Raw genomic sequence first — 230,686 nt, 5'->3', positions numbered from 1 at the left:
GAACTCTCTTATTCCTTAACAGAAGCAAAAGGTCTGGTGGATGATCTACAAAATAGAGGACAAAAATTGTATGCGATCACGGGCTCCATTCACTTCCATTCACCAACAACAGAAAAATTAGCTGAAGTCCACGATGAAATAAATTCTGTTTGTCGACGCTTTGGTTTCAAACTGATTGAACTAGAGTTTATGCAAGAAAATGGCTTGAATGCGACATTGCCGTTAGGAATCAATGCGATTCCATTAGATCGAACACTTTCAACCGCGAGTACCGCCATTTTTATTCCATTCACGATTTCAGATTTGATTCAAGAAAACGGAAAATACTATGGTGTCAATGCGATTTCAAAAAATATTCTTTCGCTTGACAGAAAATTATTAAAAGCACCTAATGGCTTCGTTCTAGGAACGCCGGGGTCTGGTAAGAGTTTCTCGGTAAAGCGTGAAATCGTAAACGTACTTTTACGAGATGCAGAAGATGAAGTGATCATCATTGATCCCGAGCGAGAGTACTCCGTCATCGGTCAAAATTTCAATGGCGAGATCATAAAAATTTCCAGTGATTCACCGACAACGATCAATCCAATGGATATCAACGAGAACTATGGCGATGACACCGATCCCGTTGTACTAAAATCTGAATTTTTGATTTCATTATTCGACTTGATCATCGGTGGCGCATTAGGACTCAGTTCCACACAAAAAACACTGATTGACCGAGTTTGTCGTCGTACTTATGAAGTGTTGGGCGATCGTACACCAACATTCATTGATTTCTATAATATTTTAAAAGAACAAGAAGAAGATGAAGCGAAACAATTAGTGATGGATCTGGAGATCTACATTGAAGGAAGTTTGTCAGTCTTTTCAGCTGAAACGAATGTTGATATCACCAAACGTTTAGTGATCTATGACATCAAGGATTTAGGGAAACAGTTGAAAACGATGGGCATGCTGATCGTGTTGGACCAAGTATGGAATCGAATCACGACTAACCGTGAACGAGGCGTTCGTACGTGGCTATACATTGATGAGATGCAGCTTTTATTTACAAATGAATATTCTGAGAATTACTTCTTTGAACTGTGGAGTCGTGCGCGGAAATGGGGAGCGATCCCGACAGGAATTACTCAGAACGTCGAAACATTGTTATTGTCCGATCTAGCTCGCCGGATGTTGTCGAATAGTGATTTCATCATGATGCTGAATCAAGCAAAATCAGACCGTACACAATTAGTTAGACTTTTCGATATTTCAGAAGAACAAGAAAAATACGTAGTGAACTCTCCAGAAGGATATGGTCTGATGGTATTTGGGGATACCACATTACCGTTTTATGATCATTTTCCAAAAGATACCCAGCTCTATAAGATGATGTCAACGAAACCTGGAGAAACTTAATAGGAACGCGGGAAAGGAAACAGGACAGTGGCTGATCCAAAAATTTTAGGCAAAAACAGGGCAGGTCAGAACGCGACGACTAGTAGTAGTAAAAACAGAAAAATGGTCGTACATGGTAGTAAAATAAGTTCTAAAAGATATAAGTCGATAAGTAGCGCTCGAAAACGAAAATTCATGAAGTTGATGAAGGGGAACAATCTCCGGATCAAAAAAAAATCACAGCAAGCAAGTTTTCAGAGCAAACAGCGTAAAAAAGACAAAAACGATAAAAATGATTTAGAGCAAGAATTTTCTAATAACATTGACGAGAACACACCTGTCAATAGTCAGAGCGCCAATCGTCGAAAAAGAGTACAAGAGAGTCGAAGAGATCAATTAAAGCAGCAACAACACGAGTCAATGTTACCCCCTGCTAAAGTCAATACAACAAGCGTTCCTGCTCCTGTGACGAACAACAACGAAGAACAAAATAAAGAAAAAAAGAACACACAAGTACGTTTCAATAAAAAAAAGCGTCATGAGAAAATTCGTAAGAAACAAAAGAAAGATAGTGAATACAAAGGATACGACAGTAAAGTAAATCTAGAAAAAAAACAAAGTCAACAAGAGAAAGTCAACTCTACCACATCAAAGATTCGTCATAAAAATGACAAAAAAGCATTACATCTTTCTAAAAATGAGCAGTTGGAAAAAAAGAAGAGAAATACTAAGCGAAAAGAAGGAAAAAAGAAGGTTGCTGGTAAGAGGAATATGCGGGCGAAATTAGACAACATGTTAAAAAATCAAATTTCGCCTAAAAATCCTTTTAAAAATAAAATCAAAGACTTGATCATTGATAAGATCGGTCGAGATGAGGAAGGGAACTTAAACTTAGTCGGAATTATCATCACCATGCTGATTATTCTACAATTGCCCATCCTATTGAAATTGATCGTTGTTATCCTGATCGTGGCAGTCATCATCTCGATCATCGCAATCTTCCTTTCTTTTTGGACGACGATTTTAAGTTTATTTGTCGTAAAAACAGAGTCGATGATGATCACTGAAGCGTATCATTACGTGACATGGTTGGATACTTATAAGAATCGAGAGGTTTATCAAACCTACAACCGGCTAGTTGATAACCCCGAGCATGATGAAGTCTATTTTGAAGTGAACGGGATACAGTCTGATCCAGAGCAGTTTATGTATGTATCTAATGGGGATAACTACATCTATTATCTGAATGCAAAATTTGAAGATTATGATATCGATAATATCGCTATTGCTACATATCGCAGAAGGGTCGCAGAAAAAACTGGAGTTTGGATTCCATGGTCTTTTCGCTATCGGACATATGCCGTCTTTCAAGATGCGCCTCATCCAATCACACCAGAGCCAATCAAAGTCTATAGAGTAAGAGATGAAATCCATGCGTTACATGATATGGTCTACAACTATACGACGGTCATTGAAAAAGATAAAGAAGTTGAAACTGTTGTGGTTACAGTAGATAAAGAAACAGGAGAAGAACATACCGAAGTACGACGTGAGAGAAAAGATGTTGCTACTGTTAAAATCAATGTGCAAACAATTGGTGAGATGTTTGATTCAAATCCTGAAGTCGAGGTCTTTTCACATGGAATTATTTCGAGCAACACTGAAAGTTATGGGCGAGTCATTGCTTTTGATGAAGATGAGATCGACAAATATTACCCTATTATGGAGAAAGACCGCTTTGAAGATAAAATCTTTATGGCCAATCCATTTGGCAAGATGAACTATGCCACGGTTGTGGATAATTTTGGCTATCGCAGACGAAATCCGGATTCTGGCCACTTTGAAATTGCTCTAGATGCAGAGCCTGGAACGCCCGTTTATGCGACGACCTTTGAGACTGTGCAAAGTATTGATTATACTTATCAAGCTGGACATACAGATGGCTCTGCAGCGGTAACCACAGCATTAGAAACATATACAGGTCTATATTATGCCTACTATGTCAATATTGATCCGGTGGTAAGACGAGGGAGAAGATTAGAAGCGGGGGATTTAATTGGTTACACAAGAAATCAATTTGATGGCAATTTATTGGTTGCAATGAAAGAATATCGCTTCTGGCATCGAGATCCTGATATTTATCCAGCAATTTATATTGATAAGCTAGTTTTTGGTAATGACACCAATCTAGCGTATATGCGCAATGGCGGTGGTCTGCGGGGCAACTTGATCAATCCTCCCGCCTCAGTGACCAAGTGGCAAAACAGAGTGGAGGAACAGACGCGTAAGCATCGTATTGAAGTCTATACTAATGCGATTTTATCGATGATTTGGGTAGAATCTGGTGGGAATGAAACGATTCAACCAGATATCATGAATGCGCAACTGGCATTAGGGTCTCCCGATAGGATCACTACGCCAGAGGAATCGATTGAAAAAGGGGTCGAATATTTTGCTCACCTCATCAAAAAGGCACAGACTAATAATCTTAATGGGCTGGCAGCTGTCCAAGCATATAACTTTGGTGAAGAATATCTAGATGATTTGATTCGAAGGAATGCCCCTTATTCCTTTGAGGATGCCCGACTGTATGCACAAATGAAAAGTAACAACCAAACGATACCTTTTAATCATATCGTCGCACAGGGATTAGGCTATAACTGGCGCTATGTATTTGGTAACATGTTTTACACCGCTATGGTGACAAGAAATATTATGGCAGATACCGGTCGATTAGCCGAACTTGCCAGAAGAGAGCTTGGCAATCCAAATGGTGAGAAGTATTGGAGTTGGGCAGGCTTCACCCATCGAGTCGAATGGTCTTCAGTATTCGTTTCCTGGGTAGCGAATGAAGCTGGTTATTTAGAACAAGGACGAGTCCCAAATACATCGAGTGTTTTAGATATGAAAGAATGGTTTGAAGAAAATGACAAATTCAAAGCGCATGATGAAGGCTATGTTCCGCAATCTGGCGATCTTGTATTTTTTGATTGGGCTGGTGGCAGAACAGGAAAAGATCATGTAGGAATCGTTGAATATTCTGGCGGGAACATTATTCAAGTGATTGAGGGTAATTCTGACAACTTAGTGCGAAGAAGAACTTATGCCATTGGCAGTAACGTTATTTCGGGGTATGGTCTTCCTTAAAGGGGAGGTAGAACCGAAAGTAGTTAACGAATGGTTTAAAGGATATCTAGAAAGGAGGAACTATGCTAAAGAATTTTTTAGAAACGGAATCAGGTAAAAAAATCATTATTGGTCTTGGCTTGCTTGTTGTTGTGATCGCTGGTCTAGTGGGGTATTCATTGATCAATACCCAATCAAGTACCAAAGAAGCTACAGACACGTCAGCAGCAGTACAAGAAACGAGAGACTCAAGAGATCGTTTTAATGCCACTATCTACAGTGGGACATGGTATACTAATTTGCCAGATGACACAGAAATCGAGTTGGCTACTGATGGAACCTATAAAGTTTCAAGTGATTGGTTTGAATCGGGTATTTACTATTTAAATACACGTGGTGAGGTTGTTTTGGAAAGTGATAACAACCGAACGAAAGAATTCGCCTTGCAGACTAGGATGGGGAATACGATCTTGCATCGAAAAGAAGATGGAGAAGATCTTTATCTTTATCCAACGGAAGAAGTGAAAGCACAGTTGGAGGCAGAAATGTCTGAGCAGATCGAAGCAGCGCAACGAGCTGTTTCCCAAATGTGGCTAGATATTTTGATGCAAGGGACTTGGGAAAATACTAACAATAGTCGTTCTTTCACGTTAGAGTTTACAGAAGATACGTTTACTCAGAAAAAAGTGGAAGAAGGCAGAGCGGATGAAGAAGCGACGTTTAAGTATCGCATTATGTCATTTGACACTGATCATGAAGGTGCTAATTTTGTTGTTATGCGGACAGATAGTAGGGATACCCAAAAAACGATCACCTTTAGAATCACAGAAGAAGCAAATCAATATAGGTTAATGGGTAATGAAGGAAGCTTCCAATGGATCGCTCATTTTGAAAAACCGTATGAAACTGTGCAAATGACACAAGATGGAACTAGTCGTTCAGATACATCAAGGACACAGGAAACTACTGATGAAGATGGAAATACCGTCATCATAACAGAAAGAGATGTGAACTAAGATGCATAATAATTCGGATAAAGATGTAGAAATAGATAAGCTCGAGAATGTCTTTAAAAGGTTGTTTCAAAAAGGACCAGTCTGGCTTTACAAATTCGCAAAAAAAGCCATTCAAGTAGTGTTTAAAGTGTACCGAAAAGTCCAAGCCTATCGGAAACATCGAAAAGAAGCAAAAGAAAATCCGGAAAAGAAAAATTCCAAAGAAAAAGATTTAAAAGAAAAAGGGATTTTAGCTAGAGTTCGGAATTTCTTTAAGCAGAAATTCAGATCATTTCAGCGAAACCGTGCCCATAGACGAGAAAGACTGCTGAATAAAGATTCACGATCAAAAGGGATCTTAGCTAGAGCCTTGAATTTTTTAAGACAAAAATTCAGAGGGTTACAACGAAGTCGTGCAGAAGACAGAGAACGACTAATCGAGAAAGATCCAAAAGCAAAAGGTACTTTATCCAAAGCTTGGAACTTTGTAAAGCGAAAACTTGTGATTAGTAGAGATCATCTGACAAGAGAGCAAGGAGTTGCCTCAACCTCTCATGGTCGAAATTCTGGTGAGAAGTCCTTGCTGAATAGAAGTAATTCAGCTGAAAGAGGCGGAACTCCAGATGGCAAGCCAAGGCTATCAGCAGTGACGAATAGAGCGAGTACGCTAGCAAGAGAACGCAATGAATTAATAAGAGGTCAAGGCCTTGCAAGGAATTCATTAACAAAAGGTTCGCCAACGATAGCACGTACGTAGATCCATATATACAAAAAAACAGGTGGAGATTTCCCACCTGTTTTTTTTGTGTGTCTACAATTGATTGATAAGAATCGTCGCAAGTAAACCAAGGGCATAGCTACTGTTGAACAAAATCATATTTTTGATCGAATAGCTAAAACTGATTGGCTGCGGTAAGCTATCTTTAAACTGTTGGAGATTAAGATAGATTTTTGGTAACGACAAGAAAGCCAGAAGGATCGGCCATTGAAAAATGCCGCTGATCAGTCCTACAAGAAGGATCAGGTAACACGCATACATCAAAAGTTGGAAAAGCATGATCCCAATTGGACGGCCGATATAGAAGACCAACGTATAGCGATGATTTTCTATATCTCGTTCTAAGTCACGTAGATTATTCGCTAACATGATATTTGCGATGGTAAAAACAAGCGGTAATGCTGCTAAGATGATCGCAGATACAGCCCAGATATTGCCTGACAGGTTGAAGGTGCCGGTTGTTAAAGAGATAGTCAAATCGAATAAATCGCTGCGATGGGTATTGATATAGATGACCATCGCAAAGATTCCTAGACCCATGGTAAAACCGCTGAAAATCTCTCCTAGCGGCATGCGAGATAAAGGGATTGGTCCAAAAGTATAGAAAATACCGATGAAGCAACATACGACGCCCATCAGTAACAGTAACCAGCCAGTTCTCAACGTCAGTAACACGCCGATGATCAAAACAAATGCGATCATCCCAAGAATCATGTTTCGTATGAGTTTTGGTGAGATACCTGTCCGTCCAATAACATTTTCCTCGTATTTATAAATTTCCGAATGTGCTTTTTCATAATCCATATAATTGTTGATGGCGGTGGTTGCTAAGTCAAAGACAAGCATACCAATAAAAAACAGCAAGGTGTTCAACCACTGTATTTCGTGAAAAAAAGCGATAGAGAATAAAACCCCTATCGCAAAAGGAAATACACTAGCGACTTTTGTTCGTAGCTCAACTACTTCTAAAAAGATTTTTAGTGTCATATCAGTTACTCCTTAGTTTAATTCAGAACGATCGCCCATTGTATATTTTGAATCTTCAGCGAGTTTAAAGGTGTCCTTGATTGGATCAGTCACGTAAACTTTATCGTCTTTTGTGACAAAAATCGCCTCAGTTCCGTCATTCAGCTTATCTTCAATGTAAGCTAAGCCATCTTTCACGCCCATCGCAAAGACCGCGGTAGATAAGCCATCACCATCGATCGATTGATCTGTGATGATCGTGACGCCAGCGATATCATTGTCAAAAGGATAACCGGTTTTTGGATCGAACAAGTGATGATACTTCACGCCATCAACTTCCAAATAGCGCTCATAGATGCCGGATGTGACTAATGTTTTATTTCGTTCTTTGATTGATCCAAGGATCGATCCACGGGCAAGATTTGGATCTTGGATACCGACTGTCCAATCTTGATCTTCACCTCTAGGGCTATGACCAAGAACATAAACATTCCCACCTAGATCGACGATTGCCGTCGTTACATCATTTTCTTTCAAGACTTTGACGACTTCATCAGTGATGAACCCTTTCGCAATGGCGCCTAGATCAAGGATCATCCCTTTTTCTTGCAAGTAAACGGTCTTTTCTTCATCATTGAATTGGACTTTATGATAATCTACCAGTTTCAATGCTTCATCGATTTCTGCTTGTGATGGTTTCCGTGCATCATCAAAGCCGATACGCCATAACTGTGTGATTGGACCGATTGCCATATCAAAACCGCCATGAGAGTCTTCGCTATACTCATATGCACGTTTCAATAAGCGATAGACATCATCAGATACTTTGACAGGTTTGATCCCTGCTTGTTGATTGATCTCATCGACTTCAGAGCCTTCTTGGTTGATCGTGATCTTATCGCCTAACTCTTTGACACGGTCAAAAGCAGGCTTCAATACGTCCTCTTTCCCTTCATCATAGATACGGATACGTACATAAGTGCCAAGTAAAAATTGTTCATCAGTGTAAGGGTCAGAAAGCAGTGAAGTATTGTTTTCTTGTTTACTTTCGGTCGTTGAGTCTGTGCTGCAACCAGCGACGGTCAGTAGGCACAAAAGCAAGACGAAAGGAAGTAATCGTTTCTTCAACATCTATTCCTCATTTCATTTTATCTATTTCGTGTTCCGCATATAGAAATTCTTTAAGCGAAATCAAAAGTAAGCTCATGCTTTGTATTCTAATATAATCTGGCGAGAATGAACATCTTTTTTTCGGGCGGGGGTTGGTACAAACAGAATGGAAAAAGAGATGTGACAGTTGCCACATCTCCAAAATTGTTTTTCTTAAAGTCAGATTAACCCTTTACTGGACAATGTTTATTTTGTCACAATGTTATCGACTTCGATTGTTTGTGTATTGCCTTTTTCAGCGGCATTCACTAATTGTTGTGCATACATGATGAATGAATGGGCACTGTGTGTTGCACCAGTGATTACTTCAACATCTGCTGGAGAACCATCTTCTTCACCCATTGCTGAAACAAGTTCATCATTTAGTTCTGGGATGTAAGTTTGAGGGTCAGTACCAGATTTTGCTTTCATGTTTTCGTTGTATTCAGTGTCATCTTGTTTTGATTTGCCATCTGCATCGATGTAATCAAAGTTTGATTCAGTGACTTTACCATCTGCAACAGTTAATTCAAATTGTACACGGTAGCCGTTAGAATAGTTTTTCTCTTCTAATTTGTATGTGCCGTCTTGTAATTCAGCGCCATTGTCGATTTCGATTGTTTCTGTGTTGCCTGCTTGCGCTGCTTGGATCAATTGTTGTGCATAGTTTTGGAAGCTTTCTGATGAGTGTGTCGCACCAGTGACAACTTCAACATCGCTTGCGCTTTGTGCGCTGACTAATTGATCGTTCAATTCAGGAATGAATGTTTCTGGTTTTGTACCAGATTTTGCTTCCATGTTTTCGTTGTATTCAGTGTCATCTTGTTTTGATTTGCCATCTGCATCGATGTAATCAAAATTTGATTCCGTGATCTTGCCGTCTTTTACAACGATTTCAAAAACTGAGCGGTAACCATTAGAATAGTTTTTCTCTTCTAATTTATATGTACCGTCTTGTAATTCTCCACCAGCAACGATTTCTTTAGATGTTTCTGTTGTACTAGTTTCTGTTGTAGAAGATTGTGCAGTAGAAGTTTCAGACGTACTACTTGAACTATCATTGTTATCTGATCCACAAGCTCCTAGCATCAATGTTGAGAATGCTAATACCGCAAACCCCGTAACAAACCGATTTTTCTTCATTTTATAACCCCGCCATTTCATTTTTTGTCCACAAAATCTTTGTGATTCATTATACATTCTAATAGATATCATCAATAAGTCAACCGTTTTACAAAAATAACCACAGTAATTTAATACAGCGTTTTCTTTCTGGAAATTTCGTGAAAAACAGGCGTTTTTTTTGTAATAAAAAAAACATAAAAAGGTGTTAGACAAATATACAAAACATCTATATAATATATAAAGATTGTGTAATCATTATCAAATTGAAAAAACGATCAACTATGAATAATTTTATATAGAAGAAAATAAGGAGCGGATATTCAATGACAAAGCAAAATATTGTCGTTGTGGGTGCTGGTTATGCGGGTGTTTCAGCTACAAAACACTTGGCAAAGAAACTGAAAAAAGAAGACGTAACAATCACATTGATTGACCGTCATTCGTACCACACGATGATGACAGAACTTCACGAAGTGGCAGGCGGACGTGTTGAACCAGAGGCGATCCAGTACGATTTACAACGATTATTTGCAAGACAGAAAAACGTGGATTTAGTCACTGACACAGTTATCGGGATCGATAAAGAGAAAAAAATCGTCAAGACAAAATTAGGCGCTTATCCATTCGATCAATTGATTTTAGGGATGGGTGGCGAACCAAATGACTTCGGTACACCAGGCGTAAAAGAAAATGGCTTCACTCTTTGGTCATTTGAAGATTCTGTCAAGATCCGTAAACACATTGAGAAAACAGTGGAAAAAGCTGCACTAGAACCAGATGAAAAATTGCGTAAGGCAATGTTGACATTTGTGGTTTGTGGTTCTGGCTTTACTGGGATCGAAATGATCGGTGAGTTGATTGATTGGAAAGATCGTTTAGCAAAAGACTACAAACTAGATCCAAATGAGATTACACTAATGGTCGTTGAAGCAATGCCAACGATTTTGAATATGTTGGATCGTAATGATGCAGCGAAAGCAGAACGTTATTTAAATAAAAAGAATGTTGAACTATTGTTGAATGCGCCAATCGTTGAAGTCGCTCCTGACCATATCAAATTAAAAGATGGTCGTGAAGTACCAACACATACATTGATTTGGACAGCAGGTGTCAAAGGAACAACAGATGCTGCTGACTTCGGATTGGAAACTGCACGCGGTCAACGTTTAGTAGCGAACGAGTACATGCAGGCAAAAGGATATGAAGAACAAAATATCTATATCATTGGGGACTTAGTCTACTACGAAGAATTCCCGAATACACCAACACCACAAATCGTTCAAGCGGCAGAGCAAACAGGGCATACGGCTGCAGCGAACATCGTTGCTTCGATCAAGGGTGGCGAGAAACATAAATTTAAAGGGAATTACCAAGGATTTATGGTTTCTGTTGGCGCAAAATGGGGCGTAGCGAACTTATTTAACAAGATCCATTTAAGTGGCTTTCTAGCAATTATCATGAAACACATCGTCAACTTGAAATATTTCTTTGATATCCGTTCAGGTTATTATATGTTCCAATATATGATGCACGAATTCTTCCATATCAAAGATGATCGTAATGTGACTCGTGGACACTCTTCACGCTATGGCAATGTTTTGTGGAGTGTACCATTACGAATCTTCTACGGTCTCGTTTGGTTAGTCGAAGCTTCGAAGAAAATGATCGGTAACGGTGAAGTACTAAAACCAAGCACTTGGTTTGGCGAAGGTTCATGGTTTACTGGCAACAGCGTATTCCCTTGGACATGGGAATACAATGTGGCAGACGTAGCAAGTGGTGCCTCAGCAGCAGGTGATGCAACGACAGCTGCGAGTGGCGCAGGTGCGACAACTGGTGAAGCAGCAGCACAAGCGGCGCATTTTGGTTTGAGTTATGCGTATGGTGAAGAACCAATGGCAGTGATCGACAAATCACCAGACTGGTTCAACAGTATCATGCAAGTCATCATGCCAAACAACGACGTAGCGATGTTCTTCCAAAAATTCATGGTCTTCTTTGAAATCGCGTTAGCGTTGGCATTGATTGCCGGTTTATTCACTTGGTTATGTAGTGCGACAACGATTGTTTTAGTCATCACTTTCTGTATCTCTGGCATGTTCTACTGGGTAAACATCTGGTTCATCTTTGTGGCGTTCGCATTGATGAATGGCTCAGGCCGTGCGATTGGTTTGGATCGTTGGGTGATTCCTTGGTTACAAAAAACAGTCGGTAATTGGTGGTACGGAAAACCGAAAGCTCGTTACGGCGAATAAATAAAGTTAAATTCAAAAAATCGAAATGATTTTGCATATAAAATCATGACATGAGATGAAATATGGGGGAGCTTGGGGTGTGCAAACATTCCAAGCTCGTCTTTTTCTTACAAAGACTCTTGAAAAAGGGATGAGCCAATCAAATCCTAAGGAGACAGGTTGTTCCTTTCATTCACAACCTTGGCGATTCATGGTAAAATTGGAGCAATCAAATGAGGGAGAAAGGGGTGTGAGTAGTTGAAAGAATTTATTCAAAAAAGTTTATTGAAGCCTTGGGATATTGCCATTATTCTTTTGCTAATCCTACTCTCATTCTTGCCAGTGGTGCTTTTTAGTTATCAACAAGTAGATGCAGCGCCCAATAAAGAAGCGGTGTTGCGAGTAGATGGAACAGAAATCAAATCCTTTCCTTTAGTAGATGGAACTAAAGCCTACACCTATTTATATGAAGACGATCATGGGGATAAGAACCTGATTGAAATCGATGGAGAACGAATTCGGATCAAAGAAGCAGACTGCGATGATCAGATTTGCGTTCGTCGTGGCTGGGCAACGAATAATGGGGAAACAATCGTTTGTTTGCCTCATAAATTAGTGATCGAAGTACGATCAACAGACGGGAGTGGGGAAGACAGTCTGATTTATTAGACGGTTCACGCCATGAGTAAATTACAAAAAATGATCTATATATCTTTACTAGTTGCCCAAGGTGTGATCATCGGCTTATTGGAAAATATGATTCCATATCCTTTTGGCTTTGCGCCAGGTGCGAAACTTGGCTTGGCAAATTTGATTACGATTGTGGCAATTTTTACAATGAAAAAACGAGATAGCTTCTTATTACTTTGGTTGCGTTTGTTTTTGACCACGTTATTAGGCGGAACCATATCGACGTTTCTCTATAGTATGAGTGGCGCATTACTAAGTTATGTTGGTATGCTTTTAGTCAAACAATTAGGACCTAAAAGAGTTAGTATCATTGGAATCAGTGCGACTGGTGGATTTATGCATAATGTCGGTCAGCTATTGACTGCTTCATTTATTGCTCAATCTTGGACAGTCATGCTCTATTTACCGATTCTGTCGTTTCTAGGGATACTTTCCGGACTTGCGATAGGCATCTCTGCAAACTATCTATTGAAACATGTAAGAACATTACAGCGATTCCAAGCAGATTATGATCGGCAGACCAACAGTCAATGGCAATCGGTATTTCTGAAAAAATAAGCGTTATACAAGGAGTTTTTTTATGAAGTTACATCAAATGTGGAGGGACTATCCAACGATCCAGATGGAATTGAACCAGACACTAAAGAAAATGGAAAGTGTTGTTCGGCTGAAAAACAAACCAGTAGAAGAAGCAATCAAAGAAACGATCCATGCGGGTGGAAAGCTCTTGCGTCCGGCTTATCAATTGTTGTTCGCTCAATTTGGACCGGAGCAAGATCGTGAAAAAGCCATTTCGTTGGCCGCATCCATTGAGATGTTGCACATTGCCACGTTGATCCATGACGATATCGTTGATGAGGCTGACGTACGAAGAGGACAGCCGAACTTACGCAGCCGTTTTGGCAATAGTGTCGCTGTGTATGCAGGAGATTATTTATTTGTTTGTTGTTTCAAACTCCTATCAGAATACGCCTCTTCCTTAAAAAGCATGCAGCTGAATGCACGAAGTATGGAAAAGGTATTGAATGGTGAACTAGGTCAAATGGATGATCGCTATAACGCACAATTATCTGTTGAAGAATACTTACAGAACATTTCTGGCAAAACCGCTGAGTTATTTCAATTGAGTTGTTTCGTCGGTGCGTATGAAAGTGGGACAAGCGAGCGTTTTGCGAAAAAAGCAGGAGATATCGGTTTGGCGATCGGCATGGCGTTTCAAATCATGGATGACATTTTAGACTACACGAAACAAAGTGAAGATATCGGTAAACCTGTATTGGAAGATATTCGTCAAGGGGTGTACTCATTGCCTTTGATCTATGCGTTACAAACAGAGAAAAAAGCTGAACTGCTTGAATGTTTGTCAAAAGAAAAACAAATGACACAAGCAGAAGCTGAAAAGGTACAACAGCTGGTCGTTGAGGCGAAGGGTGTAGAGAACGCACAGAAATTAGCGGAGTCTTATACTAAAAAAGCATTAAAAGAAATCAAAAAATTGCCAGACACTTCCTTGCAAACAAAAGAGACATTAGAGAAGTTGACCGCTCAGATTTTAAATCGTGTAGATTAGTGGTTAGATAAAATGAGTATTACTTTTTAGGTAATGCTCATTTTTTCTTTGCCTAGAAAAAGAGGTTTTGCACCCTCTAAAAGAAAGAGGTATGCTAAATAGTAGGTATCGTGTGGTTGCTGATTTTAGAATTGGGCATACTGCACGTATCAGTAGTTTGTTGCTCTTAAACCATGAGCCAGCAATAGTATGGACATGGACCGTTCATCGAACAAGAGGGCTTACATCGTTTTATTTATGGACGTAAGTACATAAAATGACGGAGGAAAAATAAAGGAGGGAAATCAACGCACATAAGAAATAATACATAATATAGAGTGAACCATGGACAAAACAAGTAGTTAAAACATTCATTTTTGTTTATTCTGATAGTCAGCTTATTTAGCATTTTGGGGGAAATGTCGCTGAACGACAAGAATAGATGAGTCAATAAAAAACCAGTGAAAGCCTTAAAGTACTAACTGAAAAGGAAATCACTGGTTTTTTATTTTTTTGTTTTATCTCCCAAAACTTGGACTATGCTGCGGTCGATTGCTCCGTAATTGGTTGCCTTGTTTTAGACTGTTGCTTTCTTTTTGTTGCTGCGCGCTATTGATCTTATCTCGCAGTGTAGCTTTCCGAGACTCAGGAAAAATCCCTTTTTGTGATGCAGTAGTGTGTAATTTATGCTGCCCTTTTTGATCCTCTCTCTTTGTGCGCTCGCTTTTTTGAGTAGACTCGAAAGCTTTCTCGGTTTTCTTAGTATCTCCAGGAATCGTTTCGTAGATGTGTTCAGAAAAGTCAGCTTTGTGCGGTGTTTCCTGGATATTGCCTTCTCTATGTTTTCCTTCTGCCAGTGCTACCGCATCAAATCTTAGTTTCGTCTTTCGATTCGCAGGGGGAAGTTCTTTATAGTGCTCATTGAACGCACGATTAGCCTTTACCACAGCAGACACCACTTCTTTTTCTGTTCGGATACGTATGTCGGGAAGAGGTTCATCTTTCTCATTGCTTTTCTTATTTTCAGGAATCGTTTCATAAGTATGCTCAGTTAGATTTGTGTATTTTTTTAGTAGTTTATCCACCAGCTGTGGATCTAGCGTTTGAATTTTTTCAAGTATATCCAGCGCTCTATTTTTATTATTGTTGATGCCAACGGTTAATTCCTTATATTTTTTTGAAGACCCAGAACGGTCGTTCAGCTTCTCTCTTTTTTCGGTTAAAGTATGCATCATAGTAATCGCATTCCCAAATTTTTTTTCCAGACTCTTGATTTCTGAAGCATGACTTTTTGATAGATGTTTACTTAGTTCCCTTGATCGCTTTCTCATTTCTTCTACTGATAGATTATTTTCTCTAGAATTAGCCATGATTCTCTCCTCATCTCTTGTTTTATCTCTATAAACAAACATAGCATTTTAACCATCTTGTGTTACGCCGACAATTTCTAAGTAAGGGAAATTAGTGGTATAGGCTGTGTACTTGAAACATGAGTGGTTCATCGATGAGGAGACTATTTTTAAGGAATAGAAAAAAGAACATTGACCATTATTATTGATCAATGTCCTGAGTGGTTTGTAGCCGTTTGTTTTATTTTAAATCGTCTGTCTCGTTTTCTCTTGTTTGTTGAATGCTGGATTTGGTCTTTCTTGGTTGTTCATTCTGACTTTGTTTTGTGCGTTAGTTAACTTCTCATTTAATAGCGGTTTAAGATCAGATTTAAGAGTAGATTTAAGTGTAGATTTCGAAATTGATTTTCCAGTTTTTCCTTTTAAAGTGTTAATATGAGTAACCAATAATTTTTTTTTGTTGAGCAACTTTTTCTTATTTTTCCCACTAAGAAAATTAATGATTCTGCCGGTGACTGTCTTTTGCCTTCTTTTGAATTTAGCTAGTTTTCTTTCTATTCGCTTTAACTTTTTCTTGGCTTTACGTAGCGTTAATGGTTTTAGCTTTTTTTTATTCTCCTCATGGATAATCGATTTCTCTTGAGTCTCTGTTCCTTCTCTTTTTTCTCCAATGGAAACAGCAACTTCTTTAACTTTCTCTTTTCCGTCGCCAACGCTAGCTTTTTCATTGCCAATGTGTCCTTTTTTGTCGCCAGGGATTTCTGCATAGATTGGTTCCTGTTTTGCTTCGTAAGCCATTTCGTAGGTACGTTCAGTCAGAGGCTCCCTTTTCGCTAGGGCGAAATGATTATTTATAGCTGTTTCCAATCGATTCGCATGTCCAGGTGAAATATTTTCTAGTCTTTCATATAAAACGATAATTCTCTGCCGATGTTTTTTCATGAGAGCTGTTAATTCCTTATATTCTTCTGAAGACTTAGAAGTGTCACCGAGTCTCTCTCGCTGTTCTAATAACTGCTCGATTCTATTTTCAGAGTGGATGATTTGATTCGACAGTTTAAGGATTGAAGCCTTTTGATCTGGTGTGAACTGTTGTTCTTGTGTTCCTGGTGTTTTCTCTTGTTTTTTAGATTCAGCCATACATATCTCCTTCTCCTATTGTTTATATAAACAAAAATAACATCTTTTTTTCATGAATCGTGCCGATAATTTCTAATTATGGAAAATTAGTGAAATAGGCTTTGAAGAAAAAGAGATATTGTATGGTTCCCCTGATAAATTGAGAGGGTTGGTACTAGTTTATCAATGGCACGTGTATATGAAGTAAAGAGCAAAAAAACTGTAAAATCATGAAAAATATTCATGATTTTACAAAACTAGGTGATGGTGCACGATCTTCACGTGGTTTTTGGTCCTTCATTTTCTGTTCTTGCTTATCATGTGCAGCGGTTACTTTTTCTTTCAGTGTTGGTTTTAAAATACTCTTTTGAGGAGGATTTTTAAGGGGCTCAAGCTTAGCAACCAATTCTTTTTTTTGATTTTTTAATGCTTGGATTTCTTTTCGATGAAAGAAATTTGAAACTTTGCCAACGATATTCCATTTGCTTGTTTTGTACACATTTAATTTTTCCTGTGTAGCACCTAACTCTTTTTTTATCGCGTTTCTCACCATTTTTTTCTCATTTAATCTGACTGTTTCAGGGGAAAGCATATCCGTATTTATTTTTAGTTTTGTGTCCGTTTTTTCTACAGAAGGTACGTCATGATAAGCTTTATCGAATTTTGCATTGGCTTTATTCACCTTGATTTCGCTAGGCGTTAACGGACAAGGTACTTTACCATAGGGGGAATCAGCAAATGTTGCTTTTACTTTTTCAGCCATTTTTGGATCGAGGGTGTCAAGCTTCTTGTAAAGGCTATTCGCCCGAGAACGTTGGTCTTTGATACTATCAGTATACAAGCCAAATTCTTCTTTTACTAAATCATGACTAACAAGTTTATCTCTTTTTTCTGCGAGTGTTTGTATGATATTCTCCAAATTGGTGATTTTACTGACTAATGATTTTACTTCTTTCGTAGGGCCTTTTGGTTGCTGTGATACTGACTTCCGAAACACGGCAGATAATCGTCGGCGAGCTGATTTCTGATCGGTCATTGAACGTCTGGGTGTAGAGTTTTGTTGCTCGGATGACCGTCGACGGTTCGAGTTCTGTTGGGAAACGGATTCCCGACGAGGGGCGCTCTGTGGCGGCATGGAATGACGTCTGGTCGACTGGTCAACTGACTCTCGTTGAATACTACTTGTTTTTTCAAGTGATTGTTCTTTCATCACTTGTTTAAGTGCTTGCTGTGTGTGGATATTAAATAGGGTGCTTCTTAGCTCACTTTTTGAGACACTAAGCATATCAGTTGCCTTATTATACGCATCTGGCTCTCCACGAGGACCAGAATGTTTCGTGACTTCAACCTGGATGTCTTTGATTTGTTCAATTAGCCCATTTCTTTCTGTGTTTAGTCGAGCAATATCCTCGTTGATTTGCGTGACAGACAATTTGAGTCTCTCTGGTTGGATCGTTGCGGTTTGTTGTGAAAATTTTTTCACGATCGCTAATTGATCCTGTGCGTGAACACGGGTGCTTTCAGAAAGGTTAGGGTCTTTTGATCGTAAGTTCAATGTGCGGTCTTTGATGATGATATTTGCCTTCAAACGAGCTAGATTTTCTGGTCCAATTGCTTTTTGATCCAAAAATCCATTTTTAATTGCTGCGTTTAAAAATTTTATGACTTCTTTATTTGTTAGTTGTGCCATAGGTTTCTCCTTATGTATCTTTCTAGCTACATAACAAAAATAACATTTTTATGTGTTTTTCTTTTATTGATAATTTCTCTGGCATAACAATTATTGCTATAGACAATCTAATGCAAAAATGTTATTTCGGGTGAGCCAACACGCGTATGGGGGCGTGTCTTGTGTTATGTACGCTTTCGTTGCCAAAAAACCAGAGAAAGAGTTCTTTACAGATTCGAACAAACTTTTTTTGTTTTTGGAAAAAAATTGTCCCGACAAATAAAAATTCCATGCTATATTCTGGATTAAAGAATGCTATGAATAAAGGAGAGTCCTTGTGAGAAAACAATATACATCAGAATTGACGAAGTTAACGGTGATTGAAATCGTAACAAAATTAAGTGAAGAGAAAAAGAATTTCTCGTTTCGCGATATTGAAGAAGAATATCAACAGCCTTTGACTGCTGCGGATAAATTTTTGATTCGCTGTTTGATTGTCAAAAAATTCAATTTGAAAATCGAATATTTTTCCTCTTCGAAAGCCAACCAATTACAATTTTGTAAAATCTGAGGTAGTCGTGCGTAGTACGTCCAATGAGCATTGCTCAAGTTTAGTATAAAAATAAAAAATGTTGTAATTCTATACAAAAGAATTTATTTGGTTTCCTATCGGTTATGATACAAACAGAACGACAGCAAAAGAGGAGGCGTTAAATGGAATAAGATTCTGTATAGGGAGAAGATGAGGAAGCTAGCGTTGAACTTCAGGAGATACGTTTGGCAATAAATAAGAAGTAATAAATAGGCATAACTAAACATAATAAACACACATAGAACATCACTTGATTATCATCAACTATTTCGGGGAAAAATAGTTGAACGGTCTCACTTGCTTGACGACGTGCATCACTAATTGCGCTACCGCATTTAGAAAGCGTAAGCAAATGTTATCAGGTGACGAATATTGAGGGACGGTAGTTTGAGTAGGCTACTGTGACTCACAATAGCACATAGTTCCACCATAGATGAATGTTGAATTCGAACATAGAACAAACACATAAAGCAATAACTAGTGAAGCACATATTCGAACATAGAGATAAGCACATAGAACCAATAGATAAAACGAACACATTGTACATCGAAGCTTTCATGTTTTCTCGCGACATCAAGCTTACAACAATCTAAAGCGAGCATAACAAACCCACCATTGATAAAAAAGAGGCTAGTTTCCTAGCCTCTTCAGATTGTAGACAAACCTTATGTAAAAATGAGGTTTGTCTTTTTTATATGTACGATTTTAAGAATAAAAGAGAAATTTCTTTGTTTTTCTAAAGAAAAACACACCTTTCCTGCTCGCCCTTTTTTGATTTTTATTAGTTTTTTCATATTTAGACAGGCAAAAGTAAGCCCAATTTTCATGTGCATTTTTTCTATTCCTATTTGATTCGTATAACGTAATCCATGAAATTCCTTTGCTGTACCAAAAATTCGTTCAATTGTTTCTTTTCTTTTTCTATATAGGTCTTTAAAACTTCTTTGATGACGTATTTCCTCACATCGTTCGATTGCTTTCGCCCAAATATGTCTGGTGATGACTTTTGTATGATTTTTTGAATTTGTACAAGTAGATAGAACAGGACAATTTTTACATTCTTCTGGATTACTTTTGTATTCTAAATATCCTTTTCGATTGGTTGTCGAATAAGAGAGGATCTTATCATTAGGACAGATATAACAATCATAGTATTCATCGTAGGCATAGTCGTTCTTCTTGAAATAGCCCGCTTTCGTCATTGGTCGCTTATAAGGGAAAACAGGGGTCAGATTTTCTTCGAGAAGTAATTGTGCGATTGCTGGCGTTTTATACCCAGCATCCATAATCAATTTATCTAAAGTAAAAGCTCCTTTGAGCTTTTTAAATAAAGAAATAAACGTACGACTATCATGTAAGTTTCCTGGGTGGGTCGTATAACCTAGTATCCAGCCGTTTTTATCACATGCCACTTGTGCGCTATATGCAAAAACTTCTTTATGCTCACCTTTATGAAACCAACCACTTTCGGGATCAGTAGTACTTGTTTTTTTCATGGCCATTTTAGTTCCTGCGTTTGTTTCTTTTAAGGGCTTTTTTAGGCGTTTTTCTCGATCTTTTTCAATTTCTTTTGTCAATTTTTCCGTATAAAAGAAGGCTTGATCCATCACTTCGACGGATTCTTTCTTGTTTCGATTCGCATGTGCTTTAATATGCGTCCCATCAATAAAAATTTCAGAGGTATCAACGATTCCTTCCGTCATACATTGTGCTAAAATCTCATAAAAGATTTGTTCAAACGTAGTGGTTCCTTTGAACCGTCTCGTATAGTTTTTACCAAATGTAGAAAAATGAGGAACTGCATCTTCTAACCCTAACCCCAAAAACCATCGATACGCGTTGTTCACTTCAATTTCTTTGATGGTTTGTCTCATGCTTTTAATACCAAAAAAGTATTGAATCATCGGTAACTTAATCAGAAGAACGGGATCTAAGCTTGGCCGTCCTTGGGTTTCATCATATTTATCTTTTACCAAATCGTAAATAAAAGAAAAATCAATAAACTGATCCATTTGTCGTAATAAATGGTCTTGGGGAACTAAGTCCTCAAGAGCAAAAAAGCCCATCTGTGCACGCTTACTCATATCTTGTTTTGAGAGCATCGGGTTACACCTCCAATTCATAGTTTTATTTTAACGTATAAAAAAAGACAAAGCACTATAAATAAGTACTTTGTCTACAATCTGAAGAGGCTAGTTTCCTAGCCTCTTTTTGCTGATGGTAAGCCATCGATTTCTGTTAAACTGACCTCGCCAGATAGGAGCTGGAAACGTTGCTCGGGTGTGTCCACGATCAATTCTCCTTTAGGGCCGATCGATTGAGCGATGCCCTGATAGGTCGTCCCTCTTTGGCTAAAGCTGACAGACTTTCCTAAGACGAAGGATCGTTCTTTGTAAAGGTCAAAATATGCCTGCGTGGGGTCTGCTAAATACGAAAAGAAATGTTTCCAAATCGAACAAATCAATTGGTTTCTAGTAATCATTGCTTCACCGTCTGGAAATAAGGAAGTCGCTTTTTGCTGGATGTCATCAGGAAATTGGATTTGGGGAATCGAAAAGTTCAATCCCACACCAATGATCACTGAACGAATTTCGCCAGTTTCCATATCGCTTACTGCTTCCGATAAAATACCGCAAACTTTTCTTCCGTCAAGATAGATATCGTTGACCCATTTGATCATTGCGTGCTTTCCTGTCATTTCTTCGATTGCTCTGACACAAGCACTGGCAGCGATCAACGTATATTGTGGCAACTCTTCAAAATGCTTTTGTGGATGCAACAAAAGGCTCATGTAGATTCCTTGCCCGGGTTGTGCAAAAAATGAACGCCCAAAACGACCATGCGCTTGCTCTTGTGTATCAGCGATAAATAAGCTAGGTTTCATCGTATCAATAGTAGAAGCTAACTTCGCATCTTTCATCGTTGATTCAGATTGCGCTAAAACAGTCACTTGCGTATCAAAAGGGGATAGTTCATGTGAAATCTCTACAGAATCTAATACATCGGATGGAAGATAACGGTATCCTTTTGCTTGATGCTCAAACCGAAAGCCTTCTTTTTCTAATTCTTTGATGGCCTTCCAAATGCTTGTCCGGGAAACATTCAGCTGTTGCGCAATCTTTTCACCAGACAGAAATGTCGAGTTGTTTTTTAAAAGGTGTAACACCTTGGCTTTTGTCGTCATTGAACAAACTCCTTTCTATGTATCATACTATCAGATTTGAGGAGATGCCAGAAGCGTTTATTTGGTAGAGAGCCAAAAATTTTCCGACTCGTAAAAACGAAAGAGAAAAGGTACCTTTATAGAATGATTTGGGAGTTAGGAGTAAATGAAATGGAACAAAAAAGAAAGATTAAGAAACAATTACGAAAATTTACAGGAAACGCCAGGAAGTGTTGACTTTTACGTTAAAACAGTGTATTATATGAAGTTGCAAAAACTATCTGATGAAGTGAAGGCAGAAACGAAATATTGTCCGTTTCGGCTTTAATATAAGGAAACAAAAGTAGAAGCTCAGGAAGGTATGTATTCAAGAGAACGTTCTATTTTTGGTTTTTTTTTTGCCTAAAAGCCGCAAAAAATGTCTGTTGTTACCTAAATATAATATTTTTAATATTATTGTAACAATTGATCGGGTAGTCTTTTTGAATGACATTTTAGAGGGGTGAAGAGCTTGGCTGGACACGTAGTAAAATACGGAAAACATCGCGAACGTAGAAGTTTCGCACGAATCAGTGAAGTGTTGGAATTACCAAATTTGATCGAAATTCAAACAGACTCGTACCAATGGTTCTTGGATGAAGGACTAAGAGAAATGTTTGAAGATATTTTGCCAATCGATGACTTCAATGGCAATCTTTCTTTGGAATTTGTAGATTATGAATTGAAAGAACCAAAGTACACAGTAGCAGAAGCACGCGCACATGACGCAAACTATTCTGCACCATTACATGTGACTTTACGTTTAACAAACCGTGAGACAGGTGAAATCAAAGCGCAAGAAGTATTCTTCGGTGATTTCCCATTGATGACAGAGCAAGGGACATTCATCATCAACGGTGCTGAACGTGTTATTGTATCCCAATTAGTCCGTTCACCAGGTGTTTATTTCCATGGGAAAGTAGACAAAAATGGTAAAGAAGGATTCGGTTCAACAGTGATCCCTAACCGTGGCGCATGGTTAGAAATGGAAACTGATGCAAAAGACATCTCTTATGTACGTATCGACCGCACACGTAAGATTCCATTGACTGTGTTAGTCCGTGCATTAGGTTTTGGTTCAGATGACACGATTTTTGAAATCTTTGGCGATAGTGAAACATTGCGTAACACGATCGAAAAAGATCTACACAAAAATGCAAGTGACTCTAGAACAGAAGAAGGATTAAAAGATATCTACGAGCGTCTTCGCCCAGGCGAACCAAAAACAGCTGATAGTTCACGTAACTTGCTGAATGCCCGCTTCTTTGATCCAAAACGTTACGACTTAGCAAATGTGGGTCGTTACAAAGTAAACAAAAAACTAGACTTGAAAACACGTCTATTGAACTTAACCTTAGCAGAAACATTGGTTGATCCTGAAACAGGCGAGATCATTGTTGAAAAAGGAACAGCTTTGACCCATCAAGTGATGGAAACATTGGCACCGTTCATCGACAATGGCTTGAACTCAGTGACTTACTACCCAACTGAAGATGGCGTAGTGACTGACCCAATGACTGTCCAAGTGATCAAAGTCTTTTCACCAAAAGATCCAGAACGTGAAGTGAACGTGATCGGTAACGGCTACCCAGATACAACAGTGAAAACTGTTCGTCCAGCGGATATCGTTGCTTCAATGAGCTATTTCTTAAACTTGATGGAAGGTATCGGCAACGTGGATGATATCGACCACTTAGGAAATCGTCGTATCCGTTCTGTCGGAGAACTTTTACAAAACCAATTCCGTATTGGTTTAGCACGTATGGAACGTGTCGTACGTGAAAGAATGTCGATCCAAGATACAGAAACATTGACACCACAACAATTGATCAACATCCGTCCAGTTGTTGCAAGTATCAAAGAATTCTTTGGTTCTTCTCAATTGTCTCAGTTCATGGACCAAACAAATCCATTAGGCGAATTGACACACAAACGTCGTCTTTCAGCCTTAGGACCTGGTGGTTTGACTCGTGACCGTGCCGGCTATGAAGTACGTGACGTTCACTACTCTCACTATGGCCGTATGTGTCCGATCGAAACGCCTGAGGGACCAAACATCGGATTGATCAATAGTTTGTCAAGTTATGCGAAAGTAAATAAATTTGGTTTTATCGAAACACCTTACCGTCGTGTCGATCGTGAAACAGGACGTGTAACAGAACAAATCGATTATTTGACCGCAGACATCGAGGACCATTATATCGTTGCCCAAGCAAATAGTAAGTTGAATGATGACGGAACATTTGCTGAAGACATCGTTATGGCTCGTGCCCAAAGTGAAAACTTAGAAGTATCGATCGATAAAGTCGATTACATGGACGTTTCACCGAAGCAAGTAGTTGCGGTAGCGACAGCATGTATTCCTTTCTTGGAAAACGATGACTCCAACCGTGCCTTGATGGGTGCCAACATGCAGCGTCAAGCCGTGCCATTGATCAACCCTCAAGCACCTTGGGTCGGTACTGGTATGGAATACAAATCAGCTCATGACTCAGGAGCTGCGTTACTATGTAAACATGACGGTGTGGTTGAATTTGTAGATGCATCTGAGATTCGCGTACGCCGTGACAATGGCGCATTAGACAAATATTCAGTCACAAAATTCCGCCGTTCAAACTCTGGAACAAGTTACAACCAACGCCCAATCGTTCATTTAGGTGAAAAAGTCGAAAAAGGGGATACCTTGGCAGACGGACCATCAATGGAACAAGGTGAAATGGCGCTAGGACAAAACGTCTTAGTTGGTTTCATGACTTGGGAAGGTTACAACTATGAAGATGCGATCATCATGAGCCGTCGTCTAGTAAAAGATGATGTGTATACATCGATCCATATTGAAGAATATGAATCAGAAGCTCGTGATACAAAATTAGGACCTGAAGAAATCACTCGCGAAATCCCGAACGTCGGTGAAGACGCATTGAAAGACTTAGACGAAATGGGAATCATCCGTATTGGGGCAGAAGTCCAAGACGGTGACTTATTAGTCGGTAAAGTAACACCAAAAGGGGTAACTGAGCTTTCAGCAGAAGAACGCTTATTACATGCGATCTTCGGTGAAAAAGCACGTGAAGTACGTGATACTTCTCTACGTGTACCACACGGTGGTGGCGGGATCGTTCACGATGTGAAGATCTTTACTCGTGAAGCTGGCGATGAATTATCACCAGGTGTCAACATGTTAGTTCGTGTGTATATCGTTCAAAAACGTAAAATCCATGAAGGGGATAAAATGGCCGGTCGTCACGGTAATAAAGGGGTTGTTTCCCGTATTATGCCGGAAGAAGATATGCCATTCTTACCTGATGGAACACCAATCGACATCATGTTGAACCCATTAGGGGTACCATCACGGATGAACATCGGACAAGTATTGGAATTACACTTAGGGATGGCTGCGCGTCAATTAGGCATCCACGTAGCAACACCAGTATTTGATGGTGCAAGTGATGAAGACGTATGGGAAACTGTTCGTGAAGCTGGCATGGCTAGCGATGCGAAAACTGTTCTTTATGACGGACGTACAGGTGAACCATTTGACGGACGTGTGTCTGTCGGAGTGATGTACATGATCAAACTTGCTCACATGGTTGATGACAAGTTACATGCACGTTCAATTGGACCTTACTCACTAGTTACGCAACAACCATTAGGTGGTAAAGCACAATTTGGTGGACAACGTTTTGGGGAAATGGAAGTTTGGGCACTGGAAGCTTACGGTGCGGCGTATACCTTACAAGAAATCTTGACATACAAATCAGATGACGTAGTCGGACGTGTGAAAACATACGAAGCGATCGTCAAGGGTGAGCCAATTCCAAAACCAGGTGTACCTGAATCCTTCCGCGTATTAGTCAAAGAGTTACAATCACTAGGATTAGACATGCGTGTCCTAGACATCCAAGACAGCGAGATCGAACTTCGCGACATGGATGACGAAGACGATGACTTGATCACAGTCGATGCTTTGACAAAATTCGCTGAACAACAAACAGCAAAAGAACTAGAAAAACAAGCTGCTGAACAAGTCGAAGATGAAAGACAAGACATCATCCAAAACTTTGAAACCGCAGAAGATAATTTAGACTGATCCGGTCTGAGATACTGTAAGGCGGTCGATGATCAGCCGCCTTGCGGTTTTGCCATTAAATGAAATGGAGGGAACCCCTTTTGATCGATGTAAATAAATTCGAAAGTATGCAAATAGGTTTGGCTTCTCCCGAAAAAATCAGAAGCTGGTCTTACGGTGAAGTAAAAAAACCTGAGACGATTAACTATCGTACCTTAAAACCTGAGCGCGAAGGATTGTTCTGTGAGCGGATTTTTGGTCCTACAAAAGACTGGGAATGTGCCTGCGGAAAATACAAACGTATCCGTTACAAAGGAATCGTTTGTGATCGCTGTGGTGTGGAAGTGACTCGTTCAAAAGTTCGTCGTGAACGTATGGGTCATATCGAATTAGCAGCACCTGTTTCACATATCTGGTACTTCAAAGGTATTCCTTCACGTATGGGTCTTGTATTAGACATGAGCCCACGCGCACTAGAAGAAATCATTTACTTTGCCTCATATGTTGTTATTGAACCAGGAAACACAAGCTTAGAGAAAAAACAATTGTTGACTGAACGCGAATACCGCGAAAAACGTGAACAATATGGCCAAGAATTCCAAGCAGCAATGGGAGCAGAAGCAATCAAACAACTACTTGATAACGTTGATTTGGATGCTGAAGCGGCTGAATTGAAAGAAGAATTGAAATCTGCACAAGGACAAAAACGTACACGTGCGATCCGTCGTTTGGACATTTTAGAAGCATTCCGTGCTTCTGGCAATGAACCAAGCTGGATGGTCATGGATGTTATCCCTGTCATCCCACCAGATTTACGCCCAATGGTCCAATTAGAAGGTGGACGTTTTGCAACAAGTGATTTGAATGATCTATACCGTCGTGTGATCAACCGTAACAACCGTTTGAAACGTTTGTTAGACTTGAATGCACCAGGAATCATCGTTCAAAACGAAAAACGTATGTTGCAAGAAGCTGTAGATGCGTTGATCGATAACGGTCGTCGTGGCCGTCCTGTCACAGGACCAGGTAACCGCCCGTTGAAATCTCTTTCTCATATGTTGAAAGGGAAACAAGGTCGTTTCCGTCAAAACTTACTTGGTAAACGTGTCGACTACTCTGGTCGTTCAGTTATCGTCGTAGGTCCTTTCTTAAAAATGTACCAATGTGGACTACCAAAAGAAATGGCGATCGAATTGTTCAAACCATTCGTGATGCGTGAATTAGTTCAACGTGAACTTGCTTCAAACATCAAAAATGCAAAACGCAAGATCGAACGTCAAGAAGATGAAGTTTGGGATGTCTTAGAAGACGTCATCAAAGAACATCCAGTTCTATTGAACCGGGCACCTACGCTTCACAGATTAGGTATCCAAGCATTTGAACCCGTTCTTGTCCAAGGTCGTGCGATCCGTTTGCATCCATTGGTATGTGAAGCCTACAATGCCGATTTCGATGGAGACCAAATGGCCGTTCACGTACCGTTGAACGAAGAAGCACAAGCAGAAGCACGTATGCTGATGCTAGCTGCTCAAAACATCTTGAATCCAAAAGATGGTAAACCAGTCGTTACACCTTCTCAGGATATGGTATTAGGAAACTACTACCTAACAATGGAAGAAGAAGGTCGTGAAGGCGAAGGAATGGTCTTTAGAGACCAAAACGAAGCAGTCATCGCATGGCGTAATGGCTACGTTCATTTACATTCACGTATCGGTGTGAACCCAATGTCATTAGGGGACAAACCATTTACTGATTGGCAAAAAGAACGTACGATGATCACAACTGTTGGTAAAATCATCTTCAATGAGATCATGCCACCAGAATTCCCTTACTTGAATGAACCAACTGACTTCAACTTGACTGTCCAAACACCAGACAAATACTTTGTTGAAGCTGGAACAGATATTCCTGCTCACATCAAAGAACAAGAGTTAGTTTTACCATTCAAGAAGAAAAACTTAGGAAACATCATCGCCGAAGTCTTCAAACGTTTCAAAGTCACTGAAACTTCTAAGATGCTTGACCGTATGAAAGACTTAGGTTACAAACATTCGACACATGCAGGTATCACTGTAGGGATCGCCGACATCAGTGTCTTGAATGAAAAACAAGTAATCATTGACGAAGCGCATAAACAAGTAGAGTCAATTACAAAACAATTCCGTCGTGGTTTGATCACTGACGACGAGCGTTATGAACGAGTAATTGCTGTCTGGAACTCTGCGAAAGACCGCATCCAACAAAAACTGATGGAAGGTTTGGAAGCGAAAAACCCAATCTTCATGATGTCAGATTCTGGTGCCCGTGGTAACATCTCCAACTTTACTCAGCTTGCTGGTATGCGTGGATTGATGGCCGCACCGAACGGACGTATCATGGAATTGCCGATCATTTCGAACTTCCGTGAAGGACTTTCTGTCTTGGAAATGTTTATCTCAACTCACGGGGCTCGTAAAGGAATGACCGATACAGCCTTGAAGACAGCCGATTCCGGTTACTTGACACGTCGTTTAGTTGACGTTGCCCAAGATGTCATCATCCGTGAAGAAGATTGTGGCACTGACCGTGGTCTTGAGATCCAAGCAATCCGTGAAGGAAATGAAATCATCGAATCTCTTGAAGATCGTTTGATTGGACGTTACACTCGTAAAGAAGTTCGTCATCCTGAAACTAACGAAATGATCATCGCCGGAAATGAATTGATTTCTGAAGATGTTGCAAAACAAATCGTTGATGCAGGTGTTGAAACAGTAACGATCCGTTCTGTCTTCACATGTAACACAAAACATGGTGTCTGCAAACATTGTTACGGACGTAACTTGGCAACTGGCTCTGACGTTGAAGTTGGGGAAGCAGTTGGTACGATCGCTGCTCAATCAATCGGTGAACCAGGTACTCAGTTAACAATGCGTACGTTCCATACGGGTGGGGTTGCCGGAGATGATATCACTCAAGGTCTTCCTCGTGTCCAAGAAATCTTTGAAGCACGTAATCCGAAAGGGCAAGCAGTGATCACTGAAGTAACAGGGGATGTCATCGATATCTCTGAAGATCCTGCGACACGTACAAAAGAAGTAACGATCAAAGGGAAAACAGATACACGTACGTATACAGTTCCTTACACTGCACGTATGAAAGTCGCTGAAGGCGATATGATCCATCGTGGTGCACCATTGACTGAAGGTTCAATCGATCCGAAACAATTGTTGCAAGTACGTGACGTTCTATCTGTTGAAAACTATCTATTACGCGAAGTACAACGCGTTTACCGTATGCAAGGGGTAGAGATCGGCGACAAACATATCGAAGTAATGGTTCGCCAAATGCTTCGTAAAGTTCGCGTCATGGACCCAGGCGATACAGATATCTTACCAGGTACGCTGTTAGATATCGCAGATTTCAAAGACCAAAACTACAATACGTTAGTTGCTGGTGGCGTTCCTGCGACATCTCGTCCAGTCTTGCTAGGTATCACAAAAGCATCATTAGAAACAAACAGCTTCTTATCAGCTGCATCCTTCCAAGAAACAACTCGTGTCTTGACTGATGCTGCGATCCGAGGCAAAAAAGATCCACTTCTTGGTTTGAAAGAAAATGTTATCATCGGTAAGATCATCCCAGCTGGTACTGGTATGCCACGTTACCGTAACATGGAACCAAAAGAAGTTGGCGTTGCAAGTGAAAACGTGTATAGCATTTCTGACATCGAAGCACAAATGGCTGCAGAAGATGCAATGAATGAACAAACACGATAATTTGTGATTTCATATAAAGAAGGTCAAGTTCCTGTTTTAGGAGCTTGACCTTTTTTTTGTGGATTTTTTTCTATTCTTTTTATTTAGGTAGCAATAATTTATATCGTTAATTTGTAACCGATACCAATAATCGTAGTGACAAAAGAGTAGTCTAATTTTTTTCTGATATTTTTTATATGTGGATCTAATCGCCTATAGTCATCTCTATATTCATTTCCCCAAATAGTTTCAAGTAAATGTTCTTTTGAAACAGTAGTACCCTTTCGGTCATATAATATTTTAATTATTTGTATTTCTGTGGCTGTTAAGGGGATAGGTATATTTTTTTCACATTTAAGGGAATAATTATCTAAATCAAATATGTAACCATTTATCTTTACAGGTTGTTGGAGTGGATAGAATCGATTGGCAAGTGCGTTGATATAGTAGCTGATTACGGAAGGAGAAAAAGATTTGCTGATGTAAGCATCTGCTTTGAAACTGAAAAAGCTAATTTGAGTAAATTCATCTACACAAGTAGATAATACAATAAAAGGGACAGTACTATATTTTCTAATACTTCTTAAAAAATTAAGGCTGTCTCCATCAGGTAATTTAGCCTCAGTGATGATTAATTGAATTTCTGTAGAAAATAATTCATGAGCTTCTGATAAGCATCGACATACAGTTAGCAAATGTCCATCTTTTTCAAATAATTTTTTTAGAATGTCAACATATATTTCATCATTATCAATTACCAAAATTTGCACCATAAATTACTCCTCTCTAAGTTACTAATCTGTTCGTTCTTTTACTAAATAGAATAGCATTATTTTGTTTGCAGATAAAGCTGTATCATTATTATCTTTAAAAATTCAGGTAGTGTTCAGATTGATTCACTAAAAGAATAGTATAAATATAAATCATCTTCATATGCGAATGCTACAATAAATAGAAGCACAAGAGAATCTATTGATAGAAAGTATATAAAAAACTCATGATCCAGTGTTGAACAAGGTAGAGGGAGGATAAATAATGGACAAAAAAATCATGAATGTAAAAATTGAGTCAGAACATGGTATGTCCGCAGGAAAAAGTGAAATAATTTTAGAGCAGTTAAAAAAATATATCGGTACTGAATACAATGGCGATCGAATAAAAAATGAAATGCAGATTTTTGGTGAACAAAAAGATATTTTAGGTGTAGGATGGGGCTATCTTTACACTGTGTTGCCTACCAAAAATAATGTTGGAAGTTTTAGAATCTATTCAGCATATGCAAATGTGACTTAGGTCATAGAGTTAGAATAAGATAGAGATATTTTAGCTGATTCTTACTGGGCCTGTTACATAATGTTTCTATCTGTTTAAATTATTTGCTATCTCGTAGTCTATTTGTTTTCTTTAACTATCCACAACTCTTCTTTGAGTGATTTTCTCATAGCACAAAATGGGTGCTGGTATGTGCATAACTTTTACTTCAATATTGATCAGGATCCCTTTCGATTTATAGGTGTGGATAAGATGTTATAAAAATAAAAGATATCCACAAAAAGAAAAGCGAATGGATAAATATGGAAAGGAAAACTCAAAATTAACGCTAAAATACCGGTAGGGGGTACAATGAGCATATTTATGTTTATTTAAAAGAAAACGAGTATGATAAAACCAAAGGAGCTGATAAGAGATGGCAGTGAAAAAAGCTGTATTTGCAGGTGGTTGCTTTTGGTGTATGGTCAAACCGTTTGAAACGCAGCCGGGTATCCTTTCTGTTACTTCGGGTTATACAGGTGGACATGTACCAAATCCAACCTACGAACAAGTGACGACTGGAACAACAGGACATACGGAAGCAGTAGAGATCGAATACGACCCTGAAATCATCACTTATGCGCAATTAGTCGAAATCTATTGGCAACAAACCGATCCGACAGATGCTTTAGGTCAGTTTGCTGATCGTGGCGACTCGTATCGTCCGGTCATTTACTATAGTGATGAAGCAGAGCGTGAAGCTGCGGAAAAATCAAAACAACAACTACAAGAAAGTGGCCGTTTTGATAAACCGATCGTCACGAAGATCGAACCTCGTACGACCTTTTATCCCGCAGAAGAGTATCACCAAGATTACTACAAGAAAAATAAGATCCATTACCAGTTGTATCGTGAAGGCTCTGGCCGGGCAGGTTTCCTTAGAAAAAACTGGAAAGATTAGCCTTTTAAGCATAAGTAGTCACGTATGATAGACGTAAGAAAAGAGGAAGGACGGATATTTTTTTCCGGGTACTTCTTCTTTTTTGTGCTATCGGAAATGAAGAATCAGCCATAACGCAATACTCAGAAAAGGAATGAAGGGTAGCTGTTTTCTTTTCTTGTGAAGTAAAGCAGTAAGACCAAAATAGCTGATACCAAGGCAACTGGCGATAAATAAAAGCATAATGAGTTGTGAAGAAGTGAGTCCGCCACTCCAACTAAGTAAGAGTAACGTGTCGCCTGCCCCTAAATAGGCTTGACCATAACGCAGTAAACCGAAAGTGATCAAGCTGAACACGAAACTCGTACCGACTTGAAACTGAGCGGTCAACAACCAGTAGACCCATAAGAACGTCCAGGAGAAGTAGAAAATGCGAGTGTCGATCGCAAGATGAAAAATATCCATCAGGGAAAATAAAAAAGCAATGGCTAGCCAAATCAAATGAACTGTCTCTGTCGAATAAGTACCTGCATACATAAATAGCGCACCGCTGGTCAACTCAGCTAAGGGATAAATGGGCGAAAGTCGTGCCTGACAAGAGTGACAGCGGAACCGTTGAATGACAATCGATAGTAAGGGAATCAACTCATACCATCGTAATGTTTGCTGACAGTTGACACAATGAGAACGAGGGGAAATAATAGAAAGGTCTTGAGGAACACGTTGTGCGACTAGGCACAAAAAAGAACCAAAACAACAACCAATGATAAAATAAAGAAACATCAGACCACCTCCTTTTGATTAAGATACGCAAAAAGGAGAAGAGAGGATGAAAAACAATGATTGCAATCGGTGTTGACATCGGTACTACGCAAACGAAAGCAGTTGCATTCAATGAACAAGCAGAAGAAGTAGCTACAGCCTACTTTCATTATCCGTTGATCCAAGAAATCCAAGGAATGGCTGAACAAGATCAGGAATTGATCGTCCAAGCAGTGTATGCTGTTATCAATGAGGTGATCCAACAATTACCCGCACAGCCCATCGAATTTATCTCGTTTTCAACAGCTATGCACAGCTTGATTTTACTAGATAAAAACAAAAAGCCTTTGACGCGTATGTTCACTTGGGCAGACACCCGTGCGGTCAATGAAGCAGAAAAACTAAAAGTGACTGAAAAAGGGCGATCAATCTATGAACTGACTGGTACACCGATCCATCCAATGACGCCGTTGATCAAACTCAAATGGTTGAAAAACAACTTTCCTGATTTATTTGATCAAGCGGTTTATTTTGTAGGAATCAAAGATTATCTTTTTTATGAACTATTCGCTGAGTTAGTCAGTGATTACAGCACTGCTTCTGGTACAGGTTACTTCGATATCCGCAGATTCCAATGGTCAGAACCTATTCTTGAAGAGTTAGGAATACAAGAAGCGCAGCTGCCAAGAGTGGCACCTGCGACTGCCCAATTCACGCAACTAACAGAAGAGGCCCGTACTAAGTTTCATTTTGATCAAGAAATCCCATTTATTTTAGGAGGAGCGGATGGACCATTATCCAACTTAGGCTTAGGAGCATTCGGTGAAACGACGGCGGCACTGACTGTGGGTACAAGCGGAGCATTACGCTTTATTTCAAATCGTCCGCAACTCCATCCACAAATGGAAACTTTCTGTTATGTTTTGGATCAAACACACTGGGTTATTGGAGGCGCGACGAGTAATGGTGCAGGAATCTTTGATTGGGCAGTCCATACATTGATGCAAGATGTCGTTCAAAGAGCCAAGGAACAAGGAGAAGATCCTTATCAAGCCGTTCTTTCTGAAATCAGTTTTGTCCCACCTGGTGCCAATGGGCTGATTTTTCAACCGTATTTGCTTGGTGAACGAGCACCTTTATGGGATGCAGAAGCATTTGGCAGTTTTATTGGTCTGCAACGATGGCATACGGAAAAAGACATGATGCGTGCGGTCCTTGAAGGGGTTTGTTTCAATCTCAAGCGAATTTTACTAGGGATTTGCCCACCTGAGCAAGTCATTGAATTACGAGCAACAGGCGGCTTTGCTCAATCGGTTTTATTTCGACAAATCATGGCGGACGTTTTGGGACAACCTATCCTTTTTCCAAAAGTCAAAGAAGCTTCGGCTTTAGGTGCAGTCATTTTAGGGTGGCAGAGCCAAGGAAGAATCAATTCGTTAGCCGAAGCTTCCACATATATTGAGCTAACGCAACAAATAGCCGTTCAGAAAAAAGCCAATCGTATGTATAACAAAATATATCCTTTGTTTGTCTCCACACAGCAAGAATTAAGCCGCTATTCGCAATTATTTGCCGAACTACGAGAGGATCTATCCATGGAGATGAGCAATGAAGAAGGCGAATTTTAAATAATTACATTCGTTATATTTTTTGTTTATCTGATGGATTTTTCGCCATAAAAAAAAAGCGTCGTACTGGGGATGAAAATCGTTCTCATCTAAAGGATTTTAGTGTACTTTTCCTTCAAAGTTTACTATGATTTTAGTATAGGTAAATGCGAGGAGGCAGAATTACATGAAATTTCAACAAACAAAAGAAGTATTGAATCAATTAGTAGCAGATTTAAGCCAAATGTCGGTGATCGTTCACCAAACGCATTGGTATATGAGAGGTCCTGGATTTCTGACATTGCATCCAATGATGGACAAATTCATGGACGACTTGAACGAACAATTAGATGAGATCTCAGAACGTTTGATTACATTAGATGGTTCACCTTATTCAACATTACGTGAATTTGCAGACAACACAAAAATCCCTGATGAAGTTGGCCGTTGGGATCGTACGATGGAAGAACGTCTAGAAACATTAGTAGCTGGTTACCGCTACTTAGCAGATCTTTTCCAAAAAGGAATTGACGCTGCTGGTGAAGAAGGCGACGATCCAACACAAGATATCTTTATTGATTTTAAAGCAGCAACAGAAAAACGCATCTGGATGTTACAAGCACATCTAGGCAAAGCTCCAGGAATCGACGCATAAATTGAATTGATAGCCCCCTCACTTAAACATAAGGATAGATGAGGGGGCTTGTTTTATTTCTCTTTTTGTAATTGTTGGCGTGCTTGATCGATCTGCTGTTGGACTTGATCAAATCCGGTACCGCCTAATGAATTCCGACGTTTTACTGCTGTTTCTGGGCGTAAAGCATCATAGATATCCATTTCGATCAGTGGACTGATTTGTTGATATTCTGCAAAAGATACATCTTGGAGATAACAACCCTGTTGTGTACATTGTAAGACGAGTTTGCCAACGATCTCATGTGCTTGACGGAAAGGTAAACCCTTCGCAGCCAAGTAATCGGCTAACTCAGTCGCATTGGAGAAATCTTTTTGCGTGGCGGCATACATTCGAGCTTTATTTACTGCCATGGTTTTTACCATGCCTTCCATGATCGAGAGGCTGGCTAAAATCGTTTCACTCGTGTCGAACATTCCTTCTTTATCCTCTTGGAAATCTTTGTTATAAGCTAAAGGCAAACCCTTCATCAACGTGAGTAAACCAAATAAATTACCATATACCCGACCAGTTTTTCCCCGAATCAATTCCGCCATGTCAGGATTTTTCTTTTGAGGCATGATCGAACTGCCTGTCGAAAAAGTATCCGAAAGTTCAATGTATTGGCATTCGTAACTACACCAAAAAATGATTTCTTCGCAAAAACGTGACAAGTGCATCATCAATAAAGAAGCGTTACTTAAAAATTCAAGAATAAAATCACGGTCACTGACAGCATCAAGACTGTTTGCATAAACAGCAGAAAAGCCCAATTCATTTGCAGCGAAGGAACGATCAATCGGAAACGTCGTACCTGCCAATGCGGCACTGCCTAAAGGGGAAATATCGATTCGTTTCAAACTTTCTGTGAAGCGTTCATAATCACGTGTAAACATCTGATAGTATGCTAAGAGATGATGGCCAAAGGAAATCGGTTGGGCATGTTGCAGATGGGTGTATCCCGGCATGATCGTAGCGATATGCTCCGCTGCTTTTTCCACGAACGTTTGACGTAGCGAATGAAGCTTTTCGATCAGTTCAAGGACCGTTTCTTTCAGATACAAGTGCATGTCTGTTGCGACTTGGTCATTGCGACTACGAGCCGTATGTAGTTTCCCAGCAACAGATCCGATTTCCTCATGTAGGCATTTTTCGATATTCAAGTGGATGTCTTCGTTTTCCACCGAAAAATGCAAGGTACCATTCGTTAAACGTGTTTGCAGTTTTTCCAAACCAGTGATGATCTGTTGTGCTTCTTCCTCGGACAAAATCCCAGTATGTGCCAACATTTTCACATGCGCGAGACTCCCTAAAATATCTTGTTCAGCCAACTTTTGATCAAAGGAGATCGAAGCACCGAATGCGTCGATCCACTGTTCACTTTTCCCTTGAAACCGTCCACCCCAAAGTTTATCCATGTGATTCCTCCTATGTTTTGAATGAAGAAAAGCAGGCAAAAGTTCCTGTTTGAGCTCGCACTCAGCTTTTACCTCGCTTTTATTTTGATTGATACGCTCACTACTCTGATCCTACGGCTGTTTGTTGTTGCGTTTGAACTTCCGCATAGACTTTCGATGGAAGCCCCCAAAGCTTGATAAATCCGACAGCCGCTTGTTGATCGAAGGTATCCGCTGAAGTATACGTTGCTAATTCTTCGTTATATAGACTATTGGCTGATTTACGCCCTTCAACGATGACATTCCCTTTGAATAGTTTGACACGGACAGTTCCATTGACAGCTGTTTGAGTTGCTTTCAAGAAAGAAATCAACGCCTCAGTCAATGGATTGAACCAGAGACCATCATAGATCATTTGACTCAACTGTTGCTCGATCATCGGTTTGAAATGTGCTAATTCACGAACAAAAGTCAAATCTTCTAATTCTTTATGTGCCTGCATCAAAGTGATTGCTCCAGGACATTCATAAACTTCCCGAGACTTGATTCCCACTAGACGATTCTCCACATGATCGATCCGACCGATCCCATGCTTACCGGCTAATTGATTCAAGGACAAAATCAATTCGGATAAAGGTAAACTTTCTTGATTCAAAGCCACTGGCACGCCTTGTTCAAAAGTGAGTTCAATGATATCCGACTGATCCGGTGTGTACTCTAAGGCTGTCGTGATGTCGTAAGCACCCGCCGGCGGAGTCGCCCAAGGGTCTTCCAACACACCACACTCACAAGCACGTCCCCACAAGTTTTGGTCGATGGAGTAGGGATTCTCCAAATCTGCTGGAATCGGTACATCATTTTCTTTCGCATAGGCGATTTCCTCTTCACGGGACCATTGCCACTGACGAACCGGGGCAATGATTTTCATTTCAGGCGCCAAGGCATTGATAGCCACTTCAAAACGAACTTGGTCGTTGCCCTTTCCCGTACAGCCGTGAGCAATCGTCGTTGCGCCAGTTTTTCGGGCTAATTCCACTAATTTTTTTGCGATTAAGGGGCGAGAAAGCGCAGAAACCAGTGGATAAGACTGCTCGTAAAATGTATGACCTTGTAGCGCAATCAAGGCAAACTCTTGAGCAAATTCTTCTTTTGCATCAATGGCGTAAGACGCAATCGCGCCGACTTGAAGTGCTTTTTCTTTAATAAAAGCTGTATCTTTGCCTTCACCAATATCTAGGCAACAAGCAATCACCTCATAATCTTTTGCCAACCATTTGATTGCGACAGAGGTATCTAAGCCACCTGAGTAAGCCAATATAATTTTTTCTTTCATAAAATCGCCCCTTTATTTTTAGTGTTTTCAAAATAGTTGTTTCAAATGATAACACCATAAAAATGAAAAAGCAATCAATAAATTAAATAAATATACATAAAATCAAATAAAAAGAAAATAATATTCATAAATAAAGAATTTAAACATATTTTTATACAATTAAGCTTTTCTTTCTAAATGAAACCAAAACATTGAAAAGGAGAAAATGAAAGGAAAATTAAATTTTTCAGAAGTATAGAAAAACGTTGACATTATCAGCATTTGAAGGTAATATGTTAAATGGTATTGTTTGCCCCACAAAGAGCCCCGGAAACTCGAAGTGTATGTCAAACATCAGAACTTAAATTGGAGGAAAATAACGTGCGTACAACATATATGGCCAAACCAGGCGAAGTAGAACGTAAATGGTATGTAGTAGACGCAACTGATGTTCCATTGGGACGTCTTTCAACAGTTGTTGCATCTGTACTACGTGGAAAAAATAAACCAACTTTCACCCCTCATTTGGACACTGGCGATTTCGTCATTGTTATCAATGCAGATAAAGTGAAATTAACAGGTAAAAAAGCGACTGATAAAATTTATTACCGTCACAGCAACTACCCAGGAGGATTGAAATCAATCTCAGCTGGTGAATTGCGTGCTAAAAATTCTCGTCGTTTGATCGAAACTTCTGTAAAAGGCATGCTACCTAAAAATACTTTAGGCCGCAAACAATTTACAAAATTGAATGTATACGGTGGAGCAGAACATCCACATGCAGCACAACAACCAGAAGTTTTAGACATCACAAACTTAATCTAATAGGAGGGAATTTCATTGGCACAAGTTCAATATATCGGCACAGGCCGTCGTAAAAATGCAGTTGCCCGCGTACGTTTAGTACCAGGAACTGGTAAAATTACTATCAACAAAAAAGATGTTGAAGAATATATTCCACATGCTGACTTGCGTGAAGTTATCAATCAACCTTTCGGCGTTACTGAAACAAAAGGCGCATATGACGTATTTGTTAACGTAAACGGTGGAGGCTACGCTGGACAATCAGGAGCTATCCGTCACGGAATCGCTCGTGCATTGCTAGAAGTTGATCCTGACTTCCGTTTAGCGCTTAAACGTGCTGGGTTACTTACACGTGACGCACGTATGGTTGAACGTAAAAAACCAGGTCTTAAAAAAGCCCGCAAAGCTTCACAATTCTCGAAACGTTAATCATTGTTATATCAAGCTTTACGAGGTGTTTCTCAATTCGAGAGACGCCTCTTTTTTTGTTTTGACCATACTTTTGACCATACTTTTAAAAATTCATATACGCGGCATATTTTTCAGCGGTTTGTTCCTTGGCTTTTTCGGTTACGTGAGTATAGATATCCATCGTGGTTTTTATATCGGTGTGCCCCATTCGCTCTTGTACTTCTTTAATGCTGACGCCTGCTTCAAATAATAAGCTGCAGTGTGTATGCCTAAAACCATGAATAGTAATCTTCTCTAAATTGTGTTCCTTTAAAAAAGCTTTCATAAAATTATTCAGATAATCGAGGTAAAGATGTTTATTGTCAATGTCAGTAAACAAAAGCTGTTCAGGTTTGAGAGTATTAATACCTAGCTTTAGATATCTTCTACGTTGCTCTTTTTTCCAAGATACAAGGTACTTAAGAGTTTCATCATCAATTGAAATAGTACGACGGCTATGCTTTGTTTTGGGAGTCTGGAATATTTCTTTACCGTATTCACTTTTTGCCAATGTCTGATTGACTGATATAGTGCCTTTTGATAAATCGCAATCTTTCCAACGCAGGGCCTGTAGCTCTCCTTTTCGTAGTCCTGTGAATGACATCACTCTGAACATAGTAAACAGTTGTATGTCTTCGTGACGGTTTAAGATCTCTAAAAAATTCTTTAATTGCTCTTTAGAATAAAAAGGGGAGACATATTTTTCTTGATCAATTCGTTCGGATTTTCGTGGTCTTATCACATGATTCATTGGATTAGTTGAGAGAAGACCGATTTTAAGCCCATAATCAATTATTCTAGTCGTTAAGCCAATAAGATTAGGATACTTTTTATAGTAAGTGAACCAATTATTCACTTGTTCTTGACAATAAACAACGGTTATTTTGTCTAACGAGAGCGATCCAAACTTTGGCAGAATATGTTTTTCAATCGCATTTTTTTGGACAAATAGCGTGCTTTCTTTGACCGTGTTTTTATATTGTTCGTACCAAAGATTATAGACTTCTCTGAAAGTTGGAATTTCAATTTTTTTAGTTGGAAGTCCGTTTTTCTCAATTTCTAATTCTAGTCTTGATAAGGCTATTTTAGCCTCCTTTTGTGTTTTAAATCCTCTTTTGGTAGTATATTTTTTCTTCTTTGTCATCGGATCAATCCCTAAATATGTTTTAAAATACCAAGCTTTCTCCCCGTTTTTCTTTTTATATTGTTTAATCATAGCCATAATAAAACCCCTCTCAAGAGTGTACGTTTGATTGTATATCAAAAAGAAAAGCCCGTAGGCTAATCTCTGATTTCATTTGGACAATAATTCCGCCTTTTTTAAATCAAATTCTTCTTGAGTGATTATTCCATCATCTAGCAATGATTTAAATGCTCGTAGTTCATCCGTAACGCTAGTTTGGTTTGACGGCACAATATTTTCAATTGATGGTGCTTCGTCAAGATTATTTTTTTCTACAATGGGTTGTAACTTTTCTGCGATTTGAATTAGATGATCAAGACCATTTCGAAATTTTTTGCTGTCTTTCCTGACTTTCTTTGAAATTATTTCAATTTTTATTGGCGGTTCATCTTTTATTGATACTTCGAGATAAAGATTATCTACCAACTCTTTTTCTTTACCTTTGCCAATAATTGCTCCAGTTATCATTCCGGCGGGGCCGAATAATACAGTTCCTACAGCAGCCGCTTTTGCTCCGCTGGCAATTTTTGATTGACCATTTTCAACAATCTCAAAATCTAATATATTATCGAATGGTATATTTCTTTTAGCCCATAAAAAACTGATAAATTCTTTGTCATAGTCAAGTAGTATGGTTAGCCCCACTATCGCTGTATTATCACTGTATTCTGTTTCTTGAATACTTTCGATAGCAATACCTTGATCTATTACTTCAAGTGGTAATAGGCTGAGAAGCTCCATAGCTTTCTCTGTTTGTTTGTCTGTAAAGGTGAAAACATTTTGTAAAAAAATATTTTCACCATCAAAAGGTTCTCCATCTAAACTTAGATAAACATAATTCCAAACACTTCCTTGAGTAGACGGGGTCTTATAGTATACACATTTAATATCAGAAAGTTTGAATTCATTCTTTTTTATCATTACTTTAGATCCATCGAATGAAACTTTCCGTTTTGCTAAAGTTCCGAATTTCCCTTCAAATATATTCATTTTATTCCCTCTTTCTGCTAAAATATAGTTGTAATCGTATAACAGTGCCCCAATCAAAGCCGTAAACTTTGAAGGGGTGTTTTTTTGTCAAAATGCAGTTTGCATTGTTCCATAGTATTCGTTTTGTTATACTAGAAAAGGCAACTTGCCCCGAAAGCGGGGTGAATGTCTTGTTTTATCAAATAGTTTCGTTAGTTGTCGCACCACTCTTTGTGGCTTTAGTCAATACGCTAGTTTCTCATTGGTTAGATGAGAAAGACGACAACTGAAAGCAAGTTGCTTTCTAACCCACACGCTTATCACTCCACAATAAGTGCAAAGAAAAGCCCAACCTATGCGACTAGGTTGGGCTTTTGTGATGTCTTGCGACAAATAGTTTCGTTTCCACAACCAAAGTATAGCACGATCTTATTTTCGTGTCAAAAATTTGTCAAATCAAGATACAACTTTACCGAGAACTTTAAAATGCTCTGGGTCAGTCACCACAATATCAGCATACTCCTTATTTAGTGAAACAAGCGTTATACATTCATCTTTTAAGTATACTTTTTTGAAGTACACTTCACTCTCATATAAGACGATTGCCAGCATACCACTCCGAACATGCCCACCGTTTGAAAAAGACTTGACGAAAATATACTCCCCATCCTTATAAGTAGGTAACATAGAATCGCCATTAATTTTCAATACATAATCAAACGGTTCGTCTGGAAAGTCTGATTCAGGTAGATATACTGTTTCGGCTCTTTCTACCCCAAAAAGAAATTCACCTGTTCCCGCAGATACAGCACCGTAACCTTCAGCAGCACGTTTTTTTTCATCCTTATAGGATTGTATATCAGTGATTTTTGGGGACTGTTGGGCAGGTTTAGTTTGTTCTGCTAATTGTTTTTCTGCACATTTGTAGACTAATTTTTGTCGTTCGTCATCGAGCTTTCTCATAATTGAAGTTGTTTTGTCTATGACGGTCTCTAAGGGCGGGACTAGTTTTATTTCGGGGAAGAACTTGTTAATAGAGATATTAAATAGATCAGCCAGTTCGAAAAGTACGTCTTGATTCGCTTTTCTGTCTCCGTTCTCATACCTACTAATAGATTGCCTTGTAGTATTAAGCTCTTCTGCTAAATCATCTTGAGTTAAATTATTTAGTTCTCTATAAAATTTAATCTTTCCGCCGATGTATTTTGATAAATCCATCTTCGCACCTCCTTGATAACAGAATAGCACGAAAAGCACCGAAATGGAACTATTTTTATTTTTTTAGAGATTTTAGCTTGCACAAGCACCAAAATGGTGCTATAGTGATCTTGTAACCGAAATGGTGCTCGAGAGGAGGTGTTTATATTGCAAAAGGAATTGTATGACTTAAGAAAAAACTATAAGAAAATGACGCAACAAGAATTAGCGGATTATTTAGGGATTTCGGTTCAAGCGTATCGAGAGAAAGAAAAAGGAAAAAATGCATTCAATCAGGACGAGATGTTTGCAATCGCAACCTTATTTCAAAAACGATTAGATGAAATTTTTTTACCACGCAAGCACCGAAATGGTGACAAAAGTAAGCAACCAGCATAGGAGAAACTATGACCGATGTAACCAAAAAGCCACCTGCGGAAACAGATGGCAGACTAATCATTTTCATTACCAGCTAGAGCAGCAGCTGAGGCCGAAGCGTTCTTGTTAAGTGACTGTGCAACAGAAATAACTTTATTCATGTTATGGGCCGATGGCAACACATCCCCTGACATAAGTTTTGCAGCTTGAGCAGCTGCACCAAGAGTTTTGACTTGTGACATTTCAGTAGCTACTTTACTCACATTGTTATCCTAGTAGTTTTTTATCAACTAGTTCTTATGGTTTCCCACAAGGTCAGCATATCTCATCAACCTTCTGGCAAAGGTCGTTGGGCGCTCGTGGATAGGTTATTGTTCCTTTTACTCACTATCTATGCGTTGCACCTTCTACAAGCGGAAACCAAAGGACTTGTAGCTTGGCTCATGGTTGCCTTATCAGAATGACTTAGGGTTCCCTTGAATTCACCCAATGCTAAGATTCCAATTACTTGGAAACAGGGCAGTGAAAATGATTAGTTACCTTATTGTATCAAAATAAACAATAAATTTTAAGAAAAACAAAAACAACCAGCATAGGAGGCAATGAAATGTCAAACTTACAAAAATTTACCAATGAGTTATTTCTACTAGAAGTAAAGTCAGAAAATGGCGAATCATTATTTGATGTAGAAAGTGTAGCAAGAAGTTTAGGATTAACCCAAATGAAAAATGGAAAAGAGTATATCCGCTGGGAAACGGTCAATAAATATTTGAAGAAATATCTTTCCCAAGAAGTTGGGAAAAATGATTATATAAGCGAACCAATGGTTTATAAACTAGCGTTCAGAGCAAATAACTCGTTAGCTGATAAATTCCAAGATTGGCTAGCGGTTGAAGTATTGCCTACCATTAGAAAAAACGGAATGTACGCTACAGACGAGCTACTAAACAACCCAGACTTGTTAATTGAAGTAGCGAATAAATTAAAAGAAGAACGCACCTTGCGACTTGTAGCGGAACAGAGAGTAAACGAATTACAGCCCAAGGCTGATTACTACGACAACATTCTAAACAATCCAGGATTAACTACTGTAACAGCTATTGCTAAGAATTACGGAATGGGCGCACCAACGTTTAATAAATTGCTTCATGATTTAGGCGTTCAGTACAACCAGAGCGGAGTGTGGTTCTTATATAGCAAGCACCAAGACAAAGGGTACACGCACACAGAGCCATTTGATTATGTAGATAGCAACGGTCGCTCGCAAGTTAAGGTTCGCACGAAATGGACGACTAAGGGGCATATCTTCCTGTATCAGTTATTGAAGAGAAATGACGTGTTGCCGATGATTGAGCAAGAACAACTAGCGTAGGGAGGTTTAGGTATGCAGTTAACAATACCGGATGAAGTTATTGAAAAACAAATTATACCTCAATTTGTTCAGATAGCAGTACTGGAATTTGAAAAGAGAATGAAGCTTCTAACAAAAACAACGGAATTACCACCTTATCCCAATAAGAGTGAAGTGAAAAATATTTTAGGGATGGGTGACGACATGCTAAAAGAGTGGATTGCGGATGGATTACCGGTCATACCTTGGAGTAAGAAGGAAGATCGGTTTGATCGAGATGATATTAGATCGCATATAAACAAAATGAAAATTTAGAAGGAGGCTACAGCATGAATCAAATGCAAATTATTGAATTTTACAATCAACGATTATTAACTACGGAACAACTAGCGGAATTCTATGAAGCGACACCGAAAATATCGGTATCGTCGGAAGTCGGGTAAATCAACTTATTCTCTACACAAAACAAGGAGCTAGTCGTCATTCGAAAATGTTAGGCACGGATCGAGCGTGGGATATGTTCGATGAATTGGAAGAAAACTATTTCAATCCAAAGCAACAAATCAAAATCCCAACATCTAATCGGGAATTAATACTACTAGCTTTAGAAGGGAACGAAGAAACAAATCAACGCATCGATAAAATTGACGAACGTTTAGTAGATATCGAAGAAAACAAACTGATCACTTCGGAAGATAAAGGAACAATCGATCGAGCCGTTCGAAAGAAGGTTTATCAAATCTGCAAGGAACAACATCTAGGACAAAACGCTAAAGGTATGTTGTATCAAGATTTAGGATCGAGCATCAAGCAACTTTTCAACGTTCCGAATCGTGGGCGAATTAAAGATAAGGATTTCCGAAAAGCATTGAACTTTATCAATAGCTGGGAACCGTCTTCGGTGACAAAAGAACGTATCAATCAGATTCAAACAGAATTGGAAATGTAGGAGGAAGTTAAATGAAAATCAATAAAAAGTTAGAGCAAAAATGGCAAGAGTGGGAAACAACGATGGAAGGCGCTGAGATGTTTTTAAATGCTGCAAGAGATTTGGGTTCAACTGTCATAACTGAGGATGCCACTGTTGTTTGCCTAACTAGTGAAAAAATCCAATTAACCATTGATCAGTTGAAAGAAGCCAAGAAATTAGTTGGAAAGCTAGAATTTGCAGAAGAATTACTGGAATAGGTAAATACTTTTGAAAGTAGGTTGAGGAGAGAAGTGACTATGCCTAGGAAAACATGTCAAAAGAAAATGATAGCGACTACCGGTCCCTACACGTTTAAGCAGGAAGAATTGATTGAGAAGTCAATCGCAAAATCTATTCAAGACTTGCAGTACCTTGTCCATGATAAAAAAAGCGTGTTAAGCGATCGGCAGCTTGAAGTTGCTAAAAGTGAGTTGAAACAATATCAAGAACTGCAGTATCAAAATAGGCTTAATCGCCTTATAAATATGAAATGGAGATAAGACTATGAAAAAGACAGACACACTTTTTATTGGAGCCATCTTAGGTTTACTCGTACTAGTAGCACACTACAGCGTAGTGGGAGGAAGTATTTTCGCAAGTTTAATGGTTTTGATTAACCTATTAGATTCGAAAGAAAGGAGAACATATGAATCGAAAAGAAGCTTTGAAGAAAGGAAAAATGATTGCTGATCGATGGTGGTATGACAATAAATCAACTATTTTAAGCAAACAGCTAATCAATAAACAAAAAGCATGGATACAAATAAAAAAGTGACTCCGCCGGCAAGCAATGAGTCACATACAAAACATATCTAAGGAGATTTTAGCATATGAATAATGAACTTTCCACTTTAGATGAATATTTAACTAATCCTGATTGGGGTAAACCGACTATTAATGAAGTGGAGGATGAAGTAGATGAAGACTAGTGAAGAAACAAATGAGATTTATAAAGGGCTATATCAATTGAAAGGTAAGCTACAACAACCTAAATTCGATGCCTCTGTAAATTATGGAACAAAAAACGGTGGGGAAATGAAATTTGAGTACGCAACACTTAAATCTATTGAATCAGCTATAAGAAATGCTGCTCAAGAGTCTGATAGTGGGATTGATTTTGGTCAAGATGTAGTTACAAGTGATAACCATGTTGCAGTAACAACGTGCGTTTATCATTCAAGCGGTCAATACATTCTATATGGTCCTTTAGGCTTTCCGTGTAATACAAAAAATCCACAATCTTTAGGTAGTGTAATTACTTATGCAAAAAGGTATTCGCTGGCTAGCTCATTTGGAGTTGTCGCAGATGGGGATGATGACGCCAAAATTGGTGCTGATGAGAATGAAAAGATTCAGAATGACAATGATTTAGATTCTGAGTTTAAACAGACATTTGATGATTATGTTCATCGAATCGCTCAGTTAACTAATCAAGAAAAAGAATTCATAATTGCTACAACGCTAGAAAGAAGCGGTTTTAGTAGCTTTAAACAAATCGACAGAAATTCCTATTCGAAAATCATTGGATTTCTTAAACGCTATGCATTGAAAGCAGAGCAGAAGAAAAAAGAATCGGAAAATCACAATAAACCATCTTGGGAGGATTTATAAATGAGCAATGAACTATCAACAGAAGTCATCTTTGATGTTAATTATCAACCAAGTGTAATTGAAATTATCAATGAAGATCAACTAGCGAATTTAATCAATGCAACTGTTAAGCGTTTTGAAAATTTGATTTTTAAAGAAGAGGATATTGCAGATGCTAAGAAAGCAAGAGCGGAACTAAATCGAATTTTTGATTTGATCGATTCTAAACGAATAGAAGTGAAGAAGGAGTTTAGTGAACCTCTTGCTGTATTTGAAAAACAAATTAAAGCCTACAGCGATGAGATCAAGCTAGCATCTGAAGGTATTGCTGACCAAATCAAAGAATTTGAAGCTAAAACAAAGGAAGAACGAAAAACAATTGTTTTGGCATTCATCAAAAAACAAGCAAGTAAGGCTGAGATTGAAGCTAATGAAATCAGCCTCCAAAGTAATTGGCTGAATGCTTCAAGTTTTACAGCCAAAAACAATTTAACGAAAAAAATTGAAGAAGAAATAATTGCTGAATGCACAGCAATAAAACAAGAAAAAGAAAACTACGAACAGCAAAAATCGTTGGTTGAAAGCTATGTAAAAGCTTATGGTCTTGAGTCAATGGCTTGGATCTCTTTAATTGATGAAGGACTAACTGCAGCACAGATTTTTCCAAAGATAGATCAAGCTGTCAAAGAATTAAGAGAAAAAGAAGAGAAAGAAATAGAAAAGACAGAAAAACAGATCAAACAAACAGCAACTCCAGAAAGAGCTGTGGTAACAACACAAGAAATAGACACCGATGAACCCAAGTATTCCTTTGCTCTAAATATTACAGGCACTGCTAAACAACTGTCAGTTATCAAACAAACGATTGAAAGCTTAGGTGTAGAGTACTCCGTTGAGATGAATTGATCAACGAATCAGAAGAAAAAGAAGTGATTTAATTGTTTAAACCGCTAATCGATTCATATTCTGCGATATTAAAGCATTTCAAAGGACAAGAAATTAGCGCAACAATCAACGAAGAAATAAACATCGAACGACTTAAAACGATGTACGAAGGTTATGAAGGCGATCGGATCATTGAAGTGCGTTTTATCGATCCACGTCGCTTCACAGCCCAGCAAAGAAACTTCATTTATGCGCTCATAGGGGATATATTCATCGATACAGGCACGCCAACAGATTTCTGGAAGGAATTCTTCTACTTTCGTTTTGAAGGTGTCACAGGGCGAAAAATAAGCCTCAAGGACGAATCGGATACAACTGTAAGTGACGTAAACATCCTAGCAAATATCATCTTAGATTTCATCTTTGAACATCATATTCCATTCAAAGAAGGGTATGAAATCTTACCAGCGAATCAAGAATACTACTTGTACAAATGTATTACGAAAAGAGTCTGTTGTATCTGTGGAAGAACAGGAGCTGACATTGATCATTTTGATAAAGCATTGGGTAGACGAAAACGTAAGAAAATTGATCATTCAGAATACACTTACGCAGGACTTTGTAGAATCCATCACACGGAAAAACACAAAATAGGTGTGACCAATTTCAAAAATAAGTATCAAATCAAAGGAATCAAGTTAAACCAGGAGACAATCAAAAAGTTAAATATCGGAGGGTAAAGTGAGAACAATTAATGATAATTTTAAAAAATTGAAAGAAGCCGAAGATAGACTAAATAAACTCAGAAAAGAGTTTGTAAAAAATGAAGAAGAACTCCTAAAAGAGATTAAATTGCAGAAGTCATATATTGAGCAATTTAATAGCCATGATGAGAATGTAGCTATCGGTATGCAACTAGTTGAAATAAGACGATATAAAGAATGGGAAAAAGAGCTGCGTTCACTTTTAAAATTCGCTATAAAAACTATTGAAGAAGGAAATCTACCTGTAATGCTCGAAGAAAAAGAGGTATTTGGTTATTGGTATAACGAGGGGTTTCGAAGCGGTCATTCGAGAACAATCCGTAGATGGTGTGGTCAAGATTATTCGCATGAACGTGCTCAAATCAGGTTTATTGATGAAATGTACGAATCTGAGTATCAACTTACTTCACAAGATACATTAGCAGTATTGGCACATTTATCGCATACATTATGTCAGCTAGAGGAGAAATAATGATGATTAGTTTAAAAACAGCAGCATTTGAACGAGCATGGCGCACTAAATATAAAAAAATGAGTCCGAGAGACAGATTGTTCTTAGAAATCATGACATTTGCTTTCATCGGTACACAAGCTGAACAAAGTGATATTAGTGTTGAAAAAATTAAGACCAATAGATTAGTTAATGGAATTACAGAGACTTGTTACCAGTACACGATTACTGTTGTGGATGAGGAGGAATAATTTTGGCAGAACATCGAAGTTATTACGCCATCATACCTGCAAATGTTAGATATGACGATTCATTGATACCTAGTGCAAAACTTCTTTATGGAGAAATCACAGCTTTGTGTAATGAAAAAGGTTATTGCTGGGCTAGTAATGAATACTTTGCCAATCAATACAAAGTAAGTAAGCCAACAATTCAGAATTGGCTAAAGTCACTTGAAGAAAAAGGCTATATATATCGAGAAGTTAAGTACAAAGAGGGTAGTAAAGAAATCGAGGCTAGGTATATAAGAATTCTTGGTGGGGGTCACCAAGAAAATTTGGTGGGGGGTCACCAAGAAATCTATCAAGATAATAATACATCTATTAATAATACATTTAATAATACAAAAGAATATATAAGAGAGTTACCGCCTTCGAAAAAATCGAAGGCTAAGCCCATCCGTCATAAATACGGAGAGTACAAAAATGTTCTCTTGTCAGATGACCAAATGGAGAAACTCAAAACAGAATTCCCTAATGATTATCAAGAACGGATTGAACGGTTATCCGAGTATTGTGAATCAGCTGGTAAAACTTATAAAAACTATTTGGCGACTATTCGAAGCTGGGCGAGAAAAGAAAAAAATGAATCTAAGAAGAACCAAAAGACATTCCCTAACTCCCGAGCGAAGCATCATGTCACTCGAAAAGAGCCAGAGCCAAAATGGTTAGCGGACTATAACGAACAAGAAAGGCTCAGAAAAGAAAGAGAAGCACATCAATATGACGATGTTCCTTTTTAAACGTGAGGTGATATTTTGAAAGAATATAACTATCTCAAGCTGTTAAATAAACTCGGCGAGTGTAAACAAGGCGATGAGCATAAATGTTTGCAGGCAGTTTATAGACAGCTAAAAGATTTGACCGAAGACCAAATAAAAAACGATCGTTCAAGTTGGAGTAAGTTGCGTGTTTACTATGCGCTATATGTAGACTCTACAAAACTAGAACATATTTTGGTAAAGGAAAAAAAGAAAAAAGAGGAGCTTTATGTACAAAAGATGAAATATTCTCTTTTGTCATTCGAAGAGTGTTACCGAGGTCTACAGAAATATTTGAGAGATCAGTCAAAAGGAGCGATTGTGTAGGTGGGACAGCCAAAAAGAACAGGTGGGACACCTAAGCAAAGGCCAAGATTTTCTCTTGACGATGAAACCTTGGCACAACTTGCTTGGTTGTATGCGCAAGATACCAAAAAGACAAGTCATCGAATCTATCCATCGGATACGTTGAAGAAAATCATTAATGAAGCGTACACCGTGCGCAGGGCATTTAGAAATTAGTAAATGGAGTTAATTTTATGAAACTAACAGAAGATTTTGTTCCTTTTGCAGAAATGAGGGAATCGGAATGAATGGTTTGAAAAGCTTACTAGATATCGCATCAGCTTTTCTAGGATGCGGACTTATTTTAGCAATGGCAATGCTTGTAGTAGCAGGAGTAGTCAAATTAGGCGTGCTACTTTGGCAAATGATTTTTTAGGAGAAAGAAAATGTTAGCAATGAAAATTGAAAACTATCGAATCACTGAAACGAGTGATTGTAAAAATATTGTTCTATCACGAGTCATTCTTGATGAAAAAGGGAATATCCAATATACCGAAAATGAGAAAGGTGAAAAAATAGAATCGACTTCCTTTATTGGGTACTATCAAACACTAACTATGTGTTTAAGAGCCATACAGCGTGACTACGTGCTGAGAGAAGGTCACGTGATAAAAAGTATTATCGAGTATAAAAAGGCGCTTGAGCGTATCACTAGATACTTTGAGAGTGAATGTGAGATTGAAGGTGTAAAAAATGAATAAGAAAACAAAAATCAAACGAATTGCTGCGCTGACGTGTTCGGAGAAGTGGCAAGAAAATGAGGAGACAGTCGCAGAAGTTCAGAGAATTGCTAAAACGATTTGGCCCAAGGAAAAGTCTGGACGAAAACGACCAGGTCGAAAAATAGCGATTTGGCATGGTGACAGAATTCTAGTTACAGGCACAGCTGAACAGTTAGCAGAAATTACTGGGCTGTCAAAAAATATCATATGGAGTAGAGCGAAGCATATGGATATTGAGTCTAAGGGTCGTCAATTTAAATACATGGAGGAAGAAAAATGAAATTAACATCAAATTTTAAATTAATCGAATTAGGTACCCAAGAAAGAGAACCTAGCGTGACTCTATCAAAGTATGGCTTGAATTTTAGCAAGTCTGCAGCAGCATGCTTAAAATATTCCGAATATGCGTTACTTTACTTGAATGATAAAGAACGAATCATTGCGCTTGTACCTGCCACTAAAGGAGAAAAAGGTGCTGTACGATTTTATCGACCTAATAACAAGACGACAAAGAATCCAACAATCAAGAGTGAACGTTTTATTGCAGTAATCGGCAAATTATGTAAATGGGATATTGAAAATAAATCATATTATTTAAAACCGCAATTTTTAGAAGGTGGAAAAGGGATCTATCTTGACTTGAATGACGCTGTGGAAAGAGAAAGACGCAGATTTGGGAGGTAGGAAAGAATGGTCGGATTAACAATATTTTGGTGTGTAATTGGTGGAATCCTATCATTGGTGGGTTTCTATTTTATCAATCATAAGAGTAAAAACCAAAGAGATTACACAGTACTAGGAATCGTTCTACTGGCTATTGGAATAATGGTGGCAGTTGGAGCACAATTAAACATTTATATAAATGGCACGCAAGAAGATTTGGTGCGGTTTCTGTTTTGGACGAGAGATTAGGAGGATAGCAAATGAGTGATTTAGCCGAATACTGGAGAGACGTAAAACCCTATCTTAAAGAACGTCGAAAACAGCATGTTAAAAGAATGGGGGATTCAGCTACAAAAAATATTAAAGCGCTGGGATTCGAGTTTACCCATTACCCAAGCAATCACCAATTTTCAATCCATACACATAAGGGGACCATTGACTACTGGGGAACAACAGGAACATGGATTGAACGTAAAACGAAAAAACGTGGCAAAGGGTTACGTAGTTTAAGAAAGTATCTTGATTTGGAGGACGGCAAATGAAACGAATATCAATTAGTAAAGCCATTCGTCGATTAAGAAGCTATCTATACGCATGCGCTACTGGAGAAGAGCGAAAAGGCATAGAAAAAGCTATTACTATTTTTGAGAGTATGGAGGAAAACGAATGAAATCAATTAACGAGATATCTAAACAACCACGATTAAATAATATTGTGATTGGCAAAGATGGTCTTTCGTTCGTGTGGAGTGATGGGAAATGGAATTACGCAGTAATAGCGAGCAACGGCATGGGTTGGGATCATGTTTCTGTATCATGTCACAACAAACGGATTACTCCTTCTTGGGACGTGATGTGTAGAATTAAAGATATTTGTTTTGAGCAAGATGAAGTTGTAGTGCAATTCCATCCTAAAAATAGCGAATATGTCAATATTAAAAACAATTGTCTGCATCTATGGAAACCGCAAAATGTTGAAATTCTAACACCACCGATAATTTTAGTTTAATGGAGGACAGCAAATGAACTATACACAACAAGAACTGGCTGATTTATGTCCGGAAGATGTGGCTGAATTCATCGATAATGAAGTCTTGCCTGAATATGCAGATGGCTTAAATACAGCAGAAAATGTTGCAGATTTTATGATTGATGAGGCTATTGACCGTTTGAGAATGTTAGAAATAGATTGCGCTGCTTATCATCGTTTACATGCAAAAGTTGCTTTGATTGATCCATATATAGCTTTAAGCCAAAATCGAAAAATACTCGTAGCTTTTATTCAGACTGTTTTTGACAATTGGTATGAGGAAAGAGAGGACAGCAAATGATACCGAAGTTTCGAGCATTAAATATAAAGACAGGATTTTGGTTTGATGAACAAGAATTAGTTTTTTGTGATGGTAAATGGTTCCAGGATTGGCGTAGTTTTGAAGACGACTTTCCGTTGGATATGCGAGATTGCGTTGTTATGCAATCCACAGGACTGAAAGATAAGAACCGTGTAGAGATTTTTGAGGGGGATATTGTGAAAACCCTCGGAGCTGATTTGGAAGAAACTTTATCAACAATAAAGTTTGCTGAGGGAGCATTTTGTGTTGATCACAAAAATCTTGGCACGGAATTTGAGTTTTTGTACTTTGTTGATTCACCTTTGGAAGTCGTCGGAAATATATACAAAAATCCTGACTTATTGGAGGTAGAGCGATGAAATATAGAAAGAAACCAGTAGTTGTTGAAGCAGTGCAATTCAACCCTAGTTATTCAAAAAATTGGAAAGAGTGTCATGATTTCATCGGTGGTTTTAGTGGCGAACGTAATTTTATTGATGAAACTTGGCGTGAAAAAAATAGAAGCGAAAGAATACCTTGTGTTTCCACAGACGATGGAATAAAACAACTTACTAATAAAGATTACATTGTAAAAGATGGATTTGGAAACTTCCATATATGTAAACCAGATGTATTTGAAAAAATGTATGAGGTGGTAGAAGGATGAGCAAGGCGTTGAAATGGCTAGAAGCAGATAGACTTGAAAAAGAGTGTGATAAAAATGTCGATCCGTATAAAACAGTAAATCATAGTTTTTTAGACGGATTCAATTACGCGTTAGCAAATATTCAGATGTCTGAAGAAATAGAACTCAACGACAATCAAAAAATCGTGTTGGAGTATTTGAAAGAAAAGTATCAAGAAACAGACAGCAAAGTATTTTTACCATTCTGGACATTAAAAAACAATTCTGTATTAAGTTGGCGAAGAGAGGAACAACTGTATGCAGTTTATATAAAAATGTCTGGTGAACAGCAATTTGAGATCTTGGCGGCATTCGCAGCATGGGGATTAGAACAGGAGGAAACGGAATGAAATATGTGTATATACCAGTGCTATTTACCGAAATAGCTAAGGGATTAGAAAACAAAGAGTTAAAAGCTAGTAACGTCTATTTTGAAACCGATAAATTCAACGGAGTTCGCTCTCTTTCAGATACAAAATTAGATTTAGAAGATTGTGCTAAAACAATCTTTTATCTGAAAAAAGAGTATAGCGCACCGACTGCAAGAACTGACTTAGCGCAAAAAAAACATAGAAGAACTTGATTTGGAGGAGGGATAATCATGATACACGAACTAAAAATACTACCAGAACACTTCGAAGCTGTCACAAGCGGACGCAAACAATTCGAGATTCGCAAGAATGATGGTGATTACAAGGTTGGTGATCGATTGTATTTAAGAGAATGGAACGGTGAGAATTTCACAGGTGACTCATATAAAGCAGAGGTAACTTATATTACTGATTATGCGCAGAAAGATGGATATGTTGTGATGGGGATTGAAGGACTGGAGGGAGCAAAATGAAAATCAATGAAGCTTTAGAGTTAATGCGATGGATGCGGAGGAGACGTAATGAAACTCAAAGACGAATTTTACACTGATACTTATGGAATTGGTGGCTTGATGATGGATCTACCAACTAAAAATCCTATAAAGCAAGTGGAATCAGAAATTAAAGTCGGCGATATGGTTCGTTGTACAGCAGAAGAGTTCATTTATCCAATCAGAGGGTATGTAGAACGTGTGTACAATCATTCAGCAGTTATTCGCATTGAGAATACGATGGATTGTGACAAAGAACTAGCAAAGAGCAAATCGAATGTTGCAGTGGCTCGATTAGTGGATATGGAAGTTCTATGATAAACACAATATATTGTATGCGAAAATACGTTCCTACAATATATCGTGGAAAAACCTGTGGATACTGTGGATAACAAAAACGACAGCCGACCACTGGCTGTCGTTGGAAGAATATTGAAATAATGAGCCATCTGTTTTCCGCCAGACGGCTCAACATAGATATAAGTAACGAGTGTAATCTCGCTACTTGAAAAGTTTAGCATAAGCATGGGTATAAAAAAAGCCGGATCGCTCCGACTGATGTAATAAACCCGACAAGTTTATTATATCACAAAAAGGAGCGGTTTGACTTAATGCAATTACTAAGAGATGTGGACTTTAGGCAGACAAGATGTAATGCGAGAGATGTGTTGAAAAACTTCCGACGGTTGGAGCGGATGGCAGGTCGTTCCTTGATAGACATTAAGTCACCGATTATAACTGACATGCCTAGGTCGCCAAAACACGGTAACAAAACAGAAGATGCGCTTATTCAAATGATGGATATAGAAGCAGAAAGGGATGCGATTTTAGTAGCTCTGATGAGTTTGAGCCTTATCAGTCGTCAAATACTCTATTATAGTTTTTGCGATGTTAATAAGCACTCTAATTATGAAATAGGACAACTAATTCAGGGGTATGGAGAGAAAAACGTAGAAAAGCTAAAATCCAATGCATTGATCGAATTTGCCGAAGCATATAAAAAAGGTTCATTGATTAAGTATCGGTGATTTTTTGTAGGGTTTTTGTAGGGATATTGTAGGGTTTTTGGACGAAAAAGCGTGTTAATATGATAGTGTCGAAAGATTAGGAAACAGGACATCGACAAAAACAATTTGAAGGGAGGAAATCTCCCTCATCGTTGTAATTAAGCTTCGATAGACAGCAGCAAATAAACTAAAGGATGTGGGGTTCAGCTCCTACAGTTAGTTCATATGTTGCTGTCTATTCTTATTATGTCGTTGTGGCGGAATGGGTAAACGCTATGGATGAGTCCTATTACTGCACTTTGGTGTGGTTGTGCAAGGTTCGATTCCTTGTCAGCGACTTTTGGGAGGACTTATTTAACACCGGCCAGTGTAATAAGTATCTGACCCATAATAATAGCAACTGAGGCTGTGGCAGGGAGGAGAAGCGGATGTCGGGCTTGTGTAGGTTGCTTGCTATAACTGCATCTCATTTCTGAGGTGTAGTTTTTACATATGAGATCACTCGTTGAGTGGTCTTTTTATTTTGAGGAGGAAAACATGGAAAAGCTTTGTGAGGCTGAAATAAGATGGATGATCAGAAAATATAAGATAAAGACGCGCAAGCAATACAAGCGGCAATTGTTTTTACAACGTTTGATCAAATCGTATTTTCCGTTTAGAACTATATATACTAGCCCTTCCCTTCGAATGTACGAAATAAACTTGGACGTTACAGAGTCTTTTTATCGGTCTATGCGTAAGGCATAAACCCACAAAACAAACACGATAAGCGAGGTGGTGAGATGAATTGATCGCATGGAATAAAATCAGACAGGAATACGAGAATGAAGATATAAGTTTGAAGGCGCTAGCTGAAAAATATGATCTTAGTCCTTCTACTGTCCGAAGCCGGAAGAATCGAGAAGATTGGCAACGCAACGAAACAGGAAATGTTGCAACGCATCGCAACGCAACGGACGCACCGGGAGGACAACGTAGCAATAAAAATGCGACAGGCAATAGCGGAGGGGCACCACCGAAAGGAAACAAAAATGCCTTCAAGCATGGCCTATTTGCCAAGATCATACCTAAGGAATCCTTAGAGATTGCACAGGAGCTTATAGACAGTGATCCGGCAGATATCCTTTGGAACAACATCATGATCCAATACGCTGCTATTATACGAGCGCAGGAGATCATGTTTGTGACAGATCGGGATGATCTTTCTAAGGAAGAATCAGGATGGACGTCTGGTGACGGTGGCAGCAGTTCTACGATGCAGGTCCAATATGCATGGGACAAACAAGCGAATTTCTTAAAGTCCCAATCAAGAGCAATGATGACCTTGTCGAACCTTATTAAGCAGTTTGTCTCATTAGCTGATGAACAAGACGAACGCCGCAGAAAACTGGATCTCATGGATGCGCAGATTGCTAAACTCAAAGCAACCACACCAGAAGCAGGTGATTCTGACGATGAACCAATTATCATCGTGGATTCTTGGGGTGATGATGAGTGAGTAAGATGTTTAAAAAGTTTAAACAAATCAATCGGCACTTTCAACCGGTTTGGGAGGCAGAAAAACCTTATAATATTTTGAAGGGTGGTCGTAACTCGTTTAAGTCTTCCGTGATCGCCTTGTTGTTAGTTTGGCTTTGGATTCCTTATCTTAATTCAGGGAAGAAAGCAAATATCGTTGTTATTCGTAAGGTAAGTAACACAATTCGCGATTCTGTATTCAATAAGATGCAGTGGGCGTTGAAGAAGTTTTTCATCTTTAAACGATTTGACACGACAGTCAGTCCGTTTAAGATCATCCATCGCAAGACTGGCAGCACGATTTATTTCTATGGTCAAGATGACTTCCAAAAGCTCAAATCAAATGACATTAACGATATCATTGCCGTATGGTACGAGGAAGCAGCAGAATTTAAGAGTGCGGAAGAGTTTGATCAGTCCAATACGACCTTTATGCGGCAAAAGCATGAAGATACGGATTTTGTTCGATTTTATTGGTCTTATAATCCACCACGCAATCCCTATGAGTGGATCAATGAGTGGGTAGAGGAAAAAGAGACTGATCCGGATTATTTAGTTCATCATTCTAGTTACTTAAATGACACCTTGGGCTTTGTTACTGATCAGATGCTCAAGATGATCAATCGCATCAAAGAAAATGACTACGATTATTATCGCTACCTTTACCTTGGTGAACCTGTGGGTCTTGGAGATAACGTGTATAATATCCATAATTTTAATCCATTGGAGGAAGTGCCGAGCGACGATTACATCGTGGCTCTTTTTTATGCCCTCGATGGTGGGCACATCAACTCTGCAACGACTTGTTTGTGTTTAGGATTGACCCAAAAAGGGAATGTTATTCTATTGGACACCTATTACTATTCACCTGCAGGAAAGGTCGATAAGTTAGCACCAACACAGCTTTCACGTATCTTGTACACGTTTATCGATCGTACGTCTAAGATGCCTGTATGCAACAATGCGCCGATTGTTAACCTAACGATCGATGGCGCTGAAGGCGCTTTGAGAAATCAGTACTACTATGACCATGAAATCAGGTGGAACCCAGTGGCTAAACTGAAAAAAGAATTGATGATCGATTATGCTACGAACCTGTTTTCTCAAGGGCGGTTCTTTTATATAAACAATGAGAACAACAAGATTTTTGTCGAAGAGCATAAGAAATACCGCTGGGATGCAAAGAAGGTTGCTAAAGGCATCCAAGAAGTTGTCAAAGAAGATGACCACACCTGCGATGCTTTCCAGTACTTCTGCATTGATAATGCGAAAGAATTAGAGTTGATGGTTTAGGAGGTGAGCATTTGAGGATCGTAGACAATATAAAAAAATGGCTAGGAAAGGGGGCGGCTCTTATCAATAAGCAAGAGTTTCAATCTGTATTTGATCATCCTAAGATCGATGCAGATCCAAAAGAGTTTGAGCGTATCGCTGAGAGTTTTCGCTACTATCGTGGCGAGTATGGCATCATCAATTACACTAACAGTCGTGGAAGGCAGAATAACCGCCGATTTTCTACGGTCAACATGGCCAAGAAGGTGGCTGCAGAATATGCAAAGGTTTTGTTCAACGAGCAGGCGGAGATCCTTGTCGGTGAAGTGAAGGACGAAAACGGCAAAGAAATTGCGAATCCTTTGAATGACTGGATTCAACATGTTCTTGAGCATAACGATTTCAAGAAGAACCTCAGCCGATACTTAGAGCCTGCAATGGCGTTAGGTGGATTAGCTGTTCGGCCATACTTCAATAAGGATTCACAAGAAATTGAGTTTTCTTGGGCACTTGCTGATGCATTCTATCCATTACGAAGCAATACGAACAAGATTAGTGAGTGCGCAATCCCATTCCGGACTACTGAAACAGTAGGAGATACGACTTACTACTACACCAAGCTAGAATTCCATGAGTGGAAGAACGGTAACTATGTTGTCAGTAACGAACTGTATGAGAGCGAGTCACCGGATATTCTAGGTAAGCAGATCAAACTAAGTAAGCTCTATCCTGAGATGGCCGAACGTGCTGTTTTTTACAACATGTCACGACCACAATTTGCCTATTTAAAACCTGCAGGATTTAACAACATCCATCCATATAGTCCATTAGGATTAGGGGTTTATGATAACTCGAAAAACACACTGGACCGCCTGAATTTAACATTTGACGAGTTCAACATGGAAATCAAGCGTGGTAGACGTCGAATTGCAGTCAGTGAGATGTTGATGAAAGGCAAGGTTGATCATCGGAAGAACGAAATCACTGAATTCTTCGATGACGATGAAGATGTCTTTGTGCCAGTGCCCGGTAGCAAGATGGACGACATGACCATCAAGGACCTGACTTCTGACATCCGTACAACTGAATACGTTGCAGCAATCAACCATCATTTGCGTACGTTGGAGATGGAGACTGGTCTTTCTACTGGCACGTTTACTTTTAACGGTGAAGGGATCCGTAGTACAAAAACAGCTACAGAGGTGGTCAGTGAGAACTCACAGACCTACCAATCACGCAACATGCATGAGAAGGAGCTGCGAAAGTTCATTCAAGAGCTGATTATCTCGATTTGTGAGCTGGGAACCAACGTTAAAAATGCTACTGGCCAAAAAGTCTATACCGGAGAAATACCTGCAGCTGAGATCATTGGCGTTGACTTAGATGACGGTGTTTTCCTGAATAAGGATGCCGAAGTAAATCAGTTCCTACGTTTGAGAAACGCTGGCATCATACCAGGGTGGTATGTATTGGCCAAAACCAAAGACATGCCAGAAGATGTGGCAAAACGTCTATATGCCGAAGCTTTGAAGGACGAATTCAATATGATGACTAGGAGTGATCTGCCAACAACAGGAATCGATGAATACGAGGAGTGATTGAATGACAATTACGCCAAAGCAATTAGAGATTGAAGCTTCTTACATTCAAGATGCTTATATGGCGATGGAAGACGAGATTATGAAGCTCCTTGTCCATCAGTTAAACAAGCCAACTAGAACGCCACTCACAGAAGATAACGCGTTCCGATGGAAGCTTGAAAAGATGCAGCAACTAAATTTGTTGAATCAGCAATCGCTACAGCAGCTAGTCAATGAAACAAGTCAGTATTCCTATGAACAGCTCCGTAAAATCATTGTGGATATGGGGTTTGAAGTCATTTCAGATCTTGACCAAAACTTGTCTAAGCAAACAGGAAAAGAACCGCCATCACGAACGGAGATCGACAACGTGATGGAGTCGTATTTTTATCAGCAATGGCGAGATCTCGACAACCATGTCAATCAGACGCTGATCGATACCAATTATCCTAATAATCCACTGGCCAAGATGTATCAGCAAGTCCTTAACGATACTGTGGCCAAAATCATTGGCGGCGCTAAAACGCCACAGCAAGCGCTCAGGGAATCGATCTATGCGATGGTGGAAAAAGGGGTGATGACGACTTTTGTCGATAAGGCAGGGCGTGAATGGAGCCTTGAGCGTTACGTCCGGATGGTTTTGAAAGCCACAACTCACAGAGTCTATCAGGATCTGCGACTTAAGCGAGGGCTCGAGCATGGCATTGTCACTGCCTTAATGAGTAGCCATATGGCTGCACGACCACACTGTGCGCATATCCAAGGTGGGTGGGTCTTGCTTGTCCGCACAGAGGATGCACCAGAAGAGTTGAGGCATATTTCGTCAATCTATGATCATGGCTATGGTGAGCCTGATGGAACCCAAGGAATTAATTGCCGGCATCGATTGTATATCCAAATCTATGATCCGAATCTTGACGTCCATATGAATCAATATGATCCAAAACAAGCGATTGACAATGCGGACCTAGTTGCCAAGCAACGCCGCATGGAAGTCGCTATTCGTCGTGCCAAACGGCAATTGGATGCTGCAACAACGATCGACAACAAAGAAGATATCCAACACTTCAAACAACTGATCAGACGGCGACAAGCATCGTTGAGATCATTTATCAATGAACATGATCAATTGTTGCGTCGAGATTATTCGAGAGAACAAGTTTATTCGTAATACCAGACCTGCACGGATGTCTCAAAAAGACGGACTCACAGTGGTAGTTGCCACTCAAAAAATTCTTAGGAGGAACCAGCAATGAAGAAAGAAGAACTGATCAATTTAGGTATTGATGAAGAAACCGCAAAAAGCGTAATGGCGCTGCACGGAAAGACTGTGACGCAACTGAATGCGCAAGTAGCTACCGCTGAAAGTGAGCGAGACAGTGCCAAACAGGAGTTGAAAGACAATCAATCAGAATTGGACACGTTGAAAGAGGCTGCAAAAGGCAACAAGGAACTGGAACAGCAATTTGCGGATTTACAAGCCAAATTTGACGAATCTAAAGCTAATTCTGAAAAGCAACTGGCTGATCAACAAAAAGATTTCGCGATCCAATTAGCCTTAAAAGAAGCAGGTGCCCAAGACGAATCGATTGTTCTCAGTCTTTTGGACCGTGACACGATTAAAGTCAATGACGGCAAACTACAAGGCTTTGAGGAGCAAGTCAAAACGCTAAAAGAACAAAAAGCGTTCTTGTTTCAAGACGATTCCGGAAACAACGATCCCGACTTTGTTTCATCGGGTAATCCGATGGGTGGGAAAGTTAAAACAGGTGCTGAACCGCCACAAGGTAAACTAAACGAATACCGAATCACAAAATAAAGGAGAATCCACATGAAGAAAAAATTATTGATTCCAATGAATCTGCAGTATTTTGGAACACCATCATTTGATCCAGACACTGTTACAATGCAGAGCGCACGTACAGGAGATATTCCTCGAAATATTTCTGATCAAATCTTGACAGAAGTCAAACAAGGCAGCTCAATCATGCGTCTAGCAAAAGAAGTTCGAATGACTAAGCCAATTGAAGAATTTACCTACATGACCGGAGTCGGCGCATACTGGGTAGCTGAGGCAGAGCGTATTCAAACCAGCAAACCACGTTTCGTGAAGGCAGAAATGCGCGCGTACAAATTAGGGGTTATTATCCCGACCACACAGGAAAACTTAGATTATTCTGTGACGAATTTCTTTGAATTAATGCGCCCGGAAGTCGCAGAAGCCTTCTCTAAGAAATTTGATCAGTCTACGTTCACCGGAGTTGAGTCACCATTCAAACAAAACATTTTGAAGGCCGCAAAAGATGCTGGAAATGTCGTTGTAGAATCAGCAAACAAATATGACGATATCAATGAAGCAATCGCGTTTATTGAAGAAGTGGACATGGAACCAAATGGAATTGCGACTTCTCGCTCTCAACGTGTGAAATATCGTTCGACCAAAGACAACAACGGCATGCCAATTTTCAACACTGCCAATTCTAATGGCGTAGATGATATTTTGGGCTTGCCATTGGCTTACACGCCGAAGAATACATTAGGACCGAATGTGGCTGAATTAGTCGCTGATTGGGACTACGCTTATTATGGTGTGTTGAAAGGCTTAGAGTATAAGATCCTTGATCAAGCGACCTTGACTACAGTTGAAGCATCTGATGGTGCAGCAATCAACTTAGCTGAACGTGACATGATTGCGTTGCGAGCAACAATGACTGTTGGGTTTATGGTAGTGAAAGATGAAGCCTTTTCTGTTGTTGAAAAAGCAGAAGATGATAAGTCTAAATCCAACGAAGAAAGCGGTACTCGATCGGGGACTGGCGAGATTCCACTAGAGCAATTGAAAAAAGAAGAATTGCAACAGTTGTTGCATGCCAGTGGAATCGAGTTCCCGAGCGATGCAAAAAAAGATGATCTGATCAACTTGTTAAAAGAGAGTGAATAACCACTCTCTTTTTTCATGGAGGTGAAACCATGGAACGAATAAGACGTAAGCCGTTGAACGAAATCTTTGACGATCAGGAAAGCATCGAGCCATGTGGCTATTTGTCTCTCAAAGAGTACAAACGCTTAGTAGACAAAGAAACGGAACTGACCGAAAAGGAGTTCAAGAAGCTTCTGAGAAAAGCCAGTGCATTGTTGGACATCCAAACGAGACGTTTCTATCAACACAATGATCTTGAATTAGATATTCCGATGCGCCGCAATGCCTTTAAGTTGGCTGTTGCTTACCAGATTGAGTACATGCATGAGGCTGAGGCCACTACCACGTTTGGAATGCAAGAGCCTGATAGTTGGTCCATTGGGCGGATGAGCGTTTCTAAAGGTAAAGGTGGTTCGTCATCGACAAACGAAGTATCTCTGCTCTCTGGGGACGCTATGCTGCAGTTATCGGGAACTGGATTACTGTACAGAGGAGTGAGTCGATGAGAATGCCGCCAAAACGATCTTTCCCTTATACAATGATCTATCGAAAGAAAATCGGCTTAACGCCAAGGAGCGAACCCATTCTTGAGGATGAGCTTGTGATTGAGTATGTTCGCTTTGATGACACAGTCAAGTTTGAGCCGAGGGATATTGATGGGAAAGTACAAACACCCAATGCATTGATTTCTATGGTGAAGAAATACACTGGACCATTACCAGAATTTTCAGTTGCAGATCAAATTGAGATTTTTGGCAAACAGTACACGATCGCAAAAGTTGTACCGCTGAATGCTGATTCGCCTGAGCCATTTGGTTATGAAATTGAGGTGGTCTGATGAGTGGAATCAAGATTGACATTGATCTAAGTGGTGTCCGATCAAAGCTTAGTGAAGATAACTTGGGACTAGGTCAGCTGAACATGGCCAACCGCATGCTGCAAACCATGAACGAAACCGTAGTACCTTGGGACACCATGCATTTGCGTGACACTGGCCATGTATCTGGTCGGGGAAGTCAGCTGATATTTGACGCACCATATGCCGGTCCTCAATATTATGGCGGTCGGAAACATCCAGTAACTGGTGTTTGGATCCCATTTGTGAATAAGCAGCCCGGCACTGGTCCATTTTGGGATGAAGCAACGAAACCGTTATTCATGAGTGATTGGTTGCAGGCATTTAAGATTGGAGCGAAACTATAATGGATTTTATTGATCGGCTGCAGGAAGTAGCTAGCAAAATCGATGTGCCAGTGATTATCCAAGCCATCGATCAAGAGGAGTCGATTCGGTTGGTTCCCTTACCGGGAGGGCGCACGGTCAAGTCGTACATGAATGGGGATAAGGTTAAGGAATTGCCTTTTGAATTTCGATTAAAGACAAAAGATTTTTCTGGCGATCGGATCATTTATCAATTGTCAGAGATCTTAGAAAATGTGAAGTCCGTCCCATCAGAAAATGATTCTTATCAATTTATGGCGTTGACGATTGCCAATGAACCCTTTTTAGTTAGCCAGGATAATCAAAAGTTCTTTTATTATCGCTTGGTCGTACAAGCAAAACTATATTTTAGAAATAAAACACAGGAGAGTGAAGAATAATGTTTAATGTGAATAGTAATCGTGGTCATTTTATTGCACCATTTACCACTACATCAGCAACACCATCAGAATCAGCTTGGCTAGAGTTAGGAGCTGGGATTGAAGATATTTCGGATTCTAGTGCAGACTCAACTTCCGAACGATTTTTCTACGATGGCGAGCATTCTAATGCCGTTAATCGAGTAACAGTTGCCTACGATATCTCAGGTGTTTATGCGTCAACGGATCCAGCACAGAAATTAATTGCAGATATGAAGCTGAAGACTGGTGTTGGGCGTAAGGTTTGGCATAGAATTGTTAGCTCTGATGGAACAAAGCAATGGGTCGGGCATGCCACTGTTACAGATATCGTTGCTGGATCAGGTGCTGCGGAAGTCGAAGAAGCATTTGGCTGTACGATTACCTTTAATATGACCCCAGTAGAAGGCACGCCTGGATCTGGTGGTAGTAATTCGGAGGCAGCGTTGAATTCTACGTCAGTTAGCAACAAAGCAAACAAGAAAGAAGAGACTAAGTAAGAGGAGCGATTATCGCTTCTCTTTTTTACATACCAACGAATGGAGGAAACAAACATGGTAAAAATCCAAGTGAAGAAAACACAACTACCAATTGAGATTGGTGAACACACATTTTATATTGATACATCCGAAAAAGGAGCAGAAGCCTTTTGGAAATTAGTTTCAAATTATGCGACAAAGTCGGCAAAGATCACTGAAAAACTGAAAAAAGAGATGATCAAACCGGAAACAGCTGACAGAAAGGCGCATGAAGAATTAGAAAAAGTGATGGATCAACTTTTAGGAAATGGTGCATTTAACAAGTTGTTTGAGCTTTCGCCTGACTACACATTGATCTCTGAGTACTACATGGAGATTTGTTCCGCAGTAGGAGAAGAGCTTGGTGGGCGAAAGAAACAACTCTTCGATAAAATGCAGCGTTACTTAGAAGGATAGAGCAATGAAACTACAGTATCGATTAGAAGACACAGTGGAAATCGAAGGCGTTAGTTATCCGATCGATCTTTCTTTCGATACGGTACTACGTCTTTTTGACCTGTTAAAAGATCCAGTTTTGACGGAATCCGAAAAAATTGTTTTAGGGCTGCGGCTTTTATTGGGCGTCTCTTTTTTATGTGACATTGAAACACAAAATGAGATCTTTTTGTCTGTCTTAGAAGCTTTTGGTATATGGGAACGCCCAAAACCACGCTATGACTGGAAAGGGAACCTCATGAAACCAAAGATGAAAGAAATTGCAGAAGAGGTTTTTTCTTTTGATCACGATGCTGAAAGTATCTTCGCTGCCTTTTATCAAACTTATCGGATTGATTTATTGGAACAGCAGGGAAAGATGCGATGGGAAAAGTTCATTGCATTATTCAATGGATTACCTAGTGATACGCATTTCAAACACATCGTTGATATCCGTCAACGAGATTTGCCTGAAGGTAAGGGGAAAGAAATTCGCAAAGCGAAAAAACAACTGATAGAAGCAAAACAAGCCTATGCACTACCGAAAGAAGGTGAAGAAGATGAGCAGAAGTGATGGTAAGGTAACGATTGACATAATCGTCAACGGCAAACAAGTCACGAAAGAAATTGATACGGTCGAACAAGGTTTTTCCCGACTAGGTAAAAATGCCGATGATGTCATGAAAAAAGTCGGCAATGATATGGGTGCGAATACCGAATCAGGTGCTAAGTCTGCCAATAAAGCGGTGGATTCGGTAGAAAAGACGGTCAATGATTTAGGAAAGACGACCGAATCTGCAACAGCTAAAGCCGGTAAGTCTATCGGTGATAACTTTGATGCAGGATCAAAGGAAGCTAATCAAGCGACTGATAGCGTGGCTAAAGGAGTGGCAGACCTAACCGCCACGACGAGCACTGAACTAGCTAAGTCAGGACGTATCATGGGTGAATCCTTTGATTCTGGCGCCAAAGATGCCAATCAGGCTAATGAAGGTGTCGTTAAATCAGTCACAAGCTTGGTTTCTTCTGTGGAATCTTCTGCACCTAAAATCGGCAAAGAGCTTGGTAGCTCCTTTCAATCTGGTGCCAAAGAGGCGACGAGCGCTTTAGATGGTATTGGGAAATCAAGCAGTAACATGTTAGCCAGTATTGAAGTGACGTCACCCAAGGCAGGTAGAAGCATCGGTGATTCGTTTGAAGCAGGTTCCAAGCAAGCAGCTAGCGCTCTTGGATCAATAGAAAAGTCCTCTGCGCAGATGGTTCCTCCTGTTGAATTATCAGCAACTAAGGCTGGAAAGAGCATTGCGACTAGTTTAGAAGCAGGTTCCAAAGACGGAGCGAAGACTGTCAGTGATGCGGTTGATGCGATGAAAAAGGATCTTATGTCATTAGGTGATGAAGCAGAAAAGTCTGGTGCTAAAATGAGTACCTCCTTTTCTCAACCAGAGCCAAAAGCCAATTTGTTAACAGGCTCTGTGGGCAAACTAAGTGCAGCAATGCTAATCACCAAAGGTGCCACAACTGCTTTGTCCATGGCCAAAGGATCATTGGACGGAGCATTCGGACGTATTGATACACTGAATAACTTTGAAAACACCATGACCCGGTTAACTGGCAGTTCAGAAGAAGCCGCTGCAGGGATGGAAGGCGTTCGAGATGTCGTTGTTGGTACAAACTACATGCTTGATAGTGCGGCTCAGACCGTGCAGCGCTTAGTGATGCAAAATGGTTCATTAGAACAATCGACGAAAAGTTATCAAATCTGGGGTGATGCAGTTGCCATGTATGGTGATGGCGCTGCAGAAACAATGGATAATGTGATGGATGCAATGATCCAGATGCGAGCAACAGGAACGGTTAACATGGCACAAATGGATCGTATGGTTCGCCGTGGAGTAGATCCTTGGAAAATCTATGAAGATGCGACTGGTATGAGTATGCAGAGTATTCGTGATGCGTTGCGTGATGGTGAAATTAGTGCCAATGAGTTTTTTGATACGGTTGAACAGGCGATGCGTGATGGTGGGAATGAATTCACATCGGTTTCTGGGATGGCTCAACAAGCTGGGGATACTTGGGCAGGGTCGTTTGCCAATATGGCTACTGCAACAAGCCGAGGAACGGCCAACATTATCGCATCTATGGACGAGGCATTCTCAGAAACACGTTTTGGCTCGATGAAAGAAAATATTCAAGGGTTTGGTAAAACTTTTGAAGGGGCGTTGAATAGTATCGCTGGTGTCATCCCTCCGGTTGTTTCGGCTATTGATATGATGGCTGGTGGGGTTATTGCTGTGAAAGACGCAGCTGTGACGGCAGCGCCTGTAATTATCGGATTAGGAACTGCATTTGGTGGACTACTGATTGTACAGAAAGCAGCAGTTGCTACAGCATCTTATGTTCAGATGTTGAAATACCTGACCGGTGCAACTTCTGGTGCGACGATGGCTAAAAAAGTTGATGCAGTTGCTACAAAACTGGGAATCAGTCTCAACTTACAGAACGCCACCACCACTAAAGCGGTTGTCGCAGCAAACATTTCCAATGCAGCTTCACTAAAAGGGGCAGCAGCTGCCCAAAAAACCTATGCGATTGCTGCTGGTGCTTCTGCAGTAGCGAAGAAAGCATTAGCGGCTGCTAGTATTCTGTTAAATCCTGTGGTCGCAGGCACTGCGGTTGCACTTGGTTTAGCTGGAGTTGCGGCCGCCAAAATGGGCATAGATTTCTTTGCAGCTCGTAAAAAAGCCAAAGAATTAGCTAGTGAATTAGATGGATTAAAAGGCGATCTTGATAGCGTAGAAAAGTCAACCCAGTCCAGTGCAAAAGAATTTGAATCACAAGCTAAAGTGATCGAGTCGAATACAGAAAGAAACAAGGATTTAGCAGCTGAATTACAAAGGCTTTCAGCAATTGAAGATAAATCGGCTGCGGATAAAAAATTGATGGCTGATACAGTTGATGAACTGAATAATTCAGTGACTGGTCTAAATCTCTCTTACGACGAAGAAACAGGCCTGCTTAATGCAACCACAGAAGAAATAAACAAACGGATTGAAGCTTCTAAAGGAATGGAAGAAGTCAATCGGCTAACCGAACGACAAAAGACGTTGAATCAAGAAGCTGCAGACATCGAATCCTCATTAACTGAAGTAGCCAAAGAACGTATGAGATTGGAGAAAGAAGCCTCAGAATCTGGCGTGGATGGAAAGAAAAAGGTCAAAGAATCGCTGGAAGGACTGTCCCAGAAGGAAGATGAACTTCAAAGTTTACTTGTTGAAAATCAATCTGAACGAAATCAATTGTACACGGAGGAGCAAGAGAAAAGACGAGCAGTCGCAGAGACAGTCTCAGAAGCTAATTCACAGATGATTACTTCATGGAATGTTCTATCTGATGCACAACAAGCTGCCTTGGAATCTATGAATAGCATGTACAAAAAGCTGGTAGAAGAATCAGGAAATGCTTTTAAGCAGATTGAACAACAAGAAGCGATAAGCTTGGATCAAATGAAGGAAAATCTACAAAAAAATGCTGAAGCTATGAGAACTTGGTCGACCAATGTTGCCATTTTGGCGAAGGCCGGTGTAGATGATGGCATTATTATGCAACTTGAAAAGCTAGGTCCGGCGGGTGCGCTTCAAACACAGCAAATGGTTGATGAGATGGGATTAAATCTTGGTTCATTAGCGGAGTTAGGTGGAGAACATACAAAAACCCTGCTGGAACAAATGGGTCTTCATATGGAGGACCTACCAAAAATGTCAGCTGAACAATCGGCGTGGTTTGTTGAAAATTTAGATCTTGAATTAGGTAAATTACCAGAAACAGCACAACAGCACATTAGTGATTTAAATGGGACTGCGGACGCAACGATGAAGCAAGCGATGGCGAGTATGGCAAATATCGTTGGTGAAGAAACGGAAACTGTTGCTGAAAAATTTGGATTAGTTCCAGAAAAAAGTGAGGCATCTTTACGCAGAGGAACAGAGGGTCGAGATTTTGCACAGTGGGGACGTCAACCTGTCGAAGAAATTGGGGATGGGATGGTAGAAGCAACCCCCAAAGTAGAGGAAGCAGCAAAGGAAGTTGCTCAAACGCCAGAGAGAGTTATGGGGTCTCAGCTAGAACAAACAGACTACGCCTCAATGGGTGCAGCACCACCAACAAAATTTGGGCAAGGAATTTTAGATAATATTACTTCAGTAGAAGAAGCTTCTAAAGAAGTAGCTAATGTTCCGGAACAAACGATTAGAGAAACCGTGGGGATCGATAAATATATTTCTCTGGGGCATCCTGTTGGTGAAGGCACAAGTCAAGGTGTACGTGAAGGAAAACCACAAGTAGAATCTGCAGCAAAAGAGATTGCGATGGTTCCAGAAAATATTTTAAACAACGAAATGACTGCTAGTAACTACAATAAAAATGGTCAAGATGTTGGTGCCGGATCTGCCAAAGGAATAACGGATAGTCAAGGAGCTGTCCAAAAAGCAGCAAAAGAAATTGCACTAGTACCAGGGAATGAAATTTCCACACATATGAATCAACAAGAATACCAAAAACATGGAGAAAAGGTAGGTAAAGGCACAAGCCAAGGTATAGCTGATGCCGCTCCTCAGGCAGTTTCTGAAATCAATAAAATGACGGAAGCGATGGTCAAAATATCCAATGAGGGATCTAAAAAAATGCAGGAAGTTTTTGAAAAACTGACTAAGGAAATAGATAAAACTTTACAAAGTCTTCCTAAGATTGCCACAGCAATCATGCGTGAATCAAATCAAGCCTACAGTGATGGGATGCGAGATGCGAACGACACAATCCGTAATGGTGCGCAGCGCATGCCGGATCAGATGAGTCATTTGCCTGATCAATTTTATCGCATCGGTCAAAACTCTATGATCGGTTTAAACAATGGATTAATTGCCGGGCAAGCTCACGTTCTTAGCACTGCAGCTTCCATCGCTAATCAAGTGGCACAAACGATGCAACGAGCTTTAGATATCAATTCACCATCCAAAGTGATGGAGATGGATGTGGGACGTTGGATTCCTGCTGGTATTGGCGAAGGGATTGAGCGATTCAAGCATTTAGCGTTAGATGCCATTGAGGATTTAGGTGCCCAGCTTGTCTTGCCGAATATTCAAGCTGAGTCGGTGGCGATTGCCGGTAATGCTGGGTTTGGATTGTCGTTACCAGCAGTTAAGAGCGAGACAAAAACCACCACCCAAACGATCCATAATACACCGCATATCGATATTCATTTTGATGAGATTACAATCAATGACAAATTAGATATTGCTGAATTGTCGGAATTACTCGCAGAACACACGGCAGATGAAATGAGGAGGAGATTAGAGTGAAAGCTGTACAACCCTATTTTGAATTTAATGGCCATAAGTCGATCGACAAGAATCTCTACCTCCTTAATGAGATGGAGTTGACGATTCCTGAATCAGATTTGCGATTTGATGAGGTGGATGGCAGGCAAGGGGCAATCATTTACGACAATGAACGAGAAAAAGATATCATCAAAACATTTCCGATGGAATTAAGGAAAGAAGCAGACAAGTCGCTTTTCCAGCAAGTCAGAGAAATTACGCACTGGCTGAAGGAACCAAAGCGATACAGTCGGCTTCTTTTTTCTGAGGATTCGGAATACTTCTACGAAGGCATCTTTCATTCGCAAGTTCGAATTCTCGATCGCTGGCGTGATCATTTTGACTTAGCGTTGCCTTTTCAGTGCAAGCCAGTAATGTATCGGTTGGATGGCCAAACAGCTGTTTCCGTTTTATCCGGACGTACACTAGACAATCCTGAATCGATTCCATCACTGCCGATAATCCAATTTCGATACAGTGGGACGGCAGATGCGTCCCTGACCATTAATGGTCGGCAGTTTCGAATTCTGAGAGCTGCCGGTGCTGGCATGATTACGATCGATAGTGAGTTAGGGACAGCGTATCGTGATGGCACAGTCAATATATCAAGTGCGATCCTAATGCAAAGCGATGGTTACCATGTGCCACAGTTGCGACCAGGGACAAATACAATTTCATTCACCACACAAATCACACAAGTAACAATTACACCAAGGTGGAGGTCGATAGCGATATGAGTGTGCCGATTCTTTATAATGAAACGAATAACGATTACAGCACGCTCGGTCTAGGGTTATTGAACGAAGCAAGCAGCGTGTTGGCTGTAAGGCATAGAAATCAATTTCCATATCTTACCTTCAACTATCCGATCAATGGACAGCTATTTTCTCAGTTGAAAGAAGGAAAGAAAGTAGTTGTTGATGTTGGCCCGGGTACTCGATCGAAGCGGCAGAGATTTGAAATCACTAAGATTACTAAACCTCAACACGGCATTATTTCTATTAAATGTGATCATATTTCACTTTTAACTGAAAAAACAGCGCTAAATAAAGGACAGAAGCACACCGCTATTTCAGCCCAAGAGGCATTGAATCAGTGGCGTGCTCTTTTAGTTCCTCAACGTGATTTCACCGTATTCACAGATCTGACGACTGTCACTGCAATGGACTTTTCCGAAGTTGGCCATTTCGAAAGTGCCGCCGAAGCTTTGGGCGGAAAGGAAGGCTCTATTCTTCAAAAGTATAACGGTGAGTATATTTTCGATAACAACGAAATCCGTTTGATGCGAGAAGGTGGTAAGGAGACTGGAGTGGTCATTGCTTATGGCAAGAATCTAGTGGATCTCGTACAAGAGAAAACGATCGAGAGCACCTATACATCGATTCGTCCTTATGCTCGAGCGAATGAAGAGGGGGCAAGTGAGTTAGTTCTTCCGGAAGTCATTCTGGATAGTTCCCATGTCGATAAGTTTCCGGAACGTCGGGTGCAGACTGTGGATCTAAGCAGTCGAAACCCTCAAACAGTCGCAGAACTTCGTCAGTTTGGTCAGTATTACATTTCAAGCAATCAGGTCGGGTTGCCTCGTGTGAATCTAAAAGTAAAGTTTGCGGATCTATACAGCGCAACTGGTGAAGAACAACATCGGCTGCTCGAGCAGTTAGAACTCTACGACACTGTCACCGTGGCTTTTAACAAGCTAGGTGTCAACGTCAATGCGAAGATCAATCAGACGGTTTGGAACGTGCTTCTAGATAAGTACGAATCCATTGAGATTGGCGATTCAAGAGCCACGCTAGGATCCAATCAAAAAGAACAGGATCGCGATCGTGAGGAACAGATCAATCGACCCCCCATTATTGGCCCTGGAAACATAGCCAACGTTAGACCTGGCACAATTACAAATCTTGTTGCTTATGGTGGATTTAGCCAAGTCCTTCTGCACTGGGATATGCAGGGACTGACCGTTCGAGAATATGAAATTTACGGCTCTCAAGAAAAAGGCTTTGTTCCGGGACCAAGTAACTTGCTAGGTACGACAAACGTCAATGCCTATACTCACGGTACAGAAACCAAATTGCAATGGTACTACCGTGTTCGGGCAGTCAATCACCACGGTGTCGCTGGCAACTTCAGCGAGGAAGTTTTTGGGCAGACTGCCAATACGAAGGAACTGGATGAACTAGAAGGAATCTTGGATGATCTGAATGATCGGATTCTTCCGGAATTAGATGAACGTCTGACAGAAAACGATCAGGCGCTTTATGATCTGAAGCAAAACATTTTGCCAGATCTTGAAGGACGGTTAAAAGAGCTTAAAGTTGAAATGGACATACTCACTACCGTTAAGTTGTCGGGACTTGAGCAGAAACTGATAGACAACGAGCTTGTGTTGAATGAATTGAACAATGTTTCATTACCTCTACTGGATGATCGCTTGAAGTCAGCCGAACAAAACTTTCTTGATGCACAAAAGCGAATCGATGGTGCGATGGCCGATCTTCGAGATGTTGAGGAGCTTCTTTCAGATTGGCAATGGGAGGATACAGTCGAGATTAATGGTGGCAAGATTCGAGCGAACACAATCCAAGCGTTGTCGATCGTTGCTGGAAGTATCACCACCACACAAATTAGAGCAGGCAGTATCATTGGGAATGATCTTGCTGTCAATACGATCACTGCCAGAGAAATCAATGCCCAAACGATAACAGCCAATGAGATTGCGACCAATGCGATTATCACAAGGCACATATCCACGAATGCGGTCACTGCGAATGAGATTGCCGCACGAACCATCACAGCTACGGAAATTGCGGCAGGAACGATCACAGGAACGCAGATTGCGGCAGATACCATTCGAGGGAGCCATATCTTTGCTGGAACAATTACAGCAACTGAAATTTCTTCCGGTGCTATCACTGCCATAAAAATCGCTTCAAATGCTGTGACAACAGTGAAGTTGGATGCTGAAGCTGTGACTGCAGCAAAAATTGCTGCTAACACAATCACAGCAGCGCAAATTGCAGCGAATACAATCACTGCAAATGAAATTCGGGCTCAGACGATAGTTGGAGACAGTATTGCCTCTAACGCCATTATTGCTCGTCATATCACTGCGAATTCAATTATTGCTGGGAAAATAGCGAGTGGGGCTGTTACGACAGCTAAACTCGCAGCAGGTGCAGTCACGGCTACTACGATTGCAGCACGTGCTGTTTCGGCGGATAAGTTAGCTACTAATGCGATTCAAGTTGGTTTTAATGCTATGGGCTCGACAATGAATCTGATTCCTACCGCTTTAACATTTAGAAATAATAATAATCGTTTTATGTCATTGACTGGAACTGCGCTACAATTTTTTAACGGTGCTGGAACAGCTGAAATTGGTGGTGTGGAGCGAACGATGATCGGTGCAACGCCTGCTACCTCATTCTATACAAGAAGTACAAGTCACTTGATTTTGGGTCGTATCACTGCAGGAGGAGCAAGAATAGCGCCTTTTCAGATGGAAGGTGGGAGCGGTCGAATTACCATTAGTGCAGCTTTTCGTATAAATAATAATGTTAGTATTGGCTTTTTTTCAGATCTTAATATGAACAACTTCCGTATCTTGAATAACTCTGACTTGAGGTTAAAAGAACGAATTCAGGATACACGAGTAAATGGTATTGAGGAGACAAAGCGTTTACGCATGGTTGACTACTACTATAAGCAGAATTACCGATCAAATGATGCAAATTTCCAACCACCAAAAGAGCAACAATTCGGTTTTATTGCGCAAGATAGTCCATTTTTAGCTAGTGTTACTGGTGAAGACCATTATTTAAAAGTAGATATGAACAAACAAGTCAATCTGAACACCAAAACGAATCAGGAATTAATTTCAATCGTTGAGAATCAGGAACAACGAATTCAAAAACTAGAAAAAGAAATGGAGAAAAAAGCATGAAGAAAGTCACGATCACATTAAAGAATTATGAATTAGGTACTGCGTTGGCATTTATTGCAAAAATGGACTTAAAGGCTGCAAGTGCTAGCCGACACCGATCAAAATTCAAAAAGGAACTATTAAAAGCAGTGGAGGGGCTGCAAGAGTCAGAAATGGAACTGTATGATCAGTATGGTGAAAAAGATGCAGATGGAAAGCTGGTAATCAACGAAGCACAAACAGGATATGAGGTGAAAGATTCCGAAAAGAATCAGTTTGCACAAGAACTACACGCCTTGTTAGATGAAGAGATCGTGATCGAAAGCGGCTTATATGTCAAGAATTTTTCTTTGTTTGGTAAGGTGCTAGCTGATTACAATGGTGTGATTTCAGGGAAAGAAGCAGACATTTACGATCGCTTGATGGACGAATTTGAAAAGGAGGAAAACCAAGATGTTAAAGACTAACAAAAGCACTAATGTAAATGGACAGGTCATGATTGACGAAACGATGGTTGTTTATCTATCGGCTTCGATCGATGAAGATAAAGGGGTGTCAACGTCACCAAGCATCAGTATCCAAGAGCCCGAATTATACCAAAAAAACAAGAAGACTTGCCGTGAAGGGATTCAAGAATTTTTGAAAGAACTGTGGGCGTTAGAAGACAAAGATTGAAGGAGGGCGGATGATGGAAAATCTCTACGTAACCAGTGAGATCACGTTAAATAAAACGGCCGAAAAACGTTCTTCTCCTATACCAACCAACACAGAGTTTTTCAGTTATGATCAACGCGTCGCAAAAAAGACGATCAACTTTCAGTTTAAGGGGGAGCCGTTGGATCTTTCGGAAGCCAATATCATTTTGGGCTTTGACTTCGTGAATGCAGGTCAGTCAGTCCTTTTTGAAAGTGCTGATGGCTCAATCAAAATTGAGGATCCCACAGCCGGAAAAGTAAATGTGATGTTGCCAAATGACATTTACGCGTACTCCGGATCAGTGAACATTTATGTTTTTGTGGAGTTTCCTAATGGCCAATCTTTAGACTATCCGGCATTTAGTACCGAATTCCAAGAATCTTGGCTTGATCAAGATCTTGGAGAAATGGCGCAATTTTATGTGAAGCGGTTCGAGGATCTACGAAACTTGGTTCTGGAACAAGCCTCAGGAATTGATCAGGATTTGACCGAATTTGAAAATCGAATTGGACAAATTGAATCGGACCTTGCGGCCTTTGACATCGATGCCCTAGCGAAGGAAATTGAAGAAGAGATTCGCGCAACGGTAGAAGGAAGGCTCAGTGACATCGAGCAACGACTTGATGATGCGGATTTTGTCACAGAAGAAAGTGTTGATCAAACACTAGAGAAATTTATGTTTGGTGCACCGCTAGTTCGAGAACCATTGCTTGATTTAACTGGGAAAATTCGAGGAAGCTTTGTCGAAAATGTTCATAGAGCAGGTGGCGTCCTCTCGACATCTTTGCCGAGCAATGCTACTGGAGGGACAGAGATCACTCAAGCGCAATACAACCGAATAGCCACGAATGACTTGACTGATACTAGTATTAATTCCACAGCTGCAAATGGTAGGATGCACATTGTATTTACATGGGATGTACTTGGCGATATGAAGCGAAGGTTTCCTGAATTATTCACATTTTTTTCTCCACAAACAGTGCAAGAGGAATTGGCTATAATTCAACCTTTTGTAAAGAATATTCAGTTTACTGCCTATGCGCATATCAATTCCACCACCTCATATCCGATCATTGGGTATCGGAGAATGCCTGAAAACACCGGCTTCAACTGGGAAGAAATGGCAAGCCACGAGAGCACTTTCAATGATAAACTCACTTTTCCACTTGAGTTGATAACCGGTACTACAGTACTGGGGCATGTTGGAAAAGCAGCCGCGGTCTTACGTGGTCCTGAACGACAAGCAACTAATCAAAATGCGATTCGGGTGGCATACGCAAAAGTAGAATATACAGTTGCGCTTAGTTTAACCAATTTATATATACCCAAAAGGATTGATCAGATAGCGAACCCAACCATTGACATGTTCAATCACTTAGCCCAGCGAATCAATGACTTAGAAAAGAGAGGATGACAAAAATGGAAGGACACAAAGCAATTTTTGACACAAGAGATTTACAAGATCTGAGGCCTCTATATACGCCGGAGGATCGCCCTGTATTCCATCCCTATACGGAAGTAGAGCCACCGACTGATCCACACGTGGTGGTTATAGGGTTTGATTTTAATCGCCAACGATGGAGTGTGGTGAGTGCTGCCACGCCAGAAGAAGTCGAAGAGCTACAAGAAACAGCAGACACACTAGGGAAGTCGGTTGTGCAATTGACGTTGCAAAATCTTCAACTAGCACAACAAGTAAGAGAATTGGCTCAAGGAGGGCAAGAAGATGCTTAATTTTGAGACGATCCAAGATTGGTACAATCGTGGCTGGATGACAGAAGATGACGTCGGTCAATTTCTGGCACTTGGTGCGATCACAGAGGAACAGGCAAAACTGATTTTAGAGAATGAGGGTTAGGTAGGTGACTTATGGAGGCATTAACCGTAGCTGAGTGGATCGCAATTGTTTCACTGGCATTTACATTGATTTTTGGTATTGCAAAATTTTATGCGATGTTCACGAAAATGGATCATACACTAAGTGAATTGAATGAGACCATAAAGGAACTAAAAAAAAATCAGACAGAATCTAGCAATCGGCTCTCAATTATCGAGGAACAAATAAGATCTATTTTTAAGCAAATTGGAAAGGGGAGAAAATAAAATGACAGAAATCTTAGCTGCTGCAAGTATTATTACGCCACTAGTCGTTGGTGTCACAGGATTAATCAAAACACAAATGAAGGAGTACAAACTCTTACCCGTGATCAATGTGATTGCGGGTATTTTGTTAGGCGTGCTATACGCAGTGACCCTAGCACCACAAGAGTTAGCAATCTACGCATGGGCTGGGGCTGTATCAGGGTTAGCCGCTGGCGGATTATTTGATTTAGGAAACAGCATAGTTAAACCAGATGTTGATCCACCGGATTATGGTGATGGTCAAGAAGGTACAGAAAACTTAATTTATAAAGAACAGGAGCAGTCGAAAGGCTGATCTTTTTCTATTAAATATTTAGGAGGTAAATCCGATGAGAAACAAAGAAAAATTTTTAGAAGACTACAACAAAGTAGTCAAACCAGAGTTTCAAAATGACGAGAACACGATCGAGGATGCCGCACACACTCTTAACAATATCGAAGGAACGACCGTGACCGTGGCAGCTGAATTTACAGAAACTGGCAAAATGGAAGCATTTGATTTTGAGCAGAAGCAACGACCCAAAACAGATGATCCGGATCAACAGATGCTGGACTGGTATTACGTAGGAAGAGGTGAAGTAAAATGACGATCAGATCAAACGGTGCTGGACACGGAGGAAGAAAAAATGGCTCAAACTGGATGGATCCAGGTGCAGTAGGAAACGGGAGACGTGAAGCAGATGTTGTACGAACAATCACCCAAAAGATGCAAGCAATTGCCAGTGTACGCGATTCTACAGATAACGTTGGCGCAACTGTTAACCAAAACTTGCAGAACCAAGTCACGGTTATGAATGCGGCGGGATCAGGCGTAGCAATCACGAGTCACTTGAATGCCTTTAATGGTCAGGCAACTGGTGTTGAGGTTTTTTATTGGGCTGGTAACGAACAGATGCGTATTTTAGCGGCAGCTGTATCAAAAGTGATTGCGGATACGTTGGGAATTCCGAATCGTGGAGCAAAGCCTACCACAACGTTCTTCGTACACCGTAACACTAATCCGGGCGTCAATGTATTATTGATCGAATGGTGTTTTATCGATAATGCAAATGACATGCGACGATTAGATCAGAACATGGATCAAGCAATCCGTGCGGTGATGAATGTGCTTGGCTACAATACTAGTGGTACAGCAAGTTCGAAGCCTAAAACCCATAACGATTATGTAACTGAAAGTCCAATACAACACGGTGGCGGACAACAGGCAAAACTTGAATTAATGAAAGAAGTTAAGAAAGGAATTTTGACCGCTAGAGGTTGGCAAGGACCGGGTAACCATCGATTTGCATATGTCTTCTTAATGGACCGAAACACAGGTAAAGAGCTTGCACGTGTATCTGTACCAGGAATTGTCCGGAATGACGTGAACAAGCACTTGGGAGTTCCTAACGGTTTACGGTATGGCATGCAAGGTGATTTTGACATGAGCAAATTTGTTGGGAAAAATGTTTATATCATGTTTAGACGTACGAATGATTCAGCAGGAAATACAACTGGTGGACATCAGGACTTCCATTTTAGAGACTTAGCTTTGACTATTCCAAAGCGATAAAAAATAGCCCCTCGTTGAGGGGCGAAATACATAAAGCACATGACTTGAACAATAAATAAAATCATAGTAATCTAAAGTTATCCTCAATACTAAGAAATTCGTTTTTTAATACCCGCCCACTCTCCGGAGTGGGTCTTTTTGTTTAGCTAGAAGTGATCAAATCTTAAGAATCCTCAAACTGAAGTTAAGCGTTCGCAATAATTTAAATTCAGGATTAAACTACCTGTAGGCGCCAATATTAAAGAGAGTATCGACAACTAAAAACTTCTGGGGGAAGTGTATAGCGTGGATATCGATACTCTCTTTAATAATTATATTATACGTATTTTACATAGCAAAACGATTATATCAGTTGAATAATAAATAAAAAGATAGTATTCTTATTGTATCACCCTAACAACATTGCTTTTTTTACATCCCGCTCATGGGAGCGGGGTACATAAACGAACATATTATTTGAACATAGCCTGAAATGGTAGTAAGCTTTACTTAGCCTCACTAATGAGGATTGTATCCTTTAGTGGCCCGCTCTTTTCGAGCGGGTATTTTTTTATTGTGTGCTAATAAACATAGCATTAAAAATGACCATACTTTGACCATACTTCGTCGGAAGAATCGGCTGAGACGAGAAAATATAAAATTATAAAAAACCTTTTATATCAGTATTTAGGGCTGGTTAGGATTAATCAGTAAATATCTGGATTAAAAACCAGGTCTTAAGAAAGCTCGTAAAGCTTCACAGTTCTCAAAACGTTAATATATCTTTATATCAACATTTCAAGACGTTTCGCAATTCATTTTGTGAAGCGTCTTTTTTTGATTTTTATATAAGTAAAATTGGTGAGTTCAAATTGAAAGAATTTCATCCAGAATCAATCGAAGAAAAAGAAGCGACTGCAAAAGAGAATTAGTCAAGTTAAAGAAAGTAAGTTATATTTAGCGGATTACTCCGCCATCATTTGTTTTTCACCGCCAAATGAGCTGAAATGGCGGTGAAAGAATTCTATTATCGTGAGTTGAAAAGACTTTATTTTAGTAATGATCTGCTGAATATCCTAACTGAGATTCTTGAATATAAAGGAAAGCAGGAAATTGTATACCACGACAACGAATAGACGCTTAAAGCAAATCATGTCAGAAAAAGTTAAGTCTCATGATCGGGATATTCTGAAACGGGTCTATGTCAGCTATGATTAAACTCGAGTAATATTTTAACGTTACAAATGAACCTTTATAATTACTCAGCTAAGAGTTACAAAGCATGAACTAACAGCCACCATAAACTAAAAATGAATTGGACGTAAAAAGCCACCTTGCTTCTTTCGTTATTAACCAGAGCATACTCACCTTACTAGCAATGCTCTGGATTTTTATTCTTTAAATCATTCAAAAAAAGATCGATTCTCAAAGTTTGAAACATAGTGTAAAAAATAAATATCTCTATCATCTAAATGTTCTTGTTCGATTCCTTGTCGTATTCTAAAGTCGATAGCTAATAAATCACAATTTGTTTCTATAATCCCAAGAGACTCTTCGAAGATAATGTAAATTGTCTCTTTCTTTAATCCAGGGAGTGTAATTGGATTTTTTGCATATGACTGATAATAGATCTTGCTTTTGGAATTGTCTTCTACATAAAATAGACGAAATTCTATCGCTTTTTCTTGTCGAGAATAGATTGAGTGTACGACATTGATTTTTAACATTTCAAGGTGTTCGTTATAAATAGTCGAAATAGGGGCTTCTTTTATATCTACTATTCCTTTGAGTGTAGCGAAAGGTTCGTTTCTCGTTTTCACACAATGTATTTTTTCTTTATATTTTTCAAAAAGAAAATCCTTATCTAACAATATTCTTTCCTCCCAATTGTTATAAATATTTTCACTTGATCGTTCGTTGGATAGCGGTTACATGTATAGATTACAGGCATCAAATTAGATACTAATGTGTGAATAATATTTTTATAGTTAATATAACGATTAGTATTTTTAATGAGTAAAACAATGGTATAGCTTACAATAAAAACAAAAACTGAGAACTCTCGAAATTGAAGATATTTCCTTCTTTAGAATATCACAACAAACAAATACCGTACCTATATTTTTATTTTTCAAGACGCATAAACAAAAACCACCCAATCACAAATCTCCACCAATCCCCACAAAAAACATCATTTAATGGAAGAATTAATTTCTATCACCAGTTATCTATCCTGTTGGTAAAAATTAATTTTCCCATTCTTTTTTTCATTATTTTCATTATTTTTTCTAATCGATACGTACGACTGTTTTTAATAATAATAAATTGGATAATACCAATTAAATTTAGTTTTTAAGTAGTTTAAAATTATTTAATTTATAAAAAAACTATAGTTATCCACTTGATTATACAACTAAAATGGTTATTTTATATTTTTTTTCAAAATTTATATAAGAGTGGATCGATAAAATGTTGTATATTTTTCCAAGGATTTTTACGCGTGCGTTTTGTTGTTTAATTTTTTTTCAGGAACTGAAATAAAAATAAGATGAAGTGAAAAATAGGGGAAGGTATGATAAACGCAGTTCTAAGAGGGAGGTAGGAAAAGCTGTTTATAGGGAGACGAAAAGGAATCGCTTCTTTGGTTTTGATTTTGCTGTTGCTGACTAGTAACGCAACGATTGGTAAGGCAGATACAGAAAACTATGGAAGTTATGGTGAGACGGGTTTTTATGGTAAATATGAAAAGACGATTTTTCCTGATTCGGACGATTTAACAGAAGATGAGAAACTTATTCTTTCCACTTCTCCAGATGAACAAATAAAAATACCGGCTGCCGGTGATGCTTCCAATGAGGGATTGTATCTTTTATCTTTGATCACAATAGTAGCAAGCATCATTTTGTACTGGAAACTGAGCTTAAATAAAACAATCGTTTAAGCGAAAAAGAAAGGAACATAGGTCTTAAAAATGAGAAATATAAAAAAATATTCTTTAGCAATTATTGCCGGCGTTGGGATAATTTCTACATACGGCACCACGTTTGTCAGTGCAGCTACAGCTGGACAGTATGATTCAAAATCTTCGGTTGAATTCAAACAAGGGACGACTGTTACACCGCCGGTTGATCCAGAAGATCCAGATACAAGTATTCCGGTAGTACCGATCGATCCGACTGACCCGACAAATCCTCCTGGACCTGGTACAGGTGGACCATTATCGATTGACTTTGCATCATCTTTGGCGTTTGGTAAACAGTCGATTTCGTCAAAAGAAGAAACTTATTATGCACATCCTCAAGCGTTTGCTAGTGGAAAAACTGCTGAGAACTATGTACAGGTAACTGATACTCGTGGGAACTTTGCAGGCTGGACGTTATCAGTTGCGACGGATTCACAGTTTCACTTAGACACGGTCGATCCATCAGTGACTGATGAAAGTAGTGCGGAAGTGGGTGATTACTTAACAGGGGCGCAATTAGCTTTTAGTGGTGGTCATGTGAATACAGAAAAAGGAACGGATCCATCGATTTATCCTGAAGAAGTAAAAACAGAGATGTATACGGTATCTCCTGCGGCAACAGTTATTGTCTCTGCGGATAAAAATCAAGGGATGGGTACGTGGATCTATGGTTTAGGTAAACCAACGGATTATGATTCGACGGCGACAACTGGAGATGCAGTTGCGACAAAATCACCGATTACATTATGTGTGCCGGGTGCAACGGTGAAAAAAGCGGGGATTTATACGACCAATCTAAATTGGACGCTATCCGACATTCCAGCAAACTAAATAAATTCAGATATTTTCCTAGGAAGGAGGATTAGATGAAGAAGTTTTTATTAGCAAGCGTGCTTTCGACATTGCTTGGTGCTCTAGCCAGTCAAATGGTTTTTGCAGCGCCTCATGATGATGTAGGAGGGTATGATGCGGTAAAATTCCGATCATCAAAAGAACCGACACTTCCTGTAGATCCTACCAATCCGGAGATTCCAGTTGATCCGATGAATCCTGATGGTTCGAGACCTGAGCCTGGTACAGGCGGCGCGTTATCGATTGATTTTGCTAGTAGTTTGGATTTTGGGATGAATAAGATTTCCAATAAAGATGAGTATTATGCTGCACAGGCGCAAAGATACTTCAATGATCCTCATTTGATCACTCCGAACTTTGTTCAAGTGACAGATAATCGTGGGACATTGGCTGGCTGGACATTAAAGGTGAAAGAAACCCACCAGTTTCGTGCTGAAGAGCCGACTCAATACGAAGAATTAACAGGGGCGACTTTGTTTTTCTTGAAACCAAAGATGGTAAGTAATAGCAACTCCCCGCAACCTACCACTTATGAAGTACTAGGAATGGTTCCGAATCAAGAGAGCATGATCACTAGTGCGGCGGTTGACCAGGGCGCTGGAACATGGATTACACGCTGGGGAGATATGTCAGATTTATTCGAAAAAAAGGAACTAATTGAAGGAGAAGAAGTAAACACAACTTTTACTTCTGCGATTCAATTGTTTGTTCCTGGATCAACACCTAAAGATCCAGTGAGCTATCAAACTAATTTGGTCTGGATTCTTTCAGATCTGCCAACAAACAAATAACAATGTCGTCATTGTAAAGGAGAAATTCACATGAAAAAAGTAACGTTATATACCACAGCTTTACTAGTATCAATGATCGCAGCAGGAGTAGCTACAACAGTATCAGCAGATGAAGTAGCGTCATATGGGGCATATGGTTCAATCAAATATATCCCATCTGCTAGTGTAACTGATCCGATCGATCCATTGAATCCAACACAGCCGATCGTTCCGGAAAACCCTGATCCAACGATCCCAGTTGTTCCTGGAACACCAGGTCCATTGTCGATTGACTTTGCTTCATCTTTTGATTTTGGTACACAAGAAATCACATCTGTAGATAAAGTTTACAATGCGGCAGCACAAAAATACAAAGATGCAGCTGGTAATGCTAAAACTGGTCCAAACTACGTTCAAGTAACAGATAACCGTGGTTCATTAGCTGGTTGGGGCTTAACAGTCAAAGTTAGTGATTTTGCTTCAACAGATGCTGATAATGCTGGTAAACCAGGTGAAAACTTAGATGGTGCAAAAGTTTATTTGACTAATGCAGCGATTGTTTCAGCATCTAAAACACCTGCGGATAAAGTAAAAGCAATTACAATGTTAGATCCAAATGTTCAATCAGACGTGGTCATGGGTGCAACTGATGGCAATGGTGCTGGAACAAGTTTAGTCGATTTTGGTTCAGATACAACAAAAGATTCATCTGTAAAACTAGAAGTTCCAGGTGCTTCAACAAAATTAGCAAGTGACTATAAAGCAACAATGACTTGGTCATTAAGTGATACACCAGCTAACTAAGAAATTTTAAAACATTTATCAAAACCAGAAATGTTCGAATTCAGAAAGTAAAAGAGGAACCCGAGAATCCCCCCACTTTTTTCGTTGACCTCCCTCACTTTTTGAACAAGGCATTGTTGGAAAAATTCAGCTTTAAAAAGAAGAGAATGTGTCAAAGGCTATCCGAAAGTTGGGAAAGCTTTTGACACAGCTTTTCTATTTATAGAAATTAAGGAGAGAGCAGCAATAGTGAAAAGGGCAAAATTTTATTTAATGATGTTCGTAATGGTCATGATGATGGTGGTGGGCGGTAATGTCGTCCAGGCAAATGAGTTTCAATTTTCAATGACACCAGTCTTACCGGAAAACCAAGCAGAAGAGGTCTCTTATTTTGATTTATTGATGACACCTGGGCAGAAACAGACGATCCACGTATTACTGGATAATTCAACCGATAAAGTTGTGACAGTTGAAGCAAATGTAGCAAGTGCAACGACGAATATCAATGGTGTGGTGGAATACAGTCCAAGTGAAAACAAACAAGATAAAACACTAAAGTTTGATCTAGCGAATTATGTGAAGATGCCGAATGAAGTAGCTTTGCAACCAAACTCTCAAACAGACGTAGCTATCGAGGTATCGATGCCATCTGAAAAATTTGATGGTGTAATTGCAGGTGGATTGACGTTCAAGCAAAAATCTTCTGAAACGGACACTTCTTCCAAAGAGGCGAAAGGTGTGTCTTTAAAGAACGAATTTAGTTATGTAGAAGCACTATTGCTGCAACAAACAAAAACAAAAGTTGCGCCCTCACTAACTTTGAATGATGTTGCTCCTTCTCAAGTCAATGCGCGTAATGTCATCAATGCGAATCTTCAAAATTCAGAAATGGGTTATTTGAATCAAATGAAAGTGGACGCAACAGTAACCAACATCGATGATCCAAGTATGACGTTCACTTCAGTCAGAGAAATGATGCAGATGGCACCAAATACGAATTTCGATTACCCGATCGCTATCAGTAATCAAGGGATGTTGGATAGTGGTAATCCATCCCAACCGATGAAAGCTGGAACGTATCATTTAGCCATGGATGTGTATGGTCAAAAAGATCCTAAGGGAGAATATATCCAAACAGAAAAAGATGCAGAGGGTAAAGATACGGATGTTCATTATGTGTACAAATGGCATTTTGAAAAAGATTTCACTATCTCTGCGGAAAAAGCAAAAGAACTAAATGCGAAAGATGTAACGATCGAAAAGAATAATACTTGGATCTACTTCTTGATTGGGGGCATCGTTTTAGCATTGCTTGCTTTCATCTTATTCTTTATTTTGTGGAAACGACGCAAAAAAAATGAAGAAGACGAAGAAGATAAAATCTCATTGCCGTAAAGCGATGCTGTCAATTAGAAAATGGTGATACAAAATGATGTTGGAATTCCTAGATAAAAAATCAATAGGCAGACTGAAATTACTCTTTTATTTAGATGCCAATGCTTCTGTTCCTCTGTTACAAGCGAGTGTGATGGAGGAGCTGAAGATGAATCGATACGAACTCGAGAGCTGTATAAAAGATGTCCAAGAGGATTTGAAGGAGTTTGATTTGACGGATCAGTTCGTCATAGAAACTGGGGTAAAACCGAAGACTGTGAAATATACGCGGAAAACATTTGCAAATATCTCTTGCTTGATCAGCTGTTATGCGAGTCAAAGTACTTTGACTCCCTTGATAAAGGCTGTGCTTATGGAACAAGTCGAAAATACCTTTGATTTAGAAGATGTATTATACGCTTCAAGAGCAACCGTTTATAAAATCATGTCAAAGGCAAATGAGCTGTTAAAACTTTTTGAAATCGAGATTTCTAGCGGTTGTCAGTTCATTGGAAAAGAAAGAGATATTCAATCGTTTTTGTATGGGTATTATTACACGCTGTACGGAGTAAATGCCTATCCTTTTACTGAAAGTATGAAAGAAGAATTAAGTGAAATCATCGATCAACTTCGCCGAATCACTCATTTCCTTGAACACGAGCTTTCAAATTCACAACAGGTAAAGCTGTTGTATCGCTTATTTGTTTTAAAGGTCCGTAACTACTTTGGGCATCAAGGCGAACCGATCATATCTACTGTGCAGGAGGAAGGGTTGGTACAAAAGATAATGGCGGTTTTAAGTCCATACTTTCAAAATTTGCAAGAAGCAGAGATTTACGAGCTTTTGTACTTCATCAGCAGCGAGAATTTATCGCCATATTGTCGACTGATCGAAACAGAAGTGATTACCTCTCTCAATGAAAAAGTGATCAGTAGCGTCGTTGCAGAATTTCACGATGTTGTTTCATGGGGTGAAACACGTGAGGTCATCGATGAGCTTTCACTGATCCATAACAAATTGGTGTTTCAGAAACGCACAAATTTCGAAAATTCAACGATCCAACAGTTTTCGTTTATTAAAGAAAATTACCAGTTGGCGGAAGCACTTGCTTATCGTATCGTGCAAGAATTATTGGATCTAGAATGGTGTACAGAAACAGTTCGGGCAAATTACCATGAGTTGGCAAAAGAATATATTTTTCTCTTTTTGGCAAGTTTACCGATTGAGCTTCTTTCACCAAAAGTAAGGATCGCCATTGATTTTTCTTTTGGCGAAAGTTACAGCCGCTACATTCAAGAACAGGTGGATGCTTTTGGTAAGTTGAATATTGAGTCTTTTGTAGGAGAATCAGGAGAAAACGCGGATATTTGTATTTCAGATATGTTGAAGTGGCAAAGTAAGCAACATCAAGTGATTTGGCTATCTCCTCCAACAGCATCCGATTGGGAAAAGTTAGGCGATCTGATCGTAAATGTAAAAATACAGAAGTGTGGGAAGAATCATGAGAAAAATCACGAAAATATCTCTTCCTAAATTTAGTAAAAGCTATCTTTATGCCAGTATATTTTTTGCCCTTATTGTTCAGGGAGACCATACGATTACTGCTGCAGATGAAGAAATTCTCAATCCGCTAAATCCTTCAGAATCTGTCGCGCCTAAAAACCCGGAACGCATGCCATTGCCAGCTGAAGAAACAACACCTTCTTCTAAAGAGGAGAAAGCAGAAAAGCAAGCACCACAAACGCAAGGGGAACCGCCAAAGAAACATGAGAGTAAGAAAAAAGTGGTGAAAAAAGAGGATTTCTTTCACCCTGGGGAGCATTTGGTGCTAAATAAAAGAAGTAAATCGAGCGCTGGAATGGGTGAAGATGCAAGAGTGGGAAAAACAGATACAGGGGTAATGCTAGCAGCATTGTCTGGAAAAATGCTCTTTGGTATGGGACGGTTAGACGGGGAAAGCTACGTCAGAAAAGAGCGAACAGACACTACTAGTCAGAATGAATCGATAAAAACAGGGATGATGTTTGATGAGACAAGTTTATTTTAAAACAAGTTGCGTTAAAGGAATGGCAGACTTATATTGGCTGACAAAAGATGCGTTACAAAGTAGGCAATTGACACAGGAAAATCTTGAATGGGTCAACGATTCGATTGATCAAGGTAACTACGATGGCTAACTGGAGGAAAAGGAGAGGCCGATCAAACAGTCAAAATAGATTGAAGCTATTGATCAGTGTCTTAGTATTACTTGCTGTGAGTCTAATGGCTGTGCCTTTTTCGAAGTATTTTCTGATAGCGACCCACTCGCAATTTGAGCGTACAACGATTCGAAATGAAGTGCCAGAAAATGTGCCACCATCTGAAGCTGTCAAAGTATTGAATGTTCAAGATGTCTTTGAGGCGGCGCGCCAAACCAGTGACGATGCGATTGGTCAGATCGTTATTCCTGACGTAGCGATTTCACAACCGATATTTCTTGGTTTGACAACAGAACATCTAATTGATGGAGTAGTTAGTTTGTTTCCTCAGCGTGAACCAGAGTTGGGATCAATGACGTTGATCGGTCATCACGCTGGAGCTTACGATCTGCTTTTTGCTCGAATCGAAGAACTGAAAAAAGGTGATTCGATTTATATTCACTATCTAAATGATTATTATCAATACAAAGTGGAAAAGTCCTCGCTGATCAGAGAAACAGAAGTCGATAAATTTGCTGATAGAGGCGCAGAGATTCTTTTTCTAGTTACATGTAGTCAAGAAGAGCAAACACCTTACCGCATACTCGTGGAAGCGAAAAAGGTGCATGGAGAAATAACACCTGCCGCAACATTTGAACAAGAGGCAGTCGTCGTCAAAAAAGCGAAGGATAAACAATATCTTGTCAAGTTTATCCTACCGCTTCTGATTATTACTATTGCTACTATTTTCTTCTTGATTTTCGTCTGGCGTACTTAACGGGGAACGCTCAAAAATATCAACGTTACTGCCCTTTCGTTTGATAGACGTTTGATTGACCGTCATTCTTGAAAATCAAGAGTTTAGATAGAGTAGGAGGTTGTGACAGAAGCGCACAGCTCCGGTAAATGAGCAGTAAAAACCGAAAAGAGCTTCTCGTATTTTTGTTTTTTTGCTGCTTATTCGCTCATTCTAAATGGCCAAATTGCTTTTTCGTACGGAAGGTATCAATGAAATTCACGATCTCGAGCCATTGTAACGGAGTTGGTTTGACACCGATAAAATAGATTTCTGCCTTTGGATTGATTTCCTGTCCTTCTTTTAATGGAAAGTCACAAAAGATGATCTCAGGCCATTTATCATATTCCACCACTTCGATGGGTCTGGGATTTAGTTTTTCTAAGTAGCGGACGAGCTCTGTTTTATGGAGTTTTCCATATTTAGTCAGTATGGCTACTTTCACTGAATCTAGCTGTTCTTCAAGGACCCATGACAATAGTTGGAACAACGAGAAACGAAAAGACTGACTATTGAAGATCCGTTGCCATTTTTCTTCTTTTAGTGGAATTTGAGAAATAATCTTGTCTACGATTTTAAAATAATGGTCCTTTGTTGGATCGCCATAATAGAAATGCTCTAAATCAGAGTAAGGCGGCACGTAGCTGTCACTTCCATAACTGAGAAAATAGGTTACTCGATAGATCATGTTGAGGGAGAGAAAACGTTCCTGTTGCAAGGTCAATCGTCGCTCCGTTTGTTGAAAAAGTTGTTCTAAAATCGATTGTTCAAGCTGTTTGTACTCCTCCGTATAAAAGTCACGACAAGGTGGTAATTCCTCCTTTTCATGATAAGTGTAAGTAGGCACGACAGTGAACACGTAGTAAAGATAATTGATTTCTGTTTCAGTTAATATTTTTTTGAAAAAGCGACTAGCGATTTCTTTTGATTGTATTTGTTGTTTGAAAACGTCATAAGTGATCAAAGGATTTCTAACTTCTGCGATCGTGGCAGGTAAGCTAGTGATCGGATGACCATGATTTATTCTGTGTTGTGTGATCTTCATAAATAAATAGAGCTTACGGATATCTTCACGAGAATGCATCGGCAAATATTCGTGGATCATTGCCGCGAGTGCTTGGAAACTCTCAGGATATTCAGGGATGATCGGTTCCCTCTCATCATGTAAATGCCAGAAAAGTTCAAAGAAAAAATGACGGATACGGTATTCTTCACCACTGATTTTTTTCTTGAATAACAAATACTCAAGGGAGTGTTCCCCAAGCAGCACTCGTACAGGTTTCAGCTTAGGTAACACACTTTGTTGGTGCATATGGACAGACTCAGAAAAAGAGGATAAGTTTTGAAATTCTTCTTTATAAATAGAAAGGACGAATTTAAATCCAACAGTTTCTTTAAATAGGAGAATGTAGACTTTAAGTAACAAAAATTCTTTTGAAAAACAGATAGATAAGCCATGCTTATCATAGCTGAAGTCAAAAGTTGGATACTGTTCTTTTATTTCTTCCACTCTGTTTCCGATTGCTTTATAACGATACTCTGAAATATTTAGTGCTTCTTGGATACTTTTCTTTGGATAATAATCTTTTTTATTTATATAACAGTATTGGAAGAACTGGATAATTTCATTTTCTTTATAATTAAAAAAATATTCTCTCATGACTTCACCTCCACTGTGCTTGGATCAAATTAAAATGGCACGTTTCTTATTCAATATTATATAGATATCTCATGAGAAAACCTACTAAATAAATGAAATGATTAAAAAAATGTAGACAGCTGTCATACGTTTTTATGATTTGCTTTAATCGATAAATAATACTCATTATGTATAGGCCGTGAAAAATAGAAGTGCTGTCTTCAGCAAGATACCGCATACTTTGTGTCTTATAAGTGCGCAACCATCTCAAAAGAAAGAAGAGAAAATGGATGAATAAAAAGAAAACAATCATATCAAAAATTACTATCGGGTTCAGTATCCTTGCTCTATCGCCCTTTTTGAGTCCCAATTTTGGAGATCAAGTTGAAGCGGCTACGGCTATTTCTGGTACATTAGAGCCTGGGAAAAATTCAGATACTGGCAACCATACTTTGGATAGCACCTTTCAACAAAATCCCAATAACTGGAGTATATTAACAGGGGATAGCAAGTGGTGGAAATGGGATCCTTCGGGAAATAATTATCTCTGGTTAGCCAATTCAGTTAAAAATTCATGGGTCTATCAATCTACCATCGCAACACTTGATTTTTCTAAACCACTAACGATCAAAACGCCCTATTGGTATGATAAAGCAGATGTTTGGAAAATGGGGGATGCTGCGGGATTCTTTTTAACTCCGGCAAATAACGAGACGATCAAACAAAATGCACCGAATGCAACGGGACAGAAGTTAGGGATCGCTGGCTTAAAAGACAGTTTCTTTGTAGGGCGTGACATTTGGTACAACAGTGCATTTGATGGCCCAACTGGCACCAATAAAGGTCAGGATAAAATCGAAATTCGAAAGACAGATTCAACTGGGGCTATCGAACAATCAAGTACCGCTACTGTTCCATGGGTAGAAGCGTCAGCGCCGTTGCAGTTTCAAGGGTCTGGAACAACTCGTTGGAGCTCTGAAACACAAACATTGGCTTGGTCGGATATTGTAGATAATAAAAATGGTACTTACACTGGCAAACTATCACTTACTTCTACGCCAGACACTGGCTATAACAATAATGGCGCATACGGTCCAAAAACAATTTCAAGAACGATCACCATTAGAAAAAATATTTCTTTTGGTAGCTTGGCAATTACAGGGAACAACACTGGCGTGATCGAAAGTGGTAATGCTTCTAAAAATGCTTCATTTATGGCGACTCGTGGTACGGTGACTTTCCCAGTGAACTTTATCGATGCGACGACGAATGAACCCATCAAAAAAGTAGAAGCAGCTACGATCACTGCGAATGTGGGTGACAAGATCGGTGTAACAGACGGTGCAGCGAATGCCTCAGACAATTTCACTTATCGTGCACCAGCGCTTACCGGATATACTTTTTTAAGTGGGGAATCAATCTCTGTGGCTAACTATGATGAATATGTCAAAGCAAATCCTAACGCGATCAATGTTTATTATACGCCTATTGACGAGAAAGTGGATTTCAGAACATATTACCTAAAAGATACGCCAGGAACTGGGGTCGTAACAGATCCAATCACAGGATTGATGGGTGGTCATCCAGCCTCGACCCTCTCGTTCACAGCAGGATCGGCGCCAGCATTACCATTGGCTAGTCCACCGTCGTTTACTGGTAAATATGGGGCAACCTTCCCAACAGTACCTAAATTAAGCGTACCAACAGGATATAAATTAGATCACGTTGTGGCTCCTGACGGTCAAGGTGGGAAAACATATCCGGATATTGCTTCAGCGGTTACTGCCAATTCAAAATTTGATGATTTAGCCAACAATCCTTGGGCGAATTATTTTACGATTTACTTAGCGACCGATGCAGCTTCGGCTAGTTTTTCCTATAAATATGTAGAGGGTACGAGACCCAATGTTCCTGATCTGCCTGTGATTCCGACTGAAACAGGTGTAACCGGTGGAGTCATCAAAGATCCGAGTGATCATTTACCTGAACTTCCCGCTGGTGCCACAATCAAAGATGTGACAGCGCCTGATGGCAATACGTATGGCAGTCTGAGCGAGGCTTTAGCCGTTGACGCAAATAAGTATTACCACGCAGGCACTGTGGCTTTTACTCTGAATGTCACAGCGCCACCGGCTTTGCCAACACTTGATGAAGTACCAACCGTGGAATTTGGGACACAGGCATTGAAATCAGGTACTCACGCATATGACAGTGAGGCGCAGACAGGATTAAAAGTCACCGATGAATCCTATACAAACAAAGGCTGGCATGTGACAGCATCAATGACGCAACAATTTACGAGTGATCCAACAGCTGATTTGGGTACAGCACCGTTTGGCACCTTCTTAAAAGGCGCAAGTATCAGTTTTCATGCAGGCAATCTAAGCACAGCGACAGGAAATACTGCAAAAGAACCTCAAGCGCTTGACTTTACCTTACAAGAAGACGGTGCGGCTGTATCTGTCATGGATGCCACTGCTGGTACGGGTCAAGGTGCCTGGGAGTTAAGTTATGAAAATGTCCAGTTAAATGTCGATGGCGATCAGGTTGCGGTAGGGAAGCCTTACCAAGCGACGATCAATTGGTCATTAAGTGATGTACCAGCTAATTGATGAGGAATATTGCTAATGGAAGCAAAGTCATTTGAACACTTATTTGATTGAAAAATTGAGGTAGGACGTGAGTTTTTAGCCTCAATAAACAAGGCGACATCCATGAAAATTCTTTGTATTTTTGTGGGTGTCGCCTTATTTATGCAGAAAATATCTCTCTATGATAGGCTGTGTATTCTATGTTAGAGATATTGTGTAATTTGTAGGTTCACTTGCTGTACTTATTTTAGGGCAAACAAAGTTATTTCAATTAATGCCGCAAGTTATTTTAAAGCTGTGAGGCTGTTCAAAGAATCCATGTTGGCATTACGAATCAATCAAGCTGGTTGAGAGAATAAAATCTTAAATTAAAAAATATTTCAAAAGGTTATTTATGATGTTCGCTTTAAAATTTATGACCAAAGTGTTATGTTTTCATATAGTTATCTTTAGTTTAAATAATGTAACTATATGGTTGTGAAGAAGCTGGGAATGAGGGGCAGATTCTTAGGTGTTTGGAGATGAACGCTTTTCTCACAACCTAATAAACGGTGTTCGAAAAGCTGACCTTCAACATTAAGCTGAAAAATCAAAAAATATGAAAAGCTATTTTCTGATTTTCCATCTTACTGCTCAGGTCAAAGCGCTTTTCTCACAACCTTGTGTAACCGAATACATTTTGTCCGCTGCAATGGACATTGTGTAGTGAAGCAGGATCAAAAAAATCGCTTATGATAAAGATACAGGGGGGATAGAGCTATGACTAGTCAAATGGATCGAGGGAATAAATTAACGCTTCTTTTATCAAAACAACGAGATTATGTTACGTCTGAAGTGTTGGCAGAGTTAATGAGTACCTCTACCAAGACCGTCTACCGCTTAGTTAAAAAAATCAATGATGAGTTTCCGAATGGCCCGCTGATTTTGTCTGAAAAGGGTCGAGGATACAAACTTGATTATGAGAAATATATTGCACAGACGAACCAAACGATTGTGTCTTCTGTGGAAGTCCTTCCGTCAGAACGACAAAATAATGTAATGGAAGAATTATTATTATCCTCTCCTAAAGCACTGAAAGTCATTGATTTGTATCAAACGTATTATGTCGGTGACTCAGCCATTGCAAATGATGAAAAAATCATTGCCGAACGGATCGCAACGTATGATCTACAGTTGATCCGCAAAAATCGGACATTAGCCATCGAAGGGAAAGAAGAGAATATCCGCCGAGCAATCACTGAATTGATTCAGCGATTGAATATTTTCGATATTGATGAAATCGCTTTATCTGATGAATTCGACTTCAATCGTTATGATGCGAATTTTGTCATCGAACAGATCAAGCTGATTGAAAAGAAATTGAATGGAACGATTCCTTATCCTTACAATATTAACATTTTCTCCCATCTATATATTGCTGTACGTCGAGCAAGGAAGACGAATTACCAAGCGGCTGGTGAAAAATTAACGATGGAACAATTGCAATTTTTAGATAAAGAATCTGTGATTCGTGATATTGCGATCGAAGTGATCCGCCAAGTAGAAGTGTACTTGAAAACTAAATTACCAGTCAGCGAAATCTATTATCTCTATCAATATCTACTTTCTTCTAGAACAGATAATAACCAATCGAAAACACAAACGTTCACGGAAGAAGTGATTGAGATTACCTCTTATTATTTGCATCAAGTCGGTGAAAAGCTAAATCTCAACGTGGCAAATGAGCTGATTTTTACAGATCTTGCCAATCATATCAAACCATTGATCAATCGCTTGCGTCATCAAATCAGGGTCAAAAATAGTTTGTTGGATCAAATCCAGTTAACGTATGAAACGATTTTCAATACTGTAGCGGAAGTATCAGAACAGGTGAGTCAAACCTTTCAATTACCAACGATCACTCCCGATGAGATCGGGTTCATTACATTGTATTTTGCCCGAATGATCGAGACGCACCAATTTCCAATTCAAACGCTGATCATGTGTACGACCGGTGTTGGGACTTCTGAACTATTGAAAGTGAAGTTAGCTAAAAAATTCCCTGAATTAGAGATCGTCGATGTGATCAGTACAAAAAATTACCAGTCGGTGTTAGAAAAGACACCAGGGATCGAATTGATTTTAACGACAGTTGGCTTGAAAGAAGCATTTCCTATCCAATCTTTGATCGTTAGTGCGATGTTGACTGCTGACGATCAGTCAAGAATCCAAAAGAAAATCGAGGACATTTATCATGACAGATAATTTTGTGGAAATATTCGATCAGATCGCACTTACTTCTAAAGTAGCGACGTATGAATGGATCAGTGAACAAGCTTTTCCTACGTCAAAGGAAGCGGCGCAAATGATTTACCAGGCATTACTTGAACGTGAAGCGGCAGGCGATATTCAAATTGAGGAAGGTGTGATTCTCCCTCATCTTGAACATTCAGCGTTAACTAAAACACAGATTTGGCTGATTCGTCCGGAAGAACCAATCACTGAATGGTCGGAACGAATCGCACAAGTAGAATTGATCATTGTTGTCTTACTAGCAGAAAATGAAACATTGGCAGTCAAACGACGACTTGCTGATTTTATGCGAAAACTTGCTGATCCGGATTATCTAGATGATTTGAAAGCAGGGAATTTCGCAAAACCATAAAAATACGACTAAAAATTGGAGGAACAAAAAATGAAAATCGTTGGAGTAGCAGCGTGTACCGTGGGTATTGCGCATACGTATATTGCACAAGAAAAATTAGAGAATGCCGCAAAAAAAGCGGGACATGAGATCCATGTAGAAACGCAAGGAACGATTGGAATCGAGAATGAATTGTCGCAAGAAGCGATCGACCAAGCGGATCTCGTGATTCTCGCAGTGGATGTCAAAATCAGTGGACGTGAACGTTTTGAAGGAAAGAAAATCATCCAAGTCCCAACTGAGATCGCGGTCAAATCACCAAATAAATTAATCGAAAAAGCAATGGAAGTTGTCAGTAACTAACGAGGAGTGAGGAAAATGGAGATCAAAGAAATCATTGATCCAACAATTATCAAAACGAACTTAGATGGAAAAACGAAAGATGCGGTCTTGTATGAATTAGCTAATCGCTTATATGAACAAGAATATATTACGGATGTCGAAGCATTTGTGAAAGACATTTACTTACGAGAAGCACAAGGTCAAACAGGTATCGGCAATTATATCGCTATCCCTCATGGAAAAAGCGCATATGTGAAAAAAGTCGGTGTGGCGATCGGAGTGACGGAAACCGAGATCCCTTGGGAAACATTAGACGGCAAAGGTGTTAAAGGAATCATCTTATTTGCAGTCGGAGATGATACGGAAGGTGCGCAAAAACACTTGAAACTGTTGTCCTTGTTTGCACGTAAGCTGGGAAATGATGAAGTCGTTGAACGATTGATTGCTGCAAAAGAAATCGATGAAGTTATCGCTGCGTTTGGATAAAGAGTAAGGAGGAAGAAAAAATGAAAATCGTTGGAGTAGCAGCATGTACGGTGGGAATCGCGCATACGTACATTGCGCAAGAAAAGTTGGAAAATGCCGCCAAAAAAGCAGGTCATGAGATCCATGTGGAAACACAAGGGACGATCGGGATCGAAAATGAATTGACGGCAGAACAAATCAGTCAAGCAGATGTTGTGATTTTAGCAGTAGATGTCAAAATCAGTGGGCGTGAACGTTTTGAAGGAAAACGTATCGTTCAAGTACCGACTGAAGTTGCTGTGAAATCACCGAGCAAACTGATTGAAAAAGTGGAAGAAGTAGTCGTGCAACAATAATTACCAGAATGGGGGAGACAAAAAATGGAGGCAATTAAAAGGTTAAATTTAAAAGGACATTTATTGACAGCGATTTCATATTTGATTCCAATCGTATGTGGTGCCGGATTCTTGATTGCGATCGGTATGGCCTTTGGTGGAACAAGCCAAGGAACGCTTGTACAAGGCGAGTTTTCGATTTGGGATGCACTAGCAACGATGGGTGGCGCAGGACTAGGTTTATTGCCAGTTGTGATCGCTACGGGGATTTCTTATTCTATTGCAGCTAAACCAGGGATCGCACCAGGTTTTATCATTGGTTTAACAGCGAATGCTATTGGCGCTGGATTTATTGGTGGGATTTTAGGTGGTTATTTAGCCGGTTATCTTGTTTTAGGTATTTTAAAACATGTCAAAGTTCCAAAATGGGCAAAAGGATTGATGCCGACATTGATTATTCCGTTTATCGCATCAATCGTTGGTGGCTTGATCATGGTGTATATCATTGGCGCACCAATTGCCGCATTAACGCTATTATTAACGAATTTCTTAGATGGATTAGGCAATTCTTCTTTATTGATCTTTGGTGGTGTGATCGGTTTGTTAAGTGGGATCGACTACGGTGGACCAATCAACAAAACTGTATTTGCTTTTGTGTTGACGATGCAAGCGGAAGGGTTGAACGGCCCAATCACCGCATTGCAATTAGTCAATACAGCAACACCGATCGGCTTTGGCTTAGCTTATTTTATCGCAAAAATGTTCCGCAAGAATATCTATACTAAAGTGGAAGTAGAAACATTGAAATCAGCAGTGCCAATGGGTGTCATCAATATCGTTGAAGGTGTCATTCCTTTAGTGATGAATGATATCGTACGTGGCGTAGTAGCAACAGCAATCGGAGGCTTTGCTGGTGGAGCGACAACGATGATCTTAGGTGCAGATGCAACAGTTCCTTTCGGTGGTGTCTTGATGATCCCAACGATGTCTCGACCATGGGCAGGTGTGATTGCGATCTTAGTCAACGTGCTAGTAACAGCAGTTGTTTTAGCTGTGATCAAAAAGAACGTGCCAGAAGAAGAGATGGACTTAGTAGTTGAAAAAGAGGAAGAAGATATCAGTTTAGAAGATATCCAAATTTTTTAAAATAAGTGAGTAAACAAGAGGGGCAAAATCGATGAAATTTTTTCTAGATACAGCAGATGTAACAGCAATCAAAAAAATCAATGCATTAGGCTTAGTCGATGGGGTGACAACGAATCCGACGATCATTGCAAAAGAAGGACGCGTATTTGAAGAAGTCATCAAAGAAATCTGTTCGATCGTTGATGGGCCTGTTTCAGCAGAAGTGACTAGCTTGGAAGCAGATGGGATGGTCGCTGAAGCGAAAGAGATCGTACAATGGGCGGAAAATATCGTGATCAAGATCCCGATGACAGAAGAAGGATTGAAAGCGACGAATGAGTTATCAAAATTGGGGATCAAAACCAATGTCACATTGATTTTCTCTGTGGCGCAAGGATTGCTAGCGGCAAAAGCAGGTGCGACGTTTATTTCACCATTTTTAGGTCGCTTAGACGATACAGGCACGAGCGGGATCGAACTTGTCGCAAAACTTCGGGAAGTACTTGATACTTACGGATTTTCTACAGAAATCATCGCAGCAAGTGTTCGCAATTCAGAACACGTGGAAAAAGCGAGTTTAGTCGGCGCACACATCGCCACTGTACCGCCGTCATTGTACCAAACATTGTGGAGTCATCCATTGACAGATAAAGGGATTGCTCAATTCATGGCAGACTGGGAAAGCTTTCAAGGAGGGAACAAATAATGGGAAAAGTTGAATTTTCACCTTCATTGATGACAATGGACTTGGATAAGTTCAAAGAACAAATCGAATTTTTAAATGAGCATGTCGATTCTTATCATATCGACATCATGGACGGTCATTACGTACCAAATATCACGTTATCTCCATGGTTCATTGACGAGGTACGTAAAATCAGTAACTTGCCGATGTCTGCTCACTTAATGGTCAAAGATCAAAGCTTTTGGGTGAATCAATTAATCGAACAAAAGTGTGAATGGATCTGTATGCACGCTGAATTATTAGACGGTCTAGCCTTTCGCTTGATCGATCAAATCCATGATGCAGGGTTAAAAGCAGGCGTCGTTTTGAATCCAGAAACACCGATCGAAGCCATCTTCCCATACATCGAATTGGTCGATAAAATCACGATCATGACGATCGATCCAGGCTTTGCTGGACAACGGTTTATTGAAAGCACACTTGATAAAATCGTTGCTTTACGCGAACTACGTGAAGAAAAAGACTATAACTATGTCATTGAAATGGACGGCTCTTCCAATCGCAAATCATTCAAACGAATTGATGCAGCAGGACCAGACATCTACATCGTCGGCCGCAGTGGCCTGTTCGGCTTAGACGAAAAAATCGAGAAATCATGGGAGATCATGAAAACCGATTATGAAGAAATGACTGGGAAAACGATCGGGTAAAATGAGGTTGTGAAAGGAGCGGTCAGCACTAAGGCATAAGACAGGAACATCGAAAATGGCTCTTTCATTTTTGATGTTTCTGGCTTATGACCGAAGTGTTGCTCCTTGAACACCGTTTATCTAGGTTGTGAGAAAGCCGGTCAGTTCCAAGTAATAAGACAGGAAAATCGAAAATGCTCGCTTCATTTTTGATTCTCTTGTCTTATTTTCAAATTGCGAAACAAACATTATTTTATATGAATGAACAAGGAGGAATTATTTTGTTTGATAAAGTAGATCAACTCGGCGTGAATACGATCCGTACATTGAGTATCGACGCAGTACAAAAAGCAAATTCAGGACATCCGGGGTTACCAATGGGTGCCGCGCCAATGGCTTATGCACTGTGGACGAAACATTTGAAAGTAAATCCTAAAACATCTAAAAATTGGGTCGATCGCGACCGCTTTGTCTTGTCTGCAGGACACGGTTCAGCGATGCTCTACAGCTTGTTACACTTAGCAGGGTACCAAGTGACGATCGATGACTTGAAACAATTCCGTCAATGGGAATCAAAAACACCAGGACACCCTGAAGTCAACCATACAGACGGTGTGGAAGCGACAACTGGCCCACTCGGTCAAGGAATCGCAATGGCAGTTGGTATGGCGATGGCAGAAGCACATTTGGCAGCGACGTACAATAAGGACAACTTTGATGTCGTGGATCATTACACGTATGCGTTATGTGGCGATGGCGACTTGATGGAAGGCGTTTCTCAAGAAGCAAGTTCAATGGCTGGCCATATGAAACTTGGCAAATTGATCGTGTTATACGATTCAAATGATATTTCTTTAGACGGACCAACCTCAAAAGCCTTCACGGAAAATGTTGGCGCACGTTATGAAGCTTATGGCTGGCAACATCTTTTAGTCAAAGACGGTACAGATTTAGAAGCAATCTCAAAAGCGATCGAAGAAGCGAAAGCAGAAACAGACAAACCGACATTGATCGAAGTGAAAACAGTGATCGGCTTTGGCGCACCTAACCAAGGAACTTCTGCGGTCCACGGCGCGCCGATCGGTATAGAAGGGATTCAAAAAGCCAAAGAAATCTACGGCTGGGAATATCCAGACTTTGCCGTACCAGAAGAAGTAGCGGAACGTTTCCATCAAACAATGGTCGAAGAAGGCGAAAAAGCTGAAAATGCTTGGCATGAAATGTTCGCTGCGTACAAAGAAGCTTATCCAGAATTAGCACAACAATTTGAAGATGCGTTTGCAGGCAAATTACCTGAAAATTGGGATGCAGAACTGCCAACATACGAAGAAGGCGAAAGCCAAGCAAGTCGTGTGTCTAGTAAAGAAGTCATCCAAGAATTATCAAAAGCGATCCCAAGTTTCTGGGGTGGTTCAGCTGATTTATCCGGCTCAAACAATACCATGGTGACAGCGGATAAAGACTTCACTCCTGAACATTATGAAGGCCGCAACATTTGGTTTGGTGTTCGTGAGTTCGCAATGGCATCTGCGATGAATGGGATTCAATTACATGGCGGTACACGCATCTATGGCGGGACATTCTTTGTCTTTGTCGATTACTTGCGACCAGCTGTCCGTTTAGCAGCGATCCAAAATACACCAGTCATCTATGTGTTGACCCATGACTCGGTAGCGGTCGGTGAAGACGGCCCAACGCATGAGCCAGTAGAACAATTGGCTTCTGTTCGAAGTATGCCAGGGGTTCATGTCCTACGTCCAGCAGACGGCAACGAAACACGTGCCGCATGGAAAGTAGCTATGGAATCAACAGATACACCGACGATCTTAGTACTAAGTCGTCAAAACTTGCCTGTTTTGCCATCAACAAAAGAAGTGGCAGATGACATGGTCAAAAAAGGCGCTTACGTCTTATCACCAGCAAAAGGAGAGCAACCAGAAGGCATCTTGATCGCCACTGGTTCAGAAGTAGCTTTAGCTGTCGATGCACAAAAAGTATTGGCAGAACAAGGCAAAGACGTTTCTGTCGTTTCAATGCCAAGTTTTGATTTGTTTGAAAAACAATCAGCTGAATACAAAGAAAGTGTCTTGCCAAAAACAGTCACAAAACGTGTTTCTATCGAAATGGCTGCTTCTTTTGGTTGGGAACGTTATACAGGGACACAAGGGGCAATCATTGCGATCGATCGTTTCGGCGCGAGCGCACCTGGCGAGACGATCATCAAAAACTATCAGTTTACAGTAGAGCATGTGGTTGAAGTCTTTGAACAATTGTAGGATGTATTCTTGTTCATTACTAAGACAAAATCTACGTAAATGATGAGAAATGTACGTTGTTTAGTTAAAATCTGCCGAACAGGAATCAAATGATTTCCGGTTCGGCAGATTTTTTATTGTTATTTTAGTTTTAAGTGTTTGATTCCTAAAAAATGTTGAAGGTTTAAGACTACGCCTCCAAGCAGTGTCGCTTTTTCGTTCAATGAGCTGTTGCGGACAACTAATTGATTTGAAAAATGATTTCGTAGATTCCCTCTTAGTTGTTCGATCATATCAGGTATTTCACGATAGAGTGAGCTATTCAAAACGATGATCGACGGATCATAGTGGGCAATCAGATTGTTGATGCCTATCGTCAAGTAGTTGATATTTTCTTCAACGACTTCCCGTGCATCATGATCTTGGTTTTGGTAATATTCCCGAAGAATGATGGCATTGACATAATCCAGTTTTTTCCTTTGAGCAAATTGCTCGTAGCAAACTTTATTTGCGGCATACATTTCCAAACAGCCACGATTACCACAGCGACATGCCTTCCCATCCATGACGATGATTTGATGACCGATTTCCCCAGCAAAGCCATGTGCACCAACTTCTAAATTCCCATTTTTGACGATACCAGCACCAATCCCACTGTGCATATTGATGCTTACAAGATTTTTGGAATCGGAGGTAAAAGTATACTCACCTAAAGCTGCAAGATTTGCTTCATTTTCTAAATAAACAGGATAGTTTCTAAGTTTTTCTGCGATTTTGCGAAAAGGTATATGATCAAAGTTATAGTGAGGACCAAAAATGGGTTCGCCATGATAGACGGGGCCATGAACGGCAATTGCCACGCCAATGATCCCATACTCGGTCGTAGGCATCTGTTGTTCAAATAGAGTAAAGATTTCTGAAAGATAACGATCAATGGCTTCTTCATCTAGTGTGATTGGTTTTTTCTTGATATGTTGGACTTCCTCGCCATCTAAATAAGTCAATAGACCATTGATGTAGTTATAGCCGATATCGATGGCAATCGAAAGACCCGCTTTTCCGTTATATTGAAGAATGATTGGTTTCCGTCCGCCGACATTGCTTGATTCGCCAATACCGGTTTCGATCACGAGATGATCATCGATCAATTTTTTGACAATGGCAGAGACGGTTGCTTTTGTTAGCCCGGTCTTGGCTGAAAGCTCAGCACGAGAAAGTGCAGGATGATTCATAATGAGTTCTAGACATAAAGATTCATTCGGGCTACGTCGGGTATAAATTGGATTTTTCAAAGTAAATCACTTCCTGTTCATTATGTAATGAGGATACGTCCTAAAGTATACTGGTAATCTCATTATTTTTCTAGTTATTTATCTGCAGCTAATTCGTTTTGTAAAGCCAGTGAATTAACTGGATTAGAATAATAATCCTTTGATAATAATAAAAAAATAGCTTGACTATAAAAATGAAAGCGTATACTATATACTCGTTAAGTTAGTTTGTTCGATGAACTAACTAATAGAGAAAGACAAATTAGGAGGAATTTATAATGAGCTATTTTCCACAAGTAGAAAAAATCCAGTACGAAGGAACAACGACAACCAATCCCTTTGCTTTTCGTCATTTCAATCCGGAAGAAGTCGTTGCTGGCAAAACGATGAAGGAGCATTTACGCTTTGCGGTCGCTTATTGGCATACTATGACACAAGATGGCAGTGATCCATTTGGCTCACCAGTCAATCAAAGAACATGGATGGGCGCGACTGAAATGGAAACAGCCAAAAATCGAGTAGCTGCCTTCTTTGAGATTTTAGAAAAACTAGGCGTTGACTATTTTTGCTTCCATGATGTCGATATCGCACCTGAAGGAAACAGTTTAGAAGAATTCTATGCCAATTTAGATGAAATCACAGACTTGATCAAGGAACACATGGAGCGTACAGGAATCAAACTGCTTTGGAACACAGCGAATATGTTCAGCCATCCACGGTATGTGAACGGTGCCGCTTCAACAAACCATGCAGATGTCTTTGCTTATGCCGCAGCACAAGTCAAAAAAGGCTTAGATATCTCCAAAAAACTCAACGGCCAAAATTATGTATTCTGGGGCGGTCGTGAAGGATATGAAACGTTATTGAATACGGATATGGCGTTTGAGCAAGATAATATTGCGCGTTTGTTCAAAATGGCGATCGCCTACAGTGAAAAAATTGGGCATACGCCACAGTTCTTGATTGAACCAAAACCAATGGAACCAAGTAAACATCAATATGATTTTGATGCAGCGACTGCGTTACAATTCATTCAAAAATACGGTATACAAGAGAAATTCAAACTTAACTTGGAAGCCAATCATGCCACTTTAGCTGGGCATACGTTTGAACATGAAATCGAAGTGGCACGAATCAACAATGCGTTAGGTTCACTTGATGCGAATCAAGGGGATGTGTTACTTGGTTGGGATACCGATGAGTTTCCAACGAACGTCTATGATGTCACTTTGGCTATGTATGGTGTCTTAGAAAATGGCGGGATCGCACCTGGTGGAATCAATTTTGATTCAAAAGTCCGTCGTTCAAGTTTCGCGATGGAAGATCTGTTCTTAGCACATATCGCTGGAATGGATACATTTGCGAGAGGGTTGAAAGCAGCCGCGAAATTAAAAGAAGATCGTTTCTTCGATACCTTAAAAGAAAAACGTTATGCGACTTTCCAAGAAGGCATTGGGGAATCCATCGTCAATGACAAAGAAGATCTGGAAAGTTTGACGGACTATGCGTTGAACTTGAAAGACATCGAGTTGGAATCCAGTCATATTGAATATGTCAAATCTTGTTTGAATGATTATTTGGTTTAATCCATCTGATGGAGAATCTCTTTCGGTTAGCTAAAGATAGCTGTCATTGCCCCCTTTTTGATCGTTGAGAGAGATTCTCCTAAAAAAATAAAATGAGGTGCACGATGAAAATTAAAAATCCAGTATTAACAGGTTTTCATGCTGATCCATCGATCATACGAGTAGATGATACTTATTACATTGCTAACTCAACGTTTGAATGGTTTCCAGGTGTTCAGATCTATGAATCAAAAGACTTGATGAACTGGCGCTTAGTGGCCCGCCCATTAGCGACTGTTGAGCTGTTGGATATGAAAGGGAATGAAGATTCAGGAGGGATCTGGGCACCAGATTTATCTTATGCGGATGGAAAATTTTGGTTAGTTTACACCGATGTCAAAGTGGTCAATGGGGCGTTCAAAGATTGTACAAATTATTTGACGACCGCAGAAGAAATCACTGGTCCATGGAGCAAACCCATTCGACTGAACGGTGTCGGCTTCGATGCTTCACTTTTCCATGATGACAATGGCCGAAAATACTTGGTTCAAATGGAATGGGATCACCGCGAATACCATCATCCGTTCAATGGGATCAAATGTACCGAATATTCAGTGGAACAACAACGCTTGCTTCCTGAAACAGGCAAGATCATTTGGAAAGGAACCGACGTCAAATTAGTGGAAGGACCACATCTGTATAAGTTATTTGGTTATTATTATTTGTTTTGTGCAGAAGGTGGCACTGTCTATACGCACCAAGAAGTGGTCGCACGTGCAAAAACGTTAGAAGGACCGTTTGAGAGTCAAGCAGAGACCTTTTTAACTGCCTATGATTCTCCAGAAAATCCCCTGCAAAAATGTGGTCATGGTGCGTTAGTCGATACACCAGAAGGCGAATGGTATTTTGCCCATTTGACCGGCAGACCTTGGCATCATAAAAATGAATCGATCCACGACCCTCGTGGCTGGTGTACATTAGGCAGAGAAACAGCGATCCAAAAAGTAACATGGTCGGAAGACTTATGGCCAGAAATCGTGGGCGGAAAGCAAGGGAGCTTAGAAGTAGACGCACCAAAAGGAGTGACCCCTCATCCTTATGAAAAAGTGGTACAAAGAACCGACTTCGAACAAAGTGAGCTGCCATCACAATTCCAAACAGTACGTGTTCCTTTTACGAAGGAGATCGGAATTTTGAAAGATGGCAAGTTGACATTACGAGGTGCTGGAAGTTTAGCCAATACACATAGGCATTCACTTGTTGCAAGGCGTTGGCAAGCTTTTGAGTTTGAAGCAGAAACTGCCTTGAGTTATTCACCGACGACGTTCCAACAAATGGCAGGGTTGACGAATTATTATAATTCGCAGCATTGGTCGATGATCCAAGTGACTTGGCAGGAAGAAAAAGGTCGGGTCATTGAAATCACTGAGAATAATCAAGGTGTATTCAAAAGTTATTTACAAGAACAGGCGATTCCGGTTCCAGAAGATGTGACGATGGTTTATTTCAAGACAATTGTCAGAAAAGAGACATACACCTATGCTTATTCATTTGACGGAAAAGCATGGACAGAATTAGCGATCCAGTTAGATGCAAAAGTATTATCTGATGAGTATGTCAACCAGACGCATGGCGGTTTCTTTACGGGCGCATTTGTCGGCATGGTCAATGTCGATTACTCAGGGTATGATTTGCCGGCTGTGTTTGATTATTTTGATTATCGGGAAAAACAAAGTGAGTAAAACAGCGTTGTCGTTTCAGGAGTAAGAGGAGGGTTCCATGGAAAAAGAACGGTTATTTTCAATGTCTGATATTGAAAAAAGTTTTGGTCCTGTACATGTCTTGAAAAAAGCACAGCTTGAGATAAATAAAGGTGAGATCCATGCTTTCATGGGGGAGAACGGAGCAGGTAAATCGACGTTGATGAATATTCTTGCCGGCTTGATCGATAAGGACGAAGGGAAAATCATATTTGAAGGAAAAGAGATCTCTAAGATGACACCTGATCTTGCACAAGAATTAGGGATTGCGTTCGTTCATCAAGAATTGAATCTAGCAGAAGATTTGTCTGTTGCGGAAAATATCTTTATTGGACGTTTGCCTTATAAAAACAAGACATTAGGAATTGTTGACTTTAAAAAATTATATGAAGACACGCAGCAATGGCTGAATCTAGTAGGATCTACGATTCTGCCTACGACATTGGTTGCTTCGCTTTCTACTGCCAATAAGCAATTGATTGAAATTGCCAGAGCGCTTAGTTTGAACGCTAAAGTGATCATCTTTGATGAACCGACAACTTCTTTGTCTGAAAAAGATGTCGAAGTTTTATTTATTATTATTCGCAGATTGAAAGAAAAAGGCGTTTCGAGTATTTACATCTCCCATCGCATGAAAGAGATCTTTGAATTAGGTGAACGCATCACGATCATGCGTGATGGGGAATATATTTTGACAGATGAAGTGAAAAACTTGTCTGAAGAAGAGATCATCGCGCGATTAGTTGGGCGAGAAATCAAGGATCTGTATCCGAAACAACCGACCCAATTAGGTGAAACCTACTTACAAGTTACCAACCTTTCTGATTCTTTTGGGCGGGTAAAAAATGTCAGCTTCCAAGCAAGACGTGGGGAAGTGTTAGGTTTTGCGGGGTTAGTCGGCAGTGGCAGAACAGAAACGATGCGACTGATTTTCGGTGCGGATCGCGCAAAATCAGGTGAAATCAAATTGGCGAACCAGCCGGTAGTGATCAAATCACCTGTCGATGCGATTCGTCAAGGCATTGGGCTATTGACGGAAGATCGGAAACATCAAGGCTTGTTCCTAGGGCTCTCGATCCAAGACAATATCACGATAACGAATCTAGGTGGGTTTATATTAAAACATGGGTCACTCAGTCAAACGGCACATCAGTTTGTTCAAGACGTGAAAATCAAAATCAGCGACATTGCACGTCCAGTTGCTAGTCTATCGGGTGGAAATCAGCAGAAAGTAGTTTTAGCAAAGTGGTTGAACACGACAAATGAAGTATATATTTTTGATGAGCCAACCAAAGGAATCGATGTCGGGGCAAAATCAGAAATTTATACGATCATCAACGAGTTGGCACGTCAAGGGAAAACGATTTTGATCGTCTCTTCGGAAATTTCTGAATTATTAGGCATATGTGACCGAATCCAAGTCTTTCGTGAAGGTAGGATCACAGGAGAAGTCGTCGTCGCTGAGTATCAGGATAGAAAAGATGAGGCCCAAGAATTGATCATGACATATGCCACACTTAATGAATAGGAATGATGCTTCCGTTAGAGGGTATGTAAACAAAGGAGAGAGCTATGGAAAAACGAAACAAGTTAACGATCAAGTCACTTTTTATGAATTACTCTGTCTATTTAGTCTTAATTGCCTTGATTCTCTATTTTTCAATTGCGAATGCTGATTTTTTGAGCACCTTCAACATTGAAAATTTCTTCCAACAAATCCCACCGGTAGGGATTTTGACTGTTGCTTATGCGATGATCTTGATTTGCGGTTATGTTGATCTATCCATCGGGTATGTCGGGATGGCAGCAGGAATGATCGGTTTATATGCGGCAAATCAAGGAATGCCTGCGCCACTCGTTGTGCTTCTCGCCTTGCTGACTGGCGCGTTGTTAGGAGCCATGAATGCTTTATTGATCAAAAAATTTGATTTACCCTCATTTATTCTGACATTAGGAACAAGCTACGTCATCAAAGGGATGTTGGGATTTTTCACAGATGAACAGTTTATCGGCTCAGAAAATGCTTGGTTCAATCAATTGGCTAAAACACCGATCGGTACAAATATGTTCAAAAGTAATGCGTTGATTTTTCTAATCGTTATCGTCGTATTTGCTTTTGTGATGAAAAATACGCGTTTAGGAAGATATACCTATGTCGTAGGCTCAAATCAAGAGGCGGCTAGGCTATCTGGGATAGATACTGACAAGCATATTATCAAAATGTTTATGATTGAAGGAATGTTAGCGGCAATCGCTGGTCTGTTGATCGTTTCAAACTTAAATGGTGGCGCTTCCAAAGACGCGAATGGGTTAGACTTGTTCGCGATGGCAGCAGCTATCATGGGCGGTACATCATTTAGCGGTGGGATCGGTACGATCGGCGGTGCAGTTGCAGGTATCTTAACCTTGCAAGTATTTAAAAATGGCTTGACCTTGATGGGTGTAAATTCATTCTTGCAAGATACCGTCACCGGACTAGTCATTATTTTAGCAATCATCATTGATTATTTGAAACGTCGAGCAAGTCGTCAGTCTTAATTACAATCAAAGGAGCGAAAAGACCATGTTTAAAAAATCATTTTGGATCATTAGTATGTTTGTTGCGTTATTATTAGTTGGTACAGGGTGTAGTTCAAGTGATTCCGCCGATGCTGACAGTGAAAAGACGTTGTACTTCATCCCGATCGTAGATACAGGTGCTTATTGGAACCCGATGAAAAAAGGAGCAGAAGATGCCGCGGCAGAACTAGGCTATACATTGGTTACGAAAACTTCACCTTCTGCTGAACCAAGTAAGAAAGAAAAGCATATCGGCTTTATCAGAGAAGCGGTTGCTAAAAACGCCGCAGGGATCGCGATTGCACCGATTGAGAAAAAAGCATTCGTCGATCCGATCAAGGAGGCAATGGATAAAGGCATTCCTGTCATTACGTTTGATGCCGATTTAGAAAATCCAGAAGATCGGACAGCTTATGTTGGTACGGACAACGTTTCAGCTGGGAAAGAATTGGGATTACGTGCAGCAGAAGAAATGAAGGCAAAAGGGATCACCGGTGGTTCGATCGCGATTGTTTGTGTGGACGTTGCACAACCGACAATGATCGATCGCGAAAAAGGATTGAAAGAAGGCTTTGCAGAGGTCTATGGACCAGATGCTGAAAACTTTAACTTTTTAGCCACTATTCAAGATAACGACCAACCATCAGAATCGAAAAAACAATTAGAAGGCTATATTGCAGCGAATAGAGATTTAGTCACTGTCTTTTCTTTAGGTTCTGAAGGCCCGAACGTAGGGGTAATGAGCGCGCTAGAATCGCAAGGAAAAGCAGGACAGGTTCTTCATTACGGGTTTGATTATACGGATACTTGGTTAAGAGGTGTGGCGGATGAACGAATTACAGCCATCGTTGACCAAGATGCCTACCAAATTGGTTATCAAGTCATTGAGAATCTAGTGAAAGCCATTGACGGAGAAACGATTGATGCAACCATTCCAATCGATGTCAACTACGTGTTAGCCGAAGACTTAGAAGAATATGGAAAAGAAAAAAGTAAAGTGAAAACCGACTCTGTCGAAGAGGACGAAACAGAAAGTACGGACGAAACAGAATAAAATACGTATATGATCAATGGAAAGAAACAGGCGGTGACTTCAAGGAGCAGACTGTTTCTTTCACTTGTTTAAATTAGAAAGGAAAATCAACGATGTATGTATTAGGTTTAGACTTAGGAACAAGTGCATTGAAAGGCTTAGTGTTTGATCAAAAAGGGCAACTAGTGGGAGAAGCAGTTGCTTCTTATCCTATGAGTAATCCACAAATGGGTTATAGCGAGCAACAACCAGCGGACTGGCTCAAAGCAGCAGATCAGGTGATAAAAGAATTGGTAGAACAAGTGACTGATTTCAAAGATGAACTAGTAGGCATCAGCTTTTCTGGACAGATGCACAGCTTAGTATTATTGGATGAAGCAGACCAAGTTCTAAGACCAGCTATTTTATGGAATGACGTACGAACGACCACGCAATGCCAAAGAATCACTGAAACCATAGGAGATAAGTTGCTTCAACAAACAAAAAACAAAGCATTAGAAGGCTTTACGCTCCCTAAAATCCTATGGGTCCAAGAACATGAACCAACAGTTTGGGAAAAGGTCAAACAGATCCAATTGCCAAAAGATTATTTACGATTCTGGTTGACCGGCTCGTATCATATGGATTATTCGGATGCGGCTGGAACGCTACTGTTGAATCAAGAAACCAAGCAGTGGGATGAAGAAATCATCGAAACCTTTGAAATCAACGCAGACATCTTACCTCCTTTAGTGGCATCTACTGAAGTAGTCGGCACATTGAAAGAAGAACTAAAAGAAAGATACGGATTTACCAAACAAATCAAAGTGATCGCAGGCGGTGCTGACAACGCTTGTGGCGCTGTGGGCGCTGGGATTTTAGAAGAAGGTCTAGGCTTGTGTTCAATCGGTACAAGCGGAGTATTTCTTCGATACGAAAAAAATGTGGATAGAGACTACCAAGGGAAACTCCATCTCTTCCAACATGCCTCAGGGGCAGCCTATTCCATGGGCGTGACCTTAGCGGCGGGCGACAGCTTGAGCTGGTTCAAGCAGCGCTTTGCTCCAAATCTATCATTCAATGAGTTATTATCAGAGGTAGGAACCGTTGATGCTGGCAGTAATGGGTTGTTGTTCACTCCTTATATCGTAGGCGAACGAACTCCTTATAGTGATAGTCAAATCAGAGGAAGCTTTATCGGGATTGATACGCAACACGAACTGAAACACTTTACCCGCAGCGTGTTAGAAGGAATCACCTTCTCTTTAAAGGATTCACAAGAGATCATGGAGGAAATGACCCAACAAAAAATAGAAAAAATCGTCTCGGTAGGTGGCGGCGCCAAAAATCCAGCATGGCTGCAAATGCAGGCAGATATTTTCAATCGCCCGATCGTTACTTTAACAACTGAACAAGGACCTGGCTTGGGAGCCGCCATGTTAGCAGCAGTCGGCTGTGGCTGGTTTGCCGATTTGAACGAATGCGCAGCGGTTTTTGTTTCCTACCAATCGCCAGTACAACCCGATCCACAACAAGTTGAAATGTATCAAAAGGTATATGCACGTTATCGTAAAGTATATGAATGTACAAAGGAAATCTGTCATATGTATGAAAAGTGACACACGAATGATTGAGTGAAAGGAGGGCTTTTTCGATGAAAAAAATAGTCACATTATTAGGCGATTTTTATCATCCACATGATCAGTTAGTCGATTATTTTCAGGGAATAGTTAAGAAGTTTCCACAAGAACTAGAGATGACTGATCTGACAATTGATCAACTGAGGAAAGCCTTGCAAGAGCAACCAGATATATTCCTTCTTTCAAAGGAAAATCGGTTAGCGCCAGAAACAGATCAGGCGGTTTGGTTAGATGAAACATACGATCAGCTGATCACCGAGTATGTGGCGAATGGAGGAAGTCTGATCGCACATCATTCAGGACTATCTAACTATCCGATCCATTCCACTTTTCATGACATGCTAGGTGGACGATTCATTCATCATCCTAAACCAACAGAAGTCGTTTATCGGGATCAAAAGGGTCTGTCTTACAAGATTTGGGACGAACACTACTTCACGGAGGTAGATCAAGCGAAGACAGAAGTTCGCCTGCACAGCTATTCTCAATCCGGCGAATCGATTGCTGCTTGGCGCCATCAATATGGCAAAGGTAGCGTCTTTTGCATCACACCTGCACATTTTTCAGAAGGGTTACAACATGAAGCAACTGAAAAGCTACTTTTAGAAGGGATCGATTGGTGTCTAAAGCTAATGTGATTGTGATGAAAAAGATGGATAGTTTTTTTATAACTCTATTTATGTTTCCAATCAATGCTATACTTGAAGTATTCAATAGATTGGAGAAAAGTTATGAGTCAAACAGAATTTATCATCCTTCTTATCGTCGGACTTATCGGAGTCTTAGTTGCGTTAGAAATCAATTCACGAAGAAAACTAAGAGTCGATGTCCGTTACAAGTGGGGCAAACTTCCATATCAAGTACGATTCGATAAGGAGGAAAGCTTAAAAGAAGCTTGGCAGACAGAAAAAAAGTTTCGAACGTGGGATAGCGAAGTCGATGATTTGACTTGGTATGATCTGGATATGTTTGAAGTATTCGAAACAGTCAATCATACGTATTCGAGTGTAGGTTCAGAAGCGTTGTACCAACGTCTACGTAACTTTGATTTTGGACACGATCAACGGTTAGAACAATTAATCACTTTCTACCAAGAAAATCCTAAATTGAGAGAAGAGATCCAGTATCAATTTGCACGACTAGGGAAAAAAGATCGAAATTTTGCCAAACAATATTTAGCAGATGGTAAGAGCAAGAAAATTGGTCATATCGGTTTGTTTGCTTTCTTAGGCATGTTACCGCTCATTGGCTTAGGGCTATTTTTACTCGGGCAAATGGTCGGGATCTTTGTCGCAATCGTTAGCGTATTGTTCAATACGATCTATTATTTGATAAAAAAACAAACGCTCGAAACAGAACTTAACAGTATGGGCTATCTTGTTTCCACGATTTCTGCGGCGAAAAAAATCGCTACGTTTGCCACACCATTGCAAGCGGAACTGCAAAAAAATGTTCATCCTTTGAGAGATATCCCTAAGTTCGGCTTTTCGTTTCGCGTGAAAAATGGCTCGGAAGCGGAGTTGTTTTTTGACTATTTGAATATGATGTTCATGTTACCTTTTATTTCGTATCATTTTGTTATTAGTCGATTGGAGAAAAAAACGAAAGAAGCAATCGATCTATGGCAATTATTAGGCGAGTTAGAAGTGGCAGCGGCGGTGTTGAACTATCGCACGTACATGCCTTATTCCTGCCAACCAGTGGTTTCAGAAGGCGGGATCATCGCAGATGATACGTACCATCCTTTGATTTCAGAGGCAGTCGTCAATCCAATCGCTTGGCAACAGAACACATTGGTCACAGGCTCGAATGCTTCAGGAAAATCGACGTATGTTAAAAGTATTGCGATCAACTGCATTTTAGCGCAAACGATCCAAACCGCTTTAGCCGAATCTTTCACGCTCCAACCCGGTCATGTCTTGACCTCAATGGCGATCGAAGATAACTTATTTGAAGGCGATAGTTACTTTGTTTCAGAAATCAAATCGATCAAGCGTTTATTGCAACAAGTGGAAACTAATGAACGCTGTTATTGCTTTGTCGATGAGATTTTGAAAGGCACAAATACGATTGAACGGATTGCTTCTTCGGCAGCAATCGTGAACTGGCTGAGTGATTATCCATCGTTAGCATTTGTTGCAACACACGATATCGAACTGACAGAGATCTTGAAGAAAGATTGTGCCAATGTCCATTTCGAAGAGCAAGTAACGCCTGAAAAAGGGATCAGCTTTGACTTTAAATTAAAACAAGGACCTGCTAAAACAAGAAATGCCATTGCTTTATTAGATGTGCTGAAATACCCTAAAGCCATCGTTGACGAGGCACAAGCAGAAGCCGCCTTTTTTGATCAACATCGCCAATGGCGAGTAGTTGAATAAGAACTAATATGAAACAAAGAGGAAACAGCTAAACGACATCATTGATAGGGAAAAAACCACTAGCATGCCAGATATATTTTTCTGGAATTTCTTGTGGTTTTTTCATTTTTTACTGTGATACTCGGAGCTGAACGACTTTCTCACAACCTCAATACATGCTAAAATAGTAAATCAGACAAAATAAGGAGAGTTATAAAAAAAATGACAAATGCTCTTGAGATAAATGACTTGAGAAAAATCTATGCGACAGGTGTTGAAGCACTGCGAGGCATCAATCTAACGGTTGAAGAAGGTGACTTTTATGCACTGCTAGGACCAAATGGCGCAGGGAAATCGACAACGATCGGTATCATCACTTCATTGGTGAATAAGACTTCAGGAAAAGTGAAAGTATTTGGCTATGATCTGGATATAGATTTAGTACGAGCGAAACAACAAATCGGTTTAGTTCCCCAAGAGTTCAACTTCAATCCGTTTGAAACAGTACAACAAATCGTTGTCAATCAAGCGGGTTATTATGGTGTTTCTCGTAACGAAGCATTGAAACGTAGTGAGAAATACCTCAAACAGTCTAATTTATGGGAGAAACGAAATGTTCGTGCGCGGATGCTTTCAGGTGGGATGAAGCGTCGTTTGATGATCGCCCGAGCATTGATGCATGAACCTAAATTATTGATTCTTGATGAACCGACAGCAGGTGTCGATATTGAATTAAGAAGAGAAATGTGGGAATTTCTACGTGAGTTGAACAATGCAGGCACAACAATCATTTTGACGACCCATTATTTGGAAGAAGCAGAAATGCTTTGCCGTAATATCGGGATCATCCAATCGGGTGAGTTGATTGAGAATACTTCTATGAAAGCATTGCTGTCCAAATTGCAATTCGAAACGTTTATCTTTGACTTAGCACCTTATGACAAAAAGCCAGAGATCGTTGACTATACGAGTGTTTTAGAAGATGAACGCACGCTTGCGGTCGAAGTAGAGCGTAATCAAGGCGTGAATGGAATCTTTGAACAGTTAAGTGCGCAAGGAATCAAAGTATTATCCATGCGTAATAAGTCCAATCGTTTAGAAGAACTATTCTTGAAAATTACGGAAGAAACCTATCATGTGGAGGCAACGAAAGAAAATGTTTAATCTTTATTTTACTGCATTAAAAAGTTTAGCAATCAAAGAAACCAATCGCTATATGCGTATCTGGGTACAAACCTTAGTACCACCAGTGATCACTACGTCCTTGTATTTTATCATCTTCGGAAAAATGATCGGTGGACGGATCGGGGATATGGGTGGCTTTTCTTACATGGAATTTATCGTTCCAGGATTGATCATGATGTCAGCCATCACAAGCTCTTATTCAAATGTTTCTTCCTCGTTCTTTTCACAAAAATTCCAAAAGAACATCGAAGAGATTTTAGTTGCGCCCGTACCAACACACGTCATCATCTGGGGATTTGTGATCGGTGGATTAGGCCGAAGTGTCTTGGTCGGTGCTTTAGTCACAATGATTTCTCTGTTTTTTGTTCCATTACATGTCTATTCATGGACGATCGTTGTATTGACGCTATTGATGACCGCCATCTTATTCTCTCTTGCTGGCTTGATCAATGGGATTTTCGCGCAATCTTATGATGACGTATCCATCGTACCAACGTTTGTGTTACAGCCGTTGACTTACCTTGGTGGAGTCTTCTATTCGATTTCAATGTTGCCACCGATTTGGCAAGCCATCTCAAAAGTGAATCCAATTGTTTATATGATCTCAAGTTTCCGATATGGTTTCTTAGGCACGACAGATGTACCGATCTTTGTTTCAATTGCAATCCTTGTGCTGTTCATCGTTGTGCTTTATTCAACGTGTTGGTACTTGATCAACAAAGGTAGAGGGTTGAGAAGTTAATAAGCTGACCGCTCCTCTCACAACCTGGATAAACGGTGTTCAAAAGCCAACTCCTTCAATAGTAAGTCGAAAATTGAAAAAATATGAGAAGCTATTTTCCCAATTTCCGCCTTACTATTCGGAGCTGATCGGCTTTCTCACAACCTGGATAAACGGTGTTCAAGGAGCAACACTTCGGTCATAAGCCAGAAAAATCAAAAATGAAAGAGCCATTTTCAATTTCCCTGTCTTATGCCTTAGTGCTGACCGCTCCTTTCACAACCTCTTTGCTTCTTTTTCTTTTTCCTAGTATAATGGCAACAATGTTTTTGATGGAACTTTGCATATAGCGAAATGGAGTGTACTTAATGAAAGATAATTTTTGGGCTGAATTACCTACGCCCTTTTTTGTATTAGCACCAATGGAAGATGTGACAGATGTGGTTTTTCGGCATGTCGTCCAAAAAGCCGGCGCGCCGGATGTGTATTTCACCGAATTTACCAACTCAGATAGCTTTTGTCATCCAGATGGCAAAGAAAGTGTCAAAGGACGTTTGACATTTACCGAAGATGAACAGCCAATGGTGGCACATATTTGGGGAGATAAACCGGAATTTTTCAGAGAGATGAGTATCCAACTAGCTGAAATGGGCTTTAAAGGAATCGACATCAATATGGGCTGCCCGGTACCTAATGTGGCAGAACGAGGAAAAGGCAGCGGGTTGATTTTAAGACCTGAAGTTGCGGCTGAATTGATCGAAGCTGCCAAAGCTGGAGGGTTGCCGGTAAGTGTGAAAACGCGTATTGGTTATACGGAGCAAGCAGAGATGATTGATTGGCTCAGCCATTTGTTAAAGCAAGACATTGCGAATCTTTCTGTTCATTTGCGAACACGTAAAGAAATGAGTAAAGTAGAGGCGCATTGGGAATTGATTCCTGAAGTCGTAGCCTTGCGTGACAAAATCGCACCGCAAACGAAATTGACGATCAATGGCGACATTCCTGACCGCCAAACTGGGCTCGAATTAGCTGAAAAATATGGTGTAGACGGAATCATGATTGGTCGAGGAATCTTTAAAAATCCATTTGCCTTTGAAAAAGAGCCAAGAGAACATTCAGCAGAAGAACTGATTGATCTATTACGTTTACAACTAGATTTGCAAGATCATTATGCAAAAGAAATCCCTCGTTCGATCACTGGATTACATCGCTTCTTTAAAATCTATGTCAAAGGGTTTCCAGGGGCAAATGATTTACGTGTACAATTGATGAACACGAAATCTACCGATGAAGTTCGGGCACGATTAGATGAATTTCAACATAAAACTGAATAAACAGTTGAGTCGTGATAAAAATGAACATCAAAAAAGGCCGTAGCATCCGAAAATATTTCGATATTTTTAGATGTTACGGCTTTTTTTGTGGCAGATTCGCTTTATGGCAAGCTTTATTCTCTTGTAGGAGATAGCGGATGTTTCGATTATATATTTCACGACAAACTGATAGTGAGTGAAAAATGATAAAAAATGAATGGAAAGGGATGAAAAATGAAGAAAATTTAATGTAACTAATGTTATTTGAGCGTTTTATTTTATGACATAACAAATTTAATGATATCCTAAAATTTATCAGATGATAAAAATTTATAGAACAAGAATTGAGTAGGTGGATGTCATGAAAAAAGTCATTGTAACAGGTGCAGGAGTGGCAGGATTAAGTGCAGCTGTACGTTTGCAAAAATTAGGCTATGAAGTAACACTGTACGAAAAAGAAAGTGGTCCTGGCGGCAAAATGAACCAAATCAAAAAAGATGGGTTCACGTTTGATGTCGGCCCGACGATCGTGATGATGCCTGAAATCTATCGCGAAGTGTTTGAATTTTGTGGAAAGAACCCGGATGACTACATTCCGATGGAAAAAGTTGATCCGATGTTGAAGCTTTACTTCAATAAAGAAGAACCACTCGAGTTTTCAAATGATCTCATTGAATTGACTAAGACACTCGAAGCGATTTCGCAAGAAGATGCGCAAGGCTATTATGCGTTTCTAGCGGATATCTACAAGCGTTATAACATAGCCAAAGAGGCATTTATTACTAAATCCTTTCGTGGTTTTTGGGATTTTTATAATCCTAAATCACTTTGGGCAGGGATTCGTCTCAGAACATTTAGTGACGCATATTCATCGATCGCTAAATTTGTCAAAGATGAACGATTGCGAAAATCATTGGCGTTCCAAACCCTATACATCGGTGTTTCCCCATACCAAGGCCCGTCGTTATACACGATCATCCCAATGATCGAACTCCTCTATGGGGTTCATTTTATCAAGGGAGGTATGTATACTTTAGCGACCTCACTAGCCAAATTACTAGAAGAATTAGGTGGAACGATCCATTATAATACACCCGTTGATGAATTGATCATTGAAAATAAAGTGGCAAAAGGTGTTCGAATCGGCCAGGAACGAGTGGAAGCAGATGCGGTCGTTTGTGGCGCAGATTTCCCTTATGCGATGAAAGAGTTGATCCCTGATGAAAAGAATCGTGGGAAATATACAGATAAGAAAATCGATAAGATGGAATACTCTTGTTCGTGTTTCTTACTTTATTTGGGATTAGATAAAAAATATCCAGGGAATTATCTCCACAGTATTTACTTTGCTGATGACTTCAAACGAAATATTGATGATTTGTTTGAAGACGGTCGGTTGCCTGAAGATCCATCCTTTTATTTATACCGCCCGACGATCATGGATGAGTCACTGGCACCAGAAAATCATGAAGGGCTATATGTGCTAGTTCCAGTTCCGGAACTTTCAAAATATGAAGATTGGTCAGAAGCAAAAGTCCAAGAATACCGCCAAAAAGTATTGACGTTGTTAAAAGAAAAAACGGACTTTACGGATATTGAAGAGCATATCGTGTCAGAAAGTTATTACACACCAAAAGATTTTGAACAACATTTCAATGCGTACAATGGGGCAACGTTTGGCTTGAAGCCAACTTTAAAACAAAGTAATTACTATCGCCCTCATAATAAATTTGCTTCTGCTGAAAATCTATATTTTTGCGGCAGCAGTACACATCCCGGAGCTGGTGTACCAATCGTTATGCAAAGTGCCAAGCTTGCGGTAGAGGAGTTGGTTAAAGATGACAAAAACTAATCAGGAATTGTTTGAAAAACACGCGGAAGATTTTGCATATTGTGAAACAGTGATAAAAAAATATTCAAAATCTTTTTATGCAGCGTTTTCTCAACTTCCTGAAAAAAAAGCAAAAAGTGTCTATGCCATTTATGCCTTCTGTCGCTTGGCAGATGATACCGTTGACTTAGCACATAGCGAAGAAAAGTTGTTGGCATTAAAACAGCAATTAGATGCCTTTGCATTGGGGGAAATTCCTGACGAACCCATTTGGCGTGCCTTGTCAGTTGTCTTTTCCGTTTACCCAATGAATTTGGCGCCCTTTTACGACATGATCGAAGGTCAAAAACAAGATCTAGTCTTTACCCAGCCAGAAACGTTTGCCGACTTAGAAGACTATTGTTACTATGTCGCAGGTAGTGTCGGCTTGATGCTATTACCTTTACTATCTGATCAAGCAGAAGAGATCCAATCGCCAGCAAAACTACTGGGTGAAGCGATGCAGTTGACGAATATTTTACGGGATATCGGTGAAGATAACCAAATGGGACGGATTTATTTGCCAAAGGAAATGATGCGTGATTATGGTGTGACAGAAGCGATGTTGCATGCAAGTAAACCTACTAAATCACTGATTGATCTGTGGGAAGCAGTAGCCAATGAAGCAGAACAAAAATACGAAGCTTCTTTTGCGATGCTTCCTTTGATCGATCCAAATTGCCGCTTGGCACTAACTGCTGCTGCGATGATCTATAAAGAGCAATTAACAGTGATCAGAGAAAATCATTATCTGATGTTAGATCGTAAGAACTATGTCAGTCAGTTAAGAAAAGTCCAACTACTAAGAAAAGCAAAAAAAGATGTCGAAAAACGAAAAGATGATTCACATCAATCAACTTTATAATTGGCCATGCTAATCTTAGTAATCTGATGAATCAAAAAAAGAATGAGAAATCGCAGAAATTGTTGTTGCGAGCGCTCATTCTTTTTTTTGCGGGTAACATTACATTTTAAACGGCGAATACACTGTTTATTTCATTTTCATCACTAGTATAAATAACATTTCAATTTAGTTATCTAATTTGTTTAGGGTTGGCATTGAAATGTTTCTCTTGATAAAACGTTAGTTATTATAAATAAATGTGATATTCGTGCGAAAATGATGGTAAGATTAAAATAAATAGCTATTTTTTAGCTTTATCACATTTCGATCATAGAAGCTCTTTCTATAAAATCCTTGAGTTCAAGTTTCAGTGAAAGGGGTCAGGAGTGAAAAAATGGAAGTATGGGAAATCGTTGAATTTGTTAGAAAGCAAAAAGGAATAACGATCGCAGAACTTTGCGGGGAGGAAGCTAGTCGTTCTGTTTATAAACGCTTTATTCAAAACAAAGCAGATACGACAGTCAGTAAGTTGACTTACTTTTTGAAAAAACTCAATTTAGACTACGATGAACTACAGTTATTTAATTTTCCAAATGATTTATCCGAGGTTAATCGATTGATGCAAGAAGCGGTAGTGGCTTTTGAGAAAAAAGATAGTTTGGAATTACATAGTATTATCATGTTGTATGAAACAGAAGAACCTAGTACACAAAGAGAACGTCATCTGGTCAGCCTTTGTCGCTTGATGATCGCACAATTAAAAGAAGAAAAAATCGACGTATTGTCTTCAGAAGTTTATCAATATTTAATGAAGGCGCAGACATGGACACGTTATGAGATTTTTTTATTTACCAATTGTATGTATGCGTTTCATTCTAAATTTATTGATTTGATCTTAGAAAAATCGTTTCTGAGTTTGGCGGTCTACGAAGAAAATCGCAGTGGACAAAGTGAGACGTTTCGTATGTTGGCAAATGGCCTCATTCTATTTATTAAAAATCAAGATCGCCGTCTGATTTGGAAATATGGGGCAAAACTGGAAGAATATTTCCTTGAAGAAGAACTATATTATGAGCGAAACTTGCAACTGTTTTTGCAAGGCGTCTGGTACATCATCAAGGGAAATGAAAAAGGAAAGTATCACGTGAAAAAGGCATTAGCGGTCAGTTGCTACTTGGATTCAAAGCAACAATATCAGAAAAAATACGAACTGTTACGCTTTGTGGAGCAAATTTATCGCGTTGACTTTGGACTAAAGAGTGAGTTGCCAGCGCCAGATCATCAAATGTCATTATAAAATAACTAATCCTATACGGAAATAATTGTGCGTATACGACGAAGATTAACCTTATTCGGCGTATTATATTTTGACCAGTTAAAAATCAAGTATGATAAACTAGTCAAAAAAATTTTTTAGGAGGTTACACAATGGCAGGAGTAATTGCAGTCACACCCGAACAACTGAAGTCACAAGCACAGGTTTATTCACAGGCAGCATCTCAGATCCAGGAAGCAATCCGCAAAGTCAATTCAATGAACCAACAAATCAGTCAACAGTGGAAAGGGCAAGCGTTTCAAGCCTATTTGGAACAATACAATCAGTTAGAAGGCAACGTGCGACAAATGGAAGAACTTCTTGAAAGTATCAACCAACAGTTGAACAAATATGCTGATACTGTCGCAGAACGCGATCGTCAAGATGCCGGTTCGTTTGGCTTTTAACTTGAGCAACAAATCGAAGGGAACTGTAACTAGTTACCTAAGATCCCTTATCAACCCATTTTATGTGAAATAAAATACAATCAATAACAGCATCTCAGCTATAGCCTAAAAAAGGATATGACAGAAGTGCACAATTTCAAGAAATAAGCGTCAAAATCCGAAATCAGCTAGCTCTTTTTGGATTTTGACGCTTATTTTAAAAGAATGACTTGCGCTGTACATACAGGTACAAGTGACTTCTGGAAAAAATCCTTTTTCAGAGGAGGATAACCATTTGAAAAATCGATTGAAGCAAAAGCAACCTTTTATTCTTGCAATCTTTGCAAGTCTATCTTTGCTTCTTTTCTTTGCTTATATTGGATTTGAAGAAAAGAGTATCATCACGAGTAATGCTAGTCCGACATCAAAAATGCAATATGTTTTAGTGAACGAAGATCGAGGCGCAGATTTTGAAGGTCAGCAGTACTTATTAGGAACAGATTTTGTGACATTGATCAATAAAGATACTACAAATCGTTGGGAAACTACGACACGCAATATTGCAACAGCAGGACTAGAGAATGGCCAATTCGATGCAAAAATCATTATTCCCCAAGATTTTTCGGAAAGACTATTATCTTTACAAAGCATCAATCCAGAAAAAGCGATCATCGAATATCAAGTGCGGGATGGACAAAATGAAATCACGAACCAAATGATCGAAGAACAGGTAAATCAGATTTTAACAAACTTCAATCAACGTGTCGTACAGATGTATTTCTCGAGTATTGTAGGGAATCTATCTGAGGCACAACAAAATGTGAACAAAATGACCAACACGCACAGCAGCTATCAACAAAATCTGGAAAATACGATTTACCAACCATTCAAAAATATTCCAGACAATTATGCTAGTGTGCTGGATACAACGAGTATCTTGGAGAAAACTAATAGTACATTCAACGCCCAACAACAAGCCTTTGTAGATTCAGTGCAAACTCTTTTAGATCGCAATAATACAAGTTTGGAAGAAACACATCAAGAGACAGAAAGTGTCCAGGAGACGATTGTCGACTATACAAAAGAAGCAAATGAAAAAATCAACGAAGCAATCGAGCAATTCAATCAACAAGTCGATGTACAAAAAAATCAATTAGCCGCTCAATGGGAAAATGCAACGATTGATTATACCAACCAACATGATTTGTTCAATGATGCGATTTTAACTCAGTTTAGCAATTTTTATACATCAAATGAGCAAAACAGTATGGGCGTGTATTGGGATTTTTTGACTCAGGCAACGGCTTTTCAAACGAATCAACAGGCACGCATTGAAGAGATCCAACAACAAATTACCGAGTTGGAAAGTCAGGTCGAGCAGTTAGAACGATTAAAAGGACAAATTGCCAATGCCTATTATAACGATCCGACAAGTACACCTGAAACTGCCACAGAAGATCAAGTCAAACATGCAATCATCAAGTTGATGACGAATCAAAGGAATGAACCGAAACTAGATGGCGCGTATCAATCAGTGATTGAACAAGCCTTGCCGCAAATACCAACAGATAGTTTGGCTCAATTATTAGCTGAATTACAAAACCAAGCAGTGATCAGTCAGGATCAGGCGGCGATTTTTAATGATGAGTTAACGATCGTGACACGTTATGCCAATGATTTTGATCAACCAATCGGGAGTGAAGCTTCTTTTGCTTATCTTGAACCAAGGGCACAACATGAAGCAAACATTTCTTTACCTACAGCCTATCAACAGATTTCAATTGATTTAAATCAAGAAACGGTTCTCTCTATACAAACAGAAGAGCAATATGGGGCGGTCACTTTTGATCCAACACATGATTTTACAGAAATGGAAAATGACTTGAATCAGTTGTTGGCACCCTACAATTATGAAACAGCGATTCGAATAGATACAGACCATTCTTTGACGATCCTAAAGCCTTGGGTGATTGAGCCGGAGGAGGAAACGGAAGAGGGAGATCATCGTTTAGAAAATCCTTCATTGCCAGAGACATTGGCTTTTGAAATAAAGATTCCTTTGAGCTGGCAATTGACTCCAGAACAGCAGACGACTTCATACAATCAGGTGTTTTACACATGGATGATCAATGAACGTGTACAACAGACGAATGAATACTCGGTTTATCTTCCGATGGATCAGCCTTTGATCGATGATGTGCCACAAATATTGGAGTTGTTTCAACTGCTGAGTACCACTGCACAACAAATTGTTACGCTATTTGGTGCACCCCACCACTCTATAACGACACCCGCATACCGACTGATGATCGATCAACCAGAAAATATAGGGAAATCCCTCATTGAATTAGCTGATTCTCGGTCGATCTACTGGCTTTACAACAATCTTCAGGAAAGTGATAAGCCTTTGATGATCAGTGAACAGCTGTACCAGGAATATAAAAAAACAGGAGATCAATTGTATGGCGACACAGAGAATCAACTCATTGCTTTACAAGCGGTCATTGGTTCCCCAGGGACGAGAGAGTCCGAAGAACAAAAACCAACTTTGTACGGTACGTTGCACCTTATGACGTTACCACAAACGTTTGTGGAAGAAGCAGACAAATTAAATCAGTGGTTTGCTTCTGCGAATCAACATATCCATACAGTTTACACCGGTTGGCAACAAACGGCACAAATAGAAGCGGAATCTGTCATCACAGAAGGAAATCCACATCCTAAAGAAAATGAATACGCGATGATTGAAGCTCGTACAACCAATCTAATCGAAACGATGCAAGGATTGATGGCAAGTTCAAAGTCAGCAGCTGAAGTTACCGGACAATCTGCGGCGGAAGTAGCTGATATTGCTCCGACGATCGAACAACTTAAAGAGTCGACGGTCGAAGTACAGGACAATGCAAACACTATTTTAAGCAATCTAAGTTCGTCTCTCGATGAATCGGCACAGACGATTTCAGAAAATCAACTATATGCTGAAGCATTTAGTGGCGTCCTTTCAAATACAAGGAATGGTGGAGCAGACAATCCACATGTCTTTAATTTTCTTGCCAGTCCAATTTTAGGGCAAGTAAGTTTTGGTCAAACAAGACAAAGTTCATTGACTCCATACTATGTGACGCTGATCGGTGGGTTTACGATCCTGTTAGTATCCTTCCAATTATCTAGCGTGATGAAAAAACGAGTCGTGTCTTCTGCCGATTTATTGGTTACGCCAAACCGTCTATGGAAAAACATACCCAATATGGTGGCTATACTCAGCGTGACGTTTGTGCTATCGCTTATTTACAGTATTTTAACGACCACAGTATCAGGTGCTGCGCATTCTTTTATTTGGTTCATTTATGCGTTTTTAGTCTTTGCCAGTGGACAATTGGTTCTTTTAGGGTTCATGCGTCAATTCAAAAAGATCACGTTGTATCTATGTGGTGGGATTTTTGGCTTGTTCTTCATGTTGACCCCTTTGTTGGGCGTAGCGATCAAAAATGGTTCGTTAACGGAAGTACTCTACCGTCTGTCACCTCTACAGAATGTTCAAAATGGGTTTACCGTATTGATGAATGAAGGGGTCATCGGTTGGGGAAGTTACCTACTCCTGATTCTCTTCCTTTTGTTTGGAATCGTACTGAACTTTATTGTCCGACCGGAAGAAAAGAAAGAGCAAGCAAGTGAATAAACGGAGGGATCAGATGGCTCAGAAAAAAATAGGACGACTGCTCTTTTTATTAGGACTATTACAGGTTTTTAGTCCAAACAATCCTACAGTTTTTTCAGGTACGCTCACGATCAATAATCAGGTGATCTACCGAGAGAGTGAAGGCGTTGAAGACAATGAAACAACCTTTATACTGCACGATTTATTTTTAGCAGATAAAACAAAATTAGACCAAGAGCGAATTGAGCAAGAAAAGCAACAAATCTCTACTGCTCAAACTCTAGTCTTTGTGGCAGAAGAAACCGGTCAGCCACAAGTTTTTGAACATACGGTTACACCCAAATTGTTTAAAGAAGAGCAAATGTCTGTAGGGCATCAATTGTCAGCGAACCCCAATCCCACAACTGCCCACGGGACAATTGTTTCTTGGCTGTTACTTCTATTGGGGAGTATTTTACTGGTTAGTGGGGGCGGTTACTTAGGGAAAAAGTTTTCACAACAGAAATACAAAAATAATTAAAGGACTGTTGTAGTTGGAAAAAAATCAAGCAATCGGTATTAGTTTACAAGTCAAAGAAGAAATCATTGATTTGCAAATTCCGATCCAAGTAACGATTACACGATTGAAAGAATTATTAAAAGAAGCTTTAACGCAAAATGGTTCGTCACTGCCTGATACGTTCGATTTAGTCGTATTGAATAAACCAATCCGCTTAAAAGAAGAGGCCTATGTAGCGGATTACCCATTAAGTGAAGGCGATCATTTGCTGATTCATGAATCTCAACAAAAAGCGGAGGAACGAACGTGAGCCACATAAAAGATATTTCTGAGACGATCATCATTGAGACAACAGCTGATATGGTAGAAGTAACACTGAATGCGAAACAGTACCAGTTGGATCGCCTAGAACAGTATCAACTATTCTTAGCACAAAAAAAACATTTACTTTCTGGACGGATCGTAGAGTCTTCAGAAGAAAAACTAGTCATTCAGTACCAAAAAAGTAAACAAATCTATTCTTTGCAAGAATGTCTGAAACGAACAGAACTTTTTCAACGATTATTGCTTGCACAAAAAATCAGTTTCTTATCCGAGTTTTTAACCAGCCCCATCCAACCTTTCATCCATCCGGCAAATCTATTTTTATTCGGGGAAGAAATCATCGTAGGGCATCGGGGGTTTGCGCATTCAATCATTCCTTATGAAGCAACCGAAGAAGAATTTTTGAAGCAATATCGCGCGTTGATTCTAACGATTTTACATCCCAAGTACGATTATGAGCAATTGATTGAAGGAAATGGCACCTTGAAGGATGAGCTTTCGAAGCGAATCCAAGGAGCAAATAGTGTCGCAGAAATTGATCGCATGATCGGCGAACAGGTCGTGCAACAAAAAGCAAAGCGTGCGACTGAAATCCAAATGGTGAACAAAAAAAGCTACCTTGTTTTTAAATGGGGAACACTGATATTAGGAATTTTAACAATCGGTTTAGCGATTACGACAGGTATCTATGCGTTTGATCGACTTCCCGCACAAGAACGGATCAGCTCGGCTGAAACGCAGTACATTGCCAATAATTATGCAGGGGTCTTAACAACATTAAAGGATGATAAACCTGAAGATCTTCCTAATGGTGCCCAATACGTCGCTGCAGTCAGCGCAATACAACTGGATAATTTGTCCAATGAACAAAAAACAGCGATATTGAACAACATTTCCCAAAAATCAAATGAAAATACCTTGCTCTACTGGATCTACATCGGGCGGGGAGATTTTGATCGATCCTTAGATATCGCACAAAATCTCGGTGATAATCAATATATTTTGCATGCCTACACCAAATTATATGACGCCACAAGAGCAAACAATAAAATGAGTGGCCAGAAGAAGCAAGAATTACTAATCAGTTATGAGGAAGAAATCAATAAGTACTTAGAAATTTTAGAAGGCGGGACGGATAGCAATGAAGCAAACTAAGCCAATTTCAATGACTGATCAAATCCAACATTCCGTTTCGGTTCTTTATGATCTATTTTACTTTGGTTCGACGTTTAGTCATAAACAAATGACAGAAAAAATGAATCAAGTAATGATTGAAAACCGCACGATTTCCTGTGAAGATGGACAGCTTTTTTGTGAAGGAGAATTAGTCAGAGATGAGAAGTTTCTCCTAGTTCAGCATGAGCAATTGAAAACGGTTGTCGTCAATAAACCGAGGGGAAGTATCTACCTATCAAGGGCAAAAGACTCGGCAATCTGGATCGATTCTGACGCGTTGGTTTTTCTTGATTACGATAGTAGTCTCGAGGACTATCAAGTGAAAATCTATCCTAGTGAAGCAAAGATCTATTACAATCACCAACGTGTAAAAAAAGGTGTCTTTCCATTTTCTGTAGGCGATCAATTGATCATTGACTATCTGATCATTGAGATGCGTGAGAAACAATTGAAAATCACCGATCTGAAAAATCAGCTACGGTTAGACCCTTGGCAGTTGCTGGAAGAACCCTATCTTTCCGAGTATCCAGCAAACTTCCCCGCATTCAGACGTAGCCCAAGAATCCACTTGAAGGAGCCAAAAGAGAAAGTAGCGATCCAACCCCCTAAGCAGAAATCTGCTGAAGGAAAGAACGAATGGTTGAAAACGATCGTGCCACCTTTAGGTATGGTTGTTCTAAGCGGTGCGACAAGTTTCTTGAGCGGAGGTAATCCAGTCATGCTCATCAGTATGGGTGGGGCTAGTTTACTGACAACAGGCTTTTCTGTTTCGAGTTATTTTACGAATAGAAAAGAAACCAACAGAAAAAATCACGCGAGGGAAGCGCATTATCGTCAGTATATGATCAAAAAAAAATCGGAGCTTAACGTCTTACAGCAAACACAAAAAATAGCTTTGGAATATATGAATCCTTCACTGGATGAACTAGCATTGATGGCAAAAGATTACCATTCACGGATCTATGAACGGATGACAGTAAATGAGGATTTTTTATCTGTCCGTTTAGGGATCGGCGAGATCAACGCCAGCTTTCAAACAAGCTACCAACTGACAGAAGAGGATGAATTAAGCAATGAAGCATTTGAGCATCTCAATAGCCCGTATAAACAACTGGAAGATGCACCGATCATTGTATCACTTTTGGAACAAACAGTTGGTTTAGCAGGAACGCCTAATATTTTGCGAACAGCATTACAACTCCTTCTCTTCCAGTTATGCGTATTGCACTCCTATCGAGATGTTGAGTTCATTACACTGATCCCATCAGAAGAATACGAACAACATTGGCGAGAATGGCGTTGGTTGCCCCATGATAAAATTCGTTCGTTAAATCTGAGAGGCATTGTCCATACGCCTCAAAGTCGAGATATGGTTTTGAATTCCTTTTATCAAATAATAGCAAAAAGAAAACAACAAGTTCGTGAGGCTGGAAATGAGAAAGTCCACTTCCAACCGCATTATGTGTTTTCGATCCTGGATGAAAGTTGGTTAGCAGGTCATGGATTAAACGAATTTTTGGCCGAAAATTTAGGAGAGTATGGAATTACGGTCATCTGGGGAAAAGAAACATTGAATATGTTGCCAGAAACAACAACGACGTTAATCGAATACCAAAGCAATGAAGCGGCAACGTTGATCAATCAAAACAATGAATATGTAAATCAGCGATTTATTCCGAATCATTTGCCGACAACTTATCCAATCGAAAAAGCGATTCGGCGTTTGGCTAATCTCCATCATGTGGAAGTAGAGAAAAATGCCGTACCTGACAGTTTAAGTCTACTGGATCAGTATGAGGTCAAGACAGTTGAAGAACTCATGATTTCAAATCGTTGGGCTTCGGCTGAACCGAATAAATCTATTCGGTCATTGATTGGCTGGCGCGGGAAAAAAGATTTCGTTTATTGGGATCTGCATGAACGAGTCCATGGCCCGCACGCTTTAGTTGGAGGTACGACTGGTTCAGGGAAATCCGAATTTTTAACGACTTATTTGATCGGTTTAGCAATCAATTTTTCGCCAGAAGATATTGGCATGTTGATTATTGACTGGAAAGGTGGCGGCATTGCCAATACCTTAGACCATTTACCGCACTTTATGGGAGCAATCACCAATTTGGACGGCGCTGGAACTGCGCGAGCCTTGGCAAGTATCAAAGCAGAGCTGGCAAAACGACAAAGAGAGTTTGCCAAATATGGCGTAAATAATATCAACGGCTATATGTCTTTGTATAAACAAAGAAAAACGCCTAAGCCAGACGTTGTTTATCCGCAAAAACCATTGCCTCATTTGATCCTAGTTTCCGATGAATTTGCAGAGCTTAAAGCCAACGTGCCAGAATTTTTAGACGAACTCACCTCGGTTGCCCGGATCGGACGTTCATTAGGTGTTCATTTGATTTTAGCCACTCAAAAACCTTCTGGCGTAGTCAACGATCAGATCGAAGCCAATAGTACGAGTAAAATCGCTTTGAAAATGGCGAGTATCCAAGATTCAAATGAACTACTCAAAACACCGGATGCGGCACAAATCGTAAACCCAGGAAGAGGGTATTTGAAAGTTGGCGAAAATGAAGTGTATGAATTGTTTCAAAGCGGATATGCAGGAGTGCCTTATGACCCCGAACAATTAATCGAAGAAGTGATCGATGAACGGATATTTAAAATCAATGAATTGGGACAGCTGGAATTGCTCTATGATCCAGATGTCGAAGTTGTCCAAGGAAAAGATACTCGAGATCTGCCGACACAATTAGAAGCAGTCATTGATCGAATCAAGACAACTTTTGCTGCTTCTGCCTACAAGTTACCAGATAAACCATGGCTACCGAACTTGGAGAAGCAACTCGTTACCCCAAAAGTGACACAGGCGGAAGACCGCAATCTAGCAATCCCATTTGGGTGCTTAGATATCCCCTCGGAACAAAAACAATTGAATCATACTTTCAATCTTGAAGAAGCCAGTCATACACTGATCGTTGCCAGTCCAGGGTATGGGAAATCGACACTATTGCAAACCCTTGTGATGAATCTTGCTCGTCAAAACACCCCTGAAATGATTCACTTTCATTTAATCGATTTTGGGAATAACGGCTTATTGCCACTCAAAGAATTGCCGCATGTCGCAGATATTGCAACCTTGGAAGAAGATGAAAAATTGCAAAAAATGCTCGGGCGAATCGAAAAAATACTGGCTGAGCGAAAAAGTTTATTCAAGCAAGCTGGAGTCGCTAATCTCACACAATACGAGACAAGAACAACAGAAAAATTACCGATCTTAGGAGTCATTCTCGACAGTTATGATGGATTGAGCTTAGAAGATAAGCGTAAAGATAGAATTGACGAAGTGTTGCTTCAATTACTACGAGATGGCGCAAGTTTAGGTGTCTTTCTTGTGATGACTGCAAATCGAGCAGGTAGCATCCGAACCAATATGATGAGCAATATTGCAACGAAGATCGCGATGTATTTAAACGATGAAAATGAGATAAACATGGTCATGGGCAGAAATGCTTTAACCTCCGAAGCAATCAATGGTCGTGGGCAAGTCTTACTGTCTACGCCAACCACTATTCAGTTTTATCTCCCAAGTAATGGAAAAAATGATGCCGAACTACTTCAATATTTGGAAGAAGAAATCATAGAGATCAATCGAGCATGGACAGGAGAACGCCCTGACAAAATTCCAATGGCACCAGAAAATCTAACTCGGAAAAGTTTCACTTCTTACCTTGTGCAAGCCGATGAAAACAAACTGTATTTGGGATTGAATAAAGCCACCTCATTAGTAGAATCTTTCGCCTTATTCCAGAGTCTGCGATTAGGGATCTTTTTCAGCAGCAATAAGCAATTCCGTGCAATGATGCCTTGGTTGCTTCAACAAATCTGTCAAGAACGTCAAGGAGAAGTGGTATTGATTGATGCCAATGGCACACTCGAATCAGCGAAGGCGGGTGTTTCACTCTATTTGGACCGTTCATGCCTTACGAAAGAACCAACAGGCCTAAAAACGGCACTAGAAGCGCTCTTAACAAATGAAACTTGCAAGAGGCTCGTTATTATCAATGGTATCGCGGACCTAGTAGGGAAACTAACATTGGACCCTGAAGAAGTAACTGCTTTATTAAGTGGAGGAAGCGATCATTTACAATTTATCTTTATCGATAACATAGCGAAAGTCGGCAATACATTTGGCGGAATCACTACGTTCGTAAAAGAAAATATCGATCAGATTTTATTTGGTGGTAGTTTACAAAACCAATTATTCATTGAAAATCTTTCTTACCAAGAAAAAAACGCAATAGTTGCTAAAAATGTTCTACACAGTTTGAAAGATGATCAATTGGAAGCCATTGTGTTTCCTACGGAGGAAGAAGTATGAGAGAAGAAATGATCACAACGTTTTTGCCACTAGGCAGTATTGTCAGACTAGTAGGAACAGAAGATGATCAACTGCTGTATTTCATCGTCGCTCGTGCCATTGCCAAAAATGAAGAAGAAAAAGTCATCTCGAGATATCGTGTAGCACCTCATCCGTTTGGTGATGTGCCAAGCCAAGAAGTCTTTTCTATCCAAGCTGACCAAATTACAGAGGTGTTATTCGAAGGATTTCAAAATCAAGCCGATGAAGAATTTTTAGATGACTTGTTAAGGCAACTTAAAGATGCGCAAAAGCATCCATTGCCTGTACAAGAAGAACCATCTGCACCGATTGCAGAAACCGTTGAAATAAATGAAGAAGAGAGATTAAAAGAAGATCCATTTTATCAATTTAGATAAGGAGAAAACAGATGCCGAAAATCGCTTCTCAGGAATCCACTGCAACAGCAGCCGTATCAGGAATAAAAAATGTTTCTGTCAGTAGTAGCAAAACAAGTTCTTTAAACAAGAGTACGATCAGCAGCATGAAAACAGGTGTAGAGGTCAGTAACAAGCTACTAAATGATATTTCAAATCTAGTCACCTGTGTCAATGAACAAGCAAACAAATTCCCCCAACTCGCTCAAGCAATTGCGGTCAGAGATAGTCAATCAAGGTTCAAGTAAGGAGTCAGTATGGAAAATGAACAATTGATAGCTGAATATGATCGTAAAATCAGCAATAATGAGCAACGATCGGAGCGTCTAAGCAAAGAAAAACAACAGTTAAAACAATGTATCCATCATTTAGAGATGGATATGCGAAAAAGCTTTCGAGAAATCCAACGATTCACAGAAGAATCAATCTCCCAAGGAAGTCAAGCAGCTCGCTGGGAGAAAAATGAGAACGAAGGGAAATCAGCTTACTTCACGCGGCTAGTAGAAGAACGACAGCACCAACTGGACCAAGAATACTTAAACGGTGTGCTCAAGCTTGAAGAAGAACGTACAGCCCTTCAGAAAGAAAGGAATAAACGATGGGATTAATCTATTCAGCCAGTGAATCTTCGAACTTAATAAGTAATATGACCACTAATTTATCACTTGCTCGTACAACGATTGACCAACTACGAACAGGTAGCCAACAAATTGTTCAAGCAGTTGACGGAAAAACACTCTCCGGAGCAGCTTATCAAGCCGGTAAAGGACTGTTTTCTGAATTGATCATTCCTACAGTCAATCGGGTAAACAATGCGGTACAAGGAATTCAGTCAGATCTGAATCTTTACTCCGCCGCGCATCAAATCGTTTCTAGTGAAGGATACTTGGACGAAGAGAATTTAAGCGGACAGATTCGTGCTAAATCATTTGCTAAACAATCGATTGAAAACAATGCGCAGACGATCAGACACATCGCTAATATAAGCATCTTACCAGGCATCACAGAAATGCTGACCGACTTCCATCGCAACCTGATGAGAATGTCAGACAGCCTACAAGAAGACATCTACAAGTTGCAACGCAAACAGCAAAAACTCAATGCCTTTAACTCTCAAACCAGTGGACTGTTCAACAACAGTCTACTGGAATTAAAACTTGCCATGCAAAGTGTCTTAGTTCTGAATCAAACCACCGTAAAGGCAGATGGAAGTTATACATTGCCGAAAGGGGTGGATGGAAGTTGGTTTGAGAAGTACAAACCAAACGGACAGACATTGCTGGAAGAATCTTCAACCAATGCCTTCTTAGAACTGTATGGGGAGATTGAAAAATTAGTTCAACCTCTAAAAGAAGGGAAAACCGATGCAATCAAACGACTTGAAATGTTGGTCAGCAATTATCCTGATGCGTTGGTAAACAAGCTGGCATCCAACGATGAATTTTGGATGCTTACCAATTATCTACCTTCAGGGATGAAAACTAAATTGTTTAACTGTCTGACAAAATACGAAATGTTCGGTAAAACTGTTGCTCAAGGAAAATGGCTTCCTAAAATCGACACGATAGGCAAAGCCTATCAAAATTTCACTAAATTTACCTCTCCCGTAAAAACCTATGTCAGTGAAGGTTTGAAGAACTCCCATTTGATACAAGGAGCTAAAAAATGGGGTGTCGCCAAAGGATTAGGAACGGCAGGCCAAGTAGCTACTTACGCGCAATTAGGAGTCACTTTCGCAGCAAATGCTGTGAATGAATATGGAAAAACAGGAAGTATTGGTAAAGGAATAATAGGCGGCGGAATAGAGGTGGTGAAGAGTATTGGTCCGTTAGAGGGAATGACATTAGGTGCGGCAGTCGCGGGGCCACTAGGGGCTGTAATAGGCGGAGGTGTTGGACTAGGAAATAAGATTTTCCAACTTTTTAAGGTAAATGCCTATGATAACAGTAAAGATTGGAGTTATAAATTATATGATAAAGCTACAGAGAAAGTAGGAAAAGGGATTAAACAAAGTATAGATATAGTGAAATATGTATTTGAGGACATTCAACAGCCGGGAAAAACAATAGGGAGGGCGCTGTCTGTGTTGAAAATGCCAAATGTTAATTTGGGTGGGAGAATAATATGAAAAAAATATTCAATGCGACATTTGAACAAAGTTTAAACTTATTGGATGATAAGTTAGTCGATTATATGATAAGAGATACTGAGGGACGGCCATTATATAATGGCAAAAGAAAATATTTGTTATTGATTTTATCGATAATTTTTATTGCTTTCCAGTACGGTTTAGTTATTCTTACTCAACATATGATTGATAATCCTGACAAAGATAGCTTTTTTCCACCAGCAGAGATAAATTTTTTATCAGTAAGTATTTTTTGGATAGTTCTTTTTATCTATTTATTTATCTGGCTATATACAAAATATAAAAATAAGAATAATGCTAGTACAAAGATTTTCATTACAATGAACACTTGTAATAATTATCTTATTTGGTTAATACTTACAATAAATTTATTTTTCATTACTTTATCGCTTAACGTATTAACTTCTATTGGTATGCTAATCGTTTTGCTTTTATTAACTATAGTAGGCTATATCGTTATTAGAAGTAAATATAATTCCTTAAATATAAAAATGCTTAATATAAAAAACAAAGAAAAAAATAAGCTCGATGATTTTATAGAAAAAATCATAAAAATCGTGATGAATTACGGCTGGATAGTGGTCATAATAGTTATGATTTGGAAATTTATTTTCCCTAGTGGGGATACACCTCGTACAGATATGATCGGTTTTATTAACATTTTTGCTATGTGGATAGCGTTTAATATTGCAGTGATTGTCGTCGAAGCTTATCTATTCTTCCCATATCTATTACACGGTTACTATAAACACAAATACTCAGAAGAATACCGCAATCTGGAAGGGCAAACACAATTAGAATGGTACGGAGAGAAATATTTTAATAAACATATCAAAGGAACTGATAAAGAAGAAAAAATAAAAACATAATGAGTAGACATTAGAAATGAGATTAGCTTTAACTGGAGAAAAATATGGAAAAATTATTCAATGCAACATTCGAAGAAAGTTTAAACTTAAGTGATGATACATTTGTTACTTTTATGAATAAAGACGTTAATCAATTACCCGATCCGACAGGTGGTAAAAAGGTAGTTGCTAGAGTTGTCGGAGTACTATTACTAGCCTTTTTAATAGGAATCAATTATTTGATCGCCGTTATATCCACAAAAATTAGTGCAGGAGAACTAGGACCTAGTCCACTTCCTACACCAGATATCAATTTTTTACCAATGTGGTTGTTTTATTTATTATTTTGTATCTGGCTAACTTTAGTTTTCATTTTTAGGGATAGAGGGGAGTATTACTTTACAAGAATACGAGGTCAATTCAACTTAAACTTATATATTATTTGGCTAGTGATAGAGATGAATCTTTTATTCATAACAGTATTTCTTAAACCACTAACCATTTTAGGTATGCTATTCCTACTAGGATTGATCGGAGTAGTTAGCTACCTCGTGTTTAGGACTAAGAAACGTACGATTGAGTACGTGTTATATGAAGTTGAAAGAAAAAAAGATAAGGTAGATATGTTGATAGATCAAGTAATGAAATTAGCAATGAAATATGGCTGGGGAATTGTGACCGTAGGTATATTATGGAAGTTCGTCTTCCCGAACAGTGGTGAAGTAAGAACAGATATTTTTGGAGTCATTAGTATGTTAGGTATGTGGATAGCTATGGATATTGTCATAATTTTTGCAGAATCCTATCTATACTTCCCCTATCTATTACACGGGTATTATAAGCAAAAATACGCAGAACAATACCGCGATTTGGAAGGGAAAACACAAATAGAGTGGTATGGGGTGAAATATTTCAACAAACATATCAAAGGAACTGATAAAGAAGAAAAAACAAAAACATAAGAAGTAGACGTCAGGATGAGATTAACTCTAAATGGAGAAGCATATGAAAAAATTATTCAATGCGACATTTGAACAAAGTTTAAAGTTATTAGATGATCCATTAGTTGATTATATGATAAGAGATACATCTAAACGATCACTATATAACGGAGAAAGAAAAGTTTTACCAGTAATTCTATTTCTAATGTTAGTTCTTTTTTCATATGGTATAGCTATTCTTTCAAGAGACTCTATTTTACAACATAATCCTGCTAGTTTTCTCCCGATTCCTAGTATAAATTTTTTGCCAATAAATTTATTTTGGATATTGAATATTATCTATTTATGTAGTTTTATTTTTTTTCAAACGAAAAGTAGGTTCAGTAATAAATTATTTATTAAGTTAAATAATTTGAATAATTACATCATATTATTAGTTATCCTGATGAATCTATATTTTTTAACAATTTTTTTTAAACCGCTAACACTTTTTGGTACTTTATTTTTGTATCTATGTGTGATTTTGGTGGGATATGTTTTGGTGATCAGTAAATTCAATGCACTAGAACGTCTTTTGTTTAACAGCACTTCAAAATTAAATAAGGTTGATAAGAAAATAGAAAAATTGATGGATTTTATTTTGAAATGTGGGGGGATTTTGATTGTTATCGTAGGAATTTGGAAATTTGTATTTCCAGATACTGGAGAAGTTCGTAATGATATTTTTGGATTTATTGGTATCGTATTCATGTGGCAGTTAATGAATATTGGAACCATAGTTGCGGAACTATATATGTTCTTGCCATACCTATTACATGGTTATTATAAAAATAAATTTCCTGAAGAGTATCGTCATTTGGAAGGGAAAACACAATTAGAATGGTACGGAGAGAGATATTTTAACAAACATATCAAAGGAACTGACAGGGAAGAGAAATAGCATAGGAAGTAGTGGAAATATATAAAATAACTGGAAAGGCGCTATCTTCGGTGAAAATTCCAAAGATTAGTTTTTGGTGATAGAGAATATGAAACATCTGTTTAATGCATCATTTGAACAAAGTATTAAGTTGTTGGATGACCAATTAATAATATATATGATTGAGAAAGGAGATCCTAAATCACTTCGGAGCAGACCAATAGTAAATACTTTTTTTTCAATCGTGATATTTAGCATTGTTTATCTTATATCTACAATGTTTTACCACCAAGATCCTAATAGTCCTGTGGGCAGAGCTGAAATCAACTTCTTCCCATCTTGGCTCGTGGTCATGTTTTTATTTTTATGGTTACTATGTATTATCTACATCAAAAGAGTCGTTTACAAGGAAATTAGTCAAGTTACTTTCCTTCTAAATGCGAATAATCTATTGATAATAATGTTGTTGAGTGCAAACTTATGGTGTATAACATTTTTTCTTAAACCATTGACTCCAATAGGATTGACAGTATTACTAGCAATAGTATTACTAGCTAGTTGTGTCATTTTTATAAATAAGAAGCGTTCAATTGAGTATGTTTTGTATGGAACAGGGAGAAAGAAAGATATGTTGGCTATGTTAGTAGAGAAAGCAATAAAATATGGCTGGATAGTTGTCATTGTCGTCATGGTATGGAAAATCGTATTTCCGGATAGTGATGAGGTCCGAACAGATTTTGTTGGATTTATCAGTACTTTAGGTCTATGGATAGCTATGAATATCGTTATGATTTTCGGAGAAGCCTATCTATTCTTGCCATATCTGTTACACGGTTATTATAAACACAAATACTCAGAAGAATACCGCAATAAGGAAGGGAAAACACAATTAGAATGGTATGGAGAGAAATATTTTAACAAACATATCAAAGGAACCGCTATGGAAGAAGTGTAGCATAGAGAGATTAAAGTATTCGTACAGAGAAAATACACTTTAATTGGGGACAATTATGAAAAATTTATTCAAAGCATCTTTTGAAGAAAGTTTAAATTTGAAAAATGATAAGCTAATCAATTATATGAAAAATGATGTTGAAAGGTGGGATTTAAAAGAAAGACCTGTTTTATTGAAAATATTAGCGCTAGCTTTGATAGGCATGCTATATGGCATAGTTTTATTTACAAATAGCATTATTACGAATCACGATAAGAATAGTTTAGTTCCACAAGCCGATATAAACTTTTTACCTTTATCTTTGTTTTGGATACTTTTGGTAATGTATTTAGTTATATGGGTCTATACATTGATTAAACGTTATCGAGCTACTAAATTTTTCTGGGGCTACATCAATACAGTAAACATTTTTGTTTGGCTAGTAATTGAAACTAACCTTCTTTTCATCACAGCATTTCTAAAGCCTCTAACAGCTATAGGAATGGGAATATTTTTCTCAATAATTTTATTAGTAGGATATATAGTAGTTAGAAGTAAGAAAGCGTCCTTGGAAAATTTACTTTATGATACAAATAAAAAAGAAAAGGTGGATGAATGGATAGGAAAAGCAATAAGTTTAGTGGTGAAGTATAGCTCAATAGTCGTTATTATCGGGGCTATTTGGAATTTTATTTTTCCTAGTGGAGATACACCACGCACAGATGTAACGGGTTTTATAGGATTTTTAGCTATGTGGTTTGTGTTTGATATAGGATTTATTATCGCACAAGCCTACCTGTTCCTTCCGTATCTATTGCATGGTTATTATAAACACAAATACTCAGAAGAATACCGCAATCTGGAAGGGCAAACACAATTAGAATGGTACGGAGAGAAATATTTTAATAAGCATATCAAAGGAACTGACAAGGAGGAAATACATAATGAGTGAAGTCAAAAAGTTATTACCATTAGGAAGTATCGTTTTGCTTGAGGAAGGTTTACAAAAATTAGTTATCGTTGGAAGAGGAGCGATATATACAGATCAACATACGGGGAAAGATACATTTGCAGATTATATGGCAGTGCTTTATCCATCTGGTTTAAATCCTGAAACAACGATTTTTTTTGATCATGAAAATATCGATAAAGTTGTGTTTGAAGGATATAGTGATGAAGAAGAAGTGAGATTTTTAGATATCTACGGTAAGTGGGAGGCTGATGTGAAAGAAGCCGCAAGTAAACCAGATCAATCTGTGTCAATCGGCTTTGATTGATAGCAGGTGCGTCTTGTTATTTTAAAGTGCTTGAAATGCTTTTTCTTTTTTAGGAAATTATAGGAAAGTAATAAATCAGTGACCAGCTATACGAAAAGCCGAATCAACGGTGTTGCTTGTTGATTCGGTTTTTCGTAGTAGTGGCTGTACCACAGAATCGCTGTTGTTACATCATTTATAATTTTTCTCTAACTTTTTCAATTCTTCTAACATTGCTTTTCTACGTGGATACTTTTCTTTTAGTTCTTTGATCAATAATTGAACAGAGATGGTGCTGCTTGGAAGAGTGGCCATTTCGGCAATCAGCAAAGCCATTTTATGATACCGAGAGCGTGTCGTTGTTTCAGCGGCCATTCGACGTAGTTCATATTCATATTTTTGAAGGAGTGCTTCCGGGAATTGCTTTCTTAAGAAAGAAAAATAGCGACTGGCTTCTTCTAGTCCAGGTGATTTCAGGATGTAATCCAATAGTAGATCATACCGTCTTTCTTTTGAATAGAATAAACCAACATCAGTTCGATTTTTTAATTGCTCAAATAATTGTTCACGTACTTCTTCCCACTGATCGATCGAATAGGATTTTTTCAATTGATGGATCAAATTCATATCAACGGTTTCTCCCTCTAATAGTAGATGGAAAATTTGTTCCGCATAAAGCTCCTTGTTCCCTAATTTATGATAGAGATTTTTTAACGCATAGCGATGTAAAGTGATCATATCGGAAGAATGCTTGTCTAATACAATGCTTTCCTTCAAAACAACAATGGCCTCTTCATACGCTTTTTTTTGCATCAAGTAGTCGATATACTGCGAACGTATTGTGGGTGATTGCCAGCTTTCTCGTGCACGTTGCCGAATTTGGTTATCTGAATAATTCAAGTTCTCCATCTGGCGAATCGATAGAAGTCGTTTATTTTTATAATTGAAGAACCCGTTATTTTCAGTTGTTTGGTCAAGGGCTTGCTGCTCTTGCTCAGAGAACTGTTGGGGGAACTCTTCATGTAAAACTTGTTGGATATAAAAGCAAGACTGGCTTGCGGTGGTGCTGTTTACTTTGGCTGATAATTTAGAAAACATACGTTGTTTTTCTTGTTCAGAGGCATGTTTCAGTAACTTTTTCCATAGTGAATAACATTGATGCATGATAAGACTTACATCATTTTCTACATTATGTATCTTTGCTAAGTCAAGGTGTTCGACCACTCGATTCATCAGTTCAAAGGCGTGAAGAATTTGATTTTTTTCGACAGCTGTATCAACAAGCTTAGTTAAAAATCCAGACAGTTCATTATTGATTTTTTGTATTGTACGGTCGTTCGTATTATTGGTTGAATATTGAGTGTGTTTTTCTAAAATAACAACCATTTTATCGTAATCGCTAATATTTTTGATTGCAATATGTTCTTGAAAACGTTGTGTAAGTTTTTGATTACCCCTTAAAATACTTAATAGGAAGTCATGGATATCTTGTTCATTTGCATAGGAAATCAGTTTGATAAGATCCGGTGTTTTTTCATGTTTATCCTCTTGTTCGTATTTGAATAAGACAGCCGCGATATGTGCACAATGGTCATTGCCTTCGTGTGAGCAAGTGCAAGCTACACGATAGAAGTGTTCGTGGTTTGTTAATTGGATCAATATGTCATACTCGTTGTTTTCTTCAGTTACTTTTGCGGTGATCTGTTCTTGTGTAAATAAAAATTCGTGAACATGCTTTTCGATAAATAAAGTATAGCCATTATCTAAATCAGGTTCCTCGAAAACGCTTTGCCAATTTTTCATAATATTTCCTCCTGTAGTTATCTTTATACTTTAATTTTACCGAATAAATAAAAAGAAAACAGCAACTTTTTTTTCAGTACATAGATTATTTAATCTTATATAAAAGTAATAATAATATAAAAATGTTATTTTATCTTTAAATAACTACAAGTGGATGGTTTTCTTGGATGCTAAATAAATTTTTCCACGATCGATTGATTTTCTGGGCGTTTCTCTTTTTCTAATCGAGCGATTTGTTGAATGAGTCCATCCAAAGTGATCATCGCCATTTCTTCTTCCACTTTTTTCTGCAATCGAGAATATGTTGCAGTCAAAACTTCTTGTATATTGGCACCGACGACACAATTTGGATTTGTTTTAGGATCGACTTGGATCAAACTTGTGTTTCCTTCAATGCTTCGATAAATTTCCAATAAGTTGATATTTTCTGGCGCTTTTGCAAGTACAGGTGCTGGTTTTCCACTTGTCGTATGAATCAAGTCCGCCTTTTTTAATTGACTCATGATTTTTCGGACATTTGTTGGATTCGTTTCAATACTACGTGCAATCATGTCACTGGAAAGCAGATCTGTCCCTTGGAAGATATGGATGTAAGCTAAAATATGGATCGCATCACTTAGTTGCAGAGAGTATTTCATTAAAATCCATCCTTTCAAATTGATTTCTTGACTTATCTTAGCATACTCTTTATGATAAAGGTGTGTTTTATAAATGTACAGCTTTGTGATCAGAAAATAGCTAATTATAAAAAAGGAGTGGGAATATGACATATTTAGTCACAGGAGCAACCGGAGGATTTGGGCACTATGCTTTAAATGAATTAAAGAAACTAGTTCCTTTGGAGGAAATCTATGTTCTTGCACGTAGTGAAGAAAAAGCAGAACAATTAATAGAAGAAGGTATCGAAGTGCGTATCGGCGATTATGCTGATCCCGAAACAATGGTGCAGGCCTTAAAGGGTATTGATCGTTTACTATTTGTTTCAGGAGTGCCGGGGAACAGACAAGCTGAGCATCAGCATGTCGTGGAAGCGGCAAAAGAAGCTGGTGTTTCTTTTATTGCCTATACGAGTTTTGCGGATGCAGACCATTCGACTAGTATCTTGGCGCCAGACCATCAGTTTACAGAAAAAATCATTAAAGAATCTGGTATCAAGCATACCTTTTTAAGAAATAACTGGTATCTAGAAAATGAGATGCCTTTGATTGATCTGGCATTGAAAACTGGTCAATTTGTTTATGCAGCTGGAGAAGGAAAAACAGGTTGGGCATTAAAGAGAGAATACGCAGAAGTAGCCGCAAAAGTATTAGCAGGAACGGATTATCCGGAAGTCTTAGAATTATCTGGAAAACCAATCACGTATCAAATGTTGGCAGAAAAAGTTGCTAAAGTAAGTGGCAAGTCGATAGAAATTCTCTCACTGGATACAGATGGATTTATAGGTAAACTTACAGCTGCGGGATTTTCTCAAGGCGGTGCAGAAATGACGGCTGCTATTCAAAATGATATTCGCAATAATCAATTAGATGTGACTTCTGATGATTTTGAAAAAGTATTAGGACGTGAATTGACTTCACTAGAAGATGGATTGAAGGAGTTAGGTATCTAACCAGGTCACTGTATCAGTAGACTTTGCAAAAAAACATATTCTCGTTAAGTGTTGATATTGTTTTTTGTCTAGGTTTCAAATGAAAAGAAGGTTGAGAGGCTAAGAGTCTGTTATTGATTTTTAGTCTCTCTTCCTTTTTTTGAGCATTTTTCAATACGGATACGAAATTAAAGTAGGCCCTTACATGGCTGGTCTTATCTGTTTATTGTTTTGTTTTAATTTGTTTAGTAGAATTACGCATAACTGTTTTTCTGATTTAGATATTGCTGTATCTCGAAAATCTTAATAATTTTATGGCTGAAATGAGGTTTACAGTCATGTATAATTAAAAATGTGTGATTTTTATGGAGTAATAAATTAAATTTTTTGAAGATTTAATGATACATATATCTAAACTCTCATAATGTCGCATGCTGTTATAAAATTATTGAGAAAAAGGAGAATGAAATGAAAGCAAAAAATCTTTTATTTAGTGCAATCGTTCTAAGCAGTTTAGTATCTACGAACCTTGTCGTACTTGCAGATGAGACAGCAACGTCGAGTCCTGCTGAAACAACAGTTTCAACAATGGGGGATGTAACTGCAACGACTGATTCAGAAGCAACTGAACAGTCTACTGAACCTGTCGAAAAAACAGAAGTAATCACGAATCCTCTAACGAATGGGGATGAATTGACGCATACACATCAAGCGGATCTATCGCAATTTGAGAATCCGGGGGTCGCAGCTTTTTCTGCACGTTCATCTGTGAATGAGCAACAAGCATTTATTGATAGTATTGCGGCAAGTGCGCAGACTTTAGCGAATGCTAATGATTTATATGCCTCTGTGATGATCGCCCAAGCAATTGTTGAAAGTGGCTGGGGAAGAAGTACACTATCTGCTGCGCCAAACTATAATTTATTTGGGATCAAAGGTAGTTATAATGGACAATCGGTGACAATGCCGACTTCAGAATTTATCAATGGTCAATGGGTCACTGTAAATGCAGCTTTTCGTAAGTATCCATCTTATGCAGAGTCTTTACAAGATAATGTGACGGTGTTGAAGACGACTTCTTTCCAACCAGGTGTCTTCTTTTATTCAGGTGCATGGAGAAGTAATACTTCATCGTATCGCGATGCCACAGCATGGTTAACTGGTCGCTATGCGACAGCTCCAAATTATGGTTCGATTCTAAATAACGTGATTGAAACGTATAATCTAACCCAGTATGACACACCGAATGTCGATACTTCACCAATGTATCGTTTGTATAACCGTAGTACTGGTCAACATTTGTACACGTTGAATGTTGGGGAAAGAAATTATCTATCTACAGTTGGTTGGATTTATGAAGGAATCGCATGGCAAGCACCAAATAGTGGACAACCGGTTTACCGTTTGTACAATCCAAATAACGGAGATCATCACTATACGATGGCTCAGTCAGAAATCAACTTTTTGACACCTCTTGGTTGGAGATATGAAGGGTTAAGTTTCTTCTCAGGTGGTTCAAAACCAATCCATCGTTTGTTCAATCCGAATGAAACAATAGGAACGCACCATTATACATTAAGTTCAGCTGAGCGCGATTCGTTGACACCATTAGGTTGGAGATATGAAGGCATCGGGTTCTATGCTTATTAAGATAAGGATCTAGTGTCTGGTTCTTGATTTAAAAGCAAAAAGTATTGATTAAGATGATAAATATCGCTCCAAGGTTTATTCGTAAACCGGGAGCGATATTTTTGTGGAAAAAAATTTAACGAAAGTTATAAATAAAACTTACGAAAAATTTTCATTTATGCTATGCTGTTTTTCATGAAAAGGAGTGATTGAAGTGCCAACAAATAAAAAAGAAGGAATTATATTTACAACGCTGATGTGTTTTTTGATGGTTTTAGGAATGAGTATTTATAACCTCTGGCTACATAATGCATTGCATCTATCAAATCTATTCATAGGACTTATCCCAGGATTTATTGTGGCGTTTATCTTAGATGTTTTTATTGTAGGTGTTATAGCGAAAAAGATTGCGTTTAATCTACCTATAAATAAGCAAAATAAAATGCAAATGATCCTTACGATTTCTTGTCTGATGGTTTTGGGAATGGTGACGTGCATGTCATTGTTCGGTATCGTGATTGAACAAGGGATTCCAGAACAATTTCTTTCCGTGTATCTTACAGCTTGGAAGATGAACTTGATCATGGCGTTGCCGTTACAATTATTGTTTGTCGGCCCCATCTCACGGACCGTTTTGGCGACGATCCAAAAATAATTGAAGAAGTCTTTCGGTTGTCTCTAGCAACTTTTTAGTAGATAAGCTAAAATGCAAGCAAGACATAAATGCGAGGCTTAGAGATGATCGAAGAATATTTTAAAGAAGTCGGCTTGACCATGGTAGAACTACCTGTTGAATGGGTCGATGAACGATTGGTTTATCGTGGATTGATCAAAGAGTTGCCGACAATCAATGCGGAAGCTCCTTCAAGAGCGCAAATGCAACAACAACTAGCAGAGACTTATCAGATTTATCGTGAACAACTGCTTCTTGAATCAGAAGAGGAGAAAGAAACTACTACAAATCTGACGAGTGAACAATTATTGCGTTATTATGATGGCGAAACGTTTGATGGCTTTTCTTTGTTTGATCAGTTAACAGAGGAATAATCCTGTAAAGAGAGAATACGTTAGTAGTCTTCAATTTTGAGAAATAAGGCGACATACATGAAAACTTGCATCCAAGTTTCGTGTATGTCGCCTTATTTTTCGAAGAATCATCTGGCATTTGCGTAACTTATTATTGAAAGACAACTCACAGCCAAAATGTTTCCCGTGAAACATTATTCACGAATTTGTCCGTCTCCGTAGATGATATATTTTGTCGTCGTTAATTCATTCAAACCCATTGGGCCTCTAGCATGGAGTTTTTGGGTGGAAATGCCGATTTCTGCACCGAACCCAAAGACTGAACCATCTGTAAAACGAGTCGAAGCATTGACGTAAACAGCTGCTGCGTCGACTTCATTTAAAAAGCGTTGACTTGCAGAGTAACTGTCTGTGACGATGGCTTCTGAATGCTTGGTATTGTGTTGATTGATGTGATCGATTGCCTCATCTAATGAATCAACGATCTTGACTGCTAAAATATAATCCAAGTATTCTATATCCCAATCGGTTTCGTCTGCTAACGTGGCTGTTTCTAAATAATCCAATGCACGCGCATCTGCATGGAGTGAAACACCATGTTCAACCAGTGCTTGCTCGATCGATGGCAAGAAGAACGGCGCGATCTCTGAGTGGATCAGTAAAGTCTCAGCAGCATTACAGACAGAAGGTCGAGATGTTTTTGCGTTCACGATGATATCGACAGCCATGGCTAATTGTGCTTCTTTATCGATATAGATATGGTTGTTGCCTGTTCCTGTTTCAATGATCGGTACGGTCGCTTGTTCTTTCACACGTTTGATCAACGAAGCGCCGCCTCGTGGGATCAAAACATCTAAATAATCAGTTAGACGCATCAATTCCGCAGCGGTTTCGTGCGAGGTATCATCCACAAATTGGATCGCATAAGGCGATACTCCAGCATTCGTCAATGTTTCTTGAAGCAATTCAACCAACAATTGATTGGAATGGAAAGCTTCTTTTCCTCCGCGTAAAATCACGGCATTCCCTGATTTGAATGCCAAACTAGCAGCATCCGTTGTCACATTCGGGCGTGATTCGTAGATCATACCGATGACACCTAATGGGACACGTTTCTTGCCAATCAATAAACCGTCCTCGTTTTGCCACATATGATCGACTTTTCCGATAGGATCGTCTAATTGTGCAACTTTAATGATTTCTTCAGCCATAGTATGGATACGTTCTGGTGTCAATCGTAAGCGATCTTGCATCGTTTCGCTGATATTATTTTCTGTTGCTTGATCTAAGTCTTTTTGATTTGCTTCAAGAATGGCAAGTTGATTTCTCTTGATCATTTGCGCCATTTGCAATAATAAGTCATTTTTTTGTTTTGTAGGCATCAACGCTAGGCCTCGTGCGCCTTTTTTTGCCTGTTCACCAAGTTGGATAAGATCAGTCATGATAGCCCTCCTTAAATAATGTGCCAATTTCTTTTCCAGCTAAAATATCAAAGATGATTGCCGGATTTTTTCCATTTGCTAAGATCATCGTGCTATTTGCTTCAAAGATCCTTAAAGCAGCTTTTAATTTACTTGCCATACCGCCAGTGCCATACGTACTGCCGGCGCCACCTGCTTGTGCCATCAGCTCATCGTCAATAGCAGTGACTGTTTGATACATTTCAGCCTGAGGATTGATGGATGGATTATCTGAATAGAAACCGTCGATATCCGAAAGAACAATGAGGAGGTCGGCGGCGATCAGCTTGGTAACGATCGCAGATAGCTGATCGTTGTCACCAAATTTGGTAGAATGATCTAATTCATCGACTGCGACAGTATCATTTTCATTGACGATAGGAATGGTTCCCATCGCTAATAGCTGTTCTAACGTATTGACAACATTTTTACGGCTTTCAGGATAATCAATGACATCTCGAGTGACTAGTATTTGCGCAGTTTGTTGGCTATAGACACTGAATCGTTGATTGTAGATGTTCATCAATTCAGCTTGTCCGATTGCGGCAATCGCCTGTTGCTCTGGGATCGTAGCTGGGCGTTTGGCTAGGTTCATTTTATGCATACCGACGCCGACTGCACCAGAAGAGACTAATACGATTTCTTTGCCTTGATTATGAAGATCAGAAAGAACAAAAGCTAATTGGTCGATCGCTGCCAAATTGATATTGCCATTCGGATAGATCAATGTACTTGTTCCTACTTTGATGATGATTCTTTTTGCTTCTTTTACTTCTTTTCGCATGGAGCACCTCAATTAATTCTCTTTACACAGAAATGATTTTGTTTTATTCTACTTGTTTTCAATCATAAAGTCATGTTTTAATAAACTTTTTTTCAAAAAATCAATAAATTTGTTTCTTAGAAGAGAAGTGGATTTCATGAAGAATTCGTTAACTTTGGGTATTCAGTCGTTTGGTATGTTAAAATAGAACTAGTTTACTCTGGGAGGGATTTGGTGAATAAAAGAGGTTTTGAAGTAATTACACGTTATCAGGATCAACAGATCCAATTGCCACAAAGAGCGACCCACCATGCGGCCGGTTATGACTTTGAAGCAGCAGAAGATGTGGTGATTCCAAGTGTTTGGAAAGCTGGATTTAAGCAAGGACTTACAGCGGTCTCAGATGCGCTTATGCCTGATATGTCAGCAGAGGAAAAGAAGATCAAACCGGTCTTAGTACCTACAGGAATCAAAGCGTATATGGGTGAAGATGAGTTCTTACAACTAGCCAATCGCTCAAGCAATCCATTAAAACGTTTTTTGATTTTGACGAATGGTATCGGCGTGATCGACAGTGATTATTATAATAATGAAGCAAATGAAGGACACATCATGTTCCAATTCACGAATTTCGGCTTCAAAGATGTAGTGATCAAAAAAGGGGAACGAATCGGTCAAGGCATTTTCTTGCCGTTCCTAAAAGCGGATCAAGATCAAACAGCTAAAGCCCGCCAAGGCGGATTTGGCTCATCTAATGAATAAATAAAAGTGGGTTAAGCTATTTTTAATCCGAGTCAAGTAAAGTGAAAGATAGGTGGTACACGACAATGGCCAAAAAAGCAAAAGTTCAATTTGTTTGTCAAAACTGTGGCTATGTGTCGCCTAAGTTTTTAGGGCGTTGTCCTAATTGTGGCAAATGGAACACTATGGTTGAAGAGATCGAACAAGACACAACAGATCGTAGAGTACGTACGAGCTTAACTGGTGAAAAAGCCAAACCAACAAAAATCGCAGAAGTGATCCCCAAAAAAGAACCGCGGGTCAAGACGAAGTTAGCAGAGTTGAACCGAGTCTTAGGCGGGGGTGTCGTTCCTGGTTCGATGATTTTGATTGGGGGCGATCCTGGTATCGGGAAGTCCACTTTACTACTGCAAGTATCGCAACAATTAGCGGCGATCGGTGGCAAAGTGCTTTACGTATCAGGAGAAGAGAGTGCGGATCAAATCAAACTGCGTGCCGAACGTTTGGGTTCGATCGATACAGAATTTTATTTATATGCAGAAACAGACATGAATGAAATCAGTCGAGCGATCGAACAAATTTCTCCTGACTATGTGATCATCGACTCGATCCAAACGATGACCCAACCCGATATAACAAGTGTAGCTGGTAGTGTCAGCCAAGTACGAGAAACAACTGCAGAGTTGCTGAAAATTGCCAAAACAAACGGAATCGCGATCTTTATCGTTGGACATGTCACAAAAGAAGGATCGATCGCAGGGCCGCGAATGTTAGAGCATATGGTCGATACGGTCTTGTATTTCGAGGGCGAACAACATCACAGTTTTCGTATTTTACGTGCCGTAAAAAACCGTTTTGGGTCCACCAACGAGATCGGCATTTTTGAGATGCATGCTCATGGGTTAGAAGAAGTAGCAAATCCTTCACAGATCTTTCTGGAAGAACGCTTAGATGGTGCGACAGGTTCAGCGATCGTTGTTGCAATGGAAGGAACACGGCCGATCCTAGTGGAGATCCAAGCCTTAGTGACTCCGACGATGTTTGGAAATGCCAAACGAACAACGACTGGCTTAGACTTTAATCGTGTGTCTTTGATCATGGCAGTATTAGAAAAACGTGCTGGATTATTGTTGCAAAATCAAGATGCTTACCTAAAAGCAGCTGGTGGGGTAAAATTAAATGAACCCGCGATCGACTTAGCGATTGCGATCAGTATCGCCTCTAGCTACAAAGAAAAAGGAACACAGCCAACAGAATGTTTTATTGGAGAAATCGGCTTGACTGGAGAAATCAGAAGAGTCAATCAGATTGAACAACGAGTCAAAGAAGTACAAAAATTAGGATTTACAAAAGTATATCTGCCTAAAAATAATTTAGGTGGTTGGAATGTTCCAGAGGGGATCGAAGTCGTAGGTGTTGCAACACTGGATGAGACCCTTAGAAGAGTATTTCGCTAAAATCAAAATGAAATGGAGGAAGCAGGATGCAAAAACGTGTCATCACCTTACTGATGATCATCGTTGGTGCCAGCTTAGGTATTTCTTTTTTACCTACAGCTTGGCAAGCGATCGGTCAACAGACAAATGGATGGCTGAATAACACCTTTACCAATAGCTTGTTGGGTGCACTTATTTTCTTTTTATTATCTTTGCTATTGGCAAAACATATTACAGCAGTCATCAAGCAAATTGAAGAAAAATTAAGTGAGGTCAGCTTGACGTATCTCTTATTCGGGGCAATCGGAGCAATCATTGGTCTGACATTAGGAGTCGTGATCTCTACCCCTCTTTATAATATTGAGATGCCTTTCGTAAATAGTGTCTTACCGATCCTATTGATGGTGATTCTTGGGTATCTTGGATTACGAATGGGGACGACCCGCATCGAGGAATGGAAGAAAATATTTGGACCTAGAAGCAAAAAGGTGGAACAAGAAACACCTAGCCAAGTGGAAAGCCAACTGTTGGAACGTAAGTTAGACGATCATTTCCATAAGTATAAAATATTGGATACAAGCGTGATCATCGATGGGCGTATTTACGACATCACAAAAACAGGATTTTTAGAGGGAACATTGATGATCCCAAATTTTGTTTTATATGAATTACAATATATCGCTGATTCAGGTGACAGCTTGAAACGTGTGCGTGGACGTCGCGGATTAGATATTTTGAACGCGTTACAAAAAGAAGAAGGCATTTCAGTTGAGATGTATGACGGTGACTTTGAAGACATCAGTGAAGTCGATAGTAAGCTGATCAAATTAGCGAAATTATTGGATGGCGTCATCGTGACGAATGACTATAACCTTAACAAAGTTTCTGAGTTTCAAAATGTACCTGTTCTCAACATCAACGCGCTTGCCAACGCAGTGAAGCCAGTCGTTATCCCTGGTGAGAACATGAATGTATTGGTAGTCAAAGCTGGTACAGAACGTCAACAAGGAGTTGCCTATTTAGATGACGGCACAATGGTCGTTGTGGAAGACGGGCAACACTACATGAACGAGCGAATCGAAGTCGTGGTAACTAGTGCGCTACAAACAGCAGCTGGACGAATGATCTTTGCAAAACCTGCTCATGCGGGTAGAGGAATCGATAATAAACGTGAGAACGAGAAAAAGGCGAAGTAAAATCACAACGGTGTAAGCAAGGAGTAGCTAGGCATTTCAAAGTGATTTCTAGAGGAGCTGCTACTTTCTTCGTTAGTCGAGGGTCGGAAAATAGAAAAAACTATTTTCCGACCCTGATTTTATACCGTAGATTTCAATGACTTTTTCATAATCTCTTTACTATTTACCGTATAAAAGGTAAAATTTGTGCTGAGTGGCTTTAAATTCCAACATTTATTGCTAAAGGGGCACTACCCCAAAACAGTCTGTTCAAATGCTGTATTTTCAGCTGTTTTGGGTGGCTCAAAGTCTAGTTTGAAAGAAGAGGAAGAAAATGACGAAAGTACGCGTACGTTATGCACCAAGTCCAACAGGGCACTTGCATATTGGAAATGCCCGAACTGCATTATTCAATTATTTATTTGCCCGTCACAATGATGGAGATTTCATTATCCGCATTGAGGACACTGACCAAAAACGAAATATTGAAGATGGCGAAAAAAGCCAATTAGAGAATCTTGCTTGGTTAGGGATGGAATGGGATGAATCACCTGAAAATCCAGGTGAATACGGTCCTTACCGTCAATCTGAAAGAAAAGAAATCTATCAACCATGGATCGATCAGCTGTTAGCAAGCAACCGTGCTTACAAATGCTATTGTTCAGAAGAGGAACTAGAAGCAGAACGTGAAGCGCAACGCGCACGCGGAGAAATGCCTCACTATGCTGGAACTTGTGCGAACTTGTCACCAGAAGAACAAGCGAAGAAAGAAGCAGAAGGCATTGTGCCAGTGATTCGTTTCCGCGTACCTCGTAATACGGAATATGCGTTCAACGACATGGTCAAAGGAGATATCACCTTTGAATCAGACAATATCGGTGGCGATTACGTCATCCAAAAACGTGATGGCATGCCAACATACAACTTCGCTGTAGCGGTGGATGATCACTTGATGAAGATCACTCATGTTTTACGTGGCGATGATCATATTGCAAATACACCGAAACAGTTGATGATCTATGAAGCATTTGGATGGACAGCACCAACGTTTGGCCACATGACTTTGATCATCAATTCTGAAACAGGTAAAAAGTTAAGTAAACGTGATGAATCGATCTTACAATTTATCGAACAATATCGTGAATTAGGTTATTTACCAGAAGCAATGTTCAATTTTATTGCGTTGTTAGGTTGGTCGCCTGTAGGAGAAGACGAGTTATTCAGTCAAGAAGAATTGATCAAGATGTTCGATCCACAACGTTTAAGCAAATCGCCCGCAGCATTTGATGCGAAAAAACTACAATGGATCAACAACCATTACATCAAAGAAATGGATCTAGACACATTGACAGAAATGTGTTTACCTTATTTGATCGCCGATGGACGTGTACCAGAGAATCCAGATGCACAAACACTTGAATGGGTGAAAAAGATCGTTCGTCTCTATCAACCACAAATGAGTTATGCAGAAGAAATCGTTGAAGTATCAACGTTATTCTTTAACGAACATCCTGAATTAGATGAAGCAGCCAAAGAAGTATTAGCAGGTGAAACTGTTCCGACTGTCTTGGAAGCTTTCAAAGAGCAATTGACACAAATGGACGTCGTTGATGGACCAACTGTCAAAGCAGCAATCAAAGCAGTTCAAAAAGAAACTGGGGTCAAAGGGAAAAATCTATTTATGCCGATCCGTGTGGCTGTTTCAGGACAAATGCATGGACCTGAACTACCAGAAACAATCGAATTGTTAGGAAGAGAAAAATCATTAGCACATTTAAATCAAGTATTGAATGAAACACGATGAACAGAATGAAGTAAAAAAAGAATCGTTTCAAGAGAGTCAACGGGTGGTGTAAGTTGGCAACTATTCTTTTTTGAAATGCCTCTGGGAGTGGTCTTGGCGAATCAGTAAGTGTTGACCAATAGTCAACAGTTGCAAGTAGCGAAGAACGAGTAGCAGACGTTACCTGCCAGAGATAATCACATGATTATGAAGAAAAGTGGAACCACGCCTCATAGCGTCTTTTAATAAGGAAACTTATTTAAAAGACGCTTTTTTTAGTATTGTATCTTTTGTTGTTCTTACATACCTTCAAAAAAGGAAAGGAGAGGAAGTCGATGGGATGGTTCAAACGAGCGGTCATTGCAGTGAAGAAAAATGATCCAGCAGCGCGTACCACAGCGGAAGTCATTTTGACTTACCCTGGGTTACATGCATTATTTTGGCATCGTTTCTCCCATTATTTATATCGCCATCGTCTCTATTTGATTGCCAAAATGAATGCCCAATTTTGGCGATTTATCACGGGAATCGAGATACATCCAGGAGCGAAGATCGGAAAGGGTGTATTCATTGATCATGGGATGGGGATCGTCATTGGAGAAACGGCAGAAATCGAAGATGATGTGATTTTGTTTCATGGCGTGACCCTAGGTGGTACTGGCAAGGAAACAGGGAAAAGACATCCGACGATCAAACAAGGCGCGATGTTATCCGCCAATGCCCAGATCTTAGGGCCGATCACGATCGGAAGAAATGCAAAAATCGGCGCAGGCGCAGTCGTATTAAAAGACATACCTGAAGAGGCAACAGCAGTTGGAGTACCAGCGAAAGTTGTCCGAATCAATGGGGAGAAAGTAAGGGGATCAGAATGATAAAAATCTATAATACATTAACAAGAGAAAAAGAGACATTTGTTCCTTTGAAAGAAGGCCAGGTCGCGATGTATGTTTGCGGACCCACAGTTTATAACTACATCCATATCGGGAATGCACGCAGTACGATCGCATTTGACACGATTCGACGTTATTTGGAATATCGTGGGTACCAAGTGAACTATGTCTCTAATTTTACAGATGTGGACGATAAAATCATCAAGGCTGCTAATCAGCTTGGAATCACCGCACCAGAAGTCGCTGATCGGTTTATCCATGCTTTTGAAGAAGATACAAAAGCATTGAATGTCCAACCAGCAACGCTTCATCCAAGAGTAATGGACCACATGGAAGACATTCGTGTGTTCATCCAAGCGTTGATCGACAAAGGATTTGCGTACGAATCAAATGGTGATGTGTATTACCGTACGAGAAAATTCACCGAGTATGGACAATTGAGTGATCAATCGATCGATGAGTTAGAGATCGGGGCAAGTCAGCGTACTGGCGCAGAACAACAACAAAAAGAAGATCCGTTAGATTTTGCCTTATGGAAAAAAGCAAAACCAGGAGAGATCTCATGGCCATCGCCATGGGGGGAAGGTCGTCCTGGCTGGCATATCGAATGTTCGGTGATGGCAACGAAACATCTAGGTGAAACCATTGACATCCATGGTGGTGGCCAAGACTTGGAGTTCCCTCATCACGAAAACGAAATCGCCCAAAGTGAAGCGAAAACAGGTAAAAAATTCGCGAACTATTGGATGCACAATGGCTATGTAACGATTGGTGAAGATGACCAAAAAATGAGTAAGTCTTTAGGAAACTTCATCACCGTCCATGAAATGATCCAAGAGGTTGATCCGCAAGTATTACGCTTCTTTATGGCAACGACCCAATATCGTCGTCCGATCCGCTACAGTGAAGCAACGATGAAAGAAGCTGCAACCAATTTACAACGATTGAAAAATACGTTTGATAATCTAAACTTCCGCTTTGAAAATGCAGTAGAAGACCACTCGGAAGATGAAAGACAGATGACTGAACTAGAACAATTAGAAGCCCGCTTCATCAAAGAAATGGACGATGATTTCAATGCAGCGAACGGAATCACGGTTGTCTATGAATTAGCAAAATGGATCAATACGTATTTGGAGCAACCGACAGTTTCCAAAACGATCCTATCAAAAAGTGAGGCACTATTTACCCAATGGCTGTCGATTTTTGGTATCTTATTTACGACAGCAGAAATGTTGGATGAAGAGATCGAGCAATTGATCGAAGAACGGACACAAGCTAGAAAAAACCGCGATTTCGCTCGTAGTGATGAAATTCGGGATCAATTAAAAGAGCAGGGGATCTTGTTAGATGACACACCACAAGGTACTCGTTGGAGAAGAGAAGCATGAGAGACCATACACAATTGAACGGCTTAGCGCTTGCTTATGTCGGAGATGCCATTTATGAGATTTATATTCGCGATTATTTGATTGAAAAAGGCGAAACAAAGCCCAATAAACTGCATCGAGCAGCGACGCATTATGTTTCAGCAAAGGCACAAGCCTTTTTGATCCAACAAATGTTACAAGAAAAGCTGTTAACAGAAGACGAAGAGTTGTACTATCGCAGAGGTAGAAATGCCAAAAGTCATACAAGTGCCAAAAATGCAGACATCACAACCTATCGTGTGGCAACGGGGTTTGAAGCCTTGATGGGCTACTTACATCTAACAAAACAAACGGAACGGATGGAAGAATTGATCACATGGTGCATTGAGAAAGTAGGTGAAACCCATGAGGAAAGAAAATAAAGAACGTAATTACCAAAAACGAAACAAAAAAGATTCTCCACGTTTTACCAAAGGCAATGACAAACGTAGTGGAAAAAAAGAAACAGCCTATGTCGGCCAAGAGGACACAACGAGTGAAGACAACTTTGTATTTGGTCATCATGCAACGATCGAAGCCTTACAACAAGGGCGAGGAAATAAATTGTTTCTTCAAGAAGATTCCCGCGGTGAAAAGGTCGAAGAATTAAAAACGATTGCCCGTGAACAAGCGGTACCAGTCAAATGGGTACCTAAACAAAAATTAGATCTACTTAGCGATCGCGGCGTTCACCAAGGCGTGGTATTAGCGATAACACCTTACGAATATTTGACATTGGATCAATTATTAGAACAAGCAAAAAACAAAACGCAGACACCATTTTTCTTGATTTTGGACAGTATCGAAGACCCACATAATTTTGGGTCGATTTTACGAACAGCAGATGCTAGTGGGGTAGATGGCGTCATCATTCCGAAACATCGTGCAGTCGGGATCACACCAATCGTGACAAAAACGTCAACAGGTGCCGTTGAATACGTGCCAGTCGCTCGTGTGACGAATTTAGTTCAAACCGTCCAGCAACTAAAAGAGCAGCAATTCTGGGTATTCGGCACGGATATGGAAGGGACCAATTTCCAATCATGGAATGCCAAAGGCGCGATTGCGTTAGTGATCGGTAATGAAGGCCGCGGCATGAGCGCAGGCTTGAAGAAAGAAATGGACGAGCTCTTGACGATCCCTATGGTTGGGCATGTCCAAAGCTTGAACGCAAGTGTGGCTGCCGGACTTCTGATGTATCAGGCTTTTTCTCAGCGACAGGGGGAATAAGGCATGAAGAAACAACTGCTGATCGTCGATGGCTATAACATGATTGGTTCTTGGCCAGAGTTAGTTACATTGAAAAATCAAGACAAAATGGCAGATGCCAGAGAAGCATTATTGCATCGTTTATCAAATTATGCAAAATATGAAGGGATCGAAGTCATCGTTGTTTTTGATGCGCAATTAGTTCCAGGTATCCAACAAAACTATCGGAAATATCAGTTAGAAGTCGTTTTTACAAAAGAAGATGAGACGGCAGATACGTATATCGAGCGCATTGCTGGGGAGCTGAATACTCGGTTGACACAAGTAACAGTAGCAACGAGTGATTTAGCAGAACAATGGGTGATCTTCTCACAAGGAGCTTTGCGGACCTCAGCGTATGAATTATATAAAACAATTAAAAAAACAGAAAAAAATATTACCCAAGATAATATAAATATGCGTTTTATCGATTTTCGACGAAATTCTCCTTGGAATGAAGAACAATTAGAAAAATTGTCCCAAAAATTGGACGATTTAATGAGAAAAGAAAAATAACAGCTAGATACGATTAGTTATTCAATGAATTGATGGTAAGATTCCTCCATAATCGAAAGTTATGGAGGAATTATTTTATGTCCGAGGAGTTATTGTGCGCCGCCCGTAATGGAGATGAAGAGGCTTTTGCCCTACTGTATCAAAAATATTTCCCGTTATTGTTACGGTTGAAGAATATTTATTATTTAAGAAATTATGTCAGTGAAGATTGGGAACAAGAAGCAAGGATCGCACTATATCAAGCACTCAAAACGTACGAAAACAATAAAGGGGTTAGTTTTGGGAGCTATTACAAAAGCATTATCAGTAATCAAATCTACTCTTTACTACGAAAACAAAATGCACTAAAACGCCGAGACCAAAAGAATGAAATATCCATTGAACAAAAAATAGCTACAGAAGGACCGGATTTCTTAGCTGAGATCACGATCCAAGAGCCTGTGGCAATGCAACAATTACTATTAAAAGAAGCTTTCGAAGAGTGCGACATCAAATTCTCATCAAAAGAGGCAAAAATTTTTCAACAGTATATGCAAGGAAATGATTTTACTGAGATGGAAAGAGAACTAGCAATGGATCTAAAACAAATAAAAAGCGCTTACGGAAGAGTGAAATACAAGATAAAAAAACATTTGAAAGATTATAATGAGTGATTTTTTATAGCATTACTAATGTTTTTCTTACTTATTTCTATTGCATTTCTTTTTTTATTATGGTAAACTTGAAAAATTTTGCTATATGTGGTATGATAGATATTGAGGTGAATTGTATGCCACTAACTTTAGCTACAATCAAAAAAGATTTAGAAGGTCGTATCGGCAGCCAAATCATGTTGGTTGCACAGACTGGAAGAAAGCGTCAAACGGAACGCCGAGGCGTTTTAACAGAAACCTATCCTTCAGTATTTGTCGTAGACTTAGATCCTGAAGAAAATTCTTTTGAACGAGTATCTTACAGTTATTCGGATGTACTTACTCGAACAGTTGAGATCGAATTTTTAACTGAAGCAGTTTAAAAAGCAGGCGGACCTAGATTATATATGAGGTTCGTTTGCTTTTTTGTGTATAACTAGTTATGCTATTAGCAAGAAAGAATGGAGGTCCTGGGGATGGAGCATTATGTAAAAAAATTTGCAGAATTAACGACAGCAGAATTTTATGCAATCGTGAAAGAACGCATCGCTGTATTTGTTGTTGAACAAAATTGTCCTTACCAAGAAGTCGATGAGATCGATGAAATCGCATGGCATACTTATTTTAAAGATGAAGAAGGTACGATTTTAGCGTATACACGTATTTATGTAGAAGATGATGCTGTTCATTTTGGACGAGTATTGGTGAACCAAGCGCATCGAAAATCCGGTTTAGGGCAAAAGATCGTACAGCACACATTAGCTGCAATTGAAGCGAATGCACCTGGACGTCCAATCGTGATCGGGGCGCAAGAGTACTTACAATCATTTTATGAATCGTTTGGCTTCGAGGCTATCTCAGAAGTGTACTTAGAAGACGGGATCCCACATTTAGATATGCGAAAACAACCATAAAAAAACAGAAGGAGATCCTTCTGTTTTTTTATATCACGCTTCCTTATCTGTATTCTCAATCGTTGCTTGAGCAGTTGGGCGTGCATTGTTTTCAGCTGTTTGTTGTGCTAATAGATCGCGGATATCACTAAGATAATCTTCCGCAGTTGGTTTATCTTCCACGACTTCTTCTTCTTTTGGTCGTAAGTTTTTCGCATGATTGGCTGCTTTGACAACTAGGAATAGAACAAAACCAGTAATGACAAATGTAATAATTGCACTAATAACATTCCCAAAAGCAAAAGTAACTCCTTTAGCAGGGGACCAATCAAGAACAGACAATGCGCCATCTAAGTCAGAGGTACCTGTGATCATAGCCACGACCCAACCAACTAATGGAGTGATCACGCCTTGAACGATTTGATTCACGATCCCAGTAAAGGCACTACCAATCACCACACCAACGGCTAAGTCTAATACGTCGCCACGCATGATAAATTCTTTAAATTCTTTGATCATTGTTTTTCTCCTTTCTTGTTAATCCTAGTATATCGAAGAATAAAAAAATGTAAAAACAACACGCTTAATAATATCCCCATACGTTCGTTCAATGACTTGTATGCTATACTAGAAAGTGACTCTTGAAAAAAAATCGGACAAAAAAAGCGAGCTCGTATGTCGATGAAACAACAGTGATCATCGCTGAGAGACCAAGGATCATGACAAAAAGGAGTAGTTATTTATGACATATCAATTGACAGAAGGTGTGAACCTTCATGTGCTTCCAACCAAACAATTTAAAACGATCCGTATTTTTGTACGGTTCACTACAGCTTTAGAAAAAGAGATCGTTACCAAGCGCTCCCTATTGAGTAGCTTATTAGAAACGAATAGTTTGAACTATCCAGACCAAACACGATTAAGTGCGAAATTAGCTGATTTGTATGGTGCCGGCTTCGGTTTTTCTGTACGAAAAAAAGGAAACTTACACTGGATGAATGCGGGAATCAGTTTCGTTAATGGCGCATATGTCAACGATGACACGATCCTAACAGATGCCGTCTCTTTTTTAAAAGAAGTGTTGTTCTTTCCTAATATCAAAGAGCAAGCATTTGACCAAGCAACGTTTGATTTAGAGAAAAATAATTTAAAGCAATACTTGGAAAGTTTGAATGAAGACAAGCAAACAATGGCTTCGTTAGCCTTACAAGAATTATACTTTGAACAATCAGACGCACAAAAAATCCCAAGTATGGGTTCTGTAGAGGAACTAGAAAAAATCACTTCCGGTTCTTTAGCAGCATACTATGCTCAGATGATCGAGGAAGATCAAGTGGATATCTTTGTCGTAGGTGATATCGAAGAAACGCTGGCAATCGATGCGTTAAAAGAGCTTCCTTTTACTGCACGAAAAGTAGTACGACCTGAAATCTTTTATGAGCAAACACAAGACAATGTGATCAAGGAACGACAAATCCAAGAACCAGTTGTGCAAGCAAAACTGAATCTAGCCTATCAAACCAATGTTTACTATGATCAGCCGGAACGCTTTTCATTGATGGTGTTCAATGGTTTATTCGGAGGTTTCCCGCATTCGAAATTGTTTATGAATGTGCGAGAAAAAGAAAGTTTAGCGTATTACGCATCTAGTAACGTTGATACTTTCCGTGGGTTACTGACTGTGCAAACAGGGATTGAGACAAAGAATCGCAATCAAGTATTGCACTTGATCCATGAACAACTGGCAAGTTTGCGCAATGGTGAAATCACTGAATTAGAGCTTGACCAAACGAAAGCCATGTTACGTAACCACTATCTATTATCGTTAGATTCTCCGCAAGCGGCGATTGAATCGGCCTATTTAGCGCATTGGCTTCCTGATACCGAACTAACAGATGAAGAATGGTTAGCACGTATGGAGCGTGTGACGATCAAGGACATCCAAGAAGTCGCAAACCAAATTGAATTACAAGCAATTTTCTTTTTAGCTGGAGGTGAAGAGAATGCATAAAGCCGAATATGAGCAAATCAATGAAACACTCTATCACGAGGTCTTACCGAATGGTTTGACGGTCTATCTGTTGCCAAAAAATGATTATCACAAAACATACGGTCTATTCAGTACGAACTACGGATCGATCGATAATGAATTTATTCCTTATGGTGCAACTGAAAAAGTAAAGGTCCCTGATGGCATCGCACATTTTTTAGAACATAAATTATTTGAAAAAGAAGAAGGCGATGTTTTTCAGTTGTTCGGTCAACAAGGGGCATCAGCGAATGCGTTCACGAGCTTCACGAAAACAAGCTATTTGTTCTCAACGACAGACCAAGTAGAAAAGAATCTGTTGACGCTGCTTGATTTTGTTCAAGCGCCTTATTTTACTGAAGAAACAGTGAACAAAGAAAAAGGGATCATTGGTCAAGAGATCCAAATGTACGAAGATGATCCGAACTGGCGGTTATTCTTCGGTATTTTAAATAATTTATACCCGAACCATCCCTTGCACATCGATATCGCAGGAACCGTGGAAAGTATCGGTGACATCACAGCAGAAGATTTATATACGTGCTATCAAACCTTTTATCAACCAAGCAATATGGTACTATTTGTCGTCGGCAATCTGGAGCCAGAACAACTGATGGAACAGATCCGCCGCAATCAAGCGGCGAAAGAATTTCCGCCAGCCCAAAAAATCGAACGCTTCTTTCCTGAAAATAGTGCGGATATTCTGCCAATGAGTACATTAGAAGCAGCCATCACACGCGAGAAGTTCGTTTTAGGGATCAAAGGAATCGATGATTTACCTGAAAACGGCAGAGAACTGCTAAGATACAAAACAGCGATTCGTTTGTTACTACAATTACTTTTAGGACCAACTTCACAAAACTATTTGACGCTCTACAACGAAGGGATCATTGATGACAGTTTTGGCTTTGAATTTAGTTTAGATCGTGAATTCCATTTTGCTGACTTCAGTGGCGATTCGGATCAACCTGAGCTGGCAGTTGAAAAAATAAAAGAGATCCTTTTGAACTTTGAACAGGATGAAGGCATTACAGAAGAAAACTTGAAATTATTGAAAAAGAAAATGTTGGGTCAGTATTTCCAATCATTGAATTCGATCGAGTACATTGCCAATCAATTTACCCAAAGTCTATTCGGTGACCAAACATTGTTCGATCTGCCAGAAATCATTGAATCGATCCAAATGACGGACCTCCTTCAGGTCGGACGCTCATTTATCAATGAAGAAGTGCTTAGCGAATTTTATATGCAACCAAAAAAGTAAAACAGTAATAAATTCCGGTTCTCTTGGACATCGTCGCTGATTTGTCATGCCGTTCGTAAGAATAAAAGAAAGTTTTAAATTTCAGTTTAAAACAGATGAAATGTTATCCAAAGTAAGTTCGCTTTGTGGTATTCTTAAGTAGATTGAGCGCAAGATTGATCAATATAGAGGTAACACTATCCATTGAGCATGAAAAAAGCAAAAATTCAATGAGAAGCAGTCAGAAAATGGTCGATCTTCAACAGAGAGACAACCTCCTGACTAGAATACACAGACTGGAGAAGATGAACGAGTGGCTTTTGAAACCATCGGGGAAAAATTACGGCAAGCCCGTTTAAACAAAAAAATATCTTTAGATGAATTACAACAAATGACGAAAATTCAAAAACGTTACTTGGAATCGATCGATCAAAACGACTTTGATCAACTACCAGGTAAATTTTATGTTCGTGCATTTATTCGCCAATATGCAGAAGCGGTTGGTGAAGATGGGGATTATTTAGTGGATGTTTTTGATGGGAAAAAATCTTTTGCAGATGAAACCATCCAAAAACGACCAGAACCAGAAACTGTGAGTGGCTCAAGAAAAGCCATGCATGAAGAAGAAAAGAACCTGACGAAATTTTGGACAAGTCTGCCAGTGATTTTATTGGGACTAGTGGCTGTAGCGATCATCACAGTGGTCGCATATATGTCATGGCAAGATCGTCAAACTGAACCAATCATTGGTGGAACAGCTTCAACGGTATCTGTCGTTGGTTCGATCACAGAAGAGGAAACCGAGACAAGTGAATCGACGGTTGAATCAACAGTGGAATCGACCACAGAATCAACAGAAGAAGAGAAAAAAATGACCATCACGCCTGGTCAAGATACAGGAAGCGCGATTTCGATCGAGGTAAAGGATGCGAAAAAACCGATCACGTTGGAATTCACAGCGAATGAGCGTGTCTGGATCGGTGTCCAATTGAACAATACGTTTGACTATCACTACCAAGAAACCTTGGTTGCCAATGATATAAAAACAACTGAGCTTCCAGAAAATACAACAAATGCAATGATCACACTTGGTGCAGCGAGTAACGCGACGGTCAAATTAAATGGCGAAGAACTTCCGATCAACGCAGGACCAAATAATACGAGCCTTAAGAATATCTCGCTTTCCTTGCAGTATGCAGAGTAACCAGTTTAAGAATCAATTATGTAAAAGAGAGCCGGAATCTCGCCCTTGGCTCTCTTTTATTGTTTGAGTGTTAGTGAATAAAGTGAGGAAAAGTTTGTTTAGCAATTGAGAGACTATTGGTGGAAACTTTTGCTGGACTGACGTAAAATAGGAAAGAAAGGAGTCGTTCTTGTGAATTTACCAAATCAATTAACTGTACTTAGAATCTGCATGATTCCAGTGTTTATTTTAGTCGTCGGCCTTCCGTTAGATTGGGGGCAATTAACGGTGGGAACAACGTCACTAGCTATCACACAATTAGTAGGTGCAATCATTTTTGCGTTAGCAAGTGTGACGGATTGGCTCGATGGGAAAATTGCTCGTTCACGCGGGCTAGTCACTAACTTCGGAAAATTTGCTGATCCATTAGCAGACAAAATGTTGGTCATGACAGCTTTCATCATGTTAGTCGGTCAAGGCAAAGCACCAGCTTGGGTGATCGCGATCATCGTTTGCCGTGAGTTAGCTGTAACAGGCTTACGATTATTGCTTGTTGAAGATGGGGAAGTTATGGCAGCTGCTTGGCCTGGAAAAGTAAAAACAGCTACTCAAATGATTGCGATCATTTTATTATTTATCAACAATATCCCATTCAACTTGATCAATGTACCTCTTGATCAAATCATGCTATATGCTTGTCTGATTTTTACGATCTATTCAGGTGTCGATTACTTCATCAAAAATCGTGGCGTGTTCAAAGGGTCAATGTAAAATCATATAATCACTTAGTTATTATCAGAAACAGACCGGTTGTTCCGGTCTGTTTTTTTTTTGAAAAAAGACGAGACAATAAGAAAAAAATGAGCAAGGAGAAATGATTCTATCATCAAATAGCGTATACTATTGAGTAGAGACAATTAGTCAATAAAGACTGTTTTACAGATAAATAGGGGTGGTGCAGAACCAACCCAACTAAAGGAAGCGATCGAACATGAAATCTGAAATCATAGCAGTAGGAACAGAATTACTCCTGGGACAAGTCGTGAATACGAATGCGACATTTTTATCCGAACAACTCGCGGATCTAGGGATCGACGTCTATTATCATACCGTTGTCGGGGATAATCCCACTCGTTTGAATGATTTACTCCAACTAGCTGAATCAAGAAGCGAGCTGATCATTTTATGTGGTGGATTAGGACCAACAGAAGATGACTTGACCAAAGAAGTTGTCGCACAACACCTTGGTAGAGAACTGATCCAAAATACAGAAGGATATAAGAAATTACTGGCATTTTTCGAAACCAGAAAAAGAAAAATGACAGAGAATAACTTACAGCAATCACAAATCATTGAAGGTGGCACCCCATTACCAAATCGAACGGGTCTAGCTTTAGGCACGTTTTACCAAACAGAAAAAAATGCGTATCTTTTACTACCTGGTCCACCGAGTGAACTGAAGCCGATGTTTATGGAACAAGTGCGTCCACTGTTAGAACAACACTTTCCTTCAGAAGAAAAGCTGATCTCAAAAGTATTGCGCTTTTATGGAATCGGTGAATCACAATTAGTGACAGATCTAAAAGACTTGATCGCTACACAAATCAATCCTACGATTGCCCCTTATGCGAAGCCAAATGAAGTCACGTTGCGATTGACCGTCAAAACGTCAGACGTCCACGCGGGGAATCAAGCATTGCACGCATTGGAAGAAAAGATCCAAGCGCGCGTCGGTGAATACTTTTATGGATATGGCGATGATTATTCTTTACCGCAAGCAGTCGTCGATTTACTAAAAGAGCAAGGAAAAACAGTGACGGTTGCTGAGAGTTTGACAGCTGGGGCCTTTCAATCAGCACTAGGCGCGATCCCAGGGGTCTCACAAGTCTTTTCAGGTGGATTTGTGACTTACTCAGCAGACACGAAAGCAAAGCTCTTAGGCATCGATCCAGGCCTATTAGAACAGTTTGGCACAGTCAGCCAAGAGTGCGCGGAACAAATGGCGCTACGTGCCCGACAACTCGTCGGTGCAGACTATGCAGTAGCATTAACTGGTGTGGCAGGACCAGATACATTAGAAGGACATCCTGCTGGCACAGTTTGGCTTGCAGTGGCCTCAAACGAAGGGGTGGAAGCGAAGGAATATCACTTTACAAAAGACCGTTCGGCAATCAGAAATAGTGCAATGATGCAAGGATTTGATCTGCTAAGGAAGCAACTATTAAGAAAAAAATAAATGCGAATATTTGTTCGGTTTTTGCTTGCTTTTTGTAAATAAAAAAGATATTATAAACGTAATGAAATGTTACTTTGAGTCGTAAAAATAAGGAGGATTATCGTATTGGCAGATGATCGTAAAGCAGCCTTAGATGCTGCATTGAAAAAAATTGAAAAGAACTATGGGAAAGGCTCAATCATGAAATTGGGCGAAAAGATCGACCAACAAATTTCGACGATCCCTAGTGGTTCGCTTGCATTAGATGTCGCTTTAGGGATAGGTGGCTATCCTCGTGGCCGGATCATTGAAGTCTATGGCCCAGAAAGTTCAGGTAAAACAACAGTTGCACTTCATGCAATCGCTGAAGTACAAAAAAATGGTGGTACTGCAGCATTTATCGATGCGGAGCATGCCTTAGATCCACAATATGCCCAAAAATTAGGGGTAAATATCGATGAATTACTCCTTTCTCAACCGGATACTGGTGAACAAGGATTAGAGATCGCTGATGCCTTGGTATCAAGTGGTGCAGTAGATATCGTTGTTGTCGACTCAGTAGCAGCTTTAGTACCACGTGCAGAGATCGATGGTGAAATGGGTGATTCACACGTAGGGTTACAAGCTCGTTTGATGTCTCAAGCCTTACGTAAACTATCAGGATCGATCAACAAAACAAAAACGATCGCAATCTTCATCAACCAAATTCGTGAAAAAGTTGGTGTGATGTTCGGTAATCCAGAAATCACTCCAGGGGGACGTGCGTTGAAGTTCTACGCGACGATCCGTTTAGAAGTACGTCGTGCTGAACAATTGAAACAAGGGACAGATATTGTCGGTAACCGTACAAAAATCAAAGTCGTTAAAAATAAAGTAGCTCCACCATTCAAAATCGCTGAAGTAGATGTGATGTACGGTTTAGGTATCTCACAAGAAGGCGAACTATTGGATATGGCTGTTGAAAAAGATATCGTCGACAAGAGTGGCGCATGGTATTCTTATAAAGAAGATCGTATCGGCCAAGGTCGTGAGAATGCGAAGATCTACATGGCTAACCATCCAGAAATGATGGCTGAAGTATCTGCATTAGTGCGTGCAGCTTACGGAATCGGCGAACCGATCGAAGTACCAGAAGAAACACAAGAAGAATTACCTTTAGATGAATAAAGAAGTAAGCAGACATCCGGTAGTGGAATAACTACCGGATGTTTTTTTATTTTTGTCTAAAACAAGAGCAAAGAGAACGATTGTTTTTATGTTTAAAACCACCCTTTTACGAAAATTAAGGAAGCCGTTTCTTTCGCATTTAAAGTTGACACTACTGGAAACAAACATTAGAATAAACTTGTGCATGTTTTTGTGCGCATATGCAACAGCATATTTATAGTTTAGATTAATTTATCATAGAAATTGGTAGATGATAAAAATGGAAAAGATAGTATGGAGGTGGATTTTATGGGACTCAACATTCTCCTCGCTATCATCGGTTTAATTGTCGGTCTTGGTTTAGGGTTTATGGTTGCGAAGTCACGTCATGAAAAAGAGATCGCTGGTGCCAAAACATCAGCTGCAAGTATTCTTGAAGGTGCGAAAAAAGAAGCAGAAACTCTAAAAAAAGAAGCATTGTTGGAAGCTAAGGAAGAAAATCAGAAATATCGTTCTGAAGTTGAAAGTGAGCTGAGAGAAAGTAAATTAGAACTGAAATCTCAAGAAAATCGATTGATCCAACGCGAACAAACGTTAGATCGTAAAGATGACTCGTTAGAAAAACGAGAAAACTCACTTGAAAGTAAAGAAGAGGCACTTAGTTCAAAACAGCAATTAATTGAAGAGCGAGAAAAAGACGTTGAAAAATTGATTGAAGATCAACAAAAAGAATTAGAAAAAATTGCTGGTTTATCGAAAGAAGATGCAAGAGAAGTAATCATGAAGTCAACTGAAGAAGAGTTGAATCATGAGTTGACCTTGATGGTAAAAGAATCAGAACAACGTGCAAAAGAAGAAGCAGATCGCAAAGCGAAAAACTTGCTATCATTGGCTATCCAACGTTGTGCAGCAGATCAGGTTTCTGAGACGACAGTGTCAGTCGTGACATTACCAAATGACGAAATGAAAGGTCGTATCATCGGACGTGAGGGACGAAACATCCGAACACTTGAAACACTTACAGGAATCGACTTGATCATTGATGATACACCAGAAGCAGTCGTGCTTTCAGGATTCGATCCAATTCGTCGAGAAATCGCACGGATGACATTAGAAAAACTGATTCAAGATGGCCGGATCCATCCAGCGCGTATTGAAGAAATGGTTGAAAAATCACGTAAAGAAATGGACGAACGCATTCGTGAGTATGGAGAAGAAGCAGCCTTTGAAGTCGGCGCACATACCCTTCATCCAGACTTGATCAAAATCATGGGACGTTTGCATTTCCGAACAAGTTATGGTCAAAACGTGTTGAAACACTCGGTCGAAGTAGCAAAATTATCAGGAATCTTAGCAGCAGAATTAGGCGAAGATATCCAACTAGCCAAACGTGCAGGATTGCTTCATGATATCGGGAAAGCATTAGACCACGAAATCGAAGGTTCACACGTTGAGATCGGCGCAGAATTAGCAGCGAAATACAAAGAGAATCCAGTCGTGATCAATGCAATCGCTTCTCACCATGGCGATGTGGAAGCAACTTCTGTTATTTCTGTGTTAGTGGCTGCTGCAGACGCATTATCAGCGGCTCGTCCAGGCGCAAGAAGCGAATCATTAGAAAACTACATCCGTCGTTTGAGAAGTCTAGAGACGATCTCAAACAGCTTTGCAGGTGTTGAATCAAGTTTTGCTGTCCAAGCCGGTCGTGAAGTACGCGTCATGGTCAAACCAGAAGAAATCTCTGATTTAGATGCCGTGCGCTTAGTACGCGATATCCGTAAACGAATCGAAGATGACCTAGATTACCCAGGTCATATCAAAGTGATCGTGATACGTGAAACTCGTGCAACCGATTATGCGAAATAAAAAAAATAGTTAAAAATAGGGTGACCTGACAGATTAATCTGTCAGGTCATTTTTTTACGGATTTTAGTTTATACCAGACATTGCCAACGATTATGACGTTAAAATGCTCTTTCAGGACTGATATAAAAATAGATCGCCACTTAACGCTATACTGATAATTGGAATAAATACAATATCAGGAGTTAAAGAATCCCAATGATGAAAATAAAACAATTTGCTGACGATCATCCTTATCTAATCGTCATTTATTCAGGCTTATTTGGAAGTGCTTTCTGGATTACTGTTGAATATATCGTAAATCGTGATTTTAGACCTAGTGGTATTTATAGTTTTATATTTTATAATGTAATCGGATTGTCAGTAGCTAAATTTAAATCAAAAAAATAAACAAGTTAAAACAGAATAATAAGAAAAGATTTGATGTATAAGTCAAAAAAGCGACAGAAAGGGGGCATTTCTGTCGCTTTTTCGTGTGAAAGATTTACCTAAATGAAGCCCTTTTTGTCTAGGTAAAAAAATACTTTTATTCGATAAGAACATATGAAAATCATTCTTCTAGTCTATTTGATGGATGAGTACACGCATTCGGAAAAAAATATGGAAAGATGTGATGCACTAGTTATCCGACAAACGTGTGCAAAAACAGGTGATTTATTTTTGAGTGTTCAATGCCATCTATTTGACCATTTTTTTCTAAAATACTTGAATAAAAGGCACATAAATTTTTAATCGCCTTGTATGATGAAAGTGAAGGGGAGAATCGATTTAGAAAAAAAGCAAGTAGAACGAGTAAAATGTAACGCCTTATTCAGTAGCTGTACATCTTTTAATGAAGGAGTGAAAACAATGCCAGGAGTAGATTTTAATATGAAAATCGGTGAATTTTACAACGATTTTAATAAGAAGGATAATCCAAAAGAGCGAGATGATATGGTGAAGGACCTTGTAAATAGGTCAGGACAGACTCCTACAGACCTCCTAACCCCTGTAGGATTCCTCTTTATGTGGAATATTTTAGCAGGGCTAAGGATGCCAGAGGACCTGCCTACGCAGCAACGAGCTGTCCAAGATTCAGGTGCTGTTTTAAAAGTAGATACTCATATTGAAATACAACAGGTCGGAAATCAAGTACGGATGCCTAATCTTAAGTCTAGCTCGACTTTTTACCCCCAAAGAATCACCCCACCAGTACCCACCAATACCACCCAAATCCAACAAAATAAACCAGAAGTTGTTTCTCCGCCGCTTGATTTTGCAAGTGCGGCTCATCAGTTTAGTATAAAAGTACATAAATTTGCTCATGGGATCACGGAGCTTATTGATTGTACGACGACCCAACAAGCTTATCATAAAAAAGAGCACGGCTTGTGGGAAAACAAAAATCATACACACATCCACTTTAAGACAGTTTGTCGAAATGCAATCGCTGAATCACAAACATTGAATGAAACGCGAAGCAACAAAATCGTTTCCCCACAGCAGTTCTCATTCAAAAAAAGCACGGATGTAAATGATCCACAGCATTTTAATGCAACGAATGCTGCTGAAAGGGTAAAAAATGTACTTCAAACGAATTTTGAGAAAAACTATCCAAATGAAACAACGACAGATGCGCCAATACCAGAAAATGTAACTTCTAGTATCCATTCTTTTTGGGATGGACTCACTGAAACGTTCAGCTCCTTCTTTCATCAGCAAGAGCAGATAATTGATTCAGGGAATCAGACAGAGGCAAACGACAATATTCTAGGACAGTTCACAGATTTATTAATACAAACTTTTTCGAGCGATTCTGGAACTTTTGATTCGTTAGGTAAAGATAATAGGAAATATGAGCGAGAGCATATTTTAAAGCAGCAGCTTCTGACAAATGACACAAAAAGGCGGGCACCTCAAGGAACAGACGTAAGCATCTCTGAAAAACTGGTTGGTTTAGCCCAAGATTTCTCAGAAGCGTTCGATCGTTTTGTTAAACGTTATGATTTTAAAATAGGAATTGGCGCGGAAGCAGCAACCATTCCTACACAGCCAACAGTTCCGACACCTTTAGCTGAAGTAACGACAAATCCAACGCTTATTGGACTGAAATCGTCAGAAGTACTTTCTGAAGAAATGCATGAGAAAATCGATAAAATCATGTTAGCTTATATGGAAAATAAACCGTCACCCGTATCAATCAACGAACCACTTACACCGTTCTGGTATAATCAAGAAGTCTTTGGACAGCGCAATGAAACAGATAGAGCAAATGAAAAAATCAGGCAGGCTGTTTGTGAACAGTATAGTGAATTATGCGCGATTAAAGAGCAACCACTCAATGATTTTTTTCTCGCTCTTCAAAGTTGGGCAAACAGAGGAGGATCAAATCATGAACTTCTTGAGAAGAGACAACAGCTGGCTAAGATCATTCTTAGTGCTTATGGCCTTTCAGCCGTGCAAGTATCCGCAATTCGAGCAATCAATATTTTTTTTCAATGGGAAACAAATAATGTGTTCAAATCATATACTTTTACTGAAATTAAGAATATTGATGTAAATCCAATGCAAACACAGAATGAAACGATCGTAGAAAATGATCGAACCAATCATTTATTCGATCCAGTCAGTGCTTCTGACTACGGAAAGATCCTTCGTATCACTGAAGCCATCTCTCAAGATATCCAACCCTTTGATCAGTCAGAATTATTGCCAGTTTTTAACTTTGATGAACAAATGTTTCAACAAAAAAATAAGACAACTGATGTGAATCGGATGCTTAAGTCATTTTTTATCGGTACAGGAATTGCTAGAAAGATAGATACTGACTTGGAGTTGATTCCGATTGTTCAAAGTTGGGCAGGTAGGAATTGGAATAATGACCAAACTATACAGTCAGAGCGAGCACAGTATTTAGCTCATGTTATCCAAAAAGGTTACGGAATTGAAAATAGCAGACTAGGAGATTTCCTATCCAATATACAATTGCAAGCAATTTATAAGCAATGGAAAACCAACACGTTGCTAGCGGGATATCGCTATAAAGAAAAGACGAGACAAACCATTCAGTATGATTTATCACCAAAAGAGCCTGCCACGATTCTTCAAGTACAAAAACATTTAAAAGAAAACAACCAAATCTATAGAGACTTTATCCTTGGTCGACCGGAGAGTATTCCTAAGCAAACACCAATCGTGCCGATTTATTACCATGAACAGATTTTTGATCTGCGAGAGAATACGCCAAAGGCAAATGAGGTAGTCGGAGATTTCCTTTATAAAGAACAAATGTATTTAACAACGGCGACGCCACGCCAACTGGTTTTGTTGTTGCAAAAATGGATCTTTGAAGGCGTACAGTATGATGAGGTCAGCAAAAGGCAGAACATAGCAGCGAATATGATTTTGAGAGCATACGGCGGGGTAGCAGTACCCTTGACGGATAGTGAGGCACGAGCGATTGTATTGCAGTGGGAAAACAATAACGCACAGATTGGCTATAAGTATGAGAAAGGACAAGGCGATCGTCCTGGAATTGATATTGAAAAAATCAAAAAAAAGCAAGAACAGGAACAAAAAGAAGAAGTAAAAAAAAAGATTGAACGTTTTTTTGAGGCAAACGATTTTGATTCTACGACAAAACTAACTAGTCAGCCGGAAAAAGAGTTACACACTACTGTAGATCGCATAGAGGTAGAGAAAGCAAAAGAAAGAGTAGCGAACTTTTTAACTGAAAAAGGTGTAGACTGTGATACTTCGGATATCAATGTTTTTGCGACAGTCGTCTCAAATTGGGTATTGTTGGAAGGCGCAAACCAAGAAGTGATAGACATGGTTAAAATGAAACAAGTTGCTCAAGTCATTCTTGGCGAAGAAGTAGATGGTGTCATTTCAAATAAAGGTGCAGAGATCACGTTCACTAAGTGGTTGTGGGACATGATTGAGATCAATAATTTGGTTTTGGAGACAACACCTCTTTCTGGAATTGAGAATGCAAAAGAAGCATCTCAATCAGCAGCAACAAACAATAAGTGGTTGGATAAGAAAGTCATGACACAAGTCGAGTCATTTTTTCGTCAAAAAGGCATGTTGGCCACTCCCCAAGTCACCAAAGAAGATGTTTTAGCGGCTATGGGGGAATGGTTTGGTCAAACTGGCGTTGATGGTGTGATCAGATCTGAGAAAATCCAAGCGGTAGCAAAAGTCATCCTGAAAGAGTTAAAACTATATGGTGGACAGCCGGAGGAAGTCATCTCAGATAAGAATGCTGAGATGACTGTAATGAAATGGACGATTGAAAATGTCTTAGGTACTACAATTGAAGGGTATGCAGCAAAAAAAATCATTGCTTCATCTAACCCAGCTACTTTTACGATCGGCCAACTTAGAAAGGCATTTTCAGTCGAAGAATTGAAAAAGGCAGGTCTAATCAATATTCCATCGAAATCTGCAACGCAACAAGTAGACCAAAAAACGGGAATACAAGAGAACATAACTAAACTATGGGTCTCTTTTATGAACCGTGCATTACCTAACTATTTTCTTAAATCCAGTGAGTTGGGCGACGATAAATTGATTTCTGATTATGATTCTTTAATGCAGATGACAGGTTCTAGAATACTAGAGGATCTAGGTTGTCTTAATAAGTTCAATCAGACAGAAATCAAATCAGTAGGTGAACTTTTTTTTGAAAGCATTATCGAAAAAGGAATTTCGACTGTCGAAGAAATTTCACATCTTTTAGTTCCAGCGACACTGGCTACCGCTCAGTTGAACCCAGATATTTTAAGAGAAGCTTTGGCAAAAGGGGACTATAAACAAGTCGTGTTAAGTACTTTTATCAATTATTTACAACAAGGCTATTTTGAATTAGTAAAAAAGCAAGGAATTGTCAATGACCTTGTCGTATCATATCAAACAGCAGTGATTGATTGGCGTCGACAATCAGCACTTGTGGATGAAGTACTGGAAGAGTGCGAGCGACTTGGTATAGAGGTTAGTCTTGTGGCGGATCAAATTTATCTCTCTGGCGGAAATCCCTGTCCGGGTCCGTGGGTTCCACCAGATGTCAATGAATGGTATAAGCGATTGACTAAAGCTGTATCTGAATCATTTTACTCGCTGGATCAGTTTCTGATACGACTTGCAGTGGATTCATTTCACAAAGAGGATTTGAATTTTATCTTTTCATCGGAAAGTCGTATTTACAATGCGAAAGCACTATTGAGTCACAAAGCTAGTCACCCGGCAAGCGGGCCAGGTTCATCCGGTTTCCCACCCGTCTTTTTAGCAAAAGAGGTGGAAGTAGAGACGGTTCTTAAATTGGCTGAGACAGATTTATTTGTCGTTACTCGTGGCAGTGAAGAAAGGTTCTATGCGTTAAAAAGACTGGAACAAGATGGCGGTTACAAGCTTTATCGTGTGGATAAAGATGCGATGTCATATCTTCGGTATGGGCTTTTTGACCGACAAGATCTTTGGGAAAATGAATTCCGAAAATACGACGATAAAGTTCTGATCAGAGATAAGCCATATACGCTTAAACTAGAATGGGATCGAAATAGACCCTTATCGCAAGTAAATACGCAGGAGAAATTAATCAATTATATTAGCGGGAAACACAGGGATACAGTCTATCAACAACTATTTGATTCAGGGAAAGAGACAACAACAGCTGAAAAAGTTCGGGATGTTTTCAAACATCTCATTCCTTTTTACGATTGTGTAGTCGGTATTATTAATAAAGATGTTGGTGAGGCAGTTCCCAGTTGTATGCTTGATGTCGTTTCTTTGATTCCTGTATTAGGGCAAGTCACTGCACTTAATACGAGATTTGCATTTGGTATGGCAAGAATGATCATGAAACAAGGTGTAACAGGTGCTGTACGTCATGGTGCGCGCTATCTTCCAAAAACATCAGAACTTCGATCGCTTGCGGTGAGCGCGATACGTTATGTTGATCCAGGAGTAGAATTGTTGACTAGTAGTTCACAAGTCTTATTCAAGGGGTTGGTACGTTTGAAAAACCAAGTGTTTATTAGAAAGGAACTCAAGGAAGTAGCGACAAAACTTGAAAAATTTGTAATAGAAAAGAACGATTTGACTAAAAGTTATACGCAAGCTACTTTACCAAATAATGGTCCAGACATTTTTGTGAAACGTGTACATAACCATTTATACGTCCCAGTATCAGACTTAAAAAAGGGGGATGTTTATGGGCAACGATTTACCTTGCGAGGGACAAAGCTAAGATTGTTTGAGGGACCCGCATTTTTTTTACGCAGACAAAAAAATTTGATTCACCAAATTTCAAGTAAAATTCCCAACAGAGATCTAGCTGTCGAAGAGGTAAATTTAAATCCTAACGCTTACGGGGAAGGAACGACTCTAACTATCACTGGAGCAGGAGATTTTCGCCAAACATTCATTGAAATGGATAAGAAACTGGTTCCTGTCAGAATCACCGCAATTGAGAAGCATGGTATCCGTTATGATGTATATGATAGAGGAGTGGTATATCCAGTAAACTTTAATGGGATAGAGTGGTATTTTGAAAAAGAAACGAGTCCAACGATCTCGCAAACAGTACGTGAAAAAATAGGGAAGGAACTAAATCAGTATGAGTCCTTACAAACTCCTACTACGCTGTCCCCGCCGGATGAAAATGGGTTAATGTGGAATTCTGCTGGACGATCTTATATCAGAATCAAAAAACAATATATTCCTCTAGTTTTGTTGGATAAAGAAACGAATCGTTATCATCTAGTGAAAAAAAATATGCTTGCGCCGATGACAGTCTTACGATTGGATCCGAATAATGGTGCTTTTCGTTTTGAAACGCCTTTAGAGAAATCTCGTGAAAAATATCCAAGGACTGTCCAACATAATCGTCCTGATTCTCCAGAAGCAGGCACTTCAAAAAAAGAGGATGCAGGTTCATCTCGTGGAAGGGCAGTTGCTCAGAGGAGTGAGAATCCGTTGTATCCGCTGTATAATACACTTCCAGAATCCCCAAATAGATGGTGGGGATGGTACGGCATGCTAAATGCAATCGAGTATTCGCCGATGCACGGAATTTCAAGGCGGGAAGATGAATCAGTTCCGATCAAACCATTGGAGAGTTTTGTCCCAGAGCCACAAAGAATTGTCGACCTTGACGAGGCTTACGCCCAAAAAGTGATTTCTGATGAGATTGCCAAAGTATTGTCTTTGAAACCGGGGGATAAGTTTCGTGTTTTTCCTGGCTTAGACATAAGTAAGGTACCGGAATCACTTCGACCGTTTATCGAGAAACTGCCAAAAGAATTTGAGAACGCAATTGAACATTTCAGAATCGTCAAAGACGTGTGTCTAGAATTGTTAAAGTTAGATAAAATCGCAGAATCAGCCGAAGGTCAATACTTAATAAAATTCCTAGATTTGCCGTATGTTTTTCAGCAAGAGAAAATTTTACAAGAAACCGTAAAGAGACTCCTTTCAATCGCAACAAAAGGCGAGCAATTTCTGCGACAATCAGCAGACTGGGGATTTGAAAATGTTTGGGTCGTTTCGACTGATTTTGTTCTAGATGAGAAGACACATACTTATTACTCCACTAGTAATGATAGTCCAGGATCCTATGCATTTGTGTGGCAAGCAGATGCTGAGTGTCGCATTATCATTAATGCGGATGCTTTTCATAGAAGGCCAGAAATTTTACCAGGAATCCAGATGGCAGGGCCTCCAGGATTAACGATCACGCATGAAGCCACACATGTTGTTTCAGGAACGTATGATGTTGTGAGATACGGACTAACGCCTACTGGATTTTTACCGAGTGGACAAAATGTGATAACTGATTTTCTGGCACGATATACAAAATTTTTTGAAACTTCGGATTTTGATCAATTTGTTACGGCAGTAGCAAAACAGCAAAATGCTCCTCACTTATCTAAAAAAACTGTCATCAAAGCGTTTGAAACGGATCCAATGCTATTTACAAACTTTAAATTAACAGACGCGCAATTGCTTGCAACGATCATGAGAGATTTTGTATACCAAAATGAGTTCATTAAACAACCGAGGGTCAAAAGAGAAATTAAGGAAGAAGGAGAAACTAAGGAAGAAGGATTGGGCGATGGAAAGTTGCTGACTGCTTTCGCGATGATGCACACAGGTAATTTTTTTGTTTTAGAACTAGCTAAAAATTTAGAGAAAGAGCAAGAATTACCTAAAATGACGACGGTAGAGCCTACTCAAACAAAGGGTGAAGCGGCGGATTTTGCAGGGGGCATGAGTAATAACAAAAAAATGAATAAAGAAACGAATGCGACGATAACTGATCAGCAATCTAGCGGGAATTTCTTGGATACAAAACAAGAGGAAAATGCAGAAAAGAAACAAGAACAACCAAAAATACCAACAGAAGCACTTGGAAAGAAAAGGGATACGGCAGCGGATTTTGACAGGATCATGAGAGGTATTGACAATAAAAAGAACCCCAAAAATCAACCACGCGTCAAAAGAGAAATAAAAGAAGAATCGAGCGATGGCAAGCTGTTTCGTTTTTCAGATCTAATGCAAAGAGGTGGTTTTTCAGTTATAGAACAAGATAAAAGTTTAGAAAGGAAAGAAGAACGACCAAAAATGCCGACAGGCGCATCTGCTAAAAAAAGGGATGGAGCGACTAGTTTTTCAAAAATCATCAAGCGTGGCAAAAAGGTTAGTAAAGAAACGAACACGACAATCACTTACCAACAGACGATCATGCAGGGAAAACAGGTCAGTCTGTAAAATGAATAGTAAATAAAGGAGTATAGCTAAAAAAAGCGGGTAGTATTATGTATAGAGGCAAGAGATAGTATAACTTCACTACTAGTATTAACTAAATATGAACCTCTCTGGTAAATAAGACAGCATGTACAAAAATGTGAATTCTTATATACCGGAGAGGTTACTTTTGTTTTCAACGTTTATTGAGATTTAGGCGCATTTTTTTAGATGTTAAAAAAGTAGATGATAAAGACGGACGATGAATATCAAAAGTTTGCAAAATGCTACAACATCTCTAAATCTTTTTCGATCGTCTTAGTAATACCTTTAATAATTGCGGGGATAAACCCAGCTTCTTCCAATGCAACGACACCAGCAACTGTTGTACCACCAGGGGAAGAAACTTGGTCAACTAATTCCCAAGGATTTTCATCGCTTGCGAGGAATTTTTGACAAGAACCTAAAATTGCTTTGGCTGCGATCTCGGTTGCTGTTTTTTTCGGTAGTCCATGCAAGACACCAGTACGCCCCATTGCATCGATCAACATATAAATAAAAGCAGGTGAGCTTCCCGCTAAGCCGATAAATGTACTAAAATCATCTTCGGCTAAAGGATAAACGCTGCCGATCGCTTCAAAGATCTTTGTCGCTTGTGCCAGCTGATCATTTGTTGCTGCTTGGTTTTTACAGATTGCCGAAACGCCAGCACCGACACTCACATTGACATTGGGCATCACACGAACGATGGCTGCTTCTGGATCAAGCGCTTGTTCTAATGTTTTAAGTGATTTTCCTGAAGCGATGGAAATGAATAACTGTTGTTTACGGTGGTCACGCAAGTCATGCAATACCGATTCGATGATTTTTGGTTTTACTGCTAGGATGATGATCTCTGCTTTGTCAGCAACTTCTTGATTGCTCTGACAAGCAGTGACGCCTACTTTACCAGCAAAACGTTGTGCATTTTCATAATGTCCACTTGAGACAAAAATCTCTTCTTTAGCCACAAGATCATTTGCTAAGATCCCGTGAATAATTGCTTGAGCCATATTTCCTGTACCGATAAATCCGATTTTCATGTAATCCTCTCCTTTTGTTTTAGCATAGCTTTCTTTCTTACAATCTGCAAGTCAAGAGATGACCCCATCTGTGAATGGATTGGGGAGAAAGTGGTGGGTAGAAAACGAAGATGAAACGAGTGTTTTAGTATCACTAAAATTCGTATAAACGGTGTTCAAGAAGTAGCACTTCAATAATAAGCCAAAAAAATCAAAAATGAAAAAGCCATTTTCGATTTTTCTGTCTTATTACTCAGTGCTGACCGCTTCTTTCACAACCTAATGTCCAAAGTGGAAAAATCAATCTAAATAAGATAACATGAATGTATACGTTTTAGAAAGTCTACAGGTGAGGATGAGTGCCGGTGAAAAATAAATTACAGATCATGATCCAGTGGGTGAAATCACATCAGTTGATTTTAAAACTGATATTCTTTGGATCGATCCTTGTTTTTGTGGCGAATCAGGTCGCCAATATTGCCCAAGGGATGAGTTGGCAAGATGTCTGGCACACGATGGAACAACAGCGTCATAGCACGCTTGCATGGATGATTTTAGCAGGATTGATCGGCGTTGCCCCGATGTTGCTTTACGATTGGGTCACGATCCGAGTATTGGAAAAACAAGGGAAACCTAAAATGAGTCGCAAAGACTTTTTGTTATCGGCTTGGATCACGAATACGATCAACAATTTGGCAGGATTTGGCGGAATCGTCGGAGCAAGCTTACGAGCTAGCTTTTATGGCAAGCACACCAATCGTAAAATGGTGCTTGCAACAGTCTCGAAAGTTGCTTTATTCCTGTTGACTGGGCTTTCTATCTGGTCATTATTAACGTTTATCAATGTTTTCTTTCTTCAATCTGATAGTGTTTTTCGAGGGTATTGGATTTGGTTATTTGGGGGTAGCTTTTTAGCGCCAATCATCTTCTTGTTTGCCTATCTGAAACGAAAAACATTATTTGCAGAATTTTATCCTAAAGGTTTGGTGGGTTTGTTCGCAGCTTCCTTTGGACAATGGACTGGAGCATTAGTAGTTTTCTTATTGATTGGGCGCTTGATGGCGGTAGATATTTCTTTATGGTCATTGTACCCGATGTTTATCATTGCCACATTGATTGGCATGTTGACGATGGTACCCGGCGGTGTGGGGACGTTTGACGTGTTGATGATCTTAGGGATGAGTCAACTAGGTGTGCGGCAAGATATTGCGCTTGTGTGGCTGCTTTATTATCGCTTGTTCTACTATGTACTCCCATTTCTATCTGGCGTCATTTTATTTTTGACACACACAGGAGTTAAGATCAATCGATTTTTAGATAACATTCCTCGATTGTTTTTTCAAAAGATTGCTCATTTTGTTTTAGTGTGTGCTGTTTATTTTGCGGGGATCATGATGGTCTTGCTTTCGACGATCACCAATCTTTCGACGGTCAGTCGTTTATTTCAAATACTTTTGCCTTTCTCATTTGATTTTTTAGATCAGATGTTGAATCTGTTGATCGGTTTCTTATTGTTAGGTTTAGCTAGAGCTTTAGCGATGAAGGTCAAAAAAGCATTTATTCCGACAATTGCTTTACTTGCTTTTGGTATCATCAATACAGTGATGCGAACGTTGTCGTGGCAATTGATCGTTGTCTATCTTCTGATATTACTCGCGGTCTGGTTCTCTCGCAAAGAGTTTTATCGTAAAAAGTTTGTTTATTCATGGGGAGCTATTTTATTTGATGCGTGTTTATTTGGCTTTTTATTTGTTGTTTATGCCATCGCAGGCTATCATCGTGGTAGTTTTTGGGTAGGTGACTTAACTGCCAATCGCTTCATTCTCTTCCCTTATGAAGACGTCTGGTTTTCTGGATTGATTGGCTTAGGGATCTCTTTACTGGCGTTAGTTGCTTTGTATCAGTACTTGGCCGCAGACACAGGATTTGGTGAATCTTTAGATCAAACTCGTTTAGATCGCCTTTTAACGACCTATGGCGGGACCGCAGCTAGTCATTACTTGCATTTACCTGGATACACTTATTTTTATTATCAGGAAGAGGATCAAGACCAAGTAGTGTTTGGGTATCAAATCAAGGGAAACAAATGTTTTGTTCTGGGTGATCCAATTGGTGATCCAGCTAAAATACGTAAAGCTACGCATGAATTTTTAAAGAAAGCTGATTGTTTTGGTTATCAGTTGGCATTTTATAAAGTTTCAGAAAGCTATGTCGTTATGCTTCACGAAGCGGGATTTCACTTTACGAAAGTTGGCGAAGCCGCCGTCACTGATCTTTCTTCTGATGCGCTTCAATGGCGAACAAAGCAAATCGAATTGCAACGTTTGACGAATGAAGGCTATCATTTTACTTGGTATGACGAATTACCTGAAGAATTATTCGAACCAATCCATGAAGTGTCGCAAAAATGGTTGGACGGTTCTCGTGAGAAACATTTCTCAGTAGGCTATTTCGATAAAGAATATCTCTTGATGAGCGGAATCGGTGTTGTTCGCAAAGAACAGCAAATCGTTGGCTTTATTACTTCACAACCGATCAATGGGCGTCAAGCAGGGTATGATCTGCTACGGTATCTACCGAATCAGCCGAATAGTCTAGGCGATTACTTGCTTGCCAATTTATTGGCTGTCTATCGTCAAAAAGGCTACGTAGAAGCGAATCTTGGGCTTGCGCCACTGGCGAATGTCGGAGAGACAGACTTTTCATTCTTGCAAGAAAAAGTGATGCGGATCATCTATAATTATGGTAATTTCTTTTATTCTTTCCAATTAGCCTACGAGGAAAAACAACGATATGTCACACATTGGGAAGGGCGTTATTTTGCGTATATGAAAGGAAGTAGTTTTACCTTAGCCACGTTGCAACTATTCTTATTGATCGGTAAAGGAAAAGAAAAAGGAACAAGTTTAGCAGAAGAAGTTCTGACAGAATTGTAAAAATGATTGTAAAGCTGTGATGAAAGTGTTTACGTCTATTGGTGAAAGCTATACTTTTATTTTTCCCTATGATAGAATACTTTCGACTTAGACTTTTCGAATGGGTGAGAGGATGGAATTGATTGAAAAAGCACCAGCGAAGATAAACTTAGGGTTAGATGTGTTATATAAAAGACCAGACGGGTATCATGAGTTGGAAATGGTGATGTCAAGTGTAGATTTAGCTGATCACTTGTTCTTTGAAGAGCTATCGGAAGATCGAATCATTGTTGAGACGAATAAAGCATTTTTGCCGGTAGATCAGCGTAACAATGTGTATCAAGCCGCATTGTTGTTAAAAAAGAAATATCAAATCAAAAAAGGCGTAAAAATCGTTGTGAAGAAAAATATTCCTGTCGCTGCTGGATTAGGCGGCGGAAGTACGGATTGTGCAGCGGCATTGAGAGGCATCAATCGATTGTGGAACTTAGGCTGTAGCTTGGAAGAATTGGCTGAGATCGGTTTGGAAGTAGGGACAGATGTTCCATACTGTGTCTACGGTCAAACAGCGTACGTAGGTGGAAAAGGTGAAATCGTCCAATTGTTACCGGCAATGCCTTCTTGTTGGGTCATTCTTGTAAAGCCTAAAATGAGTGTTTCCACGCGAACTGTTTTCCGAGAAATCGATACGCAAAAAATCCAACACCAAGATATTGCTGGATTGGCTGATGCGCTTCGTCAACAAGATTATCAAAAAATGTTAACGAAAATGGGTAACAGCCTCGAAGACGTGACAGGAAAACGTCATCCGATCATTCACCAAATCAAAGAGCGAATGATCAAATACGGTGCAGATGCTGCTTTGATGAGTGGCAGCGGGCCAACGGTTTTTGCTGTTTGTCAACATTATTCCAGAGCCCAAAGAGTCTATAATGGATTAAAAGGGTTTTGTGAAGAAGTGTATCTTGTCAGAACGCTATAAACGAATAAAAGAAATAAGACCGTTCAATCAGGAGAAAAATGATTGGACGGTCTTTCGTATGGGGGTTCTTCTGTTTCATGGTTAGGAATAAAAAGGAATTGTCCCAGTCGCATGGTCATCAAAAACCAAAAGACGAAGCAAGCTATTGTTGATTTTTAATCAAGAACGAAGGAAAACGCTTGCGCTTATTGTTGATATGACGGTAGATTCATTCGTTTTCCGATTTACAGTACAAGTTTGATTTTAAATCAGAAAATCAGTTTAATCTATTGACTGTTTTTTTTTAATTTGGTACATTAATCCTCGTTAATAAATCGTAATATTACGATTTGTTTTGAAAGGAGCATATATGAAGAAATATTTATTCGCCGCATCTTTAGTTATAGGAGCTTTCCTATTTACAGCTTGTGGACAGACTACACAAGAGTCTGAGTCAGACGAGTTGAATGTTGTTGCAACGTTTTATCCAATGTATGAATTTACGAAAGAAGTCGTTGGTGATACTGGGAATGTTGAGTTATTGATTCCCGCAGGTACGGAACCTCATGATTTTGAGCCAAGTGCGCAACAAAGTGCAAAGATTGCTGATGCAGACGTCTTTGTTTATAACAGTTCCGACATGGAATTTTTTGTTGATTCATTGAAAAATACGATCGATACTGATCAAACGTTGATGATCGAAGCAGCCAAGGGAATCGAGCGTTTAGAATCACAAGAAGACCATGACGAAGAACATGAAGAATCAGAAGGACATCACCATGATCATGCATACGATCCTCATGTTTGGTTAGATCCAACATTAGCGATCCAAGAAGTACAAACGATCGCTAAAGAGCTAGGCGAGAAATATCCAGATAAGAAAGACACATTTGAAAAAAATGCTGCGGCTTATGTCCAAAAATTAGAAGCATTGGACCAAGCCTATATAGAGGCACTAAAAGGTGCAGCGAATCGAACGTTTGTAACACAACATGCGGCATTTGCTTATTTAGCAAATCGCTATGATCTAGAACAAGTAGCGATCTCTGGTGTTTCACCGGATCAAGAGCCTACGCCTAGTCGATTGGCTGAATTAAAAGATTTTGTTGAGCAAAATAACGTTGAAGTCATCTATTTTGAAGAAAATGCGTCATCTAAAGTAGCAGAAACATTATCTAAGGAAACAGGTGTAAAACTTGAAGTACTGAATCCACTAGAGAGTTTGACGAATGATCAAATCAAAGCTGGTGAAAATTACGTATCTATCATGGAGAAAAACCTTGAGGCATTAAAAGAGAGCATAAAGTAAAACGAAGGGAGTCCTCTATGTGCGTTATATCGAAATAGCCGATCTCACTTTCTATTATGATGAAGAACCTGTTTTAGAAGGTGTATCCTATCATGTAGATGCCGGCGAATTTGTGATCTTGACTGGCGAAAACGGAGCGGCAAAGTCTACATTGATCAAAGCTTCTTTAGGGCTATTGAAACCCTCTAAAGGGACCATAAAGATTGCAAGTAAAAATCAGGACGGAAACAAACTGAGCATTGGCTACATCCCTCAACAAGTTTCTTCCTTCAATGCGGGGTTTCCTAGTACCGTATTAGAATTAGTACGTTCTGGCAGATATCCTAGAGGTCGTTGGTTCAAACGTTTGAGCGAAAAAGACCACGGACACGTCAAACGTGCTTTGGAATCTGTTGGCATGTGGGACATGCGTCATCGTCGGATCGGAGAACTATCTGGCGGACAAAAACAACGAATCAGCTTAGCGCGTATTTTTGCTACTGATCCGGATTTGTTTGTATTGGATGAGCCGACGACTGGGATGGATGAAGAATCACGAAATGAATTTTATCGTTTGTTGCGCCATAGCGCGCACGTTCATGGCAAAGCCGTGTTGATGATCACTCATGACCACGAAGATATCAAGCAGTATGCGGATCGACAAATCCGTTTAGTGCGAAAGGAGGATTCTCAATGGCGTTGCTTTCATATGAATTCATGAGACGCGCATTTCTTGCGGCAATCTTTATAGCAGGGATCGCACCGATGTTAGGCGTGTTCTTAGTGATCCGTCGTCAATCATTGATGGCAGATACCTTGTCTCATGTTTCTTTAGCAGGAGTAGCCTTAGGGTTTTTCCTTAATCTCAATCCGACGATGACAACAATGGTGGTCGTCGTTGTCGCTGCTATCATTTTGGAATATCTACGTTCGATGTATCGTACGTATTCAGAAATTTCGATTGCGATCCTTATGGCAGGTGGACTGGCACTTGCGTTAGTTTTGATGAATTTGAGTGGAGGGAATTCTGCCACGAGTATTCAATCTTACTTGTTTGGCTCGATCGTCACGATCACTTGGGAGCAAGTACTATTTTTAGGTATTTTATTTGCAGTGATCGGTCTATTGTTTTTCCTATTCAAACGCCCGATGTATGTGTTGACCTTTGATGAAGACACTGCCCATGTGGATGGGCTGCCCATTCGGTGGATGTCGATGCTGTTCAATATCATCACTGGGGTAGCAATTGCTGTAATGATCCCGATAGCAGGAGCATTATTGATTTCTGCTATTATGGTGTTACCGGCAGCAATCGGGATGCGCTTAGGAAAAAGCTTCAATGTAGTGATCTTTATCAGTATCATCGTTGGTTTCATTGGGATGCTTTCTGGATTGACTAGTTCCTTTTATTTGGACACACCTCCAGGAGCGACGATTACGTTAGTATTTATTCTTTTGTTCTTACTCGTTAATTTGAGTAAACGGATCTTACTAACGATTAGAAGAAAAAATAAATAAAAAGACCCAAGCAGGTGTCTATCTGAGACAAACAAATGTCTTAGATAAACACCTGTTTTTTTACAAATACCGAACTATTTTCTTAATTTTAGATAAAATGCTCGAATTTTCCCGAAAAAACTTATATAATGAAACACGATAAAATTTGTTGGAAAAAGGAGCTGGAATATGTGAAAGTACGTCGCAGTGAGCGTCTTGTCGATATGACACAGTATTTATTAGATCATCCGCATGAATTGATTTCATTAACAAGCTTTGCCGAACGTTATGAATCTGCGAAATCTTCCATCAGTGAAGATTTGGGAATCATCAAAAAAACATTTAAAGAACGAGGGTATGGAACACTTGAAACCATTCCTGGTGCAGCGGGAGGAGTACTATTCATCCCAGAAATTTCCTATGAGGAAGCAAAGAAATACATTGAATCACTTGCAGAACGTTTGTCTGAACAAGACCGTTTACTTCCTGGAGGCTATGTTTACTTATCTGATCTATTAGGAGAACCTGAGCTATTACGTCAAGTAGGGAAAATCATCGCCTCAAAATATTTAGGAGAAAAAATCGATGCAGTGATGACGGTTGCCACAAAAGGAGTGCCGATCGCTCAAGCAGTTTCTTATTACTTGAACGCACCGTTTGTTATCGTTCGTCGTGATTCCAAGATCACAGAAGGGTCCACAGTGAGTGTGAACTATGTCTCAGGCTCATCTGAACGTATCGAAAAAATGGAACTATCAAAAAGAAGTTTGAAACGTGGTTCTCGTGTCCTTGTCGTCGATGACTTTATGAAAGGCGGCGGAACAGTGAACGGAATGAAGAGCTTGATCGAAGAATTTGAATCTGAGCTTGTTGGGATCACTGTATTTGCGGAATCAAAATTCAATGGACATCGTGCAATCAACGATTACACCTCTTTACTGTACGTCAAAGACGTCGATACAAAAACGAAAAATATCACTGTAGTACCAGGAAATTATTTCGACGAATAAAGCATTTTAATAACAGAAGTGTTATGGAAAAAGAAGAGATGATGATTGATGTCTCTTCTTTTTTGTGGTCTAATGGCTAAGAATGAACGATTAGTTGAAAAAAAAGGGCGACTGGGCTAAACTTAAAAGTAATAAATCGTAATTTAGGAGTGACACATTTGGATGCACGTTATGCAATCATATTAGCCGCGGGTAAAGGGACTCGCATGAAATCAAAACTATACAAGGTGCTGCACCCTGTTTCTGGAAAACCGATGGTCGAACATATCATCAACCGTGTAAGCGAAACAAATCCTGACCAAATCGTAACGATCGTTGGCCACGGTGCGGAGAAAGTCAAAGCTCAGTTAGGTGAACGCAGTGAATATGCGTTACAAGCGGAACAACTTGGAACGGGCCATGCGGTACTACAAGCTGCCTCATTTTTAGCAGGTAAGGAAGGCACAACGTTAGTCATCAGTGGCGACACCCCTTTATTGACAACTGAGACGTTGAATAACTTATTTGAATACCATCAAGGGAAAAATGCAAGTGCTACGATTTTGACTGCGCTAGCAGAAGACCCAACAGGATATGGAAGAATCATCCGTGACCATGTAGGGATCGTTGAAAAAATCGTTGAGCAAAAAGATGCGTCTCCAGAAGAAGCATTAGTCCAAGAAATCAATACAGGGACTTACTGTTTCGATAACAAAGCGTTATTTGAAGCATTGAACAAAGTCGGCACAGATAATGCGCAAGGCGAGTATTATTTAACAGACATCGTTGAGATCCTAAAAGATGCTGGTAATCCAGTTGCTGCCTATCAAACGGAAGATTTTGATGAATGTATGGGCGTCAACGATCGCATCGCACTAGCAAAAGCAAGCGAATTGATGCGCCAACGAATCAATAAAAAACACATGGTCAATGGCGTGAGCTTTGTTGATCCAGCCACCACGTATATCGATGCGGATGTAGTGATCGGATCAGATACGGTGATTGAAGCGGGTGTCCAACTTCAAGGACAAACGGAGATTGGCGAAGATTGCTTCATCGGGGCGCATTCTCGCATCGTTGATAGCAAGATCGGTGACCAAGTAGTGATCGAAAACTCAGTGATCGAAAACAGCGTGGTCAAAAGTAAAGCAGATGTGGGACCTTATGCTCATTTACGTCCAAAAGCTGAAATTGCTGAAGGCGTCCATATCGGTAATTTTGTCGAAGTGAAAAATGCGAAAATCGGCAAAAATACAAAAGTCGGTCATTTGACGTACGTGGGCGATGCGACATTAGGGGAAGAAATCAATGTCGGTTGTGGTGTCGTTTTTGTCAATTATGACGGAAAAGCAAAACATCATACAACAGTGGGTGACCATAGTTTTATCGGTTCAAATGCGAATCTTGTGGCGCCAGTAGATGTTGCAGAGAACACATGTATCGCTGCTGGTTCAACGATTACCAACGATGTTCCTGAGCATGCGATGGCAATTGCACGTGCTAGACAAGTCAATAAAGAAGGATACGCGAAGAAACTCCCATATTCAAATTGATACTTTTTGTAAAACCACTTGATTTATTCGACAAATATGACTAGTATTTATTAGGTAGTAGAGTTGTGAAAAAGAAAGCGGAGGTCCTCATGTCCAAACATTACTTTGATCCAAGATTAAAAATATTTGCATTAAACTCAAATCGTCCATTGGCAGAAAAAATCGCTGCAGCTGTTGGGGTTGAACTAGGAAAATCATCAGTCACTCAATTCAGTGATGGTGAGATCCAAGTCAATATCGAAGAAAGTATCCGTGGCTCACACGTGTATGTTATTCAATCAACAAGTAGTCCGGTAAATGATAACCTGATGGAATTATTGATCATGATTGATGCATTGAAGCGTGCAAGTGCTAAAACTATCAACGTTGTAATGCCTTATTACGGCTACGCACGTCAAGACCGTAAAGCTCGCGCACGTGAACCAATCACTGCAAAATTAGTGGCAAATATGATCCAAAAAGCTGGAGCAACAAGAATGTTGACACTTGACTTGCACGCAGTCCAAATCCAAGGATTCTTTGATATTCCTGTCGACCATTTGATGGGCGCACCACTGATTGCGAATTACTTCTTAGAAAAAGGGATCCAAGGCGATGATGTCGTTGTGGTATCACCCGACCATGGTGGTGTTACTCGTGCGCGTAAATTGGCTGAATTCTTAAAAGCACCAATTGCGATCATCGATAAACGCCGTCCGAAAGCGAATGTGGCAGAAGTGATGAATATCATTGGTCAAGTAGAAGGCAAAACATGTGTCTTGATCGATGACATGATCGATACAGCTGGAACGATCACATTGGCAGCTAACGCGTTGAAAGAAGCTGGAGCAGTGAGCGTTTATGCATCATGTACACACCCTGTATTGTCAGGACCTGCTTTACAAAGAATCGAAGACTCTGCAATTGAACGCTTAGTCGTAACAGATTCAATCTATTTGCCAGAAGATGGTAAAATTGATAAGATTGACGAAGTAAGCGTTGGCGGCTTGATGGGTGACGCAATCAAACGCATCCATGAAAACAAACCAGTCAGTCCTTTATTTGAAACAAAAAGATAAAGGTCGGTCAAAACTAAATAATTACAATCACAAAGGGGAGTCCGTTTTGGGCTGAGACTGAATTATTCTAAACCCTTCGTACCTGTTTCGGTTATGCGAGCGTAGGAATTGTGAATGAATAGCTTTTGCTAGTGTAAATATGCACGAAGCTGTCTGCTAAAATACAAACTTACTTCCTCCTTTGTGATGTCCAATGATAAAGGAGGAAGTTTTTTTATGAATAAGAATCATCGTGTCTGGATCGAGGGAACGATCGTCGCAGCGTTATCTTTAGTGCTTTCTATGATCCCTCTGCAAATAGGTAGTAGTTTTGAGATCTCACTAGGACAGATCCCTATGACTTTATTTGCTTTAAGAAGAGGCTGGAAGGCTGGGATGGGGGCTGCATTTCTCTGGGGAATTCTCCATTTTCCTCTAGGAAGAGTGTACTACTTGAGTGTGATCCAAGTCTTGATCGAATATCCGATCGCTTTCACGTTTGCTGGTGTGGCAGGGATTTTTTCACAAAGAATGCAACAAAGCTACCTGCAAGGGAATCGTAAGAAAATGGCCTCAACGATCATTTTAGCAACATTCGTTGGTGTGACCGCAAGATATTTCTGGCATTTTGTTGCTGGTGTGGCTTTTTGGGGAAGTTTCGCGTTATGGGGAATGAATCCATGGTTATTCTCTTTAGTCATGAATGGCGCAAGTGGGATTGCGACAGGGATTGTGACAGCAATCGTCTTATTAGGGATCGAGCAGACTATGCCTTCTTTATTTGAAGGGGAACGTTTACAGACTCGTAAAAACTAAAAAAAAGCGTAAAGGACAGTCGACCTTTACGCTTTTTCAATTGGATTGCTTTCATCATACAAATGTATTGTACACAAAGTCAGAAGTATTGCCTTCTAGTTGCCAACGTTGTTGTGCGACATGATAGACAAGAACAGCTACCGGTTTTTCTTCTAGATAGCGTGTCCCTTTTAATTTCCAAATATAATCTTCGATGACATAGATCGGAATCTCATATTTATCATCGATCAAACCCGCTTGATCAAATGAAAAAATGATTCCTTCTTGCATCAAGTTACGCATTTTTTTCAAGACTTCCACGCTGATTTTCTCGACGGGGATCTCTTTTCGGAAAAATGATTTTTTTTCGTTGATTTTACCTGCTAAGATCTTACTCAATTTGTTGGCAAAGATACGATAAAATTCATCTAAATAACGGTAGTAGGTCCTACCTAGATGATCACTCAGATCGAAATAGACAAAGTTGTTTTGTAATTTATAGAAAAAAGGAGAGTGAAGATGAGTTTTCATATGACCAAAATAAAGCAACTCTGAGATTTCCAGAGGACTTAGTTCTTTTAACATCGTCAAATCGGTAAAATCGATCCATTTAAGATCCGTACTATTGTTACGGCTGCGCACTGTTTGGAAAAATTTTTGGATATTCTCAGTGCCGCGAATGACCTTCAAACCAGTATGTGATTCATATTCTCCGGCAGATGCAGAAGGGTCCAACAAAAGTAGATTTTGAGGGAAATGCACGATGCTATTTGAAAAATCATTGATAGACAGCCCTTTGGTCAAAACGGCGTTACTAGTTGTATCGATATGTACATATACTGAATCACTCATCATACTCCTCCTCCCCTTTGTCTCATCCCTTTCATTTTACAACATTTACTGAAAAAAAGCTTGTTTCTTTTATTTTAAAATTCGATTACAAAGTAACGATTAGTTTATGGATAAAGTATGGATAATGCGCAAAAAGGAATCTATATATAACGTTGATAACGTGTTACTGTTCACGCGCGCCCTTTTTGGCTGTTTACTGATATAATAAAAGAAAAAGAGAAGCAGAGGTGTCTATGAAAGTCCAAAAAGTCTATTGGTCGGAACGTTATCAGCAGAGTGGCGTGCAACAAGCGAAACAACCTTTTGCCTTTTTCACTACCCATCAGGAAAGCCGTCAACATTTTTGGCAACAAGCAAAAAAACAACAGGCATGGAAAATCGTCTCGCAGAAGATGAACATTTACTTTTCTGCAGAAATAACGAATGAAAAACTGACCTACACAAACATATTGATCGAAGAAGATTATTGGCAATGGTCCGAAATTTTTGTATTACTAGAAAGTACTGTCCGTTATTTTTTCAAAAAATATGCTTGCTTCCACTTTGATCATCCTATCTCGTCAAACATGATCGATCGCTTTCAACGAAATGGTTATTCGGGAACGAGTACATTGGGAAAGGAGCTGTCCTATCATACAGGACTTGTCTTAGGTGGAGGAGGCGCGCATGGCGCGTACCAAATCGGTGTCTGGAAAGCACTGAAAGAAGCAGATTTAAAAATCTCACTCATTACTGGTACTTCTGTAGGTGCCCTGAATGGGGCGTTGATCGTTCAGGATCAATTAGCCCAAGCAACCGAGTTGTGGCATGAGCTGTCGACCAATCAAGTATTAGCATTGCCTGAAGTGGCCTTATCAGAAGATTTAAGACAACGGTATATTCAAGAGGCGAGCTTGATGACACGCAGTGCAGTGGTCGAAGGCGGCGCTTCGATTGCTCCGCTGGAAGCATTACTTGAACAACACCTTGATGCAGAAAAAATCAAACAGACAAAACAACCACAACTATATACAGTTGCAACAAAAATTCCTGAATTTCAAGAAACAGTCACAAGGATCCAAGCATTAGCACCAACAGAAATCGCGGATTGGATACTTGCCTCTGCTTCTTTTTATCCTGCCATGGCTTATCGACAGATCGGCGAATCCAAGTATGTCGATGGCGGGTACCGAAACAATGTACCGGTCGATATTGCGATCAAGCAAGGCGCGACTGAAGTCTTGATCGTCGATGTCCAAGGTCCTGGTGTAGCAAAAAAATTCAAGCAACCAGATGCTTTAGTGACATGGCAATGTTGTTCAAATTGGTCTTTAGGTGGCTTTTTAGTATTTGAGCGACAAAGAAACCAATTGAATATCCAACTAGGTTATTTAGAAGCAAAGAAATGTTTAGGAATCTATCAAGGAAACTGGTATACGTTTGAAACGGCAAAACCAGCTGAACGCTATTGGCGGCGTTTCTTACGTTTCTTATTCGAAGAGCTTCAGTTAGATCTAACCTTTTTCCACAAAGAAAAATTTTGGCGTGACTTGCGTAATGTATATAAAGACAGGGTCACCATTGAAACATGCGGATTGGCAATGCTTGAGCTATTAGCAAAACAAAAATTGATCTTACCGAACAAAGTGTATACTGTCGAAGAGATGTTGCCGAGCATTTGCAAAGAAAATAAAATCGACGAAGCCTTTTTAGAAGCGATTGGGCAGTTGAACGCCAGTGAATGGCTGAAGTTTCGAAAACTCGAACGAAATGCTAAAATACACGTAACGAAGGAAAATAGACTTCACCAATATGTGAAGGAGAAAAAGTATGATCGCATACAACGGCAACTCAATACAGATGCGATAGAAACTTTGATGTATCTCTATCTTTATTATCTAAAGGAGGAACAACCATGGCACAAGAATTCTCATATGAGATCGTAGAAGCAATTGCAGTTTTATCTGAAAACAATAAAGGGTGGCGCAAAGAATTGAACTTAGTGAGTTGGAATGGCAGACCACCGAAATTTGACTTACGCGACTGGGCACCTGACCATGAAAAAATGGGTAAAGGGCTAACATTGACAAATGAAGAGTTTGAAGAGTTACAAAAAGCAATCAAAAATATGTAAAAGAAAGGACTCTGTCGCATGAAAAGCATGACTGGCTTTGGCAGTGCCATCCGCGAACAAAAGAATTATCAACTTGAAATCGAGATAAAAAGTGTCAACCAACGTTTTTTAGATATCCAAGTTCGTAGCCCGAAAGTATTAGGTTTTGTTGAAAATGAATTGAGACAATTGATCAAAACAAAACTTAGCCGAGGACGCGTGGATGTGTTTATCAATCTCACTTATCTAGGTGAACAAGAAAAGAAAGTGACGATCAATTGGCAATTGATCGATACGCTTTACACACAATTGACCACAGGTATTGAAGAAAGATATGGGGAAGCGAATCCTTTATCGATCGGTGCGCTGATCGAACGTTTTGCACTGAATGAAGAGTTTGTGACGATTGCAGAATCAACGGAAGAAGACCAAGAAATCCTTGCTCAATTAGCGAAAGAAACGATGGAAACAGCGCTTTGTTCCATCGAAGAAAGCCGGAGTAAAGAAGGCCAAGCGTTAGCAAAAGTATTTCTTCAGCAAACCGAAGAATTAAAAAAGGTCATTGATGGATTAGCAGGTTTTGTAGAAATCTACGAGCAAGAATTCCAAAAAAGATATCAAGAAAAAATCGAAGCATATTTAGGAGCAGAAGTGGAGCAAGAACGCTTGTTGACCGAAATAGCGATTCTTTTGGAGCGTGGCGATATCCATGAAGAAATCGACCGCTTAGTGATCCATACGCAGAAACTGGAAGAACTGCTTGATGCAGACTATCCCATCGGTAGGGAATTAGATTTTCTACTCCAAGAAATGAATCGCGAAATCAATACGATCGGTTCAAAATCAAGTGCGATCGAGATCAAAAATCGGGTCGTCCAATCGAAAACGATTTTAGAAAAAATCCGTGAGCAGATCCAAAATATCGAGTGATCTTCCAGCCTGTCTGACTGACGAGTTGTCTGTTAGGCAGGCTCGCTTATGAAATGAGGTCGGGACAGAAGTGTTCAGCCTCGAGAAATAAGACGGAATCCACGGAAATTGCTTTTCAAATTTTTGTGGATTCCGTCTTATTTCCGAAGAGGTTACTTCTGCTCCCGCCGTTTATTCGTTTTTTAGGTATACAACAAAAGTAAATTTTACTTTTGCCTCGGGCTCCTTAGTAGGAAGTAGACTAGCTTTTTCTAGGTTTTCTAGCTATAATAAAAAAATAGCCTTGAAAGTTGCAAGAAAAAAGTGCAAAATAAGCAATAGTATAAAAAAGACTAGTTGAAAGGACGTCGTCATGTCAGAGCGTGGATTATTAATCGTGTTGTCTGGTCCATCCGGTGTGGGAAAAGGCACAGTACGAAAAGCAATTTTTGAGAGTGAGGATAATGATTTCCAATATTCGATTTCGATGACGACACGCAAGATGCGTGAAGGAGAAGTTGAAGGAGTCGACTACTATTTCCGAAGCCGCGAAGAATTTGAACAAATGATCGCTGAAGGCGAAATGTTGGAATATGCAGAATATGTTGGGAATTATTATGGCACCCCACTATCGTATGTCAACAAAACCTTAGACGAAGGAAAAGATGTTTTCCTTGAAATCGAAGTCCAAGGTGCAAAACAAGTAAAAGAAAAAGTACCTGACGGCGTATTTATTTTCCTAACGCCCCCTGATTTAGCAGAGTTAAAATCACGAATCGTTGGACGTGGAACAGATGCAGATGAAGTAATCGAAGAACGAATGAAAGTCGCTAAGGAAGAAATCGAAATGATGGCATTGTATGACTACGCTGTCGTCAACGATGAAGTGCCATTAGCAGTCAACCGAATCAAAGATATTATTGCAAGTGAACATTTCCGTGTCGACCGTGTCATCGGAAAATATATCAAAATGTTAAAGGAGATGTAGTCTTATGATGTTAAAACCTTCAATCGACTCATTATTAGATCGCGTGAATTCAAAATATTCTCTAGTGATCTTAGCAAGTAAACGCGCACATGAATTGGACGCAAAAGCACAACCAACAATGGATTCATTTGATTCAGTCAAAAGTGTTGGCCAAGCTTTAGAAGAAATCGAAGCAGGAAATGTGATCAGTGATCCACATCCTGAATTAAAACGTGAACGCCTACGCATGGAAGATGAAGAACGTAGAGCGCAAAAAGACCGCGCACAGCAAGAATTAGAATCTCGTATTCGCGACGAGCAAAAACTGTAAGATCGCAACGATATTCGCGTTAGAATAGACAAAGCCACGAGCTTGGGAATTGTTCCTAGGCTCTTTTTTTTTCCTGCGTTAATTTTTTGTTAGGATTTGGCAGAAAGTAAGACAAAACAAGGAATCTCTAGTAAAATGGTCAAGAGCCATTTTGTGTTTAAAAACCAAGATGAAGAAAGGAGAAGGAGTCCATGACCGTTATTGCGGATGTGATTGTAGATGTACCAACGATGCAAACCGATCAAGCATTCACCTATTTGGTTCCTTCTGAAATGGAAGCGGCTATCCAAGTGGGCATGCGAGTGGCAATACCATTTGGAAACGGCAATCGCCAAGTCCAAGGCTTTGTGATGGCGTTGACAGCACAGGAGCAACCTCTTGAAAAAGAATTGAAGCCGATCCGCCAGTTGCTTGATCTAGCACCTGTGGTCAATCAAGAGCTGATGCTGTTAGCCGATTATATGAAAACGATCACTTATGCTTTCAAAATCACTTGTTTGCAAACAATGCTACCAAGTGTCATGAAAGCAGAATACGATAAACTCATTTATCCGGTCACGGATGAACCAGAGGTCGTAGCATTGTTCGCAGGCAGACAAGAGATTTCTTGGAAAGAGGCGGAAGAAACTGGGCTTTTACCGCAGTTGATCCGTTGGCGTAAGAACAAGCTAGTCGATATTCGTTATGAAGTCCATACAAAAAACAAAGTGAAAACGATCCGTGTCGTTCATTCCCTTTTGTCAAAAGAACAACTGGACAAAGCGTGGGGAACGCTCAGACAAAATGCCAAAAAACAAAAAGAATTACTGCTTTATTTGTCAGAACTGGAAAAACCGATGCCTGTTTCTTACTTCAAAGAAAAAGGCGTTAGCTCTGTCATCTTGAATCAAGGTAGAGATAAAGGTTGGTTGCGTATCGAAGAAGTTGAAAGTTACCGCGATCCTTATAAAGATCGTGTGTTTGAACGAACGACCGCTTTACAATTGAACGAAGAACAACAATCAGCCGTCCAACAGATCATTGAAGCGTGTCATCAAGAAAAAAATGAGACATTTTTACTTGAAGGAATCACTGGTAGCGGAAAAACAGAAGTCTACCTTCAAGCAATTGCTGATGTCTTGGCAGAAAAGAAAACAGCAATCATGCTGGTTCCTGAAATTGCGTTGACCCCTCAAATGGTCGAACGTTTTAAAGGTCGCTTTGGAGAATCTGTCGCAGTGTTACATAGTGGCTTATCCCAAGGTGAAAAATATGACGAATGGCGTAAAATCGAGCGTAATGAAGCCCAAGTAGTTGTCGGCGCACGCTCAGCGATCTTTGCTCCGCTTGAAAATATCGGGCTGATCATCATTGATGAAGAGCATGAATCCAGTTATAAACAAGATGAAACGCCACGTTATCATGCGAGAGATTTAGCGTTATGGCGTGGAAAATATCATCATTGTCCAGTCGTTTTAGGGAGTGCGACACCCTCCCTTGAATCAAGAGCACGTGCGCAAAAAGGTGTTTATCGCATGCTGCATTTGAGCCAACGCGCAAAAACAAGTGCGCAGTTGCCTGAGATCGAAGTTGTCGATATGCGCGAAGAGTTCGAAAAGAATCAAACATCGACTTTCTCACGATTATTGCAAGAAAAGATCCAAGATCGCTTAGAAAAACAAGAACAAACCGTTCTTTTGTTGAATCGTCGGGGCTATTCTTCCTTTGTGATGTGTCGTGATTGCGGCTTTGTCTTGCCTTGTCCAAATTGTGATATCTCATTGACTCTCCATATGGATTCACGATCGATGCGTTGCCATTACTGTGGACATGAAGAAGCGATCCCGCATCGTTGTCCAAACTGTGGAGGCAACAAGATCCGTTATTATGGAACAGGGACTCAAAAAGTCGAAGAAGAACTACAAGCACTTTATCCGCAAGCAAGGATTTTGCGGATGGATGTAGATACGACAAGGAAAAAAGGGGCACATGAACGGATTTTACAAAAATTTGGTAATAAAGAAGCCGATATCCTATTAGGAACGCAGATGATCGCAAAAGGATTGGATTTTCCTGATGTGACCCTAGTGGGCGTTCTAAATGCGGACACCTCGTTAAACTTGCCTGATTTTCGTTCCAGTGAACACACTTTCCAATTGCTGACACAAGTATCCGGCAGAGCCGGCAGAGCCGAAAAAGCAGGGGAGGTCGTGATCCAAACGTTCAACCCGAACCATTATGCTGTGACCTTGGCAAAAGAACAAAATTACGAACGCTTTTATCAACAAGAGATGAGTGTAAGGCATCGTGGAGGTTATCCACCTTATTACTTCACGGTGAAAATCACGACGAGCCATCCTGAAGAACAAGTCGCAGCAAAAAAGATTTTTCAGATCGCCAGCCAGTTAAAGCAAGTACTAGGACCAAACAGCCTACTATTAGGCCCAGTACCTAGTACCGTTTTACGGGTGAAAAATCGTTACTATTATCAGTTGATCATCAAGTATAAACATGAACCAGCACTGGCTAATGCTTTGAAAGAAATCTTGGATCAAAGCCAAAAAGAACAACGACAAAATTTATTTGTTGCGATCGATAACGAGCCGCTGCATTTTATTTAAGAAAGGAAACACTATGCGTTATCCAATAATGATCCACCCAAATAAAAAATTGAATCGAAAAGCTCAGCCAATCGATATGATCACGGATGAAACGATCGTATTGTTAGATAATTTATATGAAACGATGGTCGCAAATGACGGAGTCGGTATCGCCGCACCGCAAGTTGGTAAAAATCAACGGATTGCTATCGTCGAAGTAGATGAAGGGGATAAGTTTGAACTGATCAACCCTGAGATCATTGAAGCAAAAGGAGAAAGTATCGATGTGGAAGGTTGTTTGAGTATTCCGCATGTCTACGGTACAGTGAAGCGCGCAGACGAAGTGACTGTTCGTTACTATGATCGTGACGGAGAGGAAATCGAAGTAACTGCTTTTGGTTATCTTGCACGAGCCTTTCAACATGAGATCGATCACTTAGATGGGATTTTATTTATTGATAAAATGATCGAGCAAATCCCAGAAGAAAAACTCGAAGAATATATGGAGGAACATTTAGATGACTAAAATCGTATTTATGGGAACCCCCGCATTTTCAGTTCCTATACTTGAAGGATTGATCGATCAGGGGTACGAGATCGTTGCAGTAGTGACACAACCCGATCGACCAGTAGGGCGAAAAAAAATCATTACCCCAACGCCAGTGAAAGCTGCAGCGTTGCAGCATGATCTTCTTGTGTTACAGCCAGAAAAAATCACTGGTTCACCAGAAATGCAAACAATCATTGAGTTGCAGCCGGATGTGTTGGTAACCGCTGCTTTCGGTCAATTCTTACCAGAAAAATTATTGCAAGCTCCAACACATGGGGCTATCAATGTCCATGCCTCTTTATTACCAAAATATCGTGGTGGTGCACCTGTCCACTATTCCATTATCAATGGAGAAAAGGAAACAGGTGTAACAATCATGGAGATGATCAAAAAAATGGATGCGGGAGGGGTTTTCTCCCAAGCAAGTCTACCGATCACAAAACAAGACGATGTTGGTTCCATGTTTGAAAAATTAAGTCTTTTAGGAAAAGAATTATTGCTGGAAACCTTACCTAAAATCATTTCTGGCGAGTTGACTCCTGTTCCTCAAGACGAGGATCAAGCGACGTTTTCACCGAACATCACGCGTGAACAAGAAGCCATCGACTGGGAAAAAACAGCAGAAGAAATCGACTGCCAAGTTCGTGGGATGCGTCCGTGGCCGATTGCTTTTACAAACTATGGCTCTGCACGTTGGAAGTTATGGGCTGTCGAAGTAATGGCTAATGAAACGACCCAAGAAGCACCAGGTACGATCATCCATAAAGACAAAAAACAACTTTGGATCGCATGCGGCAAACAAACCGTTCTTGCAATCAATGAGTTACAGCCAGCAGGCAAAGGCAAACAATTGATTCATGAGTTTTTAAATGGCAGCGGACAAAACGTTGCTGTTGGACAGCGGGTGGAATAATGGCTAAAATACCTAAAAAAATGAAACGCTCCGTTCGCTTTATGGCTTTGATGACGTTAGAACGTGTCAATAAAGGCGGTGCCTATTCAAACTTGCTATTGAACGAGATGATCAATCAAGGAGAGCTGAATCCCAAAGATGTCGGCTTATTCACGGAACTCGTCTATGGAACGATCAGCCGTCAACGTTTGCTTGAATTTTATTTGGCCCCATTGATCGTCAAAGCCAAAAAAGTGGATGACTGGGTCAAAACGCTCTTATATTTGTCGATCTATCAATTGGAATACTTAGACAAAGTACCCGATCATGCCATTTTGAACGAAGCAGTCGAAATCGCTAAAGTCAAAGGGAACCCCGGTACAGGGAAATTTGTCAATGGCGTGCTAAGAAACTATTTGCGCCAAGAACGACCAAGTCTTGAAACAATTACTGATCCTATCGAGCGGTTAGCAGTGGCGATTAGTTTGCCCACGTGGTTGACCCAACGATTTGTTGACCAAATCGGTTATGAAGAAACAGAAAAGCTAGGCTTATCACTCTATCGACCGAGCCATGTGAGCGCTCGGATCGATACCCGTCGCATGTCACGAGAAGAGGCATTGCAAGTCTTACAAGAAGAAGGACTCGATGTCAAAGCAAGTGAAATCAGTCCTCAAGGGATCATTGCAGAAAAGGGACGTCTCGCTTCTAGCACATTGTTTCATGATGGCGTGATGACGATCCAAGATGAGAGTTCGATGTTAGTTGCGCCAGCTATGCAGATCGAACCAGAATTCCATGTTTTAGATGCGTGTGCTGCCCCTGGTGGGAAAACGACCCATATTGCGACATTTTTAGATCCAACGTGCGGAGGCGAAGTCGTCGCCTTAGACGTGCATGAACATAAAGTGAAATTGATCGAAGAAAATGCGCAACGTTTAGGCGTAGCGAATGCAGTTTACGCACAAAAAATGGATGCACGAGAAATCAAGGAAGAGTTTGCGCCTGCACAGTTTGATCGGATACTCGTGGATGCACCATGTTCTGGATTTGGTTTGCTACGTCGAAAACCAGATATTCGTTACAAAAAGAATGCGAACGAATTAGCCAATCTTCCAGCCATCCAATTGGCTATATTAGAAAGTGCAGCAACAGCACTGAAACCTTCAGGTATATTGACTTATAGTACTTGTACAGTTTTAAAAGAAGAAAACCAAGAGGTCATTGCTGCCTTTTTAGCTAACCATCCAGATTTTGAGACTATTGATGTTTCCACTGATCCTGTGCTACAATCATCAATCAAGGAGAAGATGTTGACGTTATATCCACATCAATTTTACACAGATGGCTTTTTCATTTGTTGTTTGCGCAAAAAATAATGAGGTGAAGAAATGCAGATTGAATATCAATCAGATGTAGGAAGAAGACGTAATACGAACCAAGATTATGTCAGTGTATTTAAAAACCAAGTCGGGATCAAATTGGCAATTTTAGCCGATGGGATGGGTGGTCACCGCGCAGGCGATATTGCGAGTCAAATGGCCGTAACAAATTTAGGGGAAGCTTGGGAAGAGCAAGCGTTACTTGATGATGAGAAAATTGCGCAGTGGTTTATCCAAGCAATCCAAGATGAAAATCGAGCGATCCATCAATTAGGACAAGAGCAGCCTGAATATAGTGGAATGGGAACAACGATCGTGGCAGCTGCCTTATCAGAGGAACGCTTCACGATTGCCAATGTTGGTGATAGTCGGGCTTATTTGCTTCGCGATAATCGTATCATCCGCTTGACCGAAGACCATTCTTTAGTAAATGAATTGGTCAAATCAGGCGAAATCAGTGAAGAAATGGCAGTCAACCATCCACGAAAGAATATTTTGACTCGATCAGTGGGAATGCCTGGATCATTAGAAGTAGACGTAGCAACCTATCTTTGGCAACTAAAAGATCGTTTGCTTCTATGTTCAGATGGATTGACCAATATGTTGTCAGAAGAAACGATCGGTACGATCATCAATCAAGAAGGATCATTATCAGAAAAAGTAACGCAATTAGTTGATCAAGCAAATGAGGCTGGCGGAGCAGATAATATCAGCGTTCTTCTTATTGAGTATAAGGAGGATGTGGCATGATTGAGCCAGGAAGAAAATTAAATGGCCGTTACCAAATTACCGGAAATATCGGTAGTGGCGGGATGGCAAATGTCTTTTTAGCCCATGATTTGATTTTAGATCGCGATGTAGCAATCAAAGTACTGCGTTTTGACTTCCAAAATGACCAAACGGCGATCCGTCGGTTTCAACGAGAAGCATTAGCAGCAACCGAACTTGTCCATCCGAATATTGTTAGCGTCTATGACGTCGGTGAAGAAGATAACATGCAGTACTTAGTTATGGAATATGTAAAAGGAATGGATCTAAAGCGTTATATCCAAACGCATTATCCAATTCCTTATGAAACAGCAGTCAATATCATGCAACAAATCTTATCTGCGATTTCTTTAGCACATAGCCATCAAATCATTCACCGAGATCTAAAACCACAAAATGTGTTGATCGATAATGAAGGAGTCGTCAAAATCACCGATTTTGGGATTGCGATCGCCTTATCTGAAACCTCGATCACACAAACGAATACGATGCTTGGTTCTGTTCACTACCTTTCGCCTGAACAGGCAAGAGGAAGCATGGCAACAAAACAATCGGATATCTATGCGTTGGGGATCATTTTATATGAGATGTTGACCGGAAGCGTGCCTTTTGATGGTGAATCAGCCGTTACGATCGCATTGAAACATTTTCAGGATGACTTGCCTTCAATCAAGGCGCTTGATCCAGGTGCGCCGCAAGCATTAGAAAACGTCGTTTTGAAAGCAACCGCCAAAGAACCTGTTGATCGGTATAAAACGGCAGAAGAAATGGCCGATGATCTAGCAACAGTCCTTTCATTGGAGCGAGCAAACGAAGAAAAATGGCAACCACAGGCGATGGGGAACGAAACGAAAGTGCTGACTCCGATAACCGCAGAAACACCAATGCCAGATTCCTTTAAGTCTATGCCTTTGCCAGAAGAAAAAACAACTGAAGAATTACCAGACCCAGAAGAAAAAATGCCAGATGTCAAGACGAAACGAAAGAAAAAATGGTGGATCTTGTTACTCGTTTTACTTGCCTTATTAGGGATTGGCTCAGCTGTTTTATTTGCTTCAGGTGGGCGGGGAGAAGTCACGATTCCCGATGTGTCTGGGCAATCTGAAGCTTCAGCAAGAGAAACATTGACACAAGCGCGATTGAAGGTAGCAACCAATACCGAAGAAATCGCAGATGATACGATTGAGGAAGGCAATGTGGTCAAAACAGATCCAGCCTCTGGAACAACGGTGAAACAAAATCGTGAAGTCACGCTTTATATCAGTACAGGGAAGAAAAAAGTCCAACTCGATGATTATACGGATATGTCGTATGATGAAGCGCGTAAGCAATTACTCGATCTAGGATTTTCATCAAGTCGAATCAAAAAAGAAGAAGAATTTAGTGATGAGATCACTAGTGGAAACATCATCTCGCAATCAGAAGATGAAGGAACAGAAGTTGATCCGACATCAGATACGATCACGTTTACTGTTAGTAAAGGTACCCAGCCAACAATGAGTGATTACACCGGCCAAAATTATGAAACGGTCCTTAGTATTTTGAGAACGAATGGTTACACAAATATCAGTGCAACCAATGATTACAGTGATACGGTTCCCGCAGGTGCGATCATCAGTCAGTCACCTAGTTTTGGGGAACCATTGACGGCGACGACATTTATTAGTTTCGTTGTTAGTCGAGGACCGAATGCGAAGACGTTGAATGATATTTCTGGTTATACGAAAAGTGATGCCCAAAGCTATTTATCTAGCATTGGTGCCGACTACATCGGTCATGAAACGTATGAGTTTTCAGATACAGTTGAAAAAGATAAAGTGATTCGTACAGACCCAGGGGTAGGTGCATCGATCACATCAGGAACGGTCGTTAATGTGATCTATTCAAAAGGACCTGACCCAGCCAAAACTTCTTCTTCAAGTTCTGAAAAAGACTCATCTAGCAGCTCAAGCAGTTCTTCTTCAGAAGAGGAAACGAAAAGCAGTTCCTCAGAATCTACGAGTGATACTGAATAATCTGTGCAAACAATCTGTAACAACAAACATTAAAAATAGACCTGAGATTCCAAAATGTGTTAGACATTTAAGGAAATTCTCAGGTCTATTTTTTGCGATTCCTCCTAACTTCTGCTGTCCTGTGGTAAAATATATTAAAAAATGGAGGTGGACTTCATCAAAGGACAAATCAGAAAAGCAATAAGTGGATTTTATTACGTATATAAAGATGGAGAGACCTATCAGACAAGAGGACGTGGGAATTTCCGCAATCGAAAGATCACGCCACTCGTTGGCGATCAAGTGGTGTTTGAAAGCGAAAATAAGACAGACGGCTACTTGCTAGAAGTTTTACCACGTAAAAATCAGTTAGTACGTCCACCGGTCGCAAATGTCGATCTAGGTGTCGTTGTCACTAGCTTGATCGAACCCACATTCTCCTATAATCTCCTTGATCGTTTTTTGGTCATGTTGGAATATGAATCGATCGAGCCAGTCATTTATTTGACGAAGACGGATCTAGCTGTCGAACAAACAAAAATCCAAGAAATCAAAGACACCTATGAAAAAATCGGCTATCCAGTGATCGTGCCTCACGAACAAGGAGATACGGAAGAACTGGTACGCTATTTCCCAGAAAGATTGACTGTTTTTATGGGACAGTCTGGCGCCGGTAAATCGACCTTGCTCAATCAAATCTCCCCAGAGCTTGAACTAGAGACAGGCGAGATCTCCGATTCTTTAGGACGCGGACGTCACACGACGAGACATGTCGAGTTATTGCCGCTTTATGACGGGTTAGTTGCCGATACACCAGGGTTCAGCTCAATCGATTTTTTAGTCATCGAACCTGTTGAGTTAGCCAAACAATTCCCTGAATTCGTCGAAGCTTCGATCGACTGTCGCTTTAGAGAGTGTATGCACGTAAAAGAACCAGATTGTGAAGTCAAACGAAGAGTAGAAACAAAAGAAATTGCCCAAACCCGCTATGACAATTACTTGCAATTTTTGCAAGAAGTTGAAAATCGTAAACCAATGTACAACAAAAAACAAAGCAGAAGGAAATAGGAGGATATTTTTATGAAAATAGCACCATCGATTTTAAGCGCAGATTTTGCAAATCTTCAAACAGACATCGAACGAGTAGAAAAAGGCGGCGCAGACTATATCCATGTGGACGTAATGGATGGACAATTCGTTCCTAACATCACATTTGGAGCGAACGTCGTACAAGCAATCCGTCCGGTCACAAAATTACCGCTAGACGTTCATTTGATGATCATCAATCCTGAAAATTATATTGCCGATTTTGCAAAAGCGGGTTCAGATATCATCACTGTTCATGTGGAATCTACGGTGCATATCCATCGTGCGATCCAGATGATCAAAGACTTGGATGTCAAAGCAGGTGTCGTTGTCAATCCGGGTACACCGATCGAAATGATCAAGCATGTCTTGCCTTTAGTCGACCAAGTGCTAGTGATGACGGTCAATCCTGGCTTTGGCGGACAGAGCTTTATTACAGAAACGGTGGATAAAATCGCTGAATTAGCAGAATTACGCACAGCGAATAATTGGAACTACCAAATCGAAGTAGATGGCGGAATCGTTCCAGAAACAGCAAAAATCTGTCAAGAAGCAGGTGCAGATGTATTTGTTGCAGGCTCTTATGTTTATAGTGCAGAAGACCCAGCTACTCAGATCGATCAATTGAAAAAGGCGTTGAGTTAATGGAAGTATTACTTGTCGCAGGCGGCTCAACAGAAAATTGGCCAGATTTATCACAGCGAGTATTTGATCGCTACGTGGGGATCGACCGTGGGGCACTCTATCTGCTTGAAAAAGGCTACCCTCTGGATTTAGCGATCGGTGATTTTGATTCGTTGTCTTCTTCGGAATTTCAACGAGTATCCGAAGAAGCAGTCGAGATACATCAAGCACCGGCAGAAAAAGACGATACAGACACACAGCTAGGTTTGGCAAAGACATTCGAACACTTTCCAAAGGCAAGTGTGACGCTGATCGGTGCAACCGGTGGCAGAGTGGATCATCTATTAGCCAATCTATGGTTGGCATTAGAACCACGCTTCCAGCCGTTTGTTCGCCAAATCGAGATACAAGACAAACAAAACGTGATCACTTACTATCTGCCAGGAACTTACGAGATCAAAAAAATCCCTGAAATGAAGTATTTGGCTTATTGTTGTTTGACCCCTGTGAGTCATTTGACCTTAACTGACAGTAAATATGAATTATCGAATGAGGAAGTACCTCGTCCAACATCTTATGCAAGCAATGAATTTGTCACAGACAAAGCATCTTTTTCCTTCTCGAAAGGGATCATTTCAGTCATCCAAAGCAAAGATTAAGTGATCGGTTCATCAGAAACGAACAATTGGTGTAAAGGGAAAAAATGACAGTTTGAATTAATTGCTAAAAAAAGCTTAAAAGAAGGGTCGAGCCTTTTGTTTCCTCGTATTTAATGATAAAATTACAGTTAAGAGTCTAATTTAATTCGAGGTGTCTTTGTGAAGAAGTTCAATCCTAATAAAAATATCATTATTACCTTAGTTATCGTTATTATCGTAGTAACGGTCCTAAGTGTGACTGCTGCCCAGCGAGCGAATGAAGGAAAGCCTAATTTCTTCCAATCTATTGTGAACGACAGTGTCTCTTTTGTTGATCGGACGATTTCTGCTCCGGTCAAATGGGTCCAAAATGGTGTGGATTCCGTCCATCATTTGTTTACCACTTATTCAGAAAATGAACGGCTAAAAGGAAAAATCGATAGCTATGATGAGATGGCCCAAAAAAACCAAAACATGCAAAAAGAAATCGATGCACTAAAAAGCGAACTCGATTTGAGTCAAACCTTGACGAGCTACGAAAGAGTCACAGCAAACGTGATCACTCGTTCACCTGACTCATGGCAAGATCTATTAGTCGTCGATAAAGGATCAAACGATGGAATCGAAGTCAATATGGCAGTCATGGCACAAAAAGGTTTAGTCGGACGTGTCATCGAAGTCAATGCTACTTCTTCTAAAGTAGAATTGCTGACTTCATCAAATGTAAGTTCCAACCATTTCCCTGTACGGGTATCTTCTGCAGACGGAGAATCTTTCGGTCTACTCAAGAATTATGATGAAAAATTACAAGCGCTAGTTGTCACACAGTTAACCGGTGACAGTGAGATCAAAGAAGGCGACGTAGTACAGACATCAGGCCTTGGAGGCAATTCGCCAGCGGATCTGCGGATCGGAACAGTGATCAAAACAAAACCAGATAGTTATGGACTAGATCGCGAAGTCTATGTCAAACCTTATGCGGATATGTATGATCTTCCAGTGGTAACGATCATCAAACGTCTTGTGGAGGAATAGTCCATGCTAAAAAAAGAGAAAATGACTATTTATTTGCCAATCTTATTGTTTCTACTCATGTTGATCGATGGGCATTTTACCCGAATGATGATCAGATGGTCGAGTGGCGACTACATGGCAAGTGCGCATCTTTTGATATTGACTTTACTATTTTGTAGTTTGAGTTTTTCCAAAAGATATTTACTGATCACGACTTTAGTTTTAGGTATTATCTTTGATTCTTACTATATTGGCGTGATCGGGATATACGCAGTTGCCTTACCTTTATTAGTATTCATCATGTATGGGATGAAATCGGTCATCCACGTGAGTATCTTTACTGAGTTTTTTAGTTTGATCGTCTTTATTACAGGGTACGAGCTATTTACATTGCTCGTCCAAATGGTTTTCAAGCTAGCAACTGTCGACAGTACGTACTTCATCACTAAATATTTAGGACCAACATTATTATTGAATATGATACTGTTTGCCCTACTCGTATTTCCATTGAAGAAGCTATTCAAAGAAGAATAGCTTCTTTTTTTTTATTTAATTTAAAACGGACATTATTTAATTTATGGAAAACCCATTATGAAAATAACCAACCAATCTTACATTTCTGTCATTATAATCAGTTGTTTTGAAATGTTTTTGTAACATAACTATTATCTCATTGACATACAGCTATGGTACAATTTTGTTATCGTTAAGAAAGACTTAAATATTTTTAGATATTTATTAAATTAAGCCAGTCGGAGGAATGAAGAGTGAAAAAGAGTTTAATATCAGCAGTAATGGTAAGTTCAATGGCCTTGACTGCCGTAGCATCACCGATCGCAGCCGCGGCGGAAGATTTTGATTCTCAAATACAACAACAAGATCAAAAAATTGCGGAATTACAAAACCAACAAGCAAGTGCCCAATCTCAAATCGAGGCATTAGAAGGTCAAGTCGCTGACATTAATACAAAAGCTGAAACTTTATTAGCTAATCAAGCAACATTACGTCAAGAGTCTTCTCAATTGACACAAGAAATTGCAGATCTACAAGAACGTATCGAAAAACGCGAAGCTACGATCCAAGAACAAGCACGTGAAACACAAGTGAGTGGAACAAGCTCTAACTACATCGATGCAGTATTGAACGCTGAGTCATTCTCAGATGCAATCGGACGCGTTCAAGCAATGTCATCAATCGTACGTGCTAACCAAGACTTAGTGAAACAACAAAAAGAAGACAAACAAGCAGTTGAAGATAAAAAAGCTGAAAATGAAGCGAAGCAACAAGAGTTAGCGGAAAACCAAGCTTTGTTAGAATCACAAAAAGGCGATTTACTATCAAAACAAGCTGATTTAAATGTATTAAAAACTACTTTAGCGGCTGAACAAGCAACAGCAGAAGATAAAAAAGAAGACTTGAACCGCCAAAAAGCTGAAGCTGAAGCAGAGCAAGCACGTATTCGTGAACAAGCTCGTTTAGCAGAGCAAGCGCGTCAACAAGCAGCACAAGAACAAGCTGAAAGAGAAGCACGTGAACAAGCTGAAGCTGCGGCAGCAGCTGCAACTGCAACAGCTCAATCACAAACAGCATCTTCAACAGAAGAATCAGCAGCGGCTACTGAAACTGAATCATCATCATCAGTATCTTCAGAGTCATCATCAAGTGCTGAATCTTCAACAGAATCATCATCAGTTCCTGAATCATCTACATCAACAGAAGATTCAACAACTGAAGATAGCAGTGTACCAGAATCTTCAACAGAAGAATCTAACACTACACCATCTGTTCCAGAAACATCAGAACCAGCAACACCTGCTGAACCGTCAACGCCGGCGCCATCAACACCAGCGCCTACGCCACAACCATCAACACCAGTACCATCAACTCCAGCTCCAACTACTCCATCTACTAATGGAGCAGCGATCGTAGCTGAAGCGATGAAATACATTGGAACTCCTTATGTATGGGGTGGAAAAGATCCAAGTGGATTTGACTGTTCTGGATTTACACGTTATGTGTTCCTACAAGTAACTGGCCGTGACATCGGTGGTTGGACTGTTCCTCAAGAATCAGCTGGAGCAAGAATCTCAGTTTCTCAAGCAAAAGCTGGAGACCTATTATTCTGGGGATCAGCTGGTAGCACTTACCACGTAGCAATTTCTTTAGGTGGCGGACAATACATCCACGCACCTCAACCTGGTGAAAGTGTTAAAATTGGCTCAGTTCAATGGTATGCACCTGACTTTGCTGTAAGTATGTAATTGATCAAGAACCAACTCAATCAAGAGTTGGTTCTTTTTTTTATAAAAAAGGATCGAACAAACAGCTATGAAAACTGTTTGTTCGATCCTTTGCAGCGTTTGTTATGAGACAGCTTAAATGAATTCTTCAGTCAAATCCATAAACTCTTGGATATCTTCTAAGACCATATCGATTCCTGCTTGCCAAAAATCAGGTTTAGTCAAGTCAACACCTAAGTGTTTTTGAGCCAAGTCTTCGGTTGTCATTGAAGCAGTGTCGCGTAATAAATCGATATACTCTTGTTCAAAACTTGCCCCTTTTTGGTTAGCATAAGCGTAGATACCTAAACTAAACAAGTAACCAAATGTATAAGGGAAATTGTAAAACGGTACATCGTCAATAAAGAAATGTAGTTTTGCTGCCCAGAAATAAGGATGATACGTAGCCAACGCATTGGCATAGCCTTCTTTTTGCGCTTCAAGCATCATATCAGTGATTTCTTGCTCTGCAACTAAGCCTTTTTGGCGTGCCGTGTAAAATTGATTTTCAAAAATAAAACGAGAATGGATATTCATAAACATTGCCAGAGCATTTTGTAGTTTTGTATCCAGTAGATTGATTTTTTCTTCTTTTGTTTTTGCTGCTTTCAGTGTCGCATCAGCAACGATCAATTCGGCAAAGGTACTTGCTGTTTCAGCAACGTTCATTGCATATTCACGATTCAATGATGGCAGGTCCCACATCGTACTACTATGGAAAGCGTGACCCAGTTCATGGGCTAATGTAGCGACTTCATTGATTGAATTGCTGTAAGTCATAAAGATTCTAGATTCTTGTGTTTCAGGCAATTCGGTACAGTAACCACCAGGGCGTTTGCCCGGACGATCTTCTGCTTCGATCCAACTTTTATCGAAAGCGGCTTGAGCAAATTCTGCCATTTTAGGACTGAATTTATTGAAATTATCGATGATAAATGCGGCTGCTTCATCAAAGGTAAAAGTTTTTTCTTCCATTTCGCCTAGAATGATTGGCGCATCTTGGTCTTGCCATTCCATTTTTTCTTTACCAAAAAGATTTGCTTTTCTTGTTAAGTAGTCAACAAGCGGCTGCTTATTTTTTTGGATCGTTTCCCACATGATCTCTAATGTTTCTTTTTTCAAACGGTTATATTCCAGTGGTTCTTGTAAGAAATCAGTTTTTCCATGTAGTTTGTAGGTAGATAGGCGGAACCCGTCTAAATGATTCAACGTATCGGTGAATAAAGGTGCTTTTTCTTGCCAAGCAGTTTCCCAAGCAGTAAATAATTGTTTACGTACTTCTGGGTCAGGATCGCTCATCATTTTGTTGAATGCTTGACCAGCGGATAATTCAACGATTTCACCGTTTTGTTCAAATGGGACAGTCACGCTTGCAACGATCGTATCGTAGTGACTACTCCAAGCATTCAAACCATCTAGTGATAATGTATTGATGATATGTTCTTCATTTTCTGATAATAAGCGTGCGCCATCACGACGGATTTCGTTCATACGAAAAGCAATCGAAGACAATGGGTCTTTTGCAACTAAGTTTGCCCATTCGTTGTCAGATATTTCTGCAAATTTACTCGATAAAATCGTATCTGCCGCTTGCCAACGAGGTAATAAAGCATAAAGTTTTCCAGACAGGATCTTGGCAGCTGAATCTTTAACATCAGCAGACAATAAAGCATTGATATAGCTGTTGCATTGACTAAAGCCATTTGTTACTTTTTCTTGAAGCGCTAAAATCGTCACAAGAGAATCGCTCTCTTCGGAAGAAAATGTCCACTGACTGATTTGTTCGTAATACGTTTCTATTTGTCGGTCTAGTTGTGCCAGACGTTCATTTAATTCGGTTGAAGCACTTCCTCCTGGAAAGATAGAATCCAAATCCCAGTTAAGCGAATAAGTCATCAAAAAACCCCTCTCATATTTATGGTACTGTCTCTAGTATAGCATTTAAGTAAAGGATAAGTCTTGGAGAAATTATTGTTGTTTTATGAAAAAAAAGCTATCATAGAATGGAGAGGTGTATTATGGAATTTTTAAGAAAACAGAGAAAAAATGGAAATTTCTATTTAGTGTTTGCTTTAGTGATCATTGCTATTTTATTCTATAGTTCTTCGCAAACCTACGGACAGCAATCACAACTGTCAAGAATCGATGCATGGTTTCCAAACCAACCATTTAAAGACGCATTATCAGGTATACAGTTTACGTATGGAGAGAGTGTGATCAGTATCGAACACTCAGGATACAGTAAATTCATTGAGTTCTTTATAAGAAAAGGTGCCCATTTTGGTACGTATCTTCTATTGGGTGGCAGCTTATATCTAGGCGTCTATCCTAAGATGAAGATTTGGTGGTTGACGGGAGTCCTTGCGTGGTTGTCTGCGACAGGTTATGCGGGATTAGATGAGTTTCATCAAATGTTAACGGGAGATCGTTCACCGATGTTCCAAGATGTCATGCTTGATTCAATGGGTGCGTTGACTGCTGTCGTTTTATGTATCCTATTTACTTTTATCAAGAAGAGAAAATAAAAAAAGAGCAGAGTTGCGTTTCATGCAACTCTGCTCTTTGCTATTGACCACGATTAAAAGATCAATACAGGTGTACCTTTTTCGACCATTCCGAACAATTCTTTCATGACTCCCGGCGGTGTGTTGACACAACCGTGAGAACCACGTGTTTTCCATAGGTCACCACCATATTCAGGTTGCCAATCGGAATCATGGATACCAATACCGGTCCAATCAACTGGCATCCAGTAGCTTACTGGACTTTCGTATGGTGTACCGTCATCATTTGTTCCTCTTAACACGGCATTTTCTTCTTTATTCCAAACATAGAAGACACCTGGAGGAGTAGGAGTAGAAGGTTTTCCTGAAACAATGGCTGTTTCAAGAGCGACTTTGCCATCTTTGTAGAACCACATATGCTGATTCTCTAAATCGACTTCGATATACGTATCTTCGATCAATTGATGATCGGCAGTTGTACTACCTTGAACGATCGGTGAGCGTGTAAAATCTTGTCCTGCTAAAATCGCTTCTGTTAAAGCTGATACTTCACTATCTGTTTGGATCGTCCAGCTGAATGTACCAGCAGGAACAGTTACTTCACCACGTTTTGTACTCTTGAATTTCGTATCATTTGTACTTGTATTATATTTTTCGCCCAAGTCACTTACATATTGACGAACTTTTTCTTGATCAAGGGCGGGTTTCCCGTCTTCATAAGTCAACCATTCGACAATAAGTGAAGAAGGGATCGTGACTGTTTCACCATTGATACTGTATGTTCCCTTTACTTTAGCAATGTTGTTCATTGTTGTTAACTGTTCAGTCAATTTCTTATCTGAAGATGTCACTGCCGGTTCTTTTTGGAAATCAGTAAGATCGATGGTATCTTTTCCAGTGTTCACGGCAGTCGTCAATTCTTTAGTGACGGCTTCGACATCAACCGCATCACCTTTCACTTCAGGTTTGATTTTAAATGAGTCACCAGATTTTTCGATCGTTGCATCGGCAGTAGGCGTACGGTCTTTATTCAATTCAGTCAATTCTGTAGATAATGTTTCGATCGTTTGTTCCAATTGATCGCTTTCGGTACTGATCGGATCGATTTCTTGATTTTCGGACGCAGAAACATAATTCATCCCCCAAGTCCAAGCATTTTGCGTTTTCAAGATCGAAGCGAGTTCAGTCGAAAAATCTTTTTTGTAGCCTAGATCTGATTTGGCAATTTCTTTCCAAACAGTTCCATTTTCTTTGATGGAAATGGTTTTGTTTGAATAAGCATCTCTGAGCTTGTCATTTGCTTGAGTGATGGTCAAATTACTTACATTGATCGAATTGACTTCCGTTTTAGGAAGGAAACGATTCGTGTAATATGTACTACGATAGGTGTAAAAGCCGATTAATACTAGAATCACACCGAGAACAGAAAGCAAACCAATACGCATTGATTTTTTTCGATGAGAAGATCTTGTCATATCTGCAACTCCTTAATAATAATAGTTATAGGGTGTAACGACTCTATCATAGCATAATTTACAGTAAAAGACGAAATGATGTCCCTCTTTATACAAAAATTAACATACTGCACGGAAAAATAACGTTAGTTAGACGTGATTTTGCTATGGAAAATCGTATAAAAAAAACAGGAGATCCTAGAAAATGGAAGGTCAATTTTCAGGATCTCCTGCGAAGGTCAGTTGTTAAAACGTCGTTTATTCGGTTTTACGAGTCAACGGACGTTCAAATTATTTTGGATTATTCTGCGTCTAATGCAGCAAAAGCTTCATCTAAGATGTCTTTTAATTGTTTTGCTGACGCAGCCATACGATCTTGTTCACTATCGCTTAATGGAATTTCGATAACTTTTTGGATACCTTGACGGTTGATAACTGCTGGTGCGCCGATATAGATATCGTTTAGACCGTATTCGCCATTCATGTAAACAGATAATGGAAGAACGGCATTTTCATCATCTAAGATTGCGCGAGTGATACGTGCTAATGCAACAGCGATACCGTAGAATGTTGCGCCTTTTTTCTCGATGATCGTATACGCAGCATCACGTACACCAAAGAATAAGTTAACCATTGCTTCTTCATCAACGTCTGGATTATTTTTAACCCATTCATAGATTTGTAGACCAGCAACGTTGGCATGTGACCATACTGGGAATTCAGAATCACCATGTTCACCTAAAATATACGCATGGACGTTACGTGCATCCACATCAACTAATTCAGCAAGTGCTTGACGGAAACGAGCAGAGTCAAGTGAAGTTCCTGAACCGATTACGCGCTCTTTAGGGAAACCTGAGAATTTCCAAGTAGAGTAAGTTAAAATATCAACTGGGTTAGCAGCGACTAAGAAGATACCGTTAAAACCTGAGTCAACGATCTGTGTAACAACTTCGCGGTTGATTTTTAAGTTTTTATTTACTAGATCTAAACGTGTTTCACCTGGTTTTTGTGGTGCACCAGCTGTAATAACGACTAAATCTGCATCATGTGCATCTGCATAAGATGCAGAATAGATTTTTTTAGGTGAAGTAAATGCTAAAGCATGTGATAAGTCAATGGCATCTCCTTCAGTTTTTGCAGTATTTATATCAATGATCCCTACTTCTTGAGCGATGTTTTGTGTCACTAAAGCGAAAGCATAGCTAGAACCTACAGCACCGTCTCCGACAAGAATAACTTTTTGATGATCTTTTTTTTCTGTATTTGCAACCATTTGTATCAATCCTTCCATTGATTTGTTTTTCCCATGCCTATGCTAACATGTATAAAGCTCTCTGTCACGCTATTTGGTTATAAAATATAACAGATAACAAGGTTGTATCATATGTAAAAGCTTACATGTGCGTTATTTCACTATTCAGCAAAACCAATGATTTCATTAGTTTTGGATTATAAATTTAATCGTTTTTTCATTTATTAAGTTTCTCTTTTTAGCTGTAACAAAGGATTGTGTGTTATACTAATAAGAGCTAGAATAATAAAAAAAATCGAGTCAAAGACTGGACCGCCTACGAGCAGTCCAGCCTTTTGTGCTGTTTATAAGATTGGATGAGCGTAAAAATGAAAATGATCGTAGGGCTTGGAAACCCGGGCACAAAATATGAACAAACCAAACATAATGTGGGATTTATGGTGGTGGATCGTTTGGCTGAAAAACACCAAGCGACCTTTAAGAAAAACACATTTGAAGCAGAAGTAGCTGAATTTTTCCATGACGGAGAAAAAATCTTATTAGTTAAACCGCAAACGTTTATGAATGAATCAGGCCGATCAGTCGGTCCGTTGATGACTTACTTTGGGATCTACCCAGAAGAACTGATGGTCGTCTATGATGATTTAGACTTAGCAATCGGTAAAATTCGCTTGCGACAAAAAGGAAGTGCAGGAGGCCACAATGGGATCAAGAGTATCATCTCTCATTTGAATAGTACCGTCTTTGACCGAATAAAAGTCGGCATTGGCAGACCTGAAGGCAAAAAGACAGTGATCCAACATGTTCTTAGTCCTTTCAGTAAAGAAACGCAGCCGCTGATCGAGCAAAGTATTGATCAATCGGTTGCTGCTGTTGAATTTCTATTGGACGGCCATTCCTTTATTGATACGATGAACAAATTTAATTAAGAAAGGAGAATGAACAGATGGATATGATCCAACTGATTGGCAAAGATTCACAAGTGGCTGAATGGTCCATGAATCTTGAACAACGAATGTCCAGACAGCTGATCACCGGTTTAGCTGGGTCGGCTAAAACACTGTTGTTTGCACATGCGTTTAAAAAATTGAACAAAAATTTGATTATCCTGATGCCTAATTTATATTATGTCAACCAATTGGCTGAGGATCTACAACATGTCTTGCCGGCAGAAAGCATCCACCAATTTCCAGTAGATGAAGTTTTGTCCGCAGAAATGGCCTTTTCTTCTCCAGAAGCTCGAGCGGAACGTGTGGCGACATTGAATCGCTTGCAACAAAACGAGCCAGGGATCTATCTTCTCCCAGTGGCAGCGTTACACAAACGTCTTCCTGATAAAGAAACATGGAAAAATGCTCAATTACATTGGCAAATTGGCAAAGAGATCGCTGTAGAATCGTTACCACAACAACTCGTTTTGATGGGGTATGAGCGAACAGAGATGGTCGCAAAACCTGGAGAATTTAGTATGCGTGGAAGTATCATCGATATTTATCCGTTGACCTTTGAATACCCAGTTCGTGTGGAACTGTTTGATGTCGAAATTGATTCCATGAGATACTTCGAAGCAGATACGCAACGATCGATTGAAAAGATCGAAGAAGTTTGGTTGCCGCCAACGAGCGAGCAAGTGTATTCGCAAGAAAATCTACTTGATGGCATCAAAAAAATCGAGAACCTCTTAGAAAAGAAACTAGCAACGACCTCAGAACCTACTGAACGACAATTTTTACATGATTATTTCGGACAGTTGCTATCAGAATGGCAAAGAAATATCCCAACAGATGAAGCGAAGTTCTATGCGGATCTTTTATATTCGGAACAGTTGTCGATTTTGGATTATTTTCCACAAGACAGCTTGCTGATCGTGGACGATTACCAACGGATCATGGAAACAAATCGCGAGATGGAAAGAGAAGCAGCGGAATGGCACACGCAAAAGCTCAGCGAATTACGTGTCTTTTCTGAACAACAATTTGTGGCAGATGTGCATGGGATCATCCAAAAAGAAAAATTTGCGACTACTTTCTTCTCTCTATTCCAAAAAGGGATGGGCAATCTAAGGTTCCAAGCACTTTATCAGTTCCAATACCGCACGATGCAACAATTCTTTGGACAGATGCCGTTGCTGAAAACGGAAATGGATCGTTGGCGCAAACAAGAGCAAACGGTAGTTATTTTCATTCCGACCAAAGAGCGTATCCGCAAAGCAGAGCAAATGTTGCGCGATGAAGACATATTGGTCGTAGAAACAGAAGCGGATCAACTGATCAAAGGACAAGTCCAGTTAGTTGAAGGCGCATTGATGACAGGTTTTGAGCTACCACAAGAAAAAATCGTCACGATCACTGAGAAAGAAATCTTCCAAAAGACGACGAAAAAACAGACACGCCGGCAAACAGTGACGAATGCAGAACGCCTAAAAAGCTATAATGAGCTAAAAGCTGGAGACTATGTCGTCCATGCAAATCATGGGATTGGGAAATATATCGGCATGGAAACACTAGAAGTCGATGGGGTCCACCAAGACTATATGACGATCATTTACCAAAACGATGATAAGCTCTTCATCCCTGTCACTCAGCTGAATTTGATCCAAAAATATGTGGCATCGGAATCCAAAACACCACGAATCAATAAACTGGGTGGTAGTGAATGGACGAAAACGAAACGAAAGATCTCCTCAAAAATCGAGGATATTGCGGATGATTTGATTCAGCTGTATGCGGTCAGAGAAGCAGAGAAAGGCTACGCATATGGCCCTGATGACTCTTATCAAAAAGAATTTGAGAATGCTTTTCCATATTCGGAAACAGACGATCAATTACGAAGCGCAGCAGAAATCAAACGAGATATGGAAAAAGAAAAACCAATGGACCGCTTGTTAGTGGGGGATGTTGGTTACGGGAAAACCGAAGTAGCGTTACGGGCGGCTTTTAAAGCAGTCAAAGAAAGCAAACAAGTAGCCTTTCTTGTACCAACAACGATCTTGGCACAGCAACATTATGAAACGATGCTAGAACGTTTTGAAGGATTCCCTGTCAATGTTGGGTTGTTAAGTCGTTTCCGAACGAAGAAACAACAAAAAGAAACGATCGAACAATTACGTACTGGACAACTAGACATTGTTGTCGGTACACACCGTGTGTTGTCAAAAGACATTGAATTCAGTGATCTCGGTCTACTGATCGTTGATGAAGAACAACGTTTTGGCGTAAAACATAAAGAACGTTTGAAACAGTTACGTGCACAAGTGGATGTCCTGACTTTGACAGCGACACCGATTCCACGAACACTTCATATGTCGATGCTTGGTGTTCGCGATCTGTCGGTCATCGAAACACCACCGGCGAATCGCTACCCGATCCAAACTTACGTGATGGAGAAAAATCCCGGGGCGATTCGTGAAGCGATCCAACGGGAAATGGGACGAGGGGGACAAGTTTTCTACCTATATAATCGTGTCGAAACGATCGAGCGTAAAGTAGAAGAAATCCAAGCATTAGTTCCAGAAGCAAGAATCGCGTATGCCCATGGGCAGATGACGGAAGTCCAACTGGAAAATACCTTATTCGACTTCATTGAAGGACAATATGATGTATTAGTGACGACGACGATCATCGAAACTGGGGTGGATATTCCAAATGCAAATACACTCTTTGTCGAAAATGCCGATTATATGGGGCTGTCGACACTGTATCAATTACGAGGACGTGTCGGGCGAAGCAATCGTGTCGCTTATGCTTATTTTATGTATGAGCAGCAAAAAATCCTGAATGAAGTCAGCGAAAAGCGTCTACAAGCCATCAAAGACTTTACGGAATTAGGTTCAGGCTTTAAAATTGCGATGCGGGATTTATCGATCCGTGGCGCAGGAAACTTGTTAGGTGCGCAACAACATGGCTTTATCGACGCGGTTGGTTTCGATATGTATTCTCAAATGTTGAGCGAAGCAGTTGCTCGAAAACAAGGGAAAAACCAACAAACGGAAAAAACCTCTGTTGAGATCGATCTTGGTGTGGATGCCTATCTACCAGAAAGTTATGTTTCAGATCAACGACAAAAAATCGAAATCTATAAACGGATTCGCGAGCTGGATTCACAAGAGATGTTGGATGAGCTAGAAGAAGATCTACTCGATCGTTTTGGTGAATATCCGGAAGAAGTTGCGCATTTGTTGACGATCGGTCAGATCAAGATGGATGGGGATCGTGCCTTACTAGAGATGATCCGTAAGCAACAACAAACGATCGTGTTCAAGTTGAGTAAAGTCGGGACTAAACGCTATACGGTTGAACAATTATTTGAAGCGTTGACTGCCACAAAACTAAAAGCAGGACTTGGCGTGGAGAAAGAACAAATGATGATTCGTTTGACTTTACCACCACAAACAACGACAGCTGTTTGGTTGCAGGAAATCCAACAGTTCGTCAAGGCGTTACGCGAACAGAAATATGCGACTGCATAGGAAGGGGCTGGACCTTTGGATCATAAAGAAATGCGTCAAGTGATGCATGGTGCTTTTGTGTTGACGCTTGCTTCCTTTATAGCAAAAGTCCTCAGCGCACTGTATCGGATTCCATTGCAAAACTTAGTGGGGGATGAAGGGTTTTATGTCTATCAACAAGTCTATCCCATTTATGGTATTGCGATGACATTAGCATTGTCAGGCTTGCCTCAGTTCATCTCTAAATATGTAGCAGAAAAAAAAGACCCTTTCGAACAAAAACAAGCATTGAAAAATCTTTATCCTCTTGTCTTTTGGTCAGGCTTTTTACTCTGGCTCTTCGTCTTTTCGTTTAGCCATTGGATCGCCATCATGATGGGCGACCAACAATTGATGCCATTGATTCGGATCGTTTCGTTCACATTCCTATTGATGCCAGGGCTGTCGTATTACCGTGGGAATTTCCAAGGTCGGTTTTTAATGGAACCAACGGCAGTCTCGCAAGTCGTTGAACAACTGGTTCGTGTAGCAATCATCGTTTTTAGTGCGATCGCCTTTAAACGATTCGGTTGGACAGTCTATCAAACAGGGACAGCAGCGATGAGTGGCGCAGTTTTTGGTGGTGTATGTGCGTATGGTATATTGTATTATTATGAGCAAAAAATCCATGGTGGTGCATTGAGCTTTGGGCATTTTCCAATTTTCAAAAAGCCAGCAAAACCACTTATTCGACGCTTCCTGATTGAAGGAGGATTAGTATCCATTTATAGTGGTTTATTGATCTTCTTCCAATTGATTGATTCTTTTTTTGTTAAGAATGCTTTACAAATCTATGGTTTATCCGAACAAGCATCTAAAATAGCTAAAGGAGTATATGATCGTGGGCAACCATTAGTTCAATTAGGACTAGTCATTGCTACAGCTTTAAGTGCCACGTTCTTACCTGCACTGACACGGTATCTAACGAGTACAGTCAAAAGTCAATTCTACTCGACTGCAAAAATTTACTTGCGTTTGACAACGGCGCTAGCATTAGCAGCTTCCGTTGGTTTAGCGGTACTACTACCTTATATCAATTACGCGTTGTTTAAAGATTATGCTGGAAATACAACACTAGTGCTGTTTGTTTTTTCGATTGGCTTGACTGCGATCATCCAATCGTATCAAAGCATTGCTCAAAGTAAAAACTCTTTCCGACCCTCACTAAAGGGGGCGGGCTGGGGCTTGCTGGCTAAGGCGTTAGCAACACCGCTTCTTACGAGTTACTTAGGAACAGTCGGTGCCAGTTTATCCACACTGCTTGGACTGGCAGTGACTTTATGGTATTTTGTCCATACAGAAACCACAGCGATCAATAGTTTTTGGCGGGAGCGAAAATTTGGTAAAAAATTGCTCCAATGTCTAGGCTGTATGGTTCTAGCGTTGTTTTTGTATTATGGCTTCTTAAACTTATTAATTGGGCCAGTCAGCCATCGCTCGACCGCTCTTTTTGCCAGCCTAGGTGGCGTGGGGATCGGCGTCGTCACATTTGTGTATGCGGTGATCTGGACAAAATTATTTACGATCCGCGAATGGTTATTACTACCATTTGGTAAGAAAATCTTACGTTTAAAAAAAATAAAAAAATAAAAAGTGAGGACATGAGATGCGACTAGATAAATTTTTAAAAATCTCGCGAATCATTAAGCGTCGATCTGTCGCTAAGGAAGTGGCAGATAAAGGAAGAATCAAAATCAATGGGAAATTAGCGAAATCTTCCAGTGATGTCAAGGTCGGTGACCAGTTAGACATCCAATTCGGCAACAAAACAATGGAAATCAAAGTAGCAGAGTTACATGAGTCAACCAAAAAAGAAGACGCACAAAAAATGTATGAAGTCTTATCAGAAACACGAGTACAAAACTCAAGCGAAATTGATTAGACAAGCATTCATGATGTTGGTATAATAAAGAATGACAAGCAAAAAAGATTGGAGCGAATACAGGTGGCAAACAAAAGCAATAAAATCGCTGCATTAGACACAGAGTATGCAAAGAAAAAATATGTCGAATTCCAACAGCAACAACGCCAATTGATTTTTCGTAGACGCAGGTTAGCAGCCATCTTTTTAGGTGCTTTGGTCATTTTCGCTGTAATAGGTTTCCAAATTTTCAATGATATGCAACGAATGAATCATTTGAACGAATTAAAAGTCGAGGCGGATACAGAGTTACGACAAATCAACAAAGATGTGGATCAACTCACAGAAGACGTCAAATTGCTTAAAGACGAAGATTACGTAGCGAAACTTGCTAGAAGCAAATATTTCTATTCAAAAGAGGGAGAGCAAGTTTATCCGATCCTTGAATCTACGACTGATAATTCAGCAGATAACGATGAACAAACAACGAGTTCAACAACTGCCCAATAAGCAGTAATATAAAAAAGGGAAATAATTAGGAGGAACATTTTTTTTATGTCAATCGAGGTAGGAGCAAAACTGCAAGGAAAAGTTTCAGGAATCACAAATTTTGGCGCATTTATTGATTTAGGAGCTGGTAAAACAGGATTAGTTCATATCAGTGAAGTATCAAACGGTTATATCAAAGATATTCATGATGTATTGAGCGTTGGTGATGAGGTAACAGTCAAAGTCATTACAGTCAATGATGATGGGAAAATCGGTTTATCTATCCGTAAAGCACAAGAACAACCAGTAGAAACTAATGATGAAAATCGTCAAAAGAGATATCCACAAAAAGAAACTCGAGATAATCGAGGACGCGCACCGCAGAAAAAATCTTTTTCTCGCAGCCAACCTTCCAATACAAAAGAAGACTTCGATTCATTGATGAGCTCATTTTTAAAAGATAGCGATGATCGATTGACTTCCTTAAAACGCAACACAGAAGGAAAACGCGGAGGCCGTGGCGGTCGCCGTAGCTAAGCAAGCGAAATTGAAGGGCAGGCAATTGTCACAGACTTTTGTCCGCCCTTTTTATTTTGTGAAAGGATGTGAGACCAATGGAAATCGAAGTAGCAAAAAAAGTACGTCAATTCAAGCAAGCATTTATGCAAAAAGGATTACGTAGCGAATATTGGTCTAAAGATGCACGAATTTTAGTTGCTGTTTCCGGTGGTGTCGATTCCATGGTACTTCTTGATTGCTTGTTGGCAGTCCAAAAGGAAGTGGGTTTTCATTTAGGGGTTGTCCATATCGATCATCAGTTGCGGACTGTCTCAAAGCAAGAAGCAGCATTTCTTGAAACCTTTTGTCGAGAAAAAAATCTTTCTTTTCACCTGAAAGTATGGGGACAACCAGCTGAACAAGGCATCGAAACAGCAGCTAGAGCCTTTCGATATCAAACATTTGAACAACTGATGCGACAAGAAAGTTACGATACATTGATGACGGCACACCACGGAGATGATCAAATGGAGACGGTCTTGATGAAAATCATCCGCGGCGGGCAGCTTGGTACGTATGCAGGAATCAAGGAAAGTCAATCGTTTTCCGATGGACGACTCATCCGACCCTTACTTTCATTTAGTAAAGAACAATTGTATGCGTATGCGGAAGCGGAAGATCTACCTTTTTTCGAGGACCACACAAACCAAGAATTAAACGTGCAACGCAATCGTCTTCGTCATTTAGTCGTCCCGCAATTGAAAAAAGAAAATACACAGGCCATGGCTCATTTCCAGAAATTTTCGCAACAGATCCAATGGGCAGAACAGTTTATCCGTAAAAGTACGCAGCAGATAATTACGCAACACTTGACGCATGAAGAGGATGGCTTTTCTATGCCTTGGCAGGTGATCGAAGGTCTGGCATCATTTGAACGTTATTTCTTTTTTTACACATTTTTTGATTATGTGTTTCCAACGACGAAAGTAACGATCAAAGAAAAACAGATCGATACGTTATTGCGACAATGCGAACGATCCGCAGGACAATGGCAGTTCGATCTGGGAAAACGCTGGGTGATTGAACGATCTTATGAAGTATTTCGTCTTTATGAAAAAAAGGTTGCACAACCAAATGTCAGCGATCACACGCCGCTGAAAATCACCCCAAATCACCCCATTCAATTAGGGGAATCAGAATGGTTAGGGGTCTATACGCCAGATCAACTTCCAGACATAAGTTTGGATGAAACAGTTGAAGTGTTCACACATGATCTCTGGTTACCAGCAGATCAAGAACTCTGGATCGATCGCCGACAACCAGGAGATCGGATCCAATTGACGGAGACATTGAACAAGAAAGTATCAAGATATTTTATTGATAAAAAAATATCTGTTGCTCAGCGAGCGGATTCATGGGTTATTATAGATAAAGGGAGAAATCTATGGAGTCTAGTCCCTTTTGTCCATTCTTATTTGAGTATTGGTGTAGAAACTGATAAAATACACTACATACTTCTTTACAAATATCAAAAAGAAGCAATTGGAAGGAGAACCTGATGTTAGAAAAAGATATCGAGAGAGTATTGATCACGCAAGAGGAGATACAAGTTCGTTGTAAAGAACTAGGAAAAGAATTAACTGAAAATTATCAAGATAAAAATCCATTGGTTGTTGGTGTATTGAAAGGTGCTGTACCGTTTATGGCGGATATCATCCGTTCAATCGATGCCTACCTGGAATTGGATTTTATGGATGTTTCAAGTTACGGGAACGCAACTGTTTCATCAGGTGAAGTAAAAATCGTGAAAGACTTGGATACGAATGTGGAAGGCCGCGATCTATTGATCGTCGAAGATATCATCGATAGCGGAAGAACACTGGCTTATTTAGTCGATCTATTTAAATATCGTAAAGCAAACTCAGTCAAAATCGTGACGCTCCTTGACAAACCTGAAGGAAGAGTCGTAGATATTGAAGCGGATTATATTGGGTTCAACGTACCGAATGAGTTTGTTGTAGGTTACGGATTGGATTATGCAGAAGCTTATCGAAACCTTCCATATATCGGTGTACTAAAACCGAGCGTTTATCAATCAAATTAATCATCTATCTCCAATAAATTATGGTACAATAGTATGGTCAGGATTGATAAAAGTTTTATCAAGTAAAAATAACGCATAGGGAGGACAACTATGAACAAAAAAAACAATGGCATGATGAAAAATGCCTTGTATTATGTCCTCGTAATCTTAGCGATGGTAATGGTCGTCTACTTTATTTTTGGTAACAATGGCCAACGGTCGTCAGATATCGAGTACTCAAAATTCACTGAACAATTACAAGAAGGCAAAATCAAAAACTTTGAGGTGCAACCAGCAAATGGTGTGTACAAAATCTCAGGGGAATACAAAGAGCAGCAGACAGTTGCAAATAGTGGAGGGCTATCGATCCTAGGTACTACCGAAACATCGACTACTCACTTCACAACGATCATTTTGCCAAATGATACAACATTGAGCCAAGTCACAGAGTTGGCTAAAGACAACAATGTCGCAACTACGATCAAAGAAGAATCAAGCAGCGGCGTATGGGTATCACTCCTATTGAGCTTCTTACCGATCGTCATCATCGTCTTCTTCTTCTATATGATGATGGGACAACAAGGTGGCGGCGGAGGCGGCGGTGGCCGTGTCATGAACTTTGGAAAATCCAAAGCGAAAGAAGCTGACAAAAAAGCCAATCGAGTTCGCTTCTCTGATGTAGCAGGCGCTGAAGAAGAGAAACAAGAACTTGTCGAAGTCGTTGAATTCCTAAAAGATCCAAGACGCTTCATTGAATTAGGCGCGCGTATCCCAGCCGGAGTTCTTTTAGAAGGACCTCCAGGAACAGGTAAAACATTGTTAGCAAAAGCTGTTGCCGGTGAAGCTGGCGTACCATTCTACTCAATCTCAGGTTCAGACTTTGTTGAGATGTTTGTCGGGGTCGGTGCAAGCCGAGTTCGTGACTTATTCGAAACTGCGAAAAAGAATGCCCCAGCTATCATCTTTATTGATGAGATCGATGCTGTCGGACGTCAACGTGGCGCTGGTATGGGTGGCGGACACGATGAACGTGAACAAACATTGAACCAATTGCTGGTTGAAATGGATGGATTTGACGGAAACGAAGGCGTGATCGTGATCGCGGCGACAAACCGTTCCGACGTATTAGATCCAGCCTTGCTTCGTCCAGGACGTTTTGACCGTCAGATTTTAGTAGGTCGTCCAGACGTGAAAGGTCGTGAAGCGATTCTACGCGTTCACGCAAGAAACAAACCAATTGCTGACGATGTTGATTTGAAAGTCGTTGCACAACAAACACCAGGTTTTGCTGGTGCTGATTTAGAAAACGTCTTGAACGAAGCGGCATTAGTAGCTGCTCGTCGAAACAAGAAAAAAATCGATGCTTCTGATATCGATGAAGCAGAAGATCGCGTAATTGCAGGTCCTGCGAAGAAAGATCGTGTCATCAGCAAACGCGAACGCGAAATGGTTGCTTACCATGAAGCAGGTCATACGATTGTTGGGCTTGTCTTGAGTCGTGCCCGTGTCGTTCATAAAGTAACGATCATCCCACGTGGACGTGCCGGCGGATACATGATCGCCTTGCCAAAAGAAGATCAATTCTTAATGACCAAAGAAGACATGTTTGAACAAATCGTTGGGTTACTAGGTGGACGTACGGCAGAAGAAATCATCTTCAACGTACAATCTACTGGAGCATCAAATGACTTTGAGCAAGCAACTGCATTAGCAAGAAGCATGGTCACAGAATACGGTATGAGTGATCGTTTAGGACCTGTTCAATACGAAGGAAATCACCAAGTATTCGTAGGTCGTGATTACGGTCAAACAAAAGCATACTCAGAACAAGTTGCTTTTGAGATCGACCAAGAAGTCCGCAAGATCTTGATGGAAGCACATCAAAAAGCGCATGAGATCATCGAAGCGCATCGTGCACAACACAAATTGATCGCAGAAAAACTGCTTGAATTTGAAACATTGGATGCTAAAGCAATCAAATCTCTCTTTGAAAAAGGTGTCATGCCTGAAGGAGCAGAATCAGCAGACTTCCCAAGTGAAAAAGAAGCACAAACGTTTGAAGAAGCGAAACGTGCCTTGGAAGAAAAAGATGCAGAAAAACAAGCAGAAGAAAAACATGATTTTGAAGAATCTGAAAAAGAATTGAATGACGAAAATCAATCAACTTCAACAGACGAACAAAATCATCCAGAAAATCGCTAGTACTAACGAAAGGAGCTATGACGAAAGTTATAGCTCCTTTTTTGTGTCTAAAACAAATGATTAAGAAATATTTTACAAATTCATAAGTTGAAAAATTTGGGAGTTACTAGTATGATTCACTATGAGTTTTAAAATCGGGAAATGAGGTACATACAAATGGAAGATTATTTAGTCAAGGCATTAGCCAGTGATGGTTTTGTTCGCGCATATGCCGTTCGTGCAACCAATACTGTCGCAGAGGCACAAAAACGTCATGATACTTGGCATACATCATCAGCAGCATTAGGTCGTGCATTAGTCGGCAGTCTGCTTCTAGGAGCTACCGTTAAAGGAGAAGATAAGTTGACTGTACGTATCCAAGGAGACGGCCCAGCGAATGGGATCGTCGTTGATGCGAACGGTAAAGGTGATGTGAAAGGCTATATCAACAATCCGCACCTTAGTTTACCGCTAAACGCAGAAGGTAAAATTGATGTACGTGGGGCAGTAGGAACACAAGGGATGTTCAGTGTAACGAAAGATTTAGGATTGAAAGAACCTTTCTCAGGTCAAACACCGATTGTTTCTGGCGAACTAGCCGAAGATTTTACGTACTATCTAGCAATCTCAGAACAAATCCCATCAGCGGTAGGATTGAGTGTATTGGTCAATACAGATGATAGTATCAAAACAGCCGGCGGATTTATGATCCAGATCATGCCAGGGGCAGATGAAGAAACGATTGCGAAAATTGAAGAACAATTAAAAACAACACCGCGTATTTCTACACTTTTAGATGAAGGGTTGACACCTGAAGAAATCTTGCAAGGGTTGTTAGGAACAGACGAGCTGCAAGTACTAGAAAAAATGCCTGTCCAATTCAAATGTGATTGTTCCAAAGAAAAATTTGGTGAAGCAATCATTGCATTAGGTGCAACAGAAATCCAAGCAATGATCGATGAAGATCATGGCGCAGAAGCAGTTTGCTCATTTTGCAATAAGAAATATACCTACACAGAAGAAGAACTAGCATCATTGAAGGCAGAAGCCTTGGGAGGAATCTAAGTGGATCACACATGGAAAATCGGTAATGTTGAAATCCCAAATCGTGTCGTTGTCGCTCCTATGGCAGGAATTACGAACGCTGCTTTTCGTGTAACCGTCAAAGAGTTTGGGGCAGGTATGGTGGTTTGTGAGATGATCAGTGATCAAGGCATCCATTTCCGTAACAAAAAAACATTGGAAATGCTCCATATCGACGAGACAGAACATCCATTAAGCCTACAAATATTTGGTGGGAATAAAGACACATTGGTAGAAGCAGCACAGTTTGTTGAGAAGCATACTACAGCAGACATCATTGATATCAACATGGGATGTCCAGTCAATAAAATCATTAAAGCAGAAGCAGGTGCGAAGTGGTTATTGGACCCTGATAAAGTCTACGAAATGGTTCATGCAGTTGCTTCAGCCGTTGATATACCAGTCACTGTGAAAATGCGTATTGGCTGGGATGAGGAACATGTCTTCGCTGTTGAGAACGCACTAGCTGCTCAAGCTGCCGGTGCCGGTGCAGTAGCCATGCACGGTCGTACTCGCGTACAAATGTATGAGGGGAAAGCCAATTGGGAAGTATTGAAGGAAGTCAAAAAGCAATTAACGATCCCGTTTATGGGAAATGGCGATGTGAAAACGCCAGAGGATGCAAAACGCATGTTGGAATATGTGGGTGCCGATGGTGTAATGATCGGACGAGCTGCGTTAGGGAACCCGTGGATGATTCACCGCACACAACATTACCTGGAAACTGGAGAACTGATTCCTGAACCAACAGCACGCGAAAAAATCGCTACTGCAAAACTACATCTAGAACGCTTAGTTGATTTAAAAGGAGAAACCATCGCTTGTCGTGAATTTCGCACACATGCTTCTTACTATCTAAAAGGTGTCTCACGTGCAGCAAAAATCAAATTAGCGATCAACAAGACAGAAAAACAGCATGAAATCAATGGACTGCTGGATCAATTAGTTGAAAAAAGCGAAAAATTATCGCTTCAATCATAGGAAGCCATTCTAAGTTTTTTGTGAAATTCAAGCCGAAACGTCAAGTTCGGCTTGCTTTTTTTTCGTTTCATTGGCATTATAAGGAAGAGAATAAGATGAGAATGGAGGAACTTTTGTGACTGAGGAACAACAAAATCAATTAGAAGATTTAAACGATCAAATGATTGTTCGTCGTGAAAAAATGGAGCAATTGAGAGAGAATGGGATCGATCCATTTGGTAAGCGATTTGAACGTACGCATAACTCACAAGAATTGCACGAACTATTTGATCCACGTACAAAAGAAGAATTAACGGAAATGGCATTGACAGCTAGCGTTGCTGGTCGTATGATGACACGCCGTGGAAAAGGAAAAGCTGGCTTTGCTCATCTCCAAGACAGAGAAGGCCAAATCCAAATCTACGTCCGTAAAGACCGAGTGGGTGACGAAGCTTATGAAGTATTCAAGCACGCCGACTTAGGAGATTTCTTCGGTGTAACTGGTGAGATCATGAAAACTGATACAGGTGAGGTATCGATCAAAGCCTCTGAAATCGTCATCTTATCAAAAGCACTTCGTCCATTACCAGATAAATATCATGGCTTGACGAACATTGAACAACGATACAGACAACGTTACCTAGACTTAGTAAGTAACAGAGAAAGCTTTGACCGCTTCATGAAACGCAGTCAAATCATCAGCGAGATCCGTCGTTATCTAGACGGTAATGGCTATATCGAAGTCGAAACACCAGTCTTACACAATGAAGCTGGTGGCGCAGCAGCACGTCCGTTCATCACGCATCATAATGCGTTAGACATGGATCTATATCTGCGTATCGCATTAGAACTTCATTTGAAACGTCTGATCGTGGGTGGCATGGAGAAAGTTTATGAAATCGGCCGCGTCTTCCGTAATGAAGGAATCGACACGACACACAACCCTGAATTTACGATGCTTGAAGCATATACTGCCTACACTGATTTCCAAGATGTGATGAACTTGACAGAAGGAATCATTCGTAATGCAGCTGAAAAAGTACTAGGAACAGCTAAAATCACTTACGCAGGTCAAGCAGTTGACTTAGAGAGTGATTTCAAACGTGTGCATATGGTCGATGCGATCAAAGAACACACTGGTGTCGATTTCTGGAAAGAAATGACATTAGAAGAAGCACTAGCAATTGCAAAAGAACATCAAGTTGAAGTGACGGAAGCAATGGGTGTCGGTCACGTCATCAATGAATTCTTTGAAGCATTTGTGGAAGAGACATTAGTGCAACCTACGTTTGTCTATGGACATCCAGTAGAAGTTTCTCCGTTAGCGAAGAAAAATCCAGAAGACCCACGCTTTACAGATCGTTTCGAATTATTCATCACAGGAAAAGAATTTGCGAATGCCTTTACTGAGTTGAATGATCCAATCGACCAAAGAGAACGTTTTGAAGCACAAGAAAAAGAACGTGAGCTTGGAAATGATGAAGCACATGGATTAGATGAAGACTTCTTAGAAGCATTAGAATACGGTATGCCACCAACCGGCGGACTAGGTATCGGAATCGACCGTCTAGTAATGCTGTTGACGGATGCGCAATCGATCCGTGACGTATTGCTATTCCCAACTATGCGTTAATCTGTAATTAGCTAGGGAAGATCAAATGAAAGAAAACAAACCGGCGCTATTTAGAAATGATTTTATTTCTGGATAGCACCGGTTTATTTTTTTAAGGCTAAAGAAAGTAGATTTTTCGATGCGGAAGTTGCCGTAAATAGAATGAAAAATATTGTTTCGTATTGAACGTATGATGACTTTAAAATAAAGAAAACGTCATCATTGAAAAATGGAATCCATTTGCAATAATCAAACAGAATTACAATGCCGAATGATTGAAGAGGATTGAGGTTTGTATCATCTATTAAACGCTGTAAAAGCGAACGATATTCAGTGTATGCAAACTCAATAATCGTATAACGAAAAAACTTGGAAAAACACAAAAAAATTCGTTGACCAATAAGATTTTAGTTGGTATATTATTATTTGTTCAAAAGTTAAGTTGATTAACTTCTGAATGATCATAAAAAAAGTTCTTGACGTGTGGTTCAACACATGATAAGATAACCGAGTCGCTTGTGAACGGCAATAGCTAAACGTTGATTTCATAAAGAAAAAAACAAAAAAAGTTGTTGACAAATAACAAACGATGAGTTATGATAAGTGAGTTGCTGAAACGATCTCGTGAAAAACGAGTTCAAAAAACTTTTAAAAAATAGTTGACAATCAATTGAGAGTTTGCTAAGATATAAAAGTTGCTACGGCAATCACAAACGATAAACGAAGCAGTCGTGTTTCATTTATCACGTAGACCTTTGAAAACTGAACAAAGTAAGACAAACCAAATGTGTAGGGCGTCTTGATTCAATTCAAGACAACAAACATTTTTAACAAGCAAGCAATATGCTAGCAAACAAATTGAGCTTAACAATCGAAAGATTGTTCTAACTTTTATTATGAGAGTTTGATCCTGGCTCAGGACGAACGCTGGCGGCGTGCCTAATACATGCAAGTCGAACGCTTCTTTTTCCACCGGAGCTTGCTCCATCGGAAAAAGAGGAGTGGCGAACGGGTGAGTAACACGTGGGTAACCTGCCCATCAGAAGGGGATAACACTTGGAAACAGGTGCTAATACCGTATAACAATCGAAACCGCATGGTTTCGGTTTGAAAGGCGCTTTACGGTGCCGCTGATGGATGGACCCGCGGTGCATTAGCTAGTTGGTGAGGTAACGGCTCACCAAGGCCACGATGCATAGCCGACCTGAGAGGGTGATCGGCCACATTGGGACTGAGACACGGCCCAAACTCCTACGGGAGGCAGCAGTAGGGAATCTTCGGCAATGGACGAAAGTCTGACCGAGCAACGCCGCGTGAGTGAAGAAGGTTTTCGGATCGTAAAACTCTGTTGTTAGAGAAGAACAAGGGTGAGAGTAACTGTTCACCCCTTGACGGTATCTAACCAGAAAGCCACGGCTAACTACGTGCCAGCAGCCGCGGTAATACGTAGGTGGCAAGCGTTGTCCGGATTTATTGGGCGTAAAGCGAGCGCAGGCGGTTTCTTAAGTCTGATGTGAAAGCCCCCGGCTCAACCGGGGAGGGTCATTGGAAACTGGGAGACTTGAGTGCAGAAGAGGAGAGTGGAATTCCATGTGTAGCGGTGAAATGCGTAGATATATGGAGGAACACCAGTGGCGAAGGCGGCTCTCTGGTCTGTAACTGACGCTGAGGCTCGAAAGCGTGGGGAGCAAACAGGATTAGATACCCTGGTAGTCCACGCCGTAAACGATGAGTGCTAAGTGTTGGAGGGTTTCCGCCCTTCAGTGCTGCAGCTAACGCATTAAGCACTCCGCCTGGGGAGTACGACCGCAAGGTTGAAACTCAAAGGAATTGACGGGGGCCCGCACAAGCGGTGGAGCATGTGGTTTAATTCGAAGCAACGCGAAGAACCTTACCAGGTCTTGACATCCTTTGACCACTCTAGAGATAGAGCTTCCCCTTCGGGGGCAAAGTGACAGGTGGTGCATGGTTGTCGTCAGCTCGTGTCGTGAGATGTTGGGTTAAGTCCCGCAACGAGCGCAACCCTTATTGTTAGTTGCCATCATTTAGTTGGGCACTCTAGCAAGACTGCCGGTGACAAACCGGAGGAAGGTGGGGATGACGTCAAATCATCATGCCCCTTATGACCTGGGCTACACACGTGCTACAATGGGAAGTACAACGAGTCGCGAAGTCGCGAGGCTAAGCTAATCTCTTAAAGCTTCTCTCAGTTCGGATTGTAGGCTGCAACTCGCCTACATGAAGCCGGAATCGCTAGTAATCGCGGATCAGCACGCCGCGGTGAATACGTTCCCGGGCCTTGTACACACCGCCCGTCACACCACGAGAGTTTGTAACACCCGAAGTCGGTGAGGTAACCTTTTGGAGCCAGCCGCCTAAGGTGGGATAGATGATTGGGGTGAAGTCGTAACAAGGTAGCCGTATCGGAAGGTGCGGCTGGATCACCTCCTTTCTAAGGAATATTACGGAGACTACACACGTTTGTCGATACTTTGTTCAGTTTTGAGAGGTCTACTCTCAAAATTTTTGTTCATTGAAAACTGGATATTGAAGTAAAAAATGTAAGTAATACAAACCGAGAACACCGCGTTGAATGAGTTTTTTAATAAGTTCAATTGCTTATTTTTCTTGATTGGACTTCTATCGCTAGAAGAAAGATCAAAACCCAACCGCAAGGTTGATAAGGTTAAGTGAATAAGGGCGCACGGTGGATGCCTTGGCACTAGGAGCCGATGAAGGACGGGACTAACACCGATATGCTTTGGGGAGCTGTACGTAAGCTATGATCCAGAGATTTCCGAATGGGGGAACCCAGCATCTTTTATAGGATGTTACGTATACGTGAATACATAGCGTATACGAGGTAGACGCAGAGAACTGAAACATCTAAGTACCTGCAGGAAGAGAAAGAAAATTCGATTCCCTGAGTAGCGGCGAGCGAAACGGGAAAAGCCCAAACCAATGAGCTTGCTCATTGGGGTTGTAGGACTCCGATCTGGTAGTTCTTTCAGATAGTCGAATGACTTGGAAAAGTCAGTCAAAGAGGGTGAAAGCCCCGTAGACGAAATTTGGAAGGCACCTAGGAGGATCCTGAGTACGGCGGAACACGAGGAATTCCGTCGGAATCCGGGAGGACCATCTCCCAAGGCTAAATACTC

At 39.8% G+C, this 230,686-nt stretch carries 218 protein-coding genes, 2 rRNA genes, 1 riboswitch and 1 other annotated feature (2 of these 222 only partly in view); of the genes, 191 read left to right on the top strand and 29 right to left on the bottom strand.

Annotation, left to right across the window (positions count from 1 at the left end; all coding sequences use genetic code 11):
• The 4 genes from DOK79_RS05710 to DOK79_RS05695 all read left to right on the top strand — a co-directional run.
• Nucleotides 1–1,401: the 3' portion of a VirB4-like conjugal transfer ATPase, CD1110 family gene (locus tag DOK79_RS05710; protein ID WP_206858513.1), read on the top strand. It extends 942 nt beyond the left edge of the window; only the last 1,401 of its 2,343 coding nucleotides appear in the window; the start codon falls outside the window, past its left edge; its stop codon occupies nucleotides 1,399–1,401.
• Between the two features lie 27 nt (nucleotides 1,402–1,428).
• Entirely contained in the window at nucleotides 1,429–4,527 is a 3,099-nt protein-coding gene (locus tag DOK79_RS05705) for a lysozyme family protein (RefSeq protein WP_339093087.1), read from the top strand.
• A 62-nt stretch (nucleotides 4,528–4,589) separates the two neighbouring features.
• Entirely contained in the window at nucleotides 4,590–5,522 is a 933-nt protein-coding gene (locus DOK79_RS05700; protein ID WP_206858514.1) for a hypothetical protein, read from the top strand.
• A gap of 127 nt (nucleotides 5,523–5,649) precedes the next feature.
• Nucleotides 5,650–6,258: a hypothetical protein gene (locus tag DOK79_RS05695; RefSeq protein WP_206858515.1), complete on the top strand. Its 609-nt coding sequence runs from the start codon at nucleotides 5,650–5,652 to the stop codon at nucleotides 6,256–6,258.
• Nucleotides 6,259–6,312: 54 nt separating this feature from the next.
• On the opposite strand, the gene menA is transcribed toward DOK79_RS05695, so the two are convergent.
• From menA to pplA, 3 genes are all read right to left on the bottom strand, one after another.
• Nucleotides 6,313–7,266 (bottom strand): 1,4-dihydroxy-2-naphthoate polyprenyltransferase, encoded by a 954-nt coding sequence (gene menA, locus DOK79_RS05690; protein ID WP_206858516.1) that lies wholly within the window; start codon nucleotides 7,264–7,266, stop codon nucleotides 6,313–6,315.
• A gap of 12 nt (nucleotides 7,267–7,278) precedes the next feature.
• Nucleotides 7,279–8,373 carry an FAD:protein FMN transferase gene (locus DOK79_RS05685; RefSeq protein ID WP_339093303.1) on the bottom strand — a complete coding sequence of 365 codons (1,095 nt, stop codon included), beginning with the start codon at nucleotides 8,371–8,373 and terminating at the stop codon, nucleotides 7,279–7,281.
• A gap of 228 nt (nucleotides 8,374–8,601) precedes the next feature.
• Nucleotides 8,602–9,537 (bottom strand): extracellular electron transfer flavoprotein PplA, encoded by a 936-nt coding sequence (gene pplA, locus DOK79_RS05680; protein WP_339093084.1) that lies wholly within the window; start codon nucleotides 9,535–9,537, stop codon nucleotides 8,602–8,604.
• Between the two features lie 305 nt (nucleotides 9,538–9,842).
• Here pplA and DOK79_RS05675 point away from each other — a divergent pair, with 305 nt between their 5' ends.
• The 4 genes from DOK79_RS05675 to DOK79_RS05660 all read left to right on the top strand — a co-directional run bounded on the left by DOK79_RS05675 (nucleotide 9,843) and on the right by DOK79_RS05660 (nucleotide 14,013).
• The gene (locus tag DOK79_RS05675) at nucleotides 9,843–11,774 is read left to right on the top strand and encodes an NAD(P)/FAD-dependent oxidoreductase (protein WP_206858530.1); all 1,932 of its coding nucleotides are present in this window, start codon (nucleotides 9,843–9,845) and stop codon (nucleotides 11,772–11,774) included.
• A 237-nt stretch (nucleotides 11,775–12,011) separates the two neighbouring features.
• Complete coding sequence (locus tag DOK79_RS05670; protein ID WP_206858532.1) at nucleotides 12,012–12,422, top strand: NusG domain II-containing protein; 411 nt, start codon at nucleotides 12,012–12,014, stop codon at nucleotides 12,420–12,422.
• 12 nt (nucleotides 12,423–12,434) lie between these two features.
• On the top strand, nucleotides 12,435–13,001 hold the full coding sequence (locus DOK79_RS05665) for a Gx transporter family protein (protein WP_206858534.1): 567 nt from the start codon (nucleotides 12,435–12,437) through the stop codon (nucleotides 12,999–13,001).
• A gap of 22 nt (nucleotides 13,002–13,023) precedes the next feature.
• Nucleotides 13,024–14,013, top strand: a complete 990-nt coding sequence (locus DOK79_RS05660; protein WP_206858535.1) for a polyprenyl synthetase family protein — start codon at nucleotides 13,024–13,026, stop codon at nucleotides 14,011–14,013.
• Nucleotides 14,014–14,510: 497 nt separating this feature from the next.
• On the opposite strand, the gene DOK79_RS05655 is transcribed toward DOK79_RS05660, so the two are convergent.
• From DOK79_RS05655 to DOK79_RS05645, 3 genes are all read right to left on the bottom strand, one after another.
• The gene (locus DOK79_RS05655; protein WP_339093080.1) at nucleotides 14,511–15,362 is read right to left on the bottom strand and encodes a hypothetical protein; all 852 of its coding nucleotides are present in this window, start codon (nucleotides 15,360–15,362) and stop codon (nucleotides 14,511–14,513) included.
• 225 nt (nucleotides 15,363–15,587) lie between these two features.
• Nucleotides 15,588–16,481, bottom strand: a complete 894-nt coding sequence (locus tag DOK79_RS05650) for a hypothetical protein (RefSeq protein ID WP_206858539.1) — start codon at nucleotides 16,479–16,481, stop codon at nucleotides 15,588–15,590.
• A 220-nt stretch (nucleotides 16,482–16,701) separates the two neighbouring features.
• Complete coding sequence (locus tag DOK79_RS05645) at nucleotides 16,702–18,150, bottom strand: hypothetical protein (protein ID WP_206858541.1); 1,449 nt, start codon at nucleotides 18,148–18,150, stop codon at nucleotides 16,702–16,704.
• A 316-nt stretch (nucleotides 18,151–18,466) separates the two neighbouring features.
• On the opposite strand from DOK79_RS05645, the gene DOK79_RS05640 reads away from it, so the two are divergent.
• Entirely contained in the window at nucleotides 18,467–18,700 is a 234-nt protein-coding gene (locus DOK79_RS05640; RefSeq protein WP_206858542.1) for a hypothetical protein, read from the top strand.
• A gap of 687 nt (nucleotides 18,701–19,387) precedes the next feature.
• Here the strand turns inward: DOK79_RS05640 and DOK79_RS05635 are convergent.
• Together DOK79_RS05635 and DOK79_RS05630 are read right to left on the bottom strand one after the other, a co-directional pair.
• On the bottom strand, nucleotides 19,388–20,824 hold the full coding sequence (locus tag DOK79_RS05635; RefSeq protein WP_206853763.1) for an IS1182 family transposase: 1,437 nt from the start codon (nucleotides 20,822–20,824) through the stop codon (nucleotides 19,388–19,390).
• Between the two features lie 98 nt (nucleotides 20,825–20,922).
• Nucleotides 20,923–21,906, bottom strand: coding sequence for a biotin--[acetyl-CoA-carboxylase] ligase (locus tag DOK79_RS05630; protein WP_206857659.1), 984 nt, complete (start codon nucleotides 21,904–21,906; stop codon nucleotides 20,923–20,925).
• A 145-nt stretch (nucleotides 21,907–22,051) separates the two neighbouring features.
• Here DOK79_RS05630 and DOK79_RS05625 point away from each other — a divergent pair, with 145 nt between their 5' ends.
• The 3 genes from DOK79_RS05625 (at nucleotide 22,052) to rpoC (ending at nucleotide 29,748) form a co-directional block, all read left to right on the top strand.
• Nucleotides 22,052–22,213 carry a hypothetical protein gene (locus DOK79_RS05625; protein ID WP_206857650.1) on the top strand — a complete coding sequence of 54 codons (162 nt, stop codon included), beginning with the start codon at nucleotides 22,052–22,054 and terminating at the stop codon, nucleotides 22,211–22,213.
• 183 nt (nucleotides 22,214–22,396) lie between these two features.
• The gene (rpoB, locus tag DOK79_RS05620; protein WP_206857642.1) at nucleotides 22,397–26,014 is read left to right on the top strand and encodes a DNA-directed RNA polymerase subunit beta; all 3,618 of its coding nucleotides are present in this window, start codon (nucleotides 22,397–22,399) and stop codon (nucleotides 26,012–26,014) included.
• A gap of 80 nt (nucleotides 26,015–26,094) precedes the next feature.
• Entirely contained in the window at nucleotides 26,095–29,748 is a 3,654-nt protein-coding gene (gene rpoC / locus DOK79_RS05615) for a DNA-directed RNA polymerase subunit beta' (protein WP_277989384.1), read from the top strand.
• Nucleotides 29,749–29,846: 98 nt separating this feature from the next.
• Here the strand turns inward: rpoC and DOK79_RS05610 are convergent, their stop codons facing one another.
• Complete coding sequence (locus tag DOK79_RS05610; RefSeq protein ID WP_206857636.1) at nucleotides 29,847–30,500, bottom strand: response regulator transcription factor; 654 nt, start codon at nucleotides 30,498–30,500, stop codon at nucleotides 29,847–29,849.
• A gap of 262 nt (nucleotides 30,501–30,762) precedes the next feature.
• Here DOK79_RS05610 and DOK79_RS05605 point away from each other — a divergent pair, with 262 nt between their 5' ends.
• Together DOK79_RS05605 and msrA are read left to right on the top strand one after the other, a co-directional pair.
• Nucleotides 30,763–31,020: a hypothetical protein gene (locus DOK79_RS05605; RefSeq protein WP_206857634.1), complete on the top strand. Its 258-nt coding sequence runs from the start codon at nucleotides 30,763–30,765 to the stop codon at nucleotides 31,018–31,020.
• 394 nt (nucleotides 31,021–31,414) lie between these two features.
• On the top strand, nucleotides 31,415–31,939 hold the full coding sequence (gene msrA, locus DOK79_RS05600; protein ID WP_206857632.1) for a peptide-methionine (S)-S-oxide reductase MsrA: 525 nt from the start codon (nucleotides 31,415–31,417) through the stop codon (nucleotides 31,937–31,939).
• 87 nt (nucleotides 31,940–32,026) lie between these two features.
• Here msrA and DOK79_RS05595 read toward each other — a convergent pair whose 3' ends face one another.
• A complete protein-coding gene (locus tag DOK79_RS05595; protein WP_206857622.1) occupies nucleotides 32,027–32,701 on the bottom strand; it encodes a prepilin peptidase in 675 nt (224 codons plus the stop codon).
• A gap of 56 nt (nucleotides 32,702–32,757) precedes the next feature.
• Here DOK79_RS05595 and DOK79_RS05590 point away from each other — a divergent pair, with 56 nt between their 5' ends.
• Both DOK79_RS05590 and DOK79_RS05585 read left to right on the top strand, forming a co-directional pair.
• Nucleotides 32,758–34,308, top strand: coding sequence for a gluconokinase (locus tag DOK79_RS05590; protein WP_206857620.1), 1,551 nt, complete (start codon nucleotides 32,758–32,760; stop codon nucleotides 34,306–34,308).
• A gap of 166 nt (nucleotides 34,309–34,474) precedes the next feature.
• Entirely contained in the window at nucleotides 34,475–34,942 is a 468-nt protein-coding gene (locus tag DOK79_RS05585) for a Dps family protein (protein WP_206857618.1), read from the top strand.
• 53 nt (nucleotides 34,943–34,995) lie between these two features.
• Here the strand turns inward: DOK79_RS05585 and argH are convergent, their stop codons facing one another.
• Entirely contained in the window at nucleotides 34,996–36,378 is a 1,383-nt protein-coding gene (gene argH, locus DOK79_RS05580; RefSeq protein ID WP_206857616.1) for an argininosuccinate lyase, read from the bottom strand.
• A 100-nt stretch (nucleotides 36,379–36,478) separates the two neighbouring features.
• On the bottom strand, nucleotides 36,479–37,690 hold the full coding sequence (locus tag DOK79_RS05575) for an argininosuccinate synthase (RefSeq protein ID WP_206857608.1): 1,212 nt from the start codon (nucleotides 37,688–37,690) through the stop codon (nucleotides 36,479–36,481).
• Nucleotides 37,691–38,065: 375 nt separating this feature from the next.
• Between DOK79_RS05575 and rplM the strand changes: the two genes are divergently transcribed.
• Nucleotides 38,066–38,494: a 50S ribosomal protein L13 gene (gene rplM, locus DOK79_RS05570; protein WP_153830627.1), complete on the top strand. Its 429-nt coding sequence runs from the start codon at nucleotides 38,066–38,068 to the stop codon at nucleotides 38,492–38,494.
• 15 nt (nucleotides 38,495–38,509) lie between these two features.
• Nucleotides 38,510–38,902, top strand: coding sequence for a 30S ribosomal protein S9 (rpsI, locus tag DOK79_RS05565; RefSeq protein WP_010733940.1), 393 nt, complete (start codon nucleotides 38,510–38,512; stop codon nucleotides 38,900–38,902).
• Between the two features lie 85 nt (nucleotides 38,903–38,987).
• Here rpsI and DOK79_RS05560 read toward each other — a convergent pair whose 3' ends face one another.
• Nucleotides 38,988–40,145: a site-specific integrase gene (locus DOK79_RS05560; RefSeq protein ID WP_206857606.1), complete on the bottom strand. Its 1,158-nt coding sequence runs from the start codon at nucleotides 40,143–40,145 to the stop codon at nucleotides 38,988–38,990.
• Between the two features lie 72 nt (nucleotides 40,146–40,217).
• Nucleotides 40,218–41,096: an SHOCT domain-containing protein gene (locus DOK79_RS05555; RefSeq protein ID WP_206857599.1), complete on the bottom strand. Its 879-nt coding sequence runs from the start codon at nucleotides 41,094–41,096 to the stop codon at nucleotides 40,218–40,220.
• A 92-nt stretch (nucleotides 41,097–41,188) separates the two neighbouring features.
• Between DOK79_RS05555 and DOK79_RS05550 the strand changes: the two genes are divergently transcribed.
• Nucleotides 41,189–41,365, top strand: coding sequence for a type I toxin-antitoxin system Fst family toxin (locus tag DOK79_RS05550; RefSeq protein ID WP_339093070.1), 177 nt, complete (start codon nucleotides 41,189–41,191; stop codon nucleotides 41,363–41,365).
• A gap of 166 nt (nucleotides 41,366–41,531) precedes the next feature.
• Here DOK79_RS05550 and DOK79_RS05545 read toward each other — a convergent pair whose 3' ends face one another.
• Nucleotides 41,532–42,293 (bottom strand): S24 family peptidase, encoded by a 762-nt coding sequence (locus DOK79_RS05545; protein WP_206857596.1) that lies wholly within the window; start codon nucleotides 42,291–42,293, stop codon nucleotides 41,532–41,534.
• 147 nt (nucleotides 42,294–42,440) lie between these two features.
• Between DOK79_RS05545 and DOK79_RS05540 the strand changes: the two genes are divergently transcribed.
• Nucleotides 42,441–42,671 (top strand): helix-turn-helix transcriptional regulator, encoded by a 231-nt coding sequence (locus DOK79_RS05540; protein ID WP_206857594.1) that lies wholly within the window; start codon nucleotides 42,441–42,443, stop codon nucleotides 42,669–42,671.
• Between the two features lie 53 nt (nucleotides 42,672–42,724).
• Here DOK79_RS05540 and DOK79_RS05535 read toward each other — a convergent pair whose 3' ends face one another.
• Nucleotides 42,725–42,913, bottom strand: coding sequence for a hypothetical protein (locus tag DOK79_RS05535; RefSeq protein WP_206857592.1), 189 nt, complete (start codon nucleotides 42,911–42,913; stop codon nucleotides 42,725–42,727).
• A gap of 344 nt (nucleotides 42,914–43,257) precedes the next feature.
• Between DOK79_RS05535 and DOK79_RS05530 the strand changes: the two genes are divergently transcribed.
• The 56 genes from DOK79_RS05530 (at nucleotide 43,258) to DOK79_RS05255 (ending at nucleotide 78,866) form a co-directional block, all read left to right on the top strand.
• Entirely contained in the window at nucleotides 43,258–44,022 is a 765-nt protein-coding gene (locus DOK79_RS05530; RefSeq protein ID WP_206857589.1) for a phage antirepressor KilAC domain-containing protein, read from the top strand.
• Between the two features lie 12 nt (nucleotides 44,023–44,034).
• A complete protein-coding gene (locus DOK79_RS05525) occupies nucleotides 44,035–44,316 on the top strand; it encodes a hypothetical protein (RefSeq protein ID WP_137073053.1) in 282 nt (93 codons plus the stop codon).
• 14 nt (nucleotides 44,317–44,330) lie between these two features.
• Nucleotides 44,331–44,444 (top strand): ORF6N domain-containing protein, encoded by a 114-nt coding sequence (locus DOK79_RS05520; protein ID WP_242543321.1) that lies wholly within the window; start codon nucleotides 44,331–44,333, stop codon nucleotides 44,442–44,444.
• 74 nt (nucleotides 44,445–44,518) lie between these two features.
• On the top strand, nucleotides 44,519–44,950 hold the full coding sequence (locus tag DOK79_RS05515) for an ORF6C domain-containing protein (RefSeq protein ID WP_242699698.1): 432 nt from the start codon (nucleotides 44,519–44,521) through the stop codon (nucleotides 44,948–44,950).
• 11 nt (nucleotides 44,951–44,961) lie between these two features.
• Nucleotides 44,962–45,189, top strand: a complete 228-nt coding sequence (locus tag DOK79_RS05510) for a hypothetical protein (protein ID WP_023520391.1) — start codon at nucleotides 44,962–44,964, stop codon at nucleotides 45,187–45,189.
• A gap of 39 nt (nucleotides 45,190–45,228) precedes the next feature.
• Complete coding sequence (locus tag DOK79_RS05505) at nucleotides 45,229–45,471, top strand: hypothetical protein (RefSeq protein ID WP_242543319.1); 243 nt, start codon at nucleotides 45,229–45,231, stop codon at nucleotides 45,469–45,471.
• Nucleotides 45,472–45,617: 146 nt separating this feature from the next.
• On the top strand, nucleotides 45,618–45,746 hold the full coding sequence (locus DOK79_RS05500; protein ID WP_258082402.1) for a hypothetical protein: 129 nt from the start codon (nucleotides 45,618–45,620) through the stop codon (nucleotides 45,744–45,746).
• Nucleotides 45,747–45,889: 143 nt separating this feature from the next.
• Nucleotides 45,890–46,582 (top strand): ERF family protein, encoded by a 693-nt coding sequence (locus DOK79_RS05495; RefSeq protein ID WP_194179555.1) that lies wholly within the window; start codon nucleotides 45,890–45,892, stop codon nucleotides 46,580–46,582.
• Complete coding sequence (locus tag DOK79_RS05490; protein ID WP_206856915.1) at nucleotides 46,583–47,467, top strand: DUF1351 domain-containing protein; 885 nt, start codon at nucleotides 46,583–46,585, stop codon at nucleotides 47,465–47,467.
• A 32-nt stretch (nucleotides 47,468–47,499) separates the two neighbouring features.
• Nucleotides 47,500–48,186 (top strand): putative HNHc nuclease, encoded by a 687-nt coding sequence (locus tag DOK79_RS05485; protein WP_206856917.1) that lies wholly within the window; start codon nucleotides 47,500–47,502, stop codon nucleotides 48,184–48,186.
• Between the two features lies 1 nt (nucleotide 48,187).
• Complete coding sequence (locus DOK79_RS05480) at nucleotides 48,188–48,682, top strand: hypothetical protein (protein ID WP_206856920.1); 495 nt, start codon at nucleotides 48,188–48,190, stop codon at nucleotides 48,680–48,682.
• A gap of 2 nt (nucleotides 48,683–48,684) precedes the next feature.
• On the top strand, nucleotides 48,685–48,912 hold the full coding sequence (locus tag DOK79_RS05475) for a hypothetical protein (RefSeq protein WP_206856921.1): 228 nt from the start codon (nucleotides 48,685–48,687) through the stop codon (nucleotides 48,910–48,912).
• A 2-nt stretch (nucleotides 48,913–48,914) separates the two neighbouring features.
• Nucleotides 48,915–49,682 carry a helix-turn-helix domain-containing protein gene (locus tag DOK79_RS05470; protein WP_242543300.1) on the top strand — a complete coding sequence of 256 codons (768 nt, stop codon included), beginning with the start codon at nucleotides 48,915–48,917 and terminating at the stop codon, nucleotides 49,680–49,682.
• A gap of 15 nt (nucleotides 49,683–49,697) precedes the next feature.
• Nucleotides 49,698–50,027, top strand: a complete 330-nt coding sequence (locus DOK79_RS05465) for a hypothetical protein (RefSeq protein WP_206856923.1) — start codon at nucleotides 49,698–49,700, stop codon at nucleotides 50,025–50,027.
• Nucleotides 50,028–50,222, top strand: a complete 195-nt coding sequence (locus DOK79_RS05460) for a hypothetical protein (RefSeq protein ID WP_206856926.1) — start codon at nucleotides 50,028–50,030, stop codon at nucleotides 50,220–50,222.
• Nucleotides 50,223–50,289: 67 nt separating this feature from the next.
• Entirely contained in the window at nucleotides 50,290–50,421 is a 132-nt protein-coding gene (locus DOK79_RS05455; RefSeq protein WP_271523763.1) for a hypothetical protein, read from the top strand.
• A gap of 10 nt (nucleotides 50,422–50,431) precedes the next feature.
• A complete protein-coding gene (locus tag DOK79_RS05450) occupies nucleotides 50,432–50,746 on the top strand; it encodes a hypothetical protein (protein WP_206856934.1) in 315 nt (104 codons plus the stop codon).
• Complete coding sequence (locus DOK79_RS05445) at nucleotides 50,739–51,047, top strand: hypothetical protein (protein ID WP_206856936.1); 309 nt, start codon at nucleotides 50,739–50,741, stop codon at nucleotides 51,045–51,047. The genes DOK79_RS05450 and DOK79_RS05445 overlap by 8 nt, the downstream gene beginning before the upstream one ends.
• Nucleotides 51,044–51,451 carry a hypothetical protein gene (locus tag DOK79_RS05440; protein WP_206856938.1) on the top strand — a complete coding sequence of 136 codons (408 nt, stop codon included), beginning with the start codon at nucleotides 51,044–51,046 and terminating at the stop codon, nucleotides 51,449–51,451. Before DOK79_RS05445 ends, DOK79_RS05440 begins: the two co-directional genes overlap by 4 nt.
• A gap of 6 nt (nucleotides 51,452–51,457) precedes the next feature.
• Complete coding sequence (locus DOK79_RS05435; RefSeq protein ID WP_077152171.1) at nucleotides 51,458–51,679, top strand: phosphocarrier protein HPr domain protein; 222 nt, start codon at nucleotides 51,458–51,460, stop codon at nucleotides 51,677–51,679.
• Between the two features lie 11 nt (nucleotides 51,680–51,690).
• Nucleotides 51,691–51,972 (top strand): hypothetical protein, encoded by a 282-nt coding sequence (locus DOK79_RS05430; protein ID WP_206856940.1) that lies wholly within the window; start codon nucleotides 51,691–51,693, stop codon nucleotides 51,970–51,972.
• Complete coding sequence (locus tag DOK79_RS05425; protein ID WP_268745015.1) at nucleotides 51,969–52,100, top strand: hypothetical protein; 132 nt, start codon at nucleotides 51,969–51,971, stop codon at nucleotides 52,098–52,100. Before DOK79_RS05430 ends, DOK79_RS05425 begins: the two co-directional genes overlap by 4 nt.
• Nucleotides 52,097–52,438 carry a DUF7694 domain-containing protein gene (locus DOK79_RS05420; RefSeq protein WP_206856941.1) on the top strand — a complete coding sequence of 114 codons (342 nt, stop codon included), beginning with the start codon at nucleotides 52,097–52,099 and terminating at the stop codon, nucleotides 52,436–52,438. The genes DOK79_RS05425 and DOK79_RS05420 overlap by 4 nt, the downstream gene beginning before the upstream one ends.
• Nucleotides 52,439–52,451: 13 nt before the next feature.
• The gene (locus DOK79_RS05415; protein ID WP_206856942.1) at nucleotides 52,452–52,760 is read left to right on the top strand and encodes a hypothetical protein; all 309 of its coding nucleotides are present in this window, start codon (nucleotides 52,452–52,454) and stop codon (nucleotides 52,758–52,760) included.
• Nucleotides 52,757–53,140: a YopX family protein gene (locus DOK79_RS05410; RefSeq protein ID WP_206856943.1), complete on the top strand. Its 384-nt coding sequence runs from the start codon at nucleotides 52,757–52,759 to the stop codon at nucleotides 53,138–53,140. Before DOK79_RS05415 ends, DOK79_RS05410 begins: the two co-directional genes overlap by 4 nt.
• A complete protein-coding gene (locus DOK79_RS05405; RefSeq protein ID WP_206856944.1) occupies nucleotides 53,137–53,427 on the top strand; it encodes a hypothetical protein in 291 nt (96 codons plus the stop codon). The genes DOK79_RS05410 and DOK79_RS05405 overlap by 4 nt, the downstream gene beginning before the upstream one ends.
• Nucleotides 53,424–53,795: a hypothetical protein gene (locus DOK79_RS05400; RefSeq protein ID WP_206856948.1), complete on the top strand. Its 372-nt coding sequence runs from the start codon at nucleotides 53,424–53,426 to the stop codon at nucleotides 53,793–53,795. The genes DOK79_RS05405 and DOK79_RS05400 overlap by 4 nt, the downstream gene beginning before the upstream one ends.
• On the top strand, nucleotides 53,792–54,028 hold the full coding sequence (locus DOK79_RS05395; protein ID WP_206856950.1) for a hypothetical protein: 237 nt from the start codon (nucleotides 53,792–53,794) through the stop codon (nucleotides 54,026–54,028). The genes DOK79_RS05400 and DOK79_RS05395 overlap by 4 nt, the downstream gene beginning before the upstream one ends.
• 18 nt (nucleotides 54,029–54,046) lie before the next feature.
• Nucleotides 54,047–54,289 carry a DUF3850 domain-containing protein gene (locus tag DOK79_RS05390; protein ID WP_206856952.1) on the top strand — a complete coding sequence of 81 codons (243 nt, stop codon included), beginning with the start codon at nucleotides 54,047–54,049 and terminating at the stop codon, nucleotides 54,287–54,289.
• 48 nt (nucleotides 54,290–54,337) lie between these two features.
• Nucleotides 54,338–54,625, top strand: coding sequence for a hypothetical protein (locus DOK79_RS05385; RefSeq protein ID WP_206856955.1), 288 nt, complete (start codon nucleotides 54,338–54,340; stop codon nucleotides 54,623–54,625).
• Between the two features lie 293 nt (nucleotides 54,626–54,918).
• Nucleotides 54,919–55,335, top strand: a complete 417-nt coding sequence (locus DOK79_RS05380; RefSeq protein ID WP_207699454.1) for an ArpU family phage packaging/lysis transcriptional regulator — start codon at nucleotides 54,919–54,921, stop codon at nucleotides 55,333–55,335.
• Nucleotides 55,336–56,101: 766 nt separating this feature from the next.
• Entirely contained in the window at nucleotides 56,102–56,812 is a 711-nt protein-coding gene (gene terS / locus DOK79_RS05375; protein ID WP_206854818.1) for a phage terminase small subunit, read from the top strand.
• Nucleotides 56,813–56,817: 5 nt separating this feature from the next.
• On the top strand, nucleotides 56,818–58,125 hold the full coding sequence (locus DOK79_RS05370) for a PBSX family phage terminase large subunit (RefSeq protein WP_206854815.1): 1,308 nt from the start codon (nucleotides 56,818–56,820) through the stop codon (nucleotides 58,123–58,125).
• Nucleotides 58,126–58,136: 11 nt separating this feature from the next.
• Complete coding sequence (locus tag DOK79_RS05365; protein WP_206854813.1) at nucleotides 58,137–59,702, top strand: phage portal protein; 1,566 nt, start codon at nucleotides 58,137–58,139, stop codon at nucleotides 59,700–59,702.
• A 4-nt stretch (nucleotides 59,703–59,706) separates the two neighbouring features.
• Nucleotides 59,707–60,855 carry a phage minor capsid protein gene (locus DOK79_RS05360; RefSeq protein WP_206854811.1) on the top strand — a complete coding sequence of 383 codons (1,149 nt, stop codon included), beginning with the start codon at nucleotides 59,707–59,709 and terminating at the stop codon, nucleotides 60,853–60,855.
• Nucleotides 60,856–60,936: 81 nt separating this feature from the next.
• Complete coding sequence (locus tag DOK79_RS05355; RefSeq protein ID WP_242543237.1) at nucleotides 60,937–61,503, top strand: phage scaffolding protein; 567 nt, start codon at nucleotides 60,937–60,939, stop codon at nucleotides 61,501–61,503.
• A gap of 12 nt (nucleotides 61,504–61,515) precedes the next feature.
• A complete protein-coding gene (locus DOK79_RS05350) occupies nucleotides 61,516–62,625 on the top strand; it encodes a phage major capsid protein (protein WP_242543236.1) in 1,110 nt (369 codons plus the stop codon).
• Between the two features lie 29 nt (nucleotides 62,626–62,654).
• Nucleotides 62,655–63,110 (top strand): hypothetical protein, encoded by a 456-nt coding sequence (locus DOK79_RS05345; protein WP_206854809.1) that lies wholly within the window; start codon nucleotides 62,655–62,657, stop codon nucleotides 63,108–63,110.
• Nucleotides 63,107–63,442, top strand: a complete 336-nt coding sequence (locus DOK79_RS05340) for a putative minor capsid protein (protein ID WP_206854807.1) — start codon at nucleotides 63,107–63,109, stop codon at nucleotides 63,440–63,442. The genes DOK79_RS05345 and DOK79_RS05340 overlap by 4 nt, the downstream gene beginning before the upstream one ends.
• Nucleotides 63,442–63,807: a minor capsid protein gene (locus DOK79_RS05335; RefSeq protein ID WP_206854805.1), complete on the top strand. Its 366-nt coding sequence runs from the start codon at nucleotides 63,442–63,444 to the stop codon at nucleotides 63,805–63,807. Before DOK79_RS05340 ends, DOK79_RS05335 begins: the two co-directional genes overlap by 1 nt.
• Complete coding sequence (locus tag DOK79_RS05330; protein WP_206854802.1) at nucleotides 63,807–64,205, top strand: minor capsid protein; 399 nt, start codon at nucleotides 63,807–63,809, stop codon at nucleotides 64,203–64,205. Before DOK79_RS05335 ends, DOK79_RS05330 begins: the two co-directional genes overlap by 1 nt.
• Nucleotides 64,205–64,723 (top strand): phage tail tube protein, encoded by a 519-nt coding sequence (locus DOK79_RS05325; protein ID WP_206854799.1) that lies wholly within the window; start codon nucleotides 64,205–64,207, stop codon nucleotides 64,721–64,723. Before DOK79_RS05330 ends, DOK79_RS05325 begins: the two co-directional genes overlap by 1 nt.
• Nucleotides 64,724–64,777: 54 nt before the next feature.
• On the top strand, nucleotides 64,778–65,158 hold the full coding sequence (locus tag DOK79_RS05320; RefSeq protein WP_242543235.1) for a hypothetical protein: 381 nt from the start codon (nucleotides 64,778–64,780) through the stop codon (nucleotides 65,156–65,158).
• Between the two features lie 4 nt (nucleotides 65,159–65,162).
• On the top strand, nucleotides 65,163–65,750 hold the full coding sequence (locus DOK79_RS05315; protein ID WP_206854794.1) for a Gp15 family bacteriophage protein: 588 nt from the start codon (nucleotides 65,163–65,165) through the stop codon (nucleotides 65,748–65,750).
• Entirely contained in the window at nucleotides 65,737–70,533 is a 4,797-nt protein-coding gene (locus DOK79_RS05310; RefSeq protein ID WP_339093054.1) for a tape measure protein, read from the top strand. The genes DOK79_RS05315 and DOK79_RS05310 overlap by 14 nt, the downstream gene beginning before the upstream one ends.
• Nucleotides 70,530–71,288: a phage tail protein gene (locus tag DOK79_RS05305; RefSeq protein WP_206859263.1), complete on the top strand. Its 759-nt coding sequence runs from the start codon at nucleotides 70,530–70,532 to the stop codon at nucleotides 71,286–71,288. The genes DOK79_RS05310 and DOK79_RS05305 overlap by 4 nt, the downstream gene beginning before the upstream one ends.
• Nucleotides 71,285–74,497, top strand: coding sequence for a phage tail spike protein (locus DOK79_RS05300; RefSeq protein ID WP_206859261.1), 3,213 nt, complete (start codon nucleotides 71,285–71,287; stop codon nucleotides 74,495–74,497). Before DOK79_RS05305 ends, DOK79_RS05300 begins: the two co-directional genes overlap by 4 nt.
• On the top strand, nucleotides 74,494–74,943 hold the full coding sequence (locus tag DOK79_RS05295; protein ID WP_206859259.1) for a DUF1617 family protein: 450 nt from the start codon (nucleotides 74,494–74,496) through the stop codon (nucleotides 74,941–74,943). Before DOK79_RS05300 ends, DOK79_RS05295 begins: the two co-directional genes overlap by 4 nt.
• A complete protein-coding gene (locus DOK79_RS05290; RefSeq protein WP_206859258.1) occupies nucleotides 74,930–75,151 on the top strand; it encodes a hypothetical protein in 222 nt (73 codons plus the stop codon). The genes DOK79_RS05295 and DOK79_RS05290 overlap by 14 nt, the downstream gene beginning before the upstream one ends.
• 13 nt (nucleotides 75,152–75,164) lie before the next feature.
• On the top strand, nucleotides 75,165–76,586 hold the full coding sequence (locus DOK79_RS05285; RefSeq protein WP_206859256.1) for a BppU family phage baseplate upper protein: 1,422 nt from the start codon (nucleotides 75,165–75,167) through the stop codon (nucleotides 76,584–76,586).
• Nucleotides 76,587–76,591: 5 nt separating this feature from the next.
• On the top strand, nucleotides 76,592–76,906 hold the full coding sequence (locus DOK79_RS05280; RefSeq protein WP_242543354.1) for a hypothetical protein: 315 nt from the start codon (nucleotides 76,592–76,594) through the stop codon (nucleotides 76,904–76,906).
• Nucleotides 76,899–77,030, top strand: a complete 132-nt coding sequence (locus DOK79_RS05275; protein ID WP_206859248.1) for an XkdX family protein — start codon at nucleotides 76,899–76,901, stop codon at nucleotides 77,028–77,030. Before DOK79_RS05280 ends, DOK79_RS05275 begins: the two co-directional genes overlap by 8 nt.
• Before the next feature lie 11 nt (nucleotides 77,031–77,041).
• On the top strand, nucleotides 77,042–77,275 hold the full coding sequence (locus DOK79_RS05270) for a hypothetical protein (protein ID WP_206859246.1): 234 nt from the start codon (nucleotides 77,042–77,044) through the stop codon (nucleotides 77,273–77,275).
• 1 nt (nucleotide 77,276) lies between these two features.
• A complete protein-coding gene (locus DOK79_RS05265) occupies nucleotides 77,277–77,609 on the top strand; it encodes a holin (RefSeq protein ID WP_206859244.1) in 333 nt (110 codons plus the stop codon).
• A gap of 34 nt (nucleotides 77,610–77,643) precedes the next feature.
• Nucleotides 77,644–77,901 carry a hypothetical protein gene (locus tag DOK79_RS05260; protein ID WP_096081701.1) on the top strand — a complete coding sequence of 86 codons (258 nt, stop codon included), beginning with the start codon at nucleotides 77,644–77,646 and terminating at the stop codon, nucleotides 77,899–77,901.
• On the top strand, nucleotides 77,898–78,866 hold the full coding sequence (locus DOK79_RS05255) for an N-acetylmuramoyl-L-alanine amidase (protein ID WP_206859242.1): 969 nt from the start codon (nucleotides 77,898–77,900) through the stop codon (nucleotides 78,864–78,866). Before DOK79_RS05260 ends, DOK79_RS05255 begins: the two co-directional genes overlap by 4 nt.
• A gap of 1,382 nt (nucleotides 78,867–80,248) precedes the next feature.
• Here the strand turns inward: DOK79_RS05255 and DOK79_RS05250 are convergent.
• On the bottom strand, nucleotides 80,249–80,716 hold the full coding sequence (locus tag DOK79_RS05250; protein ID WP_206859240.1) for a hypothetical protein: 468 nt from the start codon (nucleotides 80,714–80,716) through the stop codon (nucleotides 80,249–80,251).
• Nucleotides 80,717–81,486: 770 nt separating this feature from the next.
• Between DOK79_RS05250 and DOK79_RS05245 the strand changes: the two genes are divergently transcribed.
• The 9 genes from DOK79_RS05245 to DOK79_RS05205 all read left to right on the top strand — a co-directional run bounded on the left by DOK79_RS05245 (nucleotide 81,487) and on the right by DOK79_RS05205 (nucleotide 88,542).
• Complete coding sequence (locus tag DOK79_RS05245; RefSeq protein ID WP_206859239.1) at nucleotides 81,487–81,786, top strand: hypothetical protein; 300 nt, start codon at nucleotides 81,487–81,489, stop codon at nucleotides 81,784–81,786.
• A 30-nt stretch (nucleotides 81,787–81,816) separates the two neighbouring features.
• Nucleotides 81,817–82,638: a WxL domain-containing protein gene (locus DOK79_RS05240; protein ID WP_206859237.1), complete on the top strand. Its 822-nt coding sequence runs from the start codon at nucleotides 81,817–81,819 to the stop codon at nucleotides 82,636–82,638.
• 35 nt (nucleotides 82,639–82,673) lie between these two features.
• On the top strand, nucleotides 82,674–83,450 hold the full coding sequence (locus DOK79_RS05235; protein ID WP_206859235.1) for a WxL domain-containing protein: 777 nt from the start codon (nucleotides 82,674–82,676) through the stop codon (nucleotides 83,448–83,450).
• A gap of 30 nt (nucleotides 83,451–83,480) precedes the next feature.
• Nucleotides 83,481–84,233: a WxL domain-containing protein gene (locus DOK79_RS05230; RefSeq protein WP_206859233.1), complete on the top strand. Its 753-nt coding sequence runs from the start codon at nucleotides 83,481–83,483 to the stop codon at nucleotides 84,231–84,233.
• Nucleotides 84,234–84,461: 228 nt separating this feature from the next.
• The gene (locus tag DOK79_RS05225; protein WP_206859232.1) at nucleotides 84,462–85,607 is read left to right on the top strand and encodes a WxL protein peptidoglycan domain-containing protein; all 1,146 of its coding nucleotides are present in this window, start codon (nucleotides 84,462–84,464) and stop codon (nucleotides 85,605–85,607) included.
• Between the two features lie 34 nt (nucleotides 85,608–85,641).
• Nucleotides 85,642–87,120, top strand: a complete 1,479-nt coding sequence (locus tag DOK79_RS05220; protein WP_206859231.1) for a helix-turn-helix domain-containing protein — start codon at nucleotides 85,642–85,644, stop codon at nucleotides 87,118–87,120.
• On the top strand, nucleotides 87,089–87,634 hold the full coding sequence (locus DOK79_RS05215) for a hypothetical protein (protein ID WP_206859227.1): 546 nt from the start codon (nucleotides 87,089–87,091) through the stop codon (nucleotides 87,632–87,634). Before DOK79_RS05220 ends, DOK79_RS05215 begins: the two co-directional genes overlap by 32 nt.
• Nucleotides 87,615–87,764 carry a hypothetical protein gene (locus DOK79_RS05210; protein WP_206859226.1) on the top strand — a complete coding sequence of 50 codons (150 nt, stop codon included), beginning with the start codon at nucleotides 87,615–87,617 and terminating at the stop codon, nucleotides 87,762–87,764. Before DOK79_RS05215 ends, DOK79_RS05210 begins: the two co-directional genes overlap by 20 nt.
• A 40-nt stretch (nucleotides 87,765–87,804) precedes the next feature.
• Nucleotides 87,805–88,542, top strand: a complete 738-nt coding sequence (locus DOK79_RS05205) for a class A sortase (protein ID WP_206859225.1) — start codon at nucleotides 87,805–87,807, stop codon at nucleotides 88,540–88,542.
• A 187-nt stretch (nucleotides 88,543–88,729) separates the two neighbouring features.
• On the opposite strand, the gene DOK79_RS05200 is transcribed toward DOK79_RS05205, so the two are convergent.
• Nucleotides 88,730–90,220, bottom strand: coding sequence for a helix-turn-helix domain-containing protein (locus tag DOK79_RS05200; RefSeq protein WP_206859224.1), 1,491 nt, complete (start codon nucleotides 90,218–90,220; stop codon nucleotides 88,730–88,732).
• Between the two features lie 269 nt (nucleotides 90,221–90,489).
• On the opposite strand from DOK79_RS05200, the gene DOK79_RS05195 reads away from it, so the two are divergent.
• The 10 genes from DOK79_RS05195 (at nucleotide 90,490) to tkt (ending at nucleotide 101,330) form a co-directional block, all read left to right on the top strand.
• Nucleotides 90,490–92,811, top strand: coding sequence for a WxL domain-containing protein (locus tag DOK79_RS05195; protein ID WP_206859218.1), 2,322 nt, complete (start codon nucleotides 90,490–90,492; stop codon nucleotides 92,809–92,811).
• 738 nt (nucleotides 92,812–93,549) lie between these two features.
• Nucleotides 93,550–95,034 carry a BglG family transcription antiterminator gene (locus DOK79_RS05190; RefSeq protein ID WP_206859217.1) on the top strand — a complete coding sequence of 495 codons (1,485 nt, stop codon included), beginning with the start codon at nucleotides 93,550–93,552 and terminating at the stop codon, nucleotides 95,032–95,034.
• Complete coding sequence (locus tag DOK79_RS05185; protein WP_206859216.1) at nucleotides 95,024–95,434, top strand: PTS sugar transporter subunit IIA; 411 nt, start codon at nucleotides 95,024–95,026, stop codon at nucleotides 95,432–95,434. The genes DOK79_RS05190 and DOK79_RS05185 overlap by 11 nt, the downstream gene beginning before the upstream one ends.
• A 30-nt stretch (nucleotides 95,435–95,464) precedes the next feature.
• The gene (locus tag DOK79_RS05180) at nucleotides 95,465–95,776 is read left to right on the top strand and encodes a PTS fructose transporter subunit IIB (protein WP_206859215.1); all 312 of its coding nucleotides are present in this window, start codon (nucleotides 95,465–95,467) and stop codon (nucleotides 95,774–95,776) included.
• Nucleotides 95,777–95,791: 15 nt separating this feature from the next.
• On the top strand, nucleotides 95,792–96,241 hold the full coding sequence (locus DOK79_RS05175; protein ID WP_206859214.1) for a PTS sugar transporter subunit IIA: 450 nt from the start codon (nucleotides 95,792–95,794) through the stop codon (nucleotides 96,239–96,241).
• Between the two features lie 20 nt (nucleotides 96,242–96,261).
• Nucleotides 96,262–96,576, top strand: a complete 315-nt coding sequence (locus DOK79_RS05170; RefSeq protein WP_010734014.1) for a PTS fructose transporter subunit IIB — start codon at nucleotides 96,262–96,264, stop codon at nucleotides 96,574–96,576.
• Nucleotides 96,577–96,600: 24 nt separating this feature from the next.
• On the top strand, nucleotides 96,601–97,701 hold the full coding sequence (locus tag DOK79_RS05165; protein WP_206859212.1) for a PTS fructose transporter subunit IIC: 1,101 nt from the start codon (nucleotides 96,601–96,603) through the stop codon (nucleotides 97,699–97,701).
• A 31-nt stretch (nucleotides 97,702–97,732) separates the two neighbouring features.
• Nucleotides 97,733–98,386, top strand: coding sequence for a fructose-6-phosphate aldolase (gene fsa, locus DOK79_RS05160; protein WP_074800904.1), 654 nt, complete (start codon nucleotides 97,733–97,735; stop codon nucleotides 98,384–98,386).
• Nucleotides 98,386–99,075, top strand: coding sequence for a D-allulose 6-phosphate 3-epimerase (alsE, locus tag DOK79_RS05155; protein WP_206859210.1), 690 nt, complete (start codon nucleotides 98,386–98,388; stop codon nucleotides 99,073–99,075). Before fsa ends, alsE begins: the two co-directional genes overlap by 1 nt.
• A 260-nt stretch (nucleotides 99,076–99,335) precedes the next feature.
• Complete coding sequence (gene tkt / locus DOK79_RS05150; RefSeq protein WP_339093039.1) at nucleotides 99,336–101,330, top strand: transketolase; 1,995 nt, start codon at nucleotides 99,336–99,338, stop codon at nucleotides 101,328–101,330.
• A 119-nt stretch (nucleotides 101,331–101,449) separates the two neighbouring features.
• On the opposite strand, the gene DOK79_RS05145 is transcribed toward tkt, so the two are convergent.
• On the bottom strand, nucleotides 101,450–102,601 hold the full coding sequence (locus DOK79_RS05145; protein ID WP_206853048.1) for an ROK family transcriptional regulator: 1,152 nt from the start codon (nucleotides 102,599–102,601) through the stop codon (nucleotides 101,450–101,452).
• 257 nt (nucleotides 102,602–102,858) lie between these two features.
• Here DOK79_RS05145 and xylA point away from each other — a divergent pair, with 257 nt between their 5' ends.
• The 30 genes from xylA (at nucleotide 102,859) to DOK79_RS04995 (ending at nucleotide 138,632) form a co-directional block, all read left to right on the top strand.
• On the top strand, nucleotides 102,859–104,166 hold the full coding sequence (xylA, locus tag DOK79_RS05140; protein WP_206853049.1) for a xylose isomerase: 1,308 nt from the start codon (nucleotides 102,859–102,861) through the stop codon (nucleotides 104,164–104,166).
• A gap of 104 nt (nucleotides 104,167–104,270) precedes the next feature.
• Nucleotides 104,271–105,887, top strand: a complete 1,617-nt coding sequence (locus DOK79_RS05135; RefSeq protein WP_206853051.1) for a glycoside hydrolase family 43 protein — start codon at nucleotides 104,271–104,273, stop codon at nucleotides 105,885–105,887.
• 37 nt (nucleotides 105,888–105,924) lie between these two features.
• Nucleotides 105,925–107,433 carry a sugar ABC transporter ATP-binding protein gene (locus DOK79_RS05130; RefSeq protein WP_206853053.1) on the top strand — a complete coding sequence of 503 codons (1,509 nt, stop codon included), beginning with the start codon at nucleotides 105,925–105,927 and terminating at the stop codon, nucleotides 107,431–107,433.
• A 44-nt stretch (nucleotides 107,434–107,477) separates the two neighbouring features.
• Nucleotides 107,478–108,443 (top strand): ABC transporter permease, encoded by a 966-nt coding sequence (locus tag DOK79_RS05125; protein WP_206853054.1) that lies wholly within the window; start codon nucleotides 107,478–107,480, stop codon nucleotides 108,441–108,443.
• 25 nt (nucleotides 108,444–108,468) lie between these two features.
• Nucleotides 108,469–109,518 carry a sugar ABC transporter substrate-binding protein gene (locus tag DOK79_RS05120; RefSeq protein ID WP_206853056.1) on the top strand — a complete coding sequence of 350 codons (1,050 nt, stop codon included), beginning with the start codon at nucleotides 108,469–108,471 and terminating at the stop codon, nucleotides 109,516–109,518.
• Nucleotides 109,519–109,610: 92 nt separating this feature from the next.
• A complete protein-coding gene (gene xylB, locus DOK79_RS05115) occupies nucleotides 109,611–111,095 on the top strand; it encodes a xylulokinase (RefSeq protein WP_206853057.1) in 1,485 nt (494 codons plus the stop codon).
• Between the two features lie 35 nt (nucleotides 111,096–111,130).
• Nucleotides 111,131–111,754 (top strand): ThuA domain-containing protein, encoded by a 624-nt coding sequence (locus DOK79_RS05110; protein ID WP_206853059.1) that lies wholly within the window; start codon nucleotides 111,131–111,133, stop codon nucleotides 111,752–111,754.
• A 93-nt stretch (nucleotides 111,755–111,847) separates the two neighbouring features.
• Nucleotides 111,848–113,497 (top strand): MutS-related protein, encoded by a 1,650-nt coding sequence (locus DOK79_RS05105; RefSeq protein WP_206853061.1) that lies wholly within the window; start codon nucleotides 111,848–111,850, stop codon nucleotides 113,495–113,497.
• A 201-nt stretch (nucleotides 113,498–113,698) separates the two neighbouring features.
• Entirely contained in the window at nucleotides 113,699–114,640 is a 942-nt protein-coding gene (locus DOK79_RS05100) for an ABC transporter ATP-binding protein (protein WP_206853062.1), read from the top strand.
• Nucleotides 114,633–115,403 carry an ABC transporter permease gene (locus tag DOK79_RS05095; RefSeq protein ID WP_206853064.1) on the top strand — a complete coding sequence of 257 codons (771 nt, stop codon included), beginning with the start codon at nucleotides 114,633–114,635 and terminating at the stop codon, nucleotides 115,401–115,403. Before DOK79_RS05100 ends, DOK79_RS05095 begins: the two co-directional genes overlap by 8 nt.
• A 347-nt stretch (nucleotides 115,404–115,750) precedes the next feature.
• The gene (locus tag DOK79_RS05090) at nucleotides 115,751–116,716 is read left to right on the top strand and encodes a tRNA dihydrouridine synthase (RefSeq protein ID WP_206853066.1); all 966 of its coding nucleotides are present in this window, start codon (nucleotides 115,751–115,753) and stop codon (nucleotides 116,714–116,716) included.
• 340 nt (nucleotides 116,717–117,056) lie between these two features.
• The gene (locus tag DOK79_RS05085; RefSeq protein WP_206853068.1) at nucleotides 117,057–118,547 is read left to right on the top strand and encodes a phytoene desaturase family protein; all 1,491 of its coding nucleotides are present in this window, start codon (nucleotides 117,057–117,059) and stop codon (nucleotides 118,545–118,547) included.
• On the top strand, nucleotides 118,534–119,430 hold the full coding sequence (locus DOK79_RS05080) for a phytoene/squalene synthase family protein (protein WP_206853070.1): 897 nt from the start codon (nucleotides 118,534–118,536) through the stop codon (nucleotides 119,428–119,430). The genes DOK79_RS05085 and DOK79_RS05080 overlap by 14 nt, the downstream gene beginning before the upstream one ends.
• Before the next feature lie 373 nt (nucleotides 119,431–119,803).
• On the top strand, nucleotides 119,804–120,706 hold the full coding sequence (locus DOK79_RS05075) for an Rgg/GadR/MutR family transcriptional regulator (RefSeq protein WP_206853072.1): 903 nt from the start codon (nucleotides 119,804–119,806) through the stop codon (nucleotides 120,704–120,706).
• A 131-nt stretch (nucleotides 120,707–120,837) separates the two neighbouring features.
• Nucleotides 120,838–121,131, top strand: coding sequence for a WXG100 family type VII secretion target (locus tag DOK79_RS05070; RefSeq protein WP_019722716.1), 294 nt, complete (start codon nucleotides 120,838–120,840; stop codon nucleotides 121,129–121,131).
• Between the two features lie 274 nt (nucleotides 121,132–121,405).
• On the top strand, nucleotides 121,406–124,789 hold the full coding sequence (esaA, locus tag DOK79_RS05065) for a type VII secretion protein EsaA (RefSeq protein WP_206853074.1): 3,384 nt from the start codon (nucleotides 121,406–121,408) through the stop codon (nucleotides 124,787–124,789).
• A 13-nt stretch (nucleotides 124,790–124,802) separates the two neighbouring features.
• On the top strand, nucleotides 124,803–125,288 hold the full coding sequence (locus DOK79_RS05060; protein WP_206853076.1) for a hypothetical protein: 486 nt from the start codon (nucleotides 124,803–124,805) through the stop codon (nucleotides 125,286–125,288).
• A 13-nt stretch (nucleotides 125,289–125,301) separates the two neighbouring features.
• Nucleotides 125,302–125,577, top strand: coding sequence for a type VII secretion protein, YukD family (locus DOK79_RS05055; protein ID WP_206853079.1), 276 nt, complete (start codon nucleotides 125,302–125,304; stop codon nucleotides 125,575–125,577).
• Complete coding sequence (gene essB, locus DOK79_RS05050) at nucleotides 125,574–126,746, top strand: type VII secretion protein EssB (RefSeq protein WP_206853084.1); 1,173 nt, start codon at nucleotides 125,574–125,576, stop codon at nucleotides 126,744–126,746. The genes DOK79_RS05055 and essB overlap by 4 nt, the downstream gene beginning before the upstream one ends.
• Entirely contained in the window at nucleotides 126,733–131,148 is a 4,416-nt protein-coding gene (essC, locus tag DOK79_RS05045) for a type VII secretion protein EssC (RefSeq protein WP_206853087.1), read from the top strand. Before essB ends, essC begins: the two co-directional genes overlap by 14 nt.
• A complete protein-coding gene (locus DOK79_RS05040; protein ID WP_206853089.1) occupies nucleotides 131,145–131,546 on the top strand; it encodes a DUF4176 domain-containing protein in 402 nt (133 codons plus the stop codon). Before essC ends, DOK79_RS05040 begins: the two co-directional genes overlap by 4 nt.
• A gap of 11 nt (nucleotides 131,547–131,557) precedes the next feature.
• On the top strand, nucleotides 131,558–131,812 hold the full coding sequence (locus tag DOK79_RS05035; protein ID WP_206853092.1) for a hypothetical protein: 255 nt from the start codon (nucleotides 131,558–131,560) through the stop codon (nucleotides 131,810–131,812).
• Between the two features lie 9 nt (nucleotides 131,813–131,821).
• On the top strand, nucleotides 131,822–132,172 hold the full coding sequence (locus tag DOK79_RS05030) for a hypothetical protein (protein ID WP_206853094.1): 351 nt from the start codon (nucleotides 131,822–131,824) through the stop codon (nucleotides 132,170–132,172).
• Complete coding sequence (locus tag DOK79_RS05025; protein ID WP_206853096.1) at nucleotides 132,163–133,692, top strand: hypothetical protein; 1,530 nt, start codon at nucleotides 132,163–132,165, stop codon at nucleotides 133,690–133,692. Before DOK79_RS05030 ends, DOK79_RS05025 begins: the two co-directional genes overlap by 10 nt.
• Nucleotides 133,689–134,582, top strand: coding sequence for a DUF4176 domain-containing protein (locus DOK79_RS05020; RefSeq protein ID WP_206853098.1), 894 nt, complete (start codon nucleotides 133,689–133,691; stop codon nucleotides 134,580–134,582). The genes DOK79_RS05025 and DOK79_RS05020 overlap by 4 nt, the downstream gene beginning before the upstream one ends.
• 44 nt (nucleotides 134,583–134,626) lie before the next feature.
• Entirely contained in the window at nucleotides 134,627–135,523 is an 897-nt protein-coding gene (locus DOK79_RS05015) for a hypothetical protein (RefSeq protein WP_206853100.1), read from the top strand.
• 43 nt (nucleotides 135,524–135,566) lie between these two features.
• Nucleotides 135,567–136,442 (top strand): DUF4176 domain-containing protein, encoded by an 876-nt coding sequence (locus DOK79_RS05010; RefSeq protein WP_206853102.1) that lies wholly within the window; start codon nucleotides 135,567–135,569, stop codon nucleotides 136,440–136,442.
• Between the two features lie 607 nt (nucleotides 136,443–137,049).
• Nucleotides 137,050–137,376 carry a hypothetical protein gene (locus tag DOK79_RS05005; protein ID WP_242543197.1) on the top strand — a complete coding sequence of 109 codons (327 nt, stop codon included), beginning with the start codon at nucleotides 137,050–137,052 and terminating at the stop codon, nucleotides 137,374–137,376.
• 55 nt (nucleotides 137,377–137,431) lie between these two features.
• A complete protein-coding gene (locus tag DOK79_RS05000; protein WP_206853105.1) occupies nucleotides 137,432–138,307 on the top strand; it encodes a DUF4176 domain-containing protein in 876 nt (291 codons plus the stop codon).
• On the top strand, nucleotides 138,300–138,632 hold the full coding sequence (locus DOK79_RS04995) for a DUF4176 domain-containing protein (protein ID WP_206853107.1): 333 nt from the start codon (nucleotides 138,300–138,302) through the stop codon (nucleotides 138,630–138,632). The genes DOK79_RS05000 and DOK79_RS04995 overlap by 8 nt, the downstream gene beginning before the upstream one ends.
• 171 nt (nucleotides 138,633–138,803) lie before the next feature.
• On the opposite strand, the gene DOK79_RS04990 is transcribed toward DOK79_RS04995, so the two are convergent.
• Together DOK79_RS04990 and DOK79_RS04985 are read right to left on the bottom strand one after the other, a co-directional pair.
• A complete protein-coding gene (locus DOK79_RS04990) occupies nucleotides 138,804–140,414 on the bottom strand; it encodes an SWIM zinc finger family protein (protein WP_206853110.1) in 1,611 nt (536 codons plus the stop codon).
• A 170-nt stretch (nucleotides 140,415–140,584) separates the two neighbouring features.
• Nucleotides 140,585–141,052: an Rrf2 family transcriptional regulator gene (locus DOK79_RS04985; RefSeq protein ID WP_206853112.1), complete on the bottom strand. Its 468-nt coding sequence runs from the start codon at nucleotides 141,050–141,052 to the stop codon at nucleotides 140,585–140,587.
• A 125-nt stretch (nucleotides 141,053–141,177) separates the two neighbouring features.
• On the opposite strand from DOK79_RS04985, the gene DOK79_RS04980 reads away from it, so the two are divergent.
• The 4 genes from DOK79_RS04980 (at nucleotide 141,178) to DOK79_RS04965 (ending at nucleotide 144,678) form a co-directional block, all read left to right on the top strand.
• On the top strand, nucleotides 141,178–142,023 hold the full coding sequence (locus tag DOK79_RS04980) for an SDR family oxidoreductase (protein WP_206853114.1): 846 nt from the start codon (nucleotides 141,178–141,180) through the stop codon (nucleotides 142,021–142,023).
• Between the two features lie 447 nt (nucleotides 142,024–142,470).
• Nucleotides 142,471–143,652, top strand: coding sequence for a glycoside hydrolase family 73 protein (locus DOK79_RS04975; protein ID WP_206853116.1), 1,182 nt, complete (start codon nucleotides 142,471–142,473; stop codon nucleotides 143,650–143,652).
• Nucleotides 143,653–143,845: 193 nt separating this feature from the next.
• Nucleotides 143,846–144,286 (top strand): DUF2798 domain-containing protein, encoded by a 441-nt coding sequence (locus DOK79_RS04970; protein ID WP_206853118.1) that lies wholly within the window; start codon nucleotides 143,846–143,848, stop codon nucleotides 144,284–144,286.
• 83 nt (nucleotides 144,287–144,369) lie between these two features.
• Entirely contained in the window at nucleotides 144,370–144,678 is a 309-nt protein-coding gene (locus DOK79_RS04965) for a hypothetical protein (protein WP_206853122.1), read from the top strand.
• Between the two features lie 173 nt (nucleotides 144,679–144,851).
• Here DOK79_RS04965 and DOK79_RS04960 read toward each other — a convergent pair whose 3' ends face one another.
• Nucleotides 144,852–146,099, bottom strand: a complete 1,248-nt coding sequence (locus DOK79_RS04960; RefSeq protein WP_206853126.1) for a glutamate-5-semialdehyde dehydrogenase — start codon at nucleotides 146,097–146,099, stop codon at nucleotides 144,852–144,854.
• Nucleotides 146,092–146,901: a glutamate 5-kinase gene (gene proB, locus DOK79_RS04955; protein ID WP_206853128.1), complete on the bottom strand. Its 810-nt coding sequence runs from the start codon at nucleotides 146,899–146,901 to the stop codon at nucleotides 146,092–146,094. Before proB ends, DOK79_RS04960 begins: the two co-directional genes overlap by 8 nt.
• 213 nt (nucleotides 146,902–147,114) lie before the next feature.
• On the opposite strand from proB, the gene DOK79_RS04950 reads away from it, so the two are divergent.
• The 12 genes from DOK79_RS04950 (at nucleotide 147,115) to DOK79_RS04895 (ending at nucleotide 157,624) form a co-directional block, all read left to right on the top strand.
• Nucleotides 147,115–147,642 (top strand): dUTP diphosphatase, encoded by a 528-nt coding sequence (locus DOK79_RS04950; protein WP_206853131.1) that lies wholly within the window; start codon nucleotides 147,115–147,117, stop codon nucleotides 147,640–147,642.
• 65 nt (nucleotides 147,643–147,707) lie between these two features.
• Nucleotides 147,708–149,078 carry a DNA repair protein RadA gene (gene radA / locus DOK79_RS04945; RefSeq protein ID WP_206853134.1) on the top strand — a complete coding sequence of 457 codons (1,371 nt, stop codon included), beginning with the start codon at nucleotides 147,708–147,710 and terminating at the stop codon, nucleotides 149,076–149,078.
• 26 nt (nucleotides 149,079–149,104) lie between these two features.
• Nucleotides 149,105–150,253, top strand: a complete 1,149-nt coding sequence (locus DOK79_RS04940) for a PIN/TRAM domain-containing protein (RefSeq protein WP_206853137.1) — start codon at nucleotides 149,105–149,107, stop codon at nucleotides 150,251–150,253.
• 313 nt (nucleotides 150,254–150,566) lie between these two features.
• A complete protein-coding gene (gltX, locus tag DOK79_RS04935; RefSeq protein ID WP_206853141.1) occupies nucleotides 150,567–152,036 on the top strand; it encodes a glutamate--tRNA ligase in 1,470 nt (489 codons plus the stop codon).
• Nucleotides 152,024–152,261: a binding site (T-box leader), on the top strand. It overlaps the preceding gene by 13 nt.
• Before the next feature lie 89 nt (nucleotides 152,262–152,350).
• Entirely contained in the window at nucleotides 152,351–152,887 is a 537-nt protein-coding gene (epsC, locus tag DOK79_RS04930) for a serine O-acetyltransferase EpsC (RefSeq protein ID WP_206853143.1), read from the top strand.
• On the top strand, nucleotides 152,884–154,296 hold the full coding sequence (gene cysS, locus DOK79_RS04925; protein WP_206853145.1) for a cysteine--tRNA ligase: 1,413 nt from the start codon (nucleotides 152,884–152,886) through the stop codon (nucleotides 154,294–154,296). The genes epsC and cysS overlap by 4 nt, the downstream gene beginning before the upstream one ends.
• Complete coding sequence (locus DOK79_RS04920; RefSeq protein WP_206853147.1) at nucleotides 154,293–154,697, top strand: Mini-ribonuclease 3; 405 nt, start codon at nucleotides 154,293–154,295, stop codon at nucleotides 154,695–154,697. Before cysS ends, DOK79_RS04920 begins: the two co-directional genes overlap by 4 nt.
• Nucleotides 154,681–155,544, top strand: coding sequence for a 23S rRNA (guanosine(2251)-2'-O)-methyltransferase RlmB (gene rlmB / locus DOK79_RS04915; RefSeq protein WP_206853149.1), 864 nt, complete (start codon nucleotides 154,681–154,683; stop codon nucleotides 155,542–155,544). Before DOK79_RS04920 ends, rlmB begins: the two co-directional genes overlap by 17 nt.
• A gap of 3 nt (nucleotides 155,545–155,547) precedes the next feature.
• Nucleotides 155,548–156,078, top strand: a complete 531-nt coding sequence (locus DOK79_RS04910; RefSeq protein WP_206853151.1) for an NYN domain-containing protein — start codon at nucleotides 155,548–155,550, stop codon at nucleotides 156,076–156,078.
• 77 nt (nucleotides 156,079–156,155) lie between these two features.
• A complete protein-coding gene (locus tag DOK79_RS04905) occupies nucleotides 156,156–156,731 on the top strand; it encodes a sigma-70 family RNA polymerase sigma factor (protein ID WP_206853153.1) in 576 nt (191 codons plus the stop codon).
• Nucleotides 156,732–156,847: 116 nt separating this feature from the next.
• Entirely contained in the window at nucleotides 156,848–157,093 is a 246-nt protein-coding gene (locus DOK79_RS04900) for a Veg family protein (protein WP_010734068.1), read from the top strand.
• 93 nt (nucleotides 157,094–157,186) lie between these two features.
• Nucleotides 157,187–157,624 carry a GNAT family N-acetyltransferase gene (locus DOK79_RS04895; protein WP_206853156.1) on the top strand — a complete coding sequence of 146 codons (438 nt, stop codon included), beginning with the start codon at nucleotides 157,187–157,189 and terminating at the stop codon, nucleotides 157,622–157,624.
• Nucleotides 157,625–157,657: 33 nt separating this feature from the next.
• Here the strand turns inward: DOK79_RS04895 and mscL are convergent, their stop codons facing one another.
• The gene (mscL, locus tag DOK79_RS04890; protein ID WP_206853158.1) at nucleotides 157,658–158,122 is read right to left on the bottom strand and encodes a large conductance mechanosensitive channel protein MscL; all 465 of its coding nucleotides are present in this window, start codon (nucleotides 158,120–158,122) and stop codon (nucleotides 157,658–157,660) included.
• A 223-nt stretch (nucleotides 158,123–158,345) separates the two neighbouring features.
• Here mscL and yfmF point away from each other — a divergent pair, with 223 nt between their 5' ends.
• The 9 genes from yfmF to DOK79_RS04845 all read left to right on the top strand — a co-directional run bounded on the left by yfmF (nucleotide 158,346) and on the right by DOK79_RS04845 (nucleotide 176,033).
• On the top strand, nucleotides 158,346–159,614 hold the full coding sequence (gene yfmF / locus DOK79_RS04885) for an EF-P 5-aminopentanol modification-associated protein YfmF (protein ID WP_206853160.1): 1,269 nt from the start codon (nucleotides 158,346–158,348) through the stop codon (nucleotides 159,612–159,614).
• Complete coding sequence (gene yfmH / locus DOK79_RS04880) at nucleotides 159,607–160,896, top strand: EF-P 5-aminopentanol modification-associated protein YfmH (RefSeq protein WP_206853162.1); 1,290 nt, start codon at nucleotides 159,607–159,609, stop codon at nucleotides 160,894–160,896. Before yfmF ends, yfmH begins: the two co-directional genes overlap by 8 nt.
• A 292-nt stretch (nucleotides 160,897–161,188) precedes the next feature.
• Nucleotides 161,189–162,079, top strand: coding sequence for a helix-turn-helix domain-containing protein (locus DOK79_RS04875; RefSeq protein ID WP_206853164.1), 891 nt, complete (start codon nucleotides 161,189–161,191; stop codon nucleotides 162,077–162,079).
• 171 nt (nucleotides 162,080–162,250) lie between these two features.
• Complete coding sequence (gene pgsA, locus DOK79_RS04870; RefSeq protein ID WP_019723896.1) at nucleotides 162,251–162,829, top strand: CDP-diacylglycerol--glycerol-3-phosphate 3-phosphatidyltransferase; 579 nt, start codon at nucleotides 162,251–162,253, stop codon at nucleotides 162,827–162,829.
• A 220-nt stretch (nucleotides 162,830–163,049) separates the two neighbouring features.
• A complete protein-coding gene (locus tag DOK79_RS04865) occupies nucleotides 163,050–164,294 on the top strand; it encodes a competence/damage-inducible protein A (RefSeq protein WP_206853166.1) in 1,245 nt (414 codons plus the stop codon).
• A 105-nt stretch (nucleotides 164,295–164,399) separates the two neighbouring features.
• Nucleotides 164,400–165,440, top strand: a complete 1,041-nt coding sequence (recA, locus tag DOK79_RS04860; protein WP_206853168.1) for a recombinase RecA — start codon at nucleotides 164,400–164,402, stop codon at nucleotides 165,438–165,440.
• Between the two features lie 288 nt (nucleotides 165,441–165,728).
• Complete coding sequence (rny, locus tag DOK79_RS04855; RefSeq protein ID WP_206853170.1) at nucleotides 165,729–167,285, top strand: ribonuclease Y; 1,557 nt, start codon at nucleotides 165,729–165,731, stop codon at nucleotides 167,283–167,285.
• A gap of 195 nt (nucleotides 167,286–167,480) precedes the next feature.
• Nucleotides 167,481–167,672, top strand: a complete 192-nt coding sequence (locus DOK79_RS04850; protein ID WP_206853172.1) for a hypothetical protein — start codon at nucleotides 167,481–167,483, stop codon at nucleotides 167,670–167,672.
• Between the two features lie 459 nt (nucleotides 167,673–168,131).
• Nucleotides 168,132–176,033, top strand: coding sequence for a QWxxN domain (locus DOK79_RS04845; protein ID WP_206853174.1), 7,902 nt, complete (start codon nucleotides 168,132–168,134; stop codon nucleotides 176,031–176,033).
• A 263-nt stretch (nucleotides 176,034–176,296) separates the two neighbouring features.
• Here DOK79_RS04845 and proC read toward each other — a convergent pair whose 3' ends face one another.
• Nucleotides 176,297–177,091, bottom strand: a complete 795-nt coding sequence (gene proC, locus DOK79_RS04840) for a pyrroline-5-carboxylate reductase (protein ID WP_206853177.1) — start codon at nucleotides 177,089–177,091, stop codon at nucleotides 176,297–176,299.
• A 344-nt stretch (nucleotides 177,092–177,435) separates the two neighbouring features.
• Between proC and mprF the strand changes: the two genes are divergently transcribed.
• From mprF to thiT, 9 genes are all read left to right on the top strand, one after another.
• Nucleotides 177,436–180,006: a bifunctional lysylphosphatidylglycerol flippase/synthetase MprF gene (mprF, locus tag DOK79_RS04835; protein ID WP_206853180.1), complete on the top strand. Its 2,571-nt coding sequence runs from the start codon at nucleotides 177,436–177,438 to the stop codon at nucleotides 180,004–180,006.
• A gap of 112 nt (nucleotides 180,007–180,118) precedes the next feature.
• Complete coding sequence (ispE, locus tag DOK79_RS04830) at nucleotides 180,119–180,967, top strand: 4-(cytidine 5'-diphospho)-2-C-methyl-D-erythritol kinase (RefSeq protein WP_206853183.1); 849 nt, start codon at nucleotides 180,119–180,121, stop codon at nucleotides 180,965–180,967.
• A gap of 349 nt (nucleotides 180,968–181,316) precedes the next feature.
• Nucleotides 181,317–182,255: a metal ABC transporter substrate-binding protein gene (locus tag DOK79_RS04825; protein WP_206853184.1), complete on the top strand. Its 939-nt coding sequence runs from the start codon at nucleotides 181,317–181,319 to the stop codon at nucleotides 182,253–182,255.
• Nucleotides 182,256–182,274: 19 nt separating this feature from the next.
• Entirely contained in the window at nucleotides 182,275–182,955 is a 681-nt protein-coding gene (locus tag DOK79_RS04820) for an ATP-binding cassette domain-containing protein (protein ID WP_206853186.1), read from the top strand.
• Nucleotides 182,928–183,752, top strand: coding sequence for a metal ABC transporter permease (locus DOK79_RS04815; protein ID WP_206853188.1), 825 nt, complete (start codon nucleotides 182,928–182,930; stop codon nucleotides 183,750–183,752). Before DOK79_RS04820 ends, DOK79_RS04815 begins: the two co-directional genes overlap by 28 nt.
• Before the next feature lie 170 nt (nucleotides 183,753–183,922).
• Complete coding sequence (gene purR / locus DOK79_RS04810) at nucleotides 183,923–184,741, top strand: pur operon repressor (protein WP_206853190.1); 819 nt, start codon at nucleotides 183,923–183,925, stop codon at nucleotides 184,739–184,741.
• Nucleotides 184,742–184,899: 158 nt separating this feature from the next.
• On the top strand, nucleotides 184,900–186,273 hold the full coding sequence (glmU, locus tag DOK79_RS04805) for a bifunctional UDP-N-acetylglucosamine diphosphorylase/glucosamine-1-phosphate N-acetyltransferase GlmU (RefSeq protein ID WP_206853192.1): 1,374 nt from the start codon (nucleotides 184,900–184,902) through the stop codon (nucleotides 186,271–186,273).
• An 89-nt stretch (nucleotides 186,274–186,362) separates the two neighbouring features.
• Nucleotides 186,363–187,331 (top strand): ribose-phosphate diphosphokinase, encoded by a 969-nt coding sequence (locus DOK79_RS04800; protein WP_206853194.1) that lies wholly within the window; start codon nucleotides 186,363–186,365, stop codon nucleotides 187,329–187,331.
• Between the two features lie 23 nt (nucleotides 187,332–187,354).
• Nucleotides 187,355–187,456, top strand: a riboswitch (TPP riboswitch).
• Between the two features lie 91 nt (nucleotides 187,457–187,547).
• On the top strand, nucleotides 187,548–188,126 hold the full coding sequence (gene thiT, locus DOK79_RS04795; RefSeq protein ID WP_206853198.1) for an energy-coupled thiamine transporter ThiT: 579 nt from the start codon (nucleotides 187,548–187,550) through the stop codon (nucleotides 188,124–188,126).
• Nucleotides 188,127–188,180: 54 nt separating this feature from the next.
• Here thiT and DOK79_RS04790 read toward each other — a convergent pair whose 3' ends face one another.
• Nucleotides 188,181–188,957, bottom strand: coding sequence for a hypothetical protein (locus DOK79_RS04790; protein ID WP_206853199.1), 777 nt, complete (start codon nucleotides 188,955–188,957; stop codon nucleotides 188,181–188,183).
• A 233-nt stretch (nucleotides 188,958–189,190) separates the two neighbouring features.
• Between DOK79_RS04790 and DOK79_RS04785 the strand changes: the two genes are divergently transcribed.
• From DOK79_RS04785 to DOK79_RS04705, 17 genes are all read left to right on the top strand, one after another.
• A complete protein-coding gene (locus tag DOK79_RS04785) occupies nucleotides 189,191–190,882 on the top strand; it encodes a patatin-like phospholipase family protein (RefSeq protein ID WP_206853200.1) in 1,692 nt (563 codons plus the stop codon).
• Nucleotides 190,852–191,070 (top strand): YdbC family protein, encoded by a 219-nt coding sequence (locus tag DOK79_RS04780; protein WP_206853202.1) that lies wholly within the window; start codon nucleotides 190,852–190,854, stop codon nucleotides 191,068–191,070. Before DOK79_RS04785 ends, DOK79_RS04780 begins: the two co-directional genes overlap by 31 nt.
• Before the next feature lie 18 nt (nucleotides 191,071–191,088).
• The gene (locus DOK79_RS04775; protein ID WP_206853204.1) at nucleotides 191,089–191,979 is read left to right on the top strand and encodes a YicC/YloC family endoribonuclease; all 891 of its coding nucleotides are present in this window, start codon (nucleotides 191,089–191,091) and stop codon (nucleotides 191,977–191,979) included.
• A 352-nt stretch (nucleotides 191,980–192,331) separates the two neighbouring features.
• Nucleotides 192,332–192,946, top strand: coding sequence for a guanylate kinase (gene gmk / locus DOK79_RS04770; protein WP_206853206.1), 615 nt, complete (start codon nucleotides 192,332–192,334; stop codon nucleotides 192,944–192,946).
• A 4-nt stretch (nucleotides 192,947–192,950) separates the two neighbouring features.
• Nucleotides 192,951–193,256 (top strand): DNA-directed RNA polymerase subunit omega, encoded by a 306-nt coding sequence (gene rpoZ / locus DOK79_RS04765; RefSeq protein ID WP_010734097.1) that lies wholly within the window; start codon nucleotides 192,951–192,953, stop codon nucleotides 193,254–193,256.
• A 191-nt stretch (nucleotides 193,257–193,447) separates the two neighbouring features.
• Complete coding sequence (priA, locus tag DOK79_RS04760; RefSeq protein WP_206853209.1) at nucleotides 193,448–195,856, top strand: primosomal protein N'; 2,409 nt, start codon at nucleotides 193,448–193,450, stop codon at nucleotides 195,854–195,856.
• A gap of 13 nt (nucleotides 195,857–195,869) precedes the next feature.
• Nucleotides 195,870–196,361: a peptide deformylase gene (def, locus tag DOK79_RS04755; RefSeq protein WP_019722350.1), complete on the top strand. Its 492-nt coding sequence runs from the start codon at nucleotides 195,870–195,872 to the stop codon at nucleotides 196,359–196,361.
• The gene (gene fmt / locus DOK79_RS04750) at nucleotides 196,354–197,298 is read left to right on the top strand and encodes a methionyl-tRNA formyltransferase (protein WP_206853211.1); all 945 of its coding nucleotides are present in this window, start codon (nucleotides 196,354–196,356) and stop codon (nucleotides 197,296–197,298) included. The genes def and fmt overlap by 8 nt, the downstream gene beginning before the upstream one ends.
• Nucleotides 197,298–198,656 (top strand): 16S rRNA (cytosine(967)-C(5))-methyltransferase RsmB, encoded by a 1,359-nt coding sequence (gene rsmB, locus DOK79_RS04745; protein WP_206853212.1) that lies wholly within the window; start codon nucleotides 197,298–197,300, stop codon nucleotides 198,654–198,656. The genes fmt and rsmB overlap by 1 nt, the downstream gene beginning before the upstream one ends.
• A 12-nt stretch (nucleotides 198,657–198,668) precedes the next feature.
• The gene (locus DOK79_RS04740) at nucleotides 198,669–199,409 is read left to right on the top strand and encodes a Stp1/IreP family PP2C-type Ser/Thr phosphatase (RefSeq protein ID WP_206853215.1); all 741 of its coding nucleotides are present in this window, start codon (nucleotides 198,669–198,671) and stop codon (nucleotides 199,407–199,409) included.
• Nucleotides 199,406–201,442, top strand: a complete 2,037-nt coding sequence (gene pknB / locus DOK79_RS04735) for a Stk1 family PASTA domain-containing Ser/Thr kinase (protein WP_206853217.1) — start codon at nucleotides 199,406–199,408, stop codon at nucleotides 201,440–201,442. Before DOK79_RS04740 ends, pknB begins: the two co-directional genes overlap by 4 nt.
• 147 nt (nucleotides 201,443–201,589) lie before the next feature.
• Nucleotides 201,590–202,489: a ribosome small subunit-dependent GTPase A gene (gene rsgA / locus DOK79_RS04730; protein WP_206853277.1), complete on the top strand. Its 900-nt coding sequence runs from the start codon at nucleotides 201,590–201,592 to the stop codon at nucleotides 202,487–202,489.
• Nucleotides 202,490–202,501: 12 nt separating this feature from the next.
• Nucleotides 202,502–203,152, top strand: a complete 651-nt coding sequence (rpe, locus tag DOK79_RS04725) for a ribulose-phosphate 3-epimerase (protein WP_206853219.1) — start codon at nucleotides 202,502–202,504, stop codon at nucleotides 203,150–203,152.
• On the top strand, nucleotides 203,152–203,790 hold the full coding sequence (locus DOK79_RS04720) for a thiamine diphosphokinase (RefSeq protein WP_206853221.1): 639 nt from the start codon (nucleotides 203,152–203,154) through the stop codon (nucleotides 203,788–203,790). Before rpe ends, DOK79_RS04720 begins: the two co-directional genes overlap by 1 nt.
• 159 nt (nucleotides 203,791–203,949) lie before the next feature.
• Nucleotides 203,950–204,804 (top strand): rod shape-determining protein MreC, encoded by an 855-nt coding sequence (mreC, locus tag DOK79_RS04715; protein WP_206853223.1) that lies wholly within the window; start codon nucleotides 203,950–203,952, stop codon nucleotides 204,802–204,804.
• Between the two features lie 3 nt (nucleotides 204,805–204,807).
• Entirely contained in the window at nucleotides 204,808–205,317 is a 510-nt protein-coding gene (mreD, locus tag DOK79_RS04710; protein WP_206853225.1) for a rod shape-determining protein MreD, read from the top strand.
• Nucleotides 205,318–205,550: 233 nt separating this feature from the next.
• Entirely contained in the window at nucleotides 205,551–207,044 is a 1,494-nt protein-coding gene (locus DOK79_RS04705; protein ID WP_206853227.1) for a PcsB-like coiled-coil domain-containing protein, read from the top strand.
• A 114-nt stretch (nucleotides 207,045–207,158) separates the two neighbouring features.
• Here the strand turns inward: DOK79_RS04705 and DOK79_RS04700 are convergent, their stop codons facing one another.
• On the bottom strand, nucleotides 207,159–208,958 hold the full coding sequence (locus tag DOK79_RS04700; RefSeq protein WP_206853229.1) for a M3 family oligoendopeptidase: 1,800 nt from the start codon (nucleotides 208,956–208,958) through the stop codon (nucleotides 207,159–207,161).
• Between the two features lie 122 nt (nucleotides 208,959–209,080).
• On the opposite strand from DOK79_RS04700, the gene DOK79_RS04695 reads away from it, so the two are divergent.
• Nucleotides 209,081–209,587, top strand: a complete 507-nt coding sequence (locus DOK79_RS04695) for a VanZ family protein (protein ID WP_206853232.1) — start codon at nucleotides 209,081–209,083, stop codon at nucleotides 209,585–209,587.
• 53 nt (nucleotides 209,588–209,640) lie between these two features.
• Here the strand turns inward: DOK79_RS04695 and DOK79_RS04690 are convergent, their stop codons facing one another.
• Together DOK79_RS04690 and DOK79_RS04685 are read right to left on the bottom strand one after the other, a co-directional pair.
• Nucleotides 209,641–211,041 carry a L,D-transpeptidase family protein gene (locus DOK79_RS04690; RefSeq protein WP_206853235.1) on the bottom strand — a complete coding sequence of 467 codons (1,401 nt, stop codon included), beginning with the start codon at nucleotides 211,039–211,041 and terminating at the stop codon, nucleotides 209,641–209,643.
• A gap of 280 nt (nucleotides 211,042–211,321) precedes the next feature.
• Entirely contained in the window at nucleotides 211,322–212,296 is a 975-nt protein-coding gene (locus DOK79_RS04685; RefSeq protein WP_206853280.1) for an L-lactate dehydrogenase, read from the bottom strand.
• A 347-nt stretch (nucleotides 212,297–212,643) separates the two neighbouring features.
• Between DOK79_RS04685 and pth the strand changes: the two genes are divergently transcribed.
• The 14 genes from pth to DOK79_RS04615 all read left to right on the top strand — a co-directional run.
• Nucleotides 212,644–213,204, top strand: a complete 561-nt coding sequence (gene pth / locus DOK79_RS04680) for an aminoacyl-tRNA hydrolase (RefSeq protein ID WP_206853238.1) — start codon at nucleotides 212,644–212,646, stop codon at nucleotides 213,202–213,204.
• A gap of 17 nt (nucleotides 213,205–213,221) precedes the next feature.
• A complete protein-coding gene (mfd, locus tag DOK79_RS04675) occupies nucleotides 213,222–216,743 on the top strand; it encodes a transcription-repair coupling factor (protein WP_206853240.1) in 3,522 nt (1,173 codons plus the stop codon).
• 15 nt (nucleotides 216,744–216,758) lie between these two features.
• The gene (locus tag DOK79_RS04670) at nucleotides 216,759–218,351 is read left to right on the top strand and encodes a putative polysaccharide biosynthesis protein (protein ID WP_206853242.1); all 1,593 of its coding nucleotides are present in this window, start codon (nucleotides 216,759–216,761) and stop codon (nucleotides 218,349–218,351) included.
• A gap of 16 nt (nucleotides 218,352–218,367) precedes the next feature.
• The gene (locus DOK79_RS04665) at nucleotides 218,368–218,643 is read left to right on the top strand and encodes an RNA-binding S4 domain-containing protein (protein WP_206853244.1); all 276 of its coding nucleotides are present in this window, start codon (nucleotides 218,368–218,370) and stop codon (nucleotides 218,641–218,643) included.
• Between the two features lie 63 nt (nucleotides 218,644–218,706).
• On the top strand, nucleotides 218,707–219,132 hold the full coding sequence (locus DOK79_RS04660; protein ID WP_206853249.1) for an FtsB family cell division protein: 426 nt from the start codon (nucleotides 218,707–218,709) through the stop codon (nucleotides 219,130–219,132).
• Nucleotides 219,133–219,177: 45 nt separating this feature from the next.
• Nucleotides 219,178–219,648: a S1 domain-containing RNA-binding protein gene (locus DOK79_RS04655; protein WP_010734120.1), complete on the top strand. Its 471-nt coding sequence runs from the start codon at nucleotides 219,178–219,180 to the stop codon at nucleotides 219,646–219,648.
• 77 nt (nucleotides 219,649–219,725) lie between these two features.
• The gene (tilS, locus tag DOK79_RS04650) at nucleotides 219,726–221,168 is read left to right on the top strand and encodes a tRNA lysidine(34) synthetase TilS (RefSeq protein WP_206853262.1); all 1,443 of its coding nucleotides are present in this window, start codon (nucleotides 219,726–219,728) and stop codon (nucleotides 221,166–221,168) included.
• Nucleotides 221,168–221,713 (top strand): hypoxanthine phosphoribosyltransferase, encoded by a 546-nt coding sequence (gene hpt / locus DOK79_RS04645; protein ID WP_010734122.1) that lies wholly within the window; start codon nucleotides 221,168–221,170, stop codon nucleotides 221,711–221,713. The genes tilS and hpt overlap by 1 nt, the downstream gene beginning before the upstream one ends.
• A 90-nt stretch (nucleotides 221,714–221,803) precedes the next feature.
• Complete coding sequence (gene ftsH / locus DOK79_RS04640; protein WP_206853267.1) at nucleotides 221,804–223,894, top strand: ATP-dependent zinc metalloprotease FtsH; 2,091 nt, start codon at nucleotides 221,804–221,806, stop codon at nucleotides 223,892–223,894.
• A 156-nt stretch (nucleotides 223,895–224,050) separates the two neighbouring features.
• Complete coding sequence (hslO, locus tag DOK79_RS04635) at nucleotides 224,051–224,938, top strand: Hsp33 family molecular chaperone HslO (RefSeq protein WP_206853269.1); 888 nt, start codon at nucleotides 224,051–224,053, stop codon at nucleotides 224,936–224,938.
• Nucleotides 224,939–225,937, top strand: coding sequence for a tRNA dihydrouridine synthase DusB (gene dusB, locus DOK79_RS04630; protein WP_206853272.1), 999 nt, complete (start codon nucleotides 224,939–224,941; stop codon nucleotides 225,935–225,937).
• A 115-nt stretch (nucleotides 225,938–226,052) separates the two neighbouring features.
• Complete coding sequence (gene lysS, locus DOK79_RS04625; RefSeq protein WP_206853274.1) at nucleotides 226,053–227,549, top strand: lysine--tRNA ligase; 1,497 nt, start codon at nucleotides 226,053–226,055, stop codon at nucleotides 227,547–227,549.
• A gap of 871 nt (nucleotides 227,550–228,420) precedes the next feature.
• Nucleotides 228,421–229,980, top strand: a 16S ribosomal RNA gene (locus DOK79_RS04620).
• Between the two features lie 232 nt (nucleotides 229,981–230,212).
• A 23S ribosomal RNA gene (locus DOK79_RS04615) occupies nucleotides 230,213–230,686 on the top strand (it continues 2,441 nt past the right edge of the window).
• Together the 16S and 23S rRNA genes form the textbook arrangement of a ribosomal RNA operon.

The organism is Enterococcus sp. DIV1094, assembly GCF_017316305.2.
Classification (GTDB): Bacteria; Bacillota; Bacilli; order Lactobacillales; family Enterococcaceae; genus Enterococcus_B; species Enterococcus_B mangumiae.
This window is presented reverse-complemented; position numbering and strand designations above follow the sequence as displayed.

Coding starts and splice junctions, on each gene's coding strand:
- DOK79_RS05700 (WP_206858514.1), top strand. CDS start 4,590: ATGCTAAAGAATTTTTTAGAAACGGAATCAGGTAAAAAAATCATTATT.
- menA (WP_206858516.1), bottom strand. CDS start 7,266: ATGACACTAAAAATCTTTTTAGAAGTAGTTGAGCTACGAACAAAAGTC.
- pplA (WP_339093084.1), bottom strand. CDS start 9,537: ATGAAGAAAAATCGGTTTGTTACGGGGTTTGCGGTATTAGCATTCTCA.
- DOK79_RS05675 (WP_206858530.1), top strand. CDS start 9,843: ATGACAAAGCAAAATATTGTCGTTGTGGGTGCTGGTTATGCGGGTGTT.
- DOK79_RS05665 (WP_206858534.1), top strand. CDS start 12,435: ATGAGTAAATTACAAAAAATGATCTATATATCTTTACTAGTTGCCCAA.
- DOK79_RS05660 (WP_206858535.1), top strand. CDS start 13,024: ATGAAGTTACATCAAATGTGGAGGGACTATCCAACGATCCAGATGGAA.
- DOK79_RS05655 (WP_339093080.1), bottom strand. CDS start 15,362: ATGGCTAATTCTAGAGAAAATAATCTATCAGTAGAAGAAATGAGAAAG.
- DOK79_RS05650 (WP_206858539.1), bottom strand. CDS start 16,481: ATGGCTGAATCTAAAAAACAAGAGAAAACACCAGGAACACAAGAACAA.
- DOK79_RS05645 (WP_206858541.1), bottom strand. CDS start 18,150: ATGGCACAACTAACAAATAAAGAAGTCATAAAATTTTTAAACGCAGCA.
- DOK79_RS05635 (WP_206853763.1), bottom strand. CDS start 20,824: ATGCTCTCAAAACAAGATATGAGTAAGCGTGCACAGATGGGCTTTTTT.
- DOK79_RS05630 (WP_206857659.1), bottom strand. CDS start 21,906: ATGACGACAAAAGCCAAGGTGTTACACCTTTTAAAAAACAACTCGACA.
- DOK79_RS05625 (WP_206857650.1), top strand. CDS start 22,052: ATGAAATGGAACAAAAAAGAAAGATTAAGAAACAATTACGAAAATTTA.
- DOK79_RS05610 (WP_206857636.1), bottom strand. CDS start 30,500: ATGGTGCAAATTTTGGTAATTGATAATGATGAAATATATGTTGACATT.
- DOK79_RS05605 (WP_206857634.1), top strand. CDS start 30,763: ATGGACAAAAAAATCATGAATGTAAAAATTGAGTCAGAACATGGTATG.
- msrA (WP_206857632.1), top strand. CDS start 31,415: ATGGCAGTGAAAAAAGCTGTATTTGCAGGTGGTTGCTTTTGGTGTATG.
- DOK79_RS05595 (WP_206857622.1), bottom strand. CDS start 32,701: ATGTTTCTTTATTTTATCATTGGTTGTTGTTTTGGTTCTTTTTTGTGC.
- DOK79_RS05590 (WP_206857620.1), top strand. CDS start 32,758: ATGATTGCAATCGGTGTTGACATCGGTACTACGCAAACGAAAGCAGTT.
- DOK79_RS05585 (WP_206857618.1), top strand. CDS start 34,475: ATGAAATTTCAACAAACAAAAGAAGTATTGAATCAATTAGTAGCAGAT.
- argH (WP_206857616.1), bottom strand. CDS start 36,378: ATGGATAAACTTTGGGGTGGACGGTTTCAAGGGAAAAGTGAACAGTGG.
- DOK79_RS05575 (WP_206857608.1), bottom strand. CDS start 37,690: ATGAAAGAAAAAATTATATTGGCTTACTCAGGTGGCTTAGATACCTCT.
- rplM (WP_153830627.1), top strand. CDS start 38,066: ATGGCCAAACCAGGCGAAGTAGAACGTAAATGGTATGTAGTAGACGCA.
- DOK79_RS05560 (WP_206857606.1), bottom strand. CDS start 40,145: ATGGCTATGATTAAACAATATAAAAAGAAAAACGGGGAGAAAGCTTGG.
- DOK79_RS05555 (WP_206857599.1), bottom strand. CDS start 41,096: ATGAATATATTTGAAGGGAAATTCGGAACTTTAGCAAAACGGAAAGTT.
- DOK79_RS05550 (WP_339093070.1), top strand. CDS start 41,189: ATGCAGTTTGCATTGTTCCATAGTATTCGTTTTGTTATACTAGAAAAG.
- DOK79_RS05545 (WP_206857596.1), bottom strand. CDS start 42,293: ATGGATTTATCAAAATACATCGGCGGAAAGATTAAATTTTATAGAGAA.
- DOK79_RS05530 (WP_206857589.1), top strand. CDS start 43,258: ATGTCAAACTTACAAAAATTTACCAATGAGTTATTTCTACTAGAAGTA.
- DOK79_RS05525 (WP_137073053.1), top strand. CDS start 44,035: ATGCAGTTAACAATACCGGATGAAGTTATTGAAAAACAAATTATACCT.
- DOK79_RS05520 (WP_242543321.1), top strand. CDS start 44,331: ATGAATCAAATGCAAATTATTGAATTTTACAATCAACGATTATTAACT.
- DOK79_RS05515 (WP_242699698.1), top strand. CDS start 44,519: ATGTTCGATGAATTGGAAGAAAACTATTTCAATCCAAAGCAACAAATC.
- DOK79_RS05510 (WP_023520391.1), top strand. CDS start 44,962: ATGAAAATCAATAAAAAGTTAGAGCAAAAATGGCAAGAGTGGGAAACA.
- DOK79_RS05505 (WP_242543319.1), top strand. CDS start 45,229: ATGCCTAGGAAAACATGTCAAAAGAAAATGATAGCGACTACCGGTCCC.
- DOK79_RS05500 (WP_258082402.1), top strand. CDS start 45,618: ATGAATCGAAAAGAAGCTTTGAAGAAAGGAAAAATGATTGCTGATCGA.
- DOK79_RS05495 (WP_194179555.1), top strand. CDS start 45,890: ATGAAGACTAGTGAAGAAACAAATGAGATTTATAAAGGGCTATATCAA.
- DOK79_RS05490 (WP_206856915.1), top strand. CDS start 46,583: ATGAGCAATGAACTATCAACAGAAGTCATCTTTGATGTTAATTATCAA.
- DOK79_RS05475 (WP_206856921.1), top strand. CDS start 48,685: ATGATTAGTTTAAAAACAGCAGCATTTGAACGAGCATGGCGCACTAAA.
- DOK79_RS05455 (WP_271523763.1), top strand. CDS start 50,290: ATGAATGGTTTGAAAAGCTTACTAGATATCGCATCAGCTTTTCTAGGA.
- DOK79_RS05450 (WP_206856934.1), top strand. CDS start 50,432: ATGTTAGCAATGAAAATTGAAAACTATCGAATCACTGAAACGAGTGAT.
- DOK79_RS05445 (WP_206856936.1), top strand. CDS start 50,739: ATGAATAAGAAAACAAAAATCAAACGAATTGCTGCGCTGACGTGTTCG.
- DOK79_RS05440 (WP_206856938.1), top strand. CDS start 51,044: ATGAAATTAACATCAAATTTTAAATTAATCGAATTAGGTACCCAAGAA.
- DOK79_RS05435 (WP_077152171.1), top strand. CDS start 51,458: ATGGTCGGATTAACAATATTTTGGTGTGTAATTGGTGGAATCCTATCA.
- DOK79_RS05430 (WP_206856940.1), top strand. CDS start 51,691: ATGAGTGATTTAGCCGAATACTGGAGAGACGTAAAACCCTATCTTAAA.
- DOK79_RS05425 (WP_268745015.1), top strand. CDS start 51,969: ATGAAACGAATATCAATTAGTAAAGCCATTCGTCGATTAAGAAGCTAT.
- DOK79_RS05420 (WP_206856941.1), top strand. CDS start 52,097: ATGAAATCAATTAACGAGATATCTAAACAACCACGATTAAATAATATT.
- DOK79_RS05415 (WP_206856942.1), top strand. CDS start 52,452: ATGAACTATACACAACAAGAACTGGCTGATTTATGTCCGGAAGATGTG.
- DOK79_RS05410 (WP_206856943.1), top strand. CDS start 52,757: ATGATACCGAAGTTTCGAGCATTAAATATAAAGACAGGATTTTGGTTT.
- DOK79_RS05405 (WP_206856944.1), top strand. CDS start 53,137: ATGAAATATAGAAAGAAACCAGTAGTTGTTGAAGCAGTGCAATTCAAC.
- DOK79_RS05400 (WP_206856948.1), top strand. CDS start 53,424: ATGAGCAAGGCGTTGAAATGGCTAGAAGCAGATAGACTTGAAAAAGAG.
- DOK79_RS05395 (WP_206856950.1), top strand. CDS start 53,792: ATGAAATATGTGTATATACCAGTGCTATTTACCGAAATAGCTAAGGGA.
- DOK79_RS05390 (WP_206856952.1), top strand. CDS start 54,047: ATGATACACGAACTAAAAATACTACCAGAACACTTCGAAGCTGTCACA.
- DOK79_RS05385 (WP_206856955.1), top strand. CDS start 54,338: ATGAAACTCAAAGACGAATTTTACACTGATACTTATGGAATTGGTGGC.
- DOK79_RS05380 (WP_207699454.1), top strand. CDS start 54,919: ATGCAATTACTAAGAGATGTGGACTTTAGGCAGACAAGATGTAATGCG.
- DOK79_RS05370 (WP_206854815.1), top strand. CDS start 56,818: ATGTTTAAAAAGTTTAAACAAATCAATCGGCACTTTCAACCGGTTTGG.
- DOK79_RS05360 (WP_206854811.1), top strand. CDS start 59,707: ATGACAATTACGCCAAAGCAATTAGAGATTGAAGCTTCTTACATTCAA.
- DOK79_RS05355 (WP_242543237.1), top strand. CDS start 60,937: ATGAAGAAAGAAGAACTGATCAATTTAGGTATTGATGAAGAAACCGCA.
- DOK79_RS05350 (WP_242543236.1), top strand. CDS start 61,516: ATGAAGAAAAAATTATTGATTCCAATGAATCTGCAGTATTTTGGAACA.
- DOK79_RS05345 (WP_206854809.1), top strand. CDS start 62,655: ATGGAACGAATAAGACGTAAGCCGTTGAACGAAATCTTTGACGATCAG.
- DOK79_RS05340 (WP_206854807.1), top strand. CDS start 63,107: ATGAGAATGCCGCCAAAACGATCTTTCCCTTATACAATGATCTATCGA.
- DOK79_RS05335 (WP_206854805.1), top strand. CDS start 63,442: ATGAGTGGAATCAAGATTGACATTGATCTAAGTGGTGTCCGATCAAAG.
- DOK79_RS05330 (WP_206854802.1), top strand. CDS start 63,807: ATGGATTTTATTGATCGGCTGCAGGAAGTAGCTAGCAAAATCGATGTG.
- DOK79_RS05325 (WP_206854799.1), top strand. CDS start 64,205: ATGTTTAATGTGAATAGTAATCGTGGTCATTTTATTGCACCATTTACC.
- DOK79_RS05320 (WP_242543235.1), top strand. CDS start 64,778: ATGGTAAAAATCCAAGTGAAGAAAACACAACTACCAATTGAGATTGGT.
- DOK79_RS05315 (WP_206854794.1), top strand. CDS start 65,163: ATGAAACTACAGTATCGATTAGAAGACACAGTGGAAATCGAAGGCGTT.
- DOK79_RS05310 (WP_339093054.1), top strand. CDS start 65,737: ATGAGCAGAAGTGATGGTAAGGTAACGATTGACATAATCGTCAACGGC.
- DOK79_RS05300 (WP_206859261.1), top strand. CDS start 71,285: ATGAGTGTGCCGATTCTTTATAATGAAACGAATAACGATTACAGCACG.
- DOK79_RS05295 (WP_206859259.1), top strand. CDS start 74,494: ATGAAGAAAGTCACGATCACATTAAAGAATTATGAATTAGGTACTGCG.
- DOK79_RS05290 (WP_206859258.1), top strand. CDS start 74,930: ATGTTAAAGACTAACAAAAGCACTAATGTAAATGGACAGGTCATGATT.
- DOK79_RS05285 (WP_206859256.1), top strand. CDS start 75,165: ATGGAAAATCTCTACGTAACCAGTGAGATCACGTTAAATAAAACGGCC.
- DOK79_RS05280 (WP_242543354.1), top strand. CDS start 76,592: ATGGAAGGACACAAAGCAATTTTTGACACAAGAGATTTACAAGATCTG.
- DOK79_RS05275 (WP_206859248.1), top strand. CDS start 76,899: ATGCTTAATTTTGAGACGATCCAAGATTGGTACAATCGTGGCTGGATG.
- DOK79_RS05270 (WP_206859246.1), top strand. CDS start 77,042: ATGGAGGCATTAACCGTAGCTGAGTGGATCGCAATTGTTTCACTGGCA.
- DOK79_RS05265 (WP_206859244.1), top strand. CDS start 77,277: ATGACAGAAATCTTAGCTGCTGCAAGTATTATTACGCCACTAGTCGTT.
- DOK79_RS05260 (WP_096081701.1), top strand. CDS start 77,644: ATGAGAAACAAAGAAAAATTTTTAGAAGACTACAACAAAGTAGTCAAA.
- DOK79_RS05255 (WP_206859242.1), top strand. CDS start 77,898: ATGACGATCAGATCAAACGGTGCTGGACACGGAGGAAGAAAAAATGGC.
- DOK79_RS05240 (WP_206859237.1), top strand. CDS start 81,817: ATGAGAAATATAAAAAAATATTCTTTAGCAATTATTGCCGGCGTTGGG.
- DOK79_RS05235 (WP_206859235.1), top strand. CDS start 82,674: ATGAAGAAGTTTTTATTAGCAAGCGTGCTTTCGACATTGCTTGGTGCT.
- DOK79_RS05230 (WP_206859233.1), top strand. CDS start 83,481: ATGAAAAAAGTAACGTTATATACCACAGCTTTACTAGTATCAATGATC.
- DOK79_RS05220 (WP_206859231.1), top strand. CDS start 85,642: ATGATGTTGGAATTCCTAGATAAAAAATCAATAGGCAGACTGAAATTA.
- DOK79_RS05215 (WP_206859227.1), top strand. CDS start 87,089: ATGAGAAAAATCACGAAAATATCTCTTCCTAAATTTAGTAAAAGCTAT.
- DOK79_RS05210 (WP_206859226.1), top strand. CDS start 87,615: ATGAGACAAGTTTATTTTAAAACAAGTTGCGTTAAAGGAATGGCAGAC.
- DOK79_RS05200 (WP_206859224.1), bottom strand. CDS start 90,220: ATGAGAGAATATTTTTTTAATTATAAAGAAAATGAAATTATCCAGTTC.
- DOK79_RS05195 (WP_206859218.1), top strand. CDS start 90,490: ATGAATAAAAAGAAAACAATCATATCAAAAATTACTATCGGGTTCAGT.
- DOK79_RS05190 (WP_206859217.1), top strand. CDS start 93,550: ATGACTAGTCAAATGGATCGAGGGAATAAATTAACGCTTCTTTTATCA.
- DOK79_RS05185 (WP_206859216.1), top strand. CDS start 95,024: ATGACAGATAATTTTGTGGAAATATTCGATCAGATCGCACTTACTTCT.
- DOK79_RS05180 (WP_206859215.1), top strand. CDS start 95,465: ATGAAAATCGTTGGAGTAGCAGCGTGTACCGTGGGTATTGCGCATACG.
- DOK79_RS05175 (WP_206859214.1), top strand. CDS start 95,792: ATGGAGATCAAAGAAATCATTGATCCAACAATTATCAAAACGAACTTA.
- DOK79_RS05170 (WP_010734014.1), top strand. CDS start 96,262: ATGAAAATCGTTGGAGTAGCAGCATGTACGGTGGGAATCGCGCATACG.
- DOK79_RS05165 (WP_206859212.1), top strand. CDS start 96,601: ATGGAGGCAATTAAAAGGTTAAATTTAAAAGGACATTTATTGACAGCG.
- fsa (WP_074800904.1), top strand. CDS start 97,733: ATGAAATTTTTTCTAGATACAGCAGATGTAACAGCAATCAAAAAAATC.
- alsE (WP_206859210.1), top strand. CDS start 98,386: ATGGGAAAAGTTGAATTTTCACCTTCATTGATGACAATGGACTTGGAT.
- xylA (WP_206853049.1), top strand. CDS start 102,859: ATGAGCTATTTTCCACAAGTAGAAAAAATCCAGTACGAAGGAACAACG.
- DOK79_RS05135 (WP_206853051.1), top strand. CDS start 104,271: ATGAAAATTAAAAATCCAGTATTAACAGGTTTTCATGCTGATCCATCG.
- DOK79_RS05130 (WP_206853053.1), top strand. CDS start 105,925: ATGGAAAAAGAACGGTTATTTTCAATGTCTGATATTGAAAAAAGTTTT.
- DOK79_RS05125 (WP_206853054.1), top strand. CDS start 107,478: ATGGAAAAACGAAACAAGTTAACGATCAAGTCACTTTTTATGAATTAC.
- DOK79_RS05120 (WP_206853056.1), top strand. CDS start 108,469: ATGTTTAAAAAATCATTTTGGATCATTAGTATGTTTGTTGCGTTATTA.
- xylB (WP_206853057.1), top strand. CDS start 109,611: ATGTATGTATTAGGTTTAGACTTAGGAACAAGTGCATTGAAAGGCTTA.
- DOK79_RS05110 (WP_206853059.1), top strand. CDS start 111,131: ATGAAAAAAATAGTCACATTATTAGGCGATTTTTATCATCCACATGAT.
- DOK79_RS05105 (WP_206853061.1), top strand. CDS start 111,848: ATGAGTCAAACAGAATTTATCATCCTTCTTATCGTCGGACTTATCGGA.
- DOK79_RS05100 (WP_206853062.1), top strand. CDS start 113,699: ATGACAAATGCTCTTGAGATAAATGACTTGAGAAAAATCTATGCGACA.
- DOK79_RS05095 (WP_206853064.1), top strand. CDS start 114,633: ATGTTTAATCTTTATTTTACTGCATTAAAAAGTTTAGCAATCAAAGAA.
- DOK79_RS05090 (WP_206853066.1), top strand. CDS start 115,751: ATGAAAGATAATTTTTGGGCTGAATTACCTACGCCCTTTTTTGTATTA.
- DOK79_RS05085 (WP_206853068.1), top strand. CDS start 117,057: ATGAAAAAAGTCATTGTAACAGGTGCAGGAGTGGCAGGATTAAGTGCA.
- DOK79_RS05080 (WP_206853070.1), top strand. CDS start 118,534: ATGACAAAAACTAATCAGGAATTGTTTGAAAAACACGCGGAAGATTTT.
- DOK79_RS05075 (WP_206853072.1), top strand. CDS start 119,804: ATGGAAGTATGGGAAATCGTTGAATTTGTTAGAAAGCAAAAAGGAATA.
- DOK79_RS05070 (WP_019722716.1), top strand. CDS start 120,838: ATGGCAGGAGTAATTGCAGTCACACCCGAACAACTGAAGTCACAAGCA.
- DOK79_RS05060 (WP_206853076.1), top strand. CDS start 124,803: ATGGCTCAGAAAAAAATAGGACGACTGCTCTTTTTATTAGGACTATTA.
- essC (WP_206853087.1), top strand. CDS start 126,733: ATGAAGCAAACTAAGCCAATTTCAATGACTGATCAAATCCAACATTCC.
- DOK79_RS05040 (WP_206853089.1), top strand. CDS start 131,145: ATGAGAGAAGAAATGATCACAACGTTTTTGCCACTAGGCAGTATTGTC.
- DOK79_RS05035 (WP_206853092.1), top strand. CDS start 131,558: ATGCCGAAAATCGCTTCTCAGGAATCCACTGCAACAGCAGCCGTATCA.
- DOK79_RS05030 (WP_206853094.1), top strand. CDS start 131,822: ATGGAAAATGAACAATTGATAGCTGAATATGATCGTAAAATCAGCAAT.
- DOK79_RS05025 (WP_206853096.1), top strand. CDS start 132,163: ATGGGATTAATCTATTCAGCCAGTGAATCTTCGAACTTAATAAGTAAT.
- DOK79_RS05020 (WP_206853098.1), top strand. CDS start 133,689: ATGAAAAAAATATTCAATGCGACATTTGAACAAAGTTTAAACTTATTG.
- DOK79_RS05015 (WP_206853100.1), top strand. CDS start 134,627: ATGGAAAAATTATTCAATGCAACATTCGAAGAAAGTTTAAACTTAAGT.
- DOK79_RS05010 (WP_206853102.1), top strand. CDS start 135,567: ATGAAAAAATTATTCAATGCGACATTTGAACAAAGTTTAAAGTTATTA.
- DOK79_RS05005 (WP_242543197.1), top strand. CDS start 137,050: ATGTTGGCTATGTTAGTAGAGAAAGCAATAAAATATGGCTGGATAGTT.
- DOK79_RS05000 (WP_206853105.1), top strand. CDS start 137,432: ATGAAAAATTTATTCAAAGCATCTTTTGAAGAAAGTTTAAATTTGAAA.
- DOK79_RS04995 (WP_206853107.1), top strand. CDS start 138,300: ATGAGTGAAGTCAAAAAGTTATTACCATTAGGAAGTATCGTTTTGCTT.
- DOK79_RS04990 (WP_206853110.1), bottom strand. CDS start 140,414: ATGAAAAATTGGCAAAGCGTTTTCGAGGAACCTGATTTAGATAATGGC.
- DOK79_RS04985 (WP_206853112.1), bottom strand. CDS start 141,052: ATGAAATACTCTCTGCAACTAAGTGATGCGATCCATATTTTAGCTTAC.
- DOK79_RS04980 (WP_206853114.1), top strand. CDS start 141,178: ATGACATATTTAGTCACAGGAGCAACCGGAGGATTTGGGCACTATGCT.
- DOK79_RS04975 (WP_206853116.1), top strand. CDS start 142,471: ATGAAAGCAAAAAATCTTTTATTTAGTGCAATCGTTCTAAGCAGTTTA.
- DOK79_RS04965 (WP_206853122.1), top strand. CDS start 144,370: ATGATCGAAGAATATTTTAAAGAAGTCGGCTTGACCATGGTAGAACTA.
- DOK79_RS04960 (WP_206853126.1), bottom strand. CDS start 146,099: ATGACTGATCTTATCCAACTTGGTGAACAGGCAAAAAAAGGCGCACGA.
- proB (WP_206853128.1), bottom strand. CDS start 146,901: ATGCGAAAAGAAGTAAAAGAAGCAAAAAGAATCATCATCAAAGTAGGA.
- radA (WP_206853134.1), top strand. CDS start 147,708: ATGGCCAAAAAAGCAAAAGTTCAATTTGTTTGTCAAAACTGTGGCTAT.
- DOK79_RS04940 (WP_206853137.1), top strand. CDS start 149,105: ATGCAAAAACGTGTCATCACCTTACTGATGATCATCGTTGGTGCCAGC.
- gltX (WP_206853141.1), top strand. CDS start 150,567: ATGACGAAAGTACGCGTACGTTATGCACCAAGTCCAACAGGGCACTTG.
- epsC (WP_206853143.1), top strand. CDS start 152,351: ATGGGATGGTTCAAACGAGCGGTCATTGCAGTGAAGAAAAATGATCCA.
- cysS (WP_206853145.1), top strand. CDS start 152,884: ATGATAAAAATCTATAATACATTAACAAGAGAAAAAGAGACATTTGTT.
- DOK79_RS04920 (WP_206853147.1), top strand. CDS start 154,293: ATGAGAGACCATACACAATTGAACGGCTTAGCGCTTGCTTATGTCGGA.
- rlmB (WP_206853149.1), top strand. CDS start 154,681: ATGAGGAAAGAAAATAAAGAACGTAATTACCAAAAACGAAACAAAAAA.
- DOK79_RS04910 (WP_206853151.1), top strand. CDS start 155,548: ATGAAGAAACAACTGCTGATCGTCGATGGCTATAACATGATTGGTTCT.
- DOK79_RS04905 (WP_206853153.1), top strand. CDS start 156,156: ATGTCCGAGGAGTTATTGTGCGCCGCCCGTAATGGAGATGAAGAGGCT.
- DOK79_RS04900 (WP_010734068.1), top strand. CDS start 156,848: ATGCCACTAACTTTAGCTACAATCAAAAAAGATTTAGAAGGTCGTATC.
- DOK79_RS04895 (WP_206853156.1), top strand. CDS start 157,187: ATGGAGCATTATGTAAAAAAATTTGCAGAATTAACGACAGCAGAATTT.
- mscL (WP_206853158.1), bottom strand. CDS start 158,122: ATGATCAAAGAATTTAAAGAATTTATCATGCGTGGCGACGTATTAGAC.
- yfmF (WP_206853160.1), top strand. CDS start 158,346: ATGACATATCAATTGACAGAAGGTGTGAACCTTCATGTGCTTCCAACC.
- yfmH (WP_206853162.1), top strand. CDS start 159,607: ATGCATAAAGCCGAATATGAGCAAATCAATGAAACACTCTATCACGAG.
- DOK79_RS04865 (WP_206853166.1), top strand. CDS start 163,050: ATGAAATCTGAAATCATAGCAGTAGGAACAGAATTACTCCTGGGACAA.
- rny (WP_206853170.1), top strand. CDS start 165,729: ATGGGACTCAACATTCTCCTCGCTATCATCGGTTTAATTGTCGGTCTT.
- DOK79_RS04850 (WP_206853172.1), top strand. CDS start 167,481: ATGATGAAAATAAAACAATTTGCTGACGATCATCCTTATCTAATCGTC.
- DOK79_RS04845 (WP_206853174.1), top strand. CDS start 168,132: ATGCCAGGAGTAGATTTTAATATGAAAATCGGTGAATTTTACAACGAT.
- proC (WP_206853177.1), bottom strand. CDS start 177,091: ATGAAAATCGGATTTATCGGTACAGGAAATATGGCTCAAGCAATTATT.
- ispE (WP_206853183.1), top strand. CDS start 180,119: ATGGAATTGATTGAAAAAGCACCAGCGAAGATAAACTTAGGGTTAGAT.
- DOK79_RS04825 (WP_206853184.1), top strand. CDS start 181,317: ATGAAGAAATATTTATTCGCCGCATCTTTAGTTATAGGAGCTTTCCTA.
- DOK79_RS04815 (WP_206853188.1), top strand. CDS start 182,928: ATGGCGTTGCTTTCATATGAATTCATGAGACGCGCATTTCTTGCGGCA.
- DOK79_RS04800 (WP_206853194.1), top strand. CDS start 186,363: ATGTCCAAACATTACTTTGATCCAAGATTAAAAATATTTGCATTAAAC.
- thiT (WP_206853198.1), top strand. CDS start 187,548: ATGAATAAGAATCATCGTGTCTGGATCGAGGGAACGATCGTCGCAGCG.
- DOK79_RS04790 (WP_206853199.1), bottom strand. CDS start 188,957: ATGAGTGATTCAGTATATGTACATATCGATACAACTAGTAACGCCGTT.
- DOK79_RS04785 (WP_206853200.1), top strand. CDS start 189,191: ATGAAAGTCCAAAAAGTCTATTGGTCGGAACGTTATCAGCAGAGTGGC.
- DOK79_RS04780 (WP_206853202.1), top strand. CDS start 190,852: ATGGCACAAGAATTCTCATATGAGATCGTAGAAGCAATTGCAGTTTTA.
- DOK79_RS04775 (WP_206853204.1), top strand. CDS start 191,089: ATGAAAAGCATGACTGGCTTTGGCAGTGCCATCCGCGAACAAAAGAAT.
- gmk (WP_206853206.1), top strand. CDS start 192,332: ATGTCAGAGCGTGGATTATTAATCGTGTTGTCTGGTCCATCCGGTGTG.
- rpoZ (WP_010734097.1), top strand. CDS start 192,951: ATGATGTTAAAACCTTCAATCGACTCATTATTAGATCGCGTGAATTCA.
- priA (WP_206853209.1), top strand. CDS start 193,448: ATGACCGTTATTGCGGATGTGATTGTAGATGTACCAACGATGCAAACC.
- def (WP_019722350.1), top strand. CDS start 195,870: ATGCGTTATCCAATAATGATCCACCCAAATAAAAAATTGAATCGAAAA.
- fmt (WP_206853211.1), top strand. CDS start 196,354: ATGACTAAAATCGTATTTATGGGAACCCCCGCATTTTCAGTTCCTATA.
- rsmB (WP_206853212.1), top strand. CDS start 197,298: ATGGCTAAAATACCTAAAAAAATGAAACGCTCCGTTCGCTTTATGGCT.
- DOK79_RS04740 (WP_206853215.1), top strand. CDS start 198,669: ATGCAGATTGAATATCAATCAGATGTAGGAAGAAGACGTAATACGAAC.
- pknB (WP_206853217.1), top strand. CDS start 199,406: ATGATTGAGCCAGGAAGAAAATTAAATGGCCGTTACCAAATTACCGGA.
- rpe (WP_206853219.1), top strand. CDS start 202,502: ATGAAAATAGCACCATCGATTTTAAGCGCAGATTTTGCAAATCTTCAA.
- DOK79_RS04720 (WP_206853221.1), top strand. CDS start 203,152: ATGGAAGTATTACTTGTCGCAGGCGGCTCAACAGAAAATTGGCCAGAT.
- mreD (WP_206853225.1), top strand. CDS start 204,808: ATGCTAAAAAAAGAGAAAATGACTATTTATTTGCCAATCTTATTGTTT.
- DOK79_RS04700 (WP_206853229.1), bottom strand. CDS start 208,958: ATGACTTATTCGCTTAACTGGGATTTGGATTCTATCTTTCCAGGAGGA.
- DOK79_RS04695 (WP_206853232.1), top strand. CDS start 209,081: ATGGAATTTTTAAGAAAACAGAGAAAAAATGGAAATTTCTATTTAGTG.
- DOK79_RS04690 (WP_206853235.1), bottom strand. CDS start 211,041: ATGACAAGATCTTCTCATCGAAAAAAATCAATGCGTATTGGTTTGCTT.
- DOK79_RS04685 (WP_206853280.1), bottom strand. CDS start 212,296: ATGGTTGCAAATACAGAAAAAAAAGATCATCAAAAAGTTATTCTTGTC.
- pth (WP_206853238.1), top strand. CDS start 212,644: ATGAAAATGATCGTAGGGCTTGGAAACCCGGGCACAAAATATGAACAA.
- mfd (WP_206853240.1), top strand. CDS start 213,222: ATGGATATGATCCAACTGATTGGCAAAGATTCACAAGTGGCTGAATGG.
- DOK79_RS04665 (WP_206853244.1), top strand. CDS start 218,368: ATGCGACTAGATAAATTTTTAAAAATCTCGCGAATCATTAAGCGTCGA.
- DOK79_RS04655 (WP_010734120.1), top strand. CDS start 219,178: ATGTCAATCGAGGTAGGAGCAAAACTGCAAGGAAAAGTTTCAGGAATC.
- tilS (WP_206853262.1), top strand. CDS start 219,726: ATGGAAATCGAAGTAGCAAAAAAAGTACGTCAATTCAAGCAAGCATTT.
- hpt (WP_010734122.1), top strand. CDS start 221,168: ATGTTAGAAAAAGATATCGAGAGAGTATTGATCACGCAAGAGGAGATA.
- ftsH (WP_206853267.1), top strand. CDS start 221,804: ATGAACAAAAAAAACAATGGCATGATGAAAAATGCCTTGTATTATGTC.
- hslO (WP_206853269.1), top strand. CDS start 224,051: ATGGAAGATTATTTAGTCAAGGCATTAGCCAGTGATGGTTTTGTTCGC.